Here is a 230686-nt window from a genome sequence, read left to right on the forward strand (position 1 = left end):
GCGCGGCTTCTCGATGGCGCTCGGCAGGCTCGGCGACCCGGACGACGGGCGCTGTGTGATGCTCGAGTGCACCGACGGCGAGGGCGAGCTGCGGGCGCTGCTCAGCTTTGTCCCCTGGGGCCCGAAGGGCCTCTCCCTGGATCTCATGCGCCGCGACCGCGACTCCGAGAACGGCCTGATGGAGTTCATGGTCATCCAGCTGCTCCAGCGCGCGAACGAGATCGGGATCACTCAGGTCTCACTGAACTTCGCGATGTTCAGATCGGTCTTCGAGCGTGGCGCGAAGCTCGGAGCGGGTCCCGTGCTGAGGCTGTGGCGGTCGCTGCTGAGCTTCTTCTCCCGCTGGTGGCAGATCGAGTCGCTGTATCGCGCCAATGCCAAGTACCGACCCATCTGGGAGCCGCGATTCATGCTCTTCGAAAAGAGCGCCGACCTGCTGCGCATCGGCCTCGCCGCGGGCCGCGCCGAGGGCTTTCTGGAAGCCCCCGGTCTGCCGAAGTGGCTGCACCGCAAGCATCTGGAGGGCAAGCGGTGAACGCCGCGCGCGCGTTCGCGCGCCGCGAGTGGGGGCCGCTGTACACGACGGTGAGGACCGCCCTGGTCACCCGGCGGTGGCGGGCCGTCCCGATGACACTGACGGCCGTCTGTCTCACCGCGCTCTTCCAGTGGGTCCAGAACCAGCCCTGGGGGTACGAAGCGGTGCAGGGCATCGGCTCGGTGCGGGCCGAGTACCCGCTGTGGGTCGCCCTCGCGCGCACACCGCTCTCCCTCTTCGTACCGGCGCTCGATCTGCCGGTGTGGGGTGCGCTGGCGCAGATCCTGCTCGTGTTCGGGATCGCCGAGATCGGCCTGGGCCGGCTGCGCACGCTGCTGATCGCGTATATGTCCACACTGGCCGGGACGATGTACGCGCGGATCGGGATCGCGCTCGGCACGGAGAACCCGCTGGGGCTGCCCGACTCGACCGCGCACATCGTGGACACCGGCCCTTCGGCGGCGGTCGTCGGGCTCGCCGTCTACGTCGGCTACCGCTACCGGGCCTGGCTGACGATGAACCTGGTGATCGTGGCGATGGTCGTCGAGATCGTCATCAAGAACAATCTGGCCGGCAAGGAGCATCTGGCGGCGATCGCCGCCGTGCTGGTGGTGTGCGCGGTGACGGCCGCGCGTCAGCGCGGTTCGGCGTCACGAGCCGCGGAGACCGTCCGGTCGGGGGCGCCGCCGATGAGGTCCTGAAACTTCCGGCGCGGTCCCATCCAGCGTTTGTCGTGGCGGAAGGCGCGCAGGATCGACCGCGCCCGGGAGCGTGGGCGCTTGCGGTAGAGACGCTTGGCCCAGGGCGACGCGGGGCGGGCCAGCCGCAGCGCGCCGATGAACGCCACGAACGGCACCAGGGTGCCGATGATCGCCATCCTCAGCTTGCCCTTCGCCAGGGTGACCAGGACGAAGCAGAAGTTGACGGCGACGAAGAGCAGGAAGAGCCGCCGGTCGTCCCGTTCGTCCTCGCTGAGGTTGTCGACGCCGAGCGGGGAGAAGCCGGCCAGGGTGAGCAGCAGCACGGAGGCGGTGAGGACGACGGCTTCGACGCTCTTGCGGCCTTCGTTGGTCCAGTAGACGTCGTCGAGATGGAGGATCAGCGCGAACTCGTCGAGCACGAGCCCCGCGCCCATGCCGAAGATCAGCGCGAAGACGATGGTGCCCGCTCCGGCGTGCTCGCTGCTCGCGACGGACCCGAAGCCCCCGACGACGGTGAGGACGACCCCGGGCACCACATGGTGGATGTGGAGCCCGCCCGAGCTGACGTTCCCGAACGGGCCCTTCCCTGCCCTGATCATCCGGGTGACCACACGGGTGAGTAGGAAGGTCAGGACGAACGAGGTCAGCGCGAGCAGCAGCGGGAGCTTCCCCGGCTCCACGATGTCGCGGTAAAACCAGTCACTCATGCCCGCTTGCTCCCGTTCTGTCCACCAAGCGCAATGTACCGCCGGATCCCAGCGACTACCCTGCGCGCGGTGAGCTCCGAGAAGACCCCCGGCCCCGTGACCGGCATACGCTTCGCCTTCGGCACCCTGACCGTGCTGCCCGTACGGGTCACCCGCTGGGACCGGGAGGCGGGCCGGGCGGGGATGCTGTGCGCCCCGGTCGCCGGGCTGGCCGTGGGCCTGGCCGCGGCGGCGGCCGGCGGGCTCCTGCTGGTCCTGGGCGCCGGCCCGCTGCTCGCGGCGATCGCCGCCACGGCCGTACCGGCCGTCCTCACCCGCGGGCTGCATCTCGACGGGCTCGCCGACACCGCCGACGGACTGGGCAGCGGCAAGCCGGCGCCGGACGCGCTGCGGATCATGAAGCAGTCGGACATCGGGCCGTTCGGCGTCATCACCCTGGCCTTCGTGCTGCTGACGCAGGTCGCGGCACTGGCCGGGCTGTACGGCGACGGCGGCTGGGCCAGGGGGACGGTGGCGGTGGTGCTCGCGGGGGTGGTGGCGCGTCTCGCCCTCACCCTGGCCTCGCGCACGGGCGTACCGGCGGCCCGGCCGGAAGGACTGGGGGCCACCGTCGCCGCGACCGTGTCCCCGCTCGCCGCGGCGGCGGTCGCGCTGCCGGTCCTGGCGGCGGGCGCGGGAGCGGGTGCGCTGTTCGGGGCGGCCGGGGCACTGGGGCACGCCGTCGCGGTCATGGCGGCACTCGTCGCGGCCGAACTGCTGCTGCTGCGCTGTGTGCGCCGCTTCGGCGGGGTGACGGGCGATGTGTTCGGCGCGGTCGAGGAGACCGCGGCCACGGCGGCACTCGTCGCACTGACGCTGGCGTGACGCGACCGGCCTGATGCGATGCAGCCCCGGGGTGGTGCGCCCCGGCCGGCTGCCGGGGCGCACCACCGCTGTCTTACGAGGCGCCGCAGGGGATCAGGCGGGCAGCCTCAGGGTGACCGCGGACTGCAGCAGCTCCGGCGAGGTCCAGGCCGACCGCTGTCCGGCGTACGCGGTGCCGAAGACGGTGGTGCCGAGCAGCAGTTGCTTGCGGGTGCCTTCGGGCGTGGTGACGGGGACGGTCACCCCGGCCGGTGCCTGGACGGTGACGGTGGTGCCGATCCGGTAGGCCGTGACCCTGCCGTTGTCGAGCGCCTGCTGCCAGGCGGCACGGCGGTTCAGCTCCGTACCGATGTCGCGCTGGCGGAGGTTCACCAGGGGCGCGGAGTCGGCGAACAGCGCGCGATAGTCACCGAGAATCCGGTCCAGGACCGGGTAGACGACCCGGTCCTCTGCCAGGTTGGACTGGTGGACGTAGTGCGGACGGGGATCGTTGGCGAGCACATGCCCGAGGGCGATCCTGGCCTCCTGCGGAACGATGTGCTCCGCATAGCCGTCCTGGACGTCCAGCGGCTGGTCCAGACAGGTGGAGGCCGCGTTGGTCTCGCAGATGCCGCTGCCCCCGTCGGCCCGGGAGGTGTAGATCCAGTTGTACTCGTCCGCCATCTCCGCGGCCGTGCCCGTGTTGTAGTACACGTTCATCGGGTGCCGGGGCACGGTGAGGGCGCTGCCCACGGAGCGCTGCTGCGGCTCGCGGGAGTTGTCACTGGCGATCCACTTGACGCCGTTCTCGGCGAGCGCCGGCGCGAGGTTGGGGTTGTCGACCGGCTGCTGCGGCAGGGTCTTCAGCCCCGAGTGCTCCCCGGTGACCAGCTCGCTGCGGTCGACCGGGATGCCCTTGGTCACGGCCCAGTTGTGGTTGTCGCGGATCTGCGCGGAGATGTCCGCGCGGCTCACCCACCGGATGTTGCCCGCGGCGTCCTTGGTGCACTGCCACGGGACGACGGACACGTCCTGCACACAGCCGAGGAACGGATGCGTGTACGTGTGGTTGATCCAGCGGTACCCGGCCCGGTCGGCGAGCAGCTGCGCGGTGAGCGCGTCCGTTCCGCCGTGCTCGGCCTTCCACTCCTCGCCCGCGCCGGCGTTGTAGACCATGTCCAGCGTCAGACCGCTGGACTGCTGCCACTGGGCGGCGTACTGGGCGTCGGCGGCGGTCATCCGGATGTCCGGGGTGCTGTCCTCCGCGCCGCCACCGCAGTCGATGTCGCCCGGAGTGCAGTTGCGCTCGGTGTCCCAGCGGGCGTCGGACGCGAAGACGTCGTCGACGTGCACGGCGAAGTAGTTGCGGCTCTGGCCGAGGTGGACGCCCTGCGTGAGCCACTCCACGATGCCCCGGGCGAGCAGCCGGAACTGCCGCTGGTACTGGTTGTAGGCGAAGGTCACGACCAGCTCGCGGCGTCCGTCGTGCGCGTACTCGCCGACGAGGCTGGCGCGGCCCTCGCCGCCCGGCACGGCGGCGTCGACATAGCTGGTGAAGCCCTCGCGCGGGCGGGCCAGATAGCCGTAGCTCTCGGCGACGTCCGCCGCGTTGTCCTCGAAGGCGACCGCGCCGTCGAGATAGCCGAAGGGACCGGAACGGCCCGCGGCGGTGACGGCGGCGGCGGTCCCGTCGAGGGTCCCGGCCCAGCCTCCTTCACTGGTGTAGTCCAGACCGACGCCAGGATGCGCCCAGGTGTACGCGTCGACCTGGCGGACGCCGAAGGTCTTCTCGTACGCCACCAGTGCGGCCTGCTCGGCCGCGCCCGCCGTGCCCGTGCCGAACGGGGCCTCGTTCGGGAGCACCACCCCCTGGAACCTGGCGCGCGGCCGGCCGCCCACGGTGTCGCTGAGGAACGCGGCGTTGATCTGCGGTCGGTCCGGGTCGACGAGGTCGACGACGCTGTAGGGAACACCGGTGCTGCGCAGCTCGGAGGTGACGGCCGCCACCGCCTGCCCGCCGTCGTCGACGACGAGCACCTTGAGGTCGATTCTCGGTGCCAGGGCCTCCTCGGCCGCCGCGGCGGACGACGCGGGCAGCGCCACGGCGAGCAGCGCGGACGCGGCCAGCAGGGCAGCCGCCCTGCCGCCGGCCCTGCCCGGTCCGTTCGCGGCGGACCGCCCGGCGGGGCGCACTCCCCCCTGGGCCTGCCGGACGCCCGGCCGCCGCCCGGAGCCCTCGCCGTGCTGTGCCCCCCGCTCGTGCTGCCCCTCTGTCCCGCTGGTCTCGCGCCCCCCTGACCCGTGATCACTCGAACTGAATCCGTACGCCATGGCGCACACCCCACCCCTTGAACGCCTCCCCTGCGGAAATTACGGGGAGGATCTGTGGAAATCATGCAAAGCAGCGACTTGCTCCCTTGCGCATTCGGGCTGAGTGTGACGTAGGACTCATGCGCCGCGCGGTGATCGCGTCAGGAGACGCCACGGATGGGTGAATACCCGCTGGTGTGAGCGAACATCTCGGGCGCGCGTAGGCTCGTTCCGGGCCGCCGGGTCGCCCGTTTTACGATGCGCCGGGCACGGCCGAACCCACCTCATCGGCCAACGAACTCAACGGAAGCGAGAAATCACCACCGTGACTGCTCTCACTCTCAGCACTGCCGGCGCTGCGACGCTGCGCGCCGACGCGATCGTCGTCGGCGTCGCGAAGAGCCCGAAGGGCGGCAGCGGACTCGTTGTCGCCGCCGGCGCCGAGGCCGTGGACAAGGCGTTCGGCGGAAAGCTCGCCACGGTCCTGGAGACCCTCGGTGCCTCCGGTGCCGAGGGCGAGGTCACCAAGCTGCCCGCGCCGTCCGGTCTGAAGGCGCCGGTCGTGCTCGCCGTCGGTCTGGGCACGGCTCCGGAGAAGGACGAGGCCTACCGCGCCGAGGCGCTGCGCCGCGCGGCCGGCTCCGCCGCCCGCGCCCTGAGCGGCTCGAAGAAGGCCGCGTTCGCGCTGCCGATCGAGGCGGCCGAGGACGCCGAGGCGGTCGCGGAAGGCGCCCTGCTCGGCGCGTACGCCTTCACCGCCTACCAGGACGGGAACTCCGGCAACGGCAAGAACGACGCGAACGGCAGGAGGCAGCCGCTCGCCGAGGTCGCGCTGCTGGGCGCCAAGCCCCGCGACAAGGCGTACAAGGCCGCGGCCGAGCGCGCCGTCGCCCTGACCGAGGAGATCAACCGCGCCCGCGACCTGGTCAACACCCCGCCGAACGACCTGTACCCCGAGTCGTTCGCCGCCGTCGCCAGCGCCGCCGGCAAGGAGCACGGCATCAAGGTGCAGGTCCTGGACGAGAAGGCGCTCACCAAGGGCGGCTACGGCGGCATCCTCGGCGTCGGCCAGGGCGCGGCCCGCGGCCCGCGCCTGGTGAAGCTCGCGTACACGCACCCCGGAGCGGAGAAGACCCTCGCCCTCGTCGGCAAGGGCATCACCTACGACTCGGGCGGCATCTCGCTGAAGCCGGCCGGCCACAACGAGACGATGAAGTGCGACATGAGCGGCGCCGCCGCGGTGTTCGCCGCCGTCGTCACGGCCGCGCGGCTCGGCCTGAAGGTGAACGTCACCGGCTGGCTGGCGCTCGCCGAGAACATGCCGTCCGGCACCGCCACCAGGCCGGGTGACGTGCTGCGCATGTACAGCGGCACGACGGTGGAGGTGCTCAACACGGACGCCGAGGGCCGCCTCGTGCTCGCCGACGCGATCGCCAAGGCGTCCGAGGAGAACCCGGACGCGATCGTCGACGTGGCCACGCTGACCGGCGCGATGGTGCTGGCGCTGGGCAACCGCCGGTTCGGGATCATGGCCAACGACGATGCCTTCCGCACCTCCATCCACGAGATCGCCGAGGAGGTCGGCGAGGACTCCTGGCCGATGCCGCTCCCGGCCGACCTGCGCAAGGGCATGGACTCGCCGACCGCGGACCTCGCGAACATGGGCGAGCGGATGGGCGGCGGCCTGGTCGCCGGCCTGTTCCTGAAGGAGTTCGTGGGCGAGGGCATCACCTGGGCGCACCTGGACATCGCCGGTCCCGCCTTCCACGAGGGCGCGCCGTACGGCTACACCCCCAAGGGCGGCACCGGCTCCGCGGTCCGCACCCTCGTCAGGCTGGCCGAGCGCACCGCCTCGGGCGACCTGGGCTGATCACCCGCCGTATGCCGGATCCGGGGCCGCTCCCCCGGACCCGGCCGGCCGCCGCGGGAGGGGAAGGGTGCGGGGAATAGCGACCTGCTCCGCTCCGTTCGCCTTCGACGGAATCCGTCGTCCCCCTGCAGCCGGCGAACTGCGCGGACGACGTGGCGGCCGTCTCACACCCCGGCCCCGCGTCCCGCCGTCCGCCGACAAGTGCGAAGATGGGTTCTCGGCAGGACAGGGCCCCCACCACAGGGCCGAAGACAAGCGGCCGAACACCAGCCGCCGCGCGGTCAGCGACGACCGGCGCCCGGCGCACATGCATGGAGGACGTGACGTGGCGAACGACGCCAGCACCGTTTTCGACCTAGTGATCCTCGGCGGTGGCAGCGGCGGCTACGCCGCGGCACTGCGCGGAGCGCAGCTGGGCCTGGACGTCGCCCTGATCGAGAAGGACAAGGTCGGCGGCACCTGCCTGCACCGTGGATGCATCCCCACCAAGGCCCTGCTGCACGCCGGCGAGATCGCCGACCAGGCGCGTGAGAGCGAGCAGTTCGGCGTCAAGGCCACGTTCGACGGCATCGACGTCCCGGCCGTCCACAAGTACAAGGACGAGGTGATCTCCGGGCTGTACAAGGGCCTCCAGGGCCTGATCGCCTCCCGCAAGGTCACCTACATCGAGGGCGAGGGCCGGCTGTCCTCCGCCACCTCGGTCGATGTCAACGGCCAGCGCGTCCAGGGCCGCCACGTCCTGCTCGCCACCGGCTCCGTGCCGAAGTCGCTGCCGGGTCTGACCATCGACGGCAACCGCATCATCTCCTCCGACCACGCGCTGGTGCTGGACCGGGTCCCGAAGTCCGCGATCGTGCTGGGCGGCGGCGTCATCGGCGTCGAGTTCGCCTCCGCGTGGAAGTCCTTCGGCACCGACATCACCATCATCGAGGCCCTCAAGCACCTCGTCCCGGTCGAGGACGAGAACAGCTCGAAGCTTCTTGAGCGCGCCTTCCGCAAGCGCGGCATCAAGTTCAACCTCGGCACCTTCTTCGAGAAGGCCGAGTACACCGAGGACGGTGTGCGGGTCACCCTCGCCGACGGCAAGACCTTCGAGGCCGAGGTGCTGCTGGTCGCCGTCGGCCGCGGCCCGGTCTCGCAGGGTCTCGGCTACGAGGAGCAGGGCGTCGCGATGGACCGCGGCTACGTCCTGGTCGACGAGTACATGCGCACCAACGTGCCGACCATCTCGGCCGTCGGTGACCTGGTCCCGACCCTCCAGCTCGCGCACGTCGGCTTCGCCGAGGGCATCCTGGTGGCGGAGCGTCTGGCCGGTCTGAAGACCGTCCCGATCGACTACGACGGTGTGCCGAAGGTGACCTACTGCCACCCGGAGGTCGCCTCCGTGGGTCTGTCCGAGGCCAAGGCCAAGGAGGTCTACGGCGCGGACAAGGTCGTCGCTCTGAAGTACAACCTGGCGGGCAACGGCAAGAGCAAGATCCTGAAGACCGCGGGCGAGATCAAGCTCGTCCAGGTCAAGGACGGTGCCGTGGTCGGCGTCCACATGGTCGGTGACCGTATGGGCGAGCAGGTCGGCGAGGCTCAGCTGATCTACAACTGGGAGGCCCTGCCGGCCGAGGTCGCGCAGCTCATCCACGCGCACCCGACGCAGAGCGAGGCGCTCGGCGAGGCCCACCTGGCCCTCGCGGGCAAGCCGCTGCACTCCCACGACTGATCAGTCGCCGGGCGCGACGACCACTACCGCACTTCCCCCGGCCGACGCCTCGCGCCGGCCGGGGAGACCCACTAAGGAGCAACCGAAACCATGCCGGTTTCCGTAACCCTTCCGGCGCTCGGCGAGAGCGTCACCGAGGGCACCGTCACCCGCTGGCTGAAGGCCGAGGGCGAACGTGTCGAGGCCGACGAGCCGCTGCTCGAGGTGTCGACCGACAAGGTCGACACCGAAATCCCCGCACCGGCCTCGGGCGTCCTGGCGTCCATCAAGGTCGCCGAGGACGAGACCGTCGAGGTCGGCGCCGAGCTGGCCGTCATCGACGACGGCACGGGCGCGCCCGCCGCTGCCCCGGCCCCCGCCGCCGCCGAGGCTCCGGCGCCCGCGCCGGCCGCCGAGGTGCCCGCCGCCCCCGCCCCCGTTGCCGAGGCCCCTGCGGCTCCGGCTCCCGCCGCCGGTGGCGCCGCCGGCACCGACGTCGTGCTGCCCGCGCTGGGCGAGTCGGTCACCGAGGGCACCGTCACCCGCTGGCTGAAGCAGGTCGGCGAGGAGGTCGCCGAGGACGAGCCGCTGCTCGAGGTCTCCACGGACAAGGTCGACACCGAGATCCCCGCACCGGCCTCCGGCGTGCTGCTGGAGATCGTGGTCGGCGAGGACGAGACCGCCGAGGTCGGCGCGAAGCTCGCCGTGATCGGCGCCGCGGGTGCCGCTCCGGCCGCCCCCGCCGCCCCGGCGGCTCCGGCTCCGGCCGCCGTCCCCGCGCCCGCCCCGGCTGCCGCTGCTCCGGCCGCGCCCGCTCCGGCACCGGCCGCTCCGGCCCCGGTCCAGGCCCAGCCTGCTGCCGCCGCTCCGGCTCCGGCCGCCCCGGCGCCCGCCCCTGTCGCCCCGGCCCCGGTGGCGCCCGCCGCCCCCGCCCCGGCCGCCACGGCCACGGACGAGGGCGCGTACGTCACCCCGCTGGTCCGCAAGCTCGCCGCGGAGAGCGGCGTGGACCTCGCCACGGTCAAGGGCACCGGCGTCGGCGGCCGTATCCGCAAGCAGGACGTCATCGCCGCCGCCGAGGCCGCGAAGGCCGCCGCTGCCGCCCCGGCCCCGGCTGCCGCCGCCGCTCCGGCCACCGCGAAGAAGGCCCCGGCCCTCGAGGTGTCCCCGCTGCGCGGCCAGACGGTCAAGATGACCCGCATGCGCAAGGTCATCGGCGACAACATGATGAAGGCGCTGCACGGCCAGGCCCAGCTGTCCTCGGTCGTCGAGGTCGACGTCACCAAGCTGATGAAGCTGCGCGGCCGTGCCAAGGACGCGTTCGCGGCCCGCGAGGGCGTGAAGCTCTCCCCGATGCCGTTCTTCGTCAAGGCCGCGGCCCAGGCACTGAAGGCCCACCCGGTCATCAACGCCCGGATCAACGAGGACGAGGGCACCATCACGTACTTCGACTCGGAGAACATCGGCATCGCCGTGGACTCCGAGAAGGGCCTGATGACCCCGGTCATCAAGGGTGCGGGCGACCTCAACCTGGCGGGCATCTCCAAGGCCACGGCCGACCTGGCGAACAAGGTCCGCGGCAACAAGATCACGCCGGACGAGCTGGCCGGCGCGACCTTCACCATCAGCAACACCGGTTCGCGCGGTGCGCTGTTCGACACGATCATCGTCCCGCCGAACCAGGCCGCCATCCTGGGCATCGGCGCCACGGTCAAGCGCCCGGCCGTCATCGAGACGGAGGAGGGCACGGTCATCGGCGTCCGCGACATGACGTACCTGACCCTGTCCTACGACCACCGCCTGGTGGACGGCGCCGACGCGGCCCGCTACCTGACGACGGTCAAGGCGATCCTCGAGGCCGGCGAGTTCGAGGTCGAGCTCGGCCTCTGAGCGGCCGCTCCGACCGCTCTGTAACCAGCCTCACCTGCGGTGCCCCTGCCCGGAAGTACTCCCGGGTAGGGGCACCGCCGTATTGTCTAGGGGTCTTCTCTTCTTGAAGGAGCGCTCCATGACCATCCCCGTCGTCCACTCGCTTCGCGATCAGATCCGCGAGCACATCGTGGAGGGCATCGTCAGCGGCCGGTGGAAGCCGGGCGAGCGGATCGTCGAGCGCCGCATCGCGACGGAGCTGGCCGTGAGCCAGACGCCCGTACGCGAGGCACTGCGCGAGCTGGAGTCGCTGAGGCTGATCGAATCCGCCCCCAACAAGGGCGTACGGGTGCGGAATCTGACCGCCGCGGACCTCGAGGAGAGCTACCCGGTCCGTGCGGGCCTGGAACAGATCGCGGCCGAGCTGGCCGCGGACCGGCTGGCCGCCGACTGCTCGGCCCTGGAGCCGCATGTGGCGGCGCTGTACGAGGCGGACCGCACCGCGGACGGGACGGCGCAGGTGCGGCACACGGTGGCGTTCCACCGGGAGCTCGTGAAGGCGGCGGGGAACGGGGTGCTGCTGCACACCTGGGAGGGCCTGGGCATCGAGGTCTTCACGGCGCTGTCGATCCGGTGGCTCGGCACGAAGCAGAAGTCGTACGCGGAGGAGCACGAGGAACTGGTCGCGGCGTTCCGTCGCCGCGACCCGCAGATCGGAGCGCTGGTGAAGGCGCACGTCCTGGGCTGCGCGCCCCGCGCGTAGCGCTCCGCGGGGGTGCGGTGGCCGCTGGCGGTGCGGTGGCCGCTGGCGGTGCGGTGGTGCGGGGGTACCTCTGCGAGGTGGGCGGTGCCGCGGCGTGCCCCGGTGTGTCCGTCCTCAAGCGCCGGACTGGCTGGGGCGTGTGGGCGTGCCCGGTGTTGTGTCGATGAGGTCCGGTGCCGTTCCGGGGCTCGCGTCCTGGACGGCATGATTTACGGCGCGCCTTGCCCCTGCCGTCATGGCACCGCTCGGGTTGCGCGCCACAAATCACGCTTTAGTGTCCCGGACACGACCCCTCCACGGCCCCTGTCCCGCAGACGGGCCCCGGTCACCCTCAGGGGGCATCAAATGCAGCCCGAGCCAGCCTGCCCAGTCCCGCCCCGGGGCGCCTACCGTGCCCGGGACAGGGGGACTCGGAGGGGTCGTGTGCAGAGACACTAAAGCTCCCCCAGACTTCGTCCGGGGGGACCCCCATGGTGTCGCGCTACGACAGCGGTGCCTTCTTGGTCCGGGTGGGCGCGACGTAAATCATGCCGTCGTCGCATACGAGCCCCGCAGAGGCCCCCAACGGCACCGACAACGCCCCGGGCAAGCCCCACACCCCCAAGCCCGTCTGGGGGTCCCCCCGGACGGAGTCTGGGGGAGATTGAGGACGGACACACCGGGCGCCAACCCGGAACGCGGCAACACCGCCGCCCCCGGGGCCGTGGGGCACCGCCCCGCAAGCAAAAACACGGCACCGCGTGCCCCATTTCGCGGCACCGTGTGCCGACTTTCGTCTCCCAGGGCACAATTTTCACGCCAAGCTTTGATCGATCATCGATCGGCGGCTTACAGTCGACCCCGGACTCACCCGTCCATCGGCCCCGTCCTGCCAGACAGGCCCCTTTCTCACCCCCTCCCCCTCCGGAAGGCGGCGATCATGACCGATCCCGTAGGCATGCTTCCGAGCGAGCTCGACCAGCTCCCGGATCGCGACGCCGAGGAGACCGCCGAATGGGCGGCCTCCCTCGACGCCGTCACGAAGGCTGCCGGCCCGCACCGCGCCGCGTACCTGATGCGCCGTACCCTCCAGCACGCCGAGGGTGTCACCGGGCTCGATCTGCCGAAGCTTCTGGAGACGGACCACGTCAACACCATCCCCACCGCCGCCGAGCCCGCCCCGGCCGGTGACGAGGAGATGGAGCGCCGGATCACCGCCTGGAACCGGTGGAACGCGGCGGCGATGGTGACGCGCGGCGCCAAGTACGGCGTCGGCGGTCACATCGCCACCTTCGCCTCCGCCGCCTGGCTCTACGAGACCGGCTTCAACCACTTCTTCCGCGGGAAGGAGGCCGACGGTTCGGGCGACCAGCTCTACATCCAGGGCCACGCCTCCCCCGGTATCTACGCCCGTGCCTTCCTCGACGGCCGTCTCACCGAGGCCCACCTGGACAACTTCCGCCAGGAGTCCGGCGGCAACGGTCTGCCGTCCTACCCGCACCCCCGCCGCCTGCCCTGGCTCTGGGAGTTCCCCACCGTGTCGATGGGCCTCGGCCCGCTCTCGGCGATCTACCAGGCGCGCTTCAACCGCTATCTGACCAACCGCAGCATCAAGGACGTCTCCGCGTCCCACGTCTGGGCCTTCCTCGGCGACGGCGAGATGGACGAGCCCGAGTCGACCGCGGCGCTCGCCCTCGCCGCCCGTGAGGGCCTGGACAACCTGACCTTCGTCATCAACTGCAACCTGCAGCGCCTCGACGGTCCCGTCCGCGCCAACTTCAAGATCGTGCAGGAGCTGGAGGCCCAGTTCCGCGGTGCGGGCTGGAACGTCATCAAGACGCTCTGGGGCAACGCCTGGGACGAGCTCTTCCAGCTCGACATCACCGGCGCCCTGGTCCGCCGACTCCGTGAGGTGCCGGACGCGCAGGTCCAGACGTACCAGACCCGCGACGCCGCCTACATCCGCGAGGACTTCTTCGGCAAGGACCCGGCGCTCGTCGAGATGGCGAAGCTGCTGAGCGACGACAAGATCCTCGAGTGCTTCCACCTCTCGCGCGGTGGCCACGAGCCGCGCAAGGTGTACGCCGCGTACAAGGCCGCGCTGGAGCACAAGGGCGCCCCGACGGTGATCCTGGCCCAGACGGTCAAGGGCTTCACCCTCGGCGAGGGCTTCGCGTCCAAGAACGCCAACCACCAGATGAAGAAGCTGACGGTGGACGAGTTCAAGTCGATGCGCGATCTGCTCGATCTGCCGGTCAGGGACAGCGACTTCACCGACGGCCAGGTGCCCTACGGCCACCCGGGTGCGGACTCCCCCGAGGTCCGCTATCTGCAGGAGCGACGCGCGGCACTCGGCGGCCCGGCCCCGGCCCGCCGCGTCCACCCGGTCGCCCCGCTGCCCGCTCCCGCGGAGAAGGCCTTCGCCGCCTTCGACAAGGGCTCCGGCAGCCAGTCCGTGGCGACGACCATGGCGTTCGTCCGGCTGATCAAGGACCTGATCCGGGACAAGGAGACCGGCAAGCGCTGGGTCCCGATCGTCCCCGACGAGGCCCGTACCTTCGGTATGGAGTCGCTGTTCCCGTCGCTCGGCATCTACTCGCCGAAGGGCCAGACGTACGAGCCGGTCGACCGCGACCAGCTGATGTACTACCGCGAGGCGAAGAACGGCCAGATCCTCAACGAGGGCATCACCGAGGCCGGTTCGATGGCCGACTTCATCGCCGCTTCGACGTCGTACGCCACCCACGGCGAGACGATGATCCCCTTCTACATCTTCTACTCGATGTTCGGCTGGCAGCGGACCGCCGACCAGATGTGGCAGCTCGGCGACCAGCTCGGCAAGGGCTTCCTGATCGGCGCGACGGCCGGCCGTACGACGCTGACGGGTGAGGGTCTGCAGCACGCGGACGGCCACTCGCCGGTGATCGCGGCGACGAACCCGGCGGCGCTGACGTACGACCCGGCGTTCGCGTACGAGGTCGCGGCCATCGTCAAGGACGGTCTGCGCCGGATGTACGGCGAGGCCCGGCCCGACGAGGACCCGGACGTCTTCTACTACCTGACGGTCTACAACGAGCCGATGCCGCAGCCCGCGAAGCCGGAGGGCGTCGACGAGGGCATCGTCCGCGGTCTGTACCGCTTCAAGGAGGGCGAGGGCGCCGCGGACGACCCGCGCATCCAGCTGCTCGCCTCCGGTACGGCGATCCACTGGGCGCTGGAAGCGCAGAAGCTGCTCGCCGCCGACTGGCACGTCACGGCCGACGTCTGGTCCGCGACCTCCTGGACCGAGCTGCGGCGCGACGCGCTGGAGGCGGACGCGGCGCTGCTGCGCGGCGAGGAGCGCATCCCGTACGTCCGCCAGGCGCTCGAGGGTGCCGAGGGCCCGGTGCTCGCGGTCAGCGACTACATGCGCCAGGTCCCGGACCAGATCGCGCAGTGGGTGGAGCAGGACTGGTCCTCGCTCGGCGCGGACGGCTTCGGTCTGTCCGACACGCGTGACGCGGCCCGCCGGCACTTCGGCGTCGACGCCCGGTCGATCGTGGCCGCCGCCCTGGCCCAGCTCGCCCGCCGTGGCGAGGTCCCGGCCTCCGCGGTCAAGGAGGCCCGCGAGCGCTACGGGCTCTGAGCCCGCGACGCCCGTACCGCGCACGCACGCCCCCGCCGCCCCTCTGGGCGCCGGGGGCGTCGTCGCACCCGCGACAATGACGGCATGCGTGCTGCCCGTCTCATCAAGATGGTCCTGCTGCTCCAGTCGCGGCCCTCCATGACCGCGGCCGAGCTCGCCGACGAGCTCGAGGTCTCCGAGCGGACCATCACGCGCGACGCGCTCGCGCTCTCGGAGGCAGGTGTTCCGGTGTACGCGGACCGGGGGCGGACGGGCGGATACCGGCTGATCGGCGGATACCGGACGCGGCTGACGGGCCTGGCCAGGAGCGAGGCCGAGGTCCTGTTCCTGTCCGGACTGCCGGAAGCCCTCCGCGAGATGGGGCTGGAGGACGCCGCCTCCGCGGCACGGCTGAAGGTGTCCGCCGCGCTGCTGCCGTCCCTGAAGGACGCCTCCCGCTCGGCGGCGCAGCGGTTCCACCTGGACGCACCCGGCTGGTACCAGGAGCCTCGTACCCCCGCTCTCCTCCCGGCCGTCGCCGAGGCGGTGTGGGCCGACAGGGTCGTCACCGCGCGCTACCGGGACGCCGAGCGGCGGCTGGAGCCGTACGGCCTCGTGCTGAAGGCCGGGGCCTGGTACCTGTGCGCCCGTGCCGACGGCGGCTCCGGCGCGTCCGGTACGTCGTTCAGGGTGTACCGCATCGACCGGTTCGCCGACGTGTCCGTCTCCGGCGAGCGCTTCGCCCGGGACGGGTCCTTCGACCTGCCCGCGTTCTGGGAGGAGCGCGCGGCCCAGTTCGCCCGCTCGATCCTGCGCGCGGAGGTCGTCGTACGTCTCTCGCCGGACGGTGCCCGCCGGCTCCCGTACGTCACCGATCGCGCCGCCGCCCTGGAAGCGCTGGAGGCCGCCGGCTCAGCGGACGAGCAGGGCTGGGTGACCGTCACCCTGGCCGTCGAGTCGGAGGTGGTGGCCTTCAGCCAGTTGCTCGCCCTCGGCGCCGAGTCGGAAGTGCTGGAGCCCGCGGACCTCCGTGAACGGTTCGCGCAGGCCGCGGCCCTGATGCACGCCCGCTACCGCGGTGGCGGGGACGGGGACGCCGGCGGCGCTCAGCGGTAGTCGTCAACCGGTGCGTCCTTGCCGCCGTGGACGACGTCCAGGAAGTACCCCCAGGCGTCCGGCCTGCTGCCGTCGGCGTCCGTGAAGCCGTACTCCCTGGCGAGCTGCCCGCTGGAGAGCGTCTTCCCGTTCCAGCGCGCCCGCTCCGGGTCGGCGGCGACGGCGGCCACGGCGCGTCCCACGTAGAGCGGCGACTCCGCCACGGCGAAGTGGGGCTGCTGGGCGACGGCATCGCGCCAGTTCTCCTCACGGACCCCGAAGGCGTCCAGCATCTGCTCGGAACGGAGGAATCCGGGGGTGACGCAGACCGCGGTGCACCCGGTGTCCCTCAGGTCCTCGCCGAGGGTGAAGGCCATCCTGATCGGGGCGTTCTTGGCGAGGTCGTAGTAGAAGTTCTCCCGGAAGCGCCGGTTGTACTCGGGGGTGCCGTCGGTGATCTCGACGAGCAGCCCGCCCGGCCTGCGCACCAGCAGCGGCAGGGCGCAGCTGCTGGTGATGATGTGGCTGCGCACGCCGAGCTCGAGCATGCGCAGCCCGCTGTCGAGGTCGGTGTCCCACATCTTCAGGTTCCACTCGAGCAGATGGTCGCCGCCCCAGAGGTCGTTGACGAGGACGTCCAGCCGCCCCTGTTCGCGGTCGATGCGGGCGACCAGCGCCCGCACCCGGTCCACCTCCAGATGGTCCGTGGGGACGGCGATGCCCTCGCCGCCCGCCTCGGTGACCAGTTCGGCGGTCTCCTCGATGGTCTCGGTCGCCCGTCCCACCTCGCTGAGGTGTTCCCTCGTCGTGCGGCCGGTCGCATAGACCGTCGCTCCGGCCGCTCCCAGCTGTACGGCGATGGCGCGGCCCGCGCCCCGTGTCGCGCCCGCCACCAGCGCGATCTTTCCCTGCAGTGCCCCGTCGGTGGTCATGGTGCGACCGTCCCACGGAAATCCGACACCTTCTGTCCGCATTCCCGAAAGGCAGCATTTCGGCGGCTCCACGTGCGCGGCTCCACGCGAACCCCGATGCTTGTCCCGTGATGGACGAGACGGAGTTCTGGGAGATCATCGACAGCACCCGCGAGGCCGCCGAGGGCGACCCCGAGGACCAGGCCGAGTCGCTCGTCGACCGGCTGCTGCAACTCGACCCCGACTCCGTGCTGGACTTCGCCCGCCACTTCGAGTCGCGCTACAACCGCGCCTACCGCTGGGACGTATGGGGTGCGGCGGCGGTGCTGCTCGGCGGAGCGAGCGACGACGCCTTCGACTACTTCCGGTGCTGGCTGATCGGCCAGGGGCGGGAGGTCTTCGAGGGCGGGGTGCACGATCCCGACTCCCTCGCCAATCTCCTGGAGGACTTCGACGAGGAGATCGACGGCGACGGTGAGGAGCTGGGGTACGCGGCGGACGAGGCGTACGAGCAGCTCACCGGAGCGGTCGCACCCGATCTGGGGATTCCGTCGCAGTCGGCGGAGCCGGAGGGCACACCGTTCGACTTCGACGACGACCGGGCGCTGGCGGAGCGGTTCCCGGCGCTGTGGGAGCGCTTCGGAGTCTGACGGTCCGGGAGGCCGGCGGCCCCGGGCCGTACGGCGGCCCGACGCGTCGACTGTCCGGCGGCCCGCGCGCCGCCTCACGGCTGCGGCCGGGTGCCGCGCGTACGCTGCCTCCGGTGAGCACCCATGCACCGCCGCCGCAGCGGTCCGGGCGGCTGTCGCTGACCGCGCGCCGCAAGGCCGCGACCCAGCTGGAGATCGCGCGTGCCGCCGCGGTGTTGTTCGCCGAGCGCGGCCCGGACGCCACCACGGCCGAGGAGATCGCGCACCGCGCGGGGGTCGCGCTGCGCACCTTCTACCGCTACTACCGCGGCAAGCAGGATGCCGTGGCCCCCCTGCTGGCGGGCTGCGCGGAGCGCCACCGGATGCTGCTGTCCGCCACCACTGCGGGCACGCCGTTTCCCGAGGCTCTGGAGCGTTCCGTCGCCGAGGCGCTGTCAGGGCAGGGCGAGGACGTACGGGAGAGCCTGCGCTGGACGCGGATCGTGCTGCGGACGGCGGTGGACGACCCGGCGCTGCGGACCGTCTGGTATCGGGTGCACCGTGAGTCGGAGGAGCGTCTGGTGCCGGTGCTGGCCGCACTGGCCGGCGGGGAGACGGACCCGCTGTCGGTCCGGCTCACGGCGGTGGCGGCCACCGAGGCGATGCGCGTCGCACTGGAGATGTGGGCGGCGGACGCGCGGGCGGCGGAGGCAGAAGCGGCACACGCGGCCGCACTCGCGGTGCGCTGTCTGCGCGAACTGACGGGCGGATGGGCTTCCTTGCCGGGTACGGGCACCGTGACCGGCACGGGTGCGCCCCGGACCGCGGCCACGCGCGACGGTGTGTCGCCGGCTCCTCAGGGGCCGAGCGTGCGTCCCATCATCACGTCGTCGACGTAGCGCCCGGCCAGGAAGAACTCACCGGGCAGCACACCCTCGACGGTGTAGCCCTCGGAGGCGTACAGCCGGCGGGCCGGGGTGTTGTGGCCGAGTACGCGCAGGGTCATACGGACGGCACCCAGCCGCCGTGCCTCGTCGGCTGCCGCTCGCAGCAGGGCCCTCCCCACTCCGTGGCCGCGCGCCCAGCCGGCCACGGCGAGGCCCTGGATCTGGCGTACATGCTGGTTACAGGCGAGCCGGGTGGGGACGCGGATGCATACATAGCCCGCGAGCCTCCCGTCGTCGGCCTCGGCGACCAGATAGCAGTCGGGCGGGTTGGAGGGGCCGAAGAAGGGTTCGTCCTGCGGCGCCGGGTGGGACTGCACGGAGTGCAGGGTGGACCAGGTGGCGCTGTCCAGCTCGCGCAGTGCGGTGTCGTCACCGCTGTGGGCCGGGCGTATCGGGTACGGCGCAGGGGACGTTGACATGACGGCACTGTGTCACGAGGGCAGGATGGGACGCATGCGCATTGCGATCACCGGTTCGACCGGGCTCATCGGCACGGAACTTGTCCGCTCCCTGACGGCCGGGGGTGAGCACGAGGTGGTCCATCTGGTGCGTCGGCCCCCGCGCTCTTCCGACGAGGTGCGATGGGATCCCGTACGCCAGGAGGTCGACGCGGTGGGCCTGATCGGCTGCGACGCGGTCGTGCACCTTGCGGGGGCCGGGGTGGGCGAGCACCGCTGGACGGAGGCCTACAAGAAGGAGATCCGCGACAGCCGGGTGCTCGGCACGGCCGCGATCGCCCAGGCCGTGGCCTCGCTCGAGACGCCGCCGCGGGTGCTCGTCTGCGGCTCCGCGATCGGTTACTACGGTGACACCGGCGACCGTGCCGTCGACGAGAGCGCGCCCCCCGGTTCGGGCTTCCTGTCCTCGGTCTGCGAGGAGTGGGAGGCCGCTGCGGCACCGGCGCAGGAGGCGGGGATCCGGGTCGCCTTCGCCCGTACGGGTCTGGTGGTGGCGCGTGAGGGCGGGGCGTGGGGACGGCTCTTCCCGGTCTTCCGGGCGGGTCTGGGCGGCCGGCTGGGCAGCGGCCGTCAGTACTGGAGCTTCATCTCGCTCGACGACGAGGTCGCCGCACTCCGCCACATCATCGACACGGAGGGCCTCTCCGGCCCGGTGAACCTGACCGCCCCGAATCCGCTGACCAACCGCGAGGTGACCGAGGCGATGGGCCGTGTGCTGGGCCGTCCCACTCTTCTCACCGTCCCGTCGTTCGCGCTGCGTCTCGCCCTGGGCGAGTTCTCCGAGGACGTCCTGGCCAGCCAGCGCGTGCTGCCGGGGAAGCTCATCGAGTCGGGATTCGGCTTCTCGGCCCCGTCGATCGACGAGGCCATCCGCGCGGCTCTGCGCTGACCGGCCGGGACCCGCCGGTTCCGGCCGGGACCGCCCGGAACCGGCCAGGGCGGTCGGGCCGGGTGAGGGCGGTGCCGGTGCAACCGGTCCCGGCCGGTCCTGCGCCCTTCGCGGCCTCCCCCGCACGCCCGGCGCGGGCGCGCGCGGCGTGCGGGCGCCCCGCTGTGCGCACCCCGCCGGACCGCCCGGCCCTGCCATGTGGCAGCGGCCGTCGCGCAGCACCGGAGGCGCACACATGTGCGAGCGCGTGCTGCCGGGCGACCGATGTGCGCCGCTGGTGACCCGCCGTCCGCAGGGTTTCTACTCTCCTCCCGAACTTCCGCATTGCGCGAGCCCGTTGGGGGAATGAGGCCCCACACCAGCCGCGCCGACCTCGGGGAGGGGCACGTGCTCAGCAGCGCACGCCACGCGGACGTCGTCATTGTCGGGGCCGGTGTCGCCGGCCTGACGGCGGCCCATCAACTGACCAGTGCGGGAGTGACCGTCACCGTCCTGGAGGCCTCACCGGGCGTCGGGGGCCGGATGGCCACCGAGCGGGTCGACGGCTTCCGGCTCGACCGGACCGGACATCTGCTCAGCACCGCATATCCGGAGCTCCGGCGCACGCCGGGGCTTGCGGGGCTCGAGCTGCGTACCTTCGCGCCCAGTGTCCTGGTGCACAGCGAGGGCCGCCAGCACAGGGTGGGCGTACGACGGAGCGCGCTTCGGGGCTCGCCCACTGCCCCGCGGCGCGTGGGGGGAGCGCTCACCGCCGCGCGCGCCCTCGCGAGCGCCCCCCGTACCCCGCTCGGGAGCCCGCTGGACCAGGCCCGCCTCGCCACGGCGCTCGGCCGCCTCGCGACGACCCCGACCCGCCGTCTCCTCGCACGACCCGAACTCGCCGCCCTGGACGGCCTGTACGCCCGCGGCTTCTCCGCCCGTACGGTCAACGGCTTTCTGCGGCCTCTGCTCTCCGCTCTGCTCTGCGACCCGGAACTCGTCACCTCCAGCCGCGTCGCGGACCTCGCCCTGCGGGGCTTCGCCCGCGGCCGGCTGTGCGTCCCTGCGGGCGGCGCCGCCGCGCTGCCCGAAATGCTCGCCGCGACCCTCCCCCCGGGGACGGTCCACACCGGTGTCCGCGTCACCGACGCGTCGATCAGCGGTGTGCTCACCGAGGAGCACGGCACCCTCAGCTGCCGCTCGCTGCTGCTCGCGACCGGCGCCCGCACCGCCGCCGCCCTGCTGCCCGGCTTGCGCGTACCCGCGTTCCACTCCGTGACGGTCGTCCACCACACCGCCCCCGCGCCGCCGGCCGAGGCGGCGCTGCTGCTGGACGCCGACCGCACCGGTCCCGTCTCGCACACGGCGGTGATGAGCGAGGTGGACCCGTCACGTGCCCCGCACGGCCGCGCGCTCGTCACCTCCACCGTCCTCGGCCGGCCGCCGGCGGACCTGGACCGCCGTGTCCGCTCCCAGCTCGCGAGCCTGTACGGCACACCCACCGACGACTGGGAGCTGATCGCCGTCCACCACGATCCCGAGGCGGTGCCGTCGATGCCTCCGCCGCACGACGCACGGCGCGCGGTACGGCTGCTCGACGGTCTCTATGTGTGCGGGGACCACCGCGACACCAGCACCGTGCAGGGCGCCCTGTTCTCCGGACGCAGGGCCGCTCATGCGATCCTGCGCGACTTCGGCATCCAGCCCGGATACACCGCCGGTCCGCTGACGCCCGACTCGGTCGCCGCATAGGTCCTGTCCGCTCCGGCTCCGTCTCATGAAAGCCCGGGCGCCTCGACTCCCACTCGAGGACCGGTCGCCCGGGAGCGCGTGTCCGCCAGGGGGCAGTCCCCTCAGGGGTCCTGACGCCCTGCCAGGCAATGGACCGTCACATCGAAGGCCGTCAGCCGATCGCCATCACCCGGTCGCGGTACCCGCGTACCGCGGCGGCGTCCCGGAACGGTTCCAGACGGCGTTCGAAGTCACGGATGTACTCGGTCGCGCGGGCCGAGCGCATCTCGGACGCCTGCTGCGCGGCCTCCGCGCCGAGGACGCAGGCCTGGTCGAGCTCGCCGAGGCCGAGACGCGCGGTGGCGAGGACCACGCGGCAGAACAGACGGCTGCGGGCGAAGCCGGGCCCGCGCAGCTGCAGGGAGCGCTCGGCGTGCTGGACCGCGGCACGGTACTGCTGGAGGTCACGGTGGCAGTGCCCGAACTCGTCCGCCAGCTGCGCCTCGTCGAAGAAGCGCGCCCAGTGCGGTACCTCGTCGCCGGGGCGTGCCGCCGTGAGCGCCCGTTCGGCCCGTACCAGTGCCGAGGTGCAGGAGCGGACCTCGCCGAGCACCCCGTGGCTCCGGGCCTCCACCGCGTGCAGGAGCGCCTGGACGACGGGCGGAGCGCCGGTGCCCACGCCCTGCTGGGCGACCCGGGTGAGCTGGACGGCTTCCCGTCCATGGCCGAGATAGACCGCCTGCCGGGCCATCGTGACCAGGACGTACGCCCCGTAGGCCCGGTCCCCCGCCGCCTGGGCCAGCCGCAGCGCCTGCACGAAGTACCGCTGGGCGAGGCCGTGCGCGGCGATGTCGTACGACGTCCATCCGGCGAGCCGGGTCAGGTCGGCGGCCGCGGCGAACAGTCTGCGTCCCGTGGTCTCCCCGTAGCTGCCGCGCAGCATCGGCTCGGCCTCGTGCTCCAGATAGCGCACCAGGGCCTGCCGGGCGTGCCCGCCGCCGTACGTCTGGTCGAGCGTCCGGAACAGCTCGCCGACCGAGCGCAGGGCCGCGATGTCGCCCGAGGTGACCCGCTGGCCGGGGCCGCGGTCGGTGCCGCGCTGCCTCGGCACGGGTGCCCTGCCCTGCGTGCCGGGCGCCCGCGCCGGCAGCGGCGGGGCGGCCGCCGGATCCGGCCGGCCGACGCTCTCGTCGGCCCGGCCGATCAGCCAGTCCCGGCTCGGCACGACGAGTCCCGCGGGGGTGAAGGCGATCTTCCGCAGTTCGGCATGACTGCCCGAGTCCTTGCGCCACAGCCCGCTGACGATGTCCACGGCCTCCTCGGGGGTCGCCGCGAACTCCAGCCCCGCGTACACCGGCGCACAGGCGTCCAGCCCCAGGTCCTGCGCGGACAGCCGCCGCCCCAGTCGGCGGGTGAAGACCTCGGCGATCAGGGCGGGGGTCGTGCCGCGCGGCTGCTGCCCGCGCAGCCACCGGGTCACCGAGGTCTTGTCGTACCGCAGGTCCAGACCGTGTTCCAAGCCGAGCTGGTCCACCCGGCGGGCGAGACCCGCGTTGGAGAAACCGGCCTCTGCGATGAGTGCGGCGAGCTGGCGGTTGGGGGTGCGCTGCGGGGGTCGTTCCGTCATCAGCTGTGCGGTCTCCTGCCTTCCGGGCCCCGGTGTGCAGCCCATGGGGGTACTCCCCCAGGAGGCAGCTCTGGGGGAGAAGCCCTGCGGGAGGAACGGCGCGAATTTAGCGGGACTGACCGACCCGTCAGGCGCCTTGCCCCCGCATTCATCCGATCGTGTGAGGATTGAGGACAGCGCTGACGGTGCGACGTGAGTCGTACAGTGGCCGGGCGCGATGGGTGCACTGTGAAAGCGTGAGGGAGGCACTACGGTGAGCGAGCTGCGATTTGTCCGTCTGGGCTTCGGCGAGGACGCCGTGGAGTACCAGACGGCATGGGACGAGCAGCGCCGGGTGCACGCGGCCCGGTTCGCCGGTGAGATCCCCGACACCTGTCTGATGCTGGAGCACCCTCCCGTCTACACGGCGGGGCGGCGCACGGAGGACAGTGAGCGCCCCCTGGACGGCACCCCCGTCATCGACGTCGACCGCGGTGGCAAGATCACCTGGCACGGCCCCGGTCAGCTCGTCGGCTACCCGATCATGCAACTGCCGCGCCCGGTGGACGTCGTCGCCCATGTGCGGCGGCTCGAGGAGGCGCTGATCCGCACCTGCGCCGAGTTCGGCGTGGAGACCACCCGGATCGAGGGCCGCAGCGGCGTCTGGGTGCTGGGCGACCCGGTGGAGCAGCGCGGCCGGGACACGGCGCAGCGCCCGGCGACCGGAGGACTGTCGCTCGACTTCGACCCGCGGCTGCACGACGAGGAGTTCGACCCGCGCCTCAGCGGCCCCGAGTACGCCCCGTCCAACGCCGGCCAGCGCCGGGAGGACCGCAAGCTCGCCGCCATCGGCATCCGGGTCGCCAAGGGCGTGACGATGCACGGCTTCGCACTCAACGTGAACCCGGACAACACCTGGTTCGACCGGATCGTGCCGTGCGGCATCCGGGACGCGGGCGTCGCCTCGCTCGCCGGCGAGCTGGACCGGGACGTGACCATCGCCGAGGTGCTGCCGGTGGCCGAAAAGCATCTGCGTGAGGTATTGCAGAACGCGGAGCTGCAGCCGCGCTCCGTCGAGCACGCGACCGGTCAGGACCCGGTGCCCGCCGGGTGAGCGGTATGAGCGGCATGGGGAATGCCCGCCCATGGCCAGAGGTTGGCCGGGCGTAGGGGCATCAAAACATCGGGCGTACCCTGGTGGTCGCCGAGGAATCGAAGTGTAGGGAGCCGGTCGTGTCCGCTGTCGCACCCGACGGACGCAAGATGCTGCGTCTGGAGGTCCGGAACAGCCAGACCCCCATCGAGCGCAAGCCCGAGTGGATCAAGACCCGGGCGAAAATGGGCCCCGAGTACAACCAGCTGCAGAAGCTGGTGAAGAGCGAGGGCCTGCACACGGTGTGCCAGGAGGCCGGCTGTCCGAACATCTTCGAGTGCTGGGAGGACCGCGAGGCGACCTTCCTCATCGGCGGCGACCAGTGCACCCGGCGCTGTGACTTCTGCCAGATCGACACCGGCAAGCCGCAGGCGCTCGACCGTGACGAGCCGCGCCGCGTCGGTGAGTCCGTGGTCACGATGGACCTGAACTACGCGACCATCACCGGTGTCGCACGCGACGACCTGGAGGACGGCGGCGCCTGGCTCTACGCGGAGACCGTCCGCCAGATCCACGCCCTGACGGCGGACCGCGAGGCCGGTCGCACCAAGGTCGAACTCCTGATCCCCGACTTCAACGCCGAGCCGGACCAGCTGGCCGAGGTCTTCTCGTCCCGCCCCGAGGTGCTCGCGCACAACGTCGAGACGGTGCCGCGGATCTTCAAGCGCATCCGCCCCGGCTTCCGCTACGAGCGCTCGCTCAAGGTGATCACGGAGGCCCGCGCGGCCGGACTGGTCACCAAGTCCAACCTGATCCTCGGCATGGGCGAGACCCGCGAGGAGGTCAGCGAGGCGTTGCAGCACCTGTACGACGCGGGCTGCGAGCTGATCACGATCACGCAGTACCTGCGGCCCTCGGTCAGGCACCACCCGGTGGAGCGCTGGGTGAAGCCCGAGGAGTTCGTGGAGCTGAAGGAGGAGGCCGAGGAGATCGGCTTCTCCGGTGTGATGTCGGGCCCCCTGGTCCGCTCCTCGTACCGGGCCGGCAGGCTCTTCCAGCAGGCGATGGAGCAGCGCCGGTCGGCCGCTGCGCAGCAGGACGGGGAGATCCCGGCCTCCCAGGCCGTGTGAATTCCCGCACAAGATATTACCGGCCAGTAGTGGCCGGATCGGCGCGGCCCGTACGCTCCCCGCAGGTCGGGGGCGCGTACGGGCCGCGTTGGCGTTCGGAGGTTGGGAGTAAAGGTTTCATCGGTGTTTGACCCCTCAGTCACACCCTGGTAACACCAATCATTGACCCTGGATTTCACGTACCGCACGCACGCGCCCACTCACCGCTACCTCGCCCCCGAGGAGACTTCCACCATGCAGGCCGCGACCTCCGTACGCGCCAACGCCTTCCCGTCCCTCACCCAGGCCCTTCGTGCCGTGGAATCCGTACTCCTGAGCGGGGGCCAGCGCACGGCCCGCCGCAACGCCTGGACCGCGGTGCTCGAGGACCGGCGCCGCGCGAAGGACCGGGTCGAGACCGAGCATGTGCTGGAGGCCGCGCTGACCCGCTCCTCCTAGGCACGTAAACTTCAGAGCATGGCGAGGAAGGAACAGGCAGAGACTGCTGCCTCTGCGAACCCCGGGCGACTCAAGCAGATCGCTCTGACGTACAAGATGACCCGGCGAGCCGACCCAAGGGTCGGACTCATCGTCGCGGCTGTGGGAATCGTCACCTTCGGTGTCCTTCTCGCGATCGGCTTCTTGATCGATCACCCGTACTATCTCGGCCTCCTGGGCTTCCTGCTGGCCTTCCTCGCCATGGCGATCGTCTTCGGACGCCGCGCCGAGCGCGCGGCCTTCGGGCAGATGGAAGGACAGCCGGGCGCGGCGGCCGCGGTACTCCAGAACATCGGCCGCGGCTGGACCACGACCCCCGCGGTCGCGATGAACCGCAGCCAGGACGTCGTCCACCGGGCCGTCGGCAAGGCCGGCATCGTGCTGGTCGCCGAGGGCAACCCGAACCGGGTGAAGACGCTGCTGGCGGCCGAGAAGAAGAAGATGGCCCGCGTCGCGGTGGACGCGCCCGTGCACGACATCATGGTCGGCAACGGGGAGGGCCAGGTGCCGCTCAAGAAGCTGCGGACCACGATGGCCAAGCTCCCGCGGGTGCTGAGCGGGCCGCAGGTGACGCAGACGAACGACCGGCTGCGCGCGATGGGCGACCTGATGAGCAACATGCCGCTGCCGAAGGGGCCGATGCCCAAGGGCATGCGGATGCCGCGCGGCGGCAAGGCGCGCTGACGCCGAGCGGCGCGCGTACGAACGGTGAGGGCCCTGGCAGCGCCGGGGCCCTCGGCGCGTCCTGGGGTACCCCTGCGGTGTTGCCGCCTACCGGGTTGGGCGCCCGGGGTGTCCGTCCTCAAACGCCGGACTGGCTGGGGCGTGTGGGCGTGCCCGGTGTTGTGTCGATGAGGTCCGGTGCCGTTCCGGGGCTCGCGTCCTGGACGGCATGATTTACGGCGCGCCTTGCCCCTGCCGTCATGGCACCGCTCGGGTTGCGCGCCACAAATCACGCTCTAGTGTCCCGGACACGACCCCTCCACGGCCCCTGTCCCGCAGACGGGGCCCGGTCACCCTCGGGGGGCATCAAATGCAGCCCGAGCCAACCCGTATCGCCTCGCCCCGGGGCGCCTACGGTGCTCGGGACAGGGGGACTCGGAGGGGTCGTATGCAGAGACACTAAAGCGTGATTTGTGTCGCGCAACGACATCGGTGCCCTCTTGGTCCGGGTGGGCGCGACGTAAATCATGCCGTCGTCGCATACGAGCCCCGCAGAGGCCCCCAACCTCACCGACTAACGCCCCGGGCAAGCCCCACACCCCAGCCCGTCCGGCGCTTGAGGACGGACACACCGGGGCACGCCGCGGCACCGGCCACACCCCAAGGCCGTCCGCCGATTGAGGACGGACACCCCGGGCGCCCAACCCCGCTACTTAGATCCGCACCTGCACCGCGCCGGAGAAGCGGTCGTGCAGGCCCCGCCCGTCGCGGTCCCACACCAGCGCCGGGATCGCGAGGCCCAGCAGGACGCTGCGCAGGACGACGCGGCCCAGGCCGAGGCGTCCGCCGTCGGCGGCGATCACGCGAAGGCCCAGGATCCGCTTGCCGGGCGTGCTGCCGACGGTGCCGACGGTGAGCACGCTCAGCGCGAGGAAGATCAGCAGCGTCCAGTTGCCGGCGGCCTGCCGGCTGCCGTCCGCGAGCAGCCCGTATGCGATGAGCATGCACAGCGCCCAGTCGATGAACAGCGCACCGAAGCGGCGTCCCAGCGGCGCGATCGCGCCCGGACCCTCCGGCGGCAGTCCGAGCCGCTGGCCCCGGTAGCCGAACTCGGCTCCCATGTCCTCGGCCGCCGCGCGGGGGCCGGAGAGCCACGAACCGATTGCTTGCCTGTTGTCCACCCGCCCACGGTACTGTGCGCGTTTTCGATCACCGTGCGCCGGGTGTGCGCGATCGTGTCCGCGATCGCGGCTCGCCACCGGTCCGGTTAACGTCCGCGAAACAAATGAGTCATGCTGGAGAAATCCCGTCTGCCTAGGGTCGTGTGCAGCGTGTGCCACCGCACTGGCCGCACGACCGAGTGACAACCCCGTCCCCCCGGGCCGGGAGTAGGAGGAGTTGGATGTTCCAGAACGCCGACGACGCCAAGAAGTACATCGCGGACAACGACGTAAAGATGATCGACGTCCGGTTCTGCGACCTTCCGGGCGTGATGCAGCACTTCACCATCCCGGCCACGGCGTTCGACCCGTCCGATGAGCTCGCCTTCGACGGCTCGTCGATCCGCGGCTTCCAGGCGATCCACGAGTCCGACATGGCGCTGCGCGCGGACCTCTCGACCGCCCGCCTGGACCCGTTCCGCCGTGACAAGACCCTGAACATCAACTTCTTCATCCACGACCCGATCACCGGCGAGCAGTACAGCCGTGACCCGCGGAACATCGCGAAGAAGGCCGAGGCCTACCTCGCCTCCACCGGGATCGCGGACACGGCGTACTTCGGTCCCGAGGCCGAGTTCTACGTCTTCGACTCGGTCCGCTTCGCCACCTCGGCGAACGAGGGCTTCTACCACATCGACTCCGAGGCCGGTGCCTGGAACACGGGCGCGCTCGAGGACAACCGCGGCTACAAGGTCCGCTACAAGGGCGGTTACTTCCCGGCCCCGCCGGTCGACCACTTCGCCGACCTGCGCGCCGAGATCTCCCTGGAGCTGGAGAAGTCCGGTCTCCAGGTCGAGCGCCAGCACCACGAGGTCGGCACCGCCGGCCAGGCCGAGATCAACTACAAGTTCAACACGCTGCTCGCCGCGGCCGACGACCTGATGCTCTTCAAGTACATCGTGAAGAACGTCGCCTGGCGCAACGGCAAGACCGCGACCTTCATGCCCAAGCCGATCTTCGGTGACAACGGCTCCGGCATGCACGTCCACCAGTCGCTGTGGCAGGGCGGCTCCCCGCTCTTCTACGACGAGCAGGGTTACGCGGGCCTCTCGGACACCGCCCGCTACTACATCGGCGGCATCCTGAAGCACGCCCCGTCGCTGCTGGCCTTCACCAACCCGACGGTGAACTCGTACCACCGCCTGGTCCCGGGCTTCGAGGCGCCGGTCAACCTGGTGTACTCGCAGCGCAACCGCTCGGCCGCGATGCGTATCCCGATCACGGGCTCCAACCCGAAGGCCAAGCGCGTCGAGTTCCGCGCCCCGGACCCGTCGTCGAACCCGTACCTGGCGTTCTCGGCCCTGCTGCTGGCCGGTCTGGACGGCGTCAAGAACAAGATCGAGCCGGCCGAGCCGATCGACAAGGACCTCTACGAGCTCGCCCCCGAGGAGCACGCGGGCGTCCCGCAGGTCCCGACCTCCCTCCCCGCGGTCCTCGAAGCCCTCGAGGAGGACAACGAGTACCTGCAGGCGGGCGGCGTCTTCACGGCCGACCTGATCGAGACGTGGATCGACTACAAGCGGACGAACGAGATCGCCCCGATCCAGCTGCGTCCGCACCCGCACGAGTTCGAGCTCTACTTCGACATCTAAAGACGCCGCAGGTCAGAGCGGTCTTCCGCTCGCCTGGGCCGTCTGTTGGCCGTCGGCCGCGCCTTCCCTCCCCGGAAGGCGCGGCCGGCGGCCGTTTCTGTGGGGCCGACGGCCTCACCCCGCCGAGCGGGCGACGCCGGCCTTGGCGTGCAGGCCGCCCACGTACGCTTCCGGGGCCGCACCAGTCCAGCCGCAGACGGGGGTTCCCCATGAGTGAGCAGCCGAAGAAGCCGTTCCTGTACGTCGTCGTGTGTGCGGCGGGCATCGCCGGTGATGTCGGAAAGCTGATCACGGCGGCGCAGGAGCGGGAGTGGGACGTCGGCGTCGTCGCGACCCCGCAGGGCCTGGGCTTCATCGACACGGCGGCGGTCCAGACGCAGACCGGCTATCCGATCCGTTCCGCGTGGCGTCTGCCCGGTGAGCCGCGTCCGCTGCCGCCGCCGGACCTGATCGCGGTGGCTCCGGCGACGTTCAACACGATCAACAAGTGGGCGGCCGGGATATCCGACACGCTCGCCCTGGGCATCCTCTGCGAGGCGTACGGACTCGGCGTCCCCATCGCCGTGCTGCCGTTCGTGAACGCGGCGCAGGCCGCCCATCCCGCGTACCGCCACAGCCTGGACAGGCTGCGCGCGATGGGTGTCCTGCTGGGTGACCACGTCCCCCACCAGCCGGATGACACCGGCGGGCGGGAGGCCTTCCGGTGGGGTCAGGCCCTCGAGCTACTCGCGCCCGGGGCCGGGTGAGTCAGGGCGGGAGGGCCACCGCCCAAGCGGTGGCCCTCCCGCTTCATCCGGGGCTCCCGGATCAGTCCCCCGGCCGCCCGGCTGCCAGCAGCTCGCGCAGCTCCGCCACCGCCTCTTCCAGCCGGCCCGCGAAGGCCCGCATCTGGTCGGCGACCTTCAGCGGCGTGCTCAGATAGAGGTTGAACCTCTCGGGCAGCAGCACATAGGCCACCCCGATGCACCGGCTGCTGGTGGACCCGAAGCCGAAGTACTGGATGTTGTGGGACGGCGCCGAGCTCGTGCTCAGATAGTCGTCCCGCATGGTCAGCCAGCCCGGTGTCCGGTAGAGCGCGGGCTGGTCGGTCACGCCCAGCTCCCTGCCGCGCCGCCGCTGGATCAACTCCAGCTCCCACAGGTGCTGTTCGGGAGCCTGGCCGGCCTGGCACTCCTTCGCACGCGCCACATGCCGCGCGGCGGCGGCCCGGAACGCGCCGCGGCGGGTGTCCGCGTCGGCTTCCGGGTCCTCCATCACCCGTACGAACTCCAGCATCTCCGGTGTGACGACGCGCATCGCCTCGGTGCGCCCGTTCCGGTACTGGCGGGTCGCGATGGACTCGTACGTGGCGCCGATGAGCCCCTTGGCTCGCTGATGGGCGAGCTGGTAGGCGGCCTGGACGAAAGCGTCGGGAGAGACCCCGAGCGCCTTGATCGCGTCGCTGCCGAAGCCGTCGAACGACACCGTGGTGGTGGCCGTGGCCCGTCCGTACGCGGCGAACGCCTCGGCGGCGGAGCGCACCTGGGCCCGGAGCGCGTCGTCCAGCTCGAACACCACCGGTTCCACGTCGGGCAGTCCCCGTGAGCGTGCTCCGGACTGCCGGGAGTGCTCCTCGGCCGGGGTGGAGAGCAGGGCGTCGGTGAAGTTGAGGATGGTGGTCCCGTCCAGCTCGCAGTGCTCGACGTTGATGCCGGCGCGGCCGTCGGCGAACACCACGAAGGACACGGCCTTGTCGAACCAGCGGTTGCCGCGGTCGCCGTAGAGCAGTTCGTCGCAGGCGTCCTGGATCCCGGTGGGGGCGAAGTCCTCGAGGCAGACGCAGAACAGTGCGGTCTCGATGTCCTCCAGCGCATCCGCGTTGCGCGGGTGGCGGGCGATGAGGGTCTGCCGGGCGGACGCCCACTCGGCGCGGGCCATGGTGGTGAGATGGCCCACCGAGGTGTCTGCGGCGGCCGGTTCGGCGCCCGCCTTCATCACGGCCCGCAGACCCGCTTCGAGGTCGTCCAGGCCGTACGGGACGCCGTCGTCGCCGAGCACGTCCATGCGGAACATCCCGCCGCGGAAGAACACCACGACGTGCCGTGCCGTGGACGGGCCCGGCATGCGGTCGCTGTAGGGGGCGCGGACGGTGTCCTGCTCGAGGCCGGGGATACGCGTCGTGGAGAACAGGTACGTGAGCTGCGCCATGGACTGCGGTGCTCCGCGCAGCACCACGGGCTCGATGAGCTCCCGGTCGAGCAGGCGCTTGTAGTTGAGGGCTCCGGCGATGAGTCCGGCGGCCCGCTCGGTCTGGGTCCCGCCGGAGTCCTGGAAGAGGAAGAAGAAGTTGGCGTTGAGGGCGATCCGGTCCCGCCGGCCCAGGTAGCGGTACGGCCAGAAGGTGTCGAGCCAGCTGTGTACGCCTTCGGTGGAGTCGTACTCCCGCAGCGCCGCCTGCAGTACCGGGCCGGGGCCGTCGGGCCGGAGGAAGGCGGCGATCTCGTCCTCGGTGGCCGCCCGTTCCTCCGCGGTCAGCAGCGGCGCGCACCAGGTGAGGAAGCGCTCGCAGCTGTCCTCCAGCGTGGGCAGCGGTACGCGGGGCAGGCCGTCCTCCCGGGAGAAGGTCGCGCCGCCTGCTGCACCGTGAATGTCGTTCAATTCTGCTCTCGATTCGGTTCGTCGGGACCTGAGGTGCCGTTCGGCCGGGAAAGGTAGAGCTGTGCGTGGAGCCAGCCTTCCGCCTCGAGGCCCCGCGCATCCACTCCGGCGGCCGACATGCCGTCGAGTACGAGCGCCTGTTCCCGTGCCGAGGCGAACCGCCGTTGTCTGAAGGTCCCGTCGATCCGGACGGTCCGGTACCCCAGTCCGTCCAGGGCTTCCCCGACCGCGTCGAAGGGGAACATCCGCAGCACGAAGTGGGCCATCCACGGCAGGCGGCCGCCCTGCGCGCGGACCACCCGGGTCAGAGTGCGTTCGGTGACATAGCCGATGCAGCCCGTGGAGATCACCAGGTCCACCCCTGCGAGCCGGTCGCGCAGTGCGGGCGTGGGGTCGTCCGTCTCCAGGTCGGCGTGGACCGCGTCGTCGAGGAACCCGGCTTCGCGCGCGTACGACAGGGCGCTGACGGAGGCGTCCAGGCCGACGAAGCGGACGGGCTGTGCGGGCCGGCGTGACCGGGACAGCTCCCTGTCACGCGCGAGCAGGGCGTCTCGGGACTCCCCCGCACACTCGCGCTCACCGTAACGCTCGTAGAGCTCGTCCATGGTCGCGTCGTACTTCATCAGGGCCGCGTTGATCCCGTACGAGCAGCCTATGTCCAGCACCGTGGGCTCGGCCACCTGCCGGGCCTCCCGGTACTCGTTGACGAATTTCGCGAAGTACGGCTTGGCCAGCTGGGGCACGCAGTAGCCGAGCGGGCGCAGGACCTGGAAGTAGGTGCGCGGATCGGGCTGGTGGTAGATGTCGTCGAGCGAGACTTTTCCGGTCGCGTCGAAACGCACGGGGCTGGCTCCTCCGTAGACAGTGTGGGACTCGCGGCGGGAATCGGTTCGCGGCGCTGCTCGGTGGGGTGCCGCGCCGATCCGGTCCGATCCGGCCCGTCCTACCGACCTGGACGACGTCGAGGACGTCGGCGGCGTGAGGGACCTAGGTCTGTCCGGGCCTAGTCGAGCAGCCCGTCGCCTCTGACCGCCCGGCCTTCGGCCGTCAGATGCTCGGGCAGGACACGGCCGAAGAGCTGCCGGGTCCGTGCCACGCTCCCGATGACTCCGGGGCGCTCGCTGTAGGCGAAGATCGCGGAGTGGCGGGCGAGTTCGCCCGCGACCGGGCTCACCCGGTGCAGCGAGTAGCGGCCCTTGAACAGCTGGAGGTCTCCCGGCTGCAGGGGGAGGCGCCGGACGAGGTGGTCGCCCCGGCCCTCGATCACCGCCCTGACATCGTCGAAGCGCTCGTCCTGCGCCGTCCTGATGTTGGGGCAGTACTCGAAGTCCCCGCCGCTCCCGGCCTGCCGGGTGAGCATGCTCACGGTGAACTCGTTGGTGTCGAAATGCCAGGGGTGTTCCATGCCCGGCTCTACGACGTTGAGCACCAGCCCGGACAGCGGGTCCGCCAGTTCGTGCAGCTGTCCCAATCCGAAGCAACGGGCCACGAAGCGCTGGAACTCCCGGTGCGAGTAGAGCCTGCTGATGAGCGAGCCCTTGGGGATGCGGTCGCGTGCGACGAAGGCGTTGCCCCGCTGGAACGTCGTGCGGCCGGGGTGGGCCCGCGGCAGCCCGGGGTCGAGGGCGATGTTGTAGACGTTGACGGTTTCGACGTCGAAGTGAGCCCGGGGGGCGATGGCCGCGCACTCCCGTTCGAGGATGTCGCGGTGCGAGGGTCGGATGAAGTCCGGCAGTACGGTGCAGCCGAGTTCGGCGAGCTCGCGGCGGGCGCGCTCGAGCACGGCCAGGGCCTCGGGGCTCCCCGGGTCCGACAGGGGATAGCGGGTGGTGTCGACCGCCTGGTCGAGCGTCATGGTGTCCGGAGCGCTCATTCGATCCTCTCCACGCACGGGCAGACCGTCCCGAGCCGGATGCCTCCGCCGCAGCCCGGTACCGGCGGCGGACGCCCTGGGGTGTCCGCCGCCGGTACCGGGCGTTCCCGGCCCGGTCATCACTCTCGGGCTTTCAGCAACTCCGCTACGAAGCCACTGAGTTGACGTTCCCACAGCTCCGGCTGGTTAGTCTGTGACACGTCGCACTCGCCGTGCGGGCGAAGGGTTGCGCGGGGTGCGGGATTACGCGGTGTGCAGGGTCAGGCCGTAGCGGCTCAGGATCTCGTTGACGGGCTGGAACCAGGTGTTGCCGCCCGAGCTGCAGTTGCCCCAGCCGCCGGAGGTCACGCCCTGCGCCTGGTCACCGCTGATGAACGAGCCTCCCGAGTCCCCTCCCTGTGCGCACACGTTCGTCCTCACCATCCCGTACACATCACCCTGGGCGTAGTGGACGGTCTCGCCCCGGCCCAGGACCGTGCCACAGTGCCAGTGGGTGGTGGAACCCGAGCGGCAGACCGAGGTGCCGACCGGAGCCTCCCATGAGCCCCGGACGAGCCGGTCGGGGATGGTGCCCCAGCCCAGCACCACCGGCACCGTCCACCAGCCGAAGCCGGTGCTCACCCAGGCGTAGTCGTCACCGGGGAAGGACGAGCCCTGGAACCAGCCCATGTCGGAGCGGTCCCAGCCGCGGACGAAGCTCCCGGGCCGGCCGCAGTGCCCCGCCGTGACGAAGCCGCCGCGCACCGAGAAGCCGATGGAGCAGCGGACGTTGCCCGTGTAGTACGGGTCACCGCCGACGACTCCGGCGGCGTAGGTGGCCGGTGCGTGGCGCACGGTCTCGACATGGACGGGGCCGCCGCGCCGGGCACGGTCGACGAAGGCCCTCACGTCGGTGGTGTCGCGCTGTGCGGCGACGACCTGCACGACCACCCGGTTGGCGCGGGGGTCGACATGCCAACCGCTCACGCCTGCCGGTGCTTTCAGCCGGTCGATGCGGGCCTTGACCGCGTCGAGGTACGCGGCGGTGTGGACGACGAGGCGGGCCTCGGCGCCGGTCGCCCGTACGGCGAAGGCTTTCTGACGGCTGGTCACGGCGACGACCAGTTTTCCGCGGTCAGGGTCGAACCAGGTGCCGGCGTATGCGTCGCCGGCCGCCTTCTCCGCCTTGCCCTGTACGGCGAACGCCGCCTTCTCCTGCGCGAGGCGTTCGCGTGCCTGCCACTCGGTCAGGCCCAGGTCCTCGCGCATCGCGGCGATCAGCCCGGACGGCGCGGCCGGCTCCTCCGCGGCCGGTGCCGCGGCGGCGGTGGGGGTGAACACGGCGCCGCTCCCGGCGCCGAGCAGGAGCAGTACGCAGAGGGCGGAGAGGGCGGTGCGTAAGCCCGTGAGCCTGCTCGGTGCACGTCTCGTATCGCGGCTCATATCAGTGATCCCTTCGGTTGTTCCGGTTCGTGGGGGTGGAACAGCAGGAACTGAGAGCGCTCTCCGCAGCGTAAGGGCGACGCCCTTGACTGCCCAGAGCCGCAGCGGCACGACTCGATGGCGGTACGGGCAGCTCGGGGCGGCGGTGAGAAGCGGCGGCGGCACGGCGGCCCGCTTCCGACGCCGCGCGCAGGGGTTGTCCCGAAGTTCACCCGAACAGGACCTAGACTTCGAATCCCGACAAATCACCCAATGGGGACGCAGTCTTCGACCGGAGGGCAGCTCGATGGCCGATGCGACGACGCCGGACCCGACGGCAGCGGATGCGGCCGCACTCGCCGCCGAGGCGTACGTGTACGGATATCCGCTGGTCTACCAGCTGACGGTGGCCGGGGCCTTCGCGCGCAAGGGAATCGGGGGGCTGCCGCCGACGCCGTTCAACTCCTTCGCCCACTCCCGCAAGCTCGCGGACCACCACGACGCGTTCGTGTCGGCCAACAACGACACGGTGTACTCGGTCGCCCAGCTCGACCTCTCCGGCGGTCCGCTGTCGCTGCGCGTACCCGACAGCGGCGGGGCGTACCACGTGCTGCAGTTCGTGGACGCCTGGACCAACACCTTCGCGTACGTCGGATCCCGCGCCACCGGCACCGCGGGGGGCCGGTGGCTGATCGCTCCGCCCGGCTGGCCGGGACGGGAGCCCGAGGGGGTGCGGGGGGTCATCGACGCGCCGACCGCCGTGGTGACGGTCGTCGGGCGCTGGGCCTGTGACGGGCCGGAGGACATGCCGAGGGTGACGGCACTCCAGGACGCGCTGGAGCTCGAGCGGCTCGATGCGGCCGAGCACCGGACCGGGCTGCCGACTCCGGAGCCGGGTGTGCCGGAAGCGCTCGGCTTCTTCGAGAAGCTGCGCGTGTGGATGGGTGACTTCCCGCCCTCGGCGGCCGACGCCGCCTATCAGGAGCGCTTCCAGTCGCTCGGGCTGCTGGAGGAGGGGCCCTCGCCCTATGCCTCCCCCGCCCCTGCGCTGGCGAGGGCGCTGAAGGAGGGGTTCGGCGAGGGCCGGGCGCGGATCGAGGAGGCGGCCGGAGCGGCACACCGGGGTGTGGTGCCCGCGGCCCACGGCGGTACGGCGCCCGGGAGCGGGGCCCCCGGGGAGTGGATCACCGATCCGCATGCCTGGGACTACAACCTCGACCACTTCGGGGTCGGCACCCTCGATTCACCGCAGTGGAAGTTCCCCGACCGTACGGCGTCCTACCTGGCCAGGGCGGTGGCGGCACGCACCGCCCTGTGGGGTGTCCACGGCTACGAGACGGTGTACGCCAGGACGTACACGGACTCCCGCGGCGAGCGGCTGAGCGGCGAGAAGGCATACACCCTGCGTCTCGAACAGCCGCCGCCGGTCGAGGCGTTCTGGTCGGTGACGATGTACGACAGCCCCGACCACTATCTGGTGGCCAATCCCATCGAGCGGTACTCGATCGGCGACCGCACCCCGGGGCTCGTGCGCGCCGAGGACGGTTCGCTCACCCTCCACATCCGGCGCGAGCGGCCGGACGACCCGGACGAGGCCGCCAACTGGCTGCCCGCGCCGCCCGGGGAGTTCCGGCCCGTCGTACGGCTCTATGTGCCCGGGGCGGCGGTGCTGGAGGGACGTTACCGGCTGCCGCCGATCGAGCCGGGCGGGCCGCACCAGGGATGACGTGCGGCCCGGGGCGCGAGACCCCGGGCCGCACGTGGACCCTTCCGAGGAGCGCCGTCCCGCGGCCCTCGGGTCCCGGGTCCTGCGGTGTCAGTCGGCGTAGTGGATCAGCGACCGCACCATGCTGCAGGTGGTGTCGGACGGCGGGTGGATGCCGATGCGCTGGGCGGCGGTGCGTATCCGGCGGTTGCTGGCGTTCGCCGGGTGGTAGACGCCCGTGTCGAGCAGGGCGATCGCGAGACGCATGGCCTTGAGCCTGCGGTTGTGGGACTCGTACCACTCACGCGGCAGCCCGGCGGGCAGCGGCTGCTTCCTCGGTTTCCCCGGCGTCACGGCCGGCGCTGACTTGGTCCTCCGCTTCGGCTTCGGATTCGACGTCTGGTGCGGCGTCGTCGTGATTGCGGCAATGGCCATCGGCGACCTCCTGGCGCGGTGGTTGGACCCTCACGAACTAGTTCGATTTTACCGCCCGGCACTGACAATCGCCGCTGGCCAGACGGGGTTTGAGGGGCGGAAGGGGGTACCTTGACGGGATGGAGATCTGGATCAATCCCGCATGTTCCAAGTGCCGCAGCGCCCTGCATCTGCTCGACGAGGAGGGCGCCTCGTACACCGTGCGCCGGTACCTGGAGGACGTGCCGTCCCCTGACGAGATCCGGGAGGTGCTCGGGCGTCTCGGGCTGGAGCCCTGGGACATCACCCGGACCCAGGAGGCCGTGGCGAAGGAGCTCGGTGTGAAGGACTGGCCGCGTGAGGAGTCCTCGCGCGACCGGTGGATCGCGACGCTCGCGGAGCACCCGAAGCTGATCCAGCGTCCGATCATCACGGCTGAGGACGGCAGCGCCGTGGTGGGTCGTACGGAGGAGGCGGTACGGGACGCCATGAGCCGCTGAACCGGCTTCACCGCACGCGGTGTGCACCGAGAGCCCTGTCCGGCCGGGGAGGCCGGTTCGCCGCGGCTGAGCCACAGCGCTCCGGTGGCGAACCGGCGCCCCGGGTGCGCGGGGCCGCCGGAGCCGGTCGGCACGGCGCTGCGACGGGGCGCCGACTCCGGGGATGGCCGGCACATGCCGGGTATGAGACGCCGCAGGAACCCCCAGGTCCGCGCCCACCTGCGCAAACTTAAGCCCCAGTTAAGGAAGTTACGGCTGAGTCATTGAGCACGGCCGCGCGCCGCCCCCGTACGTAACGGCACACGGATCGGATCCGGTCGCCGTTCACGGCCGGGAACAGGAGCTCTCACGTGTCGCGTAAGAAGTCCCTCAGCGGAAAGAAGAAGATCGCTCTGCTCGCCGGCGCCGCGGCGCTGGTCGGAGGCACCGCCATCGTCATGACCGGAACAAGCAATGCCGGAACGAGCAACGCTTCGGTGGCCTGTGACGGACTGGCCCAGGCGGTCCGCAACAACGAGAACTTCATCGCCGGTCAACGGGCCAATCCCGACGCCCAGTCGGCAGCGAGGATCACCAACCGCGAGGCGGTGATCAAGCAGATCAAGGTCCAGCAGAAGGCGGCGGGCTGTGCGGAAGGCTCCGGCGGCGGTGGCGACCAGGCAGCGGCTCCGGCCCAGCCCCCGGCCGACCAGGGCCAGGGCCAGGCGACGGGTGGCGGGGGTGCCGGAGCGGGCGGCGCCGGCGACGTCGTCTGCGCGGGGCAGAACCTCACCTTCTCCAATGACGGCGGCGCGCCCGCGGCCTCCAGCGGCGAGCTGCCGATCGGCACCAAGATCAAGGTCACCAACCTGGCCAACAACAAGACCACCACCGTGGAGATCACGTCGACCTCCGGCAGCTGCGCCCTGCTCAACGCGGCGGCCTTCGAGCAGGTCCGTGAGCCCGGCAAGAACGTGATCCGCCAGGTGCGCATCGAGCGCCTCGGCGCGGGCGGCGGCGGGGACCAGGCCGCCCAGCCGCCAGCCGCCGAGCAGCCGCCCGCGGGCAACGCCGGTGACCAGGGCGGCGGCGAGGTCGTCTGCCAGGGCTCGACGGTGACCCTCTCCGGTGAGGCCGGCGCCCCCGCGGCCTCCAGCGGAACGTTCCCCGTCGGCACCAAGCTCAAGGTCACCAACCTCGACAACAACAAGTCCACCACCGTCGAGGTGACGTCCGCATCCGGCAGCTGCGCCCTGCTCAACAACGCCGCCTTCGAGCAGGTCCGTGAGCCCGGCAAGTTCCTGATCCGCAAGGCGCGCATCGAGCGCGTCGGCTGACCCGGGCGGGCCGACGCACGGGAGGGGCGGCGCCATCTGCCGCCCCTCCCCGCAGGCCCGCGCGGGGCTCCTCGCCGCAGCGCGCCCCGACCCCACACCGGGGCGACACGGTCCGCCGGGGTCCGCCCCTGACCCCGGCGGACCGTCCCGATCCCGTACGAGGCCCTGTATACAAAGGCGTCCGAGCACCTCACCGCGACTCTCGCGCGGCTGCGAGGGACGCGGGAATGCCGAGTAACACGGGGTTCACAATCGGGCAATGGACGGGAAATCCGGAATTGCCAAGCTGCGCCTCATACCCCGCAGCACCGTGCAAAGGATGAGGCCCCGTGACGTTCATCAAGGCTGAGTACATCTGGATCGACGGCACCGAACCGACCGCGAAGCTCCGTTCCAAGACGAAAATACTGACCGCGGCCGTCGCCGGTGTCGACGAGCTGCCCATCTGGGGCTTCGACGGATCCAGCACCAACCAGGCCGAGGGCCACGCCTCCGACTGCGTGCTGAAGCCCGTCTTCACCTGCCCGGACCCGATCCGCGGCGGCGACGACATCCTGGTGATGTGTGAGGTCCTGAACACGGACATGACCCCGCACCCGACCAACACCCGGGCGCAGCTGGCCGGGATCGCGGAGAGGTTCGCGGGCCAGGAGCCGATCTTCGGCATCGAGCAGGAGTACACCTTCTTCGACGGCGACCGTCCGCTGGGCTTCCCGGCCGGTGGCTTCCCGGCCCCGCAGGGTGGCTACTACTGCGGCGTCGGCGCGGACGAGATCCACGGCCGTGACGTGGTCGAGGCGCACCTGGAGAACTGCCTGACCGCAGGTCTGGGCATCTCCGGCATCAACGCCGAGGTCATGCCGGGTCAGTGGGAGTTCCAGGTCGGCCCGCTGGCGCCGCTGGAGGTGTCCGACCAGCTGTGGGTGGCCCGCTGGCTGCTCTACCGCACCGCCGAGGACTTCAACGTCTCCGCGACGCTCGACCCGAAGCCGGTCAAGGGCGACTGGAACGGCGCCGGCGCGCACACCAACTTCTCGACGAAGGCGATGCGCGAGGGCTACGACGCGATCATCACCGCGTGCGAGTCGCTGGGCGAGGGCTCGAAGCCGATGGACCATGTCAAGAACTACGGCGCCGGGATCGACGACCGTCTGACCGGTCTGCACGAGACCGCCCCGTGGAACGAGTACAGCTACGGCGTCTCGGACCGCGGCGCCTCGGTCCGCATCCCGTGGCAGGTCGAGAAGGACGGCAAGGGCTACATCGAGGACCGCCGCCCGAACGCCAACGTCGACCCCTACGTGGTGACCCGCCTGCTGGTGGACACCTGCTGCTCCGCGCTGGAGAAGGCCGGCCAGGTCTGACCCCCGTACCGCCGAGGAGGCGCCCGACCGGAACCCGGCGGGCGCCTCCTTCGCTGTCGGTGGGGTCTGCCATGGTGGTGCGCATGCTTGAGATCACCGTGCAGACCGAGAACGGGCAGCGGCACGTCCGCCCGACAGCGCAGCAGCTCGACGAGCTGGTGCGGCGGATCGGCGCGAAGGGCGACAACTTCCTCGTCGTCCAGTGCATACCCGACCTGCCCGATGTCTTCATCCAGGTCTGGCACAAGAAGCGCCGCGACTACATGCTCGAGCACCGCGACGGCGGGCACGACCGCCATTTCCAGGCGCAGGTCGACCGGCCTGAGGCGGTGGTGGAGGCCATGCTCGGCTGGGCGCGGCGCGAGGACGGCTGGGACGCCGGCCTGGACTGGACCCTGCTGGATCTCGGACCGGAGCCGGAGCCGGCACCCGAGCTGGATGCGGGCGACCGCGAGGTGCTCGAGACGCGGGTGCGCGAGCTGCTCGTCGGCGGCTACGACACCCGCGCCCAGCTGGACGAGGCCGCCGAGGACTATCTCGTCGACGGCAAGCACCGCCCGGTGTCGCGGGAGCAGGCACGGCAGCTCGTCGACCGGATGTGGCTGGAGCGGGTCGCCGAGCAGGCGGGCTGGGAGGGGGAGACCGACCCGGAGCGGATCACCAGCGCCTTCGCGGCTCTGGAGGCGAGCGGGATCACCGCCCGGGAGCACTTCACCTGCTGCCGCAGCTGCGGTCAGTCCGAGATAGGCGGCGCAGGCTCGCCGGACGCACGCGGTTTCGTCTACTTCCACACCCAGTGCACGGACTCCGCGGCCGCGGGGGCCGGACTGACCTTGCCGTACGGCGGGTTCGACGGCTCGGCGCAGACCACGGCGTCCATCTGGCGGGAGGTCGTGGCGGCGCTCGCCGACGCGGGCCTGTCCGTGGAGTGGGGCGGTGACCCGGGCCAGGCGATCACGGTGACGCCGCTGGACTGGCGGAAGAGGCTGGTGGGGTGAGCCCGGCGGCCCGGACAGGACATGCTGCCGGCCTGTGATGCGTCAGATCCCGCCGGGATCACGCCACATGGCGTCCGCCCAGTGAGAGGGGCCTGCTGCCGTATCCCCGCGTCTGCTTGAATGGGGCAATGGCCAGCCTTCAGAACATCGCGACGGGTCGCAGCGACCTCGAGCCGTTCTGGCCGTCCCGTCAGCACCACGACTTCGACCGCGTGTGTTGCCGCGTGAGGAACGCGTCGGCCCTCTAAAGCCCTTTCGGACCCTCCCGAGCCGGACCTTTCCGTGCGGGACCTTCCCGAGCCGGGCCTTCGGCCGACGCGCACGACGTACGTCCCGTCATCACCGACTCGACGCCCCCTCCGCGCGAAAGAGCTGATCCCCCATGGCAACCGCCCGTTCCCTCTCCACCGCGACCGCCACGATTCCCACGGCCGCCGTGCCCACCGCGCCTTCCGTGTCCGCTGCGTCCTCCGCTCCCGCATCTGCGGTGCCGGCCGCCTCGGGAGCCCCCTCCACGCACCGTCACCGGCTCCGGGCCGTCGCCCCGGACGAGGCCGTGCACGTCACGGACTTCCTTCCGCCGGGCGCCACCTGGCTGCCCGCGCCCCCGCACACGCTGCCCAGTCTGCCCGGCCGCCCGCCGATGGTCGGGTATCTGGTGCTCGTACCGGCGGACCGGCAGCCGCCCCTGTACGGTGCCGCCGCGCCGGGACTGCCACCGGTCTCCCCGGCCCCCGCGCCGCCTGCCGCCGTATCCCCGGGGGATTCACCCGCGGGCGGGGACGGGCAGCAGGGCGCGGCGGAGGGGCCGGTGCGGATCGATTCGTCCCGGCGGACCGCAGTCGTCGGCGACCGGCCCCTCGAGCTGACCTATCTCGAGTTCGAGCTGCTGGCCCATCTGGTCGCGCATCCGCACCGGGTGCACACCCGCGACCAGTTGGTGACGACGGTGTGGGGCTACGGCCACGTGGGCGACGGCCGGACCGTCGACGTCCATGTGGCGCGGCTGCGCCGCAAGCTGGGCGCCGAGCACCGCCACACGATCCAGACCGTGCGGAGGGTCGGCTACAAGTACGCCCCGTGAGCGCCCCGTAAGAACCCCCGGGGCACAGAGCCCATGCGGCGGAACCCTCATGGGGCCTGGGTCGTCCCGGCCCGGACCGGCTCCACCGAGCCGGTCCGGGAGCCCGGTCCAGGGGTGCCGGTTCCTGCTTTCCCCCTGGTCTCCCTGATCTCCCCCGGTCTCCCTGGTCTCCCCTGGCTTCCCGGGTTTCCCTGGGAGCGGAATTGTTTCCCTGCGAGCGGAATGCCCGCGGGTTCCCGGCCCGGCGGGGGCAGAGTGGTGACCATGAGGCTTCTGGTGCTGGGCGGGACGGAGTTCGTGGGCCGGGCGGTCGTCGACGGGGCGGTTGCACGCGACTGGCAGGTCACCGTGTTCCACCGCGGTCGGCACCCGGCACCCGAGGGGGTGACCGTGCTGCACGGCGACCGTGAGGCCCCCGGCGGGCTGAAGGCCCTCGAGAAGGCCGACGGCGACTGGGACCTGGTGGTGGACACCTGGTCGTTGGCGCCCCGCGCCGTACAGGAAACGGCGCGGCTGCTCGCGGACCGCGCGGGGCGTTACGCCTATGTGTCCTCCCGCTCCGTCTACGCATGGCCGGCTCGGGCGGGCCAGAACGAGAGCGGCGCCCTGGTGGAAGGTGCCGAGGCCGGTTCAGGGCCCACGGACTACGCCAGGGACAAGCGGGGCGGTGAGCTGGCCGCCGTGGAGGCCTTCGGCGAGAAGCGCTCCCTGCTGGTGCGGGCGGGACTGATCATCGGCCCCTGGGAGAACGTGGGCCGGCTGCCCTGGTGGCTGAACCGGGTGGCCCGGGGCGGCCCGGTCCCGGCGCCGGGCCCACGGGACCTCCCCTTGCAGTACATCGACGTGCGTGATCTGGCGCAATGGGTCCTCGACGCGCCGGGCCGGATGCTGTCCGGCGCGTACGACGTGGTGAGTCCGCCGGGGCACACGACCATGGGCGAGTTGCTGGACGAGTGCGTCGCGGTCACCGGGGCGGACGCACGGCTGTGCTGGCTCGACGCGGAGACGGTCGCGGCGCGGGGGGTCGCTCCTTGGACGGAACTGCCGATCTGGATCCCGCGCGGCGAGACGTACGACGCGATGCACGGGGCGGATGTGTCCAAGGCCTCTGCGGCGGGGCTGCGTTGCCGTCCCGTCCGGGAGACCGTGGCGGACACCTGGGCCTGGCTGCGCTCCCTCGAGGGGGAACCGCCCGTGCGTGAGGTCCGCAGCCATGTGGGGCTCTCACCGGATCAGGACGCGGCGCTCCTGGCCGGCTTCCGGGGCCGTGGCCCGGACGAAACCGACCTGACCTGACCTGACCCGGCCTGATCCGATCTGCGGCGAGCCGACTCCGCTTTCTTCGGGGGAAGTTGAGGAGTACATCGCGAAGGGATGGGTAGCAGCAGCTGGCTCCCGTATGTGTCGATGAGAGTCTCTCTCGACCGGCAATCGTGGGTAATCGGGGCTTCTCATGCGATCTCCCGGGGATCGCACGGTGTCTGTCGCTCCGTCCGGGTTTGCGGACGGAGGAAGCTACGAATTGGCCATCCGGCTGAACACCGCCCCGACGGCGCCCGTATGGAACGACGCGCTACCCCTCCCGGGATTGGAGTTCCATGGGACGCACATCACGCAAACGCTCAACGCTGGCAACCCGAGCGATCGCTGCCTCGGCTGCCCTCATTCTGGGCGGAGGTGGGTTGGTAGCGGCCAATTACTACGCATCCGCAGGAGAGGGCTGGTCCGGCCAGCGTCCGCTCCAGTCCACGAACGGCTTGCAGTCGGTGTCCACCATCGACTGTCCGGACGTCGGAAACGAGATTCCCGAGGTACCCCAACAGGTACGCGGATCGGTTGACCGCCAACTCGCCACGCTGGACTCCCAGATCACTACGGCTTACCAGAGGTTCGCCGAGAACAAGGCGCGGATCCAGAGCGACCGCACCTACGGCCAGCAGCAGATCCTGACGCCGCTGAAGAACGAACGACTGGTGATCATCCAGCGGATCATCGCCCTCATCAACCAGCAGCAGGCCGCCCAGCAGCCCAAGGGGCTCGAGGGCATGGCATCGTGCACGCTGCGTGGCGACGACGACAACGCCGGCCAGAACCAGACCGGCGGCCAGGGCCAGAACGCGGGCCAGAACCAGACCGGCGGTCAAACCGGCGGCCAGAATGGTGGCCAGGGCCAGAACGGCGGTCAGGGCCAGGGCGGCGGCGGTCAGGCCGGCAACGGCCCCGCGGCCGGGGACTTCGTCGACATCAAGTCCGTCCAGCCGAACGTGCAGAACCCGCGTCAGCTCCGGAACGCCTCCCGCGGCGTCTTCACCACCGAGTGCGGCACGAACCAGAACGGCAAGTTCAACCCGGACAACGTCATCGTGGCGCCCGGTGTGAGCAACGGCGCGCACCATATGCACGACTACGTCGGCAACCAGGCCAACGACGCCTTCGCCAGCGACAACTCCCTCGCGCGCGGCCGGACCACCTGCCGTAACCAGGGCGACAAGTCGAGCTACTTCTGGCCGGTGCTGCGGGTGCAGAACGGTCAGAACGCGAACGACGCCCAGGCGGACGGCGGTGGCAAGGACAAGAACGTCGGCAAGATCCAGACGCCGGCCCAGGTCACGATGAAGTTCGTCGGCAACCCGGCCGGCAAGGTCACCGCGATGCCGAAGTTCCTGCGCATCATCACCGGTGACGCCAAGGCCTTCGTCAACGGCCCCGCCAACGCCAACGCGTCCTGGAGCTGCACGGGCTTCGAGAACCGCCAGCTGAAGGACAAGTACCCGATCTGCCCGCAGGGCAGCAAGGTGGTGCGGTCGTTCAAGTTCCAGAGCTGCTGGGACGGCCAGAACACCGACAGCGCCAACCACCGTACGCATGTGGCCTTCGCCGACAAGAACGGGCGCTGCGCGAACGGCTTCAAGGCCATTCCGCAGCTGGTGCAGCGGATCGTCTACAACGTGCCGCCGCCGGCCTTCGGCGGGAACAACCCCAGCGTGTTCGCGGTCGACTCCTTCCCGGAGAACCTGCACAAGCCGATCACCGACCACGGCGACTTCATCAACGTCTTCAACCAGAACCTGATGAACCAGGTGGTGAACTGCATCAACACCGGACGTAGCTGCCGGTAGTCATCACACCGGCAGTCATCGCAACCGGAAAGGGCCCGCCGTACCCGGCGGGCCCTTTTCGCGTTCCCGGCCTCGCGCACCATGCGGCCGTCCTGCTTCACCCTCCGCGCACCCGGGTGTCCCGTGTGCCCCGGGAAGCCCGGGGCACACGCCGCCCGCGGCGGCCTCAGTGGTGGCCGGAGTGGTCCTGCTTGCCGCCCGAGCCACTGGCGTCGCCGCCCCCGTCATGGCCGGAGTGCCCGTCGTGCGAACCGCCGCCGTTGGCCGCGCCCGAGTGTCCGTCGTGCGAGGCTCCCGTCTCCACATCGCCGCCGAGCCGGTCGCGCAGTGCCGTGATGACCTTCTCCTCGCCGCTCGCGACCCACTTGCGGCCCACGAGATAGGCGCCGCCGTAGTCGTTGGCCTCGTTGATCCACTCACGCTGGCCGCGGTCGGTGGCGAAGGTGGTCAGGACGTATTTGCCGTCCTTGGTCGCGCAGTTGGCCTGCCGCAGCTCCTTGGCGTCCGTGGAGACGTTGGGCTTGCACTCCGCCTGGGCCGCCAGCTGTTCCAGGGTCCCCGTCGCCGTCTTGGGCACGTCGGGGGCCTTCTCGTCACCCGCCCCGCAGCCCGTGAGAGCCGTGACGGCGGTCAGGGCGAGCGCGGCCAGGGCTATCGGAGTGGTGCTTCGACGTCGATCCGTACGCATCCGGCCATCCTGCCCGCTCGGCTCTCTTGTGTCATCGCCGACGCGGGGTAACGTGCGGCACGGCCCTTTTCTCCCGAAACCACGGCGAAGTGACCATTAGCGGTGCGTAAGGGTATCGCGAGGGGCGGCGCATGGTAGGGGGCTTCTGATGGATCTCCGTGGAGGAAGGAGCGGCGTCCGGTGCGTGCTCTCGGAGTGCCGGCTGAAGCCCTCGTACTGGACGTGCTTGGGCTTTCGGCCGGTGCGGCGAGTGGGGGTACCTCCCACGCCGTAAGGCCGTGGGGGCGTGCCGGACGTCGCGACGCCGCGGAGATCCGTCAGAAGCCCCCTAGGCGGGACGGGCGGTCGAACGGCACCGGATGGAGATCCGGGAGGCACCCGCGTTCCGGGTCTGCGCGGACGAGCCGCCGGCGCCCACCGCCGTGTTCGGTGCGATGGGCGCCGGTCGGTGCGTCAGGGCCGGTCGGGCAGAGAGGGAGAGCCGGCTGACGGCCCGGTGCATGTGGTGGACCGCAGGGCTTCGGTCAGTCCTTGATGAAGCACTGGATGTAGGCGTTGCCACTGGTGCCGTCGTAGGTGTACTCGGTGGTGTCGTACGCCGTGTAGGTGTGACGCTCGACGTGGATGCGGCGGAAGTGGTCCACGTACTGCCAGCGCAGTTCCGGCCTGGTGCTGAAGAAGGGGATGAAGACGCCGCCGGGGCGCAGTACGCGCACCACCTGGGGCACGGTCTTCGCCCACAGCTCTTCGTCCTTCCACACCTCCATGTCGAGCGCCGGGTCGAAGAACATCCCGTCGATGCTCTCCGTGGGAAGCTCGTGGATGCGCTGGAAGAAGTCACCGCGCTCGATGGACAGGGTGGGGGGAAGCTCCGGGTGCTTGGCCCGGAACAGCTCTTCCACTTCGTCGAAGATCTCGAGCACGGTGTGGCTGCGGGTGGCGGGGTTCTCGGCGATGCGCAGCGCGGACAGGCCGAGTCCCAGCCCGACCTCGTAGAAGTCGGTGCCGTGCTGGCACAGCAGATCCGCGCTGGCCCACATCAGGTCCCGTTCCCACTCCTGCATGGCCTGCTCGCCGCCGATACTCAGGGTGACTTCGCCATTGGTTTCGATGAGCCGGATCTCGGGCTTGGCGCTGTCGGCCTCGGTGGCGGTGTCATGGTTGGCGTGGCCGGTGCCGGTCTGGGTCATGGCTGTTCCTAACTTTCGGGGGGGCCGGTCAGTTCTGCCGGGGGACGACACCGAAGTGCCGCCGGGCGGTGGTGATCGCGAGGTCTTGTACGGCGAAGACGGTGAAGTAGTAGGCCTGGGGAGCGGTGCCGGGCGCCACATGCACGCGGAAGGACACCTCGCGGGCTTCCCGGTCCGATCCCTTGATCTTGGTGACGGCTGGTTCGACCACGGTGTCGTCGCGCAGATAGCTGGGGACGAACAGCCCCAGGCGTACGGGTCCGGGTCGGGCAGCGGTCAGGTGGGCGTGTACGTCGAGCACCTCGCCGGCGGCGACCTCGTCCGCGGCGTACGCCTGGAGTTCGGGGGCGCCGGGGACGCGGAAGACGACGTCTCCGCACCGCAGGCACACCACGCAGACGGTGTCGAGGATGTGCGGCAGGAGGCCGCGCCGGGTGAAGCTCTGGGCCGGCCGGCCGCAGTGGCAGACGACCTCTTCGACGTGTTCGTCCAGCCGGCTGCGGTCGCCGAAGTAGGCGGGGTAGTTCATCAGCTCGGTCTCCGGGGAGGCGGCGACCTGCTGGGCGATGACGTGGTCGAGGGATTGCAGATCGGCGGTGAGAGACGCGCGGATCTCCCGTTCCGACTTGCTGGCCAGGCTGGTCGGCCGGGCCACCCACTGATCGGTTTTGCGGGCCAGCTTCTCCAGCCTCGGCCGCAGCGGGTCCTGGGGCGGCAGCAGTTCGCCGGTGAGCAGAGCGGTGAGCCGGGCGCCGGTGGTGAGCACCAGATCGTCGGGCCGGTGGTCGGAGGGCTGGGGGGTGGGCAGGTCCGCGCTCCGGGCGGAAGGCAGGCCGAACCTCATGAAGGCCGGGTAGGGGTGCGAGCCGGCCAGGCTGGCGTTGAGGACGTCGACCGCGTCCGCGCCGGTGGCCGCGGCGTGCATCCAGGCCATGTTCTCCGGGCGGTCCGAGTCGTGCACCGAGACGGCCGAGACCACGGTGCGCGCGGGGCTGTCCAGGGCACTGAGCAGGAGTTGGTACCGGGGGTCGTAGAGCGCCAGATCGGACAGGGGCCCGCTGTTGCAGGCGCTGAGGACGACCTCCGCGGCCCGCACCTGGTTGAGCGGCACCAGTTTGTCCTCGGGCTTGTAGCAGGGCAGTCCGTAGGCGCAGCGGGGGCCGAGCGCGCCGGGGTCGCGCGGCGCCGTCGAGTTCAGACCGCAGATGGTGAACTCGCCGAGGTTGATGCTGTCGTCCTTGCCGTGTCCCTGGAAGACGACGGAACGCCAGCGATGTTCGAGGACGGCGGCCTGGATGTCGGTCCGCTCGAAGTCGCGGTCGTCGTAGGTGTGGACGCCGGCCACGGACGCCGGCCGGTCGGTGTCGGTGAACAGACCGGTTCGGGTCAGGGCGCCGTCGGTCCGGGCGTATTGCTTGGCGATGTTCCACAGCAGCGAACGCCAGTCCCGGCCGCTGAGGAAGGACAGGCCGACGTCCGGCGCGCGGTAGCTGCGGTTGAGCAGGGCGCGGAGCGGGTCCATCCGCAGGTGGGAGTAGGTGCCCACGACCAGGAGCGTGCCGCGCGTCTCGTCGCCGAAGCGGTCCAGGTCGGCAGGAGACAGCCAGTTCCGGGCCAGAGGGCGGACGAGGTCGACGAGCCCGTCGGGCAGGTCGGCGGGTTCGTCCAGCAGGACGGCGTGGTCGACCGGGTCCGGGAGCAGGGTCCCGTCGTAGAGCTGCCGGGCCAGATCCATCGACGCGGTCAGGTCGGGGCGTCCGGTGGCCACCAGGGGGATGCGCTGCCTGGCGGGGTCCTGCAGGAACACCTTTACGGCTTGGGGCAGTTCGGCTTGTTCCACGGGCTGGAACACGGACACGTGGTGCGTGTCTGCCGTGCTGTCGTTCGGGGCGGAGGCAGCAAGGTGTCCGGTCCCGCCGAACTGCTGTGAGGTCACTTCCATTTTCCTGATTCCCTGAACGGCGCCGCTCCGGCAGTGCCGGGTGCGGGGCCGTTCAGATGGCGTGAGCGTTGGGGGAGGTCGACCGGGCGAACCGTCCGCGGAATGCGAAGGCCGCGGCCATCGCGGCCAGGCACAGGCCCGCCGCGACCGGGAAGACCGCACGGGCTCCCAGTGGATCGACGAGGAGGCCGGCCGTCTGCTGGCCCACTGCGTCGCCGGTCACGGTGGCCAGCGAGACCCAGGTGAATGTCTCGGCCTGCTGCTGCGGGTCGGCCAGCCGGCTGACCAGCGTCATCTCGCATGCGGACACCAGGGCGATCGGGGCGCCGCCCACCGCCAGGGCCAGCCCGAGGGTCAGCTCGGACGTGGCCGCCACCGGCAGTGCGGCTCCGACGGCATACATCAGCAGCAGCCGGGGGAAGCGCTCGTGCGCCGGTCGTGTGGACTGTATACGGCCCAGTGCCAGCGCCCCGACCGCGCTGCCGACGCCCCAGCAGGCGTAGACCACACCCGTGGCACCGGGCGAGCCGAAGTCGCCCACCAGTGCGGGTATGGCCAGCGTCATCAGGCCGATGGGCACGGAGGCCACGCCGACCACGATCACCACAGCCCGTATGTCCCGGTCCGCAAGCGGTCCCCACGCCCGGCGGGGAGCCTGTGGTGACGCCGGGGAGGCTTCGTCGGAGCCGGCGCGGGGGAACGGCGTGAAGGCCAGCCCGATCGCGCCCGCACCGCCCACGGCGGCCACGACGGTGAGGGCCTCCGCGGCCGACCCGGCGATCATGACACCGGCGAAGATCAGCGGTGCGCCGATGACGAGCAGCTCGGTGAGGGTCGCCTCCCAGAGGTAGGCGGTGTCCCGCTCTTCGTCGGTGAGCGGTAGGCGGGCCCACAACGTACGCATGAACGCGTTGGCCGGAGGCAGGGCGATTCCGGCGAGGACGGCCAGTGCGAGTTGGGCCGGGCTCGCAGGGCCCGGCCCCCACACGAGGGCGATGAGTGCCGCCGGATACGCCAGCCCCGTCAAGAGCAGGACGGTTCTCGGGCCTGCCCGGTCCATTCGCCGGGCGATGAGCGGGCTGCCCAGCGCCATGCCCACCGTGTACACGGCCGAGACCAGCCCGGCTTCCGGATAGCCGCCGCCTTGCTCGCGAACCACCAGGATGAGGGCGAGCGACACGAGATAGACGGGCAGACGGGACACCACGCTCCAGATCACCGGCCGGGCGACCTTGGGGCGGGTGAAAAGCCGGAAGAACTGCCGGACTGTCCCGATCATCGTGGCTGGACTTCTTTCGTTCTCGGGAATCTGATCCCAGGGAGCTGACGGGGCTTGCGGTGGCGCGGCGGCCGGGTTCGGGCCGGCGGCCCGCCTACTCGATGTCTATGGAGAACCGGTCGAGCACGTACTGCATGCGCTTTTCGACCTCGGCGGCGGTGGTGCCGGCGACATGGATGTGTCCGCAGGCGTTGTGCGAGGCGCGGCGCGCATGGACCTGGTCGCCCGGCGCCACACGCAGCTCGGCCTCGATGACGCCGGGCAGATCCAGCAGTTCCTGCCGCGAGGTGACGGCCCGGACGGTTCCGGAACGCTGCATCGGCAGCAGCAGGTCGCCCACGCACTGGCGCGCGGTGTAGTCCAGGGCCGGGCGGCGCCCCTGGTAGGCGTCCAGCGTGGCGCCGAACACGTCGAAGCCGTAGGCGTGCCCGTGATTGGCGGTGATCTCGCAGCCGGCCATCCGGACCCCGGCCTCGCCTGCGTACACCTCCCCGTCCTCCTCGAAGAACTCCAGGTGCACATAGCCGTGGTCGATCCCCATGCCGTGGACGATGCGCCGCACCAGGCCGTGGACGTCCGAGCCGGGACCCGGCCCGGCGCCGACGCTGATGTTGGCGTTCATGGCGCCGGCCACGATGTCGAGCGGCCGGCTGGGCATGGCGCTGGGCCAGACGTCCAGGACCTCACCGTCGAAGACCAGAGCACACGCCTCCCACTCGGTGCCCCCGACGTACGCCTCCACGAGCCAGCGACGGGCCGTCAGATCGATCTGCCGCAGGTCGTCGGGGCCGTTGAGCAGGTAGGTGTCGATGCACGCGAAGGAATCCACGGGTTTCAGCACCACGGGCCAGCCGTGGACGCCGGCGAAGTCGAGCGCCTCGGTGGCGTGGGTGATGCGCTGATAGGCGGCGGTGTGCAGACCGAGCTGACGGAACTTGTCCTTCATGGCGGCCTTGTCACGCACCCACTCGACCTGTTCGGCGCTCAGGTGAGGGAGGCCGACCAGGGCGGCGAACCGCTGCGCGATGTGCTGGCGCGGCTCGGAGGGGTTGCAGAACCGGGTCGGCTGCAGCGGCTGGTCCGCGATCCAGTCCAGGTAGCGTTCCGCCTCAGCTTCGAGCGGTACGTCAGCGCGCACCCAGAACGCCGGGAGGTGAGCGGTCTCCCGCAGGTACGGTTCCGACAGGTCGCCGCGGACCGCCTCGAACCGCAGCAGCACGAGCTCATGGCCGCGCTCGCGGGCCGCGTAGCGGGTGAAGCTGCACGAGCGGTCGTCGGCCATGAGCAGGGCATCGCTCACAGTTCCTCCAGCGTCTGCCGCAGGGCCTTCGCCGCGAGTATCTGTTCGCTCTCGGACAGTTCGGGCGACAGGGGTACGCACAGGGTGCGGTCCAGCAGCGACCTCGTGCGGGCGAACCCGTCACGGCTGAGGGCGCGGGGAACGCCGTCGGCGAGATTCCAGGGAAAGCCGTCGGCGTAGAGGGAGCGGCGGCCCTTGAGCACCGGGTGTTCCGGCAGCAGGTACTTGTTGAGGGTCCAGTTGGCGATGCCGCGACGGGTGAGGAGATCGACCGCCGCATCCCGTAGCGCGGGGCTTTCCAGGCGAAGCCTGAGGCTCGTCTTGACATCGCCCGCGGTCCTGGGCAGGAGCGTGATGTCGGGGCGTTCGGGCAACTCCGCGACGGCGATGCGGTAGTGCCGCGCCAGTCCGTCCACGATCTCGCCGAGGTGGCGGAACTGCTGGAGCTGGATGGCGGCCACTTCCTCGCTGGTGACGAAGTTCTCGCCGTAGTAGGCGTCGTCGTTCCAGGTGGGGTAGCGGCCCTGCTGCCGGGCCGAACCGTGGTCGTGGTAGCAGCGCATCACCTCCCACACCGCCCGGTCGCCGGTCACCAGCAGACCGCCTTCGCCGGAGGTGAGGACCTTGTTGTGGTGGAAGCTGAAGGTTCCGGCGTACCCGACCGTGCCGACCTGGCGTCCGTCGGGGAAGGTGGCGCCGAGTGACTGCGCGGCGTCTTCGATCACATAGGGCACGCCGGCGGGCAGCGGTGCCACCGCGCCTTCCATATGGGCGACGATCACCCGTTGGGCGTCCGGGGGCAGGAGCGAGGCGTCGAGGGAGAAGGAGTCGTCCACATCGACGGGTACCGGTATCAGGCCGGTCGCCAGAACGGCCCCGGCCACGGCGACGAAGGTGACGGCCGGGATGTAGACGACGTCCCCGGCGCGGGGCCGGGTGCTGACCAGCGCGAGCCGCAGGGCCTCGGTGCAGTTGTGGAGGGCCAGCACATGGTCGATGCCGAGTTCTTCCGATACCCGGCGCTCCAGTTGGCTCGCCATGCTTTCGGACTCGGTCTGGTACCGGAACAGCACTTTCTGCTCGACGGCCGCGCGCAGTTCGCTCATGTCGGACCAGTCGAGGTAGTTCGCACCGTAGGGAAGGAAACGATGGCCGAGCCGCTTGTCCATGGTCATTTCCGGCCACGTCCCTTCTCCGCTGCGTCCGCGTTGCGCTCCAGGTCCGCTTCCGTCACGGGGTAGGCCGCACCGTCGACGACCATTTCCTCGCCCTTGTAGTTGCGCAGCACCAGCCCTTCCGGGGTGACGCGGTGATAAGGCTGCGCGATGGGAATCTTCCCCAGCCGGGTGGTGAGGACGTACTGCGGAACTCCGAAGCCGGTGATGTGGCCCTGGAGGCCTTCCATGATCTCCCAGCCCTTTTCCACGGACGTCATGAATTGAGAGACACCCGTCACGTTGTCGCAGTGATACAGGTAGTAGGGGCGTACGCGGATACGCAGGAGCTTCGTCATAAGGGAGCGCATGGTCGCGACGTCGTCGTTCACGCCGCGCAGCAGCACCGTCTGGTTTCCCACGGGAATTCCGTGCCTCAGCAGCCGGTCGACGGCCCGTTCCGCCTCCGGGGTGATCTCCTTGGGGTGGTTGAAGTGGGTGTTGAGCCAGACGGGATGGTGCCGGGAGAGCATCTCGCACAACTCGTCGGTGATGCGTTGCGGCAGCAGCACCGGAAAGCGCGAACCGATCCGGATGATCTCGACGCTGGGAATGGCCCGCAGGCCACTGATGATCTCCTCCAGCTTGTCGTCCCGGTACGACAGCGGATCCCCGCCGGTCAGCAGGACATCGCGGATCTCGGGGTGGTCGGCTATGTACCGCAGGTCGTCATCGAGGTCCTCGCCTTCGTTCTTCTCGAAGTACGTGCCGTCGACCTCGGTGGTGTGGAACTTGCGTGTGCAGTGCCGGCAATAGACCGGGCACGCCTCCGTCACGAGCAGGATGGCCCGGTCCGGGTATTTGTGCACCACCCGGTTGGTCTTTCGGTAGAACATGTCGCCCACCGGGTCGATGTCCGCACCGGTGTACTCCATCAACTCGTTCAGAGCGGGCACCGCTTGCTGCCGGACCGGGCAGAGGGGGTCGTCCGGGTCCATCAGCGACGCGTAATAGGGGGTGATGGACCACCGGTATTTCCCCGCGGTCTCCGCCATGGCCTTCTCTTCGTCGGCGGTGACATTGATCCACTGCCGGGCTTTCCCGGCCGTGTTGATGCGCTTGCGCATGTGCCAGCGCCAGTCGTCCCACTGTTCGTCGGGAATGGTGTCCCGTGTGGTGGGCGGTGCGGTTGTATCAGCCTGCTTGCTCGGATAAGGCATGGGGCTTCTCCCATCCAGGGGAACACAAGGTCGTGCGGCCGGCCCGGCGCAATTGCTCGGGTGACCGGCGGCTCAGCGGATTCGCCACGTCATATCGAGGGCGGCACCATGGCGAGTTGACGTAGTTTCCGGGCGATCCGCTGGGCGCCGCGCAGGTCTTCGTCGGTGGTGTCGCCCGTGGTCCGGGCTCCCGAGCCCGAGTCCGGCGACGCTTGCAGACGCTCGGCCAGGTCGCGCTGGGCCGGACCGAGCGGGGGCAGCAGTTCGAGGGGAGCCTTGCGGGCCCGGGCCAGTGCCACGGCGGACCAGGTGGGCGAAGCGTGGCAGGTTTCGGCGCCGGCGTGCAGGGCGTCCACGTCCACGTCCACGGCGCTGTGCAGGCGCAGTCCGGACACGCCGGAGAGTGCGTTCCGCACGGTGGGCAGCCCGGTGTCGCACACCAGGTCGCAGCCGCCGGGGCCGGCGGCGGCCTGGGTGACCAGCGAGCGCAGTACGTCGTCCGTGTAGGCGGCGAGGTCCTCGGCGCGGGCGTCGGCAGCGGACACCAGGACCAGGCATCCCGCACGGGAGCGTGCGCGGGCCGTCCGGGCCGGGGCGAGCACCCCGCAGCGGCCCGGGCCGCCGGGGGTGTCCGTGGGCACGGACAGCCCGGCGAGCCCCTGGATCTGCTGGACCGTGGCCGCGATGGCGGGCACCGGCACGGTGCGGTGACCGCAGTGCAGATACACCACGGGGACACCTTGCGCGGTGAGTTCCTCCGCCGCTTCCGGGGCGTCGCACACCAGGGCGACCTGCGGGAGCGCTCCTTGCCAGGGCCTGTCGCTCGGGTCCATCGGGTGGGGGCGGTAGGCCACGTCCGCCTCGGTGAGGTGGGCGGCGACGCGGCGGCGGGCGGTCAGTGCGTCGAGTCTCCCGGGATCGTCGACCAGCAGCACCCGCAATGGATTCAGTACTGCCACGGTCGTACAGCCCCCAGGCGAGCGATGTCGTCGCTGTACCCCGCGGCCGTCGTGGAGCAGCCGTTGCAGGTGCGTGGCCCCACCGCGCGGAAGTGGTCGACGTGTTTGCGGAAGGTGGGCGTGTCCAGCGCGATGACGCCGCTCTCGCGCAGCGGCGCACCACCGAGATCGCCGTCCTCCCGGTGAGGCAGGCAACTGCACCCGTACGTACGCTCGTTCTTGGCGTCGATGTAGAAGACGTCATCCACGACATGACACACGGGGCCGTTCGGGCGGGGCGTGATGGAGTCCGAGAAGAACAGTTCCTGCTCCTCCGGCGTGTCTCCGTAGAACCGCTTGCCGAGAGGGACCAGCACCGTGTCGGGATCGGCCTCGTAGATCGGGTCGCAGACCGTTCGCACATGATCCGGGTCGGGGTACTTGATGCCGCGGTCCAGTTTGATGGGAGACAGCTCCCACTGGCGGACTCCGGCATCGGTGAGGACCCGCTGGAGTTCGGGCATCTGCGCGTAGTTGTGCGGGCCCACGACCGTGTTCACCCGGGGCAGTACGCCCAGTTCCGCGGCCTGGAGCAGGCCCCGCAGCCCGTTGTCGAACATGCCGGGCGAGCGGCGGTAGACGTCATGGGTGTCGGCGGAGGAGCCGTCGAGGCTCACGATGACCTGCGCGAGCCCGGCCTCGGCGAGCCGCTCGATCTGCCGCGGGAGCATCATGCCGTTGGTGATGACCGACATCCGCATTCCGGCATCGGTACCCGCGCGCACCAGGGTGGCGAGATCCGGGTGCATCAGGGGCTCCCCGCCGGTGAAGCGCACATAGCCCACTCCGGCCTCGGTGGCTGCGGGCAGCAGCGCGGCGAAATCCTCGGTGGAGAAGCGGTAGGTGTCCCGCGACAGGGCGAACTCGCACATGAAGCAGTCCGCGTTGCAGGCCTCGAGGATCCGGACGAACAAGTACCGTTGCCGGCCATTGCCCGACGTCACCGCGACGTCGTCGCGTTCGGTCATGGTGTGCTTTCCCCGATCAGTCGGCCCGGGTGAGAAGTCTGCGAAGTTCCGGCCGGCTCCCCGCCCGCGAGGAGGGCGAGCAGATGGTCCGCCACCTGCTCGGCACCGGACCGGCCGAGGGCGGTGGTGAGACCGGCCCAGTCGGCGCCGTCCGCCTCCCGTCGCAGTGCGGCGAGCACCCCGTCGCGTACGGCGCTGCGTACGCCGGCGTCCCCGGCCGCGGCGGCGATGCCGGCGTAGATCACGCGCAGTGCCTCCTCTTCGGAGACCGTGCGCTCTCCGAGGGCGGCCTCTTCGGAGAAGACCTGCTCGGGCCAGCGGATCCGGGTATCGGCGCCGGTTGCCCGGCTGTGGAACCGGCCGTTGAAGATCTGGCTGAGGTTCTGCGGCGGCAGACACACCACTGGGGTGGCCAGCGCACCCGCTTCCAGCAGCGTGGTCAACCCGGGTGAGGTCAGCAGCACGTCGGCAGCGGCGAGTCGTTCCAGGAACTCACCATGGCCCAGGGGTCCGCAGCTGATGGTTTCCATCTGCGCGTACTCGGGTGCTATTTGAGCGAGAAATCCCGGCGGGATATTTCCCGCGACGTGCACCTCCCGTATTCCATGGGTGACGAGTGCATCGAGTACAGGACCTAATACGGCGCGTGGATAATTCGTCCAGTCGACCAAAGTGGGCGACCGCAGACCACCGAAGTTGACCAGGGCTCGCCGTGGAGAACTCGGTCTCGTCGCTTTGCCGGAGGAAGGCGCGGGGCGAGTCGCGATACCCGGCGCCACAACAGCCTCCACCCATTGAAGGTTCTTCACGCCCGTGAGAATGTCGCGGTTGGCGTCGGGGAGTTGTATGTGCCGCTGGGCACAGTAGACCGAGGCGTGGAAGGGCAGGGACTCGCGGTCCCCTTCGGTCCACAGGAACGGCAGGCTGTCCACGAACACGGTCGGGATCCCGGCGTCCTCCAGCGCGTCGGCCATCTGCCCTTCGAGCACCACCAGGGCCGCTGCCGCACCGTCTTTCCTGGCCAGCTCGGCGGCTGCCGCCGGATCATCCCCGGCGTCGTACCACCGGTCCACGCCCGATTCGGCAAGCAGGGGCCTGCCCAGCTTGGAACTCAGTCCGACAAAGCGCAGCGGGCGGGGCGAACGTGCGCGCAGCGCCGTAATGACCGCGCCGAGTTTTCCGCTGCTGCCCCATCCGAAATCGGCGCCGGCGATGGCGATCGTGATCGGGACCGGTAAGTTCGGGACCGGTAAGTCTGGAACATCCACCGAGTCGGATGAAGTCACTGCTACCACATCAGCTCCTCAAGCCAGAGAAATTGCCAGGCGCCCCAGCCATGATTGATCAGCACCGCGGTGAAGGCAAGTGCGTGAGTCATGCATTTCAACTATTGGCCAAAGAAACAGATTTCAGCCATCGAGGAGACGGGGGTAATTTCGGCCACCGGGCGAACAGCGGAATTTCAGCCATGGGACGGCCGGAGTGCGAGCGTTTTCAGGTGACGAGATGACGGTGGTGACCGAAGAAAGCAATGCTTATGCCCACCCCGGCCGACCACAAAACCCGGTCGGCCGGGGCAGCCCGGCACCGCGGACTGCCTTCAGCGTCTACGAGTTGAGCGGCTCGGCCGCGGCGCCGCCGAACTCACCGCGCTCACCGGCCACCTCACCGCCCACGGCCTGGTCCGGTGAGGAGTTCGCCTCGCTCACGGTGTTCGGCGGGGCACGGAGCCGGCTCCCCTAAGGGATCTCCGCGACCGAACTGCCGGCTCTGCGGCGCCGCAGGGAACGCGGATCGAGCTCAGCGGCCGGCTCCGGGACGGTGGACGACAGCGGCCCGCACCGAGCCGGGAAGGCGCGTCGGGAAAACCGCGTCAGGGAAGCAGCAGCCAGTCCGCCGCGAGTGCCGCCACCAGGCCGGTGCCGAGCATCCAGGTACCGAGCCGGGTGCGGCCGTGGCGGCTCAGTTCGATGACGACTCCGCAAAGAATCATGGCCATTCCGTACACGCCGACCACCAGCACGGACGTCCGGCTGGCCAGCCGGATCGCGAGCACGGCGGCCAGGGTCACGAGCAGCACGGAGGCCATGGCGATCCGCACCAGCCGGGCCTGGCGGGGAGTCATACCCGTTCGCGGGGAATCCCCGTCCGGTTCCTCGCCCGGCTCCGCGTCCGGTTCGCCGTCCGGTTCGCCGTCCGGTTCCTCGCCCGATTCGCCGTCCCGTTCCTCGTCGAGCGCGGCCGCCTGCGCCGGCGCCGTATCGGGCCCTGCCGGCTCGGTCTCCCCTTCCGGCTCCGGCTCCGCTGCCGGTTCCGGCTTCGTTGCCGGCCTCGGCTGTGCGGCCGGTTGCGGCGGCACCCCAAGTCCCCGTGCCGGCGCCGACTCCGGTACCGGAGTCTCCTGGTCAGATGCGGTCATATCCCCGGAGGGTACCCGCAGCGCAGCGGCCGCTGTTCGACAACCGCCCGTTACCCTGTTCGTATGACGACCGGGGTTCGCCGCAGGATGGGCGTCGAAGAACGCAGACAGCAGCTGATCGCGGTGGCGCTGGAGCTGTTCGGCCACCGCTCGCCCGACGAGGTGTCCATCGACGAGATCGCCGCCGCCGCGGGAATCTCGCGCCCGCTCGTCTACCACTACTTCCCCGGCAAACAGAGCCTGTACGAGGCCGCGCTGCGCCGTGCGGCCGACGATCTGGCCGCCCGTTTCGTGGAGCGGCGCGAAGGGCCGCTCGGCGCACGGCTGCTGCGGGTCATGCGCCGGTTCTTCGACTTCGTGGACGAACACGGCCCCGGTTTCTCGGCACTGATGCGAGGCGGCCCCGCGGTCGGCTCCACCAGGACCAACGCGATGATCGACGAGGTGCGTCAGGCGGCGTACGGCCATCTCATGGACCATCTCGGCGTCACGGACCCGCCGCCCCGGCTGCGCCTGGTCGTCCGGTCCTGGGTCTCGCTCGCCGAGTCCACCGCGCTGATCTGGCTCGACGGGCGGGAGATTCCGCGTGCGGAGCTCGAACGGCAGCTGGTGCACGACTTCGTGGCCCTGACGGCCGTACCGGCCGCGTACGACCCGGTTATGGCCGACGTTCTGTGGCGCATCCTCGGCGACGAACCGGCCGACGGGCCCCTGGGAGAGCTCGTCGGCCGGATGGCGGCACTCGTACCGCAGGCGGTGCGTCTGCCGGAGCAGCGCGCCTGAGCCGGCCCCGGACAGGACCTGACGAAGCCGGCCCTGGCGCGCCGCCCCTGCGGGGTCTCAGCCGCGTTCGAAGACCGCGACCGTGCGCCCCGGCACCGTGAAGGTGCCCGTATCGCGGGCGAACGAGGCCGACTTCACGATCGTGTCGGAGCCTGCCGCCTGCTGCGGGTGCAGGGCGTACGGCGTGCCCGTGAGGGCTTCCACCCGCTGGGTCTGTGACGTCGGCGTGGCGTTGAAGACCACCACCAGGTCACCGAGCCGCATGGTGATCACGCCCGGTGTCTCGTCCGTACCGGACAGCGGGAAGGACAGTGCCGACTGCACCGCCTCCGCCGTGCCGAGCCCGAACACCGGCTCGGTGGTCCGGATCCGCAGCAGATCGCGGTACGCGGCGGAGGCCCCGGAGATCTCGTCGCAGGCAGGCTTCAGTGCGTCCGTGGTGAGCAGCGGCTTGGCATAGGGCCATTTCGCCTTGTTGTCGGCGGCGGGCGGCAGGCCCCGCCCGAAGCCGTTGCCGTCCCGGCAGTCCCAGTGGACGGCGTTGAACCAGTCGCCGCTGTCGTAGGAGTTGCGGTCCAGCGACTTCGAGCGGAGCAGGTCCGAACCGGCCTGGGAGAGCGCGGGCCCCTGTGAGAGGGCCGCCGTCGCCATGGCGAGCACCTGCATACGTGCCCGGTCCGCCGCCGTGACCGTGGACGGCAGTTTGAAGGCGAGCGCGTCGTACAGCGTCTCGTTGTCATGGGCGTCGGCGTAGGCGAGGGCGTCGCCGGGCGCGGCGGCATAGCCGGCCGGGGCGCCGTTGTAGTCCACGTCGGAGCCCTTGACCGGACGCCCGCGGGTGTCGGTGAAGGTGTACGAGGCGAGGTTGCCGGACAGGCCGACCTTGATCAGGTCCTGGTAGTGCAGCAGCCGGGCCTTCTGCTCGGCCGGGGTGCCGTTGGCCTTCGAGGCACCCGGTTCGGTGAACAGCCCGGACGCGAAGCCCTGGATCCCCGGGTCCTCGTCGAAGGGCCCGCCGCCGCGCACGGCGTCGCGTGCCCGGTCGGAGAAGGTGGCGATCCCGGTCCCTGCCATGTTCTTCTGGGTGGCCTGGACGAAGCGGGCGTCGTCGGCGATCTCGCCGAAGTTCCAGCCCTCTCCGTACAGGACGATGCTCTTGCCGTCGACGCCGTCCTTCTGCACGGTCAGGCCGTCGAGGGCCTTGCGTACGGCGAGGATGTTCGCCTTCGGGTGGTGGCCCATGAGGTCGAAGCGGAAGCCGTCGACCTTGTACTCCCTGGCCCAGGTGACGACCGAGTCCACGACGAGCTTGCCCATCATGGCGTTCTCGGGCGCGGTGTTGGCACAGCAGGTGGAGGTGGCCACGGTGCCGTCGGCGAGCAGCCGCTGGTAGTAGCCGGGCACGATGCGGTCCAGTACGGACTTCTCCGACTGACCGCTCGCGACGGTGTGGTTGTAGACGACGTCCATGACGGTGCGCAGTCCGATGCCGTTCAGGCCCTGCACCATCCGCCGGAACTCGACCGTGCGGCGTGTGCCGTCGGGGTCGGACGCGTAGGACCCCTCGGGCACGGTGTAGTGCAGCGGGTCGTAGCCCCAGTTGTAGGCGTCCTTTGCCGCCGCCTTGGCGACGCAGGCCTGCTGCTCTTCGGAGTCGGGCGCGTAGACCTTGAGGTCACAGGCCGGGGCGGACTGGTCGGACTTCTTCTCGGGGATGGTCCCGATGTCGAAGGCGGGCAGCAGATGGACGTACGAGGTGCCGCTGTCCGCCAGCTGCTTCAGATGCCGCATCCCGGCGGTGGTGCGGTCGGTGAAGGCCAGATAGCCGCCCGGGTGCTTCGATGTGCGGTCCGCGACCGAGAAGTCGCGGATGTGCAGCTCCTGGATCTGGGCGTCCTTCAGCGGTACGGCGGCGGGCTTCCTCAGTCCGGGCCAGCCCTTGGGGGCGAGCCCGGGGTCGGCGAGGTCGACGACGAGACTCCGGGCCGAGTCCGTGGTGAGGCCGGTGGCGTAGGGGTCGGTGACCTTGTTGGTGACGAGCTGCTGCACGCTGGGCGCCCAGACGGTCACGGCGTACCGGTAGGGCTTGCCGCGCCAGCTCGCCGGGCCGGTGACCGACCAGACGCCGGAGGCGTCGTCCCGGCGCATAGGTACGGTCCTGCCGTCGAGTTCGAGGGCCACCTTGCGGGCGGTAGGCGCCCAGACGGAGAGGGTCGGGCTGCCCTTGCGGAACACCGGTCCGAGCGCGGCTCCCTTCGCCTTTCCCGCGTACAGGTCGTCGAGCACGCCGGGGATCTGCACTCCGGTGGCGGCGAGCAGGGCACCTGCCTCGTTGCGCTGGGTGGCGATGAGCTGGCCGCGCAGGGCGTCCCGCACCCGGTCGCGGTCGCGTGGATCGACGGTGAAGGCCGGATAGTCCTTGAGGTGCGGGTACTTCGCCTTCTGGGCGTCGGTGAGCGCGGAGGGGATGAGACGCAGCCAGCGGCCCTCGTCGCTCAGCGCGCCGTCGGCCACCGTGATGCCACCGGGCGCGTACACCAGCTGCTGGCTGGTGGCGTCGGTGGCCTTCACCTTCCAGACGACGGTGGCGCGGTCGATGAACTGGGCTTCGGCCTTCTTGAGATCGAGTGGCAGCGCGCCACCGGTCTGCGGGAGCAGATACCGCTGCTGTCCCGCGAGCATCCAGACCTCGCGTCCGTGGCTGCCGAAGGACAGCGACTGGTCGTTCGGCAGGTCCTTCTGGTCGCCCTTGTGGACGATGTAGCTGAGCGACGTGGCGCCCTCGGCGAGCGGAACTTCGAAGGTCACCCCGTAGGCGTCCTTGCGGACCGGCATCAGCGGCTTGGACCAGTCGGTGGGCTCGGCGGCACCGGTCCAGGTGTGCAGACCCCAGCCGTCGTAGTCTCCCCCAGAGCCTTCGGCCTGGGAGGTGCCCCCATCGGGCCGCTGGTAGTGCAGCACCGCCTTCTTGGTGTCCTGCGGCGGGTAGGCGCCGTCGGGTGCGGTGTCGGACTGGCCGTCCTGGCCCTGGGTGATCCAGACCTCGCCGGTGCGGGCGAGGTTGACGCCGCGCTGGGGACCGTCGGCGGTGCCGTCCTTCTCCACGGTGTACGGGATCGTGGCGGCCCCCTCGGGAACCTTGACCCAGGCGAACGCGCCGTAGGCGTCCCGGCCGGTGAAGGCGGCGGTGGTCCCGGCGGCCTTCAGCTGCCAGCCGTCGTAGTCGGCGTCGGCGCGCTTGTAGTGGACGACGGCGTAGTCACGCTGGACGGCCGTGGGCTTCGCGGGCGGCGGGACCCGGCCCGCCGTGGAGGAGGCCGTGGCGCTCGCGGTGCGGCCGAGGCTGTCCACGACGACGGCCTTGTAGCGCAGGGGCGTGCCCGCGGGGGCCGTGATGTGCTGTGTGACCTTGTACGGGGCGTGGTCGGCGGTGCCGAGGGTGCGCCATGGGCCGTTGCCGGCCTGGGCGGCGAAGACCACCCTGCCCAGCTGCCCGCCCTCGACGCCGGCGGAGAGCTCGACGGTGCCGGTGGCTCCGGCGGCCGGGGCCTTCAGGGTCAGGGACGGCTTGGTGGCGGGGGCGGCGAGCGGCTCGGTGGCGCGCAGCACCAGCGAGGACAGCGCGGGCACGGTGACCGTGATCTTCCCGTCGGTGGTGTGAACGGCACCCGAACCGCCGTACAGCACACGGAAGCCGGCCGCGTCCACGGGCAGGGTCACCGTCTTGGCGGCCGTGGCGTTGTTGGTGGCGACGACGTACTCGACGCGCTGCTTCGCGTCCGTACGCGAGAACGCGTACACGGAGTCCTTGGCGTAACGCTCCTGCTGGATGCCGTCACGCAGCGCCGGGTGCTGCCGGGTAAGCCCGGACAGAGCGGCGATCGACCGGTAGACCGGGTGCGCGGGGTCGTACGCGTCGTCGGCGTGGGTGCGGTCGGTGCCGAGCTGGTCGTCGTCGAGATAGTCGGCGGTCTTCGAGGCGAAGAGGGTCTGCCGGGCGTCCTTGTCGCCGCCCGCGCCGGTGAAGCCCTGCTCGTCGCCGTAGTAGATCACCGGGTTGCCGCGGCTGAGGAACATCAGCTCGTTGGCGAGCCGGGCCCGCTTCAGCAGCTCGGCGTCGTCGGCGCCGGGGTTGTCCTGCTTGAGGAAGGTGCCGATACGGCCCATGTCGTGGTTGCCGAGGAAGGTCACCTGTTCGTAGGCGTTGGCCTTGTCGGTGGTGTACCGGTAGTCGTCGGCGAAGACTCTGGCGAGCCGGCCGGCGTCGGCGCCCTGGGAGGCGTAGGCGCGGGCCGCGTCCTGGAAGGGGAAGTCGAGGGTGGCGTCGAGCCGTCCCCGGGTGACGTACGGGGAGGTGACGGCCGTGTCGGCGGAGAAGACCTCACCGAACATGAAGAAGTCCTCGCGGCCCCGCTTCGCGGCGTAGGCGTCGAGGGCGGTGGCCCACTGGGTCCAGAAGTCCAGGTCGACATGCTTGACGGTGTCGATACGGAAGCCGTCGATCCGGAAGTCGCGGACCCACTTCTCGTAGATCCTCTTCATACCCTCGACGACCTCGGGACGCTCGGTCCACAGATCGTCGAGCCCCACGAAGTCGCCGTACTCCGCGCTTTCGCCCGCCCAGGTGGAGTCGCCCCGGTTGTGGTACATCGTGGGGTCGTTGAGCCAGGCCGGCACCTTGGTGACGGCGCCCGGTCCCTTGACGGGGGTGTAGGGGAAGGAGTCCTGGTCGACCTTGCCGATCCCGGACCTGTCGTCGAAGGGACGGCCGTCCTTGTCGAGGTAGGGGTAGGCGCCCTTGGGGCGGTAGCCGTACTTCTTCTCGGCGTAGTCGACGGTGTCGGCGGTGTGGTTGGTGATGACGTCGAAGAAGACCTTCATACCCTTGGCATGGGCCTTGTCGATCAGCTTCGTCAGGTCGGCGTTGGTACCGAAGTGCGGGTCGACCTGGGTGAAGTCGGTGATCCAGTAGCCGTGGTAACCGGCGGAGGCTCCCCCAGAGCCTTCGGCCTGGGAGGTACCCCCATTGCCGCTCCCCTGCACGGGGCGGTTTTTGAAGATCGGGGCGAGCCAGATGGCGGTGGTGCCGAGGCCCTTGACGTAGTCGAGGCGCCGGGTGAGCCCCTTGAGGTCGCCGCCCTGGTAGAAGCCCTTGTCGCCGGGGTCGTAGCCGGTCTCCAGGCGCGAACCGGTCAGCCCGCCCCGGTCGTTGGCCCGGTCGCCGTTGGCGAACCGGTCCGGCAGCACGAAGTAGAACTGCTCCCGGGTCAGATCGTGCCGCGCGGGCTCGGCGGCGAGCTTCGCGTCGGTGGGTGCGGTGGGCGGCTTGGCCGCCGCGGCGGGTACGGCGGGCGCGAGCGCCGCGCACACGGCGGCGGCCACCGTGGCCGCGATGGCTCTGCGCCTGCCGCGCAGGGGGCGTATCACAGGAGCTCTCCTTGTGAGGCTGACCGGGAAGGAACCGTGAAGCGTCGTGAAGAGTGGTGTGCCGCTCCGCGCGCAGCGGGGTCGTGAGCGCGCGGAGCGGCGGTTCAGGGGAAGGCGGTCAGTTGCGCCAGGTGTCGTTCAGCGTGACCGTGCCGCCCGCGGGGACCGTCGCCGTGCGGTTGGCGCCGCTCTCCCAGGTGACCGAGCCCGAGGCGTCCTTGCGCAGGTACTTGTACGCGAAGGAGGTCCCGGCGGGCAGGGGGACGTCGAGCTTCCAGACCGGGTAGTCCACCGGGTCCAGCTTCAGCGCGCTGCCGGTGTTCCAGTTGCCGAGTACGGACTGGTCGCCGGTGACGTAGACGTTCTCGCCGGGCACCGTCGTGGCGGTGACGCCGAACGACGCTCCCGTGGCGCTGGACGAACCCCCGCAGTTTCGCGCGCCCGCGTGCAGCGCGACCGCGGTGCCGGGGCCGAGTGTGCGGGTGAACCGCCCCGACGCGTCGACCGTGACGCCCGTACCGGACTGGACGTCGCAGTAGTCACCGGCGGGCAGCGAGGTCTGGTACGTGCGGGTCAGCGGCGACGTTTCGTGGTTGATGGCCACGAAGGCCTTGTTGCCGCGCCCGAAGGCGATCGCGTCGGCGCCGTTGTCCCACCAGTTCGTGACACCCTGACCGTGGGCCACGTTCCGGAAGGCGACCATCGAGGAGATCTCGCGCCAGGCGTGCTGGCACTTCCAGCCGTCGCGGTAACAGGCGCCGACCGTACCGCCGTTCGGCGGTCCCGCCTCCTTGTCGGACCACTCGTAGCCGGAGTGGACGTCCGGGGAGCCGTAGGGCCAGGCCAGCATGAAGACGTTGGCGAGGGTGTAGTCGGCGCCGTTCTTGTAGTTGAGCGTGTCACCGCCGCGCTCGGTGTCGTGGTTGTCGACGAAGACGGCGGACCGGTCGCCCGGCAGATAGCCCCAGCCCTCGCCGTAGTTCTTGAGATAGGCGAGGTTCTCGCCGGTGAAGACCCGCTTGAGGTCGCGGGCGTAGCGGAACTCCTGGACGTCGCCGTTGCCGAGGTACTCGCCGGGCTGGACCGCCTCGCCGGCCCCGGATATGGCTTCCTGTTTCCAGTACACACCGGGGTTGTTCAGCTTCGCCTTGACGGCGGCGAGGTCGGCGGCCGGGATGTGCTTGGCGGCGTCGATCCGGAAGCCGTCGGCGCCCAGCGACAGCAGGTCGTTCATATAGCCCGCGATCTTGGTGCGGACGTACTCCTCGCCGGTGTCGAGGTCGGCGAGCTGGACCAGTTCGCAGTTCTGGACGTTGGCGCGGTCCCGGTAGTCGGTGATCGTCGCGGTGCAGTCGTCCATGTCCCGGGACGAGTAGAGGCCGGGGTAGCCGTACTTGGTGTACGGCGAACCGCCGGTGCCGGTGCCGCTGCCGGCCGCCATGTGGTTGATGACGGTGTCGACGACGACCTTGACGCCCGCCGCGTGGCAGGCGTTCACCATCGCGGAGAACGCGGCGCGGTCGCCGAGCCGTCCCGCGATCCTGTAACCGACGGGCTGGTAGGACGTCCACCACTGCGGGCCCTGGATGTGCTCCTGGGGTGGTGACACCTGGACGTATCCGTATCCGGCGGGACCGAGTGTCTCGGCGCACGCACGGGCGACCGAGTCGAAGCGCCATTCGAAGAGGACGGCTGTGACGTCCTTGGTGCCGGGTGGGGCCGCCTGCGCGGCTCCCGGTGGCGCGAGTACCGCTGTCGCCACTCCCGCCGCAAGGGCGGTGGTGGCGGCCAGGGACCTGCTGGCCATGTGGTTCCTCCTGCGGCTCAGGAAGGGAGGTGGGGGTCGGTGCGAGGGTCCGAATGGGGATTGAATGTTCTTGCTGCAAGGTTGCAAGACCCTCTGCGCAGGTGACCGTAGGGCCAGCAGGTCCAAGGGTCAACAGTTTCGACATCTGCGGGACTCGAGGAAGACACGCTTCCGCAAGAAATTGCACCGAGGGGTGGGGCCGCCCCGGGCACCGCAGCCCTCCCCGGCAGCCCGCGCCGCGCGGCGCGCAAGCAGAGGCTCGCTCACGTTCAGCGGTGGCCCTGCAGAGGCCCACCCTCAAAACGATATCGCTCTCAGCAAGAAGACGGTATCGTTCAAAGTGTCGGCGCATCATGAAGGGAGCCATCCCCATGGCAAGAACCGTCATCGACCTGGACGAGAACATGGTCGCCGAGGCCATGCGCATCTTCGGCACCAAGACGAAGGCGAAGGCCGTTCGTCTCGCTATGGAAGACGCGGTCAAACGCCACCTGCGGCAGGAGGGCTTCGACGCCATGGAGGCCGGCGAGTTCGACTTCAGCGAGATCATCGAGAGCACCGGCCCCCGTAACGCCGACGGCTCGCTGCGGCGCGACGGCGACAGCGACGAGGACCACGCCGCCTGATGCAGGACCGCTACCTGATCGACAAGTCCGCCCTTGCCCGCTGGACGAAACCACGCGTCAAGGAGGTCCTCAAACCCCTCCATGAGCGCTACCTACTCGCCGTATGCCAGCCCACCGAGTACGAGATGGTCCATTCGGCACGGGACAGTGCGGAGGCGCTGCGGATCAGCACATGGCTCCACGCCTTCGACTACCTGCCCACGGACGAGGACACCTTCACCCGCGCCTTGGAAGTCCAGCGCCACGCGCTCAACGCGGGTTTCCACCGTGCTCTTTCACTCCCCGATCTCCTCATCGGCGCCACCGCGGAGCTGAACCGGCTGACGGTCCTCCACTACGACGGCGACTTCGACATGATCGCCTCGCTCACCGGACAGCCCACACAATGGGTCGTCCCACCGGGAGCCGCCGACCACTGACGTCCGGCCGTCGGAGCGGGCCCGGACGCGCGCAGGAGTCACCGGCTCAGCGCGCGGGCCGCGCCGTCGACCCCCGTACCACCAGTTCCGGCTGGAAGAGGTACTCCGTGGTGGGCACGGGATTGCCGCGGATCTCCTCCAGCAGCGCACCCACCGCCGTCGACGCCATCGCATGCACGGGCTGGCGCACCGTGGTCAGCGGGGGATCCGTGAACGCGATCAGCGGCGAGTCGTCGTACCCGACCACCGATACGTCACCGGGTACGTCGAGACCCCGCTCCCGGGCGGCCCTGATCACGCCGAGCGCCATCATGTCGCTGCCGCAGACGATGCCGGTGCAGCCCGCGTCGATCAGCTCGGCGGCCGCGGCATGGCCGCCCTCGACGCTGAACAGGGTGTGCCGGACGTACCGTTCGGCACCCGGCCCCGCCGTCTCGAGGAAGCCCTCCGTCTTGCGCCGTGACGGCACATAGCGGACGGGTCCGACCGCGAGCCCGATCCGCTCGTGGCCGAGCTCGGCCAGATGGCGCACGGCCATCGCCGCCGCCATCCGGTCGTCGGTGGAGACGAAGGGAGCCGAGACCCGTTCGTTGTAGCCGTTGACGAGGACGAACGGGACCTTGCGGGCGGCGAGTTCGGCGTAGCGCGCAGGGTCGGCGGAGGTGTCGGCATGCAGCCCGGAGAGGAAGACGATGCCGTCGACACCGCTCTCCTCGAGCTGCTCCACCAGCTCGTCCTCGGTCGCCCCGCCGGGCTGCTTGGCGCACAGCAGCGGGGTGTAGCCGTAACCGGTCAGCGTCTGCTCGACGACCTGGGCGAACGCCGGGAAGATCGGGTTGGTCAGCTCGGGCACGACCAGTCCGACCAGCCCGTCGCTGCGCCGTCGCAGCCGTACGGGGCGCTCGTAGCCGAGGACGTCGAGGGCGGCGAGCACCCGGGTCCTGGTCGCCGACGAGACTCCCGGCTTGGCGTTGAGCACCCGGCTGACCGTGGCCTCGCTGACGCCCGACTGGGCCGCGATGTCGGCCAGCCTGGGGGCGGCCGGTGCGGCGCCGCCCCCAGGGCCCCTCGGCCGGGGGACGGTCACACCGTCCACCAGGCCGTGCTGTCGGCGGGCAGTACGGCCGTGCCGTCGCTGACGGCGACCGGCCCGCTGGCCAGCAGGAGTGTGCCGGGGGTGGGGATGGTGACTGCTTCGCCGGTGGTGTTGGTGGTGCACACGAAGCCGTCACGGCCGAGGACGAGGACGCCTTCGGGACCCTCCAGCCAGGTCACCGTGTCACCCGCGCCAAGACCCGGATGCTCACGACGTACCGCGAGCGCGGCCCGGTACAGCTCCAGCGTCGAGCCCGGCACCCCCGTCTGCGCCTCCACACTCAGCTCACCCCACGACGACGGCTGCGGAAGCCAACTGCCCCCACTGCCGAAACCGTACGACGAACCCGACCGCGTCCACGGGATCGGCACCCGGCACCCGTCCCGGAACCCGTCCTGACCCTCCGCCCGGAAGAACGACGGATCCTGCCGCACCTCATCCGGCAGATCCGTCACATCCGGCAGACCCAGCTCCTCACCCTGATACACATACGCCGACCCCGGCAACGCCAGCATCAACAACGACGCCGCCCGCGCCCGACACAGACCGAGTTCACGGTCGCCCTGCTCGCGCAGCTGGGTGCCGAGGCCGGGCGGGTTGGCGAAGCGGGTGGCGTGCCGGGTGACGTCGTGGTTGGACAGCACCCAGGTGGTGGGGGCGCCCACGGGGCGCATCGCGGCCAGTGAGCCGTCGATGACCTCGCGCAGTTCCTTCGCGTCCCAGTTGGCCCCCAGGTACTGGAAGTTGAAGGCCTGGTGCATCTCGTCCTGGCGGACGTAGAGCGCGGTGCGCTCGACGGTCGGGGTCCAGGCCTCGGCGACCATGACGCGCTCGCCCTCGTACTCGTCGAGGATCCGCCGCCAGGAGCGGTAGATCTCGTGCACACCGTCCTGGTCGAAGAACGGCATGACGTTGTTGCCGAGCAGCTTCAGCTGGTCGCCGCCACCGATGTCGGGCAGGCCCGGGGCCTTGACCAGGCCGTGGGCGACGTCGACGCGGAAGCCGTCGGCGCCCAGGTCCAGCCAGAAGCGCAGGATCGAGCGGAACTCGTCCTGGACGGCGGGGTGTTCCCAGTTGAAGTCGGGCTGCTCGGGTGCGAAGAGGTGGAGGTACCACTCCCCGTCCTCGACACGGGTCCAGGCGGGTCCGCCGAAGATGGACTCCCAGTCGTTGGGCGGCAGTTCGCCGTGCTCGCCCTTGCCGGGGCGGAAGTGGAAGCGCTCACGCAGCCGGGAGCCGGGGCCCTCGCGCAGGGCCTGCCGGAACCAGTCGTGCTGGTCCGAGCAGTGGTTGGGCACGAGGTCGACGATGATGCGCAGGCCCAGCGCGTGGGCGGCGCGGATCAGCGCGTCGGCGTCGTGGAGGTTGCCGAACACCGGGTCGATGGCCCGGTAGTCGGCGACGTCGTAGCCGGCGTCGGCCTGCGGGGACGCGTAGAACGGGCTGAGCCAGACCGCGTCCACGCCGAGCTCCTTGAGGTACGGGAGCCGGCCGCGTATGCCCGCGAGATCGCCCATGCCGTCGCCGTTGCCGTCGGCGAAGCTGCGCGGATAGACCTGGTAGATCACCGCGTCCCGCCACCAGCCGGTGTGCGTGCCACTGGTCGGGCGGTGGGGGGCGGCGAGGTGCTGGGTCATTTCATCCCTGGGTGTCGTCGGATGCGGAAGGTACGTGGGTGACGGGAGCGGCGGGGCGTCAGCCCTTGACGGCGCCTGCGGAGACACCGGTCACCAGATGCCGCTGGGCGAAGAGGAAGACGATCGCCGCGGGGATCGCGATGAGCACGGACGCCGCGGTCATCGGGCCCCACTGGGCGCCGTACTGGTTGACGAACTTCTGCAGTCCGCCGGCCAGGGTGAGGTTCTCGTCGCCGACCATGAACGCGGAGGCGTAGGCCACCTCGCCCCACGCGGTGATGAACGAGTAGAACGCCGTGACCGCGATGCCCGGCTTCGCCAGCGGCAGGATCAGCCGCCAGAACGTGCCGAACGGGGTGAGCCCGTCGACCTGGCCGGACTCGTCGATCTCGCGCGGGATGGTGTCGAAGAAGCCCTTCATCATCCAGGCGCAGAACGGTACGGCGATGGTGAGGTAGGTGATCACCAGACCGGCCGGCTCGTTGAGCAGCCCCAGGCCCGACATGATGTTGTAGATCGGCACGATCAGGACCGCGACCGGGAACATCTGGGTGATGAGCAGGGTCCACATCAGTCCGCGCTTGCCGGGGAAGCGGAAGCGGCTGACGGCGTAGCCGGTGGTGGAGGCGACGAAGACGCCGAGCACCGTGGTGAGGCCGGCGACGAGCAGGGAGTTGCCGAACCAAGTGAGGAACTCGGTGTCGTCGATCAGCCGGGTGTAGTTCTCGAACGTCGTCTCTTTGACGAAGTCGGTGGTGGTCGCGTACTCCGCGGGCTTGAGGGAGGTGAGGAGCACCCACAGCACCGGGAAAACGGCGATCACGGACGCGACGAGCAGCGTCAGATGCAGTCCGAGGGAGGCGAGCGGCGAGCGGCGGCCGCGCACCGGGGCGCTCGCCGGGGCGTTGGTCGTGGTCACCAGGTTTCTCCCTGCTTGCGGAGGACTCGCCGGTAGACCGCGGCGAAGAGCATCAGGAGGACGAGGATCAGCACGCCCCAGGTGGAGGACTGCGCGAAGTCGCGCGGGCTGATCTCGAAGGAGAACTTGTAGGCCTGGGTCACCAGGATCTGGGTGGCCTCGCCGGGACCGCCGCGCGTCAGCAGGAAGATCACCGGGAACATGTTGAAGGTCCAGATGGTGCTCAGCAGGATGACGGTGGTGGACACCGAGCGGAGCCCCGGCATGGTGATGTGCCGGAAGCGCTGCCACGCGTTCGCGCCGTCCATCTCGGCGGCCTCGTACAGCTCGCCGGGGATGGACTGGAGACCGCCGAGCAGGGCGACCATCATGAACGGGACGCCGAGCCAGACGTTGACGGCGATCACCGAGACCTTGGCCCACAGCGGATCGTTCAGCCACGGCACGGCGTCGATGCCGCCGCCCGCGAGGAACTTGTTGAGCAGGCCGTTGTCCTCGTTGTAGAGGAAGCGCCAGGCGAAGACGGAGACGAAGCCGGGCACGGCCCAGGGCAGGACCAGCATCATCCGGTAGAACGACCGGCCGGCGATCCTGCGGTTGAGGATGTTGGCGAGGGCGAGGCCCAGGCCGAAGGTGACGGCCACGCAGGAGACCGTCCACACCAGCGTCCACCCGAGGGTCCCGAGGAACTGGCTGCCGGTGAGTGCGTCGGTGTAGTTGTCCAGACCGACGAATTCGTAGGACGCGGGGAGGTGGTTGACCCCGATGGAGCGCTCGACGTTCCGCTCGTTGGCGTTCGTCAGCGACAGGTAGACGCCGCGAACGAGCGGATAGCCGATGATCACGCCGATCACGATCACCACGGGGGCGACCATGGTCCAGGCGTACCAGTGGATGGAGAGGGCGCGGCGGAGCTTGCCGGGCGCCGCTGCGGAGTCGCGGCGACGGCCGCGGGCCCTTCCGGGCTCCGCGGCCTTCGCCACCGACCGGCCGCTGGTGTCGACAGCCATCAGTCGGTCTCTTCCCTTACTTCCAGTCCTTGAGGAGCTTGCGGTAGGCGTCGCCCGCCGTCGAGGCTCCCTTCTCCGGGGTGGTCTGGCCGGTGAGGACCTTGGTGTACTCGGTCACCAGCGGGGCGAAGAGGCTGCCGCCCTCGGGGATCCAGGGGCGCTCGACGGCCTTGTCGACGGCCGGCTTGAAGAAGCCGACGATCTCGTTGGCCGCGACCTTCGGGTCGGAGTAGACGGAGGTGCGGGTCGGAAGCAGGCTGAGCTCCGTGGCGACCTGGGTCTGGGCCTCGACGGAGGTCATGTACTCGACGAAGGCGTAGGAGGCCTCGAGGTTCTTGGAGCCCGCGTAGACGGCGAGGTTGTGGCCGCCCTGCGGGGCGCCCTGGCCTGCCGAGCCGGCGGGGACGGGGGCGATGCCGAGGTTCGCCTTGTCCTTGAACTCCTTGCCGGCGTAGGTGTCGGTGACGGCCCAGGGACCGTTGATCATCATGGCGACCTTGCCGTCCTTGAAGGCCGACTGCATGTTGTTCCAGCCGTCGGTGGCATCGGTCTTGGCGACACCGGAGTCGACCAGGTCCTTGACGACCGTCATGGCCTTGACGCCGGCCGGGCTGTCGACCGTGATCTTCTTGTTCTTGGGGTCGACCAGGTCGCCGCCCTCGCCGTAGAGGAAGGACAGGAACCAGTACGCGTCGTCGCCGCGCAGGTACATGGCGGTCTTGCCGGTCTTGGACTTGATCGTCTTCGCGGCGGTCTTGAGCTCGGCGATGGTGCCGGGGACCTGGACACCGGCGTCCTTGAAGATCTTCTTGTTGTAGAAGATGCCCATGGTGTCGATGACCTGCGGGACGGCGTAGGTCTTGTCCTTGTACTTCGTGGAGGCGGCGGCCTGCCCCAGGAAGTCCTTCTCGTTCTTCAGCGCCGTGGTGCCGTCGAGCGGGGCGAGGTAGCCGAGGTCGGCGAACTCGGGGGTCCAGGCGACCTCGGAGCGGATGACGTCGGGGGCGCCGGAGCCGGACTGGGCGGCGTTCTTGAACTTGTTCTGTGCCTCACCGAAGGGCACATTCACATACTTGATCTTGACGTCGGGGTGCTGCTTGGTGAAACCCTCGGCGAGCTTCTTGAAGACCTTGTCCTCGCTGCCGACGGTCGACGTGTCCCACCAGGTGACCGTGCCCGACAGCTTGCCGCCCGCGCTGCTCTTCGCGCCCTCGGTGTCGTCGCCGCCGCACGCGGTCGCCGAGAGCGCCAGGCTCGCGACCAGAGCGGTGGCCGCTATGCCACGTCGCATGTGAACTCCTTCGATGGGGCCGCTCCATCACGGCGCCGATTCGTCGAGGAACGTAACAAGGTTGAAAGAAGACCGAAAGAGCTTGCGAGAGATTTCCGCAAGACGGGGGGATCGTTACATCAGCGTGTCCTGAGGGTTGCCGATACAACGCTTGCCAACGCACGGATCCATACCCTCCGGCCTCATCCGATCGCAGCCCGCACCGCTTGACGCCGGTTCCGTTGGCTTACGCAACTGCTTCCGCAAGAGATTGCAACGCTGTTACCTTCGAGAGAGGTCGGCGTTGAACCGGAAGATCTGGAAGAGGCCAGTTCGTCCGGATTCAGGCGTCGCAAGGCAGCGGCAGTACGTGAACGATCCGATGAACGATCCGAAGGGACCGTCCATGACGCAGGAGCTCAGCACGACCGCCCCGGCGCATCTCCCCCGGCAGCGGCGGGACTGGTGGCGCGACGCCGTGATCTACCAGGTGTACGTCCGCTCCTTCGCCGACAGCGACGGCGACGGCGTCGGTGATCTGCGCGGGATCCGGCAGCGGCTCCCCCACCTCGCCGCGCTCGGCGTGGACGCGCTCTGGATCACCCCCTTCTACGCGTCCCCGCAGGCCGACGGCGGCTACGACGTCGCCGACTACCGGGCCGTCGACCCCCTCTTCGGCGAGCTGTCCGACGCCGACGACCTGGTCCGCGAAGCGCACCGGCTGGGGCTGCGGGTGATCGTCGACATCGTTCCCAACCACACCTCCGACCACCACCCCTGGTTCCAGGCCGCGCTCGCCGGCGGCCCCGAGCGGGCGCACTACCACTTCCGCCCCGGAAAGGGCGCGGCCGGGGAGCTGCCGCCCAACGACTGGGAGTCCGTTTTCGGCGGGCCCGCGTGGACCCGGGCGAAGGACGGGGAGTGGTACCTCCACCTGTTCGCGCCCGAGCAGCCCGACCTCAACTGGGACGAACCGGCCGTGCACGAGGAGTTCGCCTCCGTGCTCCGCTTCTGGCTGGACCTGGGCGTCGACGGCTTCCGTATCGATGTCGCCCATGGGATGGTCAAAGCGGATGGACTACCCAATATCGGACTCCGCGAGCAGGCCAAGATGATCGGCGCACAGGTGCTGCCCTTCTTCGACCAGGACGGTGTCCACGAGATCCACCGCACCTGGCGACGGCTCCTGGACGGTTACGAGGGCGAGCGCATCGGAGTCGCGGAGGCCTGGGCGCCGACATCGGAGCGGCTCGCCCTGTACGTCCGCCCGGACGAGATGCACCAGGCCTTCAACTTCCAGTTCCTGCGCTGCCCCTGGGACCCGGACCGGATGCGTGCGGTCATCGACGCCTCACTGGCGGCGACCACATCGGTGGGCGCCCCCACCACCTGGGTGCTGTCCAACCACGACGTCGTACGCCACCCGACCCGCTACGGCGACGGCCCCACCGGTCTGTGTCGGGCGCGGGCGGCGTCGTTGTTGATGCTGGCGTTGCCGGGGTCGGCGTATGTGTATCAGGGTGAGGAGCTGGGTCTGCCGGATGTGACGGATCTGCCGGATGAGGTGCGGCAGGATCCGTCGTTCTTCCGGGCGGAGGGTCAGGACGGGTTCCGGGACGGGTGCCGGGTGCCGATCCCGTGGACGCGGTCGGGTTCGTCGTACGGTTTCGGCAGTGGGGGCAGTTGGCTTCCGCAGCCGTCGTCGTGGGGTGAGCTGAGTGTGGAGGCGCAGACGGGGGTGCCGGGCTCGACGCTGGAGCTGTACCGGGCCGCGCTCGCGGTACGTCGTGAGCATCCGGGTCTTGGCGCGGGTGACACGGTGACCTGGCTGGAGGGTCCCGAAGGCGTCCTCGTCCTCGGCCGTGACGGCTTCGTGTGCACCACCAACACCACCGGCGAAGCAGTCACCATCCCCACCCCCGGCACACTCCTGCTGTCGTCGGCGGCACCCGAGTTCAACGGCGGGACGGTACGCCTTCCCGCCGACTCCAGCACCTGGTGGGCAATCTGACATGCGACCGGTACAGTCCAATCCCATGACCGCACGGCTTGCCGACATCGCAGCCCAGGCGGGGGTCAGCGAAGCCACGGTCAGCCGGGTGCTCAACGGCAAGCCGGGCGTGGCCGCGACCACCCGCGAATCGGTGCTCGCCGCCCTCGACGTCCTCGGCTACGAGCGCCCCGTACGGCTGCGCCGGCGCAGCGCGGGACTGGTCGGGCTGATCACCCCGGAGCTGGAGAATCCCATATTCCCGGCCCTGGCCCAGGTCATCGGACAGGCGCTGACCCGCCAGGGCTACACGCCCGTGCTGGCCACCCAGACCCCCGGCGGCTCCACGGAGGACGAACTCACCGAAATGCTCGTGGACCGCGGGGTCTCCGGCATCATCTACGTCTCCGGACTGCACGCCGACACCAGTGCCGACATGCAGCGCTACGAGAAGCTGCGCGCCCAGGGCGTGCCGTTCGTCCTCGTGGACGGCTTCGCCCCGCAGGTACACGCGCCGTTCATCTCCCCCGACGACCGGGCGGCGATGCGGCTGGCGGTGACCCATCTCGTCGCACTCGGCCACACCAGGATCGGTCTGGCGGTCGGCCCGAAGCGGTTCGTCCCGGTTCTGCGGAAAATAGAGGGATTTGTCAAGGTCGTGCATGAACAGCTGGGTCTGACCGACCAGGAGATCGAGTCCCAGCTGATCCAGCACTCCCTCTACACCCTGGAGGGCGGACAGGCCGCGGCGTCCGCGCTGATGGACCGCGGCTGCACGGCCGTGGTGTGCGCGAGCGACATGATGGCGCTCGGCGCGATCAGGGCGGCGCGGCAGCGCGGGCTCGAAGTGCCGCGCGACATCTCGGTCGTCGGCTTCGACGACTCACCGCTGATCGCCTTCACCGACCCGCCCCTGACCACGATCCGCAAGCCGGTGCCCGCCATGGGCCAGGCCGCCGTGCGCACCCTGCTGGAGGAGATCGGCGGGACCCCGGCGCCGCACAGCGAATTCGTCTTCATGCCGGAACTGGTCGTACGAGGTTCCACCGCGTCCGGACCCGGAAGTGCGCCGGGCGCTGCGACCGGATAGGTACCGCGGTCGTTCTCGAGTCGTACCGCGGGGGCGGTCCGAACCAGACCCGGGGATGATCGGAGCCGCAGCGGCCATCTGGCAAACTCTCTCCCTATGGGTGAAGCGACCGTAAAGACTCCGGAAGGCCTGACGGCCACCCCGTCACCCATGGTGACAGCGGAATCTCCGGCTCCGGAATCCGGTCGCGGACGCCGCACGAGGACGCCCCGGCGTCCTCGGATCTGGTTCGAGATCCTGCTCATCGCGGTCAGCTACTGGACGTACTCCCTCATCCGCAACGCGGTGCCGGAGCAGAAGGCACAGGCGCTGCGGAACGCCGACTGGATCTGGGAAGCCGAACGCACCCTCGGCATAGCGGTCGAGCAGACGGTCAACCACGCCGTGAACTCGGTGACTTGGCTGATCGTGGGGATGAACTACTACTACGCGACACTGCACTTCCTGATCACCATCGGCGTGCTCGTCTGGCTCTACCGGTGGCACCCCGGCCGCTACTCCTCCGCACGGCTGGTGCTCTTCGCGACGACGGGTGTCGCCCTCGTCGGGTACTACCTCTACCCGCTGGCCCCGCCCCGGCTGATGAACGGGCAGGACTTCATCGACACCGTGCTGGTGCACCACACCTGGGGCTCGATGGCATCGGGCAATCTGAAGCACATGTCGAACCAGTACGCGGCCATGCCGTCCATGCACATCGGCTGGTCGCTGTGGTGCGGACTGATCATCTTCGCTCTGGCGTCGGCCCCGTGGGCGAAGATCCTCGGCCTTCTGTACCCGACACTCACCCTCGTCGTCATCGTCGCCACGGCCAACCACTTCTGGCTGGACGCGGTCGGCGGCATCCTCTGCCTCTCGTTCGGATACGCGGTCTCGTACGCCTGGTTCGGCGCACTGACGCACCGGCTGCCGCAGCACATAGCGGCGCCCGAGGGGGAGGACGGACCCGGTCGGCTGCGCGCGGCATGGGCGGACAGGCTGAACTCCGCGCGACGTTAAGGGCTGTCCCGTTATCCCCAGCGGGCGCGCGACGCTCCGTGACATGGACGAGGCCCGGGCCGGCGGCTCGGGCCTCTCCCGTATCCGCCCGGGGCCGTGCGGATACGGCTGAGCGGAATTCCGGGGCAACGGTCCGAAAGGGCATTGCCCTTTCGGACGGGCGGACTATCCGGCGAAGAAGAGCACGGCGCACAGAATCAGCGCCGCGTGGGTGAACGCACAGGTGGCCCAGCTGCCGGGACCACGGACGCCGTCACTGGCGAACTGGCTCCATTCCAGCAGGGCGGCGAGGCATGACAGCCCCCAGAAGATCCACATGACGACGGACATCCAGGTGGCCGACATCTCCGTGAAAATCAGGAGCGCGAGGGCCGGTGCAATCAGGACGGAGGGAATGTCCCACGTCGCCTTGGTGGTTTCGTCGCTCGCAGTTTCCGTCATGACGTCTCCCCTCATGTCGGCAAAGGCCGGAGCCATGGGAAATGGCTCCGGCCCTGCATGAGCTCGATATCGCGTCAGCGTATCAGTGGTGGAAGTGCCACCAGATGTCGTAAATCGTCAGGCCCGGCGAGACTCCCCTGATGGCCAGCTTCACCCACCAGGGAAGACCGTTGAACCAGCGCTTGAAGTCGCTGTACTTGCCCTTGATCGCCTTACCGAAGCCCTTGATCTTGCTCAGGATGTTCTTGATGGCGCGCCAGGAGATCTTCTTCGCCTGCTTGCCCTGCGCGGCCCGGTTCAGATCCGCGCGGTCGGCAGCCGAAAGGCTCGCGACGAAGGCACGGGCCTTGGCGTCACGGCTGTTCAGCAGTGTGCGGGCGGCCTGCTGGGCGTCCGCAGCCTGGGAGGCCTGGGAGACGCTCACAGAAGCGGTTGTGGCGCGGGAATGCTCGACAGCCGAGGCCATCGGCGCGGCGACGCCAAGGGCGACGGCTGCCGTGATGGTCGCGGCGGTGATGCGCAGCTTGTTGCGCACTGATACCCCCATGTTCGGTGTGATGGAGTAGCGGCCGCCTCACCGGCGGGTGTCAACGGCCTTTGTCCGTCCGTGAGTTCGGAGGAACAGGAGAGATACTTGTCGCGTGGTGTGACACCCGCCATTGGTTCTTCGGGCATCGTCCGGGTGGCCCATGGCCACGTGGTCAGCGGCCCGGAGGGCGAGCCGGTGCCCGTCGCCGCTGGTCCTGGGCTCGTATGCCGCGCCGGCCGGCGACGGCCGGTAAACGGAGTGACGCCTTTCCGCCCCGCGGAGCAACGGTTCTGCCTTTCAATGACGTCTCCACGCCCGGCAGTTGGGCGACGGCTCGACGGAGCGGACCGGGACCAAAGCGCGCGGTCCGAAACCTCCGGGCGGAAGGTGGGTTCCGGATGACGAGAGGAAAGCTGTTGTGGTGATGGGCGAGGTGCTCGTCGAAGCGCGGGACCTCACGAGGGCCTTCGGCTCGAAACGGGTCCTGGACGGGGTGTCCCTCAGCCTCCGGGCCGGTGAGGTGACCGGCTTCGTCGGAGCGAACGGCGCGGGGAAGACCACGACGATCCGGCTGATGCTGGGGCTCGCACGCGGCGAGGGACGGACCGAGTTCCTGGGGCGGCCACTGCACGAATGGGGCTCGCCCGGCAGCGTCGTCGGGGCCGTGCTCGGCGGTGTGGCGGGACACCCGAACCACCGGGTGCGCTCCCATCTGCGGATGGTGGCCGCCGGGAGCGGCGCTGCGGACGCACGGGTGGACGAGCTGCTGGCCACGGTCGGACTGACCGACGCGGCACGGCTGAGGCTGTCCGAGCTCTCGCTCGGGATGGCACAGCGCGTAGGGATCGCCCAGGCACTGCTGGGCGATCCCCCGGTGCTCGTCCTGGACGAGCCGGCCAATGGACTCGACCCGCATTCGATCCGCTGGCTGCGGGACTTCCTGCGGGCTCAGGCGGCACAGGGACGGGCGGTGCTGGTGTCGAGTCACCTCCTGGGCGAGATGGAGCAGCTCGCCGACCGGGTGGTCGTGCTGTCGCGGGGCCGGGTGGTGGCCGCGGCCCCGATGGCCGATCTCCGGGCATACGCGGCGGACCGGCACATGGTGCGCGTCGAGACGCCGGATCTGGCGAGGCTGAAGGATCTCGTGCAGGCGCACGGCGGCCGGCTCGAGGCCACCGGCAAGGACTGCGCGGACATCACGGGCCTCGACCGGTTCCGGGTCGGCTCGCTCGCCGCGGAGCAGGGGATCGCCCTGTTTCTGCTGCACGAGGCGCAGCCGTCCCTCGAGGACTTCTACCTGACCATCGCGGAAGAGGAGTTCAAGATCTCATGAGCACGGCTGCGACAAGGTCTTTGCCGGTCGTCTCCCCCGCAGAGGCGTTCCTGCGGGCCTGCCGCTACGAGTGGCGGCATCTGACGGCGCTTCGGTCGACCTGGGTGCTGCTGGCCGTGGTGGCGGCGCTGAGCCTGCTGGCCGGGCTCGGGCCGCTGCTCGACCCCGGCGGCCAGGACGTGATCGACGCCGCGGCCATGGCGGACCTGCTGGAGTGGACACCGCTGGCGCTGCAGGTTCCCGCCCTGTGCTTCTTCGTTCTGGTGCTGGGCACCGGACCGGTTTCGACCGATCTTGTGCGCAGGGCTGCCCGGACGACCTGGCTCGCCGTGAACGGGCGCGGTACGGCGTACCGGGCGAAGTGTGCCGTGGGCTTTCTGACCGGGGCGGCGGTGGCGGTCGGCAGCGCCCTGCTGGGGGCGTTGTCATCGGCGGTGGCCCTGGCGGCCACGGGCGCCCCGCAGCCTCCCTGGGGCGAGGTGGTGTGGCCCGTGTCCCGGTTCGTGCTGTGGATGGGCTGCTGGGCTCTGCTGTGCATGGCGTTGGTGGCGCTGACGCGCAGCCGGATCGCAGCGGTGGTGGTGCTGTGCATGTGGCCGCTGATCGGTGAACGGGTCGTGGGCGGTCTGCTGGGCAGTGTCCCCGGACTGGACGGGCTCGGGAACTGGCTCCCGTTCGCGGCGGGACGGGCCGTGCTCACCGATGTCGCCGCGCTCTCCGGTGAGGAGCAGGACTTCGCACGGACCATGGTCGGCAGCGATTTGTCGACACCGGTGGCGATGGCGGTGTTCTGCGCGTTCACCGCGGTCATGACCGTGGCGGGCCACTGGGCGTACCGGCGGCGGGACGCGTAGGCACGGCCGGGCGTGCCGCCAAGGGCCTTGCACCGCGCCTGCGGTGCAAGGCCTGCCCGCCCTGCAGGTCCTGTCCGGGGCGCCGGTGCCTGCCGCCCGGGTTCCGGCCCCGGGCTCAGGTTCCGTAGAACAGGTCTTCCACCACGGCCCGCGCCCGCCGGGTGGCACGCCGGTAGTCGTCGACCATCTCGCCCACATGCCCCGGCCCGTACCCCAAGTAGCGCCCCACAGCGGCCAGTTCGCGCCCGTCCGACGGAAAGGTGTCTCCCGGCCTGCCGCGGACCAGCATCACCGCGTTGCGGACGCGGGTCGCGAGGACCCAGGCGTCGTCGAGGATCTGGGCGTCCTCCGTGGCCAGCAGGCCGGCGGCGTGTGCGGCGGCGAGCGCCTCACGGGTACGGGTGGTGCGCAGACCCGGTTCGGACCAGCCGTGGCGCATCTGCAGCAGCTGGATCGTCCACTCGACGTCGCTGAGCCCGCCGCGCCCCAGTTTGACGTGGAGGGCCGGGTCGGCACCGCGCGGCAGCCGTTCGGTCTCCATCCGGGCCTTGAGCCTGCGGATCTCGCGTACGGCGTCGTCTCCGAGGCCTTCGGCCGGGTAGCGCAGCGGGTCGATCAGCTCGATGAAGCGCGCACCGAGCTCCTCGTCGCCCGCCACCGGCTCGGCACGCAGCAGGGCCTGGCTCTCCCACACCAGGGACCAGCGCCGGTAGTAGGCGGCGTACGAGGCGAGCGTACGGACCAGGGGCCCGTTCTTGCCCTCCGGGCGCAGGTCGGCGTCGATGAGCAGCGGCGGGTCGGAGGTGGGGACTTGGAGCAGCCGCCGCATCTCGGACACGACCGTGTTGGCCGCTCTGGCCGCCTCCTGCTCGTCGGCTCCGTCACGCGGCTCGTGCACGAACAGGACGTCCGCGTCCGAGCCGTAGCCCAGTTCGTGTCCGCCGAAGCGGCCCATGCCGATCACCGCGAAGCGGGTGGGGAGGGTGTCGCCCCACTGTTCGCGCACGACGGCCCGCAGGGCGCCGGCGATCGTCACCGCGTTGAGGTCGGTGATCGCGCTGCCGGCCCGGTCGACGAGTGCGCCCGGGTCCTGTTCGGCCGGACTCTCGTCGGTGCCGTACGAGCCGATCAGGTCGGCCGCTGCGGTACGGAAGAGTTCACGCCGGCGCACGCCGCGGGCCGCGGTGACGGCCGCCTCCGCGCCGTCCGCGCGGCCGACCGCGGCCAGCACCTCCTGCTCCAGATGGTCGCGGTCGCGCGGCTTCAGCCCCTCGGGGTCGCCGAGCAACGCGACGGCCTCCGGCGCCCGCAGCAGCAGATCGGGGGCGAGCCGGCCGGCGGACAGCACACGCGCGAGGTTCTCCGCCGCCGCGCCCTCGTCGCGCAGCAGCCGCAGGTACCAGGGCGTCTTGCCCAGAGCGTCGGACACCTGGCGGAAGCCCAGCAGGCCCGCGTCCGGGTCGGCCGAGTCCGCGAACCAGCCCAGCAGCACCGGCAGCAGGGTCCGCTGGATCGCCGCCTTGCGGGTCACGCCCGACGACAGCGCCTCGAGATGGCGCAGGGCGGCGGCGGGGTCGGCGTAGCCGAGCGCCTCGAGCCGCTGGCGTGCCGCCGCAGCGCTGAGCCGGGTCTCGCCGGGCGCGAGCTGGGCGACGGCGTCGAGCAGGGGCCGGTAGAAGAGCTTCTCGTGCAGCCGCCGCACGACCGACGCGTGCCGCCGCCACTCCTTGTTGAGTTCGACGACCGGATCGGCGCGCAGTCCCAGCGAACGCCCCAGCCTGCGCTGGTCGTCCTCGCCGTCCGGGACGAGATGGGTGCGGCGCAGCCGGAACAGCTGGATGCGGTGCTCCATGGCCCTCAGGAAGCGGTACGCCTGGTCGAGCTGGGCGGCGTCCGCGCGCCCCACGTATCCGCCCGCCGCGAGGGCGCCCAGCGCTTCGAGGGTGCTGCCGCTGCGCAGGGACGCGTCGCTGCGGCCGTGCACGAGCTGGAGCAGTTGCACGGCGAACTCGACGTCCCGCAGTCCGCCGGGGCCGAGCTTCAGCTCGCGGTCTATCCGGTCCGCGGGGATGTTGTCGACGACCCGCCGGCGCATCTTCTGCACGTCGGGCACGAAGTTCTCGCGTTCGGCGGCCTGCCAGACGAGCGGTGAGACGGCCTCGATGTAGTCGGCGCCCAGCTCGGGGTCGCCGGCCACCGGCCGCGCCTTGAGCAGCGCCTGGAACTCCCAGGTCTTCGCCCACCGCTGGTAGTACGCGAGATGGCTGGAGAGCGTGCGCACCAGCGGGCCGTTGCGTCCCTCGGGTCGCAGATTGGCGTCCACCGGCCAGATGGCGCCCTCGACCGTGGTCTCCGAGCAGATCCGCATGAGGTGGGAGGCGAGGCGGGTCGCGGCCTTGAGCGCCGTCGGCTCGTCCGATCCCTCGGCCGGTTCCCCGACGAAGATCACATCGACGTCGGAGACGTAGTTGAGCTCATGGCCGCCGCACTTGCCCATCGCGATCACCGCGAGCCGGCAGACGGCGGCGTCCCCGGGCGCGGCGCTGCGGGCGATGGCGAGCGCGGCCCGCAGGGTCGCGGTGGCCAGATCGGCGAGCTCGGCGGCGGTCTGCGCGACATCGGTGGTCCCGCACACGTCGCGGGCCGCTATCGAGAGCAGACAGCGCCGGTAGGCAATGCGCAGCGACACCGGATCGGTGGCCTCGGCCAGCCCCCGCTCGAACTCCTCCACGCCGGGGTGCAGGTCCGCCGCCTCGTAGGTCTCGAGCGCGTGCCAGTCCTGCGGGTGGCGCGCCAGATGGTCACCGAGCGCCTCCGATGCGCCCAGCACCCCGAGCAGCCGGTCCCGCAGCGGTTTCGCGGAGATCAGGGTGTCGAGGAGGACCTGCCGTTCGCCGGGCCCGTGCTCCGCCGGCTTCTGCGCCTCCACCAGACGGACCAGCCCGCGCAGTGCGAGATCGGGGTCGGCGGTGGCTCCCAGGGCGTCGAGGAGCACGGAGTCGGCGCGCACGGGGGCCATCTCGGGCAGCTCGAGGAACCGTTCGGCGACCGCGGGATGGGTGAAGCCGTGCCGCAGCAATCGGGTGAACGTACTGCTTCTGCGCCCCGGCACCGTCATCCCGCCGCCTCCGATCCCGCCTGCCCGATCCCGCCCGAGCCGATCCCGCATCCGCTCACGGCCAGGATCCGAGCGTAGCCCGCGGCGCCGGATTCCGATGAGTGCGGTCACCGCGCACCGTCGGTACTTCGAAGGGACCATGGGAGGACCGGAGGGCACAGGACCGGGCCGCCTCTCCCTTCGGCAGTCGACAGGGACGATCGGAGACCCGCTCATGGAATGGACCCTCGAAGTGATCGTCGTCCCGGTCAGCGACGTCGACCGGGCCAAGTCCTTCTACGTGGACCGGTGCGGGTTCAGGGCCGACCTCGACATGTCGCCGATCGAGGGGACCCGCTTCGTCCAGATCACCCCGCCCGGCTCCCGCTGCTCCATCGTCCTCGAGGAAGGTCTGCCGGACTCCCCCGGCCAGCCGCGGATGGCTCCCGGCTCGCTCAAGGGCATGCAGCTCTGTGTCACCGACATCGACGCCGCCCGGGACGAACTGGTCGGCCGCGGGGTCGACGTCAGCCAGATCCAGCGGGTCGGCCCGTCCGGCTGGGAGGAGGGCAAGGGCAAGGAGGTGTGGAACTCCTTCCTCTTCTTCAACGATCCCGACGGCAACGGCTGGGTGGTCCAGGAGGCACCGGCGCCGCTCGCCGCACGCTGACCGGGAACACCACTCGCCGCACGCTGACCGCCGACCGCAAAACCCCCGACCACCGACCGGAAAACCCCAGGAAGGGGCTGGAAGGACCGGGAAGGATCCAGAAGAATCCGGAAGGACCGGGAACAGCGCCGGGAACGGCGCCGGGAAGGAGAAGGTCCCGCGTATGGAGTTCACGCTCGAAGTCGTCATAGTCCCGGTCAGCGACGTGGACCGGGCGAAGACCTTCTACGCCGACCAGTGCGGATTCCACGTCGACCACGACACCCGTGTCGACGGGGGCGTGCGCATCATCCAGCTGACTCCGCCCGGTTCCCCCTGCTCGATCGTCATCGGCTCCGGCATGCCCCCCGCACCCGGCCAGACGACGATGGCCCCGGGGGTGATCCAGGGGCTCCAGCTGTGCGTGCCGGACATCGAGGCCGCGCATGACGAGCTCCTCGGACGGGGCGTGGCCGTCAGCGCGGTCCAGCATGTCTCGCCGTCCGGCTGGGCCCGCGGCAAGGGCGAGACCTGGAACTCGTTCGTGTTCTTCCAGGACCCGGACGGCAACGGCTGGGTGGTCCAGGAGGCACCGGCGCCTCTGGCGGACCGCCGCCACGGCTGAGCCGCCGCCGGACGGTCCAGGAGCGGCCCAGCGAAGCCGGTGAAACGCAGCGGGGCCGACGGTCCACGACCGTCGGCCCCGGCAGCCGGATCAGCGGGACACCCGCTCCGGCCTCCGCCTACAGCACCGGCAGGTTCTTGCGCAGCTCGAACGCCGTCACCTCGGAGCGGTACTCCTCCCACTCCTGCTTCTTGTTGCGCAGGAAGAAGTCGAAGACGTGCTCGCCCAGCGTCTCCGCGACCAGCTCGCTGCGCTCCATGAGCATGATCGCCTCACCCAGGTTCTGCGGCAGCGGTTCGATGCCCATCGCGCGCCGCTCGGCGTCCGACAGGGCCCAGACGTCGTCGTCCGCGCCGGCGGGCAGCTCGTAACCCTCCTCGATGCCCTTGAGGCCCGCGGAGAGCAGGACCGCGTAGGCGAGGTAGGGGTTGGCACCGGAGTCGAGGGAGCGGACCTCGATACGGGAGGAGCCGGTCTTGCCCGGCTTGTACATCGGGACCCGGATCAGGGCCGAGCGGTTGTTGTGGCCCCAGCAGATGTACGAGGGGGCCTCGCCGCCCGAGCCGGCCGTGCGGGCCGAGCCGCCCCAGATGCGCTTGTAGGAGTTGACCCACTGGTTGGTGACTGCGGAGATCTCCGCGGCGTGCCTGAGCAGGCCGGCGATGAAGGAGCGTCCGACCTTGGACAGCTGGTACTCGGCGCCCGACTCGTAGAACGCGTTCCGGTCGCCTTCGAAGAGGGACAGATGGGTGTGCATCCCGGAACCGGGGTGCTCGGAGAAGGGCTTCGGCATGAAGGTGGCCTGGACGCCCTGCTCGAGCGCGACCTGCTTCATCACCAGGCGGAACGTCATGATGTTGTCCGCGGTCGACAGTGCGTCCGCGTACCGCAGATCGATCTCCTGCTGGCCCGGCGCGCCCTCGTGGTGGCTGAACTCCACCGAGATGCCCATGGATTCGAGCATCGTGATGGCCTGGCGGCGGAAGTCCATGCCGACGTTCTGCGGGGTGTGGTCGAAGTACCCGGAGTTGTCCGCGGGGGTCGGGCGGCTGCCGTCCAGCGGCCGGTCCTTGAGCAGGAAGAACTCGATCTCGGGGTGGGTGTAGAAGGTGAACCCGAGGTCGGAGGTCTTGGCCAGGATCCGCTTGAGGACGTAGCGGGGGTCGGCGAAGGACGGGGAGCCGTCGGGCATGAGGATGTCGCAGAACATCCTGGCGGTGCCCGGGGCCTCCGCGCGCCAGGGCAGGATCTGGAAGGTACCCGGATCCGGCTTGGCGATCATGTCCGATTCGTAGACCCGGGCGAAGCCCTCGATCGCGGACCCGTCGAAACCGATGCCCTCGTCAAAGGCCTGCTCCAGCTCGGCGGGGGCCACCGCCACCGATTTCAGAAAACCGAGCACATCGGTGAACCACAGGCGCACGAACCGGATGTCGCGCTCCTCGAGCGTACGGAGCACGAATTCCTGCTGCTTGTCCATAAGCCACATCCTTGCAGTTCAGACGGCCTGTGCACCACCGCCGGGGCGTGGGGAGGAGCTTCAGTATCACGACCCGGGGTTTCGCCCAGATTACGCACCCCGTATGACCTGGGGCACGCCGTCGCCGTTACCATCTGCCCCCATGGGGGGCCCGCGGCACCACCGCATCGCACACATCGTGCGTCCCATGGCGCTGGGGAGCGCCGTGGCGACGCTTCTCGCCGCGCTCTTCATCTGTCTCGGGCTGCTGGCGGACGCCCATACGGGCGCCGCAGCGATCCATGCCGGCAGCGGCCGGCCGGGGATCACGGCCGCGACGCACACCCCGGCCGGCGCTGCGGCTGCGGCCGCGGAGGTCAGCTGTCCGTACGACCGCGGCGACTGCGGGATATTCGGCCATCTCTCCCCGGCCGTGCTCACGGCCCCGCCGCTGGACGGTCCCGTGGACGAGGCCGGGGCGCACCCCGCACCGGCAGCCGTCCCGGGCACCGGCCGGATCCTGCGCACCGGGACGTTCCCGCGCGCCCCCGATCTCCACGTCCTTCAGGTACAGCGGACGTAAAGGGCCTGCTCCACCGCGTACCGGCGCACTTCCGCGCCACCACCCTCTTCCCCGCCACGAAGGACACATCATGGCCGCAAAGAGCAGCACCAACGACCGCCGTGCCCGTATAGAGCAGATGCGCCGTGCCGAGCAGGCCCGCGAGCGCCGCAACCGCATCATCACGATCTCCCTCAGCACCCTCGTGGTCGCCGGCCTGGTCGGTTTCGGCGGCTACGTCATGAACAAGAAGTCCGAGGAGAAGGACCTGGCGGAGGCCGCCGCCAAGGCACCGATCGACGACGAGAAGTCCTGGGACGCCAAGAAGCTGGGCCGCAACCACGTCTCCGCTCAGGTGAAGTACCCGATGAAGCCGCCGGTCGGCGGTGACCACAACCAGGTCTGGATGAACTGCGACCGGAACGTCTACGACAAGCCGGTCCCCGACGTCAACGCGGTGCACTCGCTGGAGCACGGTGCCGTGTGGGTGACCTACAGCGACAAGGCCCCCGCAGCCGATGTGCAGAAGCTGAAGGACAAGGTCGGCAAGACCTCGTACTCGATGATGAGCCCGGTGAAGGACCAGGCCGGGGCGATCATGCTGAGCGCCTGGGGCAAGCAGGTCACGGTCGACGGAGCGGACGACCCGCGGGTCGACCAGTTCTTCACCAAGTACGTGCAGGGGCCTCAGACACCTGAGCCGGGTGCCGCCTGCACGGGCGGACTGGGCTCGTGACCCGCAGGATCCGGATGACCCGGACCCATTGGGCCGCGCTCACGGCCGTCGTCCTTGCCCTGCTGTTCGCGGGTGCGGCCACGGTCGCGTCGGCGGGCGGCAACGAGGGGACGAAGACCACCGCGGCCGCTCCGGGCAAGGACTCCGCCGACGCGGGCTTCGCCCGTGACATGGCCGTCCACCACCAGCAGGCGGTGGAGATGTCCTTCATCGTCCGGGACCGCACCCAGGACGCCGAGGTGCGCAGGCTCGCGTACGACATCGCCAACACCCAGGCCAACCAGCGCGGAATGCTGCTGGGCTGGCTGGATCTGTGGGGGCTGCCGAAGGTCGACTCCGGCACCGAGCCGATGTCCTGGATGAAGTCCGCGGACCATGGCGGTCACGGTGGTCACGGCGCTCATGGCGGGTCCCCTTCCGGGGAGGGCCCGCTGATGCCCGGCATGGCCACCCCGGCCGAGCTGGACCGGCTCGGCAAGGCCTCCGGCAAGCAGGCGGAGATCCTCTTCCTGCAGCTGATGACCGACCACCACAAGGGCGGTATCACCATGGCGAAGGGCTGTGCCGACCTCTGCACGGTGGCGCCGGAGAAGTCCCTCGCCCAGGGCATGGCGGACGCCCAGCAGTCCGAGCTGGATCTGATGGCCGACCTGCTGAAGAAGCGGGGCGCCGCGCCCCGCGGCTGATCCGCACCGGCATCCGCCCGCCCCGGCCGGCACACCGGCCGGGGCGGGCGGACGGCCGCGCACGGGCAGGGCGGGCACCCGGTGTGTCCGTCCTCAAGTGCCTGCCCCGGCGCCGGGGGCCGGTGGTCCCGCCGGGCGCCCCGGCCACGTCGGCGGTATGGTCGAAAACGGCTTCCCCGGCGTCCGCCGGGACTGGCTGACCGGGCTGGTTGGGCTCCCTGCACCACTGAGTGCCCACGCGCACGTCGGAGAAGTCCCCGCAGTTCCCCATCCGACGTGGGCCGCTCAGGAGGTACGAACCCATGACCACCGCCAAGGACATCATGCACACCGGTGCCCAGTGGATCCCCGCGCACGAGACGCTCGACCGCGCCGCGCAGTTGATGCGCGAGCTGAATGTGGGAGCACTGCCGATTGCCGACGCCGACGAGCGGCTGTGCGGCATCCTCACGGACCGCGACATCGTCGTCGGCTGTGTCGCGATGGGCCATGACCCGTCCCGGGTGACCGCCGGTGACATGGCCAGGGGCACCCCGCGCTGGATCGAGGCCGGCGCGGATGTGAACGACGTGCTGCACGAGATGCAGGACCACAAGATCCGCCGGCTGCCGGTCATCGAGAACAAGCGGCTGGTCGGAATGATCAGCGAGGCCGATCTGGCCCAGCATCTGCCGGAGGGCCAGCTCGCGTCGTGGGTCGAGCAGGTGTACGCGCGGGGCTGACGCGCCCCGGAGCACTCGCACACGGGCGGGCGCGCGCCCGCCGCATCAGACGAAGGCGCGGCCGCCGTCAGCGGCCGGGCCCGTCTCCCGCCGTGGGCCCTCTCCCGGCGTGAGTGCCGCCCGGGCCACCGCGTCCGGCCGGTCCAGCATGATCAGATGGCCCGCCGGCTCGACCGTCTCGAAGCAGGCGTCGCCGAGCCCGCGGGCCAGCGCCTGCTGCCGCTCCAGCCAGCGCAGCGCCCAGCGGCCGCCGCGGCCGTCGTACGCGGCCATGACCGTCGTCGGGATCCCGTCCGGAAACGGGAAACGCTCCCGCAGACCGAGGAGTTCGGCCGCCACGGCGCGGTAGTGGGTGTTCTCGAACAGGATGCCCTGCATGACCCGTGAGGTTCCGTAGCAGCGGCGCACCAGCGACGCGGGCGCCGGATCCGAGCCACCGGCCCGGGACAACCGGACCGCGGCGCGCCGGGTGAGCGGGCCGAGCGCGGCGGGGACCCCCATGAGGGACAGGGCCGTTCCGGCGCCGCGCGCGAGGGCCGTGCGGACGGCGGGGGCGGCCGGCACCCGGGCGTCCTCCTCGATGCTGGAGTCGACGAGCACGATGCCGGACGTCCGGGAGGGGTGGAGCCGGGCGAAGGCCTCGGCGTGGAATCCGGCGATCGAATGGCCGACGACGGTGGCGGGTCCTTCGAGGCCGAGGGCGTCGAGGACCGCGGCGATGCGATGGGCCTCGCCGGCGGCGGTCGGCGGGACGATCGCCGGTCCGCTGAGCCCGTGCCCGGGTCGGTCGAAGCGGACCACGGTGCGGTGCGGAGCCAGCAGCGGGACGACGGGGTCCCAGTCGAACCAGCTCATGGCGAGCCCGGCGCTCAGCACACAGACCGGTCCGCTGCCCTCCACGACGACGTGATGGGGTACGCCCCCGATCCGTACGAAGCTCACCTTGTCCGTCTCCCTCCCGCGCCACGGCGCGTGCGCGAGTGCACGGAGGCCACCCTGACACGGGCCTGCGGACCGGGCCCGCCCCGCCCCCCGCCCAAGCCGGTCCAAGTCCCTTGTCCTGTCCGCGGAACGGTGGTGTGCAGGGGGTGGGACGACGTCGGCCGCACCACAGCCCACTATCCGAACATTGGTGACATAGCAGCTCATGTTAGGCCGTGTCGGACCGGTCCTTACTCGGGTCTTTTGTCCGATCCGGCTAATGTGCGTCGTGTGATGAACGAACGGAGGGCCGGGCACGGGCGGTTGCCGCTGTTCGCCGGACCGCTGTTCGGGGCCTCGTTCCTCGTGCGCCACCGATTCGCCGCCCGGCACAGGGCAGACGCCCGGCCACGACCGGCCCTGCCCATATGGCCGTATCCACCCCCGCTCCGGACCGTGCTCTCCACCGTGTCGGTGCTGCGCCGGTAGGAGCGCGTCCGGCCGTCCCGTCCTGCCCTGACGCGGTGGCAGACGCACCCTTTTCACGCCTTCACCCCCCAGCGAGGTGCACACAGTCATGCCCATGGAGCACACCCGTCAGACCTCCCCCACCCGTCGCGCGGTGCTCGGCGCCGGGCTCGCCGTCGCGGGATCCGGCCTGGTCGCCGCCTGCTCCGGCGACTCCGGACCGGACCGCGGCGGCCACGGCGCGGCCCCGGGTGCCGGCCCCAGGGGTACAGCGGCACCCGACGGCGAGAGGGGAGACACCCGGGAGGGCGAAGGCGGCGGCAAACACAACCGCCACCTCACCTTCACGGCCACGCCGAGCACGGTCGACCTGGGTGGCGGGCGCACCTTCAAGACCTGGACGTACAACGACGAGTTGCCGGGACGCGTGGTCCGGATCACCGCGGGCGACACCCTCGCGCTCACGCTCGCCAACCACCTCCCGGAGACGACCACCGTGCACTGGCACGGCATCGCCATCCGCAACGACATGGACGGCGTGCCCAATGTGACCCAGCCGCCGATCAAGCCGGGCGAGTCGTTCTCGTACCGCTACGAGGTCCCGCATCCGGGGACGTACTGGTTCCACCCGCACCAGGGCGTCCAGGTCGACCGCGGAACCTACGCGCCGCTGATCGTGGACGACCCGAGGGAGCCGCTCTCGTACGACCACGAGTGGATCATCATGCTGGACGACTGGATCGACGGCGTGGACGGCTCCACACCGGACGATGTCTTCCTGCAGCTCAGCAGGGGCAGGAGCCGGATGAGCCACGGCGCCGGCGCACACCACGGCGAGCGGTCCGGCGGGTCGGGACCGGGCAGCAGCCGCGCCGGAACGGCCGGACCCGACAGGGCCCACCCGTCCGGGCCGGTGGGCGCCGGCGCCGGTGGTGTGCACAAGGACGACCCGAAGCACCCGAAGAACGACGACGATCCGTCGCCGCTGCACTTCAGGGGCCCCCGACGGGTGATGACAGGGGCCAGGAGCAATCTGCTCGGCGGCCACGCGGGCGACATCGACTACCCGTACTACCTCATCAACGGGCGCACGCCCGACGAACCCACGCAGTTCAGGGCCAAGCCCGGCGACCGGATCCGGCTGCGCATCATCAACGCCGGCGGCGAGACCGCCTTCCGGGTGGCACTCGGCGGGCACCAGTTCACGGTCACCCACACCGACGGCTTCCCGGTCCGCCCGTACAAGGCCGACGCTCTGCTGATGGGCATGGGCGAGCGCTACGACGTGCTGATCACCGCGAAGGACGGCGTCTTCCCGCTCACCGCGCTCGCCGAGGGCAAGCACGGCTCGGCGATGGCCGTGCTGCGCACCGGTGGCGGCGCACCTCCCGGGCCGGACGCGCGCCCCAGGGAGCTGTACCGGAACGTGCTCCGGTCGTCCGCGCGGCTGCGGCCCGACGACTCCGTCGCCCTGTCGCGGCGGCGCAAGCCCGACCGCATCGTCAAGCTCAAACTGACCGGCGGCATGGAGAAGTACGACTGGGCCTTCGACCGGAGGCCCTACGACCCCGAGACGATCCACCGCATCGAGTACGGCGAGCGGGTCCGGCTGGTGGTCATCAACGTCACGGACATGTGGCACCCGGTGCATCTGCACGGACACACCTTCGCGCTGGCCGGCATCGACTCGCACGGCGCCCGCAAGGACACGGCCGCTGTCCTGCCGCACCACAAGCTGGTACTGGACTTCGACGCGGACAATCCGGGCGCGTGGATGCTCCACTGCCACAACATCTACCACGCGGAATCCGGGATGATGACGACGGTCGCCTACAGCGACCGCAGGCGGTGACGGGGCACCGCGCGGGCCGTCAGGCCCCGGTGGGCCTGCGTACGGGGCGCCCGCACAGTGGGGCGCCCCACACTCCCGGCCCGGGACATTGCGTCAATCAGACGATTACACTGGACCCGTGCCTCAACTTCGCCTCGCCCTGAATCAGATCGACTCGACCGTCGGCGACCTCGCCGGCAACGCCGAGTCGATCGTCCACTGGACCCGGCACGCCGCCGAGCAGGGAGCGCATCTCGTCGCGTTCCCCGAGATGGTGCTGACCGGCTATCCCGTCGAGGACCTCGCCCTGCGGTCCTCCTTCGTCGAGGCGTCACGGGCCGCCCTGCACGCACTCGCCGTACGCCTCGCCGACGAGGGCTTCGGGGAGTTGCCGGTGATCGTCGGCTATCTGGACCGCTCCGAGAAGGCCCGGCCCCGGTTCGGACAGCCCGCGGGCGCCCCGCAGAACGCCGCGGCGGTGCTGCACGGCGGCCGGGTCGTGCTGACCTTCGCCAAGCACCATCTGCCCAACTACGGCGTCTTCGACGAGTTCCGGTACTTCGTCCCGGGCGACACCATGCCGGTGATCCGTGTGCACGGCGTCGACGTCGCGCTCGCGATCTGCGAGGACCTCTGGCAGGACGGCGGCCGGGTGCCCGCCGCCCGCTCCGCCGGGGCCGGGCTGCTGCTGTCCGTCAACGCCTCGCCGTACGAGCAGAACAAGGACGACACCCGGCTCGAACTGGTGCGCAAGCGGGCCCAGGAGGCCGGCTGCACCACCGCCTACCTGGCGATGATCGGCGGCCAGGACGAGCTCGTCTTCGACGGCGACTCGATCGTGGTCGACAAGGACGGCGAGGTCATCGCGCGTGCCCCGCAGTTCGCCGAGGGCAGCGTGATCCTCGACCTCGATCTGCCGGCGGCCGCCGCCGAGCCGGGGAAGCCCGGTGGCGGAGCCGCGAGCGGAGAGCGTGTGGACGACGGTCTGACCGTAGACCGGGTCGTCATCTCCGAGGAGCCGCTGCCGCCGTGGGAGCCGGAGCTGACGGGGGGGTACACCGAGCGCCTCGAGGACGCTGAGGAGGTGTACTCCGCGCTGGTCGTGGGCCTGCGCGCGTACGTCGCCAAGAACGGCTTCCGCTCGGTGCTGGTGGGCCTGTCCGGGGGCATCGACTCCGCACTCGTCGCCGCGATCGCCTGCGACGCGCTCGGCCCGCAGAACGTGTACGGCATCTCCATGCCGTCCAAGTACTCATCGGACCACTCCAGGGGCGACGCCGCCGAGCTCGCCCGGCGCACGGGGCTCAACTTCCGCACCGTACCGATCGCGCCGATGTTCGACGCCTATATGGACTCGCTCGGCCTGACAGGTCTCGCCGAGGAGAACCTCCAGTCCCGGCTGCGCGGCACGATGCTGATGGCCGTCTCCAACCAGGAGGGCCACATCGTCCTCGCGCCGGGCAACAAGTCGGAGCTGGCGGTGGGGTACTCGACGCTGTACGGCGACTCGGTGGGCGCCTACGGGCCGATCAAGGACGTCTACAAGACGACGGTCTTCCGGCTGGCGAAGTGGCGCAACCGCGCGGCCGAGGAGCGCGGCCAGACCCCGCCGATCCCGGAGAGCTCCATCACCAAGCCGCCGAGCGCCGAGCTGCGCCCCGGCCAGGTCGACACCGACTCGCTCCCCGACTACGACGTCCTGGACCGCGTCCTGGAGCTGTACGTCGACCGGGACCGGGGCAAGGACGCGATCGTGGCGGCCGGCTTCGACGAGGAGCTGGTCACCAGGACGCTGCGCCTGGTCGATGTGGCCGAATACAAGCGGCGCCAGTACCCGCCGGGCACCAAGATCTCGGCGAAGGGCTTCGGCAAGGACCGGCGGCTGCCGATCACGAACCGCTGGCGGGAGACGACGGCGCACTGACCGTACTCCGCGCGGCACGGAGGGGGCTTCCCGCGAACGACGCGGGAAGCCCCCTCGGACGTACGGAGGTCAGAACGTGACGCGCGCGGCGATCGGGAGGTGGTCGCTGGCGGTCCGCGGGAGGGTCCACGACTGCACCGGCTCCACCCCCCTGACCATGATCTGGTCGATCCGGGCCATCGGGAACGAGGCGGGCCAGCTGAAGCCGAAGCCGGTGCCCGCCGCGCCCTGGGTGGAGCGCATCTGGGCGGTGACCGCGTTCAGCGAGCGGTCGTTCATCGTGCCGTTGAGGTCGCCGAGCAGGACCACCCTGGACACCTCGTCGCGCCGGATCGCCGCACCGAGGGCGTCGGCGCTCCGGTCCCGCTGGCTGGCGGTGAAGCCTGCTTCCATCCTGACCCGCACCGACGGCAGATGGGCCACGTACACCGCGACCTTGCCGGACGGCGTCGTGACCGTGGTCCGCATCGCGCGTTCCCAGCCGAGCTGGATGTCCACGGGCGCGGTCCCGTCCATCGGGTACTTGCTCCACAGCCCGACCGTGCCCACCACCGCGTGGTGGGGATACGTGGACGCCAGCGCCTTCTCGTACGACGGGACCACGTCGGCCTTGAGCTCCTCCAGCGCGATGATGTCCACGCCGGACTCCACGAGCTGGCGTGCGGTGCCCCCGGGGTCGGTGTTGTCGGCGTTCACGTTGTGGGTGGCGACCGCCAGACCGCTCTTGCCCCCACCGCTGGTCTTGTCCGGGATGAGCCCGCCGAAGAGGTTCAGCCAGACCACGACGGGCACCAGCAGCGCGATCAGGGCGGTCGCGGACCGCCGCAGCAGCGCGCACAGCAGCAGCACCGGAACGAGCAGACCCAGCCAGGGCAGGAACGTCTCGGTGAGGCTGCCCAGGTTGCCGATCCGGTTCGGGATCTGGGCGTGGAAGATCATCGTCAGTCCGACGACGAGGGAGCAGGCGGCGAGCACGATGCCGCGGCGCCAGATGCCGGGATCGCGGCGCCATCTCCCGAGCGCGGCCCGGACGCGGGATCCGGAGCGGTCTTCATGCTCCGCGTCGTGGCCGGTCTCGATGGTGTCTGCCTGCCCCATGCGTGTCCTCACTGCCTTACTGCCTTGCCCTGCAAGCCTTTGTGCATGCGTCCGGCGCGGGATCCTTCAGGCCGGTCTCCGCGGCCTCGATGCATCCGGCACACCGAAAGCACACAACCGGACGCCGCCCCTTCTCCCGCGGAAATCCGCTCGGAACGACCCTAGGGGATGACGCGGAGCTTGCTGTCGTACGGTCACGAGGACGACCCGCCGGCATGGCCGGTTCCGGTCGCCGGCGCCGGGACCGGGGATGTGACAGAACGCTCACAATCGACTCAGTCCGGACCTCCCGGACCCCACGGTGGACGCAGGCCCTCGAGCACCAGGGAGACGATGCGCTCCGCCAGATCACCGGGCAGTGGGGCGTCGGGCCGCATCACGGCCCTGACCAGCATGGGGCCGACGATCAGATCGTTGACCAGGTCGATGTCGACGTCGTCGCGGATCTCCCCGTTGGCGATCCCCCGCCGCAGGATCTCCAGGACGGTGGCGCGCCGGGGGTCGATCACGGTGGCGACATAGGCCGCCCACAGCCGGGGATGGCTCTTCATCTGCGCGAGGACGTTGTTCAGCAGGGCCGACGAGCGCTGGGCGAGGCCGCGTACGCGTACGGACTCCAGCATCACGACGAGGTCGTCGCGGGCGGAGGTGCCCGGCAGGTCGGGGTCCGGTGGCTCGATGTCCCGGAGGACCTCGACGAACAGCTCCTCCTTGTCGCTCCAGCGGCGGTAGATGGTGGCCTTGCCGACGCCTGCCGTGCGGGCCGTTCGCTCGATGGAGATCTCGCCGAGCGGGACTCCTTCCTCCAGCAGCCTCATCACGGCGTCCCGGATCGCCCGCTCGGCCGCCTTGCTCCGTGGGCGGCCACGGCGCGGCTCCCCCTCGCGGCCGCGTCTGCACGGCTCCCCTTCGCGGCGGCTCGGGAGCGGGCCCTGGGCGCGGCGTCGTGGCGCACCGACCGTGGCCCTGCCCTCACCCCGGGCCGCGCCCGTACCCGTACCCGGCGCGCTGCCGGCCTCCCGCCCCGCCGCCGCGGTCTCCACACGTCTCGTCGTCCCGGCTTCGCCCCGCACAGCGCCTCCGCCTCCGCGTCCTGCCCGTGTCCACCGCGTGGTCCTGCCCGCACGGCGTGTCGGTCTCGTCGTACCGCCGCAGGGCCCGGTCGCCCGGCGTACCGGACCGGACCGGGATCCGCCCGCCCGGCCGGCTCCGCCGGTCATCTCCGGTCATCTCCGGACGGCGCCCGCCGCCGGTCTCTCGTCCGGTTCCCCCGGACGGTCCCTCTCGTGTCCCCCGGTTCCCACCCGTCCGGGCAGATACATCGCGACGACCAGCGCGCCCACCACCGTGGCCGACGCCGCTGCCAGGGCCGTGAGATGCATGGCGAGCACGAAGGCGTCGTTCGCCGGACCGACCAGCAGCTTGCCTGACGTGCCGAGCTTCTCCGCGACCCCCAGGGTCGCCTCGATCGACTCCCCCGCTGCCGCCCTGACGGAGTCCGGCAGACCCGCCGTCCTGGCGAGAGTGGACTCGATGCCGCCCCGGTACGCCGCCGAGAGCAGCGAACCGAGCACCGCCACCCCCAGCGCACCGCCCACCTGCCGGAAGGTGTTGCTGATCGCGGAGCCCACTCCGGCCTTCTCCCGTGGCAGCGCCTGCATCACGGCGACCGTGACCGGGGGCATCACATGCGCCATACCCGCGCCCTGGACGAAGAACGCGACCTCGATCATCCACAGCGGCGTGGACCCGTCGAAAACGGCGAACGCAGCCAGTCCGGTGGTGATCATCAGCATTCCGGCCGCACAGGTCGCACGGGCGCCGAACCGGCCGATGGCCAGCCGGGCGCGCGGTGCGAACGCCGACTGCGCCACCGCGAGCGGCAGCAGCAGCAGTCCGGCCGCCAGCGGACTGAAACCACGCACGCTCTGCAGATAGAAGACGGAGAGGAACGCCACGCCCATCATCGCGAAGAAGCCCAGCGCGGTCGCGGCGATCGCCGACGAGAACACCGGGTTCCTGAAATACGAGAAGTCGAGCGCCGGATGGTCGGTGCGCACCTCGTAGAGCACGAACACCGTGAGCACGGCGACCCCGCCCAGCAGCGGCAGCAGCACCGCCGTGTCGGTGAGCGAGGCGAGCTCTCCGCCCCGGATGATCCCGTACACCAGCAGGACGAGTCCGGCGATCGACAGCAGCACGCCGACCGGGTCGAGCCGGCCGGGAGCGGGGTCCCGTGAGTCGGGGATCAGCACCACCATCGCGACGAAGCCGACGAGCACGACCGGGACGTTGACCAGGAAGATCGAGCCCCACCAGAAGTGTTCGAGCAGCAGTCCGCCCGTGAGGGGCCCGAGGGCGATGGACACGCCCACACCGCCCGCCCAGATGCCGATGGCCTTGGCCTGTTCCTCCCGCTCGAACACGTTCATCAGGATGGCGAGAGTGGCGGGGATCACGAACGCCGCACCGACACCCATCACCGCGCGGTACGCGATGAGCTCCCCGGACGACCCGGAGAACGCGGCCAGCGCCGAACCGGTGCCGAAGACTGCCATGCCGAACAGCAGCGCCTTGCGGCGGCCCGTCCGGTCCCCGATGAGTCCCGCCGTGAAGAGCAGGGCCGCGAAGACCAGCGTGTAGGAGTTGATGGCCCATTCCAGCTCGCCCTGGGTTGCGCCGATGCCGACGGGCGCGGGGGTGGCGATGGTCTTGACCGCGACGTTCAGCACCGAGTGGTCGAGCACCACGATGAGGACGCTGAACATGAGGACGGCGAGGATGGCCCAGCGGCGCCGGTGCACGGCTTCCGGTACACGGGTCGGGGCGGGAGGCGCCCCCGGGGGTGTGGACATGATCCGAGACTTCCCGTTTTCGATACGGGACCGTCTCGTATAGGAAAAAACGACCGGGATGGCGGAACATGCCCGGGGTGTGAACGGCGCCACTTCCCGCGGCGGGCGCCGGGATGCCACCATGGACACGGTCCGGGGACGCCGTCAGGGCGCCTCGAGATGACGAAGGAGCCGTTCACCATGACGCTTCAGGCTGCGCCGAACGAGTCCGCCGACAGCAGCAGCAAGGCGCTGTACGGCGGCAAAAGCACTCGCCGCGTCACCGTCCACGACATCGCCGCCGCCAAGGAGCGCGGTGAGAAGTGGCCCATGCTCACCGCCTACGACGCGATGACCGCGTCCGTCTTCGACGAGGCCGGCATCCCGGTGATGCTCGTCGGCGACTCGATGGGCAACACCCACCTCGGCTACGACACCACCGTGCCCGTCACGATGGACGAGATGACCCTGCTCTCCGCCGCCGTCGTGCGGGGCACCAAGCGTGCCCTCATCGTCGGCGACCTCCCCTTCGGCTCGTACCAGGAGGGCCCGGTCCAGGCTCTGCGCAACGCCACCCGGCTGGTCAAGGAGGCCGGGGTGGGTGCCGTGAAGCTGGAGGGCGGGGAGCGCTCGCTGCCGCAGACCGAGCTGCTGGTCCAGGCGGGCATCCCGGTGATGTCCCACCTCGGGCTCACCCCGCAGTCCGTCAACACCATGGGCTACCGGGTGCAGGGCCGCGGCGACGAGGCAGCGCACCGGCTGCTGCGCGACGCCAAGGCGGCCCAGGACGCGGGCGCGTTCGCCCTCGTCCTCGAGCTCGTACCGGCCGAGCTGGCCGCCGAGGTCACCCGCTCGCTGCACATCCCGACCATCGGCATCGGCGCCGGTCCCGAAACGGACGCGCAGGTCCTCGTATGGACCGACATGGCCGGTCTGACGGGCGGGAAGGTGCCGCGCTTCACCAAGCAGTACGCGAACCTGCGCCAGACGCTCGGCGACGCGGCGAAGGCCTTCGCCGACGACGTCGTGGGCGGCGCGTTCCCCGCGGCGGAGCACACCTTCCACTAGTGACCTGAGTCGGAGGTTCTTCGTTAGTTCGGTGTGAGTCGTCCTGGACCGAAGATCCCGCCGCTGTTGTTGACTGATGCCCAACGGGCTGTGCTTCTGGGGTGGGTGCGTCGGCGTACGACGGCTCAGGCTCTGGCCCAGCGGTCGCGGATCGTGCTGGAGTGCGCCGAGGGGCACTCGATCTCGGAGGTGTCGCGGTGTCTGGGGGTGGCTGCGGATACGGTCCGTACCTGGCGGCGTCGCTTTCTGGAGCGAGGCTTGGACGGCTTGTGCGACGAACCGAGGCCAGGCGTCCCGCGGAAGATCACCGATGCTGATGTCGAGCGGGTCATCGTCAAGACGCTCGAAGAGCGGCCGGCTAACGCAACGCACTGGTCGACCCGGTCAATGGCTGCCGCCACCGGGATGTCGCAGTCGACGGTCTCCCGGATCTGGCGGGCGTTCGCCCTGGCTCCGCACCGCTCGCAGACCTTCAAACTGTCCACCGACCCATACTTCATCGACAAGGTCCGCGACGTTGTCGGTCTCTACCTCGACCCACCGGAGAAGGCCCTGGTCCTGTGCGTGGACGAGAAGTCTCAGATCCAGGCTCTGGACCGGTCTCAGCCCGTGCTGCCGATAATGCCCGGCGTTCCCGAGCGTCGCAGCCACGACTACGTCCGGGCCGGCACCACGACCCTGTTCGCGGCCCTGGAAGTGGCCACCGGCAAGATCATCGGTTCCCTCCACCGTCGTCACCGTGCTATCGAGTTCAAGAAGTTCCTCACCAAGCTGGACAAGGAGGTACCCGCGGACCTCGAGGTCCATCTGATCCTGGACAACTACGCCACCCACAAGACAGCAGCCATCAAGCAGTGGCTCCTGGCTCACCCTCGCTTCCACCTGCACTTCACCCCCACCAGCGCGTCCTGGTTGAACCTGGTCGAGCGATGGTTCGCCGAACTCACGCAAAAGAAGCTCAAGCGCGGCGTCCACCGCTCCGTCCAGGCCCTCGAACGCGACATCCGCACCTGGCTCACCGACTGGAACACCAACCCACGGCCATTCGTCTGGACGAAGACCGCCGACGAGATCCTCGACAAAGTCGCCGCCTACTGCCGACGAATCTCTGACTCAGGTCACTAGGGCCTTTCGTTTGGATCAGGCCACGCCGCCGGGGCGCCGCCGGGACCGCGGCGGTGACCCCGGCCGCACCTCCAAGCCACTCCCGGCACCAACGACAGCCCGCCGATCTTCCCCCGTCGGCGGGCTGTCGGCCGTCCGCGAACCGGTGGACCCCTCCGGCCACAGCACTAAACTGAAGACGGACTCGGGGAACGCCGACCCGCCCGGGAGGCGGACGACCATGGCTGGAATCTTCGCGAAGAACTTCGAGGCCGCCGACGAGACCCGTCCGTTCGAGGACGGCAAGGGGAGGCTCGAGCTCCTCACCACCGACCACGGGCCCGTAGGCCGTGCCGTCTTCGAACCGGGCTGGCAATGGTCCAGGCACGTCAAGCCCATCGCCGGCACCGAGAGCTGCCAGGCGGCCCACGCCGGGTACGTCATCAGCGGGAGGATGAAGGTCGTCATGGACGACGGCGAGTCCGCGGAGGTGGGGCCGGGCGACTACCTCGGCATCGAGCCTGGGCACGACGCCTGGGTGGTGGGTGACGAGCCCTGCGTCTTCCTCGACTGGGCCGGGTTCGGGGACTACGCCAAGCCCCGGTGACACACGATCCGTAGGCGTCGACGGGCTGTCGGCGGCTTGTCGGCTGCCTGTCGGCGGCGGCTGCCACGCTTCGGACATGACGCGAATCGACAGGAACGCCGTCGAGGTACGAGGCCTCGTGAAGCACTACGGCGAGACAAAGGCCCTGGACGGTGTGGACCTCGACGTCCGGGAAGGCACGGTCCTCGGGGTCCTCGGCCCCAACGGGGCAGGCAAGACCACGCTGGTGCGCTGCCTGTCCACCCTCATCACCCCGGACGCCGGGCGCGCCACCGTCGCCGGCTTCGACGTGGTCCGCCAGCCGCGCAGGCTGCGCCGGACGATCGGTCTGACCGGCCAGTACGCCTCCGTGGACGAGAAGATCCCGGGCTGGGAGAACCTCTACATGATCGGGCGGCTGCTCGATCTGTCCCGCCGGGACGCCAGGCGCCGCGCGGACGAACTGCTCGAGCGGTTCTCGCTGTCGGAGGCGGCCAAGCGCCCGGTCTCCACCTACTCCGGCGGTATGCGCCGCCGCCTCGACCTGGCCGCCTCGATGATCGGGCAGCCTTCCGTACTGTTCCTGGACGAGCCGACCACCGGCCTCGACCCCCGTACCCGCAACGAGGTGTGGGACGAGGTCCAGCGGATGGTCGCCGAGGGCGTCACCGTTCTCCTCACCACCCAGTACATGGAAGAGGCCGAGCAGCTCGCGGACGCCCTGACGGTCGTCGACCGCGGCCGGGTCATCGCCGAGGGCGGCATCCACGAGCTGAAGGCGAGGGTCGGCGGCAGGACGCTGCGGATCAGGCCGGCGGACCCCGCGCGGCTCGCGCCGATGGCCGCCGCGGTCCGCGAGGCCGGTCTGGACGGCGTCGCGGGTGCGCAGCCCGTCCCGGACGAGGGCGTGCTGTACGTCCCGATCCTCAGCGACGAACAACTGACCGCCGTGGTCGGCCTGCTGGGGGCCCGCGGCTTCGCGATCGCCGACATCGGCACCGATCTGCCCAGCCTGGACGAGGTGTTCCTGTCCCTGACCGGGCACAGGACGACGTCCGTCAACGACATCATTGCCCAGGAGGTCGCGGCGTGAGCGCCACCACCGTCAACAGCGTCACCACCAGTGCTCCTCTCACCGACGACAGCCGTATCGGTCTGCGCGGCAATCTGCGCCACATCGGCGCCCTCGTTCGCCGCAATCTGCTGTGGATCCGGCAGGACCCGGAGTCGATGTTCGACGCGGTGCTGATGCCGATCGTCTTCACCCTGCTGTTCGTGTTCGTCTTCGGCGGCTCGGTCGGCGCTTCGCTGGGCGGCGACCGCTCCGTGTACGTGGACTACGTGGTGCCCGGTCTGATGGCGATGATCGGCATGAACATCGCGATGGGTGTCGGCACCGGTTTCCACCAGGACTTCCAGAGCGGTGTCATGGACCGGTTCCGGTCCCTGCCGATCGCCCGTTCCTCGGTGCTGATCGCCAAGATCGTCGTCGAGATCGCCCGGATGACCGTCGCGACGGCGATCCAGCTGGCGGTCGGCTTCATGCTGGGCATGTCCGTGTCGCACGCGTGGGGTCTGGCCGTCGCGTTCGGGCTGTGCCTGGTCTTCAGCTCGTCGATCATGTGGATCTTCCTCACCATGGGCGTGACCATGAAGACCGCCCAGGCGATCCAGGGAATGGGGTTCCTGGTGCTGATGCCGCTGCAGTTCGGTTCCTCGATCTTCTCGCCTCCCAGCACCATGCCGGGGTGGCTGCAAGTCTTCACCGACTACAACCCGCTGTCCTCGCTCGCGGACGCCGTCCGCGGTCTGATCCACGGCGGCCCGGTCGCCCACGACGTGTGGGTGACGCTGATCTGGTCGGTGGTGCTCACCGCCGTGATGGCTCCGATCGCGATCCGGAAGTTCCGCACGAAGTCCTGACGTGCTCGCCCACGATTGCGACGGCCTCCTCCAGGGTGAGGGCCTCGCCCTCGGCGCTGCGGGCCGCCCAGACGCCGTCGTCCAGCACGGCGCGGGCGGCCCGTTCGGCGCGCTCGCGGCCCTCGCTCTCCAGGGTCGTCTCGACATGGCCCGCCGGCCGCATCCGCCGGTACGCGCCGAGCAGCCGGGCCGCGTCGTGGGCGGTCCGCTCGCCGAGGCCGGCGAGCGCTTCGGCCGCGGTCGTCAACTGGGCCGCGGCCATCTGCGGCGCGACCATCCGGGCGAGGGGGACCATCGCGGACTCCATGGCCTGGTGGGCGTGGTCGAGCGCCTCGATGTACCGGCCGTCCAGGCAGTCCAGCCAGGCGAGCCCGGCGAGCCGGAAGCCGTCGAAGAGCGCCATCGTCTCGGACCGGAACTCCACGGCCAGCAGGTCCAGTTGCTCCCGCGCCTCGGCCGTGCGGCCGTCGGCGCCGAGCAGCAGGGCAAGGAAGAGCCGGGCCACGGGCAGAGCCTCCTTGGCGCCTTCGTCCGGCTGCGCCAGCACCTCCCGGAAGATGGCCTCGGCCTCTTCGCGCCGGCCGAGTTCACCGAGCATCGCCGCCTGCCGGGCGCGCAGCAGCGGCACCTGGCTCTCGGCCCCGACCCGCCGGGCACGGTCGGCCGCGGCGGCGTAGTCCTCGGCGGCGAGGGCGAACTCACCGCGCTTCTCACGGGACTCCCCGCGCGCGGACAGGGCACCCGCGGCGCCCCAGTGGTCCCCGTACCGTTCGAAGATCTCCAGGCTGCGGTCGGCGTCGGCCTGGGCGTCGCCCGCCCATTCGCTGCGGTTGGCGAGCACATTGGCCCGCATCTGCAGGGCGACGCCGAGCTCCCACTCGTACCCGTACTCCTCGCAGCCCCGGACCGTCGCGTCGAGGGCCCTGCGCAGCTCGTCCACGTCGCCGGTGAGCAGGACCGCGTAGAACCAGAGCGCACCGGGGAAGCGGCAGGTCTGCGGGTGACCCGGGTGGTAGGCCGCGGCGACGCGGCGCAGCCACTCCAGACGCCCGGGTTCCGTCCAGTCCTCCGCGGCGTGCTCCATGCTGATCATCCCGATCAGCCGCACACCGCGCCGCGCCTCCAGCCGCCGTGCGGTCTCGAACGGCGGCGGGGAGTCGACGACCCGTGCGGGGAGGGGCTCCGCGGGGACCACGGGCGGGGCGAACGGGTCGGGGCCGAGCTCCGCGGCGGCACGGGACCAGTGCCGGGCGGTGGCGCGCAGATCCCGCATCTGCCAGAACCACCCCAGCGACAGCACCAGGCACAGCGCCTCGTCCTCGTCCCGGGCGGCGATGGCCCGGTGCAGCGCCGTGTGCAGGTTCTCCCGCTCCCGTTCCAGCCGCGCGACCGCACCGATCTGCTCGGGACTGCGCAGCAACGGGTCGGTGCGGCGGGCGAGTTCGCGGTAGTACACGAGATGCGCGCGCTCGGCGGCGGCTCGGTCGCCCGCCTCGTCGAGCCGCTCGGCGGCGTACTCGGCGACGGTCTCGAGCAGTTGGTACCGCATCTCGCCGTCCGGCGACGGGACGGCGACGACCAGGGACTTGTCGACGAGCGCGCCGAGGACGGAGAGGACGTCCAGAACGCCGGCACCGGAGCCGGTGCCGGTGCCCGCGGCAGGTGAGCCGGGAGCGGCGGGTGGGCTGTGCGTGGCGAGTGAGCCGTGCGTGGCGATTGAGCCGGGAGCGGCGCAGACCTCCTCCGCGGCCTCGAGGTCACAGCCGCCGGCGAAGACCGAGAGACGACGGAGAACGGTGCGCTCGGCGGTGTCCAGCAGGTCCCAGGACCAGTCGACGACCGCGCGCAGGGTCTGCTGGCGGGGCAGTACCGTCCGGCTGCCGTGGGACAGCAGCCGGAAGCGGTCGTCCAGACGGTCGGCGATCTGGCGCGGCGTCAGCACCCTGAGGCGGGCGGCGGCGAGTTCGATGGCGAGGGGCAGGCCGTCGAGACGCCGGCAGATCTCGGCGGCCGCGTCGGCCGTCCCGGGGTCGGCGTCGATCCGGAAGCCGGGGGTGGCCGCCGCGCCCCGGTCCGCGAACAGCCGCAGGGCCATCGGCGCGGGCAGCGGGCCGACCGGCCGTACCGACTCGCCCGGCACGCCGAGGGCCTCACGGCTGGTCGCCAGGACCGTCAGCCCGGGGCACCGCTCGAGGAGGTGCCCGCTCAGCGCGGCCACCGCGGTCACCACGTGCTCGCAGTTGTCGAGGACGATCAGCATGCGGCGGCGGGCGCAGTGCTCGGTGAGGCGCACGAGCGGGTCGTCGCCGCTGCGCTCGGTCGCGGCCCGCAGTTCCTCGGAGCCGACGCCGCGCAGCACGGTCTCGCGCCCGCCGAGGGCGGTGAGCACCGCCTCGGGCACGTTCTCGGGGTCGGAGACCGGCGCGAGCTCGGCCAGCCAGACACCGTCCGGACAGGCCCCGGCCATCCGCTCGGCCGCCTCCTGTGAGAGCCGGGTCTTGCCCGCCCCGCCCGGCCCGAGGAGGGTGACCAGCCGCGCACGGCCGAGATCCCCACGGATGGCCTCGATATCGGCCTCGCGTCCGACGAAGCTGGTCAGGCGTGCGCGCAGATTCCCGGGCCCGGTGGTGCGCGGCGGCGGTGCGGGGGGTGCCACGGGGTGCGGTGCGGCAACCGGTTCCGGTGCGGGAGCCGCGGCCGGCCGCGCCGGGGCTACTGCCGTGCCCCCGGCCGCCGGGTGCGGCTCCGTGGGCATCAGCAGCTCCGTGTGCAGGGCGCGCAGTTCGGGTCCGGGGTCGGTGCCCAGCCGGTCCGACAGCTCACGGCGTACGGATTCGTAGGCCGCGAGCGCCTCCGCCGGGCGCCCCTCCGCGCGCAGGGCCCTGATGCGCAGCGCCTGCAGGGATTCGTCCAGCGGATGCGCGTCGCAGAGTTCGGCGAGTGACGGGAGCGCCTGCCGTGTCCGGCCGAGGGCCAGTGCCGCGGCGAGGCGGACACGGCGGGCCTCGAGACGGCGGGCCTCCCAGCGGGCCGCCTCCGCCGTACGGTCGGGCAGATCGGCGAGCACCGTTCCCCGCCACAGTGACAGCGCCTCGTCCAGCACCTCGGCCGCGCGGCCCGGATCCCCGTCGGCGAGGGCCTGCGCGCCCTGCTCGGCGAGCTGGGCGAAACGGTGCAGATCCACGTCGGCGGCGTCGGCGCGCAGCCGGTAGCCGCCGTCGGCGGAGACCACCTCCGTGTGCCCGAGGGCGCGGCGGGCACGGCCCACGAGCGCCTGCACCGCCCCCACGGCATCGGCCGGCGGGTCGCCGTCCCACACCTCGTCGACGAGCACGCCGACCGGCACCGTACGACCGGCTCGCAGCGCCAGCACCGCCACGAGCGCACGCAACCGCGCCCCGCCGAGCGCGGCGGGGGTGCCGTCGTCGTGGACTGCCTGGGTGGTACCGAGGAGGCGGTAGTGCACCGGCCCATTGTCGTCGATCGCCGAAAGGCCGCCGGAACGCTCACACGGGCCCCGTACGTTGATCCGTCGACGTACGGTCACCCGTGCCCGTACGGCTGTCATCGACGGGCTAGGGTCCCTCCCACGGGTTCTCGCCCATGGAGTCCCTCCACGGGGGTTCCCACGGGAGTCCCTCCCACGGAGATCCGTCACGGGAACCCCCGCTCGACCCGCCCTTGTGCCCCGTCCCCAGGAGCCCCGCCCATGGCAACCGCCGCGACCAGCAGAAGCGATCGCCGGATCTCCCCCGTCTTCCTCGGTATCGCCGCGATCATGGCCGTCACCGGCTGGGCCGTGTGGACGGACTTCGCGCCCAACCCCGGGCTCGCGGTGTTCCTCTTCGTCACCTCCGCGTGGATCGTCTCGCTGTGCCTGCACGAGTACGCACACGCGCGCACGGCCCTGCACGGAGGCGACCTCACCATCGGGGCCAAGGGCTATCTCACGCTCAACCCGCTGAAGTACACCCACGCGCTGCTGAGCATCGTGCTCCCCGTCATCTTCGTGATCATGGGAGGTATCGGCCTGCCGGGCGGCGCCGTCTTCATCGAGCGGCACCGCATCCAGGGCCGCTGGAAGCACAGCCTGATCTCGGCCGCGGGCCCGCTGACGAACGTGCTGTTCGCCGTGGTGTGCACCGCACCGTTCTGGCTGGGGGCCATCGACGACGTCCCGGTGGCGTTCCGCATCGCCCTGGCGTTCCTGGCATTGCTGCAGGTGACGGCGGCGATCCTGAACTTCCTGCCGGTTCCGGGACTGGACGGGTACGGGGTGATCGAGCCATGGCTGTCGTACCGCATCCGCCGCCAGGTCGAGCCGTACGCTCCGTTCGGCCTGCTGGCGGTCTTCGGCATCCTCTTCATCCCCGGGGTGAACCACGCCTTCTTCGACGCGATCGACGCGATCCTGAGCGGACTCGGGGTGTCCCAGGCCGAGACGTACTGCGGGCAGGACCTCTACCGCTTCTGGACCGAGCAGAATCCGCTGTGCGAGGCGGCTATCAACAGCTAGTGCTGTGACCGTGCGGGGACACCGGCGGGGTCAGGCGCCGCGTGCCGCCTTCGCACGGCGGAAGTAGTAGATCGCCATGTTCGAGGACACACCCGCGAGCAGCACCCACACGATCCCCAGCCAGCTGCCCCTGGCGAAGGACAGGACCGCCGCGGTGACCGCGAGGGCGCAGATGACGAGGGCGTAGAGGGCGAGGCGGGGCATGGGGGGCGGCTCCTGTCCGGTCGTACGGGTCCGGGACCAGTGTCCCCCATGCCCGCGGCGCGCCGGACCCGGTCCGGGCGACGCCCGACCCGGATCAGACGTCCGTCACCCGCAGGCCCGCGTGGGCCTTGTAGCGGCGGTTCACCGAGATCAGATTGGCGACCAGCGACTCGACCTGGTGCGCGTTCCTCAGCCGGCCCGCGAAGACACCGCGCATCCCGGGGATACGGGCCGCCAGCGCCTGCACGAGGTCGGTGTCGGCGCGGGACTCGCCGAGCACCATCACATCGGTGTCGATCTCCTCGATCGACTCGTCCTGCAGCAGGACGGCCGAGAGGTGGTGGAAGGCGGCCGTGACACGGGACCCGGGCAGCAGGGCGGCGGCCTGCTCGGCGGCGCTGCCCTCCTCCGGCTTCAGCGCGTAGGCGCCCTTCTTGTCGAAACCGAGCGGGTTGACGCAGTCGACGACCAGCTTCCCGGCGAGCACCTCCTGCAGCGCCTCCAGGGTCTTGGCATGGCCCTCCCACGGCACGGCGACGATCACCACGTCGCTGCGCCGCGCGCATTCGGCGTTCTCGGCACCCTCGATGCCGAGGCCCAGCTCGGCCGCCGCGGTCTCGGCGCGCTCGGCGGCCCGCGAGCCGATGATCACCTTCTGCCCGGCGCGGGCGAGCCGGTAGGCGAGGCCGCGGCCCTGGTCGCCGGTACCGCCGAGGACACCGACGACCAGCCCGGAGACGTCGGGGAGCTCCCAGGGGTCCTTCGGGGCGGGCTTCGGGGCGGCGGCGTTGTCGTGAGAAGTCATGTGCCGACCTTAGAGCCTTGCCCGGCGGCAGGAACGGGCAGGCGGGACACCCGGTCCTGCCCCCAGGAAGGCACGACCTAGGGGGTTTCTGATGGATCTCCGTGGAGGAAGGAGCGGCGTCCGGTGCGTGCTCTCGGGGTGCCGGCCGGAAGCCCTCGTACTGGCACGTACTTGGGCTTTCGGCCGGTGCGGCGAGTGGGGGTACCTCCCACGCCGTAAGGCCGTGGGGGCGTGCCGGGAGTCGCGACGCCGCGGAGATCCGTCAGAAGCCCCCTAGTGATGTGACCGGATAGGTTCACCGGCTCGCGGTGTCCTGCACGGCGTCTCGCTGCGTTGTCGAATCACCCGAGTACATCCAGTACAAGGCCGATTCTCCGCCTTGCGATACACCGCACCGGACGCCGCGAGCTTCCCGGCAAACCTATCCGGCCACAGCACTAGGGGTGGGCTTTCGCCGTACGCCCCACATCGCCCCGGTCCGTGCGGCAGGATGCCGGGCCATGGATGCCGTACGCGTCGCGCTGCTGCGGGAGGTCCTCGCCGGGACCTCATGGCCGGCCGAGGCCCGGCGCTTCGCCGGGGTGCTGCGCTCGTCCGTCGTGCCGCACAGCGGCGGGCTGCTGCTGGTGGGCACGGCCGATTACGAGCCCTGGCATCTGGCGGCCCATCTCGTGGACGAGGCGGCCTGGTCGGGGCAGCCCGCACTGGCTCCCACACTGGTGCGGCACCGGGTGCGGGCCGGGGATCCGGCGCATCTGGCAGTCGGGCTCAGCCGGGTCGAGGCGGCCGGGCGCGGTGAGACGCTGCTGCTGGTGGCGCCGCACCGGCCGGACGAGGGGCTGCTGGAACGGGTGCACGACGCCCGCCGGGCGGGGGCGACGGTGCTGTCGCTGGACGACGGGGACCGGGAAGTACGCGGCCTCGCCCACGAGGCACTGGCCGTCCCCCGGTCCGCCGAGGTGGACCTCGACACGGTCCAGCACCTGGTCAGTGCGGCCGCCGGGGAGAACGGGCTGCCGTCGGCCTCCCGCAGCCGGCGCGGTCTGCGGGCCCGGCTCTCACGCCTCGCCGACCAGCTCACGGCACCGCCGCCGCCCCGCTGGTGACCCGGCGGGGCGCCCCGCGCCGAGGGGGCGCCCGGTGTCGGCATCGGGCAGTCGGGCAGTCGGGCAGTCGGGCCGACTTAGTCGGCCCGGTCCTCGCCCTGGGGGGCGTCGTGCCAGCGGGGGTCCGTCTCCCATTCCAGGTTGCGCTCGCGGGCCGTCTCCATCGCGCGCTCCGCCTCCGCGCGCGTGGCGTACGGACCGAAGCGGTCCTTGGCCGGGCACTCGGGGCCTTCCTCGACCTTCTTGTGCTCGAGGCAGTAGAACCACTCGCCCGGCTTGCCCACCGTGCGCTTCTTGAACAGGGCCATCGTCGGCTCCTTCCTCTGACGCCATGCTGCCCCACCGGGCCGCTCTCCGCGCCCGGCGGCGTGGCAGTGCCCATGGATAGACTCGCTGGCATGTCTGGCCAGTCGTTGCTCGTACCAGGGGAGCTCTCTCCCACCCGTTCCGTACCCGGAAACATCCGGCGCCCCGAGTACGTCGGGAAGCCCGCGCCGAAGCCGTACACCGGCCCGGAGATCCAGAATGCCGAAACGATCGAGGGCATGCGCATCGCGGGCCGCATCGCCGCGCAGGCGATGGAGGAGGCCGCGAAGCTCATCGCCCCCGGTGTGACCACGGACGAACTGGACCGGGTCGCGCACGAGTTCATGTGCGACCACGGGGCGTACCCGTCGACGCTGGGCTACCGGGGCTTCCCGAAGTCCCTGTGCTCCTCCGTCAACGAGGTGATCTGCCACGGGATCCCGGACTCGACGGTGCTGCGCGACGGCGACATCGTGAACCTGGACGTCACGGCGTACATCCACGGAGTGCACGGCGACAACAACGCCACCTATCTGTGCGGCGAGGTCGACGAGGAGTCGCGGCTGCTGGTCGAGCGGACCCGGGAGGCGCTGAACCGGGCCATCAAGGCGGTCAGGCCGGGCCGGCAGGTCAATGTCATCGGACGGGTCATCGAGTCGTACGCGAAACGGTTCGGCTACGGCGTCGTGCGTGACTTCACCGGCCACGGGATCAACTCGTCCTTCCACTCCGGGCTGATCATCCCGCACTACGACAGCCCGCACGCCACCACGGTCATGCTGCCGGGGATGACCTTCACGATCGAGCCCATGCTGACGCTCGGCACGCACGAGTACGACATGTGGGGCGACGGCTGGACCGTGGTGACGAAGGACCGCAAGCGCACGGCGCAGTTCGAGCACACCCTCGTGGTGACCGAGACGGGAGCCGACATTCTCACGTTGCCCTGACCCGGAAGCGGGGTACCTTTTTACCGACAGGTCGTCGGGAACCAGTTGACTTAGGTAAGCCTAAGTAGGAGCATCCTAGCTGTTCCCGTCCCCATCGGTCCCCCGGAGGTCCGCCTTGGACACGCTGGACACGCCCTTCTCGACGCTCATCCGCGTCGCCTCGCATGAACAGCACACCGAGGCCGAGACCTCGACCTTCATGAGCGACCTGCTCGGCGGTCGGCTGGGAGTCGAGGCGTTCGCGCGCTACACGGAGCAGCTGTGGTTCGTGTACCAGGCACTCGAGGGCGCGGCCGAGTCGCTCCGGGCGGACCCCGTCGCCGGTCCTTTCATACAGCCGGAGCTGTTCCGCACGGCCGAGCTGGAGCGCGATCTGGCCCATCTGCGCGGCCCCGGCTGGCGGGAGGGGCTGCGGGCGCTGCCCGCAACGGCGGCGTACGCGGAGCGGGTGGAGGAGTGCGCCCGCGGCTGGCCCGCGGGCTATGTGGCCCACCACTACACCCGCTATCTCGGCGATCTTTCGGGCGGCCAGATCATCCGCGACAAGGCCGAGCGGACCTGGGGCTTCGAGCGCAAGGGCGACGGCGTCCGGTTCTACGTCTTCGAGCGGATCACCAACCCGGCGGCGTTCAAGCGGACTTACCGGGAGCTGCTGGACCGTGTCGACGCGGACGACCTGGAGAAGCAGCGGATCATCGACGAGTGCAAGCGCGCCTTCACCTTCAACGGGGCGGTCTTCCGGGAGCTGGAGGCGGAGTTCCCGCTGAGCGCATAGCTCGTGCGCCTAGTTCATGCGTGGAGCTTCTGCGCATAGCTCGTGCGCGGTGCTCATACGCGGACGGGCCGGGGAAGGTGCCCGGGCGATCCGGCCCCGCCCGGCCCGTCAGGCCGTCAGCCCGTCAGCCCGGGTGCGGTGACGGTGTGCGGCAGGCGGGGCCGCGATGTGCGCTGCAGGGGGGCGATCCGGGCGGCGACGCGCGACTCGCCGGTGCCCGTGCCCGTGCGGGCGATGGGGCCGGAGGTACCGGACTCGTCGGCCCGCCCCGTCGGTGCGGCCGAGCGCCGCGCCAGGCGGACCCGTCCGCCGATCTCCACGATGCCGTCGGGTCCGGGGGCGGTCAGGATCTGTGAGCCCCGGCCCTGGGTGATGTTCAGTGCGCGCCCGAGCCGGGCGGTCAGCAGCAGTGCCGCCGCGCCCGTCGCCTCGTCCTCCACGACGATGTCGTCGCGCCGGGGGAAGGCCCTCGCCCGTATCCGCCCGGCGGCCTCGTCCTCCCAGGCCCAGGCGTACAGCCAGCCCTCACCGGGCGGCGGCGCGGGCAGGGCGTCGACCTCGGCCGCCGAGCCGTACTGCTCCAGCAGCCGTGGCGGGGCCCACTCGGCGCGTGCGCTGATCCAGGTGAACTCGCCGTCGTCGCGCGCCCACACCTCACCCGCGGGCGGCTGGACGGTCTCCAGGTCCAGCAGCCAGGCGACCCCGACGAGCGGATGGCCGGCGAACGGCAGCCGCAGCCCCGGGGCGTAGATGTCGACGACTCCGCGCTCGGGGTCGTCGATGAAGACGGTCTCGCTGAAGCCCAGTTCGGCCGCGAGTGCCTGCCGGGACTCCCGGTCGGGCCAGCGGTGCGGGTCGCGTACGACTCCGAGGGAGTTGCCGAACCGGCCGTCGCCGGCGCAGAACACCTGGAGCACGTCGAGTTCCTTCACTCCGGCATTCAAGCACCCGGAGGGGTGCGATCGCCGCCCTCGGCCGGGAGCGGCCGGAGCGGCGATCGTCACACCGGAGCGTCAGGGACGGACGGTCGCGCGACGGCGTACGGCGAGGACCACGCCCGCACCGGCCGCGACGACGGCGCCCGACGAGGCGAGCAGGGCCCCGGCCGGGACCCCTGCCCCGGTGGAGGCGAGATGGCCGTCGGCAGTGAGCCCGCCGCCACCGACCGTACCGCCGCCCGCGGTGGACCCGCCGCCGGTGGACCCGGAGGTGGCCGAGGTCCCCGCGTCACCGGGGCCGGTGGGCAGTGCGGCGTCCTTGTCGAGGGTGAGGGCGACGGTCACCGGGTCGATCGGGGTGCCCGGCTTGTAGAACGCCTCGCCGTTCGGGCCCGCGAACTGCGCGGCGCCCTCCTTGGTGAGCACGGCCGGGATGTTCTCGAGGGTGACGACGCCGCTCTTGGCGCGGAAGTCCGCCCGGGTGAGGTCGAGCGTGGCGAACGTGACGTCGTTCGCGGTGCCCTTCGCGGTGGTGACATCGGCGACGAGCGTGCCGGACGTACCGGATCCCTTGACCTTGACGTCGCTGATGGTCCAGTCGATGCGGTGCGCGGCGCAGACGAAGCGCACCTTTCCGGCGTACGCGGCGTCGACGGTGCGGGCCGAGGAGTCGAGACGGGCCGTGCCGAAGCGGAAGTCGAAGGCGGAGCCGTTCGTCGTGGCGCCGCCGGACGCGGTGACGGTGCCACCGCAGGCGTCGTCGACGTAGCCGCGCCACGACTTCTTGACGCCCCAGGTCAGTCTGCCGCCGTGCGCCTTCCCGGGCGTCCCGGCAGCCGGCGACGAGGTGCCCGGCACCGGCTTCGTCGTCGGCTTCACGGTGGGCTTGGGCGTGGGCTTCGGCGTCGGCTTGGACGTCGCCGTCGGCCTCGGGTCCGGCTTCGGGGGCGTGCCGCCCGCGGCCTTGACGGTGAGGGTCGCGGGATCGAGCTGGGTGCCCTCCTGGTAGAAGCCGGAGAAGGCCTCCGCGCCCCCCTTGGTCAGCCGGGCCGGGATGTCCTTGAAGACCATGGCGCCGCCCGTGCCCTGCCCGGGACGTACACCGGTCATGTCGAGCGTGGCTATCGGCAGGTCGTTCTTCGAGTCGAAGCCGCCGTCCTGCTTCTTGGTGACGACATCGGCGGTGATCTCACCGGTGGGCGTCGCCGAGCCCTTGGTGGTGAGCTTCAGATCGGACATCGTGATGTCGAGGACGCCGCCGTGCGCCGTGAAGTGGACGCTGCCCTTGAAGGTGTTGGCGGTGGCGTGGGTGCCCGTGTCATAGGTGCCCTTGCCGTCCACGAAGGTGAACACCCCGTTGCCCGCTGCCTGCTTGGCCCCCTCCCCCACGGTGATCGTGCCGTGGGCAGAGACGAGGTACTTGCGGAAGGACTCCTTGAAGCCCCAGTCCAGGGTGCCGTCCTTCAGCTCCAGCGCCGGTGCGCCGGGTGCGGCCCCGGGGGCTTTCTCCGCGGCGATGGCGGGGAGCGCCAGTGCGGCGGCGCCGAGGGCCGTGGCCGTGGCGACGGCGGAGACGAGTGTCAGGGGGCGTATGGCGGACATGGTCGGTGGTCTCCTCGAAAGAAGGGGTACGGGGGCAGGCGCGGGAGTACACGGGACCCGCGGATGCTCGGTGACAGGTCGGGCTCGGTGGTGGGGAGGTGGTGGGTTCAGTGGTCGGCGGTACCGGTGGCGCGGGCGGCCCGGCCGCGTCGGCGCACGGTGTGGACGGCGTATCCGGCGGCCGCGGCGACGATCAGAGCGCCGGCCCCGATCGCGGTCAGAGCGCCGGCGTCGGGGGACGCCCCGGGGACGGAGGACGCGGGAGCGGCCTTCGTGTCCGCGTTCCCCGGCGGCGATGCGCTCGGTGCGGGCGGGGAGGTGTCGCTGCCCAGGTCCGGCAGGACGGGCAACTGCGCCTTCGCGTCCACGGCGACGGCGAGTGAGACCGGGTCCATCACGGTGCCCGCCTTGTACAGCGCGCCGAGCGCCCGGGAGCCGCCCTCGGTCAGCGTGGCCGGAGCCTCTTTGAGCACCGCGAGGCCGGACTTCGGTGTGAAGCCCTTGGCCGGGAAGGTGATGAGCGGTACGCCCCGCTGTGTGCCGCCGTCACGGGTGACATCGGCGGTGAGGGTGCCACTGCCGTCGCGTACGGCGACCGAGATCCGGGCGAGCGTCAGATCAAGCCCGGTTCCGGTGAAGCGGACGGTGCCGGCGAAGGCCGCGTCCAGGGTCTGTTTGCCGGCGTCGTACGTACCCTTGCCGCGTGGGAAGCGGAAGAGCGCTCCGCCGTCCTCGGCGCCGCCGCCGAGGGCCCAGGACCCCTTGGCGATGGGGCCGGTGACGTACTCGCGGAAGGTGCGGCGCACGCCCCAGTCGACGGCGGCGTCCCGGAAGGCTCCTGCGGCCCGTCCCTCCGTCCGTGCCGGCTCGGGCCCCCGTGAGGGCTGCCGGGACGGCGCCGCGGACCGTACGTCGACGGACAGGCTCACCGGGTCGAGTGCGGTGCCCGCGGGGTAGTAGCCGGCGAAGGCATGCGCACCCCGGGCGGTGAGGGTGGCGGGAATGCCCGCGAGGCGGACGGGACTCGTACCGCCCCTCATGTCGACACCGGAGAGGTCGAGCGAGGCGAGCGGGACCTGGGACGAGGTCGTGACCTTGCCCGAGCCCTTGGCCTTGCCGGTCATATCGGCGTAGAGCGTGCCGCTGCCGCCGCTGATACGGACGGTGGGGCGGCTGATGGTGAGGTCGAGCGCATGGCTGCCGTCCGCCGCCCGGTGGCCGAGGAAGTGGACACCGCCCGAGAAGCCGGAGGTGAACGCTCCCGTGTCCGGGTCGTAGCGGCCCTCGGCCGAGTGGAAGCGGAACTGGCTGCCGCCGGCGGTGGCCGCGCCCCCGATGAGATTCCAGCTGCCGTGGGCGACGGGGCCCGTGACATAGCTCTGGAAGGAGGACTTGATGCCCCAGTCGAGCCTGCCGCCCTGGATCGTGCGGCTCTCGGCGTGCGCGGCGGTCGCCGGGAGCAGGGCTGCCGCGAGGGCGGCGAGCAGCGCGACGGCGAGGGCACGGACCGGTCTGCCCGGTCTGCAAGGCAGCATGAAGAAACCCCCAAGGGCTGGCAGGCAAGGTAAGGCTAACCTAAGCTACTGCCAGCCCGCACCGGAAGCCCCTCGCTCGTCCAGAGTCCCGGAAGCGGCCTGAAACACCTTCAATTTCTCCTTGAGAAGGGGAAGTTGAAGACACATGGCAGACGAAGGACCAACAGGACGGAGCTCTTCGGTGCGCAGATCCCGCCTGGCGACCGCGCTGGTACTGGCGCTCGCCCTTATGTCGGCAGCGACCGGCTGCGGCGGTACGGCCCGCCCCGCCGGAGCCGGGCCCGCGGCTGCGGCCCCCGACCGGGTCGAGCCGCTCCCGGCCGCGCCACGGCCGCAGCTGCCCGTCACGGTCGGCTCGGCGGACGGCACCAGGGTCACCGTCACATCCGCCGACCGGATCGTGCCGCTCACCGGTTCGCTCAGCGAGATCGTCTTCACCCTCGGACTCGGCGGCCGCGTGGTGGCCCGGGACATCACCGCCACCTTCGAACAGGCCGCGGACCTGCCCGTGGTGACCCGCGCCCACGACGTCTCGGCGGAGAGCGTCCTGTCGCTGAAGCCGACGGTCGTCCTCGCCGACACCTCCACCGGCCCCGCGGAAGCCGTCGCCCAGATCCGGGACGCGGGGATCCCGCTGGTCGTCGTCGAACCCGCGAAGAGCCTCGACGACGTGGGCCGGCAGATCGACACCGTCGCCACGGCATTGGGCGTGAAGCCCTCCGGCGCGGAGCTGAAGAAGCGCACCGAGCAGCGGATCGCCTCCGTGCGCAAGGACGTTCCGGCACCGGCGAAGGGCGGGAAGCCCCGGGTCGCCTTCCTCTATCTGCGCGGCACCGCGGCCGTCTATCTGCTGGGCGGAGCCGCTTCCGGGGCGAGTTCGCTGCTGGAGGCTGCCGGAGCGGTGGACGCCGGCAAGGAGTCCGGGCTGGCCAAGGACTTCACCCCGCTCACCAGTGAGGCGCTCGCCAAGGCCGCACCGGACGCACTGCTCGTCATGGACAAGGGCCTCGCCTCGGTGGGCGGCGTCGAGGGGCTTGTGAAGCTCCCCGGTGTCGCCGAGACCCCGGCGGGAATGGACCGCAGAGTCGTCTCCGTCGAGGACGGTGTCCTCCTCACCTACGGGCCGCGCACCGACCGGGTGCTCGGCTCGCTGGTCAAGCAGCTCTACGGGGGCGGGAAATGACGGTGACACCACCGCGAGCGGAGGCGATGGCCGCGGACCCCGCCGCCCCGGAGGCGCCCGGTAAGCAGGCCCGAACCCGGCGCGGCGCGCACACGTATCTGCTCACCGCCGGTCTCGCCGGGGCGCTGCTGGCACTGTGCCTGCTGTCCGCCGGGCTCGGGGCGTACCACCTTCCGTTCGGCGACGTCGTCGCCTCCGTACAGCACCGGGCCGGGCTCGGCGGTCACGCCCTGGACCGGGCGGCGGAGAGCGTGCTGTGGAACATCCGGCTGCCGCGGGTGGTGCTGGCCCTGCTCGTGGGCGCCTCGCTGGGCTGCGCCGGGGCACTGATGCAGGGGGTGTTCGGCAATCCGCTGGCCGAGCCCGGAGTCATCGGCATCTCGGCGGGGGCGGCGGTCGGGGCCGTCGGTGCGATCGCGCTCGGGCTGGCCTTCCTCGGCACCTGGACGGTGACGGTGTGTGCGTTCGCCGCCGGTCTGGCCACGGTGTCGCTGGTGTACGCGATGTCACGGTCGGGCGGCCGTACGGAAGTGGTGACCCTGATCCTCACGGGTATCGCGGTGAACGCCTTCGCGGGGGCGATGATCGGCCTGTTCGTCTTCTTCGCCGACAATGCGCAGATCACCCAGATCACCTTCTGGCAGCTCGGCTCGCTGGCGCAGGCGACTTGGCCGAAAGTGATCGCCGTCCTGCCGTGCGCGGCCATCGGGCTGCTGATCGCACCGTTGTACGCACGGCAGCTGGACCTCCTCGCGCTCGGCGAACGGCCGGCCCGTCATCTGGGCGTACGGGTGGAGCGGCTGAGGGCCGTGCTGATCCTGGTCGTGGCCCTGCTCACGGCGGCGGCGGTCGCCGTGGCGGGCATCGTCTCCTTCGTGGGGCTGCTCGTTCCGCATCTGCTGCGGATGGCGAACGGGCCGGGGCACCGCTTCCTGGTCCCGGGCAGTGCGCTGGGCGGTGCCGTGGTCCTGCTCGCGGGCGACCTCGCGGCGCGGACGGCGGCGGCTCCCGCCGAGCTTCCGCTGGGGGTGCTGACGGCGCTGTTCGGCAGCCCGTTCTTCTTCGTGCTGCTGCGCCGCACCCGTCGCCGGCAGGGAGGCTGGGCATGAGGAACCGCACCCTGAAAGGGATCCTGCCGCGCGGACGTGAGCTGCCCGCGCCGCCGTCCCCCGGCGACAGCGTGCTCGAAGTGCGGGGGCTGCACGTACGCCTGGGCTCGCTCGAGGCGCTTCGCGGCGTGGACCTCGTCGCCCGCGCGGGCCAGGTGCTGGCCCTCGTCGGACCGAACGGCGCCGGGAAGTCCACCCTGCTCGCCGCGTGCGCGGCGGACCTCTCCCCCGCCGCGGGCGAGGTGCGCATCTGCGGGCGGCCCGCGGCCGGCTGGTCGGCACCGGCACTCGCGCTGCGCCGCGCCGTGCTGCCGCAGTCGGCCGGCCTTTCGTTCCCGTTCGCCGTCGAGGAGGTGGTGCGGATGGGCCGGGCGCCCTGGGCCGGCACTGCGCTCGAGACGGACGACGATCCGGCGGTCGCCGAGGCCATGGCGCTGACGGAGACCACCGGCTTCGCGGCACGGCCGTTCTCCGCGCTGTCCGGGGGCGAGCGCGCCCGGGTCGCCCTGGCACGCGTACTCGCCCAGCGGGCACCGCTGCTGCTGCTCGACGAACCGACCGCCGCGCTGGATCTGCGCCACCAGGAACTGGTGCTGCGGATCTGCCGCGAGCGGGCGGCGGCGGGCGACACGGTCGTGGTCGTGCTGCACGATCTGGGACTGGCCGCCGCCTACGCGGACCGGGTGGCGGTGCTGGACGGCGGACGGATCGCCGCCGACGGCCCTCCGGAGCGGGTGCTGTCCGCCGAGTTGCTCGGCGCGGTCTACCGGCAACCGGTCGACGTGCTGCGGCATCCGCGGACCGGGACGCCGATCGTCGTGCCCAAAAGGGACACTTGACCCCCGCTTGACCTTCCCTGGGGGCAGACATGAAAAATCCGTGATCGTACCGTGCTTCGGGCTCTCGCATGAGAGGCGAATCACTGGACGGATGTCTTTCGGTCAGGTAAGCCTCGGTTAAGTTAGGTCCGCCTCACCGCCGTAGGGCCCCGTTCCGTTCACTCGTGGAGCATGCATGCGACCCGTCCGTCTCTCCGTCGTCACCGCCGTCGCGGCCGTGACCGCTCTCACCGCCGTGACCGGCTGCGCCGAGAAGGGCGACGCCAAGGGCGGCGACGGCGCCGTCACCGTGACCGCGAAGGACGACGCCTGCGAGGTGTCCAAGAAGGAGTTCGCGGCCGGCCACGTCCAGCTGGACATCGAGAACAAGGGCTCCAAGGTCACCGAGGTCTACGTCCTCTTCCCGGACGACCGCATCGTCACCGAGCGCGAGAACATCGGCCCCGGTACCAAGGCCAGTCTCACCGCCGAGATCAAGGCCGGTGACTACGCGATCGCCTGCAAGCCCGGGATGAAGGGCGAGGGCATCCGCCAGCAGGTCAAGGTGACCGGCGGCACCGCGGCCAAGCGCTCCCCGGAGAAGGACAAGGCCGTCGCCGAGTACCGCACGTACGTGCAGCAGCAGGCGGACGAGACCCTGCCGAAGGCCAAGGCGTTCACGGACGCCGTGCGCGCGGGCGACATCGAGGCGGCGAAGAAGCTCTACGCGGACTCCCGGATCGGCTGGGAGCGCACCGAGCCGGTCGCCGAGTCGTTCGGCGACATCGACCCGAAGGTCGACCTGCGCGAGGACGGCGTCGCCGACCTGAAGCCGGGCGAGAAGTGGGGTGGCTGGCACCGCCTGGAGAAGGCGCTGTGGCAGGACAAGAAGATCGGTGCCGAGGAGAAGGCGTTCGCCGACACCCTCGACAAGGACCTCGCGGACTGGGTCAAGAAGGTCGGCACCGCCGAGATCACCCCCACCTCGATGGCGAACGGCGCCAAGGAGCTGCTCGACGAGGTCGCGACCGGCAAGGTCACCGGTGAGGAGGAGCGTTACTCCCACACCGACCTGGTCGACTTCAAGGCGAACGTCGAGGGCGCCCAGAAGTCCTTCGAGCTGCTGAAGCCGGTGGCCTCGAAGAACGACCCGAAGCTGGTCGCCGAGCTCGACCGGCAGTTCGCGGCGATGAACGCGCTGCTCGACCGCTACCGCGCGGACAAGAACACCTACGTCTTCACGTCGTACGACAAGGTCACGCCGGCGCAGCGCAAGGAGCTCTCCGACGCCGTCAACGCACTGGCGGAGCCGCTGTCCAAGCTCGGCGCCGCGGTCGTCAAGTAGAAGGCGCGAGGGGGAGGCAACCATGTCCGAGTCCACGAACACCACAGGCGTCGAAGCCCAGGACGCCACAAACGCCGCGGAAACGGCCAACGACGCAGACACGGCGAACGCGGAGGGCACGGCGGGCCGGTCCGGCACGACGCCCTCCCGGCGCGCGCTGCTCGGCTGGGGCGGCGCCGGGCTGGCGCTCGGCGCGGCCGCCGCCGGCGGTGCCGCCGCCGCGATGACGCGCGGCGCCGACGAGACCGTCCCGGCCGCGGCGAGCGGCGCCGCCGTCCCCTTCCGCGGCGCCCACCAGGCCGGTATCGCCACCGCGGTCCAGGACCGGCTGCACTTCGCCGCGTTCGATGTGAAGACCAAGGACCGCGCGGAACTGGTCCAGATGCTCAAGGACTGGACGCGGGCCGCCGAGCGGATGACCGCGGGCCAGGCGGTCGGTGAGGGAGCCTACGGCGGTCTCGCCGAGGCACCGCCGGACGACACCGGCGAGGCACTCGGTCTGAAGCCCTCCCGGCTCACCCTCACCATCGGGTTCGGCCCGTCGCTCTTCGACGACCGCTTCGGTCTGAAGGACCGCAGGCCTGCGGCGCTGATCGACCTGCCCCCGTTCGCCGGTGACAACCTCGATCCGGCCCGCAGCGGCGGCGATCTGTGCGTCCAGGCGTGTGCCGACGACCCGCAGGTCGCCGTGCACGCCATCCGCAACCTCGCCCGCATCGGCTTCGGCAAGGTCGCGGTGCGCTGGTCCCAGCTCGGCTTCGGCAAGACCTCCTCGACCACGCCCGAGGAGCAGACGCCGCGCAACATGATGGGCTTCAAGGACGGCACCCGGAACATCGCGGGCACCGACCAGCCGGCCCTCGACAAGCATGTGTGGGTGTCCGAGAAGGACGGCCCCGCCTGGATGGTCGCGGGCTCGTACCTGGTGGCGCGCCGGATCCGGATGAACATCGAGGCCTGGGACCGCACTCCGCTCCAGGAGCAGGAGGACATCTTCGGCCGCGACAAGGGCGAAGGCGCGGCGGTCGGCAAGGCCAAGGAGCACGACGAGCCGTTCCTCCCGGCCATGCTGCCGAACGCGCATGTGCGGCTGGCCCACCCGGACTCCACCGGCGGGGCGCGGCTGCTGCGCCGCGGCTATTCGTTCACGGACGGCACGGACGGACTCGGCCGCCTCGACGCGGGCCTGTTCTTCCTCGCCTACCAGCGCGACGTCGCCAAGGGCTTCGTACCGGTGCAGCGCAATCTCGCTTCGGACGACCTCAACGAGTACATCCAGCACGTGGGTTCGGCACTGTTCGCCGTCCCGCCGGGCGTCCGCGACAAGGACGACTGGTGGGGCCGGGCGCTGTTCTCGTAACCAGGGAGGGAACCACCGGTGTTCGGCAACTATCTGATCGGCCTGCGCGAAGGTCTCGAGGCCAGTCTGGTCGTCTGCATCCTCGTCGCGTATCTGGTGAAGACGGACCGGCGTGACGCCCTGAAGCCGGTCTGGGCCGGCATCGGCGTCGCGTGCGGTGTGTCGCTCGCCTTCGGCGCGGCGCTCGAATTCGGCTCGCAGGAGCTGACGTTCGAGGCGCAGGAGCTGCTCGGTGGTTCCCTGTCGATCGTCGCGGTCGGCCTGGTCACCTGGATGGTCTTCTGGATGCGGCGCACCGCGCGGCATCTGAAGGCGGAGCTCGGCGCCAAGCTGGACGCCGCGCTGCAGATGGGCACGGGCGCGCTGGTGGCGACCGCGTTCCTCGCCGTGGGCCGCGAAGGCCTGGAGACGGCCCTGTTCGTCTGGGCGTCGGTGCGGGCCGCCGCCGACCAGGGCGGTTCCTCCACGCCGCTGACCGGGGTGCTGCTCGGTATCGCGACCGCGGTCGTGCTCGGCTGGCTGTTCTACCACGGTGCGCTGAGGATCAACCTGGCGAAGTTCTTCACCTGGACGGGGGGAATGCTGGTCGTCGTGGCCGCCGGCGTCCTCGCCTACGGCGTCCACGACCTTCAGGAGGCCCGCTTCCTCGGCGGTCTGACCGACAAGGCCTTCGACATCAGCGCCACGATTCCGCCGGACAGCTGGTACGGCACCCTGCTGAAGGGCGTCCTCAACTTCCAGCCCGACCCGACCGTGCTCCAGGTCACGGTGTGGGTGCTCTATCTCATCCCGGCACTCGCACTGTTCCTCGCCCCGGTAGGGTTCGGACGGTCAGTGGGGGTCGAGAAACAGAAGGCAACCGATGAGCACGCTGAGCGGTCGCGCGGATAGGCAGGGCGGATCGAGGAGCGGGTCGAGGGCCGAGCCTGGCAAGGCGGAGGAGGAGAGCGCAGCGGCGCTGCGTGCGACGACGACAACGCAGCCAGGCGAGAGCCATCGGCCCGCGACGCCGCCCGGTCTGTCCGTGCGACCGCTGGGTCGCGCGGATAGGCAGGGCGGATCGAAGAGCCATCGGCACCCGGCGCTGCCCGGCCTGTCCGCCCGGCCTCTGAGCCGGGTGGTGACGGGGCTCGCGGCGGTGACGGTGCTGTCGCTGACGGCGAGCGGCTGCGTGACGGTGCACGGCGAGCTGGAAGTCGTCCCGGCGGCGACCACGTCCGAAGCCACGCTCGCGCTCAGGGATTTCACGGACGCGTACAACCGGGCGGACAAGGCCTACGATCCGGCGCTCGACGCGGGCCAGGTGACGGGCGCACTCGGGGCGATCAACCAGGCCGGTCTGAGGGCCCGCGGTGTGACGAACCCCAGCGGCAACCCGCAGCACCGGCCGCTGGAGCTCACCGACGCGAAGTACTACGTCCCCAAGAAGGCGGGCTGGCCGCGCTGGTTCCTCGCGGACACCGACAGCAACCGGGACGTGGACGGCGGCGACAGGGACTCCCGCTGGCTGGTGGTGTTCGTGAAGAACAGCAACGCCGGGCAGTGGGAAGCCTCGTATCTGACCATCGTCGAACGGGGCAAGGTCCCGGTGTTCCGCACCGACAAGGACGGCTGGGCACAGCCGGTGGCTCCGGACTCGGACGAGACGGCGGTCGCTCCGCGCGATCTGAGCGAGGACTACGTCTCGTATCTGCAGAGCGGCAAGCCCGACCGTTTCGCCCCGGGCGAGGCCACGACCGAGTGGCGTGAGCTGCGCAAGAAGAACGAGCGGCGGCCGGGCCTGTTCACGGAGTACGTCGACCAGCCGCTGGACAGCGGTGAGTTCGAACCGATGGGTCTGGTCACCGAGGACGGCGGGGCGCTGGTCTTCTTCACGACGCGCTACTTCGACCGGCAGACGGCGGCCAAGGGCTATCGGCCCAAGGTCAGCGACGATGTCAGGGCGCTGATGACCGGCGAGGTGAAGAACACGGTCACCAAGGAGTGGATCTCGAGCCAGGCGGCGAAGGTCGCTCCGAGCGGCGGGGCGGGGCCCGCGGTCACGATACTGGGGCGGCTGCAGGGCGTGACCTCGGCGAAGGGCTCATAGGGCCCCTTCCACCGGCTGCCCGCGACAGCGGACACGACGACGCCCCGCAGCGGTGCCGGGGCACGGTGCGGGGCAGGTGAGGAGCCTCGGTCCTCCGCGGGACGCCGGTGTGCGCGGAGGACCGGTCCTGAGGATGCCGGACTGGCTCGTGTCAGCGGTGGAGCGGCCAGGCCACCGAGTGTTCGTGGTCCCGCGCGTCCGCTTCCTCCGCGTACCGTGCGCAGGCGTCCGCGAGGGCCTCGAGCAGGGTCAGCGGGTCCGGCAGCCGATGCTCGGGGCCGCGCACCCAGCCGACGGCCAGATCGTCGGGGAGCCGTGCGGGCGGTACGAGCACATAGCTGCCGCGGCTGTGCCAGCGCAGCCCGGGGTGCTCGTCCATCGTCTCGGGATGGCAGTCCAGCTCACAGGGCCACCACTCGTCCTCTTCTTCGGGCGTGCCGCGGGTGGCGGTGAAGAACAGCATCCGCGCTTCTCCCCCCGCCCCCTGCGACGCGAGTCCCCCGCCCGCGCCGCGCGGTCCGGACGGTGCCCCCGCTTCGGCGACCGGGCCGACGTCGACGCCCTGTGCGAGAAGCCGCTCCAGAGCGGCACACCCGGCCTCCCACGGCACGTCGAGAACGTCGTGCACCATGCCGGTGGCGGTGATGAAGTTCGCCTCGGGCTGCTCGCCCGCCCAGCGCTCGACCTTGCCGCGGTCGTGGGTGGACTGGGTCTGCCAGGCGAAGGACACCGGGTGGCGGGCGGGGGTGGGACAGCCGATGCGCTCGCAGGAGCAGCTGAAGCCCGCGGGATACGCGGCGGGAGCGAGCGGCAGTCCGGCGGCGGCGGTGGCCAGCAGCAGATCGAGGCGGCCGGAGCCTTCGTCGGCGGCGGTGTCCTCACGGCCGCGCCTGCGCAGCCACTGCGGCAGCCGGTTCTCCCAGGACGTCCTGCTGCGCGTGCCGCGGTAGCGGCCGATACCGTCGCCCATCTATCCCCTCACCTCTGCCTCTCCCCCTGTGGTCCCTGCCATCGTCCCACCATCGGGCCCGCGAGGTGGCCGCACCCCCCGATCGGGTGGACCGGTCCCTGGTCAGCCTCGGGGCGCGAGACCGTGGAGCGTGTACTCGACGATCTTGTCGGCGTACTCGTGGGTGAGCGGGAGGGTGCGCAGCAGCCAGCGGTGGGTGAGCGGCCCGGTGAGGAGTTCCAGGGCGATCCGGGGGTCGATCTCGCTCGCCACCTCGCCGCTGTCCTGGGCCGCGCGCAGCCTGCGCACGTACAGGTCGAGCTGGGGCTCGAGGAGCTTCGCGACGAACTGCGCGCCCAGTTGCGGGTCGACGATGCCCTCGGCGGTGAGGGCGCGGGCGGGGGCGTCGTACACGGGTGAGTTCAACTCGTCGACGGTGGCACGCAGTACGTGCTTGAGGTCGGTCTCGAGATCGCCGGTGTCGGGAATCCCCGGGGTCCCCGCCTCCCCCTGGGAGGCCTGCTCACCGAGGTCGAGGAAGGCCTCGAGGAGAACCGCGGCCTTGGACGGCCACCAGCGGTAGATGGTCTGCTTGCCGACGCCGGCCCGGGCGGCGATGCCCTCGACGGTCGTCCTGGTGTATCCGACTTCGCCGACCAGGGAGAGGGCGGCGTCGTAGATGGCCCGGCGCGAGCGTTCGCTGCGGCGTGAGGCGTCGGGAGCCCTGGTCTCTGCCATGGCGGCAACCTACCATGCAGCGAAACGCAACGTTTCGTCTCGACACCTTCCCCGTTTCGTCTTGCCGCAGTTCAGCCATACATGTGATGAACCACCCGTTCGGATCACGCGGAAAGCCCCCGAACGGCGCACCATGGCTGCACGCACAACCGTGCGTCGCTGCACTGACGCTCGTGAGGAGCCTGCATTGCCTCGTGACGCAAGATCCCGCCGCTACCTGATGTGCCCACCCACGCACTTCGAGGTGACGTACTCCATCAACCCATGGATGGATCCCGGGAAGCCCGTTGACCTGCCATTGGCACTGGCCCAGTGGGAAGACCTCCGCGACCGATACCTCACGCTCGGCCACACCGTGGAACTGCTGGAACCGCGCTCCGATCTGCCCGACATGGTGTACGCCGCGAACGGTGCGACCGTCGTGGACGGGCGGGTGCTCGGCGCGCGCTTCGCCCACCGGGAACGGGAGGCGGAGGCGGAAGCACATCTGGAGTGGTTCCGCGCGCACGGCTTCACCGAGATCCACGAGCCGGCGCACATCAACGAGGGCGAGGGCGACTTCGCCGTCACCTCGACCTTCGTCCTCGCGGGCCGGGGCTTCCGGTCGAGCCCGCTGTCGCACAACGAGGCCCAGGAGTTCCTCGGCAGGCCGGTGATCGGACTCGACCTGGTGGACCCGCGGTACTACCACCTGGATACGGCGCTGTGCGTCCTGGACGACGAGGCCGACGAGATCATGTACTACCCCGGTGCCTTCTCGCCGGGCAGCCGCGCGGTCCTCGCCCGTCTCTTCCCCGACGCTCTGATCGCCCGTGAGGCGGACGCGGCGGCGCTGGGCCTCAACGCGGTGAGCGACGGCCGGCACGTGGTCCTCCCGCAGGCCGCGACGGGACTGTTCGAACCGCTGCGGGCGCGGGGCTTCGAGCCGGTGGGAGCGGATCTGGGTGAGCTGCTGAAGGGCGGGGGCAGCGTGAAGTGCTGTACGCAGGAGCTGCGCGCCTGACGGTCCGCGCCACGGGTGCCGTGGCCGACGGCCCTGCCGTCAGGCGGCCGGGTCCTGTCGGGGGTGCGGGTGCGAGGCGCCCCGTGCCCCCGGTCCCACCGGGATCACTCGGGGGGCCATCCCGCGCCCCACCCCGTGTCGCGGGCCGCACGGTAGAGGTCGCCGTGGCGCTTGGTGACCGTGGTGCGGTGGAGGGTCTCGTCCCGCGAGCACAGGTCCAGGAGGACCTGGCCCTTGCGGATCTGTGGCCTGCGGACCACCCGGGACTCGGCCGGGTCCGCCGGGAGGCGCGTGGCGGCGACATAGCTGAACTTCTCGTCCTCGTACGCCAGTGAGCCGCCCTTGACCTGGCGGTGCAGCGACGAGCGGCTGACGCGGGCCGCGAAGTGGCACCAGTCGGTGCCCGCGACGATCGGGCAGGCCGCGCTGTGCGGGCAGGGTGCCGCGACCCTCAGCCCCGCCGCGATCAGACGGTCGCGAGCCTCGATGACGCGGGCGTAGCCGTCGGGAGTGCCCGGCTCGACGATCAGGACCGTCTGCCCCGCGGCGGCGGCCTGTTCCACGACCCGCGCGCGGTCCTTCTCGGTGAGCTCCTTCAGCACGTACGAGACCGTGATCAGGTCCACCGGCTCCAGGTCCATCGCCGCGCCGATCCTCGCCCGGCGCCACTGCGCGCCGCGCAGCGCCGCGGAGTCCGAGACGGCCGCCAGCTCACGCCCGAGGGCCAGTGCGGGCTCCGCCCAGTCGAGGACCGTGGTGCGGTGGGCGCTCTCCGGCCAGGCATCGGCGACGGCCCAGCTCGCCGCACCCGTACCGCCGCCGATGTCGGTGTGGGTGGCGGGCGTGAAGCCGGGGGCCGCGGCGCGGAACGCGGCGAGGGCGGACCGTACCGCCTCGAAGGTCGCGGGCATGCGGTACGCGGCGTAGGCGGCGACGTCCGCACGGTCCCGGAGCACCGGGGCGTCCGTCGGCGTCTCCCCCCGGTAGCTGGCGATCAGCCGGTCCACGGCCTGGGCGACCCTGCCCTGCGGCAGGCCCTCGAGAAGGTCCCCGAGGGCGGCGGTGAGGCGGGCCCGGGGCGCTGCGGAAGGAGCGGGCGGAGTGGCGTTCACCGGCGAATTCTAAGGCTGTCCCGCAACACCCGGCAGACCAGCGCGCGGCGTCAGATGCGGTGCATCGCAAGGCGGTGGGGGTACCCCCGGCCGGAGGCTGGGGGAGGTCGCCCCAATACTGGACGTATTGGGGTGATTCGACAACGCAGCGTGGGGGTACCTCCCAGCGGTAGCTGGGGGAGTGCCGTAGCTGTCGTCGCGCGCCTGGCGGGTATTGCGGGACAGCCCTTGGTGCCGCGTCACAGCCCCGTCGTCACCCGAGGGGCGGCCCGGCCTCACGCGGGGGCCGGCTCAGCGCCCGGCTCCGGATCGGCGACCCGTTGACCGGACGCCTCCGCGTCCGGTGCGTCACCCGTCCCCTTGCCGCCGCGCCCCGGTCGGCACAGGGCCACGAAGCACGCCAGCGCGCCGGACGCGCAGACCAGTTGCACCACCGCCATCGGCACCGCGGTCCCCTCCCCCGCGATCCCGACGAGCGGGGAGGCGACCGCGCCGATCAGGAACGCGGACGTGCCGAGCAGGGCGGACGCCGAACCGGCCGCGTGCGGGGTGCGCATCAGGGCCAGGGCGTTGGTGTTCGGCAGGACGAGACCCATCGCGGACATCAGCACGAACAGACCGGCGGCGATCGGTGCGAGCCCCACGTCGCCGAACACCCCCGAGGTCATCAGCAGCAGCGCGACCGCCGCGACGGCGATGACGGTGAGGCCCGTGCCGAGCACCTTGTTCAGGCTGACCCGGCCCACCAGCAGCTTGCCGTTGATCTGACCCGCCGCGACAAGGCCCACCGAGTTGAGCCCGAAGAGCAGGCTGAAGGTCTGCGGCGACGCCCCGTAGATCTCCTGGATCACGAACGGAGACGCGGATATGTAGGCGAAGAGCGTGGCGAAGGCGAGCCCGCCCGCCAGCGCGTAGCCGGTGAAGGCACGGTCGGCGAGGAGACCGCGCATGGTGCGCAGGGCCTCGCCCATGCCACCGCTGTGCCGTCGCTCCGGCGGCAGTGTTTCGTGCAGGCACTTCGCGGCGACGAGCGTGAGCAGCAGACCGACCGCGGCGAGGACGTAGAAGACGCCGCGCCAGTCGGTGACACGGAGGATCTGACCGCCGATAAGGGGCGCGATGATCGGGGCCATCCCCGAGACGAGCATCAGCGTCGAGAAGAAGCGGGCCATCTCCACACCGTCGTAGAGATCGCGGACGACGGCCCGCGCGATGACGATGCCGGCGGCCCCGGCCAGGCCCTGGAGCAGCCGGAACGCGATCAGCATCTCGGCGCCGGATGCCAGCGCGCAGACGGCGGTGGCGACGACGTAGACGACCATGCCGGTCAGCAGCGGACGGCGGCGGCCCCACTTGTCGCTCATGGGGCCGACGACGAGCTGGCCGAGGGCCATACCTGCGAGGCAGGCCGTGAGGGTGAGCTGGATCGTCGCGGCCGGTGCGTTCAGTGCGCCGGTGACCTCCGGCAGCGCCGGGAGGTACATGTCCATGGAGAGCGGGGGCAGCGCGGTGAGGCCCCCGAGCACCAGGATGACGAGGAAGCCTGCCCGCCGGGCGGCGGCCGCGGCGATGACGGGAGCCTGCGCGGCGCTCGCCCGCCGTCCTTCGCCGGGGTGGCCCTGGGCCGGACTTTCCGGTGCGGGGTGTCCTTGTGCGGGCTGTCCTTGGTTGGTCGGGCCGCTCTCCGGCATCAACAGCTCCTGTCCCTGAAGTCGCCCCTATGTTCTCAGCTCGTCCGAGGATACGAACCGGGGCGGCCGGCGCACGGGCGGGTGCCCAGCAGCGGGCGGCCGTCGGCGTCCGGGTCCGGGCACGCGTTCGCGCGCCCGGACCGGGCGCGAACCGCAGGCACCCCGGCTCAGGCGGGTCTGAGTCCGGGGTCGCCGGCTTCGGTGACGAAGGACGCGGCCGTGGTGACCGGGGCTCCGGGGGTGGTCACGGCGGACACGGTCCGGAAGTCGGCGCGGGCCTGCCGGTCGGTGAGCGCGACCGTCACATAGCCGCGGCGGCCGTTGTAGAACTTCAGATGAGGATTGGCCTGGGTGAGGTCGTTCCAGTTCGCGGGCCTGTCCGCACCGTCCTTGCCGCTGCTGATCGAGGTGGCGACGATCTCGGTGCCGACGGTGCGGGAGCCCGGGTCGTCGAAGTCCCGCTTGAGGTCGAAGGCGTAGCCGACGTGGACGTCGCCGGTGAGGACGACGAGGTTCTCGATTCCCGCGGCCCCGGCGCCGTCCAGGATCCGCTTGCGGGACGCCGGATAGCCGTCCCAGGCGTCCATGGACAGCTTGAAGTCGGGCCGGGGGACGTTGCGCCGCCGGGCGAAGGTGACCTGCTGCGGGACGACGTTCCAGAGCGCGTCCGAAGCCCGCCAGCCGTCGAGCAGCCAGCGCTCCTGCGCCGCGCCCGTCATGGTGCGCGACGGGTCATCGGACTCCGGCCCCGGCTTCTGCCATCCGTCGCCGTACGCCTGGTCGGAGCGGTACTGGCGGGTGTCGAGGACGTCGAACTGGGCGAGCCGGCCGAACCGGAGGCGGCGGTAGAGCCGCATGTCAGGACCGGAAGGCCGCTGGGGCCCGCGCAGAGGCTGGTTCTCCCAGTAGGCGCGGTAGGCCGCCGCGCGGCGCAGCAGGAACTCCTCGGGCGGTACGTCGTTCTCGGGGATGTCGTCCGCGTAGTTGTTCTCGGTCTCGTGGTCGTCCCAGGTGACGACGAACGGATGCGCGGCGTGCGCGGCGGCCAGGTCCGGGTCGCTGCGGTAGAGCGCGTAGCGCAGCCGGTAGTCCTCGAGGGTGACGGTCTCCCGGTTGAAGTGCGCGGGCAGCCGTCGGTCCGTGTGGTTGCGGGCTCCGCCGACGGCGTCGACGGCGTACTCGTAGAGGTAGTCGCCGAGGTGGAAGACGACGTCGAGGTCCTCCTGGGCGAGGTGCCGGTAGGCGGTGAACCAGCCGTCGTGGTAGGCCTGGCAGGAGACGGCGGCGAGCTTCAGTGCGGATATCCGCGTACCGGGGCGGGGCGCCGTGCGGGTCCGGCCGGTGGGGCTGATCCAGCCGCCGGCGCGGAAGCGGTAGTGGTAGACGCGATCCGCGTCGAGGCCCGTGACCTCGGCGTGGACGCTGTGGTCGAACTCGGGGTGGGCGGTCGCCTTTCCGCGTCCGGCGATACGGGTGAAGCGGTCGTCGTGGGCGAGTTCCCACGTCACCCGGACACGGGACCGGGGCAGTCCGCCACCGGGCTCGTACGGACGGGGCGCCAGCCGGGTCCACAGCAGTACGGAGCCGGGCATCGGGTCCCCGGACGCCACACCGAGGGTGAACGGGTCCTCGGCCAACTTCCCCGCGTCGAGTTCGGCGGCGCTCGCGGTACCGGCCGTCGGGACGTTGACGGCGAACGCGAGGGCTCCGGCGGCGGCCGTGACGGTGAGGAAGCGGCGGCGGTCCAAGTGGCGGGCAGCGGCGCGGAGTTCTGCCGAATGCTGGTGTACGAGTGTCATGTACCCCTCCCATAACGGCTGTTGTCAGTCCTATGGGAGCGGGGGGCTTCATCCCTGGGCTGTCGGGTACACAACATCCGCGTGTCGGGTGGATGAGAACCGTGCGCGCGTACCTGCCGTACGCTGCGGGCCCATGAAGGCTGTACGGAGAAGTGCCGTGGTCACGGGGGCGGGTTCGGGTATCGGCCGCGGTGTTGCGCTGGCCCTGGCGGAGTCGGGCTGGTCGGTCGCGCTGGCCGGACGGCGGCCGGAGCCCTTGGAGGAGACGGCGGCGACGGCCGTGTCCCGGTCGGAAACGGCCGACGTGCTGTGCGTACCGACAGACGTCACCTCACCGGACGCCGTCACCGCCCTGTTCGCCGCGGCCCGCGAGCGGTTCGGCGGTGTGGGTCTGCTCTTCAACAACGCGGGCACGTCCGGCTCGCGCGGCGTGCCGGTCGAGGAGCTCTCCCACGAGGCGTGGCAGTCGGTCGTGGACACCAATCTGACCGGCGCGTTCCTGTGCGCACAGGCCGCGTTCCGCGTCATGAAGGAGCAGGACCCCCAGGGCGGCCGCATCATCAACAACGGGTCCGTCTCCGCCCATGTGCCCCGGCCCCTGTCGGTCGCGTACACCGCGACCAAGCACGCGATCACGGGTCTGACGAAGTCGCTGTCCCTGGACGGACGCCCCTACCGGATCGCCTGCGGCCAGATCGACATCGGCAACGCGGCGACCGATATGACGGAAAGCATGCGGACCGGAATCCTCCAGGCCGACGGCCGCACGGCCGCCGAACCCGTGATGGACGTGGCCGACGTGGCACGGACCGTGCGCCATATGGCCGAGTTGCCACTGGAGGCGAACGTGCAGTTCGCGACGGTCATGGCGACGGCGATGCCGTACATCGGCCGCGGCTGACCCGCTGACCGGCGGATGTGACGGCCGGCCGGACCGGCGACCGCGCCACCGGCGCACGAGGCGCTGCACCCGGCGCGGGAAGAGCCGGGGAGCGCACGGGAAGATCCACGGAGCGCGCGGTGTTGCTGCGGACATGGTGAAGAGTGATCACGACCCCGAGGTACTGCGCTACACCGCGTTCTCCGGCGATCCCGAGGGAGGCAATCCCGCGGGTGTCGTACTGGACGCCGCCGGACTGGACGACGAGGCGATGCTGCGGATCGCCGCCGGGCTCGGCTATTCGGAGTCCGCGTTCCTGACCCCGCCGCCCGCCGGGCTCGCCGGGGACGAAGGGCGGGCGTACACCATCCGCTACTTCAGCCCCAAGGCCGAAGTACCGTTCTGCGGCCATGCGACCGTCGCCACGGCCATCGCGCTGGCCGAGCGCACCGGGCCGGGTGAGCTGGTCTTCGCGACGCGTGCCGGGACCGTCCCGGTGTCGGTGTCCGAGGAGGGCGGAGCGCTGCTGGCCACGCTCACCAGTGTCGAACCGCATGTCGAGGACGTCGCGCACGACGACCTCGTCGAGGCACTGGCCGCGCTCGACTGGCCGGAATCCGAACTGGACCCGGCCCTTGTCCCCCGTATCGCCTTCGCCGGCGCCCGTCATCTCGTCATCGCGGCGGCGACCCGTGCCCGGCTGGCCGATCTCGCCTATGACTTCAGCCGCCTCGAGACCTTGATGCACCGCCTGGACCTGACCACCGTGCAGTTGGTGTGGCGGGAGTCCGCCACCGTGTTCCACGTCCGCGACCCGTTCCCGGTCGGCGGCGTCGTCGAGGACCCTGCGACCGGCGCGGCCGCCGCGGCCTTCGGTGCGTACGCCCGCGAGCTGGGCCTGGTCCCGGGGGACGCCGTCCTGACCCTCCACCAGGGCGAGGACCTCGGACGACCGGGGCGGCTCACCGTGACCCTGCGCGAGGGTGATCCGCGCATCCGGGTCGGGGGCACGGGAGCTCGTATCGGCTGAGCCGCGAGCGCGGTGGCCCGGGTGAGGGCGGACAGACGGACCGGCCTCGGGGCGGTACGTCGATCACCTGGGGCGGAGTATCAGGCCTGTCTGGTGTCGAAGCGGGCGATCTTCCCGCGATCGACGGTGAACGCCCAGGTGGTCCGCATCTCACCCCAGGTCTCGTTGCGGTACCTGGCGACGAGCGCACGCCCGTCGTCCGACTGGGACTCGACCTCCATGTGCCCGCGCGAGGAGAAGATCTCCTTGTCGGTCCAATCGGCGAGATCATGGTCCGAACCCTCGTCGGACATCGTCGCGTCCGGTGCCAGCACCGCCATGAACGCGTCGCGGTCACCGGAGTTGACCGCCTCGACGAAGGCACGTACGGCCGGGTCCGTGAGCTGGTCCACGGAGATGGTCATGGGCGCTCCTCTGGTGCCGGGAGGCAGAGAACGCACTACCCGTACACCGCGGAGCGCCCCGTCACGGGGACCTTGACCCACCCGTGGCGCGTCACCGTCACCGTCACCAGGGCCCGTGCCACCAGCGCAGAGCCTCGCCCGCCCGTCGCCCTTCCCCGGTCGTCCCCGGCGGCCTCACCCCTCCTTGGCGGGCGCCACCTTCGCGAACCAGCCCTCCGCCTCGTCCGCCCCGAGGACCCGCTCCAGCACCAGGTCCCCGTGCATTCCGGGGAAGAAGCGCCCGGCGGGCCAGCTGCGCTCGTACGGCGGAGGGTCGAGCACCAGCAGCCGGACACCGTCCACGACCGGGACGTCGGACGGGGTTCCCTCGTTCCATATCCAGGCGCCGTCCGCCCCGACGAGGTTGAACGCCCCGGTCGTCCCCACCTGGCCCTCGGTGTCCCGGCACACGGCGATCTCCTCGGCCGACGGCGGCTCACCGGGCACATGGCGGCCGATGAGCGCGCCCGCGAGGAGCGTGTGGAGCTGGAAGTTGTCGGCGATACCGGTCGCGCGCACCGCGTATCCGGTGCCGGTCTCCCGGTGGAGCACGACGAACGGCTCGTCGTCCAGCACCCGTAGCGCATAGGCCAGGCACGTGAACGCGTGCTCCGAGGCCGCGGACACCCGCTCGACGAGGGCGAGCAGCTCGTCCTTGCCCTCGAAGGAGCGACGCACCGCCTTCGTGTTGAGCATGGCGAGACCCGCCATCTCCCACTGCTGCAGCGAGAGCCAGCCGATCGCGGGCTCGATCCCGGTCCGCTCGACGATCTCGTCGGTCAGCTCGGCGTCCGGTTCGGGCAGTTCCTCGTCCCCCGCCTCGCTCCACCGCTCGCAGAAGGTCTCCGCCGCGGCGAACGCCTCCCGCGCCCCGGCGAGCACATCCGGCGCACACGCCACGGCGTCGGCGCCCTGCTCGACGCAGGCCCCCGCCATCACCGCGACGATCGCCCTGGGGCCGGGCGGGACCTCGGGGAGCAGCCCCGCCAGCCGGGGTCCCGCCTCGCGGTACTCATCCGCTCCGGCATCGCCGTACGTCTCGTGGAGCTGTGCGAACGCCTGCTCCGACCCCTCCACGTCCTGTGTGCGTACGGCTGCCTCAAAGGCGGCCACCGCGTCCAGGAACGCCTTCCGTGCGATTGTCATTCGCGCACCCTACCGGTGTCGTGCCGCGCCCGGCGCGCGTGAGGCGGACCGGCAGACGGACCGGCGGACGGGCAGACGGACGGGAGCCGGACGACGAGACTGGCCGGGAAACACAACACCGGTGAACCCAACCGGAGTTGCGGTCGTGTGAGCCGCTGAGCACGATGCACGCATCCCCAACAAGCCAACGACGGAGTACGGATGCCACCTGAGAACAAGGGAGCCCCGCCGGCTGCCGCATCGTCCGCCGCCACCAGTCCTGGTGCGCCCAAGGTGCGCCAGGCAGTCGCGTTGCCCGGGGCAGCCATGGACGCGGGGGCAGACCTCGCCCCCGCCGCCGGGCGGGAACACCCCGCTGCCGGAAGTGCCGCCGCATCCGCGGCCACCAGTGCCCCCGCCGCCGGTCCGGCGCGCGGGGTTTCGTCGCAGGAGACGGACCCGGCCACGAGCACGGGTGCGATCGGAGCCGCCGAGGAGACGACAGGGGGCGGGGCCACGGCTGAGGGCGAGGGAGCCGGTCCGCCCGAGCAGACCTTGGTGACGGCCCCGGGCAGCGCGGAGCGGACCGGATCGTTCACCGCCGCAAGACCGGCCACCGTTTCCGGAGCGGGTCCCGATTCCGGAGCGGGTCCGGTTCCGGGATCCGGCGCCGCCGCCGAAGGCGCCGCCCCGCAGGCCGTCTCCGGGTCACCGGGAGGCCCGTCGTCCAGTGCCACGGCGACAGAGCCCGAGCCGGGGCGCCCCAAGAAGCCGATACTGGCGGCCGCGCTGATAGTCGGCGCCCTGCTGAGCACGGTCCCGCTCGTGCTCCTGGCACGTGACCGCGAGGCATCACCGGCGACGACCGCCACGGCCGCGGAGCCGTCCGACGGCACGGTGCTCGGGGCCGGGGCGCCCTCCCCTCCGGGCACGTACACCGCCAAGACCCCGCCGCTGAAGGGCACTCCGTCGGTATCCGCCTCCGGGTCGGAAAAGAAGGGCTCACCGAGCGGAGCCGGCGCTCCGGCGGGCACTTCGTCGAGCACCCCCTCCAGCGAGCCCAAGAAGGAGACACCGGTCAAGAAAAGTGCGCCCGCCAAGCGCGCACCGGCGGTCGGTAGCGCCTTGGTCAGCCAGCAGTCCGGCAAGTGCCTGAGCGCGGGCAAGGCCGCCGACGGTACCCCACTGCGGCTGGCGACCTGCAACGGCTCGGACGAGCAGCGCTGGGACTTCCGGTCGGACGGCACCATCCGGTCGAAGGGGCTGTGCATGGCCGTGGCCCGGGGTTCGACGGCCGATGGGACGGCGATCCAGGCGGCCCGGTGCAACGGCGCCCAGGCACAGCAGTTCTACCTGAACAGGACCGAGGATCTGGTGTCGCGGCTGGTCACGAAATGCGTGGACATCTTCAATCTGGGGACGCAGGACGGCACCCCGGCCATTCTGTGGCCGTGCCACGGCGGCCCCAACCAGACGTGGTACCGGAAGTGAGGACGGAGAACCCCACAGGCGATGCCGCCCGCACAGCCGCGTCGCCGTAGTGCCGACCGCACCGCGAGCACGGCTCTCCCCACACCTCACACGCACTGGTACCTGTGAGCCCTCCGTGAGAGGGGCGGACAGGTCATACGAAGGGGCCCGCGGGACATCGTCCCGCGGGCCCCTGTGCGATCGCGCGGATCCACCCGTCAGGGCCGGACACCTACAGCCGGCAGCTGATCTCCATGCCGTCCTCGACGGGGAACGTCACGCTCTGGTAGCCGTTCCCGGGGGCGCGCACGTAGTCGAGATAGGGCTGCAGACCGCTCATGCCGATGTCGTCGGCGATGACCAGCGAGCCGGGCCGCAGGCGTGATTCGAGCAGACGCAGTACGGGCAGGCACAGCTCCTTCCAGCCGTCGAGCAGGACGAGGTCCAGCGGGCCCTCGACGTCCGCGAGCGTGTCCCGCGCGTCCCCCTCGAACACGGTGATCACATCGTTCAGACCGGTCTCGGCGAAGGTGCGGCGGGCTGCATCGATCTTGGCCGTGCTCAGTTCCGTCGTGATGACACGTCCCGCGCCGTTGTCGCGCACGGCGGCGGCCAGATACAGCGTGGAGATCCCGAAGGACATGCCGAACTCGATGACCTTCGCCGGCCGTACGGCCCGGACCAGGTTGTACAGCAGCTGTCCGCCCGCGGCGGAGATCGGCATATAGACCCCGGCCGCGGCATCGGCCTGTTCCTGAGGCGTCGCGAAGCCGGCCCACCGTGCGGCCAGCCCGGCCGCGGCGTCTTCGTCGTGTGCGGCCAGCGCGAACATCCGGCTGAGAGCGAGCTCGACCCGTGGGTCGGCGAGCGTATGGGTGATCGTCATGGAGCTAGAGTAGACGCAACGTTGCGTTAAATCTAGAGCGGCTAACCTGAGGAAGATCCGGGAGGGAGGAGGAGGCGACGACATGGGACCAGCGACGACGCGAGCCGCCGAGGAGGGCGGCACCGACGACGCGAGCACCACCGGCCGGCCTGCGCGGGCACACCACGGCAACCGGCACGGACGCAGCGAAAAGGCCCGCCAGGCGGTTCTGGAGGCAGCCGACGACCTGCTCGTGGAGAAGGGCTTCGCCGGCGTGACCATGGAGAGCATCGCCGCGCGGGCCGGTGTCGCCAAACAGACCATCTACCGCTGGTGGAACAGCAAGACGGACGTCCTCGTGGACGCCTTCCTGCAGGACTCGACCAAGGACCTGCTCCCGGCCGATCACGGCGACCTCGCACTCGACCTGCGTGCCTATCTGCGCCGGCTCGCCCTGTTCCTCGGCCGGTCCGACTCCGGAGCCGTCTTCAGGGCGCTGATCGCACAGGCGCAGCACGATCCGGAGTTCGCCGCGAGGTTCCGTGCCCTGTACGTCGACGAGCAGCGCGGCCGCGACCGTCTGCCCCTGGAACGCGCCGCGCAGCGCGGCGAATTGCCAGCCGGACTCGATGTGGCGGCCGAGGCCGAGCGGCTCGTGGGGCCCCTCTACTACCGCGTCCTGGTCACGAACGAGCCGCTCGACGAGGAATTCACGGACGGACTCGTCGACACGTTCCTCCGCCGTATCCGCTGACGGTACGCCGGTGACCGGCGCCGTGCCGGTGGCCTGATCCGGCCGCGCCCGTCCGGGCGTTCTGTCAACGGCCTTGCGTTCTCACGGGGTTCCTGCCGCAATGGCAGCGTCACTGACTGCCTCCTGACCCCCCACCGCGCCCCGTTCCGTACCCCCGGAGCGCGACGAGCAGACAGCGGCACGTCGGCGACGCCAGCCCGTGACCCCCACACACGAAGGCGGGACCCCATGAAGAAGTACGGCACGCTCGGCACCGGCGCCCTCCTCCTCGCCGCGATGGCCACCGGCACGCTGGGCCTGGCCCCGGCAGCCGATGCGGTCGAGCCCACGACGGCAACGTTGTCGTTCGACTGCGGTTCGTTCGGCTCCGGCCAGGCGACCCTCACGGCGACCCAGGACGGCACCGCCGCCACCATCGACCTCTCCACCTCCGCCATCACCACTCCCATCCCCATCGACGCGAACGCGGTCACGTCGACCCTCACCCTGACCAAGAACGGCAGCGGCACCACGGAGTTCACCGGCAATGCCAACCCCGCGATCCCGGCGGGCAGCCCGGTCTCCACAGGACCGCTGAGCGGCACGGTCGCCGCGGGCGACAGCCTCGAGGCGAAATCACTCACGGTCGTCGTCTTCGGCATCACGGCGACCTGCAACGCCACGTCGGCGCAGAACCCCGGACCGTTCGTCTTCTGATGTGACGCCGCTCGTCGGCTGAGACCCGTCCGCTGACGCTTCTCCGCCGACGCCCGTCCTCCGGCACGCGCCCGCCGAGACCCGTCCGCCGAAGCGCGGGCCACGTCGGCCGTGGCTCGCGTCCCCGGGGCGGTGCCGCTCCGTCCTCCAGCGGCACCGCCCCACCGCCGTACCGCGCCGTACCGCCGTACCGGCCTACTATGAAATGCGGGGGTTCGGGGCGTATGCCGCCAGGCGGAGGAGGACCCGTGACTGCTGAGGCCGGACCCGCGACCGCCCGCACGGATGCCGTCGGAGAATCCCCCGGCCCGGCCCGCTCCCCGGGACGGACGGGCTCCCCCCGCTATCTGCCGATCTCCGAGCACGGACTGATCGGGGATCTCCGCAGCGCCGCTCTGGTGGGCACCAACGGCACCATCGACTGGTACTGCTGCAGCCGCTTCGACGCGCCCAGCGTCTTCGCCTCGATCCTCGACGCCGAGCGGGGCGGCAGCTTCGAGCTCGCCCCGGACGTACCGGCCCGGACCAAGCAGTTCTACTTCCCCGACACCAATGTGCTCATCACCCGCTTCTTCGCGGAGGACGGTGTGGGCGAGGTCCAGGACTTCATGCCGATCACCGACGACTGCGTCGAGTCCGACCGGCACCGGCTCATCCGCCGTGTGATCTGCGTCCGGGGCACACTGCCGTTCCGCGCCTATGTGGCACCCCGTTTCGGTTACGGGGCCCAGCAGCACACCGTGCGCACGGAGCGCGGCTGTCCGGTCTTCGAATCGCCCGCCTTCAGCCTGTCACTGACGTCCAGCGTGCCCGTGGAAAGCGACGGCCGCGATGTGTGGTCGCTGTTCAAGCTGCGCGAGGGCGACACCGCGGTCTTCGCACTCGACCGGGTCGGCGGCGAGGTGGAGCCGCGCGGCTGCCCCGTCGCCGAGGCGGAGATGCTGTTCGAGGCCACGGTCCGGTACTGGAGGAAGTGGCTGTCGAAATCCCGCTACCGCGGACGCTGGCGCGAGATGGTGCACCGCTCGGCGCTGACGCTCAAACTGCTCACCTACGCGCCGACCGGCGCCATCGTGGCCGCACCGACCACCAGCCTGCCCGAGCAGATCGGCGGCGAGCGGAACTGGGACTACCGCTACGTCTGGATCCGCGACGCGGCCTTCTGCGTGTACGCGATGCTGCGGCTCGGCTTCACCGACGAGGCCCGGGCTTTCATGCGCTTCATCACCGACCACGTCTGCGTCTCGTGCTCCAGCACGGGTCCCCTGCAGATCATGTACGGGGTCGACGGCCGCAGGGAGCTGCCCGAGATGGAGGTGCCGCATCTGGAGGGCTATCTGTGCTCCGCCCCCGTGCGCATCGGAAACAGCGCCGTCGACCAGCTGCAGCTGGACATCTACGGAGCGCTCCTCGACTCGATCTATCTCTACGACAAGTGGGGTGAGCCGATCTCCAGCGCCCAGTGGGACACCGTCTGCGAGCTCGTCGACTGGGTCTGCGAGAACTGGAACCAGCCCGACGAGGGCGTCTGGGAAACCCGCGGCGGGCGCAAGAACTTCCTCTACTCGCGGCTGATGTGCTGGGTGGCGATCGAACGGGCCATGCGGATCGCCCGGCGCAGGGGCCTGCCCGCCGACATGGCCCGCTGGGGCGGGGAGCGCGATCGGATCTACCGTCAGATCATGGAGCGCGGCTGGTCTCCCGAGCGCAAGGCGTTCGTCCAGCACCAGGACGACGACGTCCTCGACGCCGCCATCCTCATGATGCCGCTCACCAAGTTCATCTCCCCGACCGACCCGAAGTGGCTCTCCACCCTGGACGCCCTGGGCGACGAACTGGTCTCGGACTCCCTGGTCTACCGCTACGACCCGCAGGCCAGCCCGGACGGCCTGCGCGGCGCTGAGGGCACGTTCTCGATCTGCTCGTTCTGGTACGTCGAGGCACTCACCCGCGCCGGCCGGCTGGACGAGGCACGGCTGGCCTTCGAGAAGATGCTGACCTACGCCAACCATCTCGGCCTGTACGCCGAGGAGATCGGCCGCACGGGCGAGCAGAACGGCAACTTCCCCCAGGCGTTCACCCACCTCGCCCTGATCAGCGCGGCGTTCAACCTGGACAAGGCACTGGGCTGAGGCCACCGCGATACCGCGCAGGCGCCCCACCGGGGACCGGTGGGGCGCCTGCGCGTCAACGGCAGAATCCCGGCGACGATCTGCATGACCTACGACGATCTGGATGACCTATGCGAGCGGGGCCTTCCAGATCTCCGCGTCACGCGACAGGGAAATCGACCACACATCCCCTTGCCCCGGAATTCCCGGCCCGTTCGGACGATCGCCCATCACATGAATGAGCGCGCTGGATTCGGGAATCCAGAACCTCCTGTACCAGGACCCCGTGACATCGTCGATCGCCTCCACTGCGAAGCCGACCTCGAGGACGGACTGCCTCAATTCCGCGAAGGGAACCCGATCCTGGAAGGGTCCGTACGCATGCACCAGCGGATCAGGAATCACATCCCCGTGCGGCAGCGGCAGCCGGTGCACCTGAATGCTGATTCCCGTGCACTCCCAGGAGTCCTCGACACGCAGGAACGACAGTTCCACGAGACCGTAGTCCCGGCGCATACGACCACGACGCACGTCGTCGACACAGTCGCTCCCGAGAGCCTGCTCCCATCGAGCAGGGCCCGACCCCAGCCCCACCCCGTGCACCCGGCCCGTCACGGAGACGTCGTGGAAGAAGCTCGGACCGGTCACCCCATCTTCTCCAATGCCTTGATGAGGAAGTGCATCTCGGCCGCCCGGTTGGACTGCATACCGAACTCTCCGGCATTCATGCTGGCGCGAGCGGACTTGGCCTTGTCGATGATATCGGCCCTCAGCCTCGGGTTCGAACGGATCTCGTCCAGAACCTTCTGGACCTCTTTCGGGCTCGCCGTCCCGGTCCGAAGGCGAATGGCTTCGGCGCTGATCCCGCCCTGACCGTTCGGAAAGATCCTCACCTCGTTCTTTCCGATGTGGACATGGGCCCCCTTGGTACCCCAGTCCTGGTACGCGACGGACGCGTGGATGCATCCGCTGGAATTGTGCACCAGAAGTGGCGTCTCGCCGGCCGGCACATAGGAGGAGTGGAATCCGCCGACCGTGAGGTCGTGCGTACGCTGCCGGCCGTGCTGGTCGCGGACCGCGGTCACCGGGACGTTCACGCCTGTGGGGCCGCGCAGTTCGTCGCTGATGGCCCGGTGGGTTCCGTCGCCGCGGAGGTCCGTGCGAAGCCCCCTGGTGCCGGGCGGGAAGCTGTGGGGCTTCGCGCAGTCCGCGGCGCTCCGTTCCCGCCGGACCCCGTCGACGAGCCGGCCCACCTCGACCGCGGCCAGAGCGCGGGCGTCGATCAGGGTGGCGGCCCGCAGCGGGATGCTGTAGCGGACCGGACGGCCGCCGCCGGCCCGGGACTGGGCCTCGGCCTGGGCCTTGTATCTGGCGGCGACCGAGGCATAGACCGGACCGGCGCCCGGATTGGAGCAGCTCAACGAGCCGGAGACCCTGTTGCCGGTGACGGGGAAGGTGCCGCGTGGGCTGGTGCACCGCCCGGCGGCCTGTCCCCCGATGGAGAAGTCCGCGCTCAGGACCGCGGTCACCACGCCCTTGGTGACACGCCCCCTGGCCCTGCTGGACACCTCCCCGGTGAACCTCTGGTCGGCGGAGCAGCCCGACGCGCTGCAGTTCATGTGCCCCGAGCCGTCGAGCGTGAAGTTGATGCCGTGGTCGGTCGCGTCCTTGAGCTGCCCGGTCCGTTCCAGCAGCGTGTCGTACATCGCGCCGACGGCGTCACCCGCGACCGGGTTGAGGTCCATCCCTTCGGAGCCGCCCCCCGCCAGCGGCCCCGTGGTCACCCGGGGGACCCCCGCCGGGGCCTCACCGGCCCGGATCCTGTCGACCGTCTCGGACAGGTCGTAGGGCTCCAGGCGCAGTACCCGGTTCGGCTCCTGCTTGGTCACCAGCAGCCGGCCCGCCGGGGTGTCGACCTCGAGCGCGGGCGTTCCCGCGACGCTCACGGGGCGCTGCCGGGAGCCGTCCGACGCCGGCGCCCCCGCCACCTGGTCCAGGGCCTTCGACAGCACGTGCGCCAGCCTTGACGGGCTCGGCATACGGTTCAGCGTGTCGCCCAGCAGCCGGGAGCCGTCGTCCAGCCCGGCCATCCACTCACTGGGGACGTCCGTGCCGGGCTTGGCATCCGTGCCGGGAGCCGGGTCCACCCGCCACCGCGTGAAGGTCCTGCCGCCGACGTGGAGGACGTCCCGGCTGTGCTTCGCGTTGCCGGAGCCGGTGCTGCCGAACCGGCTCCCGCCCGAGGTGACGGTGATCTCGCTCTCCGTGATCCCCGCGAGCGAGGTGTCCCGGTAGCGCAGCCCCGGGGCCTGGGCCAGCGCGTCGACGGCCTGCTCGAACGGCTTCAGGTCCCGCCTGGCCGCCTTCGCACCGGCCCCGGGGTCGTCGTCCCAGGCCAGCAGCCCGGCCACCACCGCCAGGACCAGCGCACCGATCCCACCGAAGAGCAGCATGCGCCGATGTCCGGTCAACTCCCGTAACCACGGCGTCCGGATCGTCCCCGTCAGCCGGATCGCCCCCATCAGTCGGCCTGTACGAAGCTGAGCAGCACACCGGTGCCGAGCCACGGCTCGACCCCGCAGCACTTCCAGCCCGAGCTCTCGACAGCCCTGATCGCTTCGTCGACGCCGCGGTCCACCCGCCTGACGGCCCGTTTCCCGTACACCGGCCGGTTGAGGTAGAGCTGCACCGTGTGCGTCACCTCCCCCGCTTCCCGCGCCCTGCGGGCCTCTCGGGCGAGACCCCAGAGGTGGCGCCGTTTCATGCTCGTCATCCGGTACCTCCGTGTGGTGTCGGCGGGCGGGACCCGTGTCAGGTCCTCCCACTCGGCGTGATCGGCGACCGCGCACACCGCCGCGTTCCGGCTGGGCAGGTCGGTGGCGACCAGGGCCTGGCGGCCGTCGTGCCGCCTCGCCCAGGCACTCCACGCGCCCGCGTCGCCCTCGACCCGGCCGACGACCGGGCCGCCGGTGACGCGGATCCGGCAGCTGCCGTCGTCCCGGCCGTACAGAACGAGGCCGCAGCGGCCCAGGAGCAGCGCAACCTCAGGGGTCATGCCGCCTCCACGGGTCGGGCGCGCGCGGCGCCGGTCGCAGGGGACGGTGCCCGGTGCCGTCCCCCGTACGGCACCGCGACGACCGCGCCCCTGCGCTGACTTGTCTGACTTGCCAACCGTGGAGCGCGCCGCTGCAATAGCGATGAAATCCTGATGATCCGTGATGACCCTGGGGGCCCGGATGGCAGTGAGGGCACCGGCGGACCTGCGCCTCGCGTTACTCGGCCCCGTACAGGCATGGCGAGGCGACGGGGAGACGCCGATCGGCCCGGCCCGCCGGCAGGCGGTGCTGGCGGCGCTGGTGCTCCGCGGCGGCCGGCTGGTCAGCCATGAACAGCTGATCGACGGGGTGTGGGGCGAGCAGCCGCCGCCGACGGGACGGCGGGTCCTGCCCAGTTATGTGTACGCGCTGCGGCGTGCCCTGGACCTTCCGGGCGCGGGTCAGGGCGCCTCGGTGATCCGGGGCGGCCCTGGCGGCTACCGGTTCGCCGCGCCGGTCCGTCTCGACACGGCACACCTCACCGAACTCTCCCTCGAGGCGGGCCGGTTACTGGAGGCCGGTGATGCCCCGGACGCCCTGGCCGCGGCCGAGCAGGGCCTGCGCCTGTTCCGCGGGGAACCCCTGGCGGGGCTGCCCGGTCCGTACGCGCTCGGGGAGCGGCAGCGGCTGCTGCTCGAACGCCGGTCCTTGCAGCAGCAACGGCTGGAGTGTCTGCTGCGGCTCGGCCGCGGCGGCGAGGTCCTCGCGGAACTGGCCTCCCCGGAAGCCGCCCATCCGCTGGACGAGACCGTACTGGGCCTGAGGATCCGGGCGTTGTACGGCACGGGCCGGCAGGGCGAGGCACTCGCCGCCTACGAGGCTCTGCGGCGGCGGCTGCGGGAGGAGCTGGGGGTCGCGCCGTCCGCGGCACTGCGGGATCTGCACGCGGCGGTGCTCCGGCACGACGACACGGCGGTCCTCGGCCGCTCGACTGCCGCCGGCGGGTCCGTCCTCCCGGCCGCACCGGCCCCGGGAGCCCTCTCGGCAGCAGCCCCGCGGCGTCCCCAGCCGTCACGGGTGCCGGCGGCACGGGCCCGGCCCCCGCGCACGGTCAACGAACTCCCAGGCAACGCCGGCAAGTTGATCGGCCGCGCCGCGGAGGTCGCCGCCCTCACCGCGCCCGGCCCCGACGACGCCGTCACCGTCGCCACCGTGGACGGCCCGGCCGGGGTCGGGAAGACCTCGCTGCTGGTGCACGCGGCGTGGACGCTCCGGCCCCAGCACCCGGACGGCGCCCTCTTCCTCGATCTGCGTACGCACCACTCACCGGGGGGCGAGCGCCCCTCGGTGAAGCGGCTGCTCCAGCGGCTGCTGCGTACGCTCGGCACGGCAGACTCGGACGTACCCGAGGAAGGCGACGATCTGGTCGCCGCCTGGCGTGGTGCGACCAGCGGGCTGCGGCTGCTGTTCGTCCTTGACGATGTGGAGAGCGCCGCGCAGGTGCGGCCACTGCTGCCGGCCGGACCGGGCAGCCGGGTGCTGGTGGCGGGACGGCGCAGGCTCACCGGACTGGACGCGGACCGGTGCGTGACCCTGGAACCGCTGCCGACCGCCGACTCGGTCGGTCTGCTGCGCCGTCTCATCGGCGATACGCGCACCGACGCCGACCGCGAGGCGGTAACCGACCTGGCACGGCTGTGCGGGGGCCTTCCGCTGGCCCTGCGGATCGCGGGCGCGCGGCTGCAGCACCGGCCGTCGTGGTCGCCTGCCCATCTGGCGGCGCGAATGGAGCTGGAGGAGCGGCGACTGGGCGAGCTGAGTGCCGGGGACCGCAGCGTCGAGGCCGCCTTCCTCATGTCCTACGAGCAGTTGGGTGAGGACCGGCAGCGGGCGTTCCGGCTGCTCGGACACGCACCGACGCCGGAGTTCGACGCGTGGACGCCGGCGGTGATGCTCGGTGTGGGCCTCGACGAGGCGGAGACCGTACTGGAGGAGCTGTACGACGCGAGCCTGGTGCTGCAGCCGGGCCCGGGGCGGTATCGCCTCCACGACCTGGTGCGGGTGCACGCCCGGAAGCTCGCCGACGCACGCCCCGCCGAGACGGCGCGGGCCCGGGGCAGAGCCCTGCGCTTGTATGTGCAGGCGGGCACGCTCACCAGCGACGACGGCCGGGCACCAGCCGCACTCGCGACAGCGGGAACGGCAGGAACAGCCGACGGTGAACCCCCGCACTTCCGCTCCGCACGCGACGCGGCGCGCTGGCTGAAGGCGGCCGGGGCCGACCTGGCGGACCTTCCGGGGTTCGCGGCGGCGCACGGCGAGGACCCGCTGGCGGCGCGGCTGGGTGTGGCGCTGCGGGACCACTTCCTCCACCACGACCGCTACGACGAGGGCCGTACGGCGCTGACGACGGCACTGCACGCCGCCGAACGCGCCGAGGACCCTGCCCTGCGGGTCACGCTGGCGTGCTCACTCGGGCTGCTGGACTACCAGCAGGGCCGTAACGCGGAGGCCGGCGGCTGGTTCCGGCGAGCGCTGGAGTACGCCCGCGACAGCGGTGACGAGACCCTGGCCGCGCAGCCGCTGACCGGTCTGGCCGTCCAGGACTACATCCGGGGGGAGCACGACACGGTGGCGGCCACCGTGGAGAAGGTGCTGCCGGTGCTTGAACGCTCCGGCGACGCCTGGGGCATGTCGCTGGCGCTGTCGCTGCGGGCGATGAGCCGGTTCGTGCGGGGCGAAGCGGACGCGGCCCGCACCGACGCCCTTGCGGCACTCGCCTGGGCCGAGCGCAACGGCCGGCCCATCCCGATCAGCCAGCGCCTCGTGACACTCGCGGACGGGTACACCGCACTGGGCGAGCGCGCGGAGGCGCGAGCGGTGCTGCTGCGCGGCGAGGCGCTGCTGCGGGAGGCCGGCGACACGATGCTGCTGGCGCTGACACTGACCCGGCTGGGGTCGGTCGCCGCCGACCTCCCGGAGGCCGAACACCGCCATCGCCAGGCACTGGCTTTGCACGCGCGCATCTCACGGCGTTCCGAGCCCCACCGCACACGGCTCGAGATGGAGATCCGGCGCCGCCTCGGGCAGTCGTACGCGGCGGCAGGGGCGCCGTCGCAGGCCCGGCGGGAGTTCCGTGCGGCGCTGGCCGCGGAACGGGCGGGCGAACACCCCGAGCTGCGCGCGCAGTTGCGGGCTGCGCTGGCGGAGGTGGAGGCGGCGGTGGACGGGGGGTGAGCCGGTGTGTCACCGGCGGGGCAGCGGGCGCCTCCGCGAGGCCGCTGTCACCCGGCAGGCTTGGCGGCAGACGAGTCGGGCTGTACGCCGGGTTCTGTCACCCGACGACCTCGCGGTCGCCGGGGAGACGGCCATCCATCTAGGGCCGGTGTTGCCACCGGCCTCGTGCGGTCTACCCGCGGACTCGGGCGGGCAGCCCTCGATCGTCCGCGCAGGAGTGCCGAGGCGCTCCCTCTTGACCTTGCTCCGGGTGGGGTTTACCTAGCTGTCCAGGTCACCCTGGACACTGGTGGTCTCTTACACCACCGTTTCACCCTTACCGGGGACCGAGGTCCCCGGCGGTTTGCTTTCTGTGGCACTGTCCCGCGGGTCACCCCGGGTGGCCGTTAGCCACCACCCTGCCCTGTGGAGCCCGGACGTTCCTCGGGAGGCACCCCGAAGGGGCCCCACGCGGCCGTCCGCCCGGCTCGTCTGCCGTGCTGACCATGGTACCCGGCGGGTACGGGCCCGAGCGCACGCCTCAGACGAAGGCTGCGGTGTCCAGCTCGAACGCGAACGGCTCGGGAAGGGGCAGGACCTTGCCGAAGTGGACCGTGCGCCGCTGGAGGTAGTCGGCGTCCTCGGGCTCGCTGAAAAGCGTGAGCGAGGAGGCACCCCGGTCGATCAGCAGATACAGAGGAATGTCGGCCCGGGCGTAGCAGCGGCGCTTGGACTCACGGTCCGTACGTGCGCGGGTGGAGGTCACCTCTACGACCATGGCCACCCCATCGGGGGACATCCATGGCTCGGCGCCGCGGAACAGCCGCAGATCACGGGGGGCAAATGTCACGTCGGGAATGGCATGGTTCCTCGAGCTGTCGGGCGCACTCTTCAGCTTGAGACCCTTGTTCGCGGAGAACTGCATATCGGTGCGGGATTGCCGGTACACCTGGCCGACGACCAGCTCGATGTAGTCCTCGTGGTCCCCGTCCGGCGGCGGTGTCACAACGATCTCCCCCTCGATCAGCTCCGCGCGGAAGCCCTCCGGCGTGTCCAGCGCCAGGAAGCCCTCCAGCAGGACGTCCGCCTGCGTGAGCGGTTCATGCGGCATGGCAGTCATGTCGCGCTCCTTCCTCGGTCGCTCGCCAGACTGGGACATCCCTGCACCGTCCGTCCGTGAGAGGGGGCCTTTCCCCTCGATCGTGGCACACGATCACCGGCTCCGGAGGCATTCACCGGCGAGGGAACGACCGCGCTTGACCTTGCCGCAGCGTCAGGGTTTCTACTGGGGCCATGCGGATCGGAGAGATCGCCGCGCTCGTCGGGGTCACCCCGCGGGCGGTCCGGCACTACCACCATGAGGGGCTGCTGCCCGAGCCCGTGCGTAAGGCCAACGGCTACCGGGACTACTCGGTGCGTGACGCCGTGCTGCTGGCCCGTATCCGGCGGCTGACGGAGCTGGGGCTCGGGCTCGACGAGGTGCGGGACGTCCTGGCAGACGACGCCGGGCGGGAGCTGGTGGAGGTACTGGAGGAGCTGGACGACGACCTCGCCCGCCAGCAGCAGGAGCTCGGCGAGCGGCGCAGGCGGCTCGGAGCGCTGCTGGAACAGGCCCGGGCCGGAGGGCTCACGGCCGAAGGGCCCGTGTCCGCGGAGCTGTCGGCGCTGTTCCGGAGCGTGGACAGGGTCACCGCCGGGCGCCCCGCGTCCGCGATGGCCGCGAAGGACCGGGAGCTGCTCGCCCTGCTGGACACCGTCGCGCCCACCGGGGCGCGGGAGGAGCTGCTCGGCACGATGCACCGGATGACCGAGGCTCCGGGGGCTGCGGAGCGCGCGTACGAGGTGTACACGCTGCTCGACGCGCTCGCCGAAGCGGATCCGGCCGACCCCCGGGTGGAACAGGCGGCGCAGACGCTGGCCGGCCTTCTGCCCGACGAGATGGCGGCGCAGCTGCCGGACGCCGGTGCCGTACCGGACAGCGGGCTCCTGGACGCGCTCTACGCCGACTTCTCCCCGGCCCAGGCCGAGGCCGTACGCCGTGGTCTGCGCCTGGTCGTGGAGCGGGCCCGGTGAGGCGGCTGCTGCGGGCCATCGCCTATGCGGTGATACCCGGTGAACTGGTGCTGGCGGTCTGTCTGTTGGCCGGGGTCCGGCTGCCCGCGCCGCTCCTCGCCGTGGCCGAGGTGGCCGTCGTCCTGCTGCTCATGGCCGAGGCCGCCGTCTTCCTGCGGCTGCGCAGGCAGGGCCGCAGCTCCCGGGAAGCGGTCGAGGAGCTGGTGCCCCGCGCCGTGCTGCGGTTGATCGGGCACGAGCTGCGGCTGATGTGGAGCGTCGTGCTGTGGGCCGCGCGGCGGCGCGACGGCGTGGGCCCGGACGACCGGGCCTTCGGTCACGCCCGTGACGGAGCCGCGCTGCTGCTCGGCTTCGCCTTCGTCTGTGTGGTCGAGACGGCCGGGATGTCGTATCTGCTCGCCGACCTGCCCGTCGTGCATGCGATCGTGCTGGTCCTGGACGTCTACACCGTCCTCTTCGTGGTCGGTCTGCACGCGGCCTCGGCCACCCGGCCGCATGTGCTCGGCGCGGACACGCTGCGGCTGCGCCAGGCCGCCCATGTCGACGTACGGATCCCGCTGGAGAGGATCGCCGGCGTCTCGTACGAGCTCCTCTTCACCCACGACAAGAAGGAGGACGGGGTGTTCAGCCTCGCCGTCGGCTCGCAGACCTCCCTCACCCTGGAACTGTCCGAGCCCGTCACGGTCGTCGGGCTGCTCGGACGGGAGCGCCGGGTCCACACGGTGCGCTGTCACGCCGACGACGCCCGCGCGTTGCTGGCGGCCCTCAGGCAGGCGCGGGGCGCACTGTCGCCAAGCCCGGTTCCGCCTGCGTAAGCCGCGCCCGGGCCCGGCTACGCTGGCGCGGGGGCTGCACCCCCTGCCCGTACATAGCCAGAGGAGAACCGCCGTGCTTGTGCTGTTGCCGCCGTCCGAGGGCAAGGCCGCTTCCGGACGAGGTGCGCCGCTCAAGCCGGAGGCGCTGTCGCTGCCGGGGCTGGCGGAAGCCCGCTCGGCGGTGCTCGGCGAACTGGTCGAGCTGTGCCAGGCCGACGAGGACAAGGCCCGCGAGGTGCTCGGGCTCAGCGAGGGGCTGCGCGGCGAGATCGCGAAGAACGCCGCGCTGCGGACGGCCGGCGCGCGCCCGGCCGGGGAGATCTACACGGGCGTGCTGTACGACGCGCTCGGCCTCGCCACGCTCGACGCGGCGGCTCGCAGGCGGGCAAGGAAGTCACTGCTGGTCTTCTCCGGGCTGTGGGGCGCGGTCCGGATCGACGACCGCATCCCGTCGTACCGCTGCTCGATGGGGGTAAAACTGCCGGGGCTCGGAGCACTGGGCGCGTACTGGCGGAAGCCGATGGCGTCGGAGCTGCCCGAGGCCGCGGGCAACGGGCTGGTGCTGGATCTGCGCTCGTCGGCGTACACGGCGGCGTGGCGCCCCAAGGGCGAGGTCGCCGGGCGCACGGCGACCGTGCGGGTGCTGCACTCCCAGGTGGTCGGCGGAGTCGAGAAGCGGTCGGTCGTCTCCCACTTCAACAAGGCGACCAAGGGACGGATCGTACGCAGCCTGCTGGAGAACGGTGCCGCACCGAAGGGCCCGGCCGAGCTGGCGGAGGCGTTGCGGGACCTCGGGTACACGGTGGAGGCGGAGGCGGGGAAGGCGTGGGCGCTGGATGTGGTCGTGACCGAGATCCACTGATTGCGCTACGCGGGTGCGGTGACGCTGCGCTGGGCGGTTCCGGGTGGGTTGCCGCTGCCCGGGTTGGCGCCCGGTGTGTCCGTCCTCAAACGCCGGACAGGCTTGAAGGTGCGGGGCTTGCCCGGTGTTGTGTCGGTGAGGGTTGGTGCCGTTCCGGGGCTCGCGTCCTGGACGGCATGATTTACGGCGCGCTTCACCCCTGCCGTGACTGCGCCGCTCGCGTTGCGCGCCACAAATCACGCTCTAGTGTCCCGGACACGACCCCTCCACGGCCCCTGTCCCGCAGACGGGCCCCGGTCACCCTCAGGGGGCATCAAGCGCGGCCGAGCCAACCTGCCCAGTCCCGCCCCGGGGCGCCTGCCGTTGCATGGGAAGGGGGGACTCGGAGGGGTCGTGTGCAGAGACACTAAAGCTCCCCCAGACTTCGTCCGGGGGGACCCCCATTGTGTCGCGCAACGACAGCAGCGCCTACTTGGTCCGGGTGGGCGCGACGTAAATCATGCCGTCGTCGCACACGAGCCCCGCAGAGTCCCCCAACCTCACCGACACAACACCGGGCACGCCCCGCCCCCTCAAGCCCGTCCGGCATTTGAGGACGGACACACCGGCCGCGCCCACGCCGGGGAGCACACCGACACCCCACCACGGCACCGCGCAGCACACCGCACCGGGCAAGCCCCGCACACCCGCAGCCCGTCTGGGGGAGTTTGAGGACGGACACCCCGGGCGCCAAGCCGGGCAGCGGCAACCACCCCGAACCGCCCAGCGCAGCGTCACCGCAAGTGTGACGTCTCGTTCAGCAGCCGCACCGACGCGTTCCCGTCGGCGTAGTACGAGACCGCCGACAGCGACGCGGCGTCCAGCTCCATGCGGAACAGCGCCTCCGGAGGCGCTCCCAGGGCGAGGCGGACCAGTTGCTTGATCGGGGTCACATGGGTGACGAGCAGGACCGTGCGGCCCTGGTACTCCTGCAGCAGCCGGTCCCGCGTCGCCGCGACACGGCGGCCCACCGTCGCGAAGCTCTCGCCGCCGCCTGTGGGCACCGCCTTCGGGGAGGCGAGCCATGCGTCGAGGTCGTCCGGGTAGCGCTCGCGGACCTCCGCGAAGGTCAGGCCCTCCCATGCGCCGAAGTCCGCCTCGCGCAGGCCCTCGTCGACGCGGACCTCGAGTCCGAGGCGTGCGCCCGCGGCCTCGGCGGTCTGCCGGCACCGCCGCATCGGCGACGACACGATGTGCTGGATCTTGCCGCGCGCGGCGAACGCCGTCGCCGCCGCCTCCGCCTGGCGCAGTCCCGCCTCGGACAGCTCCGGGTCGGTGCCCCCGCTGCCCGAGAAACGCTTCTCGGGGGTCAGCGGTGTCTCGCCGTGCCGCAGCAGGACGAACGTGGCCGGCGGTCCCAGATCCGCGGGCCCCCAGCCGACGGCCGGTGCCTCGTCGGCCGCGTCGGCCGGCGCCGTACGTCCCGGCTCGGCGACGACCGTGACGGCCGTGACGGATCCGCCCGCACCACCCCGGGCGCGCCCCGCCGCGGTGTTCGCGTCCGACAGCGCCGCCCGGGCCTTCGCTGCGCCCGCGGCCGCGTCACCGACGACCTGTGCCGCACGCGCGTCGGAAGCTCCCGACGTCGCGGACGCGGCGGGTCCGCCCAGCGCCGCCCGCGACGCGGACGGCTCCCACTGCTTGCCCTTCTTGCCCGCGTCCATCGCCTCGTTGGCGAGCCGGTCCGCGAGCTTGTTCTTCTCGCGCGGAATCCACTCGTAGGAGACCTGGCCCGCCGGGAGGATCCGTGCGGCCTCGGCCGCGAGCGGCTTCATGTCGGGGTGCTTGATCTTCCAGCGTCCCGACATCTGCTCGACGACCAGCTTGGAGTCCATACGGACCCGCACCGAGGCGTCCGGGGCGAGCTCCTTCGCGGCCTTGAGGCCCGCGACCAGTCCGCGGTACTCGGCGACGTTGTTGGTCGCGACGCCGATGTACTCGGCGCGTTCCGCGAGCGTCTCCCCCGTCTCCGGGTCGAGTACGACCGCGCCGTAGCCGGCCGGGCCGGGATTGCCCCGGGAGCCGCCGTCCGCCTCGACGATCAGTTCGCGCATCAGAGGCCGGACTCCGACGTACGGACCAGGATGCGACGGCAGTTCTCGCACCGCACCACGGTGTCGGGCGCGGCGGCACGGACCTCGTTCAGCTCGGTGATGTTGAGCTCGATGTGGCAGCCCTCGCACCGGCGCTGGTAGAGACGGGCGGCGCCGACCCCGCCCTGCTGCTCGCGCAGCTTCTCGTAGAGCTTCATCAGGTCCGCGGGGACGGCTCCGGCGACGACCTCGCGCTCCTTGGTGACGGAGGCGGTCTCGCCGTCGGTCTCCTCGTACGCCGCGTCCCGGCGGGACGTCGCGTCGTCGACCTTCGCCTGGACCGATGCGACGCGGCCGGTCAGCTCGGAGACGCGCTCCTGGGCGGACTCACGGCGCTCCATGACCTCCAGGACGACGTCCTCGAGATCGCCTTGGCGCTTGGCGAGCGAGACGATCTCCTTCTGGAGGTTCTCCAGGTCCTTCGGGGACGTGACCGCTCCGGAGTCGAGACGCTGCTGGTCACGCGCGGAGCGCTGGCGCACCTGGTCGACGTCCTGCTCGGCCTTGGTCTGCTCGCGGGCGCAGTCGCTCTCCTCCGTCTGCGCGGCGACGAGCAGGTCGCGCAGCTGCGTGAGGTCCTTGTTCAGCGACTCCAGCTCGGCGTGCTCGGGCAGCGACTTCCGCTTGTGGGCGAGCTGCGACAGTCGTACGTCGAGGGCTTGGACGTCGAGGAGTCGGATCTGGTCGGCGGGCGCGGCGTTCAGTTGGGGGCTCCAGAGGTGTGGTGGGAGGACCAGGGGTCGGTGACCGTCTTCGACACGTGGACCCGCAGGCCCCAGCCGTGGCGGTCGGAGATCTCGTCGAGCTGGGCGGCGGCCTGCTCGCACCAGGGCCATTCGGTGGCCCAGTGGGCGGCGTCCACGAGACCCAGCCGTGACTGCGCTGACTGCGCCGAGTGCTGTACGGCCTCGGACGCCGGGTGGTGGCGCAGGTCCGCGGTGAGGTAGGCGTCGACACCGGAGGCCCGTACGAGGTCGAAGAGGCTGTCGCCGGAACCGCCGCTGACGGCCACGCGGCGCACCGTCGCGTCGAGGTCGCCGGCGACCCGGATGCCCTGGGCGGTGGCGGGCAGCCTCTGGGCCGCGCGGGCGGCGAACTCCCGCAGCGTGAGCGGGTGGTCGAGCTCGCAGATGCGGCCGAGTCCGGTCGCGGGGTCGAGCGCGCCGGTGACCCTCAGGTCGAGCGCGCCGGCCAGGGCGTCGGAGACCCCGGGGTCGGCGGTGTCGGCGTTGGTGTGGGCGACGTGCAGGGCGATGTCGTGCTTGATGAGGGTGTGCACCACCCGGCCCTTGAAGTGGGAGGCGGCGACCGTGGTCGTGCCGCGCAGGTAGAGCGGGTGGTGGGTGACGATCAGGTCCGCGCCAAGGGCGATCGCCTCGTCGGCGATCTCCTGGACCGGGTCGACGGCGAAGAGGACGCGGGTGACGTCCGCGTCGGGAGCTCCGCAGACCGTGCCGACGGCGTCCCATTGTTCGGCCCGCTCGGGGGGCCAGAGTGCGTCGAGCGCGGCGATGACTTCAGACAGACGGGGCACGGAGGCAAGGCTACCCGCCCCCCGTGGTCCGCTGCCCTGCGGCTTCTGCCCAAGCGGGGCCCCGCCGGGGAAGGCACGGGCCGGGCGGGGTCCGCGGAAGGCACGTCCACGCACATCCATGGCTGCGGCCACGGTCCGTCCGCGGCACCGCGCAGCACAACCGGCCTGTCACGCTCAGGCGAACGGAAATATGGCCACACGTATGTGTGAAGAGGGCCCTCACGCATTGTTCGGGTGGGAGTGCGAAAACTAGCGTCGGTGGCCGGAGGTGACGAGCCGATGACAGCGTGTGCCATCGAGGAAGCCGTGTCCGGGGACGACGAAGCCGCTCGGTTCCCCGGTGAAGCCCTGCGGCTTTCCGGCGACGAAGAAGCCGTGCGGCTCCCGGACACCGGGTTCAGGCTCAGTGCGGACGGTTGCTACGCGGCACGTCTCGCGGGCGCGGCGGACACGCGGTTCGTGGAGCGGTGGACGTTCGACGGACCCGAGCCCTATGCCGTCGCGCTGCCCCTCGGGCAGCCGGAGGAGCCGGATTCCGAAGTGGCGCCGATGGCCGACGGCCGGGTGCTGATCCGGCGGCGGGTCGCGGGCCGGCAGGCGTTCTCACTGCTGTACCCCGCCGGCCCCGGCACGGGGGAACGGCTCCTCGGAGCGATCGAGTCGGCGGACGTGACCCTGCTGCCGCCGTCCCCCGACGGCAGCTGTGTGTACGCGCTGGCTCCGGGCGAGCGGACCACGGCGGTATGGCTGGTGGCGGGCGGGGCGTTCGGGCCGGTGCGGGTCGCGGAGGTGCCCGGGCGCTGCTCGGGCGGCGTGTGGCTGGACCGTACGGGCCGGATACTGGCGCTCGACCGGGAGGCGGACGGGACCACCAAGGCCGTGACGGTCGACCTGGAGCGCGGCGGCGAGGTGAGCCCGCTGCTGCAGATCACGGAGAGCAGCAACGACCGGCTGCTGCTCGCGGACGCGGAGAGCGGGCTGCTGCTGATCCGTTCGGACGCGGCGGGGCACGACCGGCTGGGGTGGGGTGTGCTGGGGAGCCTGGAACCGGTGCGGTTCCCCGAGTGCCTGCGACTGGCCGACGCCGCGGTGACACCGTTCGCGATCCAGCCGGGACGGATGCTGGCGCCGGAAAGCTGCGCGGTGGCCCTGCGGATCGACGGGGCGGCGGGCAGTTGGCTGGGAGTCTGGCGGCCCGCGGAGCGCCGGCTGATCCAACTCGCCGCTCCGGAGGGATGGTTGCCCGGAGCCGGGATGTGGACCCGGCAGGGCGAGCTGCGGCTGCCCTGTACGACGGGGGCGGCCCCCTGCTCGGTGGCCCGGGTGTCGATGCCCCCGGCCGCGGCTCCCGCCCCTTCCCTCATCGCGTCGGCACCGGCGGAGTCCGCAGGTGGGGAAGGACGCAGGGGCGATCTGCGCCCTGCGGCGTGCAAGCCCGTACCGCTGCAGCAGGCGCCCCTCAGAGGGCGTCTGACCCCTGGTTAGACTTTCCGGCCGGGGGCTACGCGGTACACCGTCCGGACGCCGATGGTGAGGTGAGGGCTCCCTTGCGAAATGAGATCAGCGACGAACGACGGGGGTAACGTCCCACATGCCCGAAGCCCGAACCGACCCGACCCAGGCGCGTCCGCAGGGGCCGGACGGGAACCAGGCCGAAGCCGGCGCCGCCGGAAAGCATCGAGGCGGTGCGGCGGCGTCGGAGGACTCCACGACTCCGACCCACGGCCGCCACCGCCGCCCCACGGGTGGCAACCCGCAGTAAGCAGGACGGCAGGGGGCCGTCACGACCAGCACCACCAGGTCGTGACGGCCCCTTGCTACCGCCCCGCATGCGCCTGGGGCATCACGACGAGGGCGGTGCGGGTAGGCGCTTGAAGGGTGTCGCCTTTTCCGGGAGCCCGCCGTTGTTCTTGCAGCGAAGCTCCTTGGCAACGGCCAGGGCTGCAGTGTGAAGGACGATCAGGGATGCTTCGCTGTCGGCCTTGCTGATGGTCAGGAGCTTCTTCGGGTAGTTGTTGTCCAAGTCGGTGGTGACGAGCGCCGGATTGGCCATCAGTCCGTTCAGCCTCGGGCTGTCGCACTTGAATGTCACCAGGCCGGAGAGCGAACTCACCAGTGCTTCTTCTTGGCCCAACCTGTACCAGTCCGTGGAGACCGTGGGCACGTCCCGGGTCGGTTTCGAGGGCGTCTGCGACGAGTCCGGGGTCGGCGGGTGGGAGTGGGAAGCGCGGGGCGACACCGTGACGCCCTGCGGGGTACTCAGGGAGATGGTCAGCCTGATGGCAGTCCGAACCTTCTCCGGATGCGACAGGGAACAGAGCTTGTCGCTGGGATCACTGCTCATCCTGGCGTCATCGAGCAGGCTCTTCACCAGACGGGCCACCCCGTCCTCGGTTCTGGACTCAAACTGCTCCGTCCCTATCAGGGACTCCAGGGCAGTGGCCGCATCCCCCATGAACAACCCACCACACGCTTCTCGCGCCGTGACCATGGGAGGCCCGGCAGGCGCGTCGTCCGCCCCGCAGCCGGTCGCCACGAAGCACAGCGCCCACGCGGCACACCCGGACAACAGCTTTCTCCACACCGCCACGACGGCTCACTCGTCCTTCTCAGTCTCGGGATCGTTGCCCTGCCAGTTCTCCCGGTTGGCACCCGTCCCGTACCCGACGCTGGCCCCCGTCGTCAGGTCCTCGGTGAACTGCTTGTCGTCGGTCAAGGAGTGCAGCGCCAGGAAGTGTTTGTAAGGAGACCGCACCATCTCCTCGCCCATGGTGTAGACCTGCCCCTGCTTCTTCTTGGTCTCCTGCTCCCCCTGATCCTTGAAGTCCTCTTCCGACTTGGTGCTCCAGTCGGTGATGATGTTCCCCGCAGTCGTCTCCAGGACGCCGGTTCCGGTGTCCACGGCTAGGGGAACGAGGATCGCGGCGGCTCCGGCACCAGCAACCGTGGCCGGGAGGAAGGCGACACCGGCAGCGATTGCGGCGGTCGTCCCGAACTCGACCCATGCGGTGCGCTTCTCAAGCGCCTTCTGGTAGTCCTCGTGCTTCTTCTCCCATTCGGCGCCGATCTGATCTGCCCGCGACTGGTCGAGCATCCCTTGTACTTCGGCGCCGATCCTCACAGCCTTACGCGCGTCGGCCTTGTCGACAGTGCCATCAGCGTCGACGCTCGCCTCTAGGACACTGCCCGTGTACACACTCTCCGCGACAGACAGTGAGGCGTACGCATCGGGGTGCTGTCCCATCGTGCTCAGGAACTTGCGTACGTCGCTCCGCTCGAACTCCGCATGGCCTTCCGGGTTCTTCCCCGGAGCGAAGACACTGCCCGTTTCATGGTCGTCCAGCGCCCAGTTGATGTCGTCGATATATCCCGCACCCATGCGTCCGAGACTGTCCGCCATGGGTTCCTGCTTCCTCAGCAGGCCGGCGTCGTCCCCGTAGAGCGAGACGACCTTCTCCATGATGTCCACCGAGGTCTCGTCGCGCGGAATTCGGGCATTGGGAGCGTCCCAGGCATAGCCCAGAGTGGCCGATTCCAGGGCGTGGCCGAAGGCCTCGGATACGAAGTCGGTCTTCTTCGTGTCCTTGGGGAGGACTCCCCCGTCGGTGTCGGGACGCGCCGTGTACTTCTCGTTGGCGAAGTAGTCGAGGTAGCTGCTGATCTTCTCGCCGTCGGCGTTCTTGCCGAGGTCGGGGGTACCGCTCTGGACGGTGCCGTCCTCGTTGTAGAGGGTCGGGTCGGCGGAGAAGAACTGCTTGGACGCCTCCGGGCTGTGGCCGAGGGCTTCGAGGACGCTCACCACGGGGTCGTAGCCGGCCCCGTTGACCCCGGAGGGGTTGTACGCATAGGGGCCACTGGTGTTGAACACGTCGTTCGTGGAGAACTTGTGGGGGTCCTTCTCGTGGAGCTGGACCACATGCTCGGCGATGGGGTTGAGAAACTTCGGATCGTAGTCGCCGTAGCGGAGGATGCCGCCCAGAAGCTGGTATCCATAAGCCGTCGTCGGGGATCCCCCGAACGGCGGCCGGCCCTTCTCCAGCGTGATGTTCTCGGTGCCGAGTTTCCTGAACTCACTGCTCCACTCCTGGGCGAACCTGCCGTCGTGGCTTGCGGTCGCGAGGCTGAGACCCAGGTTCTCCTGGAGGTCTTTCACGCCGCTCAGGCGGGTTTTGTCGACCTCCCCCTTGGGATAGGTGCTCTCCGTCATGTGGCCGAAGAATTCCAGCGTCTTCTCCGGGCCCAGGGTGTTGTAGAAGGTCTGCGTGAAGTCCTTCGACTTGTGGTTGTCGCGGAGAAGCTCATTGAGCTGGGCCAGCTCGGCGTTGCTGAGGTTCTTGCCCTTTGCGGCCAGAGCGGCCGCGCGAGCGGCTTCTTCCTTGTCCAGACTCGTGTACGTGGGCGCGGTGAAGTTGTGATCGTCCGTCACATTCGCCGTGAGCGCCCGGTTCAGAGATTCGTCGACATCGTCGCAGCTCTCGACAATGTCGTCGATCCTCTTCTGCCACGCCGCGACAGCCGCACGCTGCTTTGCCAGTAACTGCTCGTAGTCCGGCTCGTGTCGTGCCGCCTTGTACTTCTCCAGCGGGTCGCGGGGGCTCACCTTGCCGTTCGCGTCCACGTGGATGCCGGCCTTCGGGCCCTCGTCGTCGCGGATCCTGCCGAGTTGGTCCTTGGCGCTCTTGAACGCCGCATGCCCCTCCGCGAGAAGCTGGTGGATGCCCTTCGCCTGCGCGGCCGCGTCCTCGAACTCTTTCGCGGTCTTCGCGATGAACTGCTTGCCGACGCTCGCGTTCACGCCCTGCCAGTCCGCCTTGTCCGCCTTGGCCTTCATGCCTCTGCGGGCGTCCTCGGCGAGCTTCTTCAGCCTGGTGACCATCTCGGCCCAGTCGTCGACCGCTTCCTTCAGCTGCTTCACCGGCGCGTTGACGACGTCGTCGTATTTCAGCATCTGCCGCGCCGCCTACTTCAGGTACTCGTTGAGCTTGGACACGGACAGCAGGGCTCCGGCGATCGCGGCGTCGTCCTTGGCGTGGGCGGCCTTCGTGTAGTCGAGATGGTTGGAGATCTGTGCCGCGGCGTCCCGGAGGGTGCGCAGCTGCTTGTCCCACCGGTCATGGACCTTCAACAGTCCTGAGCCGCTGACGAAGCCACCGTTCGTGAGCGCCACCGCCGCGGTGAATGTCGTCGGCCGCGCGTGGTCACCGTCGACCCCGAGCCTGCCGTACAGCTCGTACGCGTCATGACCGATCGCGCCAAGGTCGTCGCGGTTCACGCTCAGATCCGGCCCGGCCCCACCGCCCCCTCCCGGGTCGGCGGTGTTGAGCCGCATCGCGGTGTTCTGCGAAGCCTGCGTCCGGGCAGCCGCCCACTCCTTGTCGAACGACAAGACAGATCCCCCGTCATCCTGCTGTCGGCCTGGTCACGCTCCTTCGGCAAGGACCCTAACGGAGGTTGCTTGTGCATATACGAGCGAGCGCGGCACGCACGGGCCGGACCAGAAACTTTCGGCCACCAGCCCGCGTGGTGAGACATGGAGGCCTCGAGGGCTACCCTCGCTTCAGCCCCAGCACCTCCGCCGCCGCGAACGTCTCGCCCGTCCGGGACTCGTAGTACGGCGAGAGCAGACCGTCCAGCTCCTCGTAGGTGAACGTCTCCTTCACCGAGTCGAACTTGGCGGCCACCCTCGGCCGTTCGACGACCGCGACCATCCCGCCGTGGACCACGAGGAGCTGGCCGTTGACGCCGGAAGCGGCCGGGGAGGCGAGATAGCCGACGAGCGGGGCGACGTGTTCGGGGGCGAGGGGGTCGAGACGTCCCTCGCCCGGTTCCATGAAGTTCGCGAAGACGTCCTCCGTCATCCGGGTCCGGGCGCGCGGGCAGATCGCGTTGGCCGTGACGCCGTACTTGGCGAGGGCCAGCGCCGTCGAAGTCGTCAGGCCCACGATGCCGCCCTTCGCCGCGGCGTAGTTGGGCTGCCCTGCCGAGCCCGCCAGGTACGCCTCGGACGAGGTGTTGACGATGCGCCCGTACACCGGGGCTCCGGCGGCCTTGGAGCGTTCCCGCCAGTGGACCGCCGCGAAGTGGGTCGTGTTGAAGTGGCCCTTGAGGTGGACCCGGATCACCGCGTCCCACTCCTCCTCGCTCATCGAGAAGATCATCCGGTCCCGCAGGATCCCCGCGTTGTTGACCAGGATGTCCAGCCGGCCGTAGGTGCCGATCGCCAGATCGACCAGACCGCGGGCGGCCTCGAAGTCCGCGACGTCGCCGAGGTGGGCCGTCGCTCTGCCGCCCGCCGCCCGGATCTCTTCGGCGACCGCCTCCGCGGGCTGCGCCGACGCCTCGCCCGAGCCGTCGCGTCCGGGCTGCCCGAAGTCGTTGACGACGACGCTCGCACCGAGCCGGGCCAGCTCGAGCGCCTCGGCGCGTCCGAGTCCGCGGCCCGCGCCGGTGACGACGGCGGACAGGCCTTCCAGGGGGAGTGACATGAACGGTCCTCTCAGGTCTCGCCGGACGCGCCGGGCATACGGGCTCACCGGACGTGCGGGCTCACCGCACACGCCGGACTCACCGGACGTGCGGGCCCACCGGACGCCCGGGCTCGCGCAGGGCTCGCCGAACCTTTCGGCTATGTGCGGTTCCCGTCAGATCTCGATGCAGGTGCGCAGCGCCTCACCGGTACGCATCTGGTTCAGCGCCTCGTTGATCTCCGGCAGCTGCACCCGGTGCGTGATCAGCGACTCCAGGTCGATCCGGCCCGCCCGCCAGAGCGCGATGGCGCGTTCGTAGGAGCGGAGCACATCACCGCCTCCGTACATCGACGGCAGGATCCGCTTCTCGTCGAAGAACAGCTCGAACATGTTGAGCTGCAGGAAGTCGTCCATCGCCCCCGCGCCGACGATGCACAGCGTGCCACCGCGCCGGGTCGTCTCGTACGCGGTCCTGGCCGTCGCCGACTTTCCGACGACCTCGAAGACGTAGTCGAAGCCCTCGCCGCCGGTGATCCGCTGCCCGGCGTCGGCGAGCGCGTCTGGCGGGACCGCCTCGGTCGCGCCGAAACGCAGCGCCGACTCGCGCCGCGACTCCACCGGGTCGACGGCGACGATCTGCGCCGCACCCCGCACCCGCGCGCCCTGGATCGTCGAGATGCCGACGCCGCCGCAGCCGATGACGGCGACCGACGAACCGGCCGTCACCTGGGCCGTGTTGATGGCGGCGCCGAGTCCTGTGGTCACTCCGCAGCCGATGAGGGCCGCGATGTCGTAGGGCACGTCGTCCGGTATCGGCACGGCGCAGCCGGCGTCGACCACGACCTCTTCGGCGAAGGTGCCCGTCCCCGCGAATCCGAAGACATCGCCGCCGGGGCGACGGAAGTTGGGGGTGCCGGCGTTCATGAACCCGGCCAGGCACAGCTGGCTCTGGCCGCGCTTGCAGGCGGGGCAGGAGCCGCACGCCGGCAGCCAGCACATCAGCACCCGGTCGCCCTGTTTGACGCTCGTCACCCCGTCGCCGACGTCGGTGATCTCGCCCGCACCCTCGTGGCCGGGGACGAACGGGGCCGGCTGCGGCAGCACCCCGCTCATCGCCGAGACGTCCGAGTGGCACAGCCCGGTCGCACGGACCCGGATCTTCACCTTGCCGGGGCCGAAGCCCACCGCCTCGACATCGTCGAGGACTTCGAGTTTGTCCTGGCCGATCTCGTGCAGCACGGCTGCGCGCATGGTGCGGCTCCCTTCAGGAGGTCAGGAGAGTTCGACGAGGGTGTCGGCGAGCACGGGGGCGTCGTCCCGTTCGACCGCGGTCACCGACGCCTGCACGGCGGTGTCCTGCCGCCACATCCGGATGCGCAGGGTCTCGCCCGGATAGACCACCCCGGCGAAACGAGTCGCGTACGAGCGGACCCGGCCCACGTCTCCGTCGAGGAGCGTGTCGACGATCGCCTTGAGCGTGATGCCGTAGGTGCACAGGCCGTGCAGGATGGGCCGGTCGAAGCCGGCGAGCTTGGCGAACTCGGGGTCGGCGTGCAGCGGGTTCCAGTCGCCGGAGAGCCGGTAGAGGAGTGCCTGGTCCTCGCGTACGGAGCGTTCGACGACCGTGTCCGGTTCGCGGTCGGGCTGTTCGGGGCGGGCGGACGGTCCGCGTTCGCCGCCGAAGCCGCCTTCTCCGCGTACGAAGATCTGGGCGTCGCTCGTCCACAGCGGCCCGTCCCCGTCGGCGGCCTCGGTGCGCAGCACGAGGATCGCCGCCTTGCCCTTGTCGTAGACGGCGGCGACGCGTGAGCTGCTGGTGGCCCGGCCCTTGACGGGGATCGGGCGGTGCAGCGTGATCGTCTGGCCTCCGTGCAGCACGGCGGCGAGGTCGACGTCGACGCCGGGGGCGGAGAGGCCGCCGACGACGCCCATGCCCGCGCCCGCGACGGTGGCGAAGCTGGGGAGGACGTGCAGCCGGGACTCGAGGGTGTAGCGCAGTTCGTCGGGGTCGGTCGCCGCACCGGGCCTGCCCTGGGGCGAGCCGGCTCCGAGGCCGAGGTGGTAGAGCTGGATGTCCTTGTGGTCCCAGGTGATCTCGGTGCTGCGCGGCTCGGCCGCGATCGCCTTGGCGGCATCGATGGGCATGGAGGTACTGCTCCTTGACTCCGTGGTCCGGTGGTCCGGTGGTCCGGCTTCCTGGTTCCGTCGTTCCCCCGCACCGGGGCATCGCAGCGCAGGGGAAGACCTCGATGCGGCCGTCCGCACCGTCGGCCGCACCGAGGCCGTTACGGGTCCGGCCGCACCCCGCATCCGTTCTAGAACGCGTTCTAGGCCGGCTGGCCCCTATGTATAACGCACCCCCGATGAGTTGTGAAGGCTCCTGACGAAGCGTCAGAACCGTGTGTCGACCCCCTCACCCAGGACATTTGTCATCGGTGGATGCGTACATGCGCTTCTGCCGGGCGCACGGGCCCGAACCGTAGCTTCATGGGCATGACGCAGACAGCAGTCCAGTTCACCGGGGTGGCCAAGGCCTACGGCCCGGTCCGTGCGGTGCGGGGTGTCGACCTCGCGATCGGCCGCGGTGAGACGGTGGCCCTCCTCGGCCGTAACGGCGCGGGCAAGTCCACCGCCATCAGCCTGCTCCTCGGCCTGAACGAGCCGGACACCGGGACCGTACGGCTCTTCGACGACTCCCCCGCGGCGGCCGTGAGCGCCGGCCGGGTCGGGGCGATGCTCCAGGAGGGCCGCCAGGTCCCCCGGGTCACCGTCCGTGAACTGGTCGCCTTCGTCGCCCGCACCTACCCGGACCCGCTGCCCGTCGCCGAGGCACTGGAGCTGGCCGGGCTCGGCGAGTTCGCCGACCGCCGGGTGGACCGGCTCTCCGATGGCCAGGCCCAGCGGGTCCGCTTCGCCGTCGCGCTCGCCGGCTCGCCGGAGCTGATCGTGCTGGACGAGCCGACCGCCGCCCTCGACGTGGAAGCACCGCCAGGACTTCTGGGCCGCCATGCGCTCGTACGCCCGGCGGGGCAACATCTAAGTCCAGCAAGCCCGCACCAAGGGTTCCAAGCGGTTCGCCGAGCTGTACCGAGCTGGTGCACGCGCATGGTGACCCTGGCGACCAGGGACGGGGGCACGGTCACCGTGACCCGCTGCGGTGAGCTCGTGGATATTCACGTTCGGGACCGCTTGGGGCGCACGGTCGCCACCGTGACCCACCGCGCCAACGACTATGCACGGCTCGTAGTCGCGGTGCGCAGCCACTAAGGGCTGTCCCCTGGAACGTTGGCTCCCTATCTCCCCTTCATCTCCCCTTCGACGCCACGGGGAGTAGCTCGCCGTTACGCCTGGTGTTGAGGGAGATGAACCGGTCCCCATCAGCGGGGTGCCCCAGGTCCGGCCAGCGAGTGGGCGAGTCGGAGCTGGGTGTCGGCAAGGATCAGCCAGATCAATAGGTATCCGGAAGCGTAGTTCAACGCTGATGGAAGGTGCCATTAGGACACAGAATCCTGGCGTGTTAATCGGGCGTGCAGGGAGGGGTCATGAGCAGAACCGGGCCGCTGTACCGCGAAATGGATACTCGACGAGCCGGCACCGCTACCACTTTCGGCTGGGTAAATTCGCCCCGCTATACATCGTCGGACTCGGTGGAGCCTAGTCGCTACGGCAGACGACCGCCGACCACGACTACTACTACTGCTGCTGCTGCTGCTGCTCGACGTGCGGGATTGGCCCCGCGGTTCGGAAGCTACCACACCGCCACGCCCATCGCTGTCAAGCGGCCTGGCTCAACCCTGCGCAGTCCAAGGGGTCGCTAGTCAACTTGACTTCATCGCAACTTAATACCGCGAGGAACATACGTCCGAGCGCTGTTTTCAGCCCTTACTCCATAACCCATTTGCAATTCGGAGCATGAAGGGAAAATGATGAACAATATCCCACAGAGATGCACGCGTGCGGTCTTCACGGTCTTGATACTCCTCGCGTCCGCTCTCGGTATAAACCTGGCCCCAGGGGCAGCGCAGGAGGCGCACGCCGCCGACTGCAGTCAGCCGGAGCAGTGTATAAACTTTATCAGTAACAGGACTGACGATGGGGCAGTTCTCGACGTTAGCGGTGGGGATACGGGGGAATGGGTCAACCTTTGGGCATGGCAGAACAACGGCGGCAATAACCAGAAATTCCACCTAAGCAGATTCGCTGATGGTACTTTTCAAATTAGAACCAACCTGAGCCAGGAGAAATGCCTCGGGCATGGAGATGGAGGCCCATACGCCACACCTAATGGCGCCGCTCACATGATCGTAACTCGAGTATGCAATAACGTTGATTCGCAGAAGTTCTACTTCCAGCCGACTTCTCAGGGCCGTTTCCTTATTCGTAATCTGGCGGATAATGAAAAAAACTGCCTAACGGCATCCGCCTCCCAGTGGAGCAACCCGACCATCGTCCTGTCCGAATGCAATGGGAACACTGACCGGCAATGGTCGATCAAGGACCTTTCCTTTTCCTCGGGTGGCGTGCAATCAGAATACAACGATTCCCGCTATAAGGGGCTGGCAGGCTTGTATGCCACGTCCAAGTGCGCTGCGGACAAAACCTACTGCACATGGAATACCGTGACTCGCGGATCCACGTATTTCGGGGAGCCCATCTGCAGAGGGTCTGCGCTCCATCAGGGATCTGGAGCCCTCGGAACATATTCGAAGTCGGAGTCCAGTATCTATTCCGAGACTATAGGCCGTTCGGTGCGCCAGGGGTATGAAGTTGGAGCCAAGCTCGAACTCGGCGGAGAGGGAACACCATTCAAGGCCGCCATCGAGTCCAAATGGAGTGAGAGCTGGGAGACAAGCTTTGCGCGCACCTCGGGGTCCACTACCACATGGACGCAAGGTGCTAATCAGACGACAGCAGGACCGAATGAATACACATGGGTCGTAGAGCGACCATTGACGCAAGACGTGACCGGGACATACACCTTCGATGTGGGGAGCTTCGCATCCTGGTCCTTTGATGGCACGATCCGCGTACCTCTCGGCTCCGGCAGCAGCACTGCTAGTAGTGCCACATGGACGACTGGCCCAGGCTGGATTCCCCCTCAGGCATGTCTGACTTTCCCGACCGGACTTGTCCGTATCGCCAGCGTAGACAAGTGCCTCGACGTGCCGAATGGCAATAATGTTAATGGCACCCGGGTGCAGATCTGGGGCTGTTGGAATAGTAGCAACAACCAACGATGGTCCAAGCAAAGCAACAACACTCTTGTGGCCTTGGGGAAATGCCTGGATGTCAGTGGAGGCGCCACTATCGACGGCAGTCCGGTGGTAATCAATGGTTGCAACGGGTCATCTTCCCAGCAGTGGGCGTCATACAATGGAGCTGTCCGCAATACGAAGTCCGGAAAGTGTCTCAATACGCAGTATGCGGGCCTAGCTGACGGCACAAAGCTGACAATCTGGCCCTGCAACGGTTCAGCCGCCCAAAAATTCTCTCTTCCGAGTTGACGGGGTTGAAGTAGGGCTGGCCCTAGGAACCTGGCGATCGCTCAGCCCAGTAAACGAGATAAGAGTGGAAATCTGCATGGGCCGGATGAACGTATCCGGCCCATGCAGTGTTGAGGTCTTTCAGTGTTATCGCTTCAGAGTTAGGGCGTCCGCGGTGATGGACGTCATTCGGGTTAGCCCAGGCAATAGAATATGATTGCCGGTCCACTGCTACTAAGAGCTGTCCCGCAATACCATTTCCTGGGTGCTCGCCTTACTCGTCCCCCGCAAGCCCGGACGCCACAGCGCGGAATACCTCACCACGAACAAGCCCGAGCCCGTCCCTGTATCGCCCTGGTCCCGCCCGTAGACCGATCCGTCAGCGCAGGAAGTCCGAAGCATCTTCAAAGACGAGCGGACACAGGACCTACCCGAGCTGCAACGTGAACGGTGCCCGGCTGCAAGGTGCTGATCCTGACGACGTTCGGGCGGCCCGGTTATCTGCGGCGGGCGATGGAGGCCGGCGCGGCGGGCTACCTCGTCAAGGACGGGCCCGTGGAGGAACTCGCGGAGGCGGTACGGGCGGTGCTGCGCGGCGAGACCGTCATCGACCCGGCTCTCGCCGCGGCGGCGCTCAGCGCGGGTCCGAGTCCACTGACGCCACGCGAGCGCGACGTACTGAACGCCGCGGTGGACGGGGCGACCGTCCAGGACATCGCCGCGAAGGTGCACCTGTCCGAGTCGACCGTACGCAACTACCTCTCGTCGGCGATCGGCAAGACCGGTACGCGCAACCGTATGGAGGCTGTGCGGGCGGCCCGCCGCCAGGGCTGGCTCTGACAGCTCGCACTCTTTGGCGTCTTGGGCTTCTTTGGCGAGGAGGGCGTCGGCGGAGGGGCCGGAAGTGCCGTGTACCGCTGCGCACCGTGCCGGCTCACAGCTCCCAGGCAGGGACCGGCCCTTCACCGAGCCCCCCTCGCCGAAAGTATTGCACAGTGCAAAAGATCCATCCAGGGATGCGTCTGCCCTGTCGCCCGTCAGTTGACCGCGCCGCACCGTCACGGCCGCTGGTTCACATGGCACGACGACTAAGGGCTCACGGCCTTCTCGACGTCCTCGAGGGTCGCCTTGTCCACGAGGCCGGTGTCCTCCAGGACCTCCATGTGGTCGAGCACGGTCTGGTTGGCCTGGCGGGCGTGGCGGCGGATGAGATCGTTCTGCGTGGCAGCCCTGACCTCGGCGATCGTGGCGAAGATCTTCCCGTGCGAGGCGCGCAGCAGGTTGGCGAAGAGACGGTCGAACTCGGCCCCCTGTGCGTCCTCCAACTGCCGCACCCAGCCCTGCTGTTCCTCGGTCGCCTGGTCGGGCAGCGGGACGCCGAGGACGCCCGCGTCCTCGCGCACCAGCTGGTCGAGCTTGCTGTGACCGTCCAGGAGGTGCAGACCCGCACGCTTGACGGCCTCGCTCGAGGCGTGCGACTGCGCGAGCCGGCCCGCCGGGATCTCCCACAGGCCCGCCTGCCGCACCTTGACCAGGAACGTCTTGTCCACCTCGGTCACCGGCTGGGGCCCGGCGGGTGCGGGCTGGGAACCGTCCGCCCCGTCCGTCCCCGAACCGCTGGAATGGCCCGAGCCGGAGTGGCCGTAGCCGGCGCCCGTCGACTGGCCGTAGCCGTTCTGCGCGGCGACGCCGACGGGGGCCTGCGTGGCCGTTGTCCCGTCGTCACTTCCGCGGGTCATGATCAGCACGGTCGCGATGACGGCGCAGACGGCCGCGATGACGGCGATCGTCCGTAGCGGGACACCGGTCTCGACGGCGTGACGGTTCGGACGCATGGGGTGCCTCCCGGTTCGGCATGGAGTGGTGCTCGTTCATGTCGTCGGGAGCTGTGTGGTGCGGCTGGCACGGCGCGCAGCCACCAGTACGGACACGGACGCCGGCGTGTTCAGCGGTCCCGGGACATTTCCGGGGACCGGCCGGAGTTCACCCGGGGGCGGGTGGACGAAGCGGGCACGAACGGTGCGCTGGGGTGGCCGCGAGCGGTGGCTGGGTCGCGCACGGACGGTGGACGGGGCGGGCGCCGGCTGGACCGCACGACACGATAGAAAGGAGGTATGACCGACATGAGGCAGTCTTCGCAGCGTGTTGACGACGTCGATGCGGTGACGCGTGCGGTGCTGACCGCATCCCGGCTGCTGGTCGCGGTCTCCGCCCGTTCACTGGCGGCTGTCGAAGAGCGGGTGACACTGCCGCAGTTCCGGCTGCTGGTGGTGCTGTCCACCCAGGGTCCGGCCAAGCTCGTCGTCCTCGCCGACCGGCTCGGCGTCAATCCCTCTACGGCGATGCGCATGATCGACCGTCTTATCGCCGCCGGCCTCGCGGACCGGCAGCCCAACCCCGACAGCCGGCGCGAGACCGTACTGCGGCTCACGGACGAGGGCCGCGTTCTCGTCGAGGACGTCATGGCCAGGCGGCGGCAGGAGATCGCAGGGATCGTGACCCGGATGGACCCCGGGCAGCGGACCGCCCTGATCGACGCCCTGACCGCGTTCAACGAGGCGGGCGGCGAGTCGGGCGGTGAACCGGCCGGCTCGGCCGGTGGTGGCGGTTCGCACCCGCTGGGCTGGGAGGACCCGCCCCTGCCGCAGGGCCGTCAAGGGGGCCTGCCGCAGGGCGGTTGAGAGCCCGCGGAGGGGCGCCGTCAGGGCTCAGCTGCGCGTGGGGCGGGGGACACCGCCCCCGGCGGCTCTGTCACCGGGCAGCCACAGCAGCATCAGCAGCACCCCGCCCAGGAGCACACCGGCGCCGGCCCTGAACGCCAGCGCGTATCCGGCGGTCAGCGCCTCCGGGTCCGTGGCCCCGCCCGTACGCGCCGCCGCGACCGTGGAGAGCACGGCGAGCCCGAGCGCACCGCCCATCGTCCGCGAGGTGTTGACCAGACCGGAGACGAGTCCGGCATCGCCCGGTGCGGCACCGGAGGTGGCGAGGGAGGCGAGCGGGGTCGCCGCGAGACCGCCGCCGGTCATCATCAGGATGCCGGGCAGCATGATCGCCGTGACATAGCCGCCGTGGGCGTCCATCGTGGACTGCCACAGGAAACCGGCCGCCGCCACCGACGAGCCGAGCATCGCCACATGGCGCGCGCCGAGCCGGTCCATCAGCCGGGGCGCGAGCTTCGAGCCGACGATCACGGCGACCGAGCTGGGCATCAGCGCAAGGCCGGCGGTCAGCGGCCGGTAACCGAGGATGTTCTGGGCGTACAGCGTCATCAGGAACCACGGGCAGAACGAGGCCGCGCCGGAGCAGAACATCGCGGCGTTGGCCGCGGCGACCGACCGCACCCGGAACAGTTTCAGGGGCATCAGCGGGACCTTCGTCCGCGCCTCCACCGCGACGAAGAGGGCGAGCAGCACGAGCCCCGCGGCCAGAGGGCCGACGGTGACGGGGGCGCTCCAACCCGCCTGTTCGGTCTGCACGATGCCGTACGCGAGCGTCGCGAGGCCGGCGGTCACGAGCACCGCGCCCGGCAGGTCGAGCCTGCGACGTCCCCCGGCCCGGCTCTCGGTCAGCCGCCAGACGCCGAACAGCATCACCAGTACGCCTACGGGCACATTGATCAGCAGTGTCCAGCGCCAGGACAGCGCGTCGGTCAGCGCTCCGCCGACGAAGCCGCCCGCCGCGCCGCCGCCCGCGCCGACCGCGGTCCAGGTGGCGACGGCCCTCGCCCGTGCGGGCCCTTCGGGCACGACCGCGGTCAGCAGCGCCAGCGTCGAGGGCGCGAGCACCGCCGCGCCCAGCCCCTGCGCGGCCCGCGCGGCGAGCAGCTGCCATCCCTCCTGGGCGAGACCGCCCGCCAGCGAGGCGGCGGTGAACAGCCCGAGTCCGACGAGGAACATGCGCTTGCGCCCGAAGAGGTCCCCGGCCCGTCCGCCGAGCAGCATGAAGCCGGCGAACGCGATGGCGTAGGCGTTGAGCACCCATTGCAGCCCGACGGCGCTCAGCCCCAGGTCGGCCCGCATCGACGGCAGCGCGGTGTTGACCACCGACACATCCAGCACCACCAGGAACTGCCCTGCGCAGGCGGCCAGTACGACCGCCCACATCCGCGCGGTACCGGGCGCGGGGGTGGAGCCGCGGACGGGGGTGGAACCGCGGACGACGACTGCGGCGGCTTCCGGGGCCGCGGCTGTGGCGTGCCCTGCGGTATCCGGAGCGGCACCGCCGGACCCTTGGGTGTCCGATCCGGCGTCTATGCCGTCCGATCCGGCGCCTTTGGGATCCGACGCCGCGTCTGCCGTGTTCGTTTCTATGCCTGTGGTGTCCGTTGCTGTACCTGTGGTGTTCGATGTGGGGAGGGGCATGACCGTTATAGTCGCAGCCACCCCGTGGTCAGTACATCGACATTTCTGCGTACAGGTCCCGGTCCGTTGGTCCTAGGACCAGCCGCGAGGAGCTCAGCCCCGCCGCAGCACGGTCACCACCGCAGCCCCGCCCAGCCCGATGTTGTGCGCCAGCCCGGTCCCGGCCCCCGGCACCTGTCGGTCGCCCGCCTCCCCGCGCAACTGCCAGGTCAGCTCGGCGGCCTGGGCCAGCCCGGTCGCGCCGAGCGGATGCCCCTTGGAGATCAGCCCACCGGACGGATTGACCACCCAGCGGCCCCCGTAGGTCGTGGCCCCGGACTCGACGAGCTTGCCGGACTCACCGTCCGCGCACATACCGAGCGCCTCGTATGTGAGCAGCTCGTTGACCGAGAAGCAGTCGTGCAGCTCGATGACGTCGATGTCCTCGATACCGAGTCCGGACACCTCGTAGGCCTGCAGGGCCGCCGCGCGCGACATGGGCTTGCCCACGACGTCGATGCAGGAGCCGGTGGCGAAGGAGTCCTCGGTGTCGGTGGTCATGGCCTGCCCCGCGATCTCCACCGCCTTGTCGAGCAGACCGTGCTCGACGAGGAAGCGTTCGGAGACGACGAGCACCGCCGCCGCCCCGTCGGAGGTCGGCGAGCACTGGAGCCGGGTGAGCGGCTGGTGGACCGGCTTCGCGGCGAGGATCTCGTCGACTCCGTAGACGTCCTGGAACTGGGCATACGGATTCGCGGCCGAGTGCCGGTGGTTCTTGGCGGCCACGGCGGCGAGCTGGCGCGGTGTGGTGCCGTGGCGCTCCATGTGCTCGCGGGCCGCGTTGCCGTAGATCTGGGCGGTGGGCGGGGTCATCTCGAAGCCGTGGGCGGCGGCCATGATCCCGTAGTGGCGCGCCACCGGCGAGGTGCTGAGGTCGCCGTCCCCTCCCCCGCCCAGCGAGCCACGCTTCATCTTCTCGAAGCCCAGCGCCAGCACACAGTCGGCGACCCCGCCCTCGACGAACTGCCGCGCCGTCATCAGGGCCGTCGAGCCGGTGGCGCAGTTGTTGTTGACGTTGTAGACGGGGATGCCGGTGAGGCCGAGCTCGTAGACGGCACGCTGGCCGGCCGTGGAGGGCTGGAAGCAGTAGCCGACGGCGGCCTGCTGGACGAGCCGGTACGGGACCCCGGCATCGGCGAGTGCTGCCGTGCCCGCCTCCCTGGCCATGTCCCAGTACTGCCAGTCCCGCGATTCGGGCTTTTCGAACTTGGTCATTCCGACGCCGACGATGTACGCCTTCATCTTTTCCGGGCCCCTTTCGGTCGTTTCTCGGTCCGTCGGTCGCTTCTCGGTCCGTCGGTCGCTTCTCGATCCCGTCGGTCGGCTCTCGGTCCCGTCGATCGGTTCTCAGTCCCGCGGCAGGCCGAGGATGCGCTCGGCGACGACATTGAGCTGCACCTGGGTCGTTCCGCCCGCGATGGTCAGACAGCGGCTCATCAGCATTCCGTGCAGGGCCCGTTCACCCGCGCCCTCACGCACCGCGCCCGCCGGGCCGAGGAGTTCCAGCACGAGTTCGGCGACCTTCTGCTGGTGCGCGGTCTGGATGAGCTTGCGTACGGAGGCACCCGCGCCCGGCTCCAGGCCGTCGACCTGCCGCAGGGTGGTCCGCAGCCCGATGCAGGCCAGGGCGTGGGCCTCGGCGGCGAGCGCGCCGATACGGGCACGGCAGCCGTCGTCGAGGCCGGGCACGCGGGCGATCAGTTCCTCCAGTCCGGTGTCGAAGGTCAACTGGTCGGCCATGTGGACGCGTTCGTTGCCGAGGGTGTGACGGGCCACCCGCCAGCCGCCGTTCACCTCGCCGACGACGGCGTCGGCGGGCAGCAGAGCGCCGTCGAAGTACACCTCGTTGAACAAGGAGTCCCCGGTGATCTCCTTCAGCGGACGGATGTCGATGCCGTGGGTGGCCTTCATGTCGACGAGGAAGTAGGTGAGGCCCTGGTGTTTGGGGGCATCGGGGTCGGTGCGCGCGAGCAGGATCCCGTGGTCCGCCCATTGCGCGGCGCTCGTCCACACCTTCTGCCCGGTGATCCGCCAGCGTCCGTCGGGGGTGCGTTCGGCCCGGGTGCGCAGGCTCGCGAGGTCGGAGCCGGCGCCGGGTTCGCTGAAGAGCTGGCACCAGAGCAGTTCGCCGCGCAGGGTCGGCAGCAGATAGCGGGACTTCTGCTCCTCGGTGGCGTAGGCGATGAGGGACGGCACGACCCAGGTGGCGATGCCCAGTTCGCTCAGCCCGATCCCGGCGGCCCGCAACTCCTGCTGCACCGCGAGCTGTTGGACCGGCCCCGCACCGAGGCCGTACGGGGGCGGCAGGTGCGGGGCGGCGTAACCGGTGGGGGCGAGCGCGCGACGCGCGGCCCGGGGATCGAGGCCCTGGGCGGCGGCTACGGCCTCACGGGCCTGTGCCCGGTACGGCGCGGCCTCGGCGGGCAGCTCCAGGCGCAGCTCCCGCCGGGCACCGTCCGCGGCGAGCCGCGCCGCACGCAGCCGGTGGGCCTCGCCGGAGCCGAGCAGCTGGCGGGCGACGACGGCCCGGCGCAGATGGAGATGGGCGTCGTGCTCCCAGGTGAAGCCGATGCCGCCGAGGATCTGGACGCAGTCCTTGGCGCAGCTGTACGCGGCGTCGAGTGCGGTGGCCGCGGCGAGCGCGGCGGTGAGGCTCCGCGCGTCGCGGTCGCCGTCGGCGGCCCGTGCGGCGTCCCAGGTCAGCGCCCGTGCCTGTTCGAGGCGTACGAGCATGTCCGCGCACAGGTGCTTGACCGCCTGGAACTGTCCGATGGGCCGCCCGAACTGTTCGCGCACGGTGGCGTATTCGGCGGCCGTACCCACCGCCCAGGCGGCGGTCCCGCAGGCCTCCGCCGCGAACAGCACGGCGGCGAGGTCCATGACACGGCCGGGGTCGATGTCGAGGATGCGGTCCTCGGGCACGGTGACGCGGACGGCGGTGACCTCGGCGGTGGGGCGGGTGGGGTCGGCGCTCTCGTGTCCGCGTATGGAGAGCTCACCGGCGTCCACGGCGAGCCATCCGGCCGTGGTCGGGAGCAGGACCAGGTCCGCCCGCGCTGCGCCGAGGACGGGCGGGGCGGTCCCGTCGATGCGGTGGCCGCCCGGGGTACGGGTGGCGGTGAGGGAACCGGTCCCGAGGGCGACGGCCCCGACGCGCCGGCCGTCGGCGAGAGCGCGTACGAGATCGGCCCGCCCGGCGCGGGCGAGCACGGCCGAGGCGAGCACCGTGGGCAGATACGGCCCGGGCAGTGCGGCCCGCCCGGTCTCCTCCAGCATCACGGCGAGGTCCAGGAGCGTGCCGCCCCCGCCGCCGTACTCCTCGGGCAGATGCACCCCTAGCAGGCCTTGCGCGGCGGCCCCGTCCCAGTAGGCGGGCCGCCCGGCGGCCGCACCCGCAGGTGCGTCGAGCAGCTTCCGCACCGCTTCGGGCGGTGCGGCCCGCGCCAGCCAGCGGCGTACGGAGGCCGCCAACTCGCCCTGTTCCTGGGTGATTCCGATGCTTCCGGTGCTTACCGCACCGTGCGTGCTTCCGGCGCCGATGCCCATGCGCGGCAGAGTAGAACACGTTTCAATCTGACGGAAGGTCAGATGCATCGTGAGGTACGCCGCCCGCCCGTGACGTGCTCTCCGAACCGCGCGCCAGACCTCAACCGGCCTGCCCCGTCACGCAGCACCCGCACATACCAGGAGGGCCTGCACCCGTTGATAACTTTGCTCCCCTTGCCTTCTCTGCTCTACGGGGGATCAATGGGTCAGCCACAGTTCCAGCCGCAGTTCCAGCCGCCGCACAACCCGTACAACCCGCATGTCAGCCAACCACCGATGCCCCCGGCGCAACCGCCGATACAGCCCTGGCAGCCGCAGATGCAGCCCGGGCATCCCTACCCCGCACCCCCCGCACCCTTCGGGCAGCGGCCGACGCGCGGTCATCCGGTCGGTGCCTTCTTCCTCGGGTTCCTCGCCTCGGTCGTCGTCTCGGTGATCTACACCGTCATCACGGTGGTCACCTACAAGGAACAGTCGGCGAACACGGCCCACGTCCTCTACCTGCTCCACGGCCTCGTCAACGGAGCGGCGGTCGGCGCACTGGTCGGCCTGGTGGGGCGCCGCAGCGGCGGCGTACAGATCAGCGGCGCCCTTGTGGCCCCGTTCGGTGTCTTCTTCGGCTACACCAACTCCGTGCCGCTCGTCATCGCCGACCAGAGCGGGGTGCCCGCCATCGGGGACATGATGGAGGTCGACCCCTTCATTCCGGCCAAGGCCTGGTGGGGCAGCCAGAGCGGTACCGAATGGCTCTCCCTCCTCGGGCTCGCAGTCGCCGCCGGAGCGGCCTGGGGCCTCGCCTACGTCATTGGCAGGCGTCGCTGACCTGAGGGCTCCGGGGCGCGGGACGCGAGGCAATGCCGCCGCATTAGGGCGTGGTGATCGATTGATGTAGCGTGCTCGCGTCAATCGAACGTACACACGTGTTCACGGGGGACTCTCAAGTGACTTTTCCGCCGCAACAAAGCCCCGGCCCCTACGGTCAGCCCGGCCCGTATGCGCAGCAGCCGCCGCAGGGGAACCCGCCCCAGCCTGGTTACGGATACCCGCAGCAGCCGCACCCGCCCCAGCAGCCCATGCAGATGCAGCCGCCCCAGCAGCAGTGGTCCGCTCCGCAGCCGCCGGCCCAGCCGTCCCGGAGCGGGGGCATAGGCATCATGAAGATCCTCAAGGGCATCGGCATCGTAATAATCCTCATCATGTGCGTGGTGGGCTACTTCGCGAGCCAGGACGATGCCGACCACGCGGAGGCCGGGGACTGCCTCAAGAACGCCGGGTCCACGGTGAGTCCCGACCTGCAGGTGGTGGAGTGTGGTGGCGCCGAGGCCAAGTACAAGGTAGTCGAGGTGATCCCCGACACGCTGGACACCAACAAGTGCGAAGGCAAGTCGGACATCGGCTACCAGGAGCAGACCCGCGGCGGCCGGCGCAGCTCGGGCAAGCAGTTCGTGCTCTGCCTCAACGAGATCAAGAAGTAGGCCGCCACCGGCCACGGCTCCCTGGCCGACCGCCACATGCCGACCGCCTGCCTCCCGGCCGCAAGCGAGCCGTTCTCGCCGCCGTGAACCGGGCCATCCCGTGAGCCGATCCGCCCGCCCCCGACGCGGGGCGGGCGAACTTCTCGGGACGGGTCGGCGGTGGCGTGCCGGGGGGCGAGACGGTGCGTACCAACGCGATGGCAGGATGACGGCATGGTGACGAATCAGCCGTGGACGGGGCTTCACGGTGATCTGCAGGCGGCGAAGGCGCTGGTGTACGACCCGAGCGGTTTCACCTGCTCACTGCCGGTACCGGAACCGGAGAGCGCCGAGTACGCGGCGTGCGGCTTCACGCTCGACGACCACTCGGTCCGGTTTCGCGTGGCCAAGACCACCCCGACGAAGGTGGGCCAGTTCGTCACCGTGTGGCAGCGCTCCGACGAGGGGCCGATCCGCCCCTTCGACGCGGCCGACGGGGTGGACCTCTTCGTCATCAGCAGCCACGACACCGAAGGCTTCGGTCAGTTCGTGTTCCCGCGCGAGGTCTTGTGCGAGCGCGGCATCGTCTCCCGCAACCTCACCGGCGGGAAACGGGGCTTCCGCGTCTACCCACCGTGGGTGACGACGACCAACCGGCAGGCCCGCAGCACCCAGGCATGGCAGGTGAACTACTTCTTCCACCTCGGCCCGGACGGCCCTGCCGACCCGGCACGCGCCCGCGCTCTCTACCAGCCGTAGAGCCCCCCCTTCTTGCCATGGGGCCCGACGACGCTGCCTTCCCCGGCTCAACCGCGCAGCCTCCGAGGCAACCTGCCAAGAGCAATAGGGTGAACCCATGGCCGACCTCTACGTCGTTGACGTATCTCTGAACCTGAAACCTTCCGTACCACAGGAACTGCTATCCGACTTGCGCTGGAATCTGGGCAACCCGGATGAAGCAGACGGGGTCATGGACTCAGACTCCGACGAGTTCCCCGTCTGGTCTGCTCGGGGCCCGGCGAAGCGCATTGGTGGAGTACAGGTGGGCGAGTTGATTCAAGGCCCCCATGGGTGGTCGTTGACCGTTCGCCAAGAGGTGCATGTGGAATCCCTTCCCGAGGTCGAGATGCTCATCGAACGGCTGCTGCATCACTCGACCACAGTGGGGACCATCGGTCAGATCCGATTCTTCGAAGAAGACATCCCCGACCTGTTGGTCAACGCTTCAGGCACACTCGTGAAGACTTCGCTGCAATGTTCCGGGAACCAGACTCACTAGTCGGTCATCGTCCCGGTCGCCCACCGCCAAGGCCGACACGCTGCGCGACGAGCGCCGTGAAGGCGGTCGTCGATCAGGCCCGCGCCAGGCATTCGGTTACCAAGATTCCTTCCGCCAGTTCCTCGTGGGTTGACCGTCCACGTTCCATGCTCGGTGCGAGCATGGTCAGCCCGTCCTCGGAGAAGACCCTCTCGGCCGTGAGCATGCCGTTCGGATGCCACTCTTTCGACACTCCGACAGGGCGCCCCATGGAAACCGTTCCCACACACAGGAACGAAACCGGCCCCCCGAGCCCAACCGCGTTCTGAGGTCGACGACTCACCACACCAGTTGCCCCTCAAGAGGGCGACGAGAAGGTACTCAGACTCGACTTCGATCGGAATGCCGCTTCGCGCGCTCACGTCACCCGATGTCGAACATCCAGCTCACGCACGGACGTATTCACGTTCCGCGGGAGCTTTCCACAAATGAGCCGCTAGGCTTCTTCGGCACGTATCCACTCGCGAGTGGGGCGACCTTCCTCATCCCACTCAAAAAAAGCAAGTGGAGGCCTGCCGTCCTCACTGTTGACTCTCCTCATCGCGAGGACGCCATTTTCATGCCAGATCTTGAGCTCACCCGATGCGAACCCCCTCAACATCATTCCCTCAGACCGGCGAGCCCCACTCTTGTACCAAGCATTGGATGGCCCATCCGAATATCCACCCCTGTACGTCTCGAGACTCACGCGACGCCCGGCAATAAACTCTTCCACCTCACCGGTGAACAGTTCCCCCCGGTAGAGCAGGCGGTGGTCATAGTCGAGGTCTACGTCAGGATCATCGATGTCAATGCGGCGCACCAGCATACGAACCTCATCCAACGCGTTCAGACTCTCCTCATCCAGGTTGAACGGAATGCGTGCCCGGACCCAGCCTCCTGCGCCCACACAGTAGATCGCCGCATGAATTCGCGCATGAGTGCAGTGCCACACGTGAACGAGTTCGATGAAACGATCCGACCCAGTCGACCCTTTTCATCCTCCCGGCCAGATCCATCGCCGAAGCCGTTCTCATGGCTTGCTCCTCCGGATGCACTCGATACCGTCGCCTGCAATCACCGGATTTGACCGAGATTGAGCCAAGTCGGTAAGTGCGATGGTGCCGATACGCGCAGTGGCACTCATCGAAGTGCGCCTGAACAGTGCCGCCGGAGAGCGTCACGAGAGTAGCCGCTCGAGGCGCTTGGTTTCGTGGAAGTCTCACAGGTGGACCTCGGTGACGCGAGGCTCCCATCGCTCAAAGCTTGTCCGTCAGATCTGGCCCCAAGCCGTCTTCATCGGCATCCGGCACCCCGACGCCGAACTCCGTGGCAACTCCGAAGTACGTCGGATCGCCGAGCTCGGGGGCGACCCCGAGCACAGAGCTGAGCTCTCGCAATGCACCGGCAAGCCGCGGCGCGTTCCGGCGCTGCACCGCCTGGTGAGGTCGGCCGGAAAAGTCGAACGGGCTCCAGATGTCATGGTGAACCGCGAGAGTCGCTGTCGGTCCATACGGGTCAGCCGTCACGGACAGATCCACCAGACGCGGCTCTTTGTGTGCCTTCCCGTCAGTGTCAAACCACGATCCGGAACCAACAACACGCAAGCTGTTGATCTCCGCCTTCGGGAAGGCCGCGGGCCGGCTTCCGAACACCCTGTCAGGGATGGCCTGATCATCCAGCGGAGTGAAGACGAGCAGCGTACTCATGATGCCGGTGGGACCGGAGCCGAGCACATACCACTTGTACTCCAGACTGACCGGAGTGAGCAGGTCGAACCGACTCAGCACATCGACCATACGGGCAGCAACCCTCAATGCAGAGGGAATCCCAGGAGGAGCTACCTCTGCGAGGTCCCAGAACCATGAACCGCATTCACGCGGCGCGCGCATCAGTCTCGGCATCGGTCCCCCTTGAGGCTAGGGCGAGCACATACTCGTAGCCCGGGACGTTGTCCACGGGGGGGGAGACGACCGATATCGAATTCTCCTTCACTCAAGCGCCAAGCGCTCCCAACCGCGTGATCAGGTGGGGAACTCGCCACACCAGTTACGACCGAGCAGGGTGGCGGGCAAGTACTCGGACTCGACCTCGATGGGGATTCCCGCGTCGTGGGCGAAGCAGGCCATGGCCAGCGGCGCGAGAGCCACGAGACCCGAGGCCTGGAGCGAACGACTCTCTTCGCTCCAGTACTCCTTGTGCCACTCCAGGGCAGTGACGAGCGCCCGGTTGAAGCCGGCATGGTCCTTACGGACAAAACGATGGAACATCTCCATCGGCGGGTACAGCAGCTTGCCCACCATCTCCGGATCTGCGACGATTTGCGGCTCGGTGCCGTCGACCGCGGCAACCAGCTTCGAGACGAGATCCTGGCCTCCCAGCCAGTACGTCTGGAGGGTGTCGATCCAAGCGTATTGGTGCTCCTCGAAGTGCGAACCGTTCTCCCGGAGCAGGGACATGGGCACCCGGCACAGAGACGTGATCCTTTCCTTCTCCCGGCAAACCACGGCCAGGTAGAAGGCGTTGAGCCAGTTGCTCGGGTTCACATACCACTGAGGGCCGGTGCCCTGAAGCGTGCGGTCCTTGTGCGCGATGCGGCACTCCACGTGCTCCTCGGACGTGATCGCTGCGGCGAACACGGCGGAGCCGACCTGCATTGCGTTCACCCAGGCATCCCAAGTGGGGAAAATCGCTGCCCGCGGGTCCAACAGGCAGTGGCCCTTGGCCAGGGTGAGCGTAGTGTGCAGGGCATCACCCAGCCTGGTGGAGCGGTCCTCCAGACCGTCGATCACTTCCTGTGCATCCTCCGTCAGCACGGCAAGGCCCGCTTCCGCATTCCCCGTGGGAAACGGGTGGCGAGTGATGGTCGACACCAACGCGGCTCTCCTTAGAAGATCTTGAAGTGCTTGAGCTCGGCCCCAGCATACGTACCGGTGTTATCGGCAGCCTGGACCAGGACGTATCGCAAGGTCTTGTTGTCGATGGCCTCTTCGATTTCCTTGGCGTACCTGGCGTCATCCGGTGAAACGAAGGCACGGTCCTTCATATCGGCCACGACCGTGCGGATATACTCGATGGTTCCCTGCTTCACCATCATCACATTCTCAGGATCACCGTTGCTCTGACGCCACTCCAGTGTCCCGTTGGGACCCTTCGCCTCGACGATGATGAGGTTGCCGTCCTTGTCACGCCAGAGCTGGTCGAACCTCCGGGCGCCGTTAGGCGTCTCCGGCAATGGGGGGTCGACCTCCCTGGCGCCCGCGAACTCCTTTTGAAGGAGCATGTGATGCCTCGCGGAATCCTCACCAAGAGCCTCGCCTAGCTTGGTGTTGTTCGAGACGTCCTTGCCAACCGTCAGATTGTAATGCTCCTGCGCATGGGCCAGCTCGTACGCGTTCTCGAAGCTCGGATTCTCGTTGAAGGCCTTCTCCCACTTGGTCAGCTCCATGCCCGCCTTGCGCTTGGCCGAGACGTCGTCGAGGTGGTCCAGACCTCCCTGTGAATCGACCGTGTCTCGCCCCCTTACGAGGTCTTCTAGGTGGAACTTCTCCGGGTCGGCATACGGCAGTTCGCTGGCGGCCATCCAACTGCCGTCCGGCTGCTTGATCAGCACGGGAAGGAGCTGACCATCGACCAACTCGTCGGCACTGTTACGTTTGCCAGCCCCCCACTTGTCGTAGTGCTCCGCGCGCCAGACCGGGTCGTTGTTGGCCAGCCAGACGTGTTCTCGAGTGATGGCTGCCCGCTCCGCAGAGGTCCGCTCCTTGGGCGGAACCTCGCGGGCAGCCTCGTACTCCGCGCGGTGGGTCGCGCGCGTCGCCTCGTCGGGAGCGGCCGAGGCCGGAGGCTCGTGGTGGGCGCCGCCGCCCCCACCAGGCGTATCCGGGTGCCCGCCACCAATACCGTCGTCCGCCGCGCCCGGCCCCGGGACGCCGTCGTCCGCGTGGCCGCCGCCGGGGATGCCGTTGTCCGCCGCGGAACCGCCCCGGACGCCGTTGTCCGCCGTCGAGCCGCCCGGGACGTCGCGGTTGCCGCCCGTGGCCGGGGTGTCCCCGTGACTCCCGCCCCCCGTCGGGGCGTTGTCGCCGTTGCGGCCCGCGCCGCCCGCGGTGTTGTCCAGGTTGTTCGTCGGCATGTGGTCGCCCGCACGGCCCGTCGGCATGTGGTCCCCCACACCCCCACTCGGGGTCCGGTCCACCGTGCCCCCGCTCGGGCCGTCGTCGCCGAGGCGGCCCGCGTCGCCGATGTCGTCGCCGAGGCTGCTGCCCAGGCGGACCGCGTCGTCGCCGCGCCCGCCGACGCCGGCCAGGACCGGGGTCTCCTGGCGGGACGGCGTGTCCACGCGGGGGTTGTCCGCGCCCGAGGCCGGGTGGGGGTTGGTGCCGCGGTCGACGATGTCGGTGGGCGCCTCGTCGGCCTTGCTGAGGATCTTGCCGTGCTCGTCGAGCACATCGCCCGCTCCGGTCAGGTAGCGGGGCGGCATGCCCTCCTTGACGGGGACGGGCATCGCGTCCGGGGGCAGCACCGGGGTGTCCTTGGGGACCGCGACCGTGCCCTCCTTGAGCGGGACGGCTCCCTCGGGAACTGGGGCCCCCTCCGGGAGCTTGACCACGCCGTTGCCGAGGTCGACCGCACCCGCCGGGACGTCGACGTTGTCGGGCAGCCGTACCGCTCCCTCGGGCACATGCAGCGCGCCCTCGGGCAAGGGGGCACCGGAGGGCAGCTTGATGGTGCCGTCCGGCAGCATGAACCCGCCGTCGGGGAGGAGGACCGCGTTGTCCGGCAGCGGCGGGATGTCGACCTTGCCCATGTTCCGGAGGGCGTTCACGGCATCGCCGATCTTCGACACACCGGCGCCGGCGCCCTTGAAGACATACGTCATCGGGTCCACGATCCGCCCGGCCTTGCCGGCCAGGGCCAGCGCCCTCGCCGCCGCGCCCGCCTTACCCGCGCCCGAAGCCGCGCCGCCCGCGCCGCCGGTGAAGACCGTCGTCAGCACGTTGAAGGTGACCGCGCCGGCGGCGCGGCCTGGATGGGAACCCCACTGGTCCCAGGCCAGCAGTGCTTTGCCGGTCTCCTTCACGGCCGTCCGGGAGTCCCGCAGCCAGCTGGGGAGCTGGTCGTCCGGCATGGCCATGTACGCGGCGCCCACGCCCGGGGTGATCATGAGTCCGATACCGGTCAGCAGTTTGCCCAGTCCGACCCACGCCTGGCCGGCGGCATCCCAGCCGTCGACGCCGACCAGCGTGCCGAGACCCTTGATCGTGCCCCAGACACCGTCGACGAAGAAGCCCTCGATGAAGTCGCCGGCGTGCTCCCACACCTGCCACCACGGCGTTGATTCCTCGACCGCGTCGCCCCAGGGCAGGCTCTTGGCCTGCTTCAGCATCTCGGCGTCGTAGCCGTACATGCCATCCTTGTGGGAGCCGTCGTCGACCTTGAGCAGGTCGCCGTGCACCAGGGCAACGATCTTGTTGTGGCACGCCCTCTCGGCGGCCTGGAACTGGGTCCAGACCTCGGCGATCTCATTGCGCCGGTCGAGGTTCTCCTCGATCAGGTCGCCGTCCTCACGCCATTTGTCGTCCTCGGAGACCTTGTCACGGAAGTCGGCTGCGTCCACCCGGAGTTGATTCAGCCTTTTCACCAGCGGACCGATGTCGTCGGCGTACGTCCTCAGTGCCCCGGTGATGACGCCGAGGTCCGAACTGAGCGTCCCTGCCTTGTCCTTGACCGGCTGGGTGGTCGCGAACAGCTGCTCCGCCTCGGGCGCCTTGTAGAAGGCGCTCAGCCCGCCGAAGGTGGTGTGGACGTCACCGGCGGCGGTCGTGACCTTCGCGCCGGTGCCGGACAGTGCCTTGATCTTCTCGTCGAGGACCTGCTCGTTTCCGGTGAAGACCGGTACCTCGTCCGGGTTGACCGGTGCGTCGCTCACTGCTTCTTCCCCCCGAGGTCCTTCAGGATGTCCAGCCGGACCGACCGTGCCGCGTCCTGGGCCTGCTTGGCCTGGTCCAGATCGCCCTGGACGTACTCATTGGTGGCCGTGGCCGCCCCCAGAACGGCCGCCTGGATGCGGTTGGCCATCCCTTCAAGGTCCACGTGGCGCTTTTTCGCCCATTCGGCGAGCGCGGCCGCGACCGGGCCCATCGCCTTACGCGTCAGCGGCTTCCCCGTGGCCGTCGGGCCCTGCAGAGGTGTCTCGGCCGCGGAGCCCGGCACCGCCGTGCCCGCAGCCTCGGCCGCCCCTGAGATGTCCGTGAGCATGGCCGTCAGGACCTTGTGCAGGTCCCCGGCGTGGGTGCCGACGACCTTCAGCTGGCCCTGCACTCCCTGGGGTTGGATGTCCCACCCGGTCATGAACGCTCCCCCGCGTACGAATCTGTTGCTGCGCCACCGCCAGGGCGTGCGGCCCGCGGCCCCTCCGGCTGTGCGCGCCCTCGCCGGCTCCTGACCGCGCCGACCTGGGCCCCGGCGACCTCGCGCGCCCCGAAGGAACGATTCCTCCGGGGTGCGCGCCGCTCAGGGCCCGTCTCCGCTCAGCCGATGTTGTCGACCGCGGCCTTCGCCCGCGACAGCGTCTGCTGCGCCGTCACATCGTTCTTCTCCAGCGTCGACTTCAGCAGCTGGATGATGTTCCGCACCTCCTGCGAAGTGCTGTACCAGCGCTGTTCCTTGCCGTGGTACTCGTCCGCCACGCCGTCGGCCGCGAAGTCCGTCATCGCGGCCTTCACATGCCCGTCGCGGGCCGTGATCACCTGCTCCAGACGTGCGATCACCGCCTGGATGTTGCCCTGCGCCTCGACCGAGGCTCCCGTGTCGTACGAACGACGGTCAGTTCCCGAAGCCATTGAGTGTCACTCCCCGTGAGATCCGAACATTTTCACAGCGCTGCGGTACGCACCGGTGCGTCAGCTGCGGCCGGAGAAGCGCGCCGCGTCGAAGTTCGCGCCTGCCATCCCCGACTTCGCGTTCTCGCCCTGCTCCTGGTCGCCCGACGCGAACGCCGCGTCCATGCCCGCCTGACCACCGAGGATCGCCGACAGCGAGCCGTTCAGGGCGGCCGTGATCTCGTCCGCTCGCCCCTTGAACGAGTCGAACATCACCTTGCCCTGACCGTTGAACTTGCCCTCCAACGGCTGTGCGGCCTGGATCAGCTGGCGGATCAACACTCCCAGGTCGGTGCTCGAACCCTGTGACTGCGACTTCAGGGTCGACAGAACCTGTGCCCCCATGTCGAACTTCATCGGACTCCCCCCGCGGGCTCGGTAATCGTATGCACTGTCATGCCTATCAACTCAGGCGTCACACATGCAATCAGCAATCGCGTCACTGTGACCAACTCACAACACAAGTGCTCAAGCACGATCAGACGAGGGGCAGACGAGGGGCACTTGTAGCCATCGGGCTCCAAGCGTCACGCACCCTTCAGATGCCCGACCAACCGCTCGAAGTCCCGCCAGGCCGACAGGTCCCACGCGTCGCCCCGCAGAGGGTAGTAGAGCGCCGGCCGTGTCTTCGGACCGAGTTGTACGGGCGCCTGCGCCAGCGGAGTACGCCGGGCCCGGTCGCCGGGCAGAGCGCGGACCTCTTCCGCGCCGAGCACGAACGCCACCGGCACGCCCGGCCCTTCGAAGGCGGGTGGAACCGCCAGGTCGCGGCGGGCTTTGCGGAGTTGGACGAGCATCGACTGGAGGCGGTGCCGGGTCGCGAGCACCTCCGCCGCCCTGGGTACGGCCTCGAGCGGCGGCTCCTCGCCGGGTCCGTAGCCGAACGCCAGCGTCACCTCCTCCTCGACCCCCGCCTTCGTACGGCGGACCATGACCGTCGCGAGTCCGGGCCGCTCCGGGCTGCCCACGACCACGAACCAGGTCGGCTCGGGCGCCCGCTCGAAAGCGACGTCGGTCAACTGGCGTACCGACCACGGCAGGTTGGCGGGCTCCGAGGTGCCCCACCCGGCCGGCGGCTCACCGGTCAGCTCGCGCCACACCGCCTCGAGGCCGCCGCCGAGCACAAGGCGCTCGTCCGCGGGGTGGACCATGCGGAAGGTGACGGCCAGCTGGCGCTCCCCCGTGTCCGCGACACCCTCCCGGTACGAGGCCGCCACGGGAGTCCTGGGCTCCTCGGCGGTCGCGCCCTCCCCCTCGACGACGGCGAACATGCCGTCCTGCCAGCGCAGTACGGCTCCGGACAGCCCGTCGTAGTAGCCGTCCCGCTCGTCCCGCACGACCCAGCGCGACGGCCAGCCGTGCAGGCCGTGGCGTACGGCGGGGGAAAGCGTGGTCCCTGCGGGGCTGACGATCTGGAGGCCCCGGGAGGACTCGGCAGCGGCCCGGAACGCGTCCGAGAGCCAGGCCGTCATCGCCACCACCGGCCGGTCGTGGATGACGACCGCGACCTTGTCCGTGAGCACGTCGACGGAGGGCTGCGCGGCGGCGGGCGCCGGTGCGGCGCTCACCCCGTCGGTCTTCACCACGCCCAGGTTGCGCGCGGCCTCCGGCGGCCAGGCGGAACCGCCGCCCAGAGTGGTGAGCCGGGCCGCGAAGGTGCCCGCGAGCCGCTCGGCCTCCTCGACACCGGTGGTGGCGCGGGCCTCCGTCCACCAGTACGGCACCGGCGGCGGGGTGGCCCCGAGGAGCCGCTCCGCCTCGCCGGCGACCTGCACGAGCAGGGGTGCCTCGACGGACACGAGCGGACGCCCCTCGTCGTCGCAGAGCTGGATCACGGCGTCCTCACCCGTCGTGCGCACGAGCTTGTCGGGGCCGCCGGAGAGCAGGCCCGCGAGCACGGTCAGCGCGTCGGGCATGCGCGGGGTGAGGGCGATGACGTCCTTCGTCATGGGGTCGTCCGGTCCTTCATCGTCGTCCGGTCCTTCGCTCGGTCTTCATGGTCGTCCGGTCGTCCGGTCGTCCGGTCGTTCACCGGTCGTTCGGGCTCGGCACGTTCGGGCACGGCATGTTCGGGTACGGCGTCGTCGTTCGCGTACGTCGTCGCCGGCCGGGAACGTCACCCACCGGTGTACACGGTCTGGATCAGGCGGTTCGTCTGCCCCCTGCGGATGAACACCCCGCGGCCCGGCGGCTGCTGGGAGGCGTACACGCCCGGGAACAGCTGGCCTTCGCTGCGGTCTCCCGCCATGAGGACCGCCGAGGCTCCCGACTCACGCAGCCCCTGCACCAGCGGCTCGTACATACCGCGCGAGGCGCCCGCGACCCGGCGGGTGAGCACGAAGTGCAGTCCGATGTCGACCGCCGAGGGGATGTACGGCAGGAAAGGCGAGAGCGGCGACTGTCCGGCGGTCGTCAGCACGTCGTAGTCGTCGACGAGGACCACGATCCGCGGCCCGTTCCCCCAGCTGCCGGGCTCCAGGTCCTCCAGGCGGGCGCCGTCGTCGGGAAGCCGCTTCTCCAGCTCGGTCGCGATCCCGGCGGCGAGGCCCGCGCACATCTTGGCGTTGTAGGCGTAGCCGCCGTTGAACTCCTCGGGTATCGCGCCGCGCAGGCTCCGGCGCGGGTCCATGATGGCGAAGACGAGCTCGTCCTCGCCGTAGCGTTCGATGAGGCCGCCCGCCACGGTCCTGAGCAGGTTGGTCTTGCCGCACTCGCTGTCTCCCATGACCAGCAGGTGCTGGTCATGCTGGAACAGGTCGAGCAGCACCGGCGCGAGTGCCGTCTGGTCCAGGCCGATCGGCACGCGCCTCGGTTCCGCGACCGGGCCCGGCAGCAGGTGGGGCTCGAGGAGGTGCGGCAGGACCCGGACCGGCTGGGCGACGTCGCCGCTCCAGGTGGCGCGGATCGTACGGGCCGTGCGCTCCAGGACCGCGCCCAGCTCGGCGGCTTCGGCGACGCCGTCCGTACGGGGCAGCGCGACCTGTACGAAGAGCCGGCCGTCGGTGAGGGCGCGGCCGGGCTCGTCGGGTGACAGGGTCTCCGCGAGCTTGCGGTCGACGCTGGACTCGCTGGGGTCGTTGAGGCGCAGCTCGACGCGGGTGCCGAAGTACGACTGCGTGGCGATGCGGACGTCGTTCCAGCGGAGCATTCCCGCGACGATGTGGATTCCGTAACCGCCACCGCGCTTGAGGATGTCGACGACGGCGTCGTCCAGTTCCTCGAAGTCGTCGCGCAGCGCTCCGAAGCCGTCGATGACGAGCACGATCTCGGCGGATGCCAGCTGGGGCAGCCTGCCGGCCGCGTGCAGGGTGCGCAGCTGCTCGACGGAGTCGATGCTGTGCTCGCGGAAGAGGTCCTCCCGGACGGCGAGCATGGTCCGCACTTCCTCGACGGTGCGGGCGGCGCGTTCGCGGTCGGCGCGGCTCGCGATGCCGCCGACGTGCGGCAGGCCGGACAGGGCTGCCAGGCCGCCGCCGACGAGGTCGAGGCCGTAGATGCCGACGTCCTGTGGGGTGTGGGTCAGCGCGAGCGAGAGGACGAGGGTGCGCAGGAGTGTCGTCTTGCCCGACTGCGGGCCGCCGATGACGGCGGCGTGCCCACCCGCCACGGTGAGGTCCAGATACCACTGGCCCTGCCACTGCCTGGTCGGGTCGTCGAGCAGTCCGAGCGGCACCTGGAGCGGGCCACGCCGCTGCGCGAGCTGCATCCCTCGCGAGCCGACGTCGAGCGGGCCGGCGACCTTGTCCAGGGCGATCGCGCCGGGCAGGGGTGGCAGCCAAATACGGCGCACCGGGTCGGTGGGGGCGCTCTCCAGCTGACCGACCATGACGCCCAGCTCGGTCGGCCCGGTCTCGCGGCGGCGCACCGACGGCTCCCGCCCGCCGTGGCTCTCCGGTTCCGCGAGCGTGTTGAACGCCTCGTACTCGAGGACGAGCGGTCCGTTCTCCTCGTCCTCCGCACGCCGCACGGGCCCGCGGTAGGCGCCGGAGACATAGCTCGCCTTGAAGCGCTCGTAGTGGCTGGTGTCGACCTTGAGGTAGCCGAAGCCCGGCAGCGGCGGGAGGTGGAAGGCGTCCGTGGTGTCCAGGACCGTGCGGGATTCGTCGGCGGAGAAGGTGCGCAGGCCGAGCCGGTACGAGAGGTAGGTGTCCAGACCCTTGAGCTTGCCGCCTTCGATGCGCTGGCTGGACAGCAGCAGATGCACGCCGATGGAGCGGCCGATACGGCCGATGGACAGGAACAGGTCGATGAAGTCCGGCTTGGCGGTGAGGAGTTCACCGAACTCGTCGATGACGATGAAGAGGTGCGGCAGGGGGTCGAGATCGGGCCGCCTGTCGGCGCGCAGTGCGGTGTAGTCGCCGATGTCGGCGACGTTGCCCGCGTCCTTGAGGACCTGCTGGCGGCGCTTGACCTCACCGGCGAGTGAGGCGTGGACGCGCTCGACGAGGCCGGCCTGGTTCTCGAGGTTGGTGATGACACCGGCGACGTGCGGCAGGTCCGCGAACGGGGCGAAGGTCGCGCCGCCCTTGTAGTCGACGAGGACGAGGGCGAGGTCCTCCGGCGGATGTGTGGCCACCAGCGCGAGTACGAGGGTGCGCAGGAGTTCCGACTTTCCGGAACCGGTGGCGCCGACGCACAGGCCGTGCGGGCCCATGCCGAGCTCGGATGACTCCTTCAGGTCCAGCAGCACCGGCTCGTGGGAGTCGTTGATGCCGATCGGTACGCGGAGGAAGGCGCGTTCGCCGCGCGGCGCCCACAGGCTCGCCAGGTCGAGCCGCGCGACATCGTCGATGCCGAGCAGCTCGGCGAAGTCGACGGGCCCGGACAGGGGGGCGTCGGCGAGTGACTCGGCGGACAGGCGCAGCGGCGCCAGCATCCGGGCCAGGCCCTCGGCGAACGGGATGCCGGCCTCGTCCACGGTGCCGTGGGCGTTGATCGGCTCCTGCTCGCGCAGGTCCTCGATGACGACCTGGTCGCCGTCGACCATGATCCGAACGCCGACGTGGCCGGGTTCCTGGACGCGCTGTTCGAGCAGGTGGAGGACGGTGACGCCCATCTCGCGCAGGCCGACGGCGTCATCGGGCCGGGGCAGCTCGACGGCGTCATCGCCGTGTCCGTCGGTGACGACGAGCAGCCGGGACGTCATCGCCAGGGCGTCCTTGCCGGACAGCCCCCGGCGTATCTCGGCGGCGTAGGAGGCGCGGCGGCGCAGCTCGGGGCCGAGCCCGCGGGCGAGCTGGGGCGCGGAGGGGGCGATGCGCCGGGCGGCGACCGGGCCGTCGAACTGTTCGCTGTCGAGCAGATGCGGCATCCACTTGGCCCAGTCCCAGTCGGCGAGCCGGTCGCCGGGCACGGCGAGCGCCATGGCCACGTCGTCGGGTGCGTGCAGGGCGGCCACCTGGACCATCAGGGCACGGGCGACACGCAGGCAGTCCTCGCGAGGACCGATGACGCTGATGTTCCCGACCCGGTCGAGCGGGACGGTGAGCGGGAGTTCGGTGCCGGTACGGAAGCGGGAGGTCAGCGCCGACGCCTCGTTCAGCATGAACTGGTCGGGCGGGGTGAGCACCGACGAACCCTGCTGGGCGATCGTCAGATCCCGTACGGGCATCTCGCCGGTGCCGACGCGTACGCGCAGGAAGTCGCCGTCGGTGCGGCGGCGCTCCCACAGCCGTGCCGGGTCGCGGACGATGTCGTACAGGGCGTGCGGCGGCGGGTTGAGGACGTCGGCGAGCTCGCGCCGTTCGCGCTCCTCGGAGGCGAGTTCCTCCCGCAGGTCCTCCAGATAGGCGAGGTAGGCCTCGCGCTGGGTGCGGCGGGTCCGCTGGGCCTTGCCCCGCTGCGAGAAGACGAGCGCGACCGAACCGATGATGGTGACGACGAGGATGAGCGCGCCGAGCGCGGCGAACTGGCTGTTGCGTACGACGGTCATCATCACGACGGACGACATGACTCCGGCGACGGGCAGCAGCGACATCGCGATGTTGCCCGCCTTGCCCTCGGGGAGGTTGGGCGGGGCCTCGATGGTGCGCGCCTCGGGGGCGGCCGGAGGCCGGGTGGTCCTGGCCGGGCGGTGTATCAGTCGGGTACTCATCGTCGTCCGTCATTCACGGTCGGGCTCGGCATCGTGGTGGTGGCTGCCTCGGCTGCGGTGCGGCTTCAGTCGGTGTCGGTCGTCGTGTCTGTTGTCGGTGTCTGCGTCTGTCGTCGTGCCTGTTATCGGTGTCTGTCGTCGGTGTCTGTCGTCGATGTCTGTTATCGGTGCCGTCGGAGCGCTGGTATCGGTGTGGGTGTCAGTGGCGCTGCTGCGAGAGCTCGAAGACATCCGCGGCGATGCCGGTGGCGGCCAACCTGGTGGGTTGGGCGAGCAGTTCGGTGCGGATCCTGCCTCCGGCCGCCAAGTGGCGGTCGTACGGCAGGACATGGACCCGTGCGCCGCCGGCCCCGAGCTTCCGGGCGGCCTCGTCGAGGTCGAGTCCCGAGTGCGGGACCGTCTGGGTGAGCACCACGACCGTGCCGGCGATCACATGGTGGGGCAGCCCCTGCATCCACTGGAGCACCGCGTGGGTGCTGGTGACGCCTTCCAGCGTGGCGGGTGTGGTCAGGACCCGGGCCTGGGCGGCGGAGAGCGCGACCCGGGCGACCTCGGCTGGCAGTGTCTCGCAGTCGACGACCGTCACACCGAAGTAGCGGCGCAGCGCGACCATCGCCCGCTGGTACGCCCTGGTGTCCAGCATCGCGCCGATCTGGCCCTGACTGCCCGGGAGCAGCCAGGCGTTGTCGGGGAGCTGGACGAGGTAGCCGGTGATGTCGAGCAGCGACATCTGCGGTTCGACGATGCCCGCGACATCGCCCGTGGTCCAGCGCAGTGTCTCCGCGCCGAGCCGCAGCGGCAGTGAACCGAGCGCCGGGTCGGCCTCGACGAAGAGGACCGGGTCCTGGCGGTAGTGCGCGTAGGTGGTGCCGAGCAGCGCGGCGACCGTCGACTTTCCGGCGCCGCCCCGGATGGAGGTGACGGCGATCTGCCGGCCGGTCGTCACGGGCTGCTGGAGCACCTCGGCGGTGCGGGTGGCGTCGGCGACTTCGCGCGCGGCCGACGAGGAAACGGTTCGGCGCACGGCCCGCCCGGCGCGTGCGGCGAAGGATTCTCCGCGCCTCGGTTTGCGTCCCGTGCCGGCCAGTTCCTTGTCGACCACGGGCCGGGAGTCGGGGGTGTACGACGCCCCGCCGCGGGGCTGGGCCCCGGCCTGGGCCTGGGCCTGCGTATGCGGAGCCGGTGCCTGCGTTTGCGGCACCGGTGCCGGGGCCGGGGCTTGCGCGTACGAAGCAGGTGCAGGGACGTACGCGTACGGAGCCGGTGCCGGTGCCTGCGTTTGCGCTGCCGGATCCGGGGACTGCGTTTGCGGTACCGGGGCCTGCGCAGAGGCGGGGGGCTGCTGCGCGGTGACCCGAGCCTGTGCCTGGGACTGCGCCTGCGCCGGGCTCTCCGGTTCGCGCGGGGCGGCGCCCCTCAGGTCGCGCAGCACATCGCCCTGCCAGTTGTCTCGGTTCGGCATGTCCGCCCTTCTTCTCCGCCTTGCTTGCTGCCTGCCCGTGCCTGCATGTGCTTTCGCGCGGGCACGCACCCTCGCCTCGACTCAGAACCTGTTGAGCAACTGCCCGTACACGCCGAACACACCGACGGCGAGCGGGAAGAGCCCCACCATGCCGATGGATTCGACCAGATCGGCCATGCGCCGCAGCCTGACCTGTACGTGCTCGGGCGGCTGCACCGCCAAGGCGACCAGGGGCAGTACCGCGGCCGCGCACACCACGGCGAGTGGCCCGCCGCCCCCGCCATGCCCCATCCACAGCATCACCAGGCGTACGACGAGGAAGGCCGCGGCGACGAGAAGTGCCACCACCTCGGCGACCAGGGGAAAGGCCCGCGCCCTCGACAGGAGCACCACGGCGACCAGCGACGGGAGCACCACCGTCCATACGGTGGGTTCCTGCGCCAGGGTGAGCAGCCAGCCGGCGGAGGCCGCCGACACCGCGGTGACCGTCGTCGCGAGCGCGAGGCCGCGATGCGTGGCCGCGAGTGCGTTGTTCACCTGGTGGCGGCTGACGGACGCGCCCGCCGAGCGGCGGTCGTCGAGTGCGGTGAGTCCCGACGCCATGAGGGCGAGCCTCGGCAACAGGCCAAGAAGGACCACCGAGAACACGGCCATGACGGCGCCGAGCCGGGCAGGGTCCGGCTGGACGGCGGCGACGCTCTCCCACACGGCCGTGATCGCGGCGGTGGTCACGGCGCCGATGAGACCGGCCCGGCCGAGCGGCGAGAAGTAGCCGAGCAGCAGCTGCGTCAGGGCCAGTGCGCCCGCGACCGCGGCGAGCCGTGCCGTTCCGGGCCACTCGTACGCATCCGCAGCGGTCCACGACGCGAGGGTGCCGAGCACACCGGAGGCGAGCAGGAGGGCGGTCGCCAGCCCCCTGTTTCCCTGTCCGATCCTGGAGACGAGCGCACCCGCCGCCATGAGGGCGACCGTGACGGCCGCGAGGGCAGCGGCCAGCGCGTCCTTCGCGAACTCCTCGCGGGCGAGCAGCGCGGCGACGGCCGCGAAGGCGATCGTCGCCACGCCCGCGGACGCCCGGCGTGCGGCGGGACGCCAGCGCCAGGCCTGGAGGTCGAGGTCGTCGGCCACCTGGTCGGTGACGTCGTGCACCACCGGCGCGGGTGGCGCGGAGTGGGTCCGGACGAGCCGCAGTACGGCGCCGTCGGCGATGCCGGCCGATGTCAGCGTGCTGTCGTGCGGGAGTGCCGAGCCGTCGGAGGTGACCAACTGCCGTGTCAGCGGGCGCGATGCGGCCCGGTCGTCCAGCAACTGCAGGATGTCCGGGAGCAGCTGGCCGATCGGAGCGTCGGAGGGCAGGACGATATCGGCCCGGCGTCGCTCGCCGACCAGGGTCACCCGGCTCAGTTGCGCCCGGGAAGTCGTTGCTGTGCTCACCACTTACGGGAACCTACCATCGCGGAGTCGAGGACTTTCGGGCCAGTCAGGCGGCTTGGGGGCTTCTGATGGATCTCCGCGGCGTCGCGACGCCCGGCCCTCACTCTCACCGCACCGGCCGAAAGCCCAAGTACGTCCAGTACGAGGGCTTCCAGCCGGCACTCCGAGAGCACGCACCGGACGCCGCTCCTTCCTCCACGGAGATCCATCAGAAACCCCTAGCCGCACGGCGGCAGCCTTCCCCTCTTTCCGGGGAAGGCTTCGCACTTCGCCAACTCTTCGCACAAGTAACCGAGTTGCTCCGAACCGTTCCGGTTCTTCGGAGTTCCGCGGAGTTCTGTGGATTCTGTGGATTCTGCAGAGTTCTACGGAGTACTACGGTTTCGGCGGTTTCACCGGCTGCTCGTAGCGCTGTTCCTGTTTCTTCTGCTCGGCCTTCTGCTTCGCCAGGGTGTGCTGGAGGAAGGACCAGCCGACGCATCCCGCGCACAGCACGGCTGCGATGGCGATCCCCGCGAACATCTTCCCGAGTCGCTCGTCCGCCGTGCGCCGTGCGCGCTGTGCGCCGAACAGCAGCGCGTCCCTCATCCTGCGTCGGCGTACCGCAACCGACTCCAGCAGCTGACTGTCGTAATCCCGTGCCATCCGTGGCCCGTCACCCCTGCCCGCGCACGCGAAATCCCCCTTGTTTGGCCTCTGCAACATAGAACATGGGTGCGTGTCAGCACACCCCGGGGGCCGTCGGCGTCCCCTCACCCGCCGGCCTGCGCCCCTCACTCACCCCGGTCCGCAGAGGCCACCTGACCAGCACTCTTCCCGATGGCCACCGGCCCCGGCCTAAGCTGAAGAAAGACCCCGCGGCCACCGGCGCCGCGGAGGCCCGGAAGAGCAAGGAGGTGGCGTGATCACGATGAAGCATGCCGCTGCTGATGCCGTCTGACGGGGGACGACGCCGACGGCAGTGAGACCGGATGGACACCTACCGGCGGCACGTGGAGCACCCGCGTGACAGTGGCCGGGACAAATACACAACCCCGGTCGTGGTCCGGATCCGGAGCCGTATGCGCGCTCCGGTGAAGCTGGAGCCGGAAGTAATCGCCTGCCCCGTGCGGCGGTGAACCGCGTCACTCCCCGGTCGAGCCTGCGACCCCTGCCACGGCAGGGGAAGAGCGAACGGAACCCTGCGCCTCCGAGTTGAAGACCCCTTCGACTCGCCGAGGAGCGGCACCATCAGCAGAACAACCGAAAACACCGGCTTCACCTGCGGAAACTGCGGCAGGACGGTCGCGGCACTGGTCAACGGGAGCTACCGCAACCACTGCCCGCACTGTCTGTACTCGCTGCACGTGGACATCTCGCCCGGAGACCGGGCCGCCGACTGCCGCGCGCTGATGCGCCCGGTGGCCGTCGAGCACCACTCCGCCAAGGGCTACATGATCGTCCACCGCTGCACCGGCTGCGGCACCCGCCGCCGCAACCGCATGGCCGACGACCCGCGTCAAGGCGATGACCTCGACGCCGTCCTCGCGCTCATGCGCCGCGGCCATGACGCAGCCGGTCCGACGAATCGGCGCCGGGCACACGCCTGACGCCCCTGCGGCTCCCGCCCACGGCGGGAGCCGCTTCTCTGCGCTCACGGTCAACACCCGTGCGCTGCACAGCCGTTCGGCAACCGACAACGACCGGTGCTCCGCGACGCCCGGACCGCGTCACGACACCCGCTCGGCCGCCCGCGCACACGGCGCGTACCGCGTCCGTGGTCCAGGCCGGTCATGCCGTCGGACGCGGCGGCAGTGAACCGGTGTACTCCTCCGCCCGTAGTGCCGTCGTGGCCTCCCATGGACGGTCACGGCACAAAAAGTACATTTCCCCCCTCATTTCGTGGAGTACACACGAGCATGGATCACGCATCGCAGAGCCCGGCAGCCGCGTCCACGGGACGCCGCGCGCCGCGCCACCGAAAGGACAAGTCAGAGGCCGGAAGGATGAGTTCGGCAGCCCGCCGTGCGCTCGTCCTCGCCGTGACCGTGCCGGTCGCGGGAACCGTCGTCGCCGGGGCGTCGGGGTCGGCCTTCGCCGCCGACAAGGCCGCCGTCGCGTCAGTCCCCGATCCTTCCGGCAAGGACGCGAAGGACATGAACGGGAAGAAGGGGAAGAAGGGCGGTACGTCGGACGAGAAGCTGGCCGCGAACCTCACTTCCCGTATCAACGACCCGCGCCTGGGCACGAATCTGAGCGGATTCGTGATGGACGCCGAGTCCGACAAGGCGCTGTGGGGGCACAACGAGTCCACGGCGCTGATGCCCGCGTCCAACGCCAAGCTGCCCACCGCCGCGGCCGCGCTCGCCGCCATGGGCCCCGAGCACCGGTTCACCACCAAGGTCGTCTACGGCAACGGGACCCTCACGCTCGTCGGCGGCGGCGACCGGCTGCTGAAGAGCGCCGACCTGAAGGAGCTGGCCACGACCGCCGTGGCCGGGCTCAAGTACGCGGGCGTCGACAAGGTCAAGGTGCAGGTCGACGACAGCCTCTTCGCCGAGCCGTCCCTGGCCAAGGGTTGGAAGCAGGACTACCTCCCGACCGAGGTCGCCCCCGTCCGGTCGCTCGTCGTCGACGGCCACGCGGTCATGGACACCTCCATCGACGCCGGCCAGGCCTTCGCCAAGCAGCTCACGGCCCAGGGCATCACGGTGAACGGCGACGTCACCCGCGGCAAGGCCTGCGCCAGCAGCTTCCCCGTGGCCCAGCACCAGTCCCCCACGCTGGCCGAGACGGTCCACCAGATGCTCAAGAAGAGCGACGCCAACATCGCCGAGACGCTGTTCCGGATGACCGCGATCGCCATGGATCGCCCGGCCACCTTCGAGGGCGGCTCCGACGCCGTACGCGAAATCCTGAGCAAGCAGTACGGGGTGGATCTCGACGGCTACGTGCAGCACGACGGCAGTGGTCTCTCCCGCGACGACCGCATGCCGGCGATCACGATCGCCCGCATCCTCGACCTCACCACCGACCCGGAGAACGCGGACACGCTCGGCGCTGTGCGCAAGGGCCTGCCGGTCGCCGGAGAGGCCGACGGCACCCTCAGCACGGCACTGGGCCGCTTCGACGACGCCAACTCGAAGTGCGCGGTCGGCAAGGTCAGCGCCAAGACGGGCACGCTGACGGGCGCCATCGCGCTCAGTGGTATGACGCAGGGCCAGGACGGCAAGTGGAAGGTCTTCTCCTTCGTCGAGAACGACTCCAAGGCCGATCCGGCCGCCATCAAGGACGCGGTCGACGGACTGGCGGCGACGGTCAACGGCTGCTGGGCCTGATTCCTGTCCGCGCAGGAACGCGCCGGACGTGACGCCGCTGTGCCGGGCGTACGTTCCGTGGCGTGAGCCCGCCGCCGAGGGCCGGGGTGTGGGCCTCTGCCGTCGGCGGCGGGCGCCCGGCGGCGGACGGACCGCTGATGGACCGCTGATGGACCGCTGAGGGAAAGGCCGCCGTCGGACAGAGACAGCGCCGGGCAGGAACGCCGTCGGACAGGGACACCGCCGGGCAGGAACGCTGTCACACGGGGAAGTGGGCCGTCAGACGGGGAAGTGGAACGAGGTGCCGCCGCCCTCCCTGACCGCTTCCACGGCGGCCTGGTGCACGGCCCGGCCGACGTTCTCGTCGGCCGCGGCCACGGGACTGCCCTGCACGGCGTACCACTCCGACGCGCCGGTGTGCTGCACGGTCACCTGGGCCTGGCCGTCGATCCAGGTGGTGTGCACCGTCAGGTCTCCGGTGATGGGACCGCCCTCGGTAGTCATCACGCCGCCCGAGCCGGCGATGATTCCCTGGGTGGTCCACGTCGCCCACGTGTCCATGGCGCCTCCGCAATGGTGCCGGGGTCGAACATTCGGGGGTGACACCATGGTGGACCAATTCTCCCGTGCGCACCCGTGGGCGGGGTGTCAGCCCCCGCCCGGCCCTGCTCCGGCGCCCTGCTCGGCGGCCGGCGGGCCACCGCCCATCGCGCGGAGCATGCCGAGCCCGCCGGTGCGCAGGAAGCGCACCACGAAGGCCGCCGCGAGCAGCAGAAAGGCGATGTTGAGCCAGGTCGTGTAGTCCCAGGAGACACCCTCGTCCGGGATCTTCGCGGTGGCGTTGTCCGGGATGATCCCGAGGGCGCCGAAGACGAACTCGACCACATACGCGGCGGCGACGATCGAGGCGTAGAAGGTCCACAGGATGAAGGCGGCCATCCGCGCCCCGTAGTACTTCCGGTAGATGTTGAGGATCGGCACGATCAGCAGGTCGGCGAAGATGAAGGCGATCACCCCGCCGAAGCTGATCCCGCCCTTCCAGAGGACCACCGCGAGCGGCACATTGCCCACCGAGCAGACGAACGAGGCGATGGCGACGAGCGGCCCGATGATCGGGCCCCAGAGCTTCGCGGCCAGCGGGTGCCCCTCGAAGAAGAACGCCGCCCAGAAGGAGTCGGGCACCCACGCGGCGACCGCCCCGGCGATCAGCAGCCCCAGCACCAGATCGCGGATGATCGCCGCCCACTCCATGACGAAGACGTGCGAGGTGGCGGTGAAGCCCGGCCCCGACAGCAACCGGCTCCGGAAGGAGCCTTCGCTCGGGATGGACATGTCCATCGCCGCATGGCCTTCCATGGAGCCCGCCCGTCCGCGTTCGGCCTGCTCACGGGCCTCCCGCAGCAGCCGTTCGCGCAGGAACAGCCGGAACAGCACCGCCAGCACCACGATCATGATCGGTCCGCCCGCGAACTCGGCCGCCGTGAACTGCCAGCCCATGAGCAGCGCCAGGATGACACCGAGCTCCACGACGAGATTGGTGGAGGCGATCTCGAAGGCCATCGCGGCGGTGAAGTTCGCGCCCTTGCGGAACAGGGAGCGGGCGAGCGCGACGGCCGCGTACGAGCACGACGAGGAGGCCACACCGAGGCCCGCGGCCGTCGCGAGGCTCCGCGGGCTGTCGTCGCCGAGCATCGACACCACGGTGGCCTTGCGGACCACGGCCTGGACGACGGCGGACAGGGCGAAGCCCAGGATCAGGGCCCAGGTGATCTCCCACGCCATGGACCCGGTGAGGGCCAGGGCGTGCAGCACGGCGTCGACTGCGGCATCCATGCCGCACAGCCTGGCGCTACGGGCTCGGAAGGGCGCCCGCTGACACGGCCGCGGGCCGCCCACCCACCCCGGATGGCGGCCCGCGTACCTCTGTGGACGTCAGCCGTGCGTCAGAGGTTGCCTCCGGCGGCGGCCGTGACGAACGCCGCGAAGGCGGTGGGCGCGACGGCGAAGACCGGGCCCTCCGGATTCTTTGAGTCGCGGACGGCGATACGGCAGGGCTGGGAGGCGACCTCGACGCAGTCGCCGCCGGTGTCACCGCTGTACGACGACTTGCTCCAGGCTACGTCACCGAAGGGGGCGCACTCGATGCAGTTGCCGCCGGTGTCACCGCTGTAGGACGACTTACGCCACGCTGCGCCCGTCAGGGTCTGGATGGTGTCCATAGCGTTCCTCCATTACGCGGGCGATCAGTGCCGCCGAATCCTCCACGGAGAGAGCGGCGGCCTGCAAGTGATCGTAACGGAGCGAACCCTCCCTGAGAGCTTCAGGATTGGCCGTCATATGGCCCTGGATGAAGTCCTCCGTATAGACCAGATCCGGGTCCCCATCGAACCGCAGCAGATTGAACTCTCCCATCAGGCCCGCATGGGCTCCCGCCCTGAAGGGCAGGATCTGCACCTTGAGCCACTCCCGTCTACCCAGACCCAACAGGTGGGCGAGTTGATTGCGCATGACGCGTCTACCGCCGATCTCCTGGTGCAGCACGGCCTCGCTCATCACCACCCAGATGAGCGGCGGGTGTTCGCGGTCCAGGATGCGCTGCCGCTCCATCCGGGCCGCGACATTGGTGTCGACCTTCTCCCCGCCCCGTACGCCCAGCACCGCCCGTGCGTACTCCTTCGTCTGTAAGAGCCCGTAGACCAACTGCGGCTGGTAGGTGGAGATATAGGCTGCCTTCGCCTCCATCTCCGCGTACGGCTGGAACCATGTCGGCAGCTGGCTCCGCAGCACCAGCCCCACCAGCCGCGAGAACACCCCGCCCGTCCCCAGCGCCGCGTCCACCCGCTCGCTGAAGTCCCGCGTCGGCACCTTCCGCGCCGTCTCGATCTGGCCGATCAGCGACGCCGTACAGAAGACGCAGCCGCCCAGCTCGCCCTGCTTGAGCCCGGCCTCCTCGCGCAGCCTGCGCAGCTCCGACCCGTAGTAGTCCAGCGGTGAGGCGCTCGGATCGAGGTCACGGATATTGGCCATGAGGCAGCCCCCAGCTCATGCAAGCTCACGCCGTGCGGCGTTCGTTTCGGTAGGTAGCCGAGCGTAGTCGCCCAGCTGCACCCTGGTGACATGAATCACGTAACTGACCGCTCACCAGGGGACATTGCGGGCTGCTACCGCATGGGCATCACCGTCGGTGAGCATTCGGCCAGGCATCTGCGGAGCATCCTGCGGATGTTCCTGGACCGCTGGGACCTCGCCGAGCTGACCGATCCCGCCGGGCTGGCGCTGACCGAGCTGGTCGCGAACGTCGTCCGGCATGTGCCCGGCAGGCAGTGCACCACGCTGATCCTGAGGCAGCCGGAGGGCCTGCGGGTCGAGGTCGCGGACAGCTGTCCGCACCCGGTCCGGCCGGTGCGCGGCGGGGATGTGCTCGCCGACGGCGGACGGGGTCTGCTGCTCGTCGAGGCCGTGACGGACCGGTGGGGGACGGTGGAGCGGCCGGGCGGCAAGACGGTCTGGTTCGAGTGCGACGCGAAGCCCTGAACCTGCCCCGCCTACCATGTGAGCCCAGCCCGGCACAGCACACGTGCCACCGCCGCCCGAGCCGGAGGAACCATGGCCCCCGCCGCCCCCAAGCCGGAGACCCTCGCCGCCTTCGAGGCCGCCAAGGGCTTCATGCCCGTACGCGAAGGGCTCGCCCTCTACGGGGCGGCCGTGGAGGCCGGGGCGCTCGGGCTGCCGCTGCTGGAGGTCGGGACGTACTGCGGGCGGTCCACGATCCTGCTGGCGGACGCGGCCCGCGAGGCCGGGACCGTCGCCGTCACCGTCGACCACCACCGGGGCAGCGAGGAGCAGCAGCCGGGCTGGGACTACCACGACCCGACGGTCGTGGACCCCGAGATCGGCCTCATGGACACGCTGCCCACCTTCCGCCGCACGCTCCACAAGGCGGGCCTCGAGGAGCACGTGATCGCGGTCGTCGGGCGGTCGCCGCAGGTCGCGAAGGTATGGGGCGGCGAGGTCGGGCTGGTCTTCATCGACGGCGGCCACACCGACGAGCACGCCACGAACGACTACGAGGGCTGGGCGCCGCACCTCGCCGACGGGGGCCTGCTGGTGATCCACGACGTCTTCCCCGACCCGGTGGACGAGTGGACGGGTCAGGCTCCGTACCGCATCTACCTGCGGGCTCTCGCCTCGGGCGCCTTCACCGAGATGTCCGCCACCGATTCGCTGCGGGTGCTGCGCCGCACCGGGCCGGGCATCTGAGCGGGATGCCGACGAACGTGCCGAACACGCCCAGCCCGGTCAATGAGCCGAACGTGCCGAATGCGCCGAGCCCGGTCGGTGAGCCGTCGTACGGGCCGAACGGCGCGCCACGCCGCCGTGCGGCCCGGGCCGGGGCCCTCATCGCCGTGGGCACGGTAGCGGCCGGCTGCCTGGCCGGATGCGGCGGCTTCGGCGGCTCCCCGGAGCGCACGCCGTCACCCCGTGGCACCACGTCCCCGGCGGGCCGCACCCCGGCACCCGCGCCGGCGGGTCCGTCCGCGCAGGCCCTCCCCCTCGCCGGGAAGGTCGTGGTCGTCGACCCCGGCCACAACACCGGCAATGCCCGGCACAGCCGTGAGATCAACAAGCAGGTGGACATCGGCACCGGCCGCAAGGAATGCGACACCACCGGGACGGCGACCAACGACGGTTACAGCGAGGCGGAATTCACCCTCGACGTCGCCCACCGTCTGCGCACGCTGCTGGAGAAGCAGGGCGCGACCGTCCGGCTCACCCAGGACGGCGACCGCCCGTACGGCCCCTGTGTGGACGAGCGGGCCCGCTTCGGCAACAAGGCGGGGGCGGACGCCGTGGTCTCCGTCCACGCGGACGGCTCCGCCACCGGCAACCGCGGGTTCCATGTGATCCTCCCGGCCAAGGTGAAGGGCGGGGAGGCGGACACCGCGCGGATCGTGGGTCCGTCACGCGACCTCGGCGAGCGCGTCGCCGCCGCCTTCACCAAGGCGACGGGCAGCGCGCCCTCCAACTACGTCGGCATGGGCACCGGGTTGGACGTACGCGAGGACCTGGGCGGTCTGAATCTGTCGACGGTCCCGAAGGTGTTCGTCGAGTGCGGGAACATGCGCGACAAGCAGGACGCGGCACTGCTGAAGAGCCCCGAATGGCGGCAGAAGGCGGCACAGGGAATGGCGGAAGGCATCCGCTCCTATCTGCGGCACTGAGAGGTACGTACGCACCGCTCTGCGGCCTCGCCGGGTGACGGTGGGCACGGGCGCGCGCGGCCCTCGGCGCTACCGGGGGCCGGGCGACGACCGTGGTCGGGTGGCCGTGGTGCGGGCCCCCTGCATCTGCCGGGACAGGGCACCGTCCGCCGCATTGCGCCGACGGTGCACTCACCTCACCTGGATGCCCGCGTGAAGTCGCTGGGTCGTGCCGTCCATCGGATGCTGACCGGGAAAGCAGCACTTCACGTGACATGAAGTCATGTGCCCCCCGTTCCTCATCAGGAGACGCATCATGCGCCGAATAGCACGTCTTGGTCTGAGCGCGGCCACGGGCCTGGCCACACTCCTCTGCTGTGCTTCCGTGGCATCGGCCGCCTCGCCGACCAACGGAAACGACCCCAAGCCTCCGCGCGACAAGACGAAGGAGGTCGTCTTCGAGCTGCTGACGAGGACGACTCAGACCGCCTTCCTCGACCTGGGCGCTCCCGGGAGCAGCCAGGGGGACGAGCTCATCGTCAGCGGGAGCGTCCTTCGGTCCAACGTCACGGTGGGCCGATTCGACGAGGTCTGCACGGTGACCCGCTTCACCGCACCCAATACGCGCGACTTCCAGTGCGAGGTCACCCTCTCCCTGCCCGAGGGGAAGCTCACCATGCAGGGAGTGTTCACCCTTCCTCCCGGAACCGGCCCGATCATCTTCGCGATCACAGGAGGCACGGGGACCTACCGCACGGCACACGGCTACATCAGCGCCTTGAACATCAACAACACCGACACCGAGGTCACCGTCCACCTCATCCGCTGACCTGGAGCCGAGTGGAGACGAAGCCCCCGGGCCAACCGACGTGCGGCCCGGGGGCAGAGGTCATGCCCAGGGGGAGTCGGGGTCCTGCTGAGCCCGTGTGCAACACCCGTATACAGCAGGGGCCAACGCCCGGTGCGGTGCGCTCTGGTGTGGTGTGGTGTGGTGTGGTGTGGTGCCGGCGGGTCATCACGCCGCCGGACACATGCGCGAGTGAAGTCCCCGTGAAACCCCCGTGGAGGTCGGCGGTCAGGGGGGACCGCCGCGGGCCCGGCACCGGCGCCCCGCCGTCGCACCGCCGGGTCGACTTCGCCAACGATCAGTCATTTGACCGCATTCAACCGGGTCCGAGGTCCCGGCGGTCGGCGATAGGTTGGACCCTATGATGAGGGACCGCACCTCTGATACCAGCCCATCAGCCCTCCGCCATGACGCGATAACCGACTAAGGACCCAGACGTGAACATCCGCTCCCTCACTCGAGGCGACGGCGTGGTAATCGGAGCAGCGGTGGTGCTGTTCATCGCCTCGTTCCTCAACATCGCCGAGTGCTCCGGTACCTTGTGCGACGCCGTGCCCAACACCTGGCAGTGGTCCTACCTGGGCTGGGGCACCTTCTTCCTCGGCATCGTCGGCGCCGCGCTGATCGTCGTCGCGCGCGTACTGCCGGAGCCGCAGCCGCGCAAGGTCGCCGGTCTCGAGCTCACCCAGATCGGCACCGCCTTCACGATCGCCACGGCCTGGCAGCTGCTGATGTGGATTTTCGAGGCGGAGGGCGCGGGCGGCGCGCTCATCCTCGGCCTGATCGCCGCGCTGATCCTGGCCGGTGCCGCAGTCGCCACGCCGCTCGTGCCCGCGCTCAAGGCTCCGCTGCTGCCCGCCCCGCGCCCCCAGACCCCGCAGCCGTACGGCGGCGGCCAGCCGCAGGCCGGCTACGGCTACCCGGGTGCCCCGCAGCAGGGCGGCTACGGGTACCCCGGAGCCCAGCAGCAGCCCTTCGGCGGCGGCCAGCCGACCGCGCACATGGGGCAGCAGCCGCAGCAGGGCGGCCCGGCGCCGGCCGGCGACTTCGCACCCTTCTGGTTCGCGGTGCCGGTGGCCCGTCCGCTGTACGCGGAGGACGGCTCGATGAACCCGATCGCCGAACTGGCCCCCGGCACCTGGTACCTCGCCGTCGAGCAGCGCGGCCAGTCCCTGGTGGCCCAGACGCAGGACGGCCGTCGCGGCGTCCTGCAGGACACGTCGGGAATCCAGCGAGGCTGACACTCCCCTCCGTTCCCGAGCCGTCCCGAGCCGTCCCGAGGCATCCCGCGGCCCCTTGCCCTTCCGGGCGGGGGGCCGTTGGCGTACAGTCGCCGCACACCCGCGAGCTGACTGGTCGTCAGAAAGGGGACGGGGTATGCGGCTCGGACTCGCACTCGGCTACTGGGGGCGCGGCCCGAACCCCGCCCATCTCGAACTCGCCCGCGAGGCCGAGCGGCTCGGCTACGACTCGGTATGGACCGCCGAGGCCTGGGGCTCCGACGCCTTCACCTCGCTGACCTGGATCGCCGCACACACCACCCGGATCCGGCTGGGTACGGCGGTCGCCCAGATGGCGGCCCGCACCCCCACCGCCACGGCGATGCACGCCTTGACCCTCGACCATCTCTCCGGCGGGCGAATGATGCTCGGGCTCGGGCTTTCGGGGCCGCAGGTGGTGGAGGGGTGGTACGGGCGGCCCTTCCCGAGGAGCCCGCTGACCGCCACCCGGGAGTACGTGGACGTCATCCGTCAGGTACTGCGCCGCGAAGGGCCGGTCGAGCTCGCCGGACGCTTCCACGCCCTGCCGTACACGGGTGACGACGGCACCGGCCTCGGCAAGCCGCTCAAGCCGATCACCCATCCCCTGCGCAGCACCCTGCCCGTCCTGCTGGGCGCCGAGGGGCCGAAGAACATCGCCCAGACGACGAGGATCGCCGACGGCTGGCTCCCGCTGTACTGGTCACCGCTGCGGACGGATGTGTACCAGGCGTCCCTGGAGCAGGTCCCGCCCGGTTTCATGATCGCGCCGATGGCACGGGCGGCCGTCTGCGAGGACGTCGCCGAGGGGCTGCTGCCCGTGAAGGCGATGCTCGGCTTCTACATCGGCGGTATGGGCCATGCCGCACGAAACTTCCACGCCGACCTGATGGCGCGCATGGGGTACGAGGACGAGGCGCGGCACATCCAGCGGCTGTTCGCCGAAGGCCGCCGCGAGGAGGCGGTGCTCGCCGTACCGGATGCCTTCGCGGACGAGATCTCGCTCGTCGGACCGCGTGAACGCATCGCCGAGCGGCTGGAGCTGTGGCGCAAGGGCCCGGTCACCGATCTGCTGCTGACCGCTCCGGACCCGGACACACTGCGGGTGCTGGCCGAGCTGAACGGCTGAGTGGTACCAAACCGTCGTCTATCACAAAACTGAGGCGGAATGCCGGATATGACCGTCAGTTGCGATGCGGAGGTAAGACCTCCGTAAGATGCGCCGCTGTGACTCGTCAGAAGAAGCCCGTGTTCGTCGACACCTCGGGCCGTCGACGCCGCCTCATACGATGTGCGTCGGTTGCCGTCGGTGCCGCGTGCGTCTGCTTTGTCGGCGTCATCCTGGCCGGACTCGTCGGTGCCGGACCGGCCGGTGGGCCACTGCCCTGGGGCCAGAGTCGACAGGGTCCGGGCCCCACGGCCGAGCGGACCCCGTCCGCGGATGAGCCGAGCGAGCCCTCCGGCGGTGAAGCCGACGGGGACGAGGCAAAGGTCCCGGACCCCGCGCCGCCGACGGCCTCCACCCCTGCGAAGGCGGTCACCCCCGTCGAGGACGCCGACACCGGAACGGCCGGTGCGCCCAGCCCGACCACCACCACCGCACCCACCACGGCCCCCGCAACCAGCGCCCCTCCCGGCAACTCCGGCGACGCCCCTCGGCACAGCCCCGGCGGGGTGGGGAAGGGTCCGAAGTGACCCGCCACGCGTTGCGCCGCGACCCGCGCGCCCACTGGCTGCTCCTCAGCCTCACGCTGGCCGTCGCCGCCATCGCTCTGCTCTTCAGCGGATACGCACGTCACGAGATAGCCCCGACCGCCGCACCCGGCAAGCGGTGCCCCACGATCGCGGATCCCGAGTTCGCCGACGGGCCCGTCCTGCGCCGGGCCCCCGGGACCGGCGAGACCGTGGCGACCCGGATGCGTCCCGGTACCGTGGCACTCACCTACGACGGCGGCCCCGACCCCGCCTGGACCCCGGCCCTGCTGGAGCTGCTGAAGCGGCACGGAGCCAAGGCGACCTTCTTCCTCACCGGCACCGAGGCCGCGGCCCACCCCGACCTGGTGCGCCGGATCAGGAACGAGGGCCACGAGATCGGCTCCCACACGTACACCGACGCCAATCTGGCCGGTGTCTCCGGACCCCGGACGCAGCTCGAGCTCGCACTCACCCAGAACGCCCTCGCGGGGACCGCGGGCATCGGCACCCACCTCCTGCGCCTGCCGCACGCCGCGGGCGTGAACACCCTCTGCGGCGACATGGCCGAGGCGGCGCGGAACGCCATCGCCGACGGCTACGTCCTGGTCGCGGCGGACGCACCCGGCCGCGACGCCGCCAAGGGTGCCGTCCGGCAGATCGCCGGCTCAACGGCTGCCCTCGCCGAGACCGAACGGCTGCTGTCCCGGCCGCGCGGCGACCGGACCGCGTACACGACGGTCGGTGGCGGTCTCGGTCTTCGGGGCACCACCTACCGGGTCTCCACCACCGCGGAGTGGAAGGGCGCCGCGGTCGTCCGGGCCCAGCAGCTGTCACATGCCTTCGCCGACGCCCTGTCCTGGCTTCTGCTGGCGGCCGGAGTGATCACCGGCATACGGCTGCTGATGCTGTTCACCGTCGCGCGCGTGCATGTGAAGCGGGTCCGTGCCGGACGCTCCCGGTCACGGCGCCGGCGCTCCCCGGTCCCGCCGCCCCTCACCGACCCGGTCACGGTGATCGTCCCCGCATACAACGAGGAGGCGGGCATCGACGCGACCGTGCGTTCGCTGCTCGCCTCCACCCACCAGGCCGTCCAGATCATCGTGGTCGACGACGGCTCCACCGACCGGACCTTCGAGATCGCCGAGTCCATCGACGACCGCAGAGTGATGGTGATCCGCCAGGCCAACGCCGGAAAGCCCGCCGCGCTGAACACGGGACTCGCCTGGGCCCACTTCGACATCGTCGTGTTGGTCGACGGGGACACCGTCTTCGAGCCGGACGCGGTCTTCAACCTGATCCAGCCGCTCGCCGACCCGCGCGTCGGCGCGGTCAGCGGTAACACCAAGGTCGGTAACCGGCAGGGCATCCTGGGTCGCTGGCAGCATCTCGAGTACGTCATCGGCTTCAACCTCGACCGCCGTATGTTCGACGTCATGGAGTGCATGCCGACCGTTCCAGGCGCGATCGGGGCATTCCGCCGCCAAGCGCTCCTGGCTGTCGGCGGCGTCAGCGCGGACACCCTCGCCGAGGACACCGACCTCACCATGGCCCTGTGCCGGGCCGGCTGGCGCGTCGTCTACGAGGAGTCGGCCATCGCCTGGACCGAGGCCCCTTCGACGGTGGGCCAGCTGTGGAAGCAGCGCTACCGCTGGTGCTACGGGACCCTGCAGGCGATGTGGAAACACCGGGGCGCACTGCTGGAACGGGGCGCGGCGGGCAAGTTCGGTCGCCGCGGCCTGACCTACCTCCTGCTGTTCCAGACCGTCCTGCCGCTGCTCGCACCGCTCGTCGACGTCTTCGCGCTGTACGGGCTGCTCTTCCGGGGAGCACACCAGGCGCTGGCCGTCTGGCTCGCCTTCACCGCGGTCCAGGTCTTCAGCGCGGTGTACGCGCTGCGGCTGGACCGGGAGAAGTTCGAGCCCCTGTGGACACTGCCGCTCCAGATCTTCGTCTACCGCCAGCTGATGTATCTCGTCGTCGTCCAGTCGGTGGTCACAGCGCTGGTGGGCAACCGCCTGCGATGGCAGCGGATGCACCGTAACGGCTCGGCGACGGACGCGATGGAGGACCGCCGCACCGTCCCCATGTGACGTCGCCGATCCCCGCGGCGTCCTGATCGACCGATTCTTTCCCCCGCACCGCGGGCCGCGCGAGACACCAAACGGCGACCCTGCACGAGCCGGGACGCCGGACTGGGCCGGCCACCACACGCCGGTCCGACGGTCAGTCGATCGTGTCGTATGCGGTGTGCGCCCAACGGATTGTCACAGCACTGTGGTTGCGGAGCGCTGACCACCCTGTCCACAACGAGCTACCTAGAGTGACGTGCAGTCACATGTCATGTGTGGCTGCGGCGCGCTGTCGGCGCCCACGGTATGCCCGGCCGCGGCCGCCTTTCCCGACGAAACGAGGCGTTCGTGATCCCACATACGGGCAAGCAACCCGGGCCGCGGGGCGGCCCGGCACCGGACAGGAGCAGGCCGCGCCCGGCATCTTGCGGCTGGTCACCGGGGTCCTGGCCATGCTGGCCATACTGGCGGGACTGTCCCTGCCGGTCCTGGCTGTGGCCCCGGCGCTGGCGGCCGCCCCCACGCCGAGCGCCTACGTCCCCAATTTCGGGTCGGACACGGTCTCGGTGATCGACACGGCCACCAACACGGTCACCGCCACCATCCCCGTCGGCAACAGCCCGTACGGCGTGGCGATCACACCCGACGGCACCCGCGCCTACGTCACCAATCAGAATTCGGCCACGGTGTCGGTCATCAACACGGCCACCAACACGGTCACCGCCACCATCCCCGTCGGCAACAGCCCGTACGTTGTGGCCATCACGCCGTCCCCCTCCCTGACCGTCACCAAGACCCACCGCGGCGCGTTCTTCCGGGGCAGGAAGAACACCTACAGGATCACGGTCACCAACAACGGCAACCAACCGACCGACGCCACCACCGTCACCGTGACCGACACCCTGCCCACGGGGCTGACCCCCCTCTCGCTCAGCGGCACCGGATGGGCCTGCACCCTGGCCACACTGACCTGTACCCGCGGCGACACCCTCGCCCCCGGCGGTAGCTACCCGCCGATCACGCTCGCGGTCAAGGCGTCCTGCAGGGCGCCGAAGCAGGTCACCAACACGGTCACGGTCACCGGAGGCGGCAGCGATCCCGACGCCGACACCGACACCGACACCATCAAGCGCAGCAAACACTGCGAAAGGCAGCACCACCACCACGGCAGACACGACAAGAAGCGCAGACCCGGCAAGCACGACACCGGGCACGGTGTCGGTGTGTCCGGGAAGCAACAGCCACACCACGACTGAACGTCCCGCCGGGGACAGCACGCACGACAGGAACACCAGGCGGAAGAAGGAAAAGGAGGAGGGGCCGCGCCATCCCCGAATGGCGCGGCCCCGACCACGTAGCGCGCGAACCCATCGTCCGCCCCCTGGGAATGGCGCCCATGGCTTTCAAGGAGACAGGCTTAGTGGCTCGTGGCCTCGTCGCGCGATACGACGTCATCGTCTCTCACTATGCGCATCTCGCGGTTGTGCTCGGTCAGCAGGATCAGGAATCCGGGTTCCGTCTCCATGACGTAGCCGATCACCTCCCGACCGTCGCGCAGTTCTATCCGCTCCATCGGGACCCATGGAGTACGCAGGGTCGCCGCTCCGAGCAATATCGTGAGAATGGTCAGGGCCGAGAGGTGACGAGTGACCCAGAGCGTGGTCCGCCGGACTCTCCCGCCCGCCCGTACGCCGCGCCCGATCGCGAAGACCAGCCCGCAGGCGGCAGCGAGGAGCAACACCAGCCACCAGCTGTGGAAGGTCACGAGGTAGGACACGACAACGACCAGCGCGCTCAGCAGCAGCAGGAGTCCGAACGCGTCCGGGCGCTCAGGCGGCCGCCCCTCCTCCCGCGCCTGTTCGATGACCTGTCGCGCCTGCTGTCTTTCCAACACCACCCGCAACAGAGCGAACGGCACCAGGATCGCGAGGAACAGCACCGAGGCAAGCGAGTCCGCCATGACCGTGCCGAGGACAAGGCTGATGCTGTCACCGATGTCGAGGGTGTGCAGTACGGTGAACGCGGTGTGCCAGTTGTAGCCGGACACCGCGAACAGCCGCAGGGTCACGAAGGTGATCCCGGCAGCGGTGAGGGTCAGCCCGGGACCCCGCCCACCCGTCTCGGACTTCTCGAGTGACATGTTCTTTGGTGCCTCTCACACGTGTTGGACGATGCAGTATGACTGATACGAATTAGTAGTGCTTTGTTAGCTGGTGCTGTCGTATCGGGCTCGCCCAGCAGCCGGGGCACCTCTTCGTATCCCTGGCCGAGAACAGGCACATCGCGAGGAGGAAGTACACCACCACCCGCGCCGGCAGCAGACGGCTGACAACGAGGCACAGCCGCCCAAGTCACCGACACTGGACCTAAGCCGGCATCGCGAGCTGCGGCCTGTCCCGGTGCATGCGCATGCATCCCCAGGTGCCCATCGCCACATTCAGCACGATGAGCCCTGCGAGGTAGCCGCCGTAGGAGGCGGACTTCTCGTGTGTGACCGGAGAGGCCGCCCCTTCGGGGTCGTACCGGACGGTGAGGGTGGCACCCGGCCCCACGTACTCCCGGCAGCCGTCCCCTTCGGAGAGGTCGGGTGATATGCGCTCCCCGGAGGGCTTTCGCAGGGTGCAGCGGTCGGTCTTGCCGTTCTCCTTGTCCACGACCACGGCTTCGGTCCACCGGCCCCGCTCCCTCAGCGCCGTCTGCTCGCCGGCCTCGTTCCCGAGGACGCCCAGCGCGACGCCCACGATGACCGTGACGACGAGTTGCCAGGCCGGCTTGCGCTCCCTCAGCGGCACCCACGTCATGGTGAACAGCGGGACCAGCAGCGCGGCGAGCGGCAGGACGAACCAGGCCGACAGCAGGGCGATACCGCGCAGCAGCCCATGGCTCAGCGGTCCCGCGGCGTTCGCATAGCCGAGCGCCGCCGAACCGGCCGCGCACCCCGCACAGAATCCGAACCACAGCAGCAGCTGCCTCGCCCGCCCCATGCGCAACTCCTTTCACCGACGGGTGAGTCTAACGAGGCAGCGCGCACGCAAGGTCGGGCTGTGCAGGGTGGCAGGAGGGGCACCCGCTCTGCTTGCGGTGGCTCTCTTGCGGGTTCCTGCGGGGGCCAGCCCCACCGTGATCGTCATGCCTGCTCCATGGGATCCGGAAGTCCCCTCAACCACCCTGGAAACATGACGACTTACCGAAACAGAGCCCTCGTCCTCACCCTCTCCGCGGCCGCGGTCGCGACCGGACTGACCGCATCGTCCGCCCCCCTGGCCCAGGCGCAGCCGTCGGCGGGCGCCGTACCCGCACTCGTCTGGCACCCCTGCGCCAAGGCCGGTGGTCCGGAGGGCCAGGAGTGCGCCGCCCTGCCCGTACCGGTCGACTACCGTGACCCGGGCGGCCCCCAGCTGGAGCTCGCCGTGTCCCGTGTGCGCAGCGACCGGCCTTCGGCACGGCGCGGGGTGCTGCTCGTACTCGCGGGCGGGCCGGGCGGCTCCGGGGTGCGCCGCCTGACGGACAAGGGCAAGGCACTCGCGGCACGGACGGATGGCGCGTACGACCTCGTGAGCTTCGATCCGCGCGGGGTCGGGGGCAGCACGAAGGCGAGCTGCGGGATCGACGAGGCCGACCGCCGGCTCGTGGCCCTGCGGGCCTGGCCGGGGCCGGACGGCGACATCACGGAGAACGTCGCCCGCTCCCGGCGGACCGCCGAGGCCTGCGAGCGCAACGGGGGCGCGGTGCTGCGGAGTTTCAGCACCGGGAACCAGGTGCGGGACATGGAGCGGCTGCGGCAGGCGCTGGGGGAGGAGAAGCTGTCGGCCTGGGCCGTCTCGTACGGGACCTACGTGGCTGCCGTCTATGCGCAGAAGTACCCGCGGCGCACCGACCGCTGGGTCCTGGACAGCACCGGCGACCCGGATCCCAAGCGCCTCGAGCAGGGCTGGCTGGCGAACATGTCGAGGGCCGCGCACGAGAGGTTCCCGGACTTCGCCGCGTGGGCGGCGAACCCGCCCGCCCCCTACGGGGGTCTGCGGCTGGCCGAACGCGGCGAGGACGTGCTGCCGTTGGTCCTCGGGCTGGCCGCGAAGCTGGACCGGGAGCCGAAGCAGACGCAGACGCCGGGTGTCCCGCTCACCGGCACGATGCTGCGGCAGGCGGTCCAGCTGTCCCTGTACAGCGACGGCTCGTTCCCCCAGCTGGCCCGGCTCATCCAGGAGGCCGGGCAGCCGGAAGGCAGGCCCGCGCTTCCGGGCGAGCTGGCCAACTCCCTGCCGGACGCGGACGCGGCGGTCACGATCGCCGTGCTCTGCAACGACGTACGCTGGCGCGGGACCCCCGCCTCGTACGCACGTGACGTCGCCGCCGACCGCGCCCGCTATCCGCTGACGGCGGGGATGCCGGCCAACATCACGCCCTGCGCCTTCTGGAAGAACACACCGGTGGACAAGCCCACCCGGATCACCTCCCGGGGCCCGTCCAACATCCTGATGGTCCAGAGCCTGCGTGACCCCGCCAACCCGTACTTCGGCGCCCTGAGGATGCGCCGGGCCCTCGGCGAACGAGCGCGTCTCGTCACGGTCGAACAGGGCGGCCACGGAATGTACCTGGGCAACGGCAATGCCTGCGGCGACCGGACGGTCACCCGGTTCCTGACGACGGGCGAGCGGCCGGAGCGGGACACCCACTGCGCGAACTGAGCGGAGACACCCGGGGCCTGTCGGACGACCGCTGCTGGGTCCGACCGGTCACATGTCACTGGTCACATGCCACTGGTCGCTGATCACTGATCACTGATCACTGGTCACGGCGGTCGCGGCGGTCGCGGCGGTCAGTCCGTGGGCGGCACGACGGGAAGCACCCGGTCGGGCCGCTCGGCCTCGCTCGCCTCCCTGTCCGCGTACACATGCAGGGTGTCGCCGTGCTGCCAGACACGGGGATCCGTCCAGATCTCCGTGGCCCCGGGGACGAGCACCCGCGTCTCCACCCGCTCGGCGTCGTGGACGACCAGCGAGATGATGTTGCAGCACAGGCCGCCCATGGTGAGGTGCTGCTCCGGGTGGTCCTCCGGGCCCTCGGCCTGCACGACGTAGTACCGGTCGTCCACCCAGTAGCCGCTCCAGTCCAGCGAGGCGTCGTGCGCCGCCCGCACGCCGTCGACCCACAGGCTCATCCTGCCGCCGAAATCCTCGTTCCGCATGAGCACGGCCCGGTGCCGGTCGTCGGTGGTGAAGTCCACGTTGAGCGCGAAGTCGTGGAAGTCCACGAACGAGTCGCAGGCCCCCGGGAGCGGGCCCGTGCGGTGCCTGAGGCGCTTGGTGGAGAGGTCGGGGTCGAGGGCGCAGGTCTCCGGCTCACGGCACGGCCGGTCGATGCGACGGGTGCAGCCGAGCGACAGCGCCGCGCAGTCGCGCGGTGAGGCCTCGGAGAGCAGATGCGCGAAGTGGTCCTGGTAGGTGCGGTCGCCGAGCCGGCGGCGGAGGTCCGCCTCGTACATCCACCAGACCTTCAGGTCGATGCCCAGCGGCGAACGGCTCAGCCACGGCTGCCATTCACCGCTCCCGGTCCCCCGCCGGCCGGTGAACCTCCGCTTCGCGGCGGCCCCCGCCCTGCGGATGCGCTCGGCTTCGTCGGCCGCCTGCGCGACCTCCTCGTCCGCCGCCCTCTCCGCGGCTTCCTCCGCGGCCCGTTCCGCCGCTTCCTCCGCGGCTCTCACGGCTGACTGCCCGGCGGTCTCAGGCGTTCCCCAACTCGTCGTGGACGGGGACACATCCCCGGGTCTCTCGCGGTCTGCCTTCCTGCCCCAACCACCCCAACGCCACTTCACACTGCCCCCGGCTCGCCCTCGGCAACGGCCGGACGGTGCGGCGCCACGGCGCCCGGCCCTCTGAACTCCCCTCGATCGTAAGAGGGGTACGCCGCGGACTTCGACGTATTTCCCTGCCGCCGGGTCTCAGCCGCCTCCACCGAGCTGCCCCACCGACGGCACCCGGTCCTTCACCGTGGCACCCGCGCTGAGGCCCGCGTCCTTGACGTCCTGGATGACGTTCTGCGCGGCCGCGATGTCGGCGTCGCCCGCCTGGCCCTTACGCAACTTGCCGCCCAGGCCCTTCAGCGACTCGATCCCGGCCGTCAGCGGTGCCACCGCCTTCGACAGCAGCGGGTCGGCCTTGGCGTTGTTCAGAGCCGCGTGGAGCCGGTTGTACGCGAACGTGCCGGCGAGCCCGGCCTTGACCAGGGCGAGCTTGCGTCCTTCGGCGCCCTGTTTGAACGCGCCCGCGCGGTACGGCTTCACGATCCACTGGTACGTCGCGCCCGCCGCGAGCCCGGCGTTGGCGACGAACCGCGCCTTGGCGTACTTCTGCGCCTGTACCGAGCTGCTCGGCGTGGTCGCGCCGCTCGCACTGCCGTCACCGCCGCAGGCCGCGGTGGTGACGACCAGGGCACAGCACAGCGGCACCGCCGCTGCCGCACGCCGCAGGGGAAGCCGCCGGGCACTCGGGCGGGTTCGGACATCCGGAGCGGGCATGGCGCACCTCCTTGCCTCCCCCCTCCCCGAGGCTGCTTCTCGCGCCAGCTTCTCCCGGCGCCGGGGGTTCCGCCACTCGGGTGACCCCGGACCGTTCCGAAGCCACGGACGGGTTCCCTATAGCACCGGACGGGTTCCCCACCTCACCGAGCGGCGACGGAGGGCCCGTACGGTTGCGGATGCCGCGTTTGGTTTAGGGAGAAACGGCAAACCGGTCGTCATGTCCCCACGACAGAGCAGTGGCACGCACCAGGCGGCGAGGATCATCGTCATCGTCGCCGACGTCATGGCCGCGATCATCGGCCTGTGGATCCTGATGTACCTGCTGGACGCCAACCGCGCCAACGACCTGGTGGAGTTCCTCCAGGAAACGGCACGCTGGCTGGCCGGCTGGTCCTACGACCTCTTCACCTTCGACGCGGACTGGGCGCAGGTGGTGGCGGGTTACGGCCTCGCCGCGATCGTGTACCTCTTCATCGGACACGCCGTGGCGGGCCGCCTGCGCCGTCACTGACGGCACCGCCACTCACGGCACCGCAGCACCGCAGCACCGCCATTCACAGCACCGCTACTGGCAGCACTCGGGGTCGAGCCCTCGCGGCAGCCGGTCCCCTCCGAACACCGCGGTGGTCGCCTCGTCTCCCCCCAGGGCGGCCACCGCGAGCAGCAGTGAGCCGGCCGTCCAGCTGGTGAGCTCCTCGGGCCACACGGCCTCGTCCTCGAAGACGTAACCCGTCCAGTACATCCCGCCGTCGGCGCGCAGGTGCTGGATGGACTGCAGGATCTCCAGCGCCCGGTCCGACTCGCCCATCGCCCAGAGCGCGAGGGCCAGTTCGCAGCTCTCACCGCCGGTCACCCAGGGGTTGGGCAGCACACAGCGGACGCCTAGCCCGGGCACCACGAACGCGTCCCAGCGCTCCTCTATCCGTGCCTTCGCCTCGGTCCCCGTGATCGCGCCGCCGAGGACCGGGTAGTACCAGTCCATCGAGTAGCGGGACTTGTCGAGGAACCGCTCGGGGTGGCAGCGGATCGCGTGTCCGAGCGCGCCCGTGGCCAACTCCCAGTCGGGCTGGGGCTCTTCGCGCTCGTCCGCGATCGCCAGGGCGCAACGCAGCGCGTGGTAGATCGACGAGTTGCCGGTAAGCAGCGCGTCGGTGACGGGGGCATCCCCGTCCTCGACCGCCTCGCGCTTCCAGCCGATCTGGCCGCCGGGCTGCTGCAGCCGCAGCACGAACTCGACGGCGGCGTACACGGCGGGCCAGACGCGGTCGAGGAAGGCGTCGTCACCGGTCGCGAGATAGTGGTGCCAGACGCCGACGGCGATGTAGGCGCAGAAGTTGCTCTCGCGGCTGCGGTCGGCCGGTTCGCCGGTGTCCACGCCGTCGGCGCGGTCCTGGTACGCGGCGTACCAGGAACCGTCGGCCAGCTGATGCCGTGCCAGCCATTCGTAGGCGCGTGCCGCTGCCGTGTGTTCACCGGCGGCGTCCAGTGCCATCGCCGCCTCGGTGTGGTCCCAGGGGTCCAGATGGTGACCGCGGAACCACGGGATCGCCCCGTCCTCACGCTGGACCGCGAGGATGCCTGCGACGGTCTCGGCGGCCTCGGCGGCCGTGAGGACCCCCGGCAGGACGAGGTGCTCGGTCCTCCCCGGTGAGGTCACTGGGCGGCCGCCGCGGAACCGGACTCGGACTCGGAGTTCGAGTGGGACGTCGACTCGGACTGGGGCCGGACGTCGCCGAGCGAGGGGGTGTGCGGTTTCGTCGCGTACACCACGAAGCTCTTGCCGATCAGCGGGTTGAGCGCGTTCTCGGCGATCCGGGTGGCCAGCGGCTTCTTCATGATGTCCCAGACCAGGAGCTTGTGGTACGCCCGCACGGGCAGCGCCTTGTCGTTGTCGACGCCGAACGCGCACTTCAGCCACCAGTACGGCGAGTGCAGCGCATGGGCGTGATGGGTGCCGTACGGCTTGAGCCCGGCCTCGCGGACCTTGCCGAGCAGCTCGTCGGCCTTGTAGATGCGGATGTGCCCGCCCTCGACCTCGTGGTACGCGTCCGAGAGGGCCCAGCAGATCTTCTCCGGCCCGTAGCGGGGCACGGTCACGGCGATCCGGCCGCCGGGCCTGAGCACCCGGACCATCTCGGCGAGCACACCCTTGTCGTCCGGGATGTGCTCCATGACCTCGGAGATGATCACGACGTCGAACGACTCGTCGGGGAAGGGCAGGTTGAGCGCGTCGCCCTCCATCGCGGTGGCGGTGGCGCCCTCGGGAGCCTCGCCGGCCTCCTTCATCGCCGCGAACCACTTGGCGACCTCGCGGATCTCCTCGCCGTTCTGGTCGAGCGCGACGACCTGCGCACCACGGCGGTAGCACTCAAAGGCGTGCCGCCCCGCCCCACAGCCCAGGTCGAGCACACGGTCGCCCGGGGCGAGCGGGAAGCGGGAGAAGTCGACGGTCAGCACGGGGTCTGCCCTTCAGGATGGGTAACGGCGCCCTCGCGCGGGGCGCGCCTTGCTATGGCCGCGGAGCCGAACCGGCCCGTGGCGCAGGTGCCCGCACGCGCGATGCGCGGGGCGGGTGCGGGGCCGGCCGGGGTCTGGTGTGCGGTGCCGCCGGGAGTCACCGGGTCCCGCCCGCTGCCGCGCGGACACCGATCGCCTCGCGGTAGAGCTCTGCCGTGCCCTCGGCGGCGCGCGCCCAGGTGAACCGGGCCAGCACCCGCTCGCGACCCGCGGCGCCGATACGGCGGCGCAGTTCCGCGTCACCGAGCAGCCGGCCGAGCGCGGCAGCGAGGGCTCCCGCCTCACCGGGCGGCACGGCGAGGCAGCTCTCACCGTCGGGGCCTGCGACCTCGGGGATGGCTCCGCCCGTCGTGGCGACCAGTGCGGTTCCCGTGGCCATGGCCTCGGCGGCGGGCAGCGAGAAGCCCTCGTACAGCGACGGCACACACGCCACCTGGGCCCCGCGTACGAGGTCCACGAGCTCCGCGTCGGAGATGCCCTTCACGAACCGGACCGCGTCCTGCAGTCCGTAGCGCTCGATCATGCGCGCAACGGGCCCGTCCTCGGCGCGCTTGCCGACGACGACGAGATGGGCGGCCGGGTGCTCCGTACGGAGCTTGGCGAGTGCCTCGATCAGGAACACGAGTCCCTTGAGCGGCACATCCGCGCTGGAGGTCGTCACGATCCGCCCGGGGACCTCCGCGACCGCGGGGTCCGGCGAGAAGAGGTCCGTGTCGGCGCCGATGTGGACGACCCGCAGCCGCTCCGGGCTCACCCCGAGGTGGTCGACGATCTCCTGCCGCGAGGTGCCGGAGACGGTGAGCACGGACGGCAGCCGACGGGCGACCCGCTTCTGCATCCGGGTGAAGCCGTACCAGCGCCGCACCGACAGACGGCGCTGCAGGGTGGTCGCCGCGTCGAGCTCCAGCTGCCGGTCGACGGTGATCGGGTGGTGAATGGTGGTCACGAGCGGCGCACCGAGGTCGCCGAGGAGCCCGTAGCCCAGTGTCTGGTTGTCGTGGACGACGTCGAAGTCCCCGCGGCGGGCGGCGAGCAGCCGCCGGGCGCGCAGCGAGAAGGTCAGCGGCTCGGGGAAACCGCCGGTCCACATGGTGGCGACCTCGAGCGCGTCGATCCAGTCCCGGTACTCGTCGCGGCCCGGCGTACGGAAGGGGTCGGGCTGGCGGTAGAGATCGAGGCTGGGCAGCTCGGTGAGGGTCACGCCCTCGTCGAGCACCGGGTACGGCTGCGCGCCGATGACTTCCACTCGGTGCCCGAGCCGGGCGAGCTCCCGGGAGAGGTGCCGTACGTACACACCCTGGCCCCCGCAGAACGGGTTGCCCTTGTATGTGAGGAGAGCGATGCGCAGCGGTCGGTCACCGGCGCCGGAGGCACCCGGACGGGGCCCGGCAGCTATGGCCTCAGCGGTCACTCACGGCCCCCTTCTCACTGCACTTCTGCCGGAGCGTAACCGCTCGCGCTAATCTAGAACAAGTTACAGACTTGATCGTTCTTGATCGCTCAAGGAGCATCGAATCTACCGGCAGGTAGCCCCGCTGTAAGGCCTGGATCAGGTGATTCGCGCCACGGCGGACAGCCCTGCCATGCTGGGCCGCCGGAGCTCATGGGGGACGAAAGACATGATCGCGGAAGCCAAGGCAGCAGTTCCTGCCTCCCCGCCCCTGACGGAGCGCCAGGAAGCACGGCGCCGCCGCATCCTGCACGCCAGCGCACAGCTGGCCAGCCGGGGCGGCTTCGACGCGGTGCAGATGCGCGAGGTCGCCGAGGCCGCGGGGGTCGCACTGGGCACGCTCTACCGCTACTTCCCCTCGAAGGTGCATCTGCTGGTCGCCACCATGCAGGACCAGCTCCAGCATCTCCACACGACGCTGCGCAAGCGCCCGCCGGCCGCGGAAGGTGCGGCCGAGCGGGTGGCAGAGACCCTGATGCGGGCCTTCCGGGCACTGCAGCGCGAACCGCATCTCGCGGACGCGATGGTGCGTGCGCTGACCTTCGCCGACCGCAGCGTCAGCCCCGAGGTGGACACGGTCTCCCGGCAGACGACGGCGATCATCCTGGACGCGATGGGGCTGGAGAACCCGACGCCCGAGCAGCTTTCCGCCGTCCGGGTGATCGAGCACACCTGGCACTCGGCGCTGATCACCTGGCTGTCGGGGCGGGCCTCGATCGCCCAGGTCAAGATCGACATCGAGACGGTGTGCCGGCTGATCGACCTCACGGAGTGAGGTCCGTCTTTCCGGGTTGGGCGCCTCAAGCGCCGGACGGGCTGGGGCTGTGCGGGGCTTGCCCGGTGCGGTGTGCTGCGCGGTGCCGTGGTGGGGTGTCGGTGTGCCCCCCGGCGTGGGCGCGGCCGGTGTGTCCGTCCTCAAACGCCGGACAGGCTTGAAGGTGCGGGGCTTGCCCGGTGTTGTGTCGGTGGGGGTTGGTGCCGTTCCGGGGCTCGTGTCCTGGACGGCATGATTTACGGCGCGCTTCACCCCTGCCGCGACGGCATCGCCTGCGTTGCGCGCCACAAATCACGCTCTAGTGCCGCATCAGGCAACGTTCGCCCTGGCGACGACCTCGCGTAGCCGTTCGTCGGCGGCGTGCTTGTTCCGCCAGATGATGTAGCGGCGGATCATGCTCCCCTGCTCCTTGTGACAGGAGTGGTCGGTGCCGTCCAAGGCGAAGTAGCGCAGGGCAGTGAACTGGGCCTCGATGCGGTTCAGCCAGGAGCTGTTGGTCGGCGTGTAGGCGAACTCGACGTTGTGGGCTGCGGCCCAGTCACCGACCCGGCTGTCCTTCTTCGTGGTCAGGTGCGGCGAGAAGTTGTCGAGCACGATCGCGATGCGGATCTTCGGCGGGTAGAGGCTGCGCAGATAGCGGCAGAACTCCACGAACCGCGTCCGGTTCTTCTTCGGCTTGATGTGACCGTAGAGCTTGTCCTTGCCCAGTTCATAGGCGGCGAACAGGTGCCTGACCCCGTGCGGGCGGGTGTAGGTCGCCCGCCTGCGAGGCCGTGGCCCTCGGGCAGGATCCTTGTGCCGTCCTCCGCGCTCGGCCCACTGCCGGCCCGGGTGGGGCTGGAGGTTGAGCGGACCGAACTCGTCCAGGCAGAAGACGACTTCAGGCTCGCCGTCCTCGGGTATGACCTCGCCGTCGGCGATCGCGTAGAGGTGCTCGACACGGGCCTTCTTGGCCGCGTAGTCCGGGTCCCGGGAGGTCTTCCAGGTCTTTATGCGTTGAAACGACACGCCCTCCTCGCGGAGCAGGACCCGAAGGCCCTCGTGGCTGATGTCGTCGACCACCCCCTCGGCGACCAGGAAGTCGGTCAGCTTGGCCAGGCTCCAGGTCGAAAACGGCAGGCCGTGCTCGGCCGGCCTGGACTTGGCGATCTTCTTGATCTCCCGGCGCTCCGGAAGGCTGAAGGTCCTCAGTCGACCGCCCTTGTACTTCGGGTAGAGCGAGTCGAAGCCGTCGGTGTTGAAGTTGTGGATCACGTCCCGGACCCGGTCCGGGCTGGTGAACGTCACCTCGGCGATCTTTGCCACGGGCATGCCCTGCGCGGATAACAGCACCATCTGTGCCCGCCGCCAGGTCACCACCGAACCGGTGCCTCTACGGATGATCCGCAGCAGGCGCTGCCCCTCGTCGCCATCGATCTCGCGAACGCGTACCCGCTCTGCCATCCGCACATGATCTCGTTCAATGCAAGGTCATGCGGGTATCCCGGGCGGTGCGTAGTGGCGCAAGTAGTCACGCACCTGAGGCTCGAGTCCGGACAGGTCATTGCCGTTGAGGGCATGCCAGAGACGGTTCTCGATCCAGAACCGATGGGCGAACTCCTCGAACGAAGGTGCACACCAGAGGATTGCGGCCCTCTGCTCCTGCGGATCGTCGAGATTGGTCTCCGTCTCCTCCCCATTGCGCCGTGCCTCGTACTCGTATTCGTAGTCGAGATAGGAGTGCACCACGAACGCCTCACCCGAAGGACGGAGGTAGAGATACCAGATGGCGCAGTCTTGTTGATCCCGCAGGAATCGCACGAGGAAGGCACCAGGCTCCACCGGACTGGGCAGGGGCTCTGAGATATCGGTCCAGCAGCAGGTCACCGAGACCTCATCCAGCGAGCAGTGCAGCCTCGAGTCGGCCTGGAAGGTGACGAAGTCCCGAGGCAGCGTCAAGCCCTTGGCCGCAAGGTTCTCTGCCAAGCGATTGAGCGCCGTGACCTGTTCGGGAACAGTTTCGCCGGTACCACCGAGCCGTTGAAAGGTGCCCGTGAACTCGGTGGAGTCGAGAGGCGGCAGGCTCTCGTAGGGGTAGTACTCATAGGTGTAGCGGCAGGGCCGGTATTCACCCAGGTCGGTGGCGCACCAGGCAGAGTCGAAGCCGACCGAGGACAAGTCAGACCCTGATCGTTCACCAGGCATCGGTCCCCCATTGATCACCGTGAGCGGAGTTGTTGGCGTCAGCATCGCACTGCCTACTGACACTCCCTGCGACGGGTGGGCCAGGCGAGCTCTCCCAGGTGAGGGCGAACGTTGCCTGATACGGCACTAGTGTCCCGGACACGACCCCTCCACGGCCCCTGTCCCGCAGGCGGGGGCCGGTCGCCCCCAGGGGGCATCATGTGCGGCCGAGCCGACCCGTATCGCCTCGCCCCGGGGTGCCTGCCGTTGCTCGGGAAGGGGGGACTCGGAGGGGTCGTGTGCGGAGACACTAAAGCTCCCCCAGACTTCGTCCGGGGGGACCCCCATGGTGTCGCGCAACGACAGCAGCGCCTACTTGGTCCGGGTGGGCGCGACGTAAATCATGCCGTCGTCGCACACGAGCCCCGCAGAGTCCCCCAACCTCACCGACACAACACCGGGCACGCCCCGCCCCCTCAAGCCCGTCTGGGGGTCCCCCCGGACGGAGTCTGGGGGAGATTGAGGACGGACACACCGGGCGCCCAACCCGATAGGCGGCAACACCGCACCGCCAGAGGCACGCGCAGCGTCACCGCACCGCCCACCCCGCTACTCCTCCGGAGGAAACACCGCTTCCCCCGTATCCGGCAGCGTGATCATGATCGCCTCGACCGGACACCCCTCCGCCGCCGCGAGGATCCGCTCGTTCGCGTCGGTGTCCGGCTCTGCCGCGTGCGACTGGCGGGCGGAGTCCAGCCTGAAGCCGCCCGGGGCGAGGCTGACGCACATCCCCGAACCGATGCACACACCCCGGTCGACCTCGACGTGCCAGCGGTCGCCCATCAGCTGTCGCTCCCGTACGAGGCCGGCAGGTGGATCATCTTGTGCTCCAGGTACGAGCCGTATCCCTCGGGGCCGAACTCCCGCCCGATGCCGGAGTTCTTGTAGCCGCCGAACGGCCCGAGCATGTCCAGGCTGAAGGTGTTGACGTTGTACGTGCCCGTCCTGATCCGCCGCGCGAAGTCGATGCCGCGCTCGACGTCGGCGGTCCACACGCTGCCGCTGAGTCCGTAGTCGGAGTCGTTGGCGATCTTGACGGCCTCGGTCTCGTCGCCGTACGGCAGCAGACAGATGACCGGGCCGAAGATCTCCTCGCGGGCGATCCGCATGGAGTTGTCGACGCCGCCGAAGAGGGTCGGCTCGACGTACCAGCCGCGGTCGATCCCGGCCGGGCGCCCTCCGCCGGTGAGGACCTTGGCGCCTTCCTCCTGGCCGATCCCGATGTAGTCGAGGGACCGGCGCTGCTGGCGCTCGGCCACCAGCGGGCCGACCTGGGTCGCCGGGTCCAGCGGGTCCCCGACCACGAGCGCGTCCGCCGCCGCTGTGAAGGCGTCGGCGATCTCGTCGTAGCGCGAGTGGGGCACCAGGATGCGGGTCTGCGCCACGCACGCCTGGCCGTTGTTCATCCAGGCCGCCGGGACGATGCCCTGGACCGCGGTCTCCAGATCGGCGTCCGGCAGGATCACCGCCGCGGACTTGCCGCCCAACTCCAGTGTGACCCGGGTGAGATGGCGGGCTGCGACTTCCATCACGCGCTTGCCGGCCGCGACCGAGCCCGTGAAGGAGACCTTGTCGACACCCGGATGCCCGACCAGGTACTCACTGACCTCGCGGTCGGCGGGCAGGATCGACAGCACGCCTTCCGGGAGCCCGGCCTCGCGTGCGATGTCGGCGAGGATGTACGCGTCCAGCGGGGACTCCGGCGACGGCTTGAGCACCACCGTGCAGCCGGCGAGCAGGGCGGGGGCGAGTTTGGCGGCGGCGATGAACTGCGGGACGTTCCACGGGACTACGGCCGCGACGACGCCGACCGGTTCGCGGCGCACCAGGATCGGTCCCAGCACACCGCTGCGCTGCTCCTCGTAGGTGAAGCCGCGGGCGACGGTGAGAGCCGCGTCCCACACCATCATCGCCCCGAGGGCCTGGGCGAGGACGCTCCAGGAGTAGGGGGAGCCGTTCTGCGAGCTGATCGAGCGGGCGATCTCCTCGTGCCGTACGGCGAAGGCGTCCTTGATCCTGCCCACCACCGCGATGCGCTCCTCGAGCGTGGTCCGCGGCCAGGGCCCTTCGTCGAAGGCCAGCCTGGCCGCGGCGACGGCACGGTCGACATCGGCCTCGGAGGCGTGCGGGACGCGCCCGATGACCTGCTCGGTGTGCGGGGAGACCACCTCGATGGTGTCCGTGCCGAGGGGATCGACCAACTCCCCGCCGATGAACAGCTTTCCGTGCTCGACCAGCTCGGTCATGACACCGCCTCCTGTGCACCGGCGATCCGCCGGAGTTGCCTCACGCGGGAAAGGGATCCTCTGACGCTGTTTCAGAACTGATACCAGTTCTAGTTACAGGAGGCCATACTCGGGACCGAGCACTCCCCCACCAGCGAATTCACAGGGGCCGACGGCCGCGACCGCACAGCCTTATCCTGCGGAGATGATCAAGCCAATCGAGCTGGTGATATTCGACTGCGACGGCGTGCTGGTCGACAGCGAACGCATCGCCGTACGCGTCCATGCCGTCCTGGGTAGGGAGTTGGGCTGGGCGCTCACCGAGGACGAGGTCGTCGAACGGTTCGTCGGCCGCTCCAGTGCCACCATCGGCGAACGGATCGCCGAGCGGCTCGGCGAGGAGACCGCCGCGATCTGGCAGAAGCGGTTCGAGCAGCTCCACCGCGAAGAGGTCGACGCCGGCCTCGCCCCCGTCGACGGACTGCCCGAGGCCCTGGCCGCGATCGACCTGCCGACCTGCGTCGCCTCCAGCGGTTCGCACGAGAAGATGCGCCACACCCTGGGACGCACCGGGCTGTACGAGCACTTCGCCGGCCGTATCCACAGCGCCACCGAGGTCGCTCGCGGCAAGCCGGCCCCGGATCTCTTCCTGTACGCGGCGGAGCGCATGGGAGTCGACCCTGCGGCATGCGCGGTGGTCGAGGACAGCCGGCCCGGCGTCGAGGCCGCCCGCGCCGCGGGGATGAGGGCCTTCGGCTACGCCGGGGGCCTGACCCCCGCCGAACGGCTCGAGGGCCCGGGCACGGTCGTCTTCCACGACATGCGCGCGCTGCCCGGCCTCATCGCGGGACGATGACGGGACTTCACCGCCGCGGAACGTGACGACGGACGGCACCGCCATTGTCGCCACAGGGATCTGATTGAGCGTCAGGTTTCGGTACAGTGAGCCACGCCCGCGCCGCAGGGGAAGGGACGAGGTCCTATGTCGCAGGTGCCACAGGTCCCGCAGGTGCCACAAGTCCCGGAGGTGCCACAGATGTCACATGTGACGGAGCACGGCGGTGGCGTCTGGTCCCTCCGCGTCCCCATCCCGGACAACCCCCTCGGCCACACCCTGGTCCATGTCGTCGACACGGACCGCGGCCCCGTCCTCGTGGACACCGGCTGGGACGACCCGGACTCCTGGACCGCACTCACCGAGGGCCTCGGCGCGCTGGGGATCCCGGTCACCGACATCCACGGGATCGTCATCACCCACCACCACCCCGACCACCATGGTCTGTCCGGCCGTGTCCGCGAAGCCTCCGGGGCCTGGATCGCCATGCACGCGGCCGACACCGCCGTCGTACGCCGCACCCGCGACGCCCACCCCGGCACCTGGCTCGCCTATCTGGCCGCGAAGCTCGCCGCCGCGGGCGCCCCGGACGAGCACCTCGCCCCGCTGCGGGCCGCCCGCACCGAAGACCGGACGCTCCCCCACGACCGCCGGCACGAGAAGGGCCCCCGCCTGCCCGGGCTCAGGGCCGCCCTGCCCGACCGCGAGATCGCCCCGGGGGAACTGCTCGACCTGAAAGGCAGACGGCTGCGGGCCATCTGGACACCGGGCCACACCCCCGGCCATGTCTGCCTCCACCTCGAGGAAGACCACCCGGCGGGCCTCCCCGGCCACGGGCGGCTCTTCTCCGGCGACCATCTGCTCCCCGGGATCTCCCCGCACATCGGCCTCTACGAGGACCCCGACGACGCCACCGTCACCGATCCGCTCGGCGACTACCTCGACTCCCTCGAACGCATCGGGCGCCTCGGCGTCGCCGAAGTGCTCCCCGCGCACCAGCACGCCTTCACGGACGCCCCGGCCCGGGTGCGCGAGCTCCTCGACCACCACGAGTCCCGCCTCACCGGACTGCTGGGCCTGCTCGCCACCCCGCTCACACCCTGGCAACTCGCCGAACGCATGGAGTGGAACCGCCCCTGGGACCGGATCCCCTACGGTTCGCGCAACATCGCGGTCTCGGAGGCCGAGGCGCATCTGCGGCGCCTGGTGAAGCTGGGGAAGGCGGAGGCGGTGCCGGGAAGTGAGCCGGTGGCGTACGTGGCGGTGTGACCCACGCCCCTGGGGACACCCCGGAGCCGGGCGGCTACGGGCCGGTAGAGTGAGGCCGTCGTCATCACGCCCGTACGAGGGGAAGCCGGTGCGTATCCGGCGCTGACCCTTCCCCCGAGCTGTGCGCTCCGCGCGAACTCGGGGAGGCCCCAGACCGTGCACCGTCGCGTCGGCGGCGAGCCGGAATGCCTCGTACCGGGATATGACGGCTCCTGCCGTCGGGAATCCGACACCGTCGGCGGAGGCACCGTCGAGGAACACGGGGCCGGAGCCCGGCGCCCGAGCGCGCCCGTGCCCGGCTCCCCGCAGGAGAGGCACCCCGTCATGACCGTCCGCCGCAGCGCAGCCGCGCTCGCCGCCGCTTCCGCCGTGTTCTGCGGCGCACTGGCCGGGGCTCCGGCAGCGACCGCCGCGCCCTCCCCCTCTCCCTCACCCGTGATCCCCGCCGGGCTGTACGGCACGAAGGACCCCACGTATGACGGGGTGTGGCGGCAGTCGCTGGCGTTCCTCGCGCAGGACGTCATGAAGGAGGTCCCGTCGGACCAGGCGGTGGGTTGGCTGATGGCGCAGCAGTGCGACAACGGCGGCTTCTCCGCGTACCGTCCCGACCCCTCGAAGCCCTGTGACATCAAGACCGTCTACGACACCAACGCCACCGCCGCCGCGCTGCAGGCGCTGACCGCGCTCGACGGGCATTACGAGGAGGTCCAGCACGGGATCACCTGGCTGCAGTCCGTACAGAACGCGGACGGCGGCTGGGGCTACAACACGGGGATGCCGTCCGACGCCAACTCCACGTCGATCGTGATCGGCGCGCTCGCCCTGGCGAAGGCGCGCCCGGCCACCATGAAGTCGTCCACGGGCAAGTCGCCGTACGACGCGCTGGTGTCGTACGCGATCCCCTGCACCGACAAGACGAGCGGCGGCGCCTTCGCCTACCAGCCCGACAAGGCCGGCAAGCTCGTCGCGAACGCCGATGCCACCGCGGCGGCCGTACTCGCCGGGCTCGGCCGCGGCATGATCTCCCTCGGCCCCGAGCCGGGGAACGCGCCGGAGTGCGTGAACACCGCCAAGGCGACCCCCGAGCAGTCCGCCCGCAACGGCGCGGCCTATCTGGAGAAGGCCCTGGCCAAGACCGGCCACCTCGACACCGCGCCGATGCCCGGTGCCGCCGACCCGGCACCCCAGCCCGACTTCGGCAACACCGCCGACGCCGTCCTCGCGGTCTCCGCCGCCGGTCACAAGGACACGGCCACCGCCTCGGTCGAGTGGCTGAAGAAGAACTCCGCCGCGTGGGCGAAGGAGGGCGGACCCGCCGCGTACGCGCAGCTGGTCCTCGCCGCGTTCGCCTACGGCGCCGACCCGCGCGACTTCGGCGGCGCCGATCTGGTCGCCCAGCTCAACGCGACCGGTCCCGAGCCCGCGTCCACGAACGCCCCGGCCCCGTCCGCTCCCGACGACGAGAGCGAGGCGGTGGGCGGCGACAGCGCCGGCATCTGGTGGATCGTCGGCGCGGGTCTCGCGGCGGGCGCCGGTATCGGCTTCCTGATCAGCAGCCGCCGAAAGAACAAGCAGTGACACAGGCGGGGAAGCCGCAACGGTCCGGTGCCGCGTCGGCGGCGGTGGCGCTGGCACTCGGCACGGCACTGACCACGGCGCTGACACTGCTGCTCGGCGCGGCACCCGCGCAGGCCGCCGGCTACCGGTACTGGTCGTTCTGGGTGTCCGACGGCGGGGCGAAGAACGGGGCGTGGACGTACGCCACCCAGGGCCCGGCCAGTGCCCGGCCCGCCGACGGCGAGGTCGACGGCTTCCGCTTCGCGGTCAGCGAGGACTCCGCGGACTCGGCGAAGCCACGCACCGCCCCCGACTTCGCCGCGCTGTGCGCCGGCACGCCCGCCAAGCCCGGCACCAAGCGGGTCGGCATCGTCGTCGACTTCGGCACCCCGGAGCACGCGCCCCCGGGCGAGACACCTCCGGCGCCCGGCCGGCGCACCGCCTGTGCCCAGGTCGACGCGTCCGCCACCAGCGCCGACGCCCTCGCCGCCGTGGCCAAGCCGCTGCGGTACAACAGCGCCGCGCTGCTCTGCGCGATCTCCGGGTACCCGGCATCGGGCTGCGGTGACCAGGTCGCGGACGGCGCCGGCCCGGACACCCCGGCGTCCGGGGGCACCTCGCGGGCACCGGACGCGGCGAAGCCCGGCGCGGCACCGGCGGACGGGAGCGCCCGGGATGCGGCCGGTCAGGACGGCGACGGACCGTCGCTGGGCGTCGTCGGCGGCGGGGCCGCGGTGGTCGCGCTCGGCGCCGCGGCGTTCTGGCAGGCGCGCCGCCGACGCGGATGAATCCGACGGCTCACGGCACGCCCGGCACGGTGCCGCCCGGCGGCTCCCGCCGCGGCGGCACCGGCCGGGGGACGACTCATGACGGCGGCGGCGTTCCACACCCCCGGGGGCGGCGTGCCTGGCGCGCCCCGGAGGCGAACCGGAGCAATGCCCTGCACGCCGGTGCCTGGTGGGTGTGGGCGCTGGGACTCGCGACCGCCGCGTCCCGCACCACCAACCCGCTGCTGCTCGGGCTGCTGGTCGGGGTCGCCGGGTACGTCGTGGCGGCGCGGCGCACCGACGCGCCCTGGGCCCGCTCGTACGGCGCCTTCATCAAGCTCGGGCTCTTCGTCATCGCCGTCCGGCTGGCGTTCTCCGCGTTCCTCGGCTCACCGGTGCCCGGTGCGCATGTCCTGGTGACCCTGCCCGAGGTGCCGCTGCCCGACTGGGCACAGGGCATCAGGATCGGCGGCCGGGTGACGCTCGAGCAGCTGGTGTTCGCGTTCTACGAAGGGGCGAAGATGGCCGCACTGCTGATCTGCGTGGGCGCGGCCAATGCCCTCGCCAACCCCGCCCGGCTGCTGAAGTCCCTGCCCGCCGCGCTGTACGAGGCCGGGGTCGCCGTCGTCGTCGCCATGACGTTCGCGCCGAACATGGTCGCGGACGTGGCACGGCTGCGCACCGCGCGGAGACTGCGCGGCCGCCCGGCCGGAGGCCTCGGGGCGATCGTCCAGATCGGGCTGCCGGTCCTGGAGGGGGCCCTGGAGCGATCGGTGGCGGTGGCCGCGTCGATGGACGCGCGTGGCTACGGGCGCAGGGCCGCCGTGCCGCCGGCCGTCCGGCACACGACCACGGTGCTCACGCTCGGCGGGCTGCTCGGCGTGTGCGCCGGGTCGTACGGGCTGCTCGCCGCGGAGGGCGCCGGCTACGGGCTGCCGGTGCTGCTCGCCGGATTCGCCGCAGCGCTGGCCGGGCTGTGGCTCGGCGGCCGCCGCCAGGTCCGCACCCGCTACCGCCCCGACCGCTGGGGTGTCCGGGCGTGGCTGGTGGCGGGGTCGGGCGTCGCGGTCGGCGCGCTCATGATCTGGGCGAACGACTACGCTCCGCAGGCCCTGCAGCCGGGGGTCGTCCCGCTGACCGCTCCGGCCCTGCCGCTGCTGCCCGCGGTGTCGGTGCTGATCGGCCTGCTGCCCTCCTTCATCGCACCCGTACCCGGGGGGCCGGGCGGGGCCGGGCGGCGGTCCGTGTCCGGGGAGCCGGACGCGGCCTCGCAGCCGTCCCGGTCCCGTTCCCCCGAGCCGTCCGTCCCCCAGGAGGAGCCGTGATCCGCTTCGAGAACGTCTCGGTGACGTACGCCGACTGCCCGGAACCCATCGTCCGGGGCGTCGATCTGACCGTCCCGGAAGGCGAACTGGCCCTGCTGGTCGGTCCTTCGGGTGCCGGGAAGTCGACTCTGCTCGGCGCGGTCTCCGGGCTGGTCCCGCACTTCACCGGCGGCACGCTGCGCGGCCGGGTCACCGTCGGCGGCCGGGACACCCGCAGCCACCGGCCCCGCGAACTCGCCGATCTCGTCGGCACGGTGGGCCAGGACCCGCTCGCCCACTTCGTCACCGACACGGTCGAGGACGAGCTGGCGTACGGCATGGAGTCCCTGGGCCTGAGCCCGGACGTGATGCGGCGCCGGGTGGAGGAGACCCTCGATCTGCTGGGCCTGGCCGATCTGCGCGACCGTCCGATCGCCACGCTCTCCGGCGGTCAGCAGCAGCGTGTGGCGATCGGCTCGGTGCTCACCCCGCACCCCAGGGTCCTGGTCCTGGACGAGCCGACGTCGGCCCTCGACCCGGCTGCCGCCGAGGAGGTCCTTTCGGTGCTCCAGCGGCTGGTGCACGACCTCGGTACGACCGTCTTCATGGCCGAGCACCGCCTGGAGCGCGTGGTGCAGTACGCCGACCGCATCGTCCTCCTCCCCTCGCCGGGCGCGGCGCCGGTCGTCGGTACCCCCGCCGAGATCATGGCGCTCTCGCCCGTCCACCCGCCCGTGGTGTCGCTGGGCCGCCTCGCGGGCTGGGACCCGCTTCCGCTCTCGGTCCGCGACGCCCGGCGCAAGGCGGGGGTGCTACGGGAGCGGCTGGCCGGAAGGACCCCGCCGGCTCCGGCCGGCACCGCCACCGGGCCGCTTCCGGGACCTGCCCCGGTCCCGGTGGCCGGTCCCGCCGCCGCACCGCGGGCCCGGGGGCTTCGGGCCGTGTTCACACGCGTACGGCGCGGCGTCCCGGCCGGGCGGCCCGCGGCGACCGTGCGCCCGGAGACACCCGCCCCGCCGCCGGCCGGCACCGCACCGCTCGTCAGCGCCGAGCGGCTCTCGGTGCGCCGTGGCCGGGTGGAGGCTCTGCGCGACGTCCGGCTCGAGGTGCGTGCCGGGGAAGCGGTGGCCCTCATGGGCCGCAACGGCGCCGGGAAGTCGACCTTGCTCGGCACCCTCGTCGGGATGGTCGGGCCGTCGTCGGGCGAGGTCCTCGTCGGGGGCCGCGTACCGCACCGCACACCTCCCCGTGAGCTCATCCGCGAGGTGGGACTGGTGCCGCAGGAGCCGCGGGACCTGCTCTACGCGGACACCGTGGGCGCGGAGTGCGCCACGGCCGACGCGGACGCGGGCGCCGCGCCCGGGACCTGCCGGGCACTGGTCTCCGCGCTGCTGCCGGACGTACCGGACGGCACGCACCCCCGCGATCTGTCCGAGGGCCAGCGCCTGGCGCTCGCGCTCGCCCTGGTGCTGACCGCCCGGCCCCCGCTGCTGCTGCTCGACGAGCCGACCCGGGGCCTGGACTACGCCGCCAAGGCACGGCTGGTCACCGTGCTGCGAAGGCTCGCGGCCGAGGGGCACGCCATCGTCCTCGCGACGCACGATGTGGAGCTGGCGGCCGAGCTGGCCCACCGTGTGGTGATCCTCGCGGACGGTGAGGTCGTCGCGGACGGCCCGACCGCCGATGTGGTCGTGTCGTCGCCCGCTTTCGCGCCCCAGGTGGCCAAGATCCTCGCCCCGGGGCCCTGGCTGACCGTCGCGCAGGTGGAGGGGGCGCTGTGACCACACGCAGGACCGCCGACCGCGCCGACAGCCCGGGACGCCCCGAGCGCCAGGCCCGGCCCATCCGGCTCGGCCCCCGTGCGATCACCGCTCTCGTCCTGGTCAGCGCCCTGGGCGTGGTCGCCTTCGGCTGGCCGCTGCTCGCCGGGGGTGGATCCGGTCTGGTCGCACACGCCCAGGACGCGCCCTGGCTGTTCGCCGCCCTGCTTCCGCTC

197 protein-coding genes, 1 other RNA gene and 1 pseudogene (2 of these 199 only partly in view) are annotated in these 230686 nt (G+C 70.6%); 100 read left to right on the forward strand and 99 right to left on the reverse strand.

What is annotated here, in order from left to right:
* Together ACTWOL_RS09975 and ACTWOL_RS09980 are read left to right on the forward strand one after the other, a co-directional pair.
* A protein-coding gene (locus ACTWOL_RS09975; protein WP_474296245.1) for a phosphatidylglycerol lysyltransferase domain-containing protein crosses the window boundary here: on the forward strand, positions 1–535 show its 3' end. 1187 nt of this gene lie to the left of the window's left edge; only the last 535 of its 1722 coding nucleotides appear in the window; its start codon lies beyond the left edge, outside the window; it ends in the stop codon at positions 533–535.
* A complete protein-coding gene (locus ACTWOL_RS09980) occupies positions 532–1236 on the forward strand; it encodes a hypothetical protein (RefSeq protein WP_474296246.1) in 705 nt (234 codons plus the stop codon). The genes ACTWOL_RS09975 and ACTWOL_RS09980 overlap by 4 nt, the downstream gene beginning before the upstream one ends.
* Here ACTWOL_RS09980 and ACTWOL_RS09985 read toward each other — a convergent pair.
* Positions 1170–1943 (reverse strand): hypothetical protein, encoded by a 774-nt coding sequence (locus tag ACTWOL_RS09985; protein WP_474296248.1) that lies wholly within the window; start codon positions 1941–1943, stop codon positions 1170–1172. The two genes, ACTWOL_RS09980 and ACTWOL_RS09985, sit on opposite strands and share 67 nt — an antisense overlap.
* Positions 1944–2012: 69 nt before the next feature.
* Here ACTWOL_RS09985 and ACTWOL_RS09990 point away from each other — a divergent pair, with 69 nt between their 5' ends.
* Positions 2013–2807, forward strand: coding sequence for an adenosylcobinamide-GDP ribazoletransferase (locus ACTWOL_RS09990; RefSeq protein WP_474296249.1), 795 nt, complete (start codon positions 2013–2015; stop codon positions 2805–2807).
* Positions 2808–2900: 93 nt separating this feature from the next.
* Here the strand turns inward: ACTWOL_RS09990 and ACTWOL_RS09995 are convergent, their stop codons facing one another.
* Positions 2901–5117, reverse strand: a complete 2217-nt coding sequence (locus ACTWOL_RS09995) for a hypothetical protein (protein ID WP_474296250.1) — start codon at positions 5115–5117, stop codon at positions 2901–2903.
* Positions 5118–5421: 304 nt separating this feature from the next.
* Here ACTWOL_RS09995 and ACTWOL_RS10000 point away from each other — a divergent pair, with 304 nt between their 5' ends.
* The 6 genes from ACTWOL_RS10000 (at position 5422) to ACTWOL_RS10025 (ending at position 15990) form a co-directional block, all read left to right on the forward strand.
* Positions 5422–6966: a leucyl aminopeptidase gene (locus tag ACTWOL_RS10000; protein ID WP_474296251.1), complete on the forward strand. Its 1545-nt coding sequence runs from the start codon at positions 5422–5424 to the stop codon at positions 6964–6966.
* A 325-nt stretch (positions 6967–7291) separates the two neighbouring features.
* Positions 7292–8680 (forward strand): dihydrolipoyl dehydrogenase, encoded by a 1389-nt coding sequence (gene lpdA, locus ACTWOL_RS10005; RefSeq protein ID WP_474296252.1) that lies wholly within the window; start codon positions 7292–7294, stop codon positions 8678–8680.
* Positions 8681–8770: 90 nt separating this feature from the next.
* The gene (gene sucB, locus ACTWOL_RS10010; protein WP_474296253.1) at positions 8771–10549 is read left to right on the forward strand and encodes a 2-oxoglutarate dehydrogenase, E2 component, dihydrolipoamide succinyltransferase; all 1779 of its coding nucleotides are present in this window, start codon (positions 8771–8773) and stop codon (positions 10547–10549) included.
* Positions 10550–10667: 118 nt separating this feature from the next.
* Positions 10668–11291: a GntR family transcriptional regulator gene (locus tag ACTWOL_RS10015; RefSeq protein WP_474296254.1), complete on the forward strand. Its 624-nt coding sequence runs from the start codon at positions 10668–10670 to the stop codon at positions 11289–11291.
* Between the two features lie 919 nt (positions 11292–12210).
* Positions 12211–14895: a pyruvate dehydrogenase (acetyl-transferring), homodimeric type gene (aceE, locus tag ACTWOL_RS10020; protein ID WP_474296255.1), complete on the forward strand. Its 2685-nt coding sequence runs from the start codon at positions 12211–12213 to the stop codon at positions 14893–14895.
* An 84-nt stretch (positions 14896–14979) separates the two neighbouring features.
* On the forward strand, positions 14980–15990 hold the full coding sequence (locus ACTWOL_RS10025) for a helix-turn-helix transcriptional regulator (protein ID WP_474296256.1): 1011 nt from the start codon (positions 14980–14982) through the stop codon (positions 15988–15990).
* Here ACTWOL_RS10025 and ACTWOL_RS10030 read toward each other — a convergent pair.
* Complete coding sequence (locus tag ACTWOL_RS10030; protein WP_474296257.1) at positions 15981–16901, reverse strand: SDR family oxidoreductase; 921 nt, start codon at positions 16899–16901, stop codon at positions 15981–15983. The two genes, ACTWOL_RS10025 and ACTWOL_RS10030, sit on opposite strands and share 10 nt — an antisense overlap.
* A gap of 110 nt (positions 16902–17011) precedes the next feature.
* On the opposite strand from ACTWOL_RS10030, the gene ACTWOL_RS10035 reads away from it, so the two are divergent.
* Together ACTWOL_RS10035 and ACTWOL_RS10040 are read left to right on the forward strand one after the other, a co-directional pair.
* Entirely contained in the window at positions 17012–17530 is a 519-nt protein-coding gene (locus ACTWOL_RS10035) for a DUF4240 domain-containing protein (RefSeq protein WP_474301133.1), read from the forward strand.
* A 113-nt stretch (positions 17531–17643) separates the two neighbouring features.
* Positions 17644–18408: a TetR/AcrR family transcriptional regulator gene (locus tag ACTWOL_RS10040; RefSeq protein ID WP_474296258.1), complete on the forward strand. Its 765-nt coding sequence runs from the start codon at positions 17644–17646 to the stop codon at positions 18406–18408.
* Here the strand turns inward: ACTWOL_RS10040 and ACTWOL_RS10045 are convergent.
* On the reverse strand, positions 18366–18875 hold the full coding sequence (locus ACTWOL_RS10045) for an N-acetyltransferase family protein (RefSeq protein WP_474296259.1): 510 nt from the start codon (positions 18873–18875) through the stop codon (positions 18366–18368). The two genes, ACTWOL_RS10040 and ACTWOL_RS10045, sit on opposite strands and share 43 nt — an antisense overlap.
* Before the next feature lie 34 nt (positions 18876–18909).
* Here ACTWOL_RS10045 and ACTWOL_RS10050 point away from each other — a divergent pair, with 34 nt between their 5' ends.
* Positions 18910–19803 carry a TIGR01777 family oxidoreductase gene (locus tag ACTWOL_RS10050; RefSeq protein ID WP_474296260.1) on the forward strand — a complete coding sequence of 298 codons (894 nt, stop codon included), beginning with the start codon at positions 18910–18912 and terminating at the stop codon, positions 19801–19803.
* A gap of 345 nt (positions 19804–20148) precedes the next feature.
* Entirely contained in the window at positions 20149–21534 is a 1386-nt protein-coding gene (locus tag ACTWOL_RS10055; protein ID WP_474296261.1) for an NAD(P)/FAD-dependent oxidoreductase, read from the forward strand.
* A gap of 151 nt (positions 21535–21685) precedes the next feature.
* Here ACTWOL_RS10055 and ACTWOL_RS10060 read toward each other — a convergent pair whose 3' ends face one another.
* Positions 21686–23140, reverse strand: coding sequence for a hypothetical protein (locus ACTWOL_RS10060; RefSeq protein WP_474296262.1), 1455 nt, complete (start codon positions 23138–23140; stop codon positions 21686–21688).
* Positions 23141–23393: 253 nt separating this feature from the next.
* Here ACTWOL_RS10060 and lipB point away from each other — a divergent pair.
* The 4 genes and pseudogenes from lipB to ACTWOL_RS10080 form a co-directional block, all read left to right on the forward strand.
* Positions 23394–24152: pseudogene (gene lipB, locus ACTWOL_RS10065) on the forward strand (lipoyl(octanoyl) transferase LipB); the annotation flags it as partial.
* A 230-nt stretch (positions 24153–24382) separates the two neighbouring features.
* Positions 24383–25342: a lipoyl synthase gene (gene lipA, locus ACTWOL_RS10070; protein ID WP_474301134.1), complete on the forward strand. Its 960-nt coding sequence runs from the start codon at positions 24383–24385 to the stop codon at positions 25340–25342.
* Between the two features lie 162 nt (positions 25343–25504).
* A complete protein-coding gene (locus ACTWOL_RS10075) occupies positions 25505–25780 on the forward strand; it encodes an SCO2195 family GlnR-regulated protein (RefSeq protein ID WP_474296263.1) in 276 nt (91 codons plus the stop codon).
* A gap of 18 nt (positions 25781–25798) precedes the next feature.
* Positions 25799–26503 carry a DUF4191 domain-containing protein gene (locus tag ACTWOL_RS10080; RefSeq protein WP_474296264.1) on the forward strand — a complete coding sequence of 235 codons (705 nt, stop codon included), beginning with the start codon at positions 25799–25801 and terminating at the stop codon, positions 26501–26503.
* Positions 26504–27195: 692 nt separating this feature from the next.
* On the opposite strand, the gene ACTWOL_RS10085 is transcribed toward ACTWOL_RS10080, so the two are convergent.
* Complete coding sequence (locus ACTWOL_RS10085; RefSeq protein WP_474296265.1) at positions 27196–27663, reverse strand: RDD family protein; 468 nt, start codon at positions 27661–27663, stop codon at positions 27196–27198.
* 221 nt (positions 27664–27884) lie between these two features.
* Here ACTWOL_RS10085 and glnA point away from each other — a divergent pair, with 221 nt between their 5' ends.
* Positions 27885–29294: a type I glutamate--ammonia ligase gene (gene glnA, locus ACTWOL_RS10090; protein ID WP_474296266.1), complete on the forward strand. Its 1410-nt coding sequence runs from the start codon at positions 27885–27887 to the stop codon at positions 29292–29294.
* Positions 29295–29503: 209 nt separating this feature from the next.
* Positions 29504–30040, forward strand: a complete 537-nt coding sequence (locus tag ACTWOL_RS10095) for a flavoprotein (protein ID WP_474296267.1) — start codon at positions 29504–29506, stop codon at positions 30038–30040.
* A gap of 61 nt (positions 30041–30101) precedes the next feature.
* On the opposite strand, the gene ACTWOL_RS10100 is transcribed toward ACTWOL_RS10095, so the two are convergent.
* From ACTWOL_RS10100 to ACTWOL_RS10115, 4 genes are all read right to left on the reverse strand, one after another.
* A complete protein-coding gene (locus ACTWOL_RS10100) occupies positions 30102–31922 on the reverse strand; it encodes a choline/carnitine O-acyltransferase (RefSeq protein WP_474301135.1) in 1821 nt (606 codons plus the stop codon).
* 5 nt (positions 31923–31927) lie between these two features.
* On the reverse strand, positions 31928–32773 hold the full coding sequence (locus ACTWOL_RS10105) for a class I SAM-dependent methyltransferase (protein WP_474296268.1): 846 nt from the start codon (positions 32771–32773) through the stop codon (positions 31928–31930).
* 161 nt (positions 32774–32934) lie between these two features.
* Positions 32935–33804, reverse strand: a complete 870-nt coding sequence (locus ACTWOL_RS10110) for a HalD/BesD family halogenase (protein ID WP_474296269.1) — start codon at positions 33802–33804, stop codon at positions 32935–32937.
* A 243-nt stretch (positions 33805–34047) separates the two neighbouring features.
* Positions 34048–35226: a S1 family peptidase gene (locus ACTWOL_RS10115; RefSeq protein ID WP_474296270.1), complete on the reverse strand. Its 1179-nt coding sequence runs from the start codon at positions 35224–35226 to the stop codon at positions 34048–34050.
* A gap of 286 nt (positions 35227–35512) precedes the next feature.
* Between ACTWOL_RS10115 and ACTWOL_RS10120 the strand changes: the two genes are divergently transcribed.
* On the forward strand, positions 35513–36931 hold the full coding sequence (locus ACTWOL_RS10120; RefSeq protein ID WP_474296271.1) for a DUF1254 domain-containing protein: 1419 nt from the start codon (positions 35513–35515) through the stop codon (positions 36929–36931).
* Positions 36932–37021: 90 nt separating this feature from the next.
* Here ACTWOL_RS10120 and ACTWOL_RS10125 read toward each other — a convergent pair whose 3' ends face one another.
* Positions 37022–37345: a hypothetical protein gene (locus ACTWOL_RS10125; RefSeq protein WP_474296272.1), complete on the reverse strand. Its 324-nt coding sequence runs from the start codon at positions 37343–37345 to the stop codon at positions 37022–37024.
* A gap of 119 nt (positions 37346–37464) precedes the next feature.
* On the opposite strand from ACTWOL_RS10125, the gene ACTWOL_RS10130 reads away from it, so the two are divergent.
* From ACTWOL_RS10130 to ACTWOL_RS10160, 7 genes are all read left to right on the forward strand, one after another.
* Complete coding sequence (locus ACTWOL_RS10130) at positions 37465–37824, forward strand: arsenate reductase family protein (RefSeq protein WP_474296273.1); 360 nt, start codon at positions 37465–37467, stop codon at positions 37822–37824.
* A 350-nt stretch (positions 37825–38174) separates the two neighbouring features.
* Positions 38175–39140, forward strand: coding sequence for an RlpA-like double-psi beta-barrel domain-containing protein (locus tag ACTWOL_RS10135; protein ID WP_474296274.1), 966 nt, complete (start codon positions 38175–38177; stop codon positions 39138–39140).
* Between the two features lie 329 nt (positions 39141–39469).
* Positions 39470–40504 carry a glutamine synthetase gene (glnII, locus tag ACTWOL_RS10140; RefSeq protein ID WP_474296275.1) on the forward strand — a complete coding sequence of 345 codons (1035 nt, stop codon included), beginning with the start codon at positions 39470–39472 and terminating at the stop codon, positions 40502–40504.
* Positions 40505–40587: 83 nt separating this feature from the next.
* Complete coding sequence (locus tag ACTWOL_RS10145) at positions 40588–41502, forward strand: DUF6891 domain-containing protein (protein ID WP_474296276.1); 915 nt, start codon at positions 40588–40590, stop codon at positions 41500–41502.
* Between the two features lie 382 nt (positions 41503–41884).
* Positions 41885–42586: a winged helix-turn-helix domain-containing protein gene (locus ACTWOL_RS10150; protein ID WP_474296277.1), complete on the forward strand. Its 702-nt coding sequence runs from the start codon at positions 41885–41887 to the stop codon at positions 42584–42586.
* 264 nt (positions 42587–42850) lie between these two features.
* Positions 42851–43882, forward strand: coding sequence for an NAD-dependent epimerase/dehydratase family protein (locus tag ACTWOL_RS10155; protein ID WP_474296278.1), 1032 nt, complete (start codon positions 42851–42853; stop codon positions 43880–43882).
* Between the two features lie 386 nt (positions 43883–44268).
* Positions 44269–45705 carry a DUF1996 domain-containing protein gene (locus ACTWOL_RS10160; protein ID WP_474296279.1) on the forward strand — a complete coding sequence of 479 codons (1437 nt, stop codon included), beginning with the start codon at positions 44269–44271 and terminating at the stop codon, positions 45703–45705.
* A gap of 166 nt (positions 45706–45871) precedes the next feature.
* Here ACTWOL_RS10160 and ACTWOL_RS10165 read toward each other — a convergent pair whose 3' ends face one another.
* From ACTWOL_RS10165 to ACTWOL_RS10215, 11 genes are all read right to left on the reverse strand, one after another.
* On the reverse strand, positions 45872–46393 hold the full coding sequence (locus ACTWOL_RS10165) for a hypothetical protein (protein WP_474296280.1): 522 nt from the start codon (positions 46391–46393) through the stop codon (positions 45872–45874).
* A 524-nt stretch (positions 46394–46917) separates the two neighbouring features.
* A complete protein-coding gene (locus ACTWOL_RS10170) occupies positions 46918–47583 on the reverse strand; it encodes a class I SAM-dependent methyltransferase (protein ID WP_474296281.1) in 666 nt (221 codons plus the stop codon).
* 28 nt (positions 47584–47611) lie between these two features.
* On the reverse strand, positions 47612–49525 hold the full coding sequence (locus ACTWOL_RS10175) for a hypothetical protein (protein ID WP_474296282.1): 1914 nt from the start codon (positions 49523–49525) through the stop codon (positions 47612–47614).
* Between the two features lie 52 nt (positions 49526–49577).
* Positions 49578–50804, reverse strand: a complete 1227-nt coding sequence (locus ACTWOL_RS10180) for an MFS transporter (protein WP_474296283.1) — start codon at positions 50802–50804, stop codon at positions 49578–49580.
* 94 nt (positions 50805–50898) lie between these two features.
* Entirely contained in the window at positions 50899–52104 is a 1206-nt protein-coding gene (locus ACTWOL_RS10185; RefSeq protein ID WP_474296284.1) for an ATP-grasp domain-containing protein, read from the reverse strand.
* Entirely contained in the window at positions 52101–53279 is a 1179-nt protein-coding gene (locus ACTWOL_RS10190; RefSeq protein ID WP_474296285.1) for a DegT/DnrJ/EryC1/StrS family aminotransferase, read from the reverse strand. Before ACTWOL_RS10190 ends, ACTWOL_RS10185 begins: the two co-directional genes overlap by 4 nt.
* The gene (blsG, locus tag ACTWOL_RS10195; protein WP_474296286.1) at positions 53276–54478 is read right to left on the reverse strand and encodes an arginine 2,3-aminomutase; all 1203 of its coding nucleotides are present in this window, start codon (positions 54476–54478) and stop codon (positions 53276–53278) included. The genes ACTWOL_RS10190 and blsG overlap by 4 nt, the downstream gene beginning before the upstream one ends.
* An 89-nt stretch (positions 54479–54567) precedes the next feature.
* Positions 54568–55437: a CGA synthase-related protein gene (gene blsF / locus ACTWOL_RS10200; protein WP_474296287.1), complete on the reverse strand. Its 870-nt coding sequence runs from the start codon at positions 55435–55437 to the stop codon at positions 54568–54570.
* Positions 55425–56444 (reverse strand): cytosylglucuronate decarboxylase, encoded by a 1020-nt coding sequence (blsE, locus tag ACTWOL_RS10205; RefSeq protein WP_474296288.1) that lies wholly within the window; start codon positions 56442–56444, stop codon positions 55425–55427. The genes blsF and blsE overlap by 13 nt, the downstream gene beginning before the upstream one ends.
* Entirely contained in the window at positions 56441–57712 is a 1272-nt protein-coding gene (locus ACTWOL_RS10210) for a hydroxymethylcytosylglucuronate/cytosylglucuronate synthase (protein WP_474296289.1), read from the reverse strand. The genes blsE and ACTWOL_RS10210 overlap by 4 nt, the downstream gene beginning before the upstream one ends.
* 605 nt (positions 57713–58317) lie before the next feature.
* Positions 58318–58863, reverse strand: coding sequence for a hypothetical protein (locus ACTWOL_RS10215; RefSeq protein ID WP_474296290.1), 546 nt, complete (start codon positions 58861–58863; stop codon positions 58318–58320).
* A 63-nt stretch (positions 58864–58926) separates the two neighbouring features.
* On the opposite strand from ACTWOL_RS10215, the gene ACTWOL_RS10220 reads away from it, so the two are divergent.
* Positions 58927–59646, forward strand: coding sequence for a TetR/AcrR family transcriptional regulator (locus ACTWOL_RS10220; RefSeq protein WP_474296291.1), 720 nt, complete (start codon positions 58927–58929; stop codon positions 59644–59646).
* 57 nt (positions 59647–59703) lie between these two features.
* On the opposite strand, the gene pulA is transcribed toward ACTWOL_RS10220, so the two are convergent.
* Complete coding sequence (gene pulA, locus ACTWOL_RS10225) at positions 59704–65073, reverse strand: pullulanase-type alpha-1,6-glucosidase (RefSeq protein WP_474296292.1); 5370 nt, start codon at positions 65071–65073, stop codon at positions 59704–59706.
* Positions 65074–65191: 118 nt separating this feature from the next.
* Complete coding sequence (locus ACTWOL_RS10230; protein WP_474296293.1) at positions 65192–66880, reverse strand: carbohydrate-binding module family 20 domain-containing protein; 1689 nt, start codon at positions 66878–66880, stop codon at positions 65192–65194.
* Positions 66881–67251: 371 nt separating this feature from the next.
* Here ACTWOL_RS10230 and ACTWOL_RS10235 point away from each other — a divergent pair, with 371 nt between their 5' ends.
* Positions 67252–67506: a type II toxin-antitoxin system VapB family antitoxin gene (locus tag ACTWOL_RS10235; RefSeq protein WP_474296294.1), complete on the forward strand. Its 255-nt coding sequence runs from the start codon at positions 67252–67254 to the stop codon at positions 67504–67506.
* Entirely contained in the window at positions 67506–67925 is a 420-nt protein-coding gene (locus ACTWOL_RS10240; protein ID WP_474296295.1) for a PIN domain-containing protein, read from the forward strand. Before ACTWOL_RS10235 ends, ACTWOL_RS10240 begins: the two co-directional genes overlap by 1 nt.
* Before the next feature lie 46 nt (positions 67926–67971).
* Here the strand turns inward: ACTWOL_RS10240 and ACTWOL_RS10245 are convergent, their stop codons facing one another.
* Genes ACTWOL_RS10245 through ACTWOL_RS10265 form a run of 5 tightly spaced genes read right to left on the reverse strand, consistent with a single transcriptional unit; the run spans position 67972 to position 73878 of the window.
* Positions 67972–69012, reverse strand: a complete 1041-nt coding sequence (locus tag ACTWOL_RS10245) for a LacI family DNA-binding transcriptional regulator (protein WP_474296296.1) — start codon at positions 69010–69012, stop codon at positions 67972–67974.
* Complete coding sequence (locus ACTWOL_RS10250; protein ID WP_474296297.1) at positions 69009–70658, reverse strand: glycoside hydrolase family 13 protein; 1650 nt, start codon at positions 70656–70658, stop codon at positions 69009–69011. Before ACTWOL_RS10250 ends, ACTWOL_RS10245 begins: the two co-directional genes overlap by 4 nt.
* A gap of 58 nt (positions 70659–70716) precedes the next feature.
* Positions 70717–71577 carry a sugar ABC transporter permease gene (locus tag ACTWOL_RS10255; protein ID WP_474296298.1) on the reverse strand — a complete coding sequence of 287 codons (861 nt, stop codon included), beginning with the start codon at positions 71575–71577 and terminating at the stop codon, positions 70717–70719.
* Positions 71574–72587: a carbohydrate ABC transporter permease gene (locus ACTWOL_RS10260; protein ID WP_474296299.1), complete on the reverse strand. Its 1014-nt coding sequence runs from the start codon at positions 72585–72587 to the stop codon at positions 71574–71576. Before ACTWOL_RS10260 ends, ACTWOL_RS10255 begins: the two co-directional genes overlap by 4 nt.
* Positions 72588–72603: 16 nt before the next feature.
* On the reverse strand, positions 72604–73878 hold the full coding sequence (locus ACTWOL_RS10265) for an extracellular solute-binding protein (protein WP_474296300.1): 1275 nt from the start codon (positions 73876–73878) through the stop codon (positions 72604–72606).
* Positions 73879–74263: 385 nt separating this feature from the next.
* Here ACTWOL_RS10265 and ACTWOL_RS10270 point away from each other — a divergent pair, with 385 nt between their 5' ends.
* The 3 genes from ACTWOL_RS10270 to ACTWOL_RS10280 all read left to right on the forward strand — a co-directional run bounded on the left by ACTWOL_RS10270 (position 74264) and on the right by ACTWOL_RS10280 (position 77936).
* Entirely contained in the window at positions 74264–75868 is a 1605-nt protein-coding gene (locus ACTWOL_RS10270; RefSeq protein WP_474296301.1) for a glycoside hydrolase family 13 protein, read from the forward strand.
* Positions 75869–75893: 25 nt separating this feature from the next.
* On the forward strand, positions 75894–76937 hold the full coding sequence (locus ACTWOL_RS10275; RefSeq protein ID WP_474296302.1) for a LacI family DNA-binding transcriptional regulator: 1044 nt from the start codon (positions 75894–75896) through the stop codon (positions 76935–76937).
* Positions 76938–77033: 96 nt separating this feature from the next.
* Entirely contained in the window at positions 77034–77936 is a 903-nt protein-coding gene (locus ACTWOL_RS10280) for a phosphatase PAP2 family protein (RefSeq protein WP_474296303.1), read from the forward strand.
* Positions 77937–78101: 165 nt separating this feature from the next.
* Here ACTWOL_RS10280 and ACTWOL_RS10285 read toward each other — a convergent pair whose 3' ends face one another.
* Positions 78102–78377 carry a hypothetical protein gene (locus tag ACTWOL_RS10285; protein ID WP_474296304.1) on the reverse strand — a complete coding sequence of 92 codons (276 nt, stop codon included), beginning with the start codon at positions 78375–78377 and terminating at the stop codon, positions 78102–78104.
* Positions 78378–78459: 82 nt separating this feature from the next.
* The gene (locus tag ACTWOL_RS10290) at positions 78460–78924 is read right to left on the reverse strand and encodes a hypothetical protein (protein WP_474296305.1); all 465 of its coding nucleotides are present in this window, start codon (positions 78922–78924) and stop codon (positions 78460–78462) included.
* Positions 78925–79330: 406 nt separating this feature from the next.
* Here ACTWOL_RS10290 and ACTWOL_RS10295 point away from each other — a divergent pair, with 406 nt between their 5' ends.
* Complete coding sequence (locus tag ACTWOL_RS10295) at positions 79331–80239, forward strand: ABC transporter ATP-binding protein (RefSeq protein WP_474301136.1); 909 nt, start codon at positions 79331–79333, stop codon at positions 80237–80239.
* Entirely contained in the window at positions 80236–81093 is an 858-nt protein-coding gene (locus ACTWOL_RS10300) for a hypothetical protein (protein ID WP_474296306.1), read from the forward strand. The genes ACTWOL_RS10295 and ACTWOL_RS10300 overlap by 4 nt, the downstream gene beginning before the upstream one ends.
* Positions 81094–81208: 115 nt before the next feature.
* On the opposite strand, the gene ACTWOL_RS10305 is transcribed toward ACTWOL_RS10300, so the two are convergent.
* Positions 81209–84211, reverse strand: coding sequence for a bifunctional [glutamine synthetase] adenylyltransferase/[glutamine synthetase]-adenylyl-L-tyrosine phosphorylase (locus ACTWOL_RS10305; RefSeq protein WP_474296307.1), 3003 nt, complete (start codon positions 84209–84211; stop codon positions 81209–81211).
* A 214-nt stretch (positions 84212–84425) separates the two neighbouring features.
* Between ACTWOL_RS10305 and ACTWOL_RS10310 the strand changes: the two genes are divergently transcribed.
* Both ACTWOL_RS10310 and ACTWOL_RS10315 read left to right on the forward strand, forming a co-directional pair.
* Positions 84426–84860 (forward strand): VOC family protein, encoded by a 435-nt coding sequence (locus tag ACTWOL_RS10310; RefSeq protein ID WP_474296308.1) that lies wholly within the window; start codon positions 84426–84428, stop codon positions 84858–84860.
* A 163-nt stretch (positions 84861–85023) separates the two neighbouring features.
* Entirely contained in the window at positions 85024–85464 is a 441-nt protein-coding gene (locus tag ACTWOL_RS10315) for a VOC family protein (protein WP_474296309.1), read from the forward strand.
* Between the two features lie 118 nt (positions 85465–85582).
* On the opposite strand, the gene ACTWOL_RS10320 is transcribed toward ACTWOL_RS10315, so the two are convergent.
* On the reverse strand, positions 85583–86944 hold the full coding sequence (locus tag ACTWOL_RS10320) for a glutamine synthetase family protein (protein WP_474296310.1): 1362 nt from the start codon (positions 86942–86944) through the stop codon (positions 85583–85585).
* A gap of 187 nt (positions 86945–87131) precedes the next feature.
* Between ACTWOL_RS10320 and ACTWOL_RS10325 the strand changes: the two genes are divergently transcribed.
* The 4 genes from ACTWOL_RS10325 to ACTWOL_RS10340 all read left to right on the forward strand — a co-directional run bounded on the left by ACTWOL_RS10325 (position 87132) and on the right by ACTWOL_RS10340 (position 89629).
* A complete protein-coding gene (locus ACTWOL_RS10325; RefSeq protein ID WP_474296311.1) occupies positions 87132–87506 on the forward strand; it encodes a hypothetical protein in 375 nt (124 codons plus the stop codon).
* A 70-nt stretch (positions 87507–87576) separates the two neighbouring features.
* Entirely contained in the window at positions 87577–88221 is a 645-nt protein-coding gene (locus ACTWOL_RS10330) for a DUF3105 domain-containing protein (RefSeq protein WP_474296312.1), read from the forward strand.
* A gap of 14 nt (positions 88222–88235) precedes the next feature.
* Positions 88236–88907: a DUF305 domain-containing protein gene (locus tag ACTWOL_RS10335; RefSeq protein WP_474296313.1), complete on the forward strand. Its 672-nt coding sequence runs from the start codon at positions 88236–88238 to the stop codon at positions 88905–88907.
* Positions 88908–89209: 302 nt separating this feature from the next.
* The gene (locus tag ACTWOL_RS10340) at positions 89210–89629 is read left to right on the forward strand and encodes a CBS domain-containing protein (protein ID WP_474296314.1); all 420 of its coding nucleotides are present in this window, start codon (positions 89210–89212) and stop codon (positions 89627–89629) included.
* A gap of 45 nt (positions 89630–89674) precedes the next feature.
* On the opposite strand, the gene ACTWOL_RS10345 is transcribed toward ACTWOL_RS10340, so the two are convergent.
* On the reverse strand, positions 89675–90571 hold the full coding sequence (locus tag ACTWOL_RS10345; RefSeq protein ID WP_474296315.1) for an alpha/beta fold hydrolase: 897 nt from the start codon (positions 90569–90571) through the stop codon (positions 89675–89677).
* Between the two features lie 562 nt (positions 90572–91133).
* Between ACTWOL_RS10345 and ACTWOL_RS10350 the strand changes: the two genes are divergently transcribed.
* Positions 91134–92870: a multicopper oxidase family protein gene (locus ACTWOL_RS10350; RefSeq protein WP_474296316.1), complete on the forward strand. Its 1737-nt coding sequence runs from the start codon at positions 91134–91136 to the stop codon at positions 92868–92870.
* A 118-nt stretch (positions 92871–92988) separates the two neighbouring features.
* Positions 92989–94773 carry an NAD+ synthase gene (locus ACTWOL_RS10355; RefSeq protein WP_474296317.1) on the forward strand — a complete coding sequence of 595 codons (1785 nt, stop codon included), beginning with the start codon at positions 92989–92991 and terminating at the stop codon, positions 94771–94773.
* 69 nt (positions 94774–94842) lie between these two features.
* Here ACTWOL_RS10355 and ACTWOL_RS10360 read toward each other — a convergent pair whose 3' ends face one another.
* From ACTWOL_RS10360 to ACTWOL_RS10370, 3 genes are all read right to left on the reverse strand, one after another.
* On the reverse strand, positions 94843–95871 hold the full coding sequence (locus ACTWOL_RS10360; RefSeq protein WP_474296318.1) for an endonuclease/exonuclease/phosphatase family protein: 1029 nt from the start codon (positions 95869–95871) through the stop codon (positions 94843–94845).
* Between the two features lie 275 nt (positions 95872–96146).
* Entirely contained in the window at positions 96147–96914 is a 768-nt protein-coding gene (locus ACTWOL_RS10365; RefSeq protein ID WP_474296319.1) for a TetR/AcrR family transcriptional regulator, read from the reverse strand.
* A gap of 183 nt (positions 96915–97097) precedes the next feature.
* Positions 97098–98726 carry a DHA2 family efflux MFS transporter permease subunit gene (locus ACTWOL_RS10370; protein ID WP_474296320.1) on the reverse strand — a complete coding sequence of 543 codons (1629 nt, stop codon included), beginning with the start codon at positions 98724–98726 and terminating at the stop codon, positions 97098–97100.
* 180 nt (positions 98727–98906) lie between these two features.
* Between ACTWOL_RS10370 and panB the strand changes: the two genes are divergently transcribed.
* The 5 genes from panB (at position 98907) to ACTWOL_RS10395 (ending at position 103386) form a co-directional block, all read left to right on the forward strand.
* Complete coding sequence (gene panB, locus ACTWOL_RS10375; RefSeq protein WP_474296321.1) at positions 98907–99773, forward strand: 3-methyl-2-oxobutanoate hydroxymethyltransferase; 867 nt, start codon at positions 98907–98909, stop codon at positions 99771–99773.
* Positions 99774–99806: 33 nt separating this feature from the next.
* Positions 99807–100898: an IS630 family transposase gene (locus tag ACTWOL_RS10380; RefSeq protein WP_474296322.1), complete on the forward strand. Its 1092-nt coding sequence runs from the start codon at positions 99807–99809 to the stop codon at positions 100896–100898.
* 220 nt (positions 100899–101118) lie between these two features.
* Positions 101119–101484 carry a cupin domain-containing protein gene (locus ACTWOL_RS10385; RefSeq protein WP_474296323.1) on the forward strand — a complete coding sequence of 122 codons (366 nt, stop codon included), beginning with the start codon at positions 101119–101121 and terminating at the stop codon, positions 101482–101484.
* A 76-nt stretch (positions 101485–101560) separates the two neighbouring features.
* Complete coding sequence (locus ACTWOL_RS10390; protein WP_474296324.1) at positions 101561–102556, forward strand: ATP-binding cassette domain-containing protein; 996 nt, start codon at positions 101561–101563, stop codon at positions 102554–102556.
* On the forward strand, positions 102553–103386 hold the full coding sequence (locus ACTWOL_RS10395; RefSeq protein WP_474296325.1) for an ABC transporter permease: 834 nt from the start codon (positions 102553–102555) through the stop codon (positions 103384–103386). Before ACTWOL_RS10390 ends, ACTWOL_RS10395 begins: the two co-directional genes overlap by 4 nt.
* On the opposite strand, the gene ACTWOL_RS10400 is transcribed toward ACTWOL_RS10395, so the two are convergent.
* Entirely contained in the window at positions 103334–106852 is a 3519-nt protein-coding gene (locus ACTWOL_RS10400) for an AfsR/SARP family transcriptional regulator (RefSeq protein WP_474296326.1), read from the reverse strand. The two genes, ACTWOL_RS10395 and ACTWOL_RS10400, sit on opposite strands and share 53 nt — an antisense overlap.
* Before the next feature lie 243 nt (positions 106853–107095).
* On the opposite strand from ACTWOL_RS10400, the gene ACTWOL_RS10405 reads away from it, so the two are divergent.
* Positions 107096–107902 (forward strand): site-2 protease family protein, encoded by an 807-nt coding sequence (locus tag ACTWOL_RS10405; protein ID WP_474296327.1) that lies wholly within the window; start codon positions 107096–107098, stop codon positions 107900–107902.
* A 30-nt stretch (positions 107903–107932) separates the two neighbouring features.
* On the opposite strand, the gene ACTWOL_RS10410 is transcribed toward ACTWOL_RS10405, so the two are convergent.
* A complete protein-coding gene (locus tag ACTWOL_RS10410; RefSeq protein ID WP_474296328.1) occupies positions 107933–108106 on the reverse strand; it encodes a hypothetical protein in 174 nt (57 codons plus the stop codon).
* A gap of 94 nt (positions 108107–108200) precedes the next feature.
* Positions 108201–108911 carry an NADPH-dependent F420 reductase gene (npdG, locus tag ACTWOL_RS10415; protein WP_474296329.1) on the reverse strand — a complete coding sequence of 237 codons (711 nt, stop codon included), beginning with the start codon at positions 108909–108911 and terminating at the stop codon, positions 108201–108203.
* A gap of 500 nt (positions 108912–109411) precedes the next feature.
* On the opposite strand from npdG, the gene ACTWOL_RS10420 reads away from it, so the two are divergent.
* On the forward strand, positions 109412–110017 hold the full coding sequence (locus ACTWOL_RS10420; protein ID WP_474296330.1) for a hypothetical protein: 606 nt from the start codon (positions 109412–109414) through the stop codon (positions 110015–110017).
* Between the two features lie 77 nt (positions 110018–110094).
* On the opposite strand, the gene ACTWOL_RS10425 is transcribed toward ACTWOL_RS10420, so the two are convergent.
* Positions 110095–110325, reverse strand: coding sequence for a hypothetical protein (locus ACTWOL_RS10425; RefSeq protein WP_474296331.1), 231 nt, complete (start codon positions 110323–110325; stop codon positions 110095–110097).
* 90 nt (positions 110326–110415) lie between these two features.
* On the opposite strand from ACTWOL_RS10425, the gene map reads away from it, so the two are divergent.
* Both map and ACTWOL_RS10435 read left to right on the forward strand, forming a co-directional pair.
* A complete protein-coding gene (gene map / locus ACTWOL_RS10430) occupies positions 110416–111273 on the forward strand; it encodes a type I methionyl aminopeptidase (protein ID WP_474296332.1) in 858 nt (285 codons plus the stop codon).
* 115 nt (positions 111274–111388) lie between these two features.
* A complete protein-coding gene (locus ACTWOL_RS10435; protein WP_474296333.1) occupies positions 111389–112048 on the forward strand; it encodes a biliverdin-producing heme oxygenase in 660 nt (219 codons plus the stop codon).
* 116 nt (positions 112049–112164) lie between these two features.
* Here ACTWOL_RS10435 and ACTWOL_RS10440 read toward each other — a convergent pair whose 3' ends face one another.
* The 3 genes from ACTWOL_RS10440 to ACTWOL_RS10450 form a co-directional block, all read right to left on the reverse strand.
* Positions 112165–112980 (reverse strand): PhzF family phenazine biosynthesis protein, encoded by an 816-nt coding sequence (locus ACTWOL_RS10440; protein WP_474296334.1) that lies wholly within the window; start codon positions 112978–112980, stop codon positions 112165–112167.
* A gap of 81 nt (positions 112981–113061) precedes the next feature.
* Positions 113062–114588 (reverse strand): HtaA domain-containing protein, encoded by a 1527-nt coding sequence (locus ACTWOL_RS10445; protein ID WP_474296335.1) that lies wholly within the window; start codon positions 114586–114588, stop codon positions 113062–113064.
* Between the two features lie 107 nt (positions 114589–114695).
* Positions 114696–116123 carry an HtaA domain-containing protein gene (locus tag ACTWOL_RS10450; RefSeq protein ID WP_474296336.1) on the reverse strand — a complete coding sequence of 476 codons (1428 nt, stop codon included), beginning with the start codon at positions 116121–116123 and terminating at the stop codon, positions 114696–114698.
* A gap of 181 nt (positions 116124–116304) precedes the next feature.
* Between ACTWOL_RS10450 and ACTWOL_RS10455 the strand changes: the two genes are divergently transcribed.
* The 7 genes from ACTWOL_RS10455 to ACTWOL_RS10485 all read left to right on the forward strand — a co-directional run bounded on the left by ACTWOL_RS10455 (position 116305) and on the right by ACTWOL_RS10485 (position 124027).
* Positions 116305–117306 carry a heme/hemin ABC transporter substrate-binding protein gene (locus ACTWOL_RS10455; protein WP_474296337.1) on the forward strand — a complete coding sequence of 334 codons (1002 nt, stop codon included), beginning with the start codon at positions 116305–116307 and terminating at the stop codon, positions 117304–117306.
* Between the two features lie 2 nt (positions 117307–117308).
* Positions 117309–118415: a FecCD family ABC transporter permease gene (locus ACTWOL_RS10460; protein ID WP_474296338.1), complete on the forward strand. Its 1107-nt coding sequence runs from the start codon at positions 117309–117311 to the stop codon at positions 118413–118415.
* On the forward strand, positions 118412–119254 hold the full coding sequence (locus tag ACTWOL_RS10465) for a heme ABC transporter ATP-binding protein (protein ID WP_474296339.1): 843 nt from the start codon (positions 118412–118414) through the stop codon (positions 119252–119254). Before ACTWOL_RS10460 ends, ACTWOL_RS10465 begins: the two co-directional genes overlap by 4 nt.
* A gap of 175 nt (positions 119255–119429) precedes the next feature.
* Positions 119430–120578, forward strand: coding sequence for an iron uptake system protein EfeO (efeO, locus tag ACTWOL_RS10470; RefSeq protein WP_474296340.1), 1149 nt, complete (start codon positions 119430–119432; stop codon positions 120576–120578).
* 22 nt (positions 120579–120600) lie between these two features.
* Positions 120601–121938 (forward strand): iron uptake transporter deferrochelatase/peroxidase subunit, encoded by a 1338-nt coding sequence (efeB, locus tag ACTWOL_RS10475; RefSeq protein ID WP_474296341.1) that lies wholly within the window; start codon positions 120601–120603, stop codon positions 121936–121938.
* 18 nt (positions 121939–121956) lie between these two features.
* On the forward strand, positions 121957–122829 hold the full coding sequence (gene efeU, locus ACTWOL_RS10480; protein WP_474296342.1) for an iron uptake transporter permease EfeU: 873 nt from the start codon (positions 121957–121959) through the stop codon (positions 122827–122829).
* The gene (locus tag ACTWOL_RS10485) at positions 122801–124027 is read left to right on the forward strand and encodes an SCO2278 family lipoprotein (protein WP_474296343.1); all 1227 of its coding nucleotides are present in this window, start codon (positions 122801–122803) and stop codon (positions 124025–124027) included. Before efeU ends, ACTWOL_RS10485 begins: the two co-directional genes overlap by 29 nt.
* 151 nt (positions 124028–124178) lie before the next feature.
* Here the strand turns inward: ACTWOL_RS10485 and ACTWOL_RS10490 are convergent, their stop codons facing one another.
* A complete protein-coding gene (locus ACTWOL_RS10490) occupies positions 124179–124997 on the reverse strand; it encodes a bifunctional DNA primase/polymerase (protein ID WP_474296344.1) in 819 nt (272 codons plus the stop codon).
* A gap of 102 nt (positions 124998–125099) precedes the next feature.
* Positions 125100–125714 (reverse strand): TetR/AcrR family transcriptional regulator, encoded by a 615-nt coding sequence (locus tag ACTWOL_RS10495; protein WP_474296345.1) that lies wholly within the window; start codon positions 125712–125714, stop codon positions 125100–125102.
* 133 nt (positions 125715–125847) lie between these two features.
* On the opposite strand from ACTWOL_RS10495, the gene ddaH reads away from it, so the two are divergent.
* Positions 125848–126717, forward strand: a complete 870-nt coding sequence (ddaH, locus tag ACTWOL_RS10500) for a dimethylargininase (protein ID WP_474296346.1) — start codon at positions 125848–125850, stop codon at positions 126715–126717.
* A 104-nt stretch (positions 126718–126821) separates the two neighbouring features.
* On the opposite strand, the gene ACTWOL_RS10505 is transcribed toward ddaH, so the two are convergent.
* From ACTWOL_RS10505 to ACTWOL_RS10515, 3 genes are all read right to left on the reverse strand, one after another.
* The gene (locus ACTWOL_RS10505; protein ID WP_474296347.1) at positions 126822–127829 is read right to left on the reverse strand and encodes a small ribosomal subunit Rsm22 family protein; all 1008 of its coding nucleotides are present in this window, start codon (positions 127827–127829) and stop codon (positions 126822–126824) included.
* 275 nt (positions 127830–128104) lie between these two features.
* Positions 128105–129520 carry a Bcr/CflA family multidrug efflux MFS transporter gene (locus ACTWOL_RS10510; protein ID WP_474296348.1) on the reverse strand — a complete coding sequence of 472 codons (1416 nt, stop codon included), beginning with the start codon at positions 129518–129520 and terminating at the stop codon, positions 128105–128107.
* 167 nt (positions 129521–129687) lie between these two features.
* Positions 129688–131319: an alkaline phosphatase D family protein gene (locus ACTWOL_RS10515; protein ID WP_474296349.1), complete on the reverse strand. Its 1632-nt coding sequence runs from the start codon at positions 131317–131319 to the stop codon at positions 129688–129690.
* A gap of 133 nt (positions 131320–131452) precedes the next feature.
* Here ACTWOL_RS10515 and ACTWOL_RS10520 point away from each other — a divergent pair, with 133 nt between their 5' ends.
* On the forward strand, positions 131453–132220 hold the full coding sequence (locus ACTWOL_RS10520; RefSeq protein ID WP_474296350.1) for an SDR family oxidoreductase: 768 nt from the start codon (positions 131453–131455) through the stop codon (positions 132218–132220).
* A 133-nt stretch (positions 132221–132353) separates the two neighbouring features.
* Positions 132354–133229 (forward strand): PhzF family phenazine biosynthesis protein, encoded by an 876-nt coding sequence (locus ACTWOL_RS10525; protein ID WP_474296351.1) that lies wholly within the window; start codon positions 132354–132356, stop codon positions 133227–133229.
* 80 nt (positions 133230–133309) lie between these two features.
* Here ACTWOL_RS10525 and ACTWOL_RS10530 read toward each other — a convergent pair whose 3' ends face one another.
* Both ACTWOL_RS10530 and ACTWOL_RS10535 read right to left on the reverse strand, forming a co-directional pair.
* A complete protein-coding gene (locus ACTWOL_RS10530; RefSeq protein ID WP_474296352.1) occupies positions 133310–133633 on the reverse strand; it encodes a nuclear transport factor 2 family protein in 324 nt (107 codons plus the stop codon).
* A 174-nt stretch (positions 133634–133807) separates the two neighbouring features.
* The gene (locus ACTWOL_RS10535) at positions 133808–134818 is read right to left on the reverse strand and encodes a hypothetical protein (protein WP_474296353.1); all 1011 of its coding nucleotides are present in this window, start codon (positions 134816–134818) and stop codon (positions 133808–133810) included.
* A gap of 201 nt (positions 134819–135019) precedes the next feature.
* Between ACTWOL_RS10535 and ACTWOL_RS10540 the strand changes: the two genes are divergently transcribed.
* Complete coding sequence (locus tag ACTWOL_RS10540) at positions 135020–136288, forward strand: RICIN domain-containing protein (protein ID WP_474296354.1); 1269 nt, start codon at positions 135020–135022, stop codon at positions 136286–136288.
* A 211-nt stretch (positions 136289–136499) separates the two neighbouring features.
* On the opposite strand, the gene ACTWOL_RS10545 is transcribed toward ACTWOL_RS10540, so the two are convergent.
* On the reverse strand, positions 136500–137153 hold the full coding sequence (locus ACTWOL_RS10545) for an O-methyltransferase (protein WP_474296355.1): 654 nt from the start codon (positions 137151–137153) through the stop codon (positions 136500–136502).
* Positions 137154–137235: 82 nt separating this feature from the next.
* Between ACTWOL_RS10545 and ACTWOL_RS10550 the strand changes: the two genes are divergently transcribed.
* From ACTWOL_RS10550 to ACTWOL_RS10560, 3 genes are all read left to right on the forward strand, one after another.
* Positions 137236–137886 (forward strand): TetR/AcrR family transcriptional regulator, encoded by a 651-nt coding sequence (locus ACTWOL_RS10550; RefSeq protein WP_474296356.1) that lies wholly within the window; start codon positions 137236–137238, stop codon positions 137884–137886.
* Between the two features lie 228 nt (positions 137887–138114).
* Positions 138115–138582 (forward strand): hypothetical protein, encoded by a 468-nt coding sequence (locus tag ACTWOL_RS10555; RefSeq protein WP_474296357.1) that lies wholly within the window; start codon positions 138115–138117, stop codon positions 138580–138582.
* Positions 138583–138830: 248 nt separating this feature from the next.
* Positions 138831–140714, forward strand: a complete 1884-nt coding sequence (locus ACTWOL_RS10560) for a glycoside hydrolase family 15 protein (RefSeq protein ID WP_474296358.1) — start codon at positions 138831–138833, stop codon at positions 140712–140714.
* A 108-nt stretch (positions 140715–140822) separates the two neighbouring features.
* Here the strand turns inward: ACTWOL_RS10560 and ACTWOL_RS10565 are convergent, their stop codons facing one another.
* From ACTWOL_RS10565 to ACTWOL_RS10575, 3 genes are all read right to left on the reverse strand, one after another.
* A complete protein-coding gene (locus ACTWOL_RS10565) occupies positions 140823–141188 on the reverse strand; it encodes a hypothetical protein (RefSeq protein WP_474296359.1) in 366 nt (121 codons plus the stop codon).
* Between the two features lie 149 nt (positions 141189–141337).
* On the reverse strand, positions 141338–143146 hold the full coding sequence (locus tag ACTWOL_RS10570) for a hypothetical protein (RefSeq protein WP_474296360.1): 1809 nt from the start codon (positions 143144–143146) through the stop codon (positions 141338–141340).
* Between the two features lie 68 nt (positions 143147–143214).
* Complete coding sequence (locus tag ACTWOL_RS10575) at positions 143215–143748, reverse strand: hypothetical protein (protein ID WP_474296361.1); 534 nt, start codon at positions 143746–143748, stop codon at positions 143215–143217.
* A gap of 163 nt (positions 143749–143911) precedes the next feature.
* Here ACTWOL_RS10575 and ACTWOL_RS10580 point away from each other — a divergent pair, with 163 nt between their 5' ends.
* On the forward strand, positions 143912–146965 hold the full coding sequence (locus ACTWOL_RS10580; protein ID WP_474301137.1) for an AfsR/SARP family transcriptional regulator: 3054 nt from the start codon (positions 143912–143914) through the stop codon (positions 146963–146965).
* 67 nt (positions 146966–147032) lie between these two features.
* Here the strand turns inward: ACTWOL_RS10580 and rnpB are convergent.
* An RNA gene (rnpB, locus tag ACTWOL_RS10585) (RNase P RNA component class A) lies at positions 147033–147435 on the reverse strand.
* A gap of 50 nt (positions 147436–147485) precedes the next feature.
* A complete protein-coding gene (locus ACTWOL_RS10590) occupies positions 147486–148064 on the reverse strand; it encodes a Uma2 family endonuclease (RefSeq protein WP_474296362.1) in 579 nt (192 codons plus the stop codon).
* Positions 148065–148237: 173 nt separating this feature from the next.
* Here ACTWOL_RS10590 and ACTWOL_RS10595 point away from each other — a divergent pair, with 173 nt between their 5' ends.
* The 3 genes from ACTWOL_RS10595 to yaaA all read left to right on the forward strand — a co-directional run bounded on the left by ACTWOL_RS10595 (position 148238) and on the right by yaaA (position 150694).
* Entirely contained in the window at positions 148238–149017 is a 780-nt protein-coding gene (locus ACTWOL_RS10595) for a MerR family transcriptional regulator (protein ID WP_474296363.1), read from the forward strand.
* Complete coding sequence (locus ACTWOL_RS10600) at positions 149014–149832, forward strand: hypothetical protein (RefSeq protein ID WP_474296364.1); 819 nt, start codon at positions 149014–149016, stop codon at positions 149830–149832. The genes ACTWOL_RS10595 and ACTWOL_RS10600 overlap by 4 nt, the downstream gene beginning before the upstream one ends.
* A gap of 73 nt (positions 149833–149905) precedes the next feature.
* A complete protein-coding gene (gene yaaA, locus ACTWOL_RS10605; protein WP_474296365.1) occupies positions 149906–150694 on the forward strand; it encodes a peroxide stress protein YaaA in 789 nt (262 codons plus the stop codon).
* 773 nt (positions 150695–151467) lie between these two features.
* On the opposite strand, the gene ACTWOL_RS10610 is transcribed toward yaaA, so the two are convergent.
* Genes ACTWOL_RS10610 through ACTWOL_RS10620 form a run of 3 tightly spaced genes read right to left on the reverse strand, consistent with a single transcriptional unit; the run spans position 151468 to position 154360 of the window.
* Positions 151468–152787, reverse strand: a complete 1320-nt coding sequence (locus tag ACTWOL_RS10610; protein ID WP_474296366.1) for a bifunctional RNase H/acid phosphatase — start codon at positions 152785–152787, stop codon at positions 151468–151470.
* Positions 152787–153605: a zinc ribbon domain-containing protein gene (locus ACTWOL_RS10615; RefSeq protein ID WP_474301138.1), complete on the reverse strand. Its 819-nt coding sequence runs from the start codon at positions 153603–153605 to the stop codon at positions 152787–152789. Before ACTWOL_RS10615 ends, ACTWOL_RS10610 begins: the two co-directional genes overlap by 1 nt.
* Entirely contained in the window at positions 153527–154360 is an 834-nt protein-coding gene (locus ACTWOL_RS10620; protein ID WP_474296367.1) for a Nif3-like dinuclear metal center hexameric protein, read from the reverse strand. Before ACTWOL_RS10620 ends, ACTWOL_RS10615 begins: the two co-directional genes overlap by 79 nt.
* Positions 154361–154639: 279 nt before the next feature.
* Here ACTWOL_RS10620 and ACTWOL_RS10625 point away from each other — a divergent pair, with 279 nt between their 5' ends.
* Positions 154640–155845, forward strand: coding sequence for a hypothetical protein (locus ACTWOL_RS10625; protein ID WP_474296368.1), 1206 nt, complete (start codon positions 154640–154642; stop codon positions 155843–155845).
* A 358-nt stretch (positions 155846–156203) separates the two neighbouring features.
* Here the strand turns inward: ACTWOL_RS10625 and ACTWOL_RS10630 are convergent, their stop codons facing one another.
* The 6 genes from ACTWOL_RS10630 to ACTWOL_RS10655 form a co-directional block, all read right to left on the reverse strand.
* The gene (locus ACTWOL_RS10630; protein ID WP_474296369.1) at positions 156204–156950 is read right to left on the reverse strand and encodes a hypothetical protein; all 747 of its coding nucleotides are present in this window, start codon (positions 156948–156950) and stop codon (positions 156204–156206) included.
* A gap of 6 nt (positions 156951–156956) precedes the next feature.
* Entirely contained in the window at positions 156957–159308 is a 2352-nt protein-coding gene (locus ACTWOL_RS10635) for a hypothetical protein (protein ID WP_474296370.1), read from the reverse strand.
* Between the two features lie 12 nt (positions 159309–159320).
* Complete coding sequence (locus ACTWOL_RS10640; protein WP_474296371.1) at positions 159321–159746, reverse strand: hypothetical protein; 426 nt, start codon at positions 159744–159746, stop codon at positions 159321–159323.
* Positions 159747–159906: 160 nt separating this feature from the next.
* A complete protein-coding gene (locus ACTWOL_RS10645) occupies positions 159907–160845 on the reverse strand; it encodes a 3-oxoacyl-ACP reductase (RefSeq protein ID WP_474296372.1) in 939 nt (312 codons plus the stop codon).
* 156 nt (positions 160846–161001) lie between these two features.
* Positions 161002–162078, reverse strand: a complete 1077-nt coding sequence (locus tag ACTWOL_RS10650) for a Zn-dependent alcohol dehydrogenase (protein WP_474296373.1) — start codon at positions 162076–162078, stop codon at positions 161002–161004.
* Positions 162079–162099: 21 nt separating this feature from the next.
* On the reverse strand, positions 162100–162972 hold the full coding sequence (locus tag ACTWOL_RS10655; RefSeq protein WP_474296374.1) for a MaoC/PaaZ C-terminal domain-containing protein: 873 nt from the start codon (positions 162970–162972) through the stop codon (positions 162100–162102).
* A gap of 348 nt (positions 162973–163320) precedes the next feature.
* Between ACTWOL_RS10655 and ACTWOL_RS10660 the strand changes: the two genes are divergently transcribed.
* Complete coding sequence (locus tag ACTWOL_RS10660) at positions 163321–164094, forward strand: ATP-binding cassette domain-containing protein (RefSeq protein ID WP_474296375.1); 774 nt, start codon at positions 163321–163323, stop codon at positions 164092–164094.
* 608 nt (positions 164095–164702) lie between these two features.
* Here the strand turns inward: ACTWOL_RS10660 and ACTWOL_RS10665 are convergent.
* Positions 164703–165014, reverse strand: coding sequence for a hypothetical protein (locus tag ACTWOL_RS10665; RefSeq protein WP_474301331.1), 312 nt, complete (start codon positions 165012–165014; stop codon positions 164703–164705).
* On the opposite strand from ACTWOL_RS10665, the gene ACTWOL_RS10670 reads away from it, so the two are divergent.
* Both ACTWOL_RS10670 and ACTWOL_RS10675 read left to right on the forward strand, forming a co-directional pair.
* Positions 164901–166331 carry a ricin-type beta-trefoil lectin domain protein gene (locus ACTWOL_RS10670; protein WP_474301139.1) on the forward strand — a complete coding sequence of 477 codons (1431 nt, stop codon included), beginning with the start codon at positions 164901–164903 and terminating at the stop codon, positions 166329–166331. The two genes, ACTWOL_RS10665 and ACTWOL_RS10670, sit on opposite strands and share 114 nt — an antisense overlap.
* 429 nt (positions 166332–166760) lie before the next feature.
* Positions 166761–167150, forward strand: coding sequence for a LuxR C-terminal-related transcriptional regulator (locus ACTWOL_RS10675; RefSeq protein WP_474296376.1), 390 nt, complete (start codon positions 166761–166763; stop codon positions 167148–167150).
* A 248-nt stretch (positions 167151–167398) separates the two neighbouring features.
* On the opposite strand, the gene ACTWOL_RS10680 is transcribed toward ACTWOL_RS10675, so the two are convergent.
* Entirely contained in the window at positions 167399–168145 is a 747-nt protein-coding gene (locus ACTWOL_RS10680) for a DUF4142 domain-containing protein (protein ID WP_474296377.1), read from the reverse strand.
* Positions 168146–168433: 288 nt separating this feature from the next.
* Between ACTWOL_RS10680 and ACTWOL_RS10685 the strand changes: the two genes are divergently transcribed.
* Positions 168434–168991, forward strand: coding sequence for a MarR family winged helix-turn-helix transcriptional regulator (locus tag ACTWOL_RS10685; protein ID WP_474296378.1), 558 nt, complete (start codon positions 168434–168436; stop codon positions 168989–168991).
* Between the two features lie 27 nt (positions 168992–169018).
* Here the strand turns inward: ACTWOL_RS10685 and ACTWOL_RS10690 are convergent, their stop codons facing one another.
* The 3 genes from ACTWOL_RS10690 to ACTWOL_RS10700 all read right to left on the reverse strand — a co-directional run bounded on the left by ACTWOL_RS10690 (position 169019) and on the right by ACTWOL_RS10700 (position 174256).
* Positions 169019–170671, reverse strand: coding sequence for an MFS transporter (locus ACTWOL_RS10690; RefSeq protein WP_474296379.1), 1653 nt, complete (start codon positions 170669–170671; stop codon positions 169019–169021).
* A gap of 93 nt (positions 170672–170764) precedes the next feature.
* The gene (locus tag ACTWOL_RS10695) at positions 170765–171952 is read right to left on the reverse strand and encodes a lipid-transfer protein (protein WP_474296380.1); all 1188 of its coding nucleotides are present in this window, start codon (positions 171950–171952) and stop codon (positions 170765–170767) included.
* Between the two features lie 105 nt (positions 171953–172057).
* Entirely contained in the window at positions 172058–174256 is a 2199-nt protein-coding gene (locus ACTWOL_RS10700; RefSeq protein WP_474296381.1) for an acyl-CoA dehydrogenase, read from the reverse strand.
* Positions 174257–174457: 201 nt separating this feature from the next.
* Here ACTWOL_RS10700 and ACTWOL_RS10705 point away from each other — a divergent pair, with 201 nt between their 5' ends.
* The 4 genes from ACTWOL_RS10705 to ACTWOL_RS10720 all read left to right on the forward strand — a co-directional run bounded on the left by ACTWOL_RS10705 (position 174458) and on the right by ACTWOL_RS10720 (position 176989).
* Positions 174458–175078: a hypothetical protein gene (locus ACTWOL_RS10705; RefSeq protein WP_474296382.1), complete on the forward strand. Its 621-nt coding sequence runs from the start codon at positions 174458–174460 to the stop codon at positions 175076–175078.
* A gap of 119 nt (positions 175079–175197) precedes the next feature.
* Positions 175198–175731, forward strand: coding sequence for an LppU/SCO3897 family protein (locus ACTWOL_RS10710; protein WP_474296383.1), 534 nt, complete (start codon positions 175198–175200; stop codon positions 175729–175731).
* A gap of 213 nt (positions 175732–175944) precedes the next feature.
* Positions 175945–176469 (forward strand): MepB family protein, encoded by a 525-nt coding sequence (locus ACTWOL_RS10715; RefSeq protein WP_474296384.1) that lies wholly within the window; start codon positions 175945–175947, stop codon positions 176467–176469.
* Positions 176470–176566: 97 nt separating this feature from the next.
* Entirely contained in the window at positions 176567–176989 is a 423-nt protein-coding gene (locus ACTWOL_RS10720; RefSeq protein WP_474296385.1) for a hypothetical protein, read from the forward strand.
* A 475-nt stretch (positions 176990–177464) separates the two neighbouring features.
* Here the strand turns inward: ACTWOL_RS10720 and ACTWOL_RS10725 are convergent, their stop codons facing one another.
* From ACTWOL_RS10725 to ACTWOL_RS10780, 12 genes are all read right to left on the reverse strand, one after another.
* Positions 177465–177836 (reverse strand): toxin-antitoxin system YwqK family antitoxin, encoded by a 372-nt coding sequence (locus tag ACTWOL_RS10725; protein ID WP_474296386.1) that lies wholly within the window; start codon positions 177834–177836, stop codon positions 177465–177467.
* Between the two features lie 430 nt (positions 177837–178266).
* Positions 178267–178806, reverse strand: a complete 540-nt coding sequence (locus tag ACTWOL_RS10730; RefSeq protein WP_474296387.1) for a hypothetical protein — start codon at positions 178804–178806, stop codon at positions 178267–178269.
* A gap of 225 nt (positions 178807–179031) precedes the next feature.
* Positions 179032–179880 (reverse strand): immunity 49 family protein, encoded by an 849-nt coding sequence (locus ACTWOL_RS10735; RefSeq protein WP_474296388.1) that lies wholly within the window; start codon positions 179878–179880, stop codon positions 179032–179034.
* 14 nt (positions 179881–179894) lie between these two features.
* A complete protein-coding gene (locus tag ACTWOL_RS10740; RefSeq protein ID WP_474296389.1) occupies positions 179895–182939 on the reverse strand; it encodes a hypothetical protein in 3045 nt (1014 codons plus the stop codon).
* Positions 182936–183361 carry a DUF6507 family protein gene (locus ACTWOL_RS10745; RefSeq protein WP_474296390.1) on the reverse strand — a complete coding sequence of 142 codons (426 nt, stop codon included), beginning with the start codon at positions 183359–183361 and terminating at the stop codon, positions 182936–182938. The genes ACTWOL_RS10740 and ACTWOL_RS10745 overlap by 4 nt, the downstream gene beginning before the upstream one ends.
* Positions 183362–183540: 179 nt before the next feature.
* Complete coding sequence (locus tag ACTWOL_RS10750; protein WP_474296391.1) at positions 183541–183852, reverse strand: pore-forming ESAT-6 family protein; 312 nt, start codon at positions 183850–183852, stop codon at positions 183541–183543.
* A 60-nt stretch (positions 183853–183912) separates the two neighbouring features.
* The gene (locus ACTWOL_RS10755; RefSeq protein WP_474296392.1) at positions 183913–184248 is read right to left on the reverse strand and encodes a hypothetical protein; all 336 of its coding nucleotides are present in this window, start codon (positions 184246–184248) and stop codon (positions 183913–183915) included.
* Positions 184249–184418: 170 nt separating this feature from the next.
* Positions 184419–185840 carry a DUF6177 family protein gene (locus tag ACTWOL_RS10760; protein WP_474296393.1) on the reverse strand — a complete coding sequence of 474 codons (1422 nt, stop codon included), beginning with the start codon at positions 185838–185840 and terminating at the stop codon, positions 184419–184421.
* Positions 185841–186007: 167 nt separating this feature from the next.
* A complete protein-coding gene (gene eccCa, locus ACTWOL_RS10765) occupies positions 186008–189985 on the reverse strand; it encodes a type VII secretion protein EccCa (RefSeq protein WP_474296394.1) in 3978 nt (1325 codons plus the stop codon).
* Positions 189986–190184: 199 nt separating this feature from the next.
* Positions 190185–191447 (reverse strand): MinD/ParA family ATP-binding protein, encoded by a 1263-nt coding sequence (locus ACTWOL_RS10770; protein WP_474296395.1) that lies wholly within the window; start codon positions 191445–191447, stop codon positions 190185–190187.
* An 81-nt stretch (positions 191448–191528) separates the two neighbouring features.
* Positions 191529–192884, reverse strand: coding sequence for a type VII secretion integral membrane protein EccD (gene eccD / locus ACTWOL_RS10775; protein ID WP_474296396.1), 1356 nt, complete (start codon positions 192882–192884; stop codon positions 191529–191531).
* 372 nt (positions 192885–193256) lie between these two features.
* Positions 193257–193526 (reverse strand): hypothetical protein, encoded by a 270-nt coding sequence (locus ACTWOL_RS10780; RefSeq protein WP_474296397.1) that lies wholly within the window; start codon positions 193524–193526, stop codon positions 193257–193259.
* 584 nt (positions 193527–194110) lie between these two features.
* Between ACTWOL_RS10780 and ACTWOL_RS10785 the strand changes: the two genes are divergently transcribed.
* Positions 194111–194470, forward strand: coding sequence for an RNHCP domain-containing protein (locus ACTWOL_RS10785; RefSeq protein ID WP_474301140.1), 360 nt, complete (start codon positions 194111–194113; stop codon positions 194468–194470).
* A gap of 396 nt (positions 194471–194866) precedes the next feature.
* Positions 194867–196198 (forward strand): D-alanyl-D-alanine carboxypeptidase/D-alanyl-D-alanine endopeptidase, encoded by a 1332-nt coding sequence (gene dacB / locus ACTWOL_RS10790; RefSeq protein ID WP_474296398.1) that lies wholly within the window; start codon positions 194867–194869, stop codon positions 196196–196198.
* A 258-nt stretch (positions 196199–196456) separates the two neighbouring features.
* Here the strand turns inward: dacB and ACTWOL_RS10795 are convergent, their stop codons facing one another.
* From ACTWOL_RS10795 to ACTWOL_RS10810, 4 genes are all read right to left on the reverse strand, one after another.
* Positions 196457–196738, reverse strand: coding sequence for a hypothetical protein (locus ACTWOL_RS10795; RefSeq protein ID WP_474296399.1), 282 nt, complete (start codon positions 196736–196738; stop codon positions 196457–196459).
* Positions 196739–196825: 87 nt separating this feature from the next.
* Positions 196826–198010 carry a permease gene (locus tag ACTWOL_RS10800; protein ID WP_474296400.1) on the reverse strand — a complete coding sequence of 395 codons (1185 nt, stop codon included), beginning with the start codon at positions 198008–198010 and terminating at the stop codon, positions 196826–196828.
* A 110-nt stretch (positions 198011–198120) separates the two neighbouring features.
* The gene (locus ACTWOL_RS10805; protein WP_474296401.1) at positions 198121–198396 is read right to left on the reverse strand and encodes a DUF397 domain-containing protein; all 276 of its coding nucleotides are present in this window, start codon (positions 198394–198396) and stop codon (positions 198121–198123) included.
* Positions 198356–199204: a helix-turn-helix domain-containing protein gene (locus tag ACTWOL_RS10810; protein ID WP_474296402.1), complete on the reverse strand. Its 849-nt coding sequence runs from the start codon at positions 199202–199204 to the stop codon at positions 198356–198358. The genes ACTWOL_RS10805 and ACTWOL_RS10810 overlap by 41 nt, the downstream gene beginning before the upstream one ends.
* 90 nt (positions 199205–199294) lie before the next feature.
* Between ACTWOL_RS10810 and ACTWOL_RS10815 the strand changes: the two genes are divergently transcribed.
* The 9 genes from ACTWOL_RS10815 to ACTWOL_RS10855 all read left to right on the forward strand — a co-directional run bounded on the left by ACTWOL_RS10815 (position 199295) and on the right by ACTWOL_RS10855 (position 208504).
* Positions 199295–199711, forward strand: a complete 417-nt coding sequence (locus ACTWOL_RS10815; protein WP_474296403.1) for an ATP-binding protein — start codon at positions 199295–199297, stop codon at positions 199709–199711.
* A gap of 72 nt (positions 199712–199783) precedes the next feature.
* Positions 199784–200437, forward strand: coding sequence for a class I SAM-dependent methyltransferase (locus ACTWOL_RS10820; RefSeq protein ID WP_474296404.1), 654 nt, complete (start codon positions 199784–199786; stop codon positions 200435–200437).
* 53 nt (positions 200438–200490) lie between these two features.
* Positions 200491–201399, forward strand: coding sequence for an N-acetylmuramoyl-L-alanine amidase (locus tag ACTWOL_RS10825; RefSeq protein WP_474296405.1), 909 nt, complete (start codon positions 200491–200493; stop codon positions 201397–201399).
* Between the two features lie 295 nt (positions 201400–201694).
* Entirely contained in the window at positions 201695–202207 is a 513-nt protein-coding gene (locus ACTWOL_RS10830) for an allene oxide cyclase barrel-like domain-containing protein (protein WP_474296406.1), read from the forward strand.
* Between the two features lie 455 nt (positions 202208–202662).
* Entirely contained in the window at positions 202663–203466 is an 804-nt protein-coding gene (locus ACTWOL_RS10835) for a hypothetical protein (RefSeq protein WP_474296407.1), read from the forward strand.
* A gap of 136 nt (positions 203467–203602) precedes the next feature.
* On the forward strand, positions 203603–204613 hold the full coding sequence (locus ACTWOL_RS10840; protein WP_474296408.1) for an LLM class F420-dependent oxidoreductase: 1011 nt from the start codon (positions 203603–203605) through the stop codon (positions 204611–204613).
* Between the two features lie 98 nt (positions 204614–204711).
* Positions 204712–205179 (forward strand): hypothetical protein, encoded by a 468-nt coding sequence (locus ACTWOL_RS10845; protein ID WP_474296409.1) that lies wholly within the window; start codon positions 204712–204714, stop codon positions 205177–205179.
* Positions 205176–207269, forward strand: a complete 2094-nt coding sequence (locus ACTWOL_RS10850; protein WP_474296410.1) for a bifunctional polysaccharide deacetylase/glycosyltransferase family 2 protein — start codon at positions 205176–205178, stop codon at positions 207267–207269. The genes ACTWOL_RS10845 and ACTWOL_RS10850 overlap by 4 nt, the downstream gene beginning before the upstream one ends.
* Positions 207270–207700: 431 nt before the next feature.
* A complete protein-coding gene (locus tag ACTWOL_RS10855; RefSeq protein WP_474296411.1) occupies positions 207701–208504 on the forward strand; it encodes a YVTN family beta-propeller repeat protein in 804 nt (267 codons plus the stop codon).
* 161 nt (positions 208505–208665) lie between these two features.
* Here ACTWOL_RS10855 and ACTWOL_RS10860 read toward each other — a convergent pair whose 3' ends face one another.
* From ACTWOL_RS10860 to ACTWOL_RS10870, 3 genes are read right to left on the reverse strand one after another with little or no spacing between them, the layout of a single operon-like run.
* Positions 208666–209388 carry a hypothetical protein gene (locus ACTWOL_RS10860; protein ID WP_474296412.1) on the reverse strand — a complete coding sequence of 241 codons (723 nt, stop codon included), beginning with the start codon at positions 209386–209388 and terminating at the stop codon, positions 208666–208668.
* A gap of 52 nt (positions 209389–209440) precedes the next feature.
* Positions 209441–209590 (reverse strand): transposase domain-containing protein, encoded by a 150-nt coding sequence (locus ACTWOL_RS10865; protein WP_474301141.1) that lies wholly within the window; start codon positions 209588–209590, stop codon positions 209441–209443.
* 24 nt (positions 209591–209614) lie between these two features.
* On the reverse strand, positions 209615–210232 hold the full coding sequence (locus tag ACTWOL_RS10870) for a hypothetical protein (RefSeq protein ID WP_474296413.1): 618 nt from the start codon (positions 210230–210232) through the stop codon (positions 209615–209617).
* 192 nt (positions 210233–210424) lie between these two features.
* Here ACTWOL_RS10870 and ACTWOL_RS10875 point away from each other — a divergent pair, with 192 nt between their 5' ends.
* Positions 210425–211936, forward strand: a complete 1512-nt coding sequence (locus ACTWOL_RS10875; protein WP_474296414.1) for an alpha/beta hydrolase — start codon at positions 210425–210427, stop codon at positions 211934–211936.
* A 131-nt stretch (positions 211937–212067) separates the two neighbouring features.
* On the opposite strand, the gene ACTWOL_RS10880 is transcribed toward ACTWOL_RS10875, so the two are convergent.
* Both ACTWOL_RS10880 and ACTWOL_RS10885 read right to left on the reverse strand, forming a co-directional pair.
* On the reverse strand, positions 212068–212952 hold the full coding sequence (locus ACTWOL_RS10880) for a hypothetical protein (protein WP_474296415.1): 885 nt from the start codon (positions 212950–212952) through the stop codon (positions 212068–212070).
* A gap of 237 nt (positions 212953–213189) precedes the next feature.
* The gene (locus ACTWOL_RS10885; protein ID WP_474296416.1) at positions 213190–213765 is read right to left on the reverse strand and encodes a hypothetical protein; all 576 of its coding nucleotides are present in this window, start codon (positions 213763–213765) and stop codon (positions 213190–213192) included.
* A 220-nt stretch (positions 213766–213985) separates the two neighbouring features.
* Here ACTWOL_RS10885 and ACTWOL_RS10890 point away from each other — a divergent pair, with 220 nt between their 5' ends.
* Positions 213986–214279: a hypothetical protein gene (locus ACTWOL_RS10890; RefSeq protein WP_474296417.1), complete on the forward strand. Its 294-nt coding sequence runs from the start codon at positions 213986–213988 to the stop codon at positions 214277–214279.
* Positions 214280–214333: 54 nt separating this feature from the next.
* Here ACTWOL_RS10890 and ACTWOL_RS10895 read toward each other — a convergent pair whose 3' ends face one another.
* The 3 genes from ACTWOL_RS10895 to ACTWOL_RS10905 all read right to left on the reverse strand — a co-directional run bounded on the left by ACTWOL_RS10895 (position 214334) and on the right by ACTWOL_RS10905 (position 217696).
* Positions 214334–215425 carry a prenyltransferase/squalene oxidase repeat-containing protein gene (locus ACTWOL_RS10895; RefSeq protein WP_474296418.1) on the reverse strand — a complete coding sequence of 364 codons (1092 nt, stop codon included), beginning with the start codon at positions 215423–215425 and terminating at the stop codon, positions 214334–214336.
* Positions 215422–216225, reverse strand: a complete 804-nt coding sequence (locus ACTWOL_RS10900; protein WP_474296419.1) for a class I SAM-dependent methyltransferase — start codon at positions 216223–216225, stop codon at positions 215422–215424. Before ACTWOL_RS10900 ends, ACTWOL_RS10895 begins: the two co-directional genes overlap by 4 nt.
* A 157-nt stretch (positions 216226–216382) precedes the next feature.
* Positions 216383–217696: a glycosyltransferase family 4 protein gene (locus tag ACTWOL_RS10905; RefSeq protein WP_474296420.1), complete on the reverse strand. Its 1314-nt coding sequence runs from the start codon at positions 217694–217696 to the stop codon at positions 216383–216385.
* Positions 217697–217904: 208 nt separating this feature from the next.
* Here ACTWOL_RS10905 and ACTWOL_RS10910 point away from each other — a divergent pair, with 208 nt between their 5' ends.
* Positions 217905–218510, forward strand: coding sequence for a TetR family transcriptional regulator (locus ACTWOL_RS10910; protein ID WP_474296421.1), 606 nt, complete (start codon positions 217905–217907; stop codon positions 218508–218510).
* Between the two features lie 309 nt (positions 218511–218819).
* Here ACTWOL_RS10910 and ACTWOL_RS10915 read toward each other — a convergent pair whose 3' ends face one another.
* The 4 genes from ACTWOL_RS10915 to ACTWOL_RS10930 form a co-directional block, all read right to left on the reverse strand.
* Positions 218820–219953 (reverse strand): IS630 family transposase, encoded by a 1134-nt coding sequence (locus ACTWOL_RS10915; RefSeq protein WP_474296422.1) that lies wholly within the window; start codon positions 219951–219953, stop codon positions 218820–218822.
* 27 nt (positions 219954–219980) lie between these two features.
* A complete protein-coding gene (locus ACTWOL_RS10920; RefSeq protein WP_474296423.1) occupies positions 219981–220739 on the reverse strand; it encodes a hypothetical protein in 759 nt (252 codons plus the stop codon).
* A 543-nt stretch (positions 220740–221282) separates the two neighbouring features.
* The gene (locus ACTWOL_RS10925; RefSeq protein ID WP_474296424.1) at positions 221283–221516 is read right to left on the reverse strand and encodes a ferredoxin; all 234 of its coding nucleotides are present in this window, start codon (positions 221514–221516) and stop codon (positions 221283–221285) included.
* Positions 221516–222979 (reverse strand): aldehyde dehydrogenase, encoded by a 1464-nt coding sequence (locus tag ACTWOL_RS10930; protein ID WP_474296425.1) that lies wholly within the window; start codon positions 222977–222979, stop codon positions 221516–221518. Before ACTWOL_RS10930 ends, ACTWOL_RS10925 begins: the two co-directional genes overlap by 1 nt.
* Before the next feature lie 184 nt (positions 222980–223163).
* Between ACTWOL_RS10930 and ACTWOL_RS10935 the strand changes: the two genes are divergently transcribed.
* The 7 genes from ACTWOL_RS10935 to ACTWOL_RS10965 form a co-directional block, all read left to right on the forward strand.
* Entirely contained in the window at positions 223164–223814 is a 651-nt protein-coding gene (locus ACTWOL_RS10935) for an HAD family hydrolase (RefSeq protein WP_474296426.1), read from the forward strand.
* A 180-nt stretch (positions 223815–223994) separates the two neighbouring features.
* Complete coding sequence (locus ACTWOL_RS10940) at positions 223995–225062, forward strand: MBL fold metallo-hydrolase (protein ID WP_474296427.1); 1068 nt, start codon at positions 223995–223997, stop codon at positions 225060–225062.
* 324 nt (positions 225063–225386) lie between these two features.
* A complete protein-coding gene (locus ACTWOL_RS10945; protein ID WP_474296428.1) occupies positions 225387–226640 on the forward strand; it encodes a prenyltransferase/squalene oxidase repeat-containing protein in 1254 nt (417 codons plus the stop codon).
* Positions 226637–227407, forward strand: a complete 771-nt coding sequence (locus ACTWOL_RS10950; RefSeq protein WP_474296429.1) for an SCO2322 family protein — start codon at positions 226637–226639, stop codon at positions 227405–227407. Before ACTWOL_RS10945 ends, ACTWOL_RS10950 begins: the two co-directional genes overlap by 4 nt.
* Positions 227404–228711, forward strand: a complete 1308-nt coding sequence (locus tag ACTWOL_RS10955; protein ID WP_474296430.1) for an energy-coupling factor transporter transmembrane protein EcfT — start codon at positions 227404–227406, stop codon at positions 228709–228711. Before ACTWOL_RS10950 ends, ACTWOL_RS10955 begins: the two co-directional genes overlap by 4 nt.
* Positions 228708–230471, forward strand: coding sequence for an ABC transporter ATP-binding protein (locus ACTWOL_RS10960; RefSeq protein ID WP_474296431.1), 1764 nt, complete (start codon positions 228708–228710; stop codon positions 230469–230471). Before ACTWOL_RS10955 ends, ACTWOL_RS10960 begins: the two co-directional genes overlap by 4 nt.
* Positions 230468–230686, forward strand: partial view of an ECF transporter S component gene (locus tag ACTWOL_RS10965; RefSeq protein ID WP_474296432.1) — the 5' end (the start) only. 657 nt of this gene lie beyond the right edge of the window; only the first 219 of its 876 coding nucleotides appear in the window; it begins with the start codon at positions 230468–230470; the stop codon falls past the right edge of the window. Before ACTWOL_RS10960 ends, ACTWOL_RS10965 begins: the two co-directional genes overlap by 4 nt.

The organism is Micromonospora sp. IBHARD003, assembly GCF_056106285.1.

What these genes read in the sequence shown, in the direction of transcription:
- ACTWOL_RS09985 (WP_474296248.1), bottom strand. Translation starts at nt 1,943, where the DNA reads ATGAGTGACTGGTTTTACCGCGACATCGTGGAGCCGGGGAAGCTCCCG.
- ACTWOL_RS09995 (WP_474296250.1), bottom strand. Translation starts at nt 5,117, where the DNA reads ATGGCGTACGGATTCAGTTCGAGTGATCACGGGTCAGGGGGGCGCGAG.
- sucB (WP_474296253.1), top strand. Translation starts at nt 8,771, where the DNA reads ATGCCGGTTTCCGTAACCCTTCCGGCGCTCGGCGAGAGCGTCACCGAG.
- ACTWOL_RS10015 (WP_474296254.1), top strand. Translation starts at nt 10,668, where the DNA reads ATGACCATCCCCGTCGTCCACTCGCTTCGCGATCAGATCCGCGAGCAC.
- aceE (WP_474296255.1), top strand. Translation starts at nt 12,211, where the DNA reads ATGACCGATCCCGTAGGCATGCTTCCGAGCGAGCTCGACCAGCTCCCG.
- ACTWOL_RS10025 (WP_474296256.1), top strand. Translation starts at nt 14,980, where the DNA reads ATGCGTGCTGCCCGTCTCATCAAGATGGTCCTGCTGCTCCAGTCGCGG.
- ACTWOL_RS10030 (WP_474296257.1), bottom strand. Translation starts at nt 16,901, where the DNA reads ATGACCACCGACGGGGCACTGCAGGGAAAGATCGCGCTGGTGGCGGGC.
- ACTWOL_RS10035 (WP_474301133.1), top strand. Translation starts at nt 17,012, where the DNA reads ATGGACGAGACGGAGTTCTGGGAGATCATCGACAGCACCCGCGAGGCC.
- ACTWOL_RS10045 (WP_474296259.1), bottom strand. Translation starts at nt 18,875, where the DNA reads ATGTCAACGTCCCCTGCGCCGTACCCGATACGCCCGGCCCACAGCGGT.
- ACTWOL_RS10050 (WP_474296260.1), top strand. Translation starts at nt 18,910, where the DNA reads ATGCGCATTGCGATCACCGGTTCGACCGGGCTCATCGGCACGGAACTT.
- ACTWOL_RS10055 (WP_474296261.1), top strand. Translation starts at nt 20,149, where the DNA reads ATGAGGCCCCACACCAGCCGCGCCGACCTCGGGGAGGGGCACGTGCTC.
- ACTWOL_RS10060 (WP_474296262.1), bottom strand. Translation starts at nt 23,140, where the DNA reads ATGACGGAACGACCCCCGCAGCGCACCCCCAACCGCCAGCTCGCCGCA.
- lipA (WP_474301134.1), top strand. Translation starts at nt 24,383, where the DNA reads ATGCTGCGTCTGGAGGTCCGGAACAGCCAGACCCCCATCGAGCGCAAG.
- ACTWOL_RS10080 (WP_474296264.1), top strand. Translation starts at nt 25,799, where the DNA reads ATGGCGAGGAAGGAACAGGCAGAGACTGCTGCCTCTGCGAACCCCGGG.
- glnA (WP_474296266.1), top strand. Translation starts at nt 27,885, where the DNA reads ATGTTCCAGAACGCCGACGACGCCAAGAAGTACATCGCGGACAACGAC.
- ACTWOL_RS10095 (WP_474296267.1), top strand. Translation starts at nt 29,504, where the DNA reads ATGAGTGAGCAGCCGAAGAAGCCGTTCCTGTACGTCGTCGTGTGTGCG.
- ACTWOL_RS10110 (WP_474296269.1), bottom strand. Translation starts at nt 33,804, where the DNA reads ATGAGCGCTCCGGACACCATGACGCTCGACCAGGCGGTCGACACCACC.
- ACTWOL_RS10115 (WP_474296270.1), bottom strand. Translation starts at nt 35,226, where the DNA reads ATGAGCCGCGATACGAGACGTGCACCGAGCAGGCTCACGGGCTTACGC.
- ACTWOL_RS10120 (WP_474296271.1), top strand. Translation starts at nt 35,513, where the DNA reads ATGGCCGATGCGACGACGCCGGACCCGACGGCAGCGGATGCGGCCGCA.
- ACTWOL_RS10125 (WP_474296272.1), bottom strand. Translation starts at nt 37,345, where the DNA reads ATGGCCATTGCCGCAATCACGACGACGCCGCACCAGACGTCGAATCCG.
- ACTWOL_RS10130 (WP_474296273.1), top strand. Translation starts at nt 37,465, where the DNA reads ATGGAGATCTGGATCAATCCCGCATGTTCCAAGTGCCGCAGCGCCCTG.
- ACTWOL_RS10145 (WP_474296276.1), top strand. Translation starts at nt 40,588, where the DNA reads ATGCTTGAGATCACCGTGCAGACCGAGAACGGGCAGCGGCACGTCCGC.
- ACTWOL_RS10150 (WP_474296277.1), top strand. Translation starts at nt 41,885, where the DNA reads ATGGCAACCGCCCGTTCCCTCTCCACCGCGACCGCCACGATTCCCACG.
- ACTWOL_RS10155 (WP_474296278.1), top strand. Translation starts at nt 42,851, where the DNA reads ATGAGGCTTCTGGTGCTGGGCGGGACGGAGTTCGTGGGCCGGGCGGTC.
- ACTWOL_RS10165 (WP_474296280.1), bottom strand. Translation starts at nt 46,393, where the DNA reads ATGCGTACGGATCGACGTCGAAGCACCACTCCGATAGCCCTGGCCGCG.
- ACTWOL_RS10170 (WP_474296281.1), bottom strand. Translation starts at nt 47,583, where the DNA reads ATGACCCAGACCGGCACCGGCCACGCCAACCATGACACCGCCACCGAG.
- ACTWOL_RS10175 (WP_474296282.1), bottom strand. Translation starts at nt 49,525, where the DNA reads ATGGAAGTGACCTCACAGCAGTTCGGCGGGACCGGACACCTTGCTGCC.
- ACTWOL_RS10180 (WP_474296283.1), bottom strand. Translation starts at nt 50,804, where the DNA reads ATGATCGGGACAGTCCGGCAGTTCTTCCGGCTTTTCACCCGCCCCAAG.
- ACTWOL_RS10190 (WP_474296285.1), bottom strand. Translation starts at nt 53,279, where the DNA reads ATGACCATGGACAAGCGGCTCGGCCATCGTTTCCTTCCCTACGGTGCG.
- blsG (WP_474296286.1), bottom strand. Translation starts at nt 54,478, where the DNA reads ATGCCTTATCCGAGCAAGCAGGCTGATACAACCGCACCGCCCACCACA.
- blsE (WP_474296288.1), bottom strand. Translation starts at nt 56,444, where the DNA reads ATGACCGAACGCGACGACGTCGCGGTGACGTCGGGCAATGGCCGGCAA.
- ACTWOL_RS10215 (WP_474296290.1), bottom strand. Translation starts at nt 58,863, where the DNA reads ATGACCGCATCTGACCAGGAGACTCCGGTACCGGAGTCGGCGCCGGCA.
- ACTWOL_RS10220 (WP_474296291.1), top strand. Translation starts at nt 58,927, where the DNA reads ATGACGACCGGGGTTCGCCGCAGGATGGGCGTCGAAGAACGCAGACAG.
- ACTWOL_RS10230 (WP_474296293.1), bottom strand. Translation starts at nt 66,880, where the DNA reads ATGGCCAGCAGGTCCCTGGCCGCCACCACCGCCCTTGCGGCGGGAGTG.
- ACTWOL_RS10235 (WP_474296294.1), top strand. Translation starts at nt 67,252, where the DNA reads ATGGCAAGAACCGTCATCGACCTGGACGAGAACATGGTCGCCGAGGCC.
- ACTWOL_RS10240 (WP_474296295.1), top strand. Translation starts at nt 67,506, where the DNA reads ATGCAGGACCGCTACCTGATCGACAAGTCCGCCCTTGCCCGCTGGACG.
- ACTWOL_RS10250 (WP_474296297.1), bottom strand. Translation starts at nt 70,658, where the DNA reads ATGACCCAGCACCTCGCCGCCCCCCACCGCCCGACCAGTGGCACGCAC.
- ACTWOL_RS10260 (WP_474296299.1), bottom strand. Translation starts at nt 72,587, where the DNA reads ATGGCTGTCGACACCAGCGGCCGGTCGGTGGCGAAGGCCGCGGAGCCC.
- ACTWOL_RS10265 (WP_474296300.1), bottom strand. Translation starts at nt 73,878, where the DNA reads ATGCGACGTGGCATAGCGGCCACCGCTCTGGTCGCGAGCCTGGCGCTC.
- ACTWOL_RS10270 (WP_474296301.1), top strand. Translation starts at nt 74,264, where the DNA reads ATGACGCAGGAGCTCAGCACGACCGCCCCGGCGCATCTCCCCCGGCAG.
- ACTWOL_RS10275 (WP_474296302.1), top strand. Translation starts at nt 75,894, where the DNA reads ATGACCGCACGGCTTGCCGACATCGCAGCCCAGGCGGGGGTCAGCGAA.
- ACTWOL_RS10280 (WP_474296303.1), top strand. Translation starts at nt 77,034, where the DNA reads ATGGGTGAAGCGACCGTAAAGACTCCGGAAGGCCTGACGGCCACCCCG.
- ACTWOL_RS10285 (WP_474296304.1), bottom strand. Translation starts at nt 78,377, where the DNA reads ATGACGGAAACTGCGAGCGACGAAACCACCAAGGCGACGTGGGACATT.
- ACTWOL_RS10290 (WP_474296305.1), bottom strand. Translation starts at nt 78,924, where the DNA reads ATGGGGGTATCAGTGCGCAACAAGCTGCGCATCACCGCCGCGACCATC.
- ACTWOL_RS10295 (WP_474301136.1), top strand. Translation starts at nt 79,331, where the DNA reads ATGGGCGAGGTGCTCGTCGAAGCGCGGGACCTCACGAGGGCCTTCGGC.
- ACTWOL_RS10300 (WP_474296306.1), top strand. Translation starts at nt 80,236, where the DNA reads ATGAGCACGGCTGCGACAAGGTCTTTGCCGGTCGTCTCCCCCGCAGAG.
- ACTWOL_RS10305 (WP_474296307.1), bottom strand. Translation starts at nt 84,211, where the DNA reads ATGACGGTGCCGGGGCGCAGAAGCAGTACGTTCACCCGATTGCTGCGG.
- ACTWOL_RS10310 (WP_474296308.1), top strand. Translation starts at nt 84,426, where the DNA reads ATGGAATGGACCCTCGAAGTGATCGTCGTCCCGGTCAGCGACGTCGAC.
- ACTWOL_RS10315 (WP_474296309.1), top strand. Translation starts at nt 85,024, where the DNA reads ATGGAGTTCACGCTCGAAGTCGTCATAGTCCCGGTCAGCGACGTGGAC.
- ACTWOL_RS10320 (WP_474296310.1), bottom strand. Translation starts at nt 86,944, where the DNA reads ATGGACAAGCAGCAGGAATTCGTGCTCCGTACGCTCGAGGAGCGCGAC.
- ACTWOL_RS10325 (WP_474296311.1), top strand. Translation starts at nt 87,132, where the DNA reads ATGGCGCTGGGGAGCGCCGTGGCGACGCTTCTCGCCGCGCTCTTCATC.
- ACTWOL_RS10330 (WP_474296312.1), top strand. Translation starts at nt 87,577, where the DNA reads ATGGCCGCAAAGAGCAGCACCAACGACCGCCGTGCCCGTATAGAGCAG.
- ACTWOL_RS10335 (WP_474296313.1), top strand. Translation starts at nt 88,236, where the DNA reads ATGACCCGGACCCATTGGGCCGCGCTCACGGCCGTCGTCCTTGCCCTG.
- ACTWOL_RS10340 (WP_474296314.1), top strand. Translation starts at nt 89,210, where the DNA reads ATGACCACCGCCAAGGACATCATGCACACCGGTGCCCAGTGGATCCCC.
- ACTWOL_RS10350 (WP_474296316.1), top strand. Translation starts at nt 91,134, where the DNA reads ATGGAGCACACCCGTCAGACCTCCCCCACCCGTCGCGCGGTGCTCGGC.
- ACTWOL_RS10360 (WP_474296318.1), bottom strand. Translation starts at nt 95,871, where the DNA reads ATGGGGCAGGCAGACACCATCGAGACCGGCCACGACGCGGAGCATGAA.
- ACTWOL_RS10370 (WP_474296320.1), bottom strand. Translation starts at nt 98,726, where the DNA reads ATGTCCACACCCCCGGGGGCGCCTCCCGCCCCGACCCGTGTACCGGAA.
- panB (WP_474296321.1), top strand. Translation starts at nt 98,907, where the DNA reads ATGACGCTTCAGGCTGCGCCGAACGAGTCCGCCGACAGCAGCAGCAAG.
- ACTWOL_RS10385 (WP_474296323.1), top strand. Translation starts at nt 101,119, where the DNA reads ATGGCTGGAATCTTCGCGAAGAACTTCGAGGCCGCCGACGAGACCCGT.
- ACTWOL_RS10390 (WP_474296324.1), top strand. Translation starts at nt 101,561, where the DNA reads ATGACGCGAATCGACAGGAACGCCGTCGAGGTACGAGGCCTCGTGAAG.
- ACTWOL_RS10405 (WP_474296327.1), top strand. Translation starts at nt 107,096, where the DNA reads ATGGCAACCGCCGCGACCAGCAGAAGCGATCGCCGGATCTCCCCCGTC.
- ACTWOL_RS10410 (WP_474296328.1), bottom strand. Translation starts at nt 108,106, where the DNA reads ATGCCCCGCCTCGCCCTCTACGCCCTCGTCATCTGCGCCCTCGCGGTC.
- npdG (WP_474296329.1), bottom strand. Translation starts at nt 108,911, where the DNA reads ATGACTTCTCACGACAACGCCGCCGCCCCGAAGCCCGCCCCGAAGGAC.
- ACTWOL_RS10420 (WP_474296330.1), top strand. Translation starts at nt 109,412, where the DNA reads ATGGATGCCGTACGCGTCGCGCTGCTGCGGGAGGTCCTCGCCGGGACC.
- ACTWOL_RS10425 (WP_474296331.1), bottom strand. Translation starts at nt 110,325, where the DNA reads ATGGCCCTGTTCAAGAAGCGCACGGTGGGCAAGCCGGGCGAGTGGTTC.
- map (WP_474296332.1), top strand. Translation starts at nt 110,416, where the DNA reads ATGTCTGGCCAGTCGTTGCTCGTACCAGGGGAGCTCTCTCCCACCCGT.
- ACTWOL_RS10445 (WP_474296335.1), bottom strand. Translation starts at nt 114,588, where the DNA reads ATGTCCGCCATACGCCCCCTGACACTCGTCTCCGCCGTCGCCACGGCC.
- ACTWOL_RS10450 (WP_474296336.1), bottom strand. Translation starts at nt 116,123, where the DNA reads ATGCTGCCTTGCAGACCGGGCAGACCGGTCCGTGCCCTCGCCGTCGCG.
- ACTWOL_RS10465 (WP_474296339.1), top strand. Translation starts at nt 118,412, where the DNA reads ATGAGGAACCGCACCCTGAAAGGGATCCTGCCGCGCGGACGTGAGCTG.
- efeO (WP_474296340.1), top strand. Translation starts at nt 119,430, where the DNA reads ATGCGACCCGTCCGTCTCTCCGTCGTCACCGCCGTCGCGGCCGTGACC.
- efeB (WP_474296341.1), top strand. Translation starts at nt 120,601, where the DNA reads ATGTCCGAGTCCACGAACACCACAGGCGTCGAAGCCCAGGACGCCACA.
- ACTWOL_RS10485 (WP_474296343.1), top strand. Translation starts at nt 122,801, where the DNA reads ATGAGCACGCTGAGCGGTCGCGCGGATAGGCAGGGCGGATCGAGGAGC.
- ACTWOL_RS10490 (WP_474296344.1), bottom strand. Translation starts at nt 124,997, where the DNA reads ATGGGCGACGGTATCGGCCGCTACCGCGGCACGCGCAGCAGGACGTCC.
- ACTWOL_RS10495 (WP_474296345.1), bottom strand. Translation starts at nt 125,714, where the DNA reads ATGGCAGAGACCAGGGCTCCCGACGCCTCACGCCGCAGCGAACGCTCG.
- ddaH (WP_474296346.1), top strand. Translation starts at nt 125,848, where the DNA reads ATGGCTGCACGCACAACCGTGCGTCGCTGCACTGACGCTCGTGAGGAG.
- ACTWOL_RS10510 (WP_474296348.1), bottom strand. Translation starts at nt 129,520, where the DNA reads ATGCCGGAGAGCGGCCCGACCAACCAAGGACAGCCCGCACAAGGACAC.
- ACTWOL_RS10515 (WP_474296349.1), bottom strand. Translation starts at nt 131,319, where the DNA reads ATGACACTCGTACACCAGCATTCGGCAGAACTCCGCGCCGCTGCCCGC.
- ACTWOL_RS10520 (WP_474296350.1), top strand. Translation starts at nt 131,453, where the DNA reads ATGAAGGCTGTACGGAGAAGTGCCGTGGTCACGGGGGCGGGTTCGGGT.
- ACTWOL_RS10525 (WP_474296351.1), top strand. Translation starts at nt 132,354, where the DNA reads ATGGTGAAGAGTGATCACGACCCCGAGGTACTGCGCTACACCGCGTTC.
- ACTWOL_RS10530 (WP_474296352.1), bottom strand. Translation starts at nt 133,633, where the DNA reads ATGACCATCTCCGTGGACCAGCTCACGGACCCGGCCGTACGTGCCTTC.
- ACTWOL_RS10535 (WP_474296353.1), bottom strand. Translation starts at nt 134,818, where the DNA reads ATGACAATCGCACGGAAGGCGTTCCTGGACGCGGTGGCCGCCTTTGAG.
- ACTWOL_RS10540 (WP_474296354.1), top strand. Translation starts at nt 135,020, where the DNA reads ATGCCACCTGAGAACAAGGGAGCCCCGCCGGCTGCCGCATCGTCCGCC.
- ACTWOL_RS10545 (WP_474296355.1), bottom strand. Translation starts at nt 137,153, where the DNA reads ATGACGATCACCCATACGCTCGCCGACCCACGGGTCGAGCTCGCTCTC.
- ACTWOL_RS10550 (WP_474296356.1), top strand. Translation starts at nt 137,236, where the DNA reads ATGGGACCAGCGACGACGCGAGCCGCCGAGGAGGGCGGCACCGACGAC.
- ACTWOL_RS10555 (WP_474296357.1), top strand. Translation starts at nt 138,115, where the DNA reads ATGAAGAAGTACGGCACGCTCGGCACCGGCGCCCTCCTCCTCGCCGCG.
- ACTWOL_RS10570 (WP_474296360.1), bottom strand. Translation starts at nt 143,146, where the DNA reads ATGCTGCTCTTCGGTGGGATCGGTGCGCTGGTCCTGGCGGTGGTGGCC.
- ACTWOL_RS10575 (WP_474296361.1), bottom strand. Translation starts at nt 143,748, where the DNA reads ATGACCCCTGAGGTTGCGCTGCTCCTGGGCCGCTGCGGCCTCGTTCTG.
- ACTWOL_RS10580 (WP_474301137.1), top strand. Translation starts at nt 143,912, where the DNA reads ATGACCCTGGGGGCCCGGATGGCAGTGAGGGCACCGGCGGACCTGCGC.
- ACTWOL_RS10590 (WP_474296362.1), bottom strand. Translation starts at nt 148,064, where the DNA reads ATGACTGCCATGCCGCATGAACCGCTCACGCAGGCGGACGTCCTGCTG.
- ACTWOL_RS10595 (WP_474296363.1), top strand. Translation starts at nt 148,238, where the DNA reads ATGCGGATCGGAGAGATCGCCGCGCTCGTCGGGGTCACCCCGCGGGCG.
- ACTWOL_RS10610 (WP_474296366.1), bottom strand. Translation starts at nt 152,787, where the DNA reads ATGCGCGAACTGATCGTCGAGGCGGACGGCGGCTCCCGGGGCAATCCC.
- ACTWOL_RS10625 (WP_474296368.1), top strand. Translation starts at nt 154,640, where the DNA reads ATGACAGCGTGTGCCATCGAGGAAGCCGTGTCCGGGGACGACGAAGCC.
- ACTWOL_RS10635 (WP_474296370.1), bottom strand. Translation starts at nt 159,308, where the DNA reads ATGCTGAAATACGACGACGTCGTCAACGCGCCGGTGAAGCAGCTGAAG.
- ACTWOL_RS10645 (WP_474296372.1), bottom strand. Translation starts at nt 160,845, where the DNA reads ATGTCACTCCCCCTGGAAGGCCTGTCCGCCGTCGTCACCGGCGCGGGC.
- ACTWOL_RS10650 (WP_474296373.1), bottom strand. Translation starts at nt 162,078, where the DNA reads ATGCGCGCAGCCGTGCTGCACGAGATCGGCCAGGACAAACTCGAAGTC.
- ACTWOL_RS10655 (WP_474296374.1), bottom strand. Translation starts at nt 162,972, where the DNA reads ATGCCCATCGATGCCGCCAAGGCGATCGCGGCCGAGCCGCGCAGCACC.
- ACTWOL_RS10660 (WP_474296375.1), top strand. Translation starts at nt 163,321, where the DNA reads ATGACGCAGACAGCAGTCCAGTTCACCGGGGTGGCCAAGGCCTACGGC.
- ACTWOL_RS10680 (WP_474296377.1), bottom strand. Translation starts at nt 168,145, where the DNA reads ATGCGTCCGAACCGTCACGCCGTCGAGACCGGTGTCCCGCTACGGACG.
- ACTWOL_RS10685 (WP_474296378.1), top strand. Translation starts at nt 168,434, where the DNA reads ATGAGGCAGTCTTCGCAGCGTGTTGACGACGTCGATGCGGTGACGCGT.
- ACTWOL_RS10690 (WP_474296379.1), bottom strand. Translation starts at nt 170,671, where the DNA reads ATGCCCCTCCCCACATCGAACACCACAGGTACAGCAACGGACACCACA.
- ACTWOL_RS10695 (WP_474296380.1), bottom strand. Translation starts at nt 171,952, where the DNA reads ATGAAGGCGTACATCGTCGGCGTCGGAATGACCAAGTTCGAAAAGCCC.
- ACTWOL_RS10700 (WP_474296381.1), bottom strand. Translation starts at nt 174,256, where the DNA reads ATGGGCATCGGCGCCGGAAGCACGCACGGTGCGGTAAGCACCGGAAGC.
- ACTWOL_RS10705 (WP_474296382.1), top strand. Translation starts at nt 174,458, where the DNA reads ATGGGTCAGCCACAGTTCCAGCCGCAGTTCCAGCCGCCGCACAACCCG.
- ACTWOL_RS10715 (WP_474296384.1), top strand. Translation starts at nt 175,945, where the DNA reads ATGGTGACGAATCAGCCGTGGACGGGGCTTCACGGTGATCTGCAGGCG.
- ACTWOL_RS10720 (WP_474296385.1), top strand. Translation starts at nt 176,567, where the DNA reads ATGGCCGACCTCTACGTCGTTGACGTATCTCTGAACCTGAAACCTTCC.
- ACTWOL_RS10725 (WP_474296386.1), bottom strand. Translation starts at nt 177,836, where the DNA reads ATGCTGGTGCGCCGCATTGACATCGATGATCCTGACGTAGACCTCGAC.
- ACTWOL_RS10730 (WP_474296387.1), bottom strand. Translation starts at nt 178,806, where the DNA reads ATGGTCGATGTGCTGAGTCGGTTCGACCTGCTCACTCCGGTCAGTCTG.
- ACTWOL_RS10745 (WP_474296390.1), bottom strand. Translation starts at nt 183,361, where the DNA reads ATGACCGGGTGGGACATCCAACCCCAGGGAGTGCAGGGCCAGCTGAAG.
- ACTWOL_RS10750 (WP_474296391.1), bottom strand. Translation starts at nt 183,852, where the DNA reads ATGGCTTCGGGAACTGACCGTCGTTCGTACGACACGGGAGCCTCGGTC.
- ACTWOL_RS10755 (WP_474296392.1), bottom strand. Translation starts at nt 184,248, where the DNA reads ATGAAGTTCGACATGGGGGCACAGGTTCTGTCGACCCTGAAGTCGCAG.
- ACTWOL_RS10760 (WP_474296393.1), bottom strand. Translation starts at nt 185,840, where the DNA reads ATGACGAAGGACGTCATCGCCCTCACCCCGCGCATGCCCGACGCGCTG.
- eccCa (WP_474296394.1), bottom strand. Translation starts at nt 189,985, where the DNA reads ATGAGTACCCGACTGATACACCGCCCGGCCAGGACCACCCGGCCTCCG.
- ACTWOL_RS10770 (WP_474296395.1), bottom strand. Translation starts at nt 191,447, where the DNA reads ATGCCGAACCGAGACAACTGGCAGGGCGATGTGCTGCGCGACCTGAGG.
- ACTWOL_RS10780 (WP_474296397.1), bottom strand. Translation starts at nt 193,526, where the DNA reads ATGGCACGGGATTACGACAGTCAGCTGCTGGAGTCGGTTGCGGTACGC.
- dacB (WP_474296398.1), top strand. Translation starts at nt 194,867, where the DNA reads ATGAGTTCGGCAGCCCGCCGTGCGCTCGTCCTCGCCGTGACCGTGCCG.
- ACTWOL_RS10795 (WP_474296399.1), bottom strand. Translation starts at nt 196,738, where the DNA reads ATGGACACGTGGGCGACGTGGACCACCCAGGGAATCATCGCCGGCTCG.
- ACTWOL_RS10800 (WP_474296400.1), bottom strand. Translation starts at nt 198,010, where the DNA reads ATGGATGCCGCAGTCGACGCCGTGCTGCACGCCCTGGCCCTCACCGGG.
- ACTWOL_RS10805 (WP_474296401.1), bottom strand. Translation starts at nt 198,396, where the DNA reads ATGGACACCATCCAGACCCTGACGGGCGCAGCGTGGCGTAAGTCGTCC.
- ACTWOL_RS10810 (WP_474296402.1), bottom strand. Translation starts at nt 199,204, where the DNA reads ATGGCCAATATCCGTGACCTCGATCCGAGCGCCTCACCGCTGGACTAC.
- ACTWOL_RS10815 (WP_474296403.1), top strand. Translation starts at nt 199,295, where the DNA reads ATGAATCACGTAACTGACCGCTCACCAGGGGACATTGCGGGCTGCTAC.
- ACTWOL_RS10820 (WP_474296404.1), top strand. Translation starts at nt 199,784, where the DNA reads ATGGCCCCCGCCGCCCCCAAGCCGGAGACCCTCGCCGCCTTCGAGGCC.
- ACTWOL_RS10830 (WP_474296406.1), top strand. Translation starts at nt 201,695, where the DNA reads ATGCGCCGAATAGCACGTCTTGGTCTGAGCGCGGCCACGGGCCTGGCC.
- ACTWOL_RS10840 (WP_474296408.1), top strand. Translation starts at nt 203,603, where the DNA reads ATGCGGCTCGGACTCGCACTCGGCTACTGGGGGCGCGGCCCGAACCCC.
- ACTWOL_RS10855 (WP_474296411.1), top strand. Translation starts at nt 207,701, where the DNA reads ATGCTGGCCATACTGGCGGGACTGTCCCTGCCGGTCCTGGCTGTGGCC.
- ACTWOL_RS10860 (WP_474296412.1), bottom strand. Translation starts at nt 209,388, where the DNA reads ATGTCACTCGAGAAGTCCGAGACGGGTGGGCGGGGTCCCGGGCTGACC.
- ACTWOL_RS10870 (WP_474296413.1), bottom strand. Translation starts at nt 210,232, where the DNA reads ATGGGGCGGGCGAGGCAGCTGCTGCTGTGGTTCGGATTCTGTGCGGGG.
- ACTWOL_RS10875 (WP_474296414.1), top strand. Translation starts at nt 210,425, where the DNA reads ATGACGACTTACCGAAACAGAGCCCTCGTCCTCACCCTCTCCGCGGCC.
- ACTWOL_RS10885 (WP_474296416.1), bottom strand. Translation starts at nt 213,765, where the DNA reads ATGCCCGCTCCGGATGTCCGAACCCGCCCGAGTGCCCGGCGGCTTCCC.
- ACTWOL_RS10890 (WP_474296417.1), top strand. Translation starts at nt 213,986, where the DNA reads ATGTCCCCACGACAGAGCAGTGGCACGCACCAGGCGGCGAGGATCATC.
- ACTWOL_RS10910 (WP_474296421.1), top strand. Translation starts at nt 217,905, where the DNA reads ATGATCGCGGAAGCCAAGGCAGCAGTTCCTGCCTCCCCGCCCCTGACG.
- ACTWOL_RS10915 (WP_474296422.1), bottom strand. Translation starts at nt 219,953, where the DNA reads ATGGCAGAGCGGGTACGCGTTCGCGAGATCGATGGCGACGAGGGGCAG.
- ACTWOL_RS10920 (WP_474296423.1), bottom strand. Translation starts at nt 220,739, where the DNA reads ATGCTGACGCCAACAACTCCGCTCACGGTGATCAATGGGGGACCGATG.
- ACTWOL_RS10925 (WP_474296424.1), bottom strand. Translation starts at nt 221,516, where the DNA reads ATGGGCGACCGCTGGCACGTCGAGGTCGACCGGGGTGTGTGCATCGGT.
- ACTWOL_RS10930 (WP_474296425.1), bottom strand. Translation starts at nt 222,979, where the DNA reads ATGACCGAGCTGGTCGAGCACGGAAAGCTGTTCATCGGCGGGGAGTTG.
- ACTWOL_RS10935 (WP_474296426.1), top strand. Translation starts at nt 223,164, where the DNA reads ATGATCAAGCCAATCGAGCTGGTGATATTCGACTGCGACGGCGTGCTG.
- ACTWOL_RS10940 (WP_474296427.1), top strand. Translation starts at nt 223,995, where the DNA reads ATGTCACATGTGACGGAGCACGGCGGTGGCGTCTGGTCCCTCCGCGTC.
- ACTWOL_RS10945 (WP_474296428.1), top strand. Translation starts at nt 225,387, where the DNA reads ATGACCGTCCGCCGCAGCGCAGCCGCGCTCGCCGCCGCTTCCGCCGTG.
- ACTWOL_RS10955 (WP_474296430.1), top strand. Translation starts at nt 227,404, where the DNA reads ATGAATCCGACGGCTCACGGCACGCCCGGCACGGTGCCGCCCGGCGGC.